Genomic DNA, 185,180 nt, shown 5'->3' with positions numbered 1-185,180 from the left:
CGAGGAGCTGCTGGCAACCCGCCTGCTGGTGCAGGGCAACTCCGGTTCCGGCAAGTCGCACCTGCTGCGCCGCCTGATCGAGCAGAGCGCGCGCTGGGTGCAGCAGGCGGTGATCGACCCCGAGGGCGACTTCGTGACTCTGGCCGAGCGCTTCGGCCACATCGTGGTGAACGCCGACGAGCACAGCGAGGCCGCCCTGCAGAGCGTCGCCGCCCGCGTGCGCCAGCACCGCGTCTCCGTCGTGCTGAACCTGGAGGGGCTGGACGCGGACATGCAGATGCGCCACGCTGCGGCCTTCCTGGGCGGGCTGTTCGACGCCGACCGCGACCACTGGTACCCCATGCTGGTGGTGGTGGACGAGGCGCAGCTCTTCGCCCCGTCGGCCGCCGGCGAGGTGTCGGACGAGGCGCGCAAGGTCTCGCTGGGCGCCATGACCAACCTGATGTGCCGCGGCCGCAAGCGCGGGCTGGCCGGGGTGATCGCGACGCAGCGCCTCGCCAAGCTCGCCAAGAACGTGGCGGCGGAAGCCTCCAACTTCCTGATGGGCCGCACCTTCCTGGACATCGACATGGCCCGCGCCGCCGACCTTTTGGGCATGGAGCGCCGCACGGCGGAGATGTTCCGCGATCTGGAGCGCGGGCATTTCATCGCGCTCGGCCCGGCCATCTCGCGCCGCCCGCTGCCGCTGCGCATCGGTGCCGTCGAGACGCAGGGGCGGGCCGGCAGCCCGAAGCTGATGCCGCTGCCCGACACCCCGCTGGAGGACGCGCGGGAGCTGATCTTCAGGCCGGGCGAGCCGGAACCGCCGCGCCTGCCGGTGCGCCGCCCTTCGACCAGCGCCAGCGCCGATCTGCTGGCCCAGCTCTCCCGCCCGCGTCCCCTGCCGGTGGAGCCGGAGGTCGGGGACACCACCCCCACGCTGCCCATGGAGGAGCCGGAAACGCCGGAGCAGGCGGCGGAGCGCAAGGCCGCCTATGAGGCGATCCTGCGCGAGGTGCTGGCCGATCCGGAGGCGCCCTACCGCTCCATCGCCGTGCTGTACCAGGACTTCCTGGTGCGCTGCCGGACGCAGGGGGTGAGGGGTGAACTGCTGGAGTTGCCGGCCTTCCGGCGCAAGCTGGCGGCGGCCCGCGCCGGGGCGGGGAACGGCACCCAAGAGAATCCCGCTTGGGAAAAGGCGACCCAGGTCGCGGCGACCTTGCCGGAGGACATCCAGGTCGTCTTCCTGCTGCTGGCCCGCGCGGCGCTGGACCATCTGCCCTGTCCGTCCGACGCCGAGGTGGCCCGCGCCTGCGGCAGCCGGTCGCGCGGGCGGGCGCGGCGCCTGCTGACCTACATGGAGCAGCGCGGCTTCGTCGCCACGCGCAGCGGGCTGGGCAACACCCGCAGCATCGCCCTGCCGGCGCTGGGCTGGGAAACCGCGCTGGGCGATCCGAACGCCGACGACGGCTCAGAGGGGCCAGAGGACGGCGGGCTATTCGCCACCGCCTGAGGCGCCGTTTCCAGGAGGATTCCCATGGGCGCGCATGCCGTTATCCCCCCGGAGGTCGGAAGGTTCGTGGAGCTGTGGGGCCTGCTCCCGGACGCCCCTCTGCGGACCACGCACTCCAGTTGGGTGCTTCCGGTCCGGCACGAGGGGGCACCGGCGATGCTGAAGGTCGCCCGGACCCCCGATGAGCGGTCGGGCTACCGGCTCATGACGTGGTGGAATGGGCAGGGGGCCGCCAGGGTCTTCGCCTCGTCCACGGACGCCCTGCTCATGGAGCGGGCGGCGGACGGTGCCGACGATCTCGCCCGGATGGCCTGGTCGGGCCGGGATGAGAACGCCTGCCGCATCCTGTGCGACACCGTGGCCCGCCTGCATGCGCAGCGGCCCGGCCCGCTTCCGGAGTTGCACCCGTTGGAGCGCTGGTTCCAGCCGCTTTTCCAGCTTGCCACGGAACAGGCAGCGCTGGCGCCCGCCGCGGACATTGCGCGCCAGCTCATTGCCGCTCCCCGGGCCGTCGGCCCGCTCCATGGCGACCTGCACCACGAGAACGTGCTCGATTTCGGTGAGCGGGGGTGGCTGGCGATCGATCCCCATGGGCTGCTTGGCGAGCAGGCCTTCGATTACGCCAACATCTTCACGAATCCGGACCTCAGCGATCCCAGCCGGCCGCTCGCCACCATGCCCGGCCGGCTGGAGGCCCGGTTGGGTGTCGTGATCGAGGCGACGGGGATCGAGGCCGGGCGGCTGCTTCGCTGGATCGTCGCGTGGACGGGTCTGTCGGCGGCCTGGTTCATCGAGGATGGCGACGATGAGGGCGCGGCGATCGATCTCACGATCAACGCGATGGCGCGCCGCCTGCTCGGGTAGCGGGATCCGGCGGATGGCCGGCTGGAGCCTTGGGACACGCCCTCTCCGCTCTTGTCACTCGTCGTCCGGCTCGATCCCGGCGGCCAGGGCGTGGGCCAGACGCCCGGCGGCGGCGACCTCGGCCATGGCCTGCTGCGCCGTGGCGGCGATGCGCGCGGTGCCCTCCGGCGTCGGCTGGTAAAGCACCGGATCGGGCAGGCGCTCGACGAAGTCCCAGGCGCCGGTGGCGGGGTCCCAGACCTCGAACACGTCGGGGTTGGGGCGGCGGGCGACCCAGGCGCGGGCGGCGTTGCCCTCGGCGCGGAAGCGCACCCCGAAGAAGCGGCTGGCCGCCATGGCCCCGATGGCCGCGGTCAGATCGCCGTCGGCGTCCGGGCAGCGCTGCGTCAGAGCGGCGCGCAGGGCTTCCGCCAGGGCGCGGCGGTCGTCATGATGGGGAAGGCCGTCGGGATCGGTTCTCATGGCCCGCGATGGTAGAGGGACGGTGCGCCTCCGCAAGCGGGCGCGATGTCGCAAGCCCCCCTGAACGTTCCCGGAGTCGTCATGGTCAGCCTGTCCGAAGCCTATGCCATCGCCATCGGCCACCACCGGGCCGGACGGATGGGCGAGGCCGCCGGGGTCTACCGGGCGATTCTCGACGCCGATCCGCGGCAGGCCGACGCGCTGCATCTGCTGGGCGTCCTGGCGGGCCAGACCGGGCGGAGCGAGGAGGCGGTGTCGCTGATCGCCCAGGCCATCGCGCTGGACCCAGGGGCGGCGGACTATCACGACAATCTGGGCAGTCTGCGCCGCGGCGGCGGTGATGCGGCGCGGGCGGCCGCGCAGCACGCACGCGCCCTGGCGCTGGAGCCGGGGCGTGCCAAAGCCACCTTCAACCGGGGGCTGGCGCTCGGCGATCTGGGCTTGGTGGGGGAGGCCCTCAACTGCTTCCGCGCCGCCCTGCGGATCGATCCCGGCTATGGGGCGGCGGCGCTGGCGGCGGGGCGGCTGTTGGCCGGTGGGCCGGAACCGCTGGCGGCGGGGTGCTGGCTGGCCCATGCGCTGACATTGGCGCCGGACAGCGCAGATGCCTGGGCGGCCGTGGGGCGGGCGCGGCTGGCGGCGGGAGAGGCTGATGGGGCGGTGGCGGGCTACGGCCGGGCGGCGCGGCTGCGTCCGGACGACGGGGCGGCGCTGAGCAACCTCGCCATGGCGACCTTGCAGGCAAGCGGCGCCCTGCCGGAATTTCCCCGCGCCGACCGCCCGGAGGCAAGCTGGGGCGAACCGCTCGCCCGCGCGCTCGACCTGTTCCTGGCGGCGCTGGAGCGCGGCGCGGGCGAGGTGACGGAGGCGGCGCTGTTCCGCTCCGCCGTGCTGACCATCCACCGCGGCATGCTGGACGACGCGCGGCTGGAGCGGATCGCCAAGCGGGCGCGGGACCGGCTGAGGCGGGCGCCGGGAGACGGTGCAGCGGCGGCCTGCATCGCCCATGGCCTCTACCGCCGGGGGCGGCTGGTGGCCGCCTCGCGCCTCGCCCGGCGCTGTCTGCGCGGCTGGTCGGAGGAGGCGATCCGCGCCGACCAGCAGGCGGTAAAATGGCGGCAGGTCGATGCGCGCCCGGTCTTCCTCGGCACGCTCGCCGGGTATCGGCCGCGAATCGCCGAGGCGGGGGAACGGTCGATGCCGGTTCCGCCCGCGGCTGGTGGTGGCGCGATCCTGCTGGTCAGCGTCGATTTCCGCTATTGGCGGCGCTTCGGCGGCTGGTTTCTGTCCCATGCGCTGAAGGACGCGCCGGGCGACCGCGTGCATGTCCACATCGTGAACCCCGGTGCGGAGGATTGCGCCGACCTGGACCGCCGCTGCGCCGCCCAGCCGGGGCGGCTGTCCTGGTCGCTGGAGCGCATAGACTTGTCCGCCCACGCGCCGGGGGCGGAGACCACCTATTACGCCTGCGCGCGCTTCTTCGTGGCCCTGGACCTGCTGGAACGGACGGGGGCGCCGGTCTTCATCACCGACATCGACGCCCGCTGCACGGCGCCGCTTCCGCTGGATTTGCGCGACGGGACGGGCTGGGACCTGACGATCATGCGCGACCGCCGCGCCCGCGGGCCGTTCGACGACATCATCGTCAGCTTCCTCGGCATTGCGCCGACCGCGGCGGGGCGGGAGTTTCTCGGTCTCGTCGGCACCTACATCGGCTGGTTCTTCGACCGGGGCGAGGCGGCCTGGACGCTCGACCAGGCGGCGCCCTACGCCGCCCTTCACGACTGGATGCGGCGCGGGCGGGTGCCTCGGCTGCGGGAGTACGAATTCCTGCGCCTGCCCTGGTTCGATTTCCCCGTGAAGGGCGAGGGGTGACGGGCCGCTAGGCCGCCTGGACGCTGTTGTCCTTGCGCCGGGACAGCTGCAACTGGCCGTCCAGGCACTTCACGTAGGTGGTCTTGCCGGCCTTCAGATTGTCGCAGACGGTGACCAGCGCGCGCGGAATCGCCGCGAATTCCTTCGAGCCGCGCGACTGCGTGTTGTAGGCGGCGAGGTGCTGGCGCAGCCCCTCCTTCGACACCGGCTTTCCGTCGTTCCCGATCATGGTCGTCCCCGCGTGTGTGGTCCTTGAGGGACGAGGCTACGCGGGGACGGTGCCGGACTCAACGCCCCGGACTCAACGTCCGCTGTCGTCCGTGGACTGGTCCGCCGGTTTCCCGCCGTCGCCGGTCCAGTCGTCGGTGATGTAGCGCTGCGCGTCGCTGATCTTCTCCACCTCGTCGCGGCTCGGCGGCTTGGGCACGCGCGACTGGCCGTTCTCGCGGTCCTGGTCCATGGATCCTCCATCGCTTTGCCAGTGATGTGGACGGACGGGCGGGATCGGCAAGCCTGTTGCGGACCGGGTTAAGGCGTTCGCGTTCGATCACGGGGGCCGCTATGACCGCCGCCCGCTTGACAGGCGAACCCGCGCCGCCGGATCATCCGGCCGTTAACCGCTAAGAATTCCAAAGAGAATTCGCCCCGTCCGGGGTCGTTCCGGGATCACGCAGGGAGTATGGGAACCATGAACACGCTCGCGCGCCGTCTGGCCGGTGCCGCCCTTCTGTCCGCCGGTCTTTCCTTCGGCTTTGCGGCCACGCCGGTCCTGGCCGACACGCCGAAGGACACGCTGGTCATGGCTTGGCAGTTCGACGACATCGTGACGCTCGATCCCGGCGAAATCTTCGAGCTGTCGGGGGCCGAATACGGCGCCCAGGTCTATGACCGGCTGATCCGCTTCGACGTCAACGACGTCAGCAAGATTTACGGGCAAGTCGCGGAAAGCTGGACCGTCTCCGACGACGGCAAGACCTTCACCTTCACCATCCGTGACGGCATCAAGTTCCACTCCGGCAACCCGCTGACGGCGGAGGATGTGGCCTACTCGCTCCAGCGCGCTGTGAAGATGAACAAGGGGCCGGCCTTCATCCTGACCCAGTTCGGCCTGACGCCGGAGAACGTCGACCAGAAGGTCCGCGCCACCGACCCGCGCACCCTGGTGTTCGAGACGGACAAGACCTACGCCCCGACCTTCGTGCTCTATTGCCTGACCGCCGACGTCTCCGGCGTGGTCGATGCCAAGCTGGTCAAGAGCAAGGAGGTCAACGGCGACTTCGGCGCCGCCTTCCTCAAGGCCAACTCCGCCGGGTCCGGCCCCTTCGTCCTGCGCCAGTGGAAGGCCAGCGAGCTTCTGTCGCTGGAGGCCAACGCCAACTATTGGGGCGGCGCCCCGGCGGTGAAGCGCGTGCTGATCCGCCACATCGCGGAGCCGGCGACCCAGCGCCTGCTGCTGGAGAAGGGCGACGTCGACGTGGCCCGCAACCTGAAGCCGGAGCAGTTCGAGCCGCTGCGCGGCAACGACAAGATCCGCATCGTCCAGGCGCCCAAGGGCACGCTCTATTATTTCGGCCTGAACCAGAAGAACGAGGTGCTGGCCAAGCCCGACGTGCGCAAGGCCTTCAAGTACGCCGTGGACTACGACGGCATGGCGAAGACCATCATGAACGGCCTCGGCACCGTCCATCAGGCTTTCCTGCCCAAGGGCTTCCTCGGCGCGCTGGAGGAGAACCCGTACACGTACGATCCGGCCAAGGCGAAGGAACTGCTCCGCCAAGCCGGCTATCCGGACGGCATCACCGTGACGATGGATGTCCGCAACACCTCGCCCAGCATGGACATGGCCCAGGCCATCCAGGGCAGCGCGGCGGCGGCGGGCATCAAGATCAACTTGCTGCCGGCGGACGGCAAGCAGGTGGTCACCAAGTACCGCGCCCGCAACCACGAGGCTCTGCTCTACCAGTGGGGCGCCGACTACCAGGACCCGAACACCAACGCCGACACCTTCGCCGCCAACCCGGACAACGCCGACGACGCGAAGGCCAAGCCGCTGTCCTGGCGCAACGCCTGGGACATCCCCGAGCTGACCAAGAAGACCGCCGCCGCGGTCGAGGAGCGCGACACCGCCAAGCGCGCGGCGATGTACCAGGAGCTTCAGCGCGAAGTCCTGGAGACCTCGCCCTTCGTCATCATGTTCCAGCAGACCGAGGTGATCGCGGAGCGTAGCAACGTCGAAGGGCTGGTCTGGGGCCCGAGCTTCGACAGCAACTATTATTGGAAGGTCAGCAAGAAGTAAGGGGGCTTTTTATCTTCCCGCACTTCATCCCCTCTCCCCTCCGCTCACGCGCAAACGAAGTTTGCGCTGACGCGACAGGCGGACCTTTGGTCCGCCGAAAGCGGGGAGAGGGTTTTTGCTTTCAAATTCGGGTGAAACTTGGCCGCTATCTTGAAACGATGGGGGATGCCGGGGCGGCGCCATGCGATTCGCGGGGCGGGGCTGCTCGTCTCGGTGGCGCTGACCGTCCTCGGCCTCCTGCTCGTCACCTTCCTGATCGGGCGCGTGGTGCCCATCGACCCGGTGATCGCCGTGGTCGGCGACCGCGTGTCCGCCGACACCTACGCCCGCGTCCGCCAGGAGCTGGGGCTGGACCTGCCGCTGTGGCAGCAGTTCCTGCGCTACGTCGGCGACGTGCTTCAGGGCGATTTCGGCACCTCGGTGCTGACCTCCCGCCCGGTGCTGGAGGACATCCTGCGCGTTTTCCCGGCGACGCTGGAGCTGGCTACCGCCGCGCTGGTCGTCGGTGTGCTGCTGGGCATCCCGGCGGGGGTGATGGCCGCCGTCCATCGCGGGCGCTGGCCGGACCATCTGATCCGGGTGATCGGGCTGATCGGCCATTCCATCCCGATCTTCTGGCTGGGGCTGATGGCGCTGCTGGTCTTCTACGCGCGGCTCGACTGGGCGCCGGGGCCGGGGCGGGTGGACGTCTTCTACGAGGGGCTGGTCGATCCGGTGACCGGGGTCATCACGGTGGACGCCCTGCTGGCCGGCGAGAGCGACGTGTTCTGGAGCGCGCTGCACCATCTGGTGCTGCCGGCGGGAATCCTCGGCCTCTACAGCGTGGCCTACATCGCGCGCATGACGCGCAGCTTCATGCTGGACCAGCTCCGCCAGGAATACATCACGACGGCCCGCGTCAAGGGCATGTCGGAAGCGCGGGTGATCTGGCGCCACGCGCTGGGCAACATCGCGGTGCCGCTGACGACCGTGGTGGCGCTGTCCTACGCCTCGCTGCTGGAGGGGTCGGTGCTGACGGAGACGGTGTTCGCCTGGCCGGGGCTGGGGCTCTACATCACCAACTCGCTGCTGTCGGCGGACATGAACGCGGTGCTGGGCGGCACGCTGGTGGTGGGGGCGGTCTTCATCGGCCTGAACCTGCTGTCCGACCTGCTGTACCGCCTCCTCGATCCGAGGGCTCGATGATGCACGTAACGGAAAACGGGCTGCGGGCGTGGCTGACGGCGGAGACTCCGCAGTCCCGCGGGCAGGCACGGCTGGGCCGGGTCTATCTGGGCTGGCTGGCCTTCACGCGCAACCGGCTGGCCATGATCGGGCTGGGCATCGTGCTGCTGCTGGTGCTGATGGCGGCGCTGGCCCCGCTGCTCGCGCCCTATGACCCCTACATGCAGGACCTGTCGCAGCGTCTGCTGCCGCCCAGCGCGGCGCACTGGCTGGGCACCGACGCCTTCGGCCGGGACATCCTGTCGCGCATCCTCTACGGCTCCCGCCTGACGCTGATGATCGTGGCGCTGGTCGCGGTGACGGCGCCGGTGGCCGGGCTGCTGATCGGGACGGTGGCGGGCTATCTCGGCGGCTGGGTGGACGCGGTGCTGATGCGCGTCACCGACATCTTCCTGGCCTTCCCCAAGCTGATCCTGGCGCTGGCCTTCGTCTCGGCGCTGGGGCCGGGCATCGAGAACGCCATCATCGCCATCGCGATCACCAGCTGGCCGCCCTACGCCCGCATCGCGCGGGCCGAGACGATCACCATCCGCAAGAGCGACTTCATCAGCGCCGCGCGGCTCCAGGGCGCCTCGACGCCGCGGATCATCCTCGGCCATGTCGTGCCGCTCTGCTCCTCCTCGCTGATCGTGCGGGTGACGCTGGACATGGCGGGGATCATCCTGACGGCGGCGGGGCTGGGCTTCCTCGGCCTCGGCGCGCAGCCGCCCGCCCCGGAATGGGGCGCGATGATCGCCACCGGGCGCCAGTATGTGCTGGAGCAGTGGTGGGTCGCCACCATGCCCGGCATCGCCATCTTCGTGGTCAGCCTGGGCTTCAACCTGCTGGGCGACGGCCTGCGCGACGTTCTGGACCCGAAAGGCCAATGACCCAAGCGCCAATGAGCGAGACACCTCTGCTGGAGGTCGAGAACCTCCGCATCTCCTTTCCCACCCGGACGGGCGTGACGCAGGCGGTGCGCGGCGTCTCCTTCACCGTCGGGCGGGAAAAGCTGGGCATCGTCGGCGAGTCCGGCTCCGGCAAGTCGATGACCGGGCGGGCCATCCTGCGGCTGGTCCCGCCGCCCGGAATCGTCACCGCCGACACGCTGTCCTTCCAGGGCGAGGATCTGCTGACCCTGCCGGAGAATCGGCTGCGCGGCATCCGCGGGCGGCGCATCTCCATGGTCATGCAGGACCCGAAATTCTCGCTGAACCCGGTGATGACCATCGGCGCCCAGATCGCCGAGGCCTACCGCGTCCATTCCAGCGCCGGCAAGGCGGAGGCGAAGCGGCGCGCGCTGGAGATGCTGGAGGCGGTGCGCATCCGCAACCCGGAGCGGGTCTACGGCCTCTACCCGCACGAGGTGTCGGGCGGCATGGGCCAGCGCATCATGATCGCCATGATGCTGATCCCCAACCCCGACCTGCTGATCGCCGACGAGCCGACCTCGGCGCTCGACGTGACGGTGCAGATGCAGGTGCTGGCGATCATGGACGAGCTGTGCTCCAGCCGCGGCATGGGGATGATCTTTATCAGCCACGACCTGAACCTCGTGGCGTCCTTCTGCGACCGCATCATCATCATGTACGCGGGGCGGGTGGTCGAAACCTGCCGCGCGTCGGAGCTGCACGCGGCGAAGCACCCCTACACCCGCGGCCTGCTCGACAGCCTGCCGCGGCTGGACGACACGCGGGCGGAGCTGCCGGTGCTGGCGCGCGACCCGTCCTGGCTGGAGGATTTCCCCCCCTCTCCCCCCGGGGGAGAGGGTCGGGGTGAGGGGGCGTCGGCATCGCCGGAAGGTTCGGGAAAAGCGCAACCCCCTCACCCTAACCCTCTCCCCGGAGGGGAGAGGGGGCATGGTCCGGTGGAGGGCGGGCGATGATCGACGTCAAGGATCTGCGCGTCACCTTCGGCCATGGCGCCGACGCCGTGGCCGCCGTGCAGGGGGTGTCCTTCGCCGTGCGGGAGGGCGAGAGCTTCGGGCTGGTCGGCGAATCGGGCTCGGGCAAGTCCACGGTGCTGCGCGCCGTCGTCGGGCTGAACCACGATTGGACCGGGTCCATCGCCGTGGCCGGTGCGGTGCAAAGCCGGCGCCGCGAGAAGGGCTTTTTCAAGTCCTGCCAGATGGTCTTCCAGGACCCCTACGGCTCGCTGCACCCCCGCCACACCATCGACCGCATTCTGGCCGAGCCCATCGCCATCCATGGCTTGCGCGACGCCGACGCGCGGATCGACCGGGTGCTGCGCGACGTCGGGCTGGGGCCGCAGTTCCGCTTCCGCTACCCGCACCAGCTCTCCGGCGGGCAGCGCCAGCGCGTCGCCATCGCCCGCGCGCTGGTGCTGGAGCCGCGCGTGCTGCTGCTGGACGAGCCGACCTCGGCGCTCGATGTGTCGGTGCAGGCGGAAATCCTCAACCTGCTGAAGCGGCTGCGGGCGGAGCACGCGCTGACCTACGTGCTGGTCAGCCACAATCTGGCGGTGGTCGCCACCATGTGCGACCGGCTGGCCGTGATGAACCGTGGCCGCATCGTCGAGGAGATGGACGTGGAGGCCCTGCGTCGGGGGGCGGCGCGGGAGGACTACACGCGCCAGCTCTTGCGCGCCAGCCAGGGCTACGACCGCGCGGCGGCGGACAGCTTCAAGGACTTTGCCTGAGCGGTCAGCCCGCGTCCGGGGGGTGCGGGGCGGGCAGCGGAGTGGGACGGGCGGCCAGCGCGTCGGCCTGGGCCTGGAGCTTGGCCAGCAGGCCGTCGAGCTGGCCCATCTCCTCCTCCGTGAGCGCGCCGGTCAGCTCCCGCTCGTAGGCCAGCGCGAGGGGGACGATCTCCGTGTAGATCGCCAGCGCCTTCGGCGTCAGGGTCAGCTGCGCCTTGCGGCGGTCGGTGGCGCCCGATTCGCGCAGGATCAGGCCCGAATCGAGCATCCGGCTGATCGCCCGGCTGACCTGCACCTTGTCCATGGCGGTGCGCTGGGCGATCTCCCCCGCGCTCAGCGTCTCGCCGCCGCCCAGCACGGCGATGACCCGCCATTCCGGGATGGTGATGCCGAAGCGCTTCTCGTACAGCTTCGCCACCGTGTGGCTGACCGTGTTGGACAGCACCGACAGGCGGTAGGGCAGGAAGCGCGTCAGATGCAGCACCGGCGCGGCGGGATCGGCGCCGGAACGCTTGCGGCGAGGGGAGGCCATGGGGTGTCGCGCCTTATCGGAATGCGGGAACCGGGAGACGGTTTCTCCATCCTGCCCCGGAAATTGGCGGACGCAACCGTTTCAGATAAAATTTTTCAGCCGCCGGGAATTTGCCGGATTGCCTCAGCGGTTGACGATCAGCGCCACGCCCAGCACCGCCACGATGGCGCCCGCCCAGGCTCCGGCCCCCGGACGTTGGCGGGTCCAGACCCACAGCATCGGCAGGATCAGCACCGGGCTGGTGGCCGACAGGGTGGCGACCACGCCGGCATTGCCGTGGGCCAGCCCGATCAGCAGCAGCGTCATCCCCAGCCCCAGCCCGATGAAGCCGTTCACCACCACCTGGGCGAAAATGCGCGGCGTCAGGCCGGGGCCGAAGCCGAAGCGCTGGCCGGGCAGCAGCCCGCCCGCGAAGAGAAGCAGCCCCGACATGCCGACGCGCACCGCCGCCGCCGCGATGGGGTCGGCGCCCGCCGCCATCACCGGCCGGGCGATGACCGAGCCGGCGGCCTGGCAGACGGCGGCGATCAGGCAGGCGCCGACGCCAATCAGCAGGCGCCCCCGCACCGACTCCCAGTCATGGGGAACGGTGCCCGTGCCGTTCGGGACCGGGCTGGCGCGGAAGAAGATCGCCAGCATCACCCCGGCGGTGACCAGCGCGATGCCGACCGCCGTCCATGGTCCCAGAGCCTCTCCCAGCACGGCCCAGGCAAGGAGCGCGGTGATCGGCGCGTTGGTGGCGTAGATGACCGAGTTGCGGCGCGGCCCGATGCGCCCCAGCGCCCAAAACAGCGCGGTGTCGCCCATCACGATGCCGACCGCGCCGGACAGCGCCAGGATCGCCGCGCCTTGCAGGTCGAGCGTCTGCCAGCCGCCGAGCAGAGTCGCGGCCAGCGCCGTGCCGACGAAGACGATGCTCATGCGCAGGCGGTTGAAGGCGACCGAGCCGATGGCCCGCACCGGGCCGATGGCGATCAGCCCGCTGGCCGCCCAGCAGAGCGCGGCCCCCAGGGCGGCGAGGTTGGCGGTCAGCATGACGGGAGCTTAGAAAGGGCAGGGTGGGGCGCAGAATGGGGCATTGTGCCCGCACCCTATCCGGAACCCCGCCGGGGTGGTAGTGCGGCGGTCGCATGGCGGGGGTGTGGGGGCAATCGAAGCCGTCGCCTACAGCTCGATCAGCGCGTAGGGCCTCCCCGACTCCTTCTCGATGGTCTGGGCGACGTTGTAGACCGGCGTGCCGCGCAGGGTCTTGCCGGCGTAGCTGCCGTGGTGGGCGTGGCCGTGGACGACCGCCTGGACGTGAAAGCGGTCGATGGTCTCCGCCAGACGCGAGGAGCCGAGGAAAGGATAGATCTCCGTCGGCTCGCCGCGCACCGTCTCGGCGATCGGGGCGTAGTGCAGGACGACCATCGTCCGCTCGGTCTCCAGCTGGCGCAGCGCGCTTTCCAGCCGCATCGCCTCGTTCAGCGACTCCTGCACGAACTGCTTGATCGCCGGTTCGCCGAAGGCGTCGAGCATGCGGTTCTCGAAGCCGCCGCCGAAGCCCTTTACCCCGGCGAAGCCGACGCCGCGGATCTCCACCGGGTTGCCGTCGAGGAAGCGGACGCCCGCCTGCTCCAGGATGCGCTGAAGCTCCTCGACATGGCCGCATTCGTGGTCGTGGTTGCCCAGCACGGCGACCACCGGGATGCCGATGGCGCGCAGGTCCTCGGCCAGCACTTCGGCCTCGCGCGGCTTGCCGTGGTTGGTCAGGTCGCCGGCCAGCGCCAGGACGTCCGCCCGGTCGGCAATCTCCTGGAACAGCTCGCGGTAGGGATGGGTGGAGGTTTCCCCCACATGGATGTCGCCGATGGCGGCGACCTTGATGGTTCCTTCAGCCCGAATGTGTTCAACCATGCTTCGTTTCCTCGCCGACGACGTCGGCGAACCCCCAGTCCGTGACGTCGATCCGATAATCCTCGCGCGAGAACAGCCGCCCCCGGCAGATGCGGGTCTGCGGCACCGGCAGCTTCGCGCGCTCGTTCAGCCGGTCCAGAAGCTCCTGCAACAGCCAGGCGGGGATGTGGTCGCGCTCCGTCGGGTAGATGAAGCGGAAGTTCAGGACGTGCATCAGCAGCACCTCCCAATACTGCTCCATGTGGCCGAGCAGCCGTTTCCAGTCGATGTGGGCGTGCTGCTTCAGGATCATGTGGGCGACGTCGGGGCCGTCGTACTTGTGCCGCATCTGCACGAATGCCTTGGAGAAGACCATTTCCGTCGGCGGGATGAGCTGCACGTCGGCGCCGCAGACCAGCGCGCGGTGATCCTCCTCGAACCAGCGGTCGTTGACCGGGTTGATGGCGGCGGCGGAGTTGAAGATCACGTCGAAGAACAGGTCGCCGTGCAGGACCTTGCCGATCCAGCGCTCGTCCTCGATCTCCGTGCCGAAGCCGCGGTCCTGGAAATGCGCGAGGATGCGCGGAAAGTCGCCGCCCCGGCAGAAGATGTCGATGTCCTTGGTCGGCCGGGTGATGCCGGTGTAGGCGCTGAGCGCGTAGGTGCCGCCCAGCAGGAAGGGTATGCCGGACTCCTTCAGGACCTTCAGACTCTCCGTATAGAAGGCCTCGGCCTCGGCCGAGACATCCGCACGGCCTTCGCGCCCCCGGCTTTCGCGGTTGCCGTCCATCGCACCCCCTCTCCCCCGCCGTTGTCCATCGCGCCTTCAACAGGAGGAACGGGCGAAACGGCACCACCGGGCGGTGTCCACGGCGGGAAAAAGTCGGCCAAAGGCGGGCGGAACCGGAGCGCCGCTACACCGGTTGAGGGTGGTATTGCTGATGGGGAGGCAACCGATGGCACGACATCCGATCCCACAGGGCCTTTTGCTCGCCGCCGGCCTCGTGCTGTGCGGCGCCGGTCCCGCCCTGGCGCAGGGCAGCTGCGCCGCGCTGGTCGACCGCTTCGCCGCCGAGAACAACCTGTCGGCCAGCCCGCCGCCGGTCGCGACGCCGCCGGGCAGCTCCGGCTCCACCGCGGGGGATGGGTCTTTGCCGAGCGGCAGTTCCGGCACGACGCCGGACCAGCTGGCCCGCTCGGGCGGGGTGGTGGCGCCGCCGGCCTCGGGCGACCAGGCGGTGATCGAGCCGCCGCGCACCGGCGCTCCCATGCCGACCGCTCCGGCGGTGCGGCCCGACGCCGCGCCGAACAGCGGTTCCTCGATGGAGAGCGGGTCGATGGGGCAGGCGGCGCGCAACGCCCAGATCGAATCGCTGGTGACCGCGGCGCGCTCCGCCGCGAAGGACGGCAACGAGCAGCTTTGCATGGAATCGCTGGACAAGGCGCGCGGCCTGACCCGCGCCGCGCCGGGTGCGACGGGTGGCACGATGGGCGGGGGCGGCTGATGGCGACAACGCGGATGATGGCCGAACTGATGGCCGCCGACCTGAGCGTCGCCGGTCCCATTCCTCCCTCCCCGCCGACCCCGGACATGCCGGTGCCGCCGCCCGGCATGCCGGACATGCCCGGCGATCCTTCACGGCCACCGATAAAGGAGCCGCCGGACGCCATCCCCGTTCCCCCGGAGGAACCGCCGCCCAACCCCGAGCGGCTGGGCTGAAACCGCCCGCCGGGGAGAAAAATGGCACCGGGGCCGCGGGAGCGCGAAACGGCGCTCCTGCGGTCTTGTGATTCGTGCGGGGAAAGGCGATGTCTTCTCTCGGCACCGAAGGTCGGTGCCGAGTCGCCTTTTGGAGTTCAGTGGGTCTCATGCACCGTCAACCCCCGCGCCAGCACGTCTACCGCCAGCCCGTCGTCCTCGGCACCCAGGTTCAGGCCACCGTCAAGTGGTACGATCCCAACCGCGGCTTCGGCTTCGTCAAGTTCGAGGACGGGTCGCCCGACGCCCTGATCCCCGCCGCCATCGTCGCCACCGCCGGCCACGAGTCCCTGCCGGACGGCGCCACCGTCGTGGTGGACATCGTCGAGGGGCGCAAGGGCAACCAAGTCTCCGCCCTGCATTCCGTGGACACCTCCACCGCCGCTCCGGCCCGCCCGGCCCGTGCCCAGGGTCCGCGCCCGTCCTTCGGTGAGCGGGGTGGCTTCGGCGACCGCAACGACCGTGGGGGCGACCGCGGGTTCGGCAACCGCGGCTTCAACGATCGGGGTGGGGATCGCGGCGGTGATCGTGGCGGCGACCGCGGGTTCGCTGGCCGGGGCGACAGCCGCGGCTTCAACGATCGAGGTGGTGATCGCGGCTTCAATGACCGGGGCGGTGACCGTGGTGGCTTCGGCGGCCCGCGCCGTCCGGCGGCGGGCGGCCCGACCACCCAGACCGAGGGCACCGTGAAGTGGTTCAACGCCACCAAGGGCTTCGGCTTCATCGCCCAGGATGGTGGCGGCCAGGACGTGTTCGTTCACGTCAAGGCGGTGGAGCGTTCCGGCCTGCAGGGGCTGAACGACGGCCAGCGTGTCCGCATCTCCATCCGCCAGGGCGACAAGGGTCCGGAAGCCGTCTCGGTCGAAGAGGCGTAAAGCCTCGGTCCATTGACGATGGTCCACCGAAGGTAAGGTGTCGTTCGGCCCGGTTGAACGGCGGCGCAAAGCCGCGCATCGTGGCGGGGCGGGGTGGCGGTGCGACGGCGCGCCGCCCCGGCCCGACACGACCAAGAGAGGACGTCCAGTGGTTCCCGTCACCTGTCCGACCACGCCCTTCGACGGCCAGAAGCCCGGCACCTCCGGGCTGCGCAAGGCCGTGAAGGTCTTTGAGCAGCCGCGCTATCTGGAAAACTTCGTCCAATCCATCTTCGACTGCGTCGACGGCCTGTCCGGCTCCACGCTGGTGATCGGCGGCGACGGGCGGTACCACAACCGCACCGCCGTGCAGACCATCCTGCGCATGGCCGCCGCCAACGGCGTCGCGCGCGCGGTGGTCGGGCGCGGCGGCATCCTGTCCACCCCGGCGGCCTCCTGCGTCATCCGCAAGCGCGGCGCCATCGGCGGCGTGATCCTGTCGGCCAGCCACAACCCCGGCGGCCCGGACGGCGATTTCGGCATCAAGTTCAACGCCGCCAACGGCGGCCCGGCGCCGGAGTCGATGACCGACGCCTTCTTCGCCCGCTCCAAGGCCATCGCCGAGTTCAAGACGCTGGAGTCGCCGGACCTTGATCTCGACCGGCTCGGCGAGACTTCGCTCGGCGGCATGGCGGTGGAGGTCATCGACCCGGTGGCCGACTACGCGGAGCTGATGGAATCGCTGTTCGACATGGCGGCGATCCGCAAGCTGTTCGCGTCGGGCTTCCGCATGGTGTTCGACGCCATGCACGCGGTCACCGGCCCCTACGCCACGGAGATCCTGGAGCGCCGGCTGGGCGCCCCGGCAGGCACCGTCATCAACGGCACGCCGCTGGAGGATTTCGGCGGGCACCATCCCGACCCGAACCTCGCCCACGCCGAGGAGCTGGTCGAGCGACTGTTCGGGCCGGACGCGCCGGACTTCGGCGCCGCCTCGGACGGCGACGGCGACCGCAACATGATCCTGGGCCGCAACATCTTCGTGTCGCCCAGCGACAGCCTCGCCGTGCTGGCCGCCAACGCCACCCACGTTCCGGCCTTCAAGGGCGGTCTGGCGGGCGTCGCCCGCTCGATGCCGACCAGCCGGGCGGTGGACCGCGTGGCGGCGAAGCTCGGGATTTCCTGCTACGAGACGCCGACGGGCTGGAAGTTCTTCGGCACGCTGCTCGACGCCGGACGCATCAACCTGTGCGGCGAGGAGAGCTTCGGCACCGGCGCCGACCATGTGCGCGAGAAGGACGGGCTGTGGGCCGTCCTGATGTGGCTCAACGTCCTGGCCGCCCGCGGCCTGTCGGTGGCCGCGCTGATGGACGAGCATTGGGGCACCTATGGGCGCACCTATTACGGCCGCCACGACTACGAGGCCATCCCGCAGGAGGCCGCCGACGCCCTGATCGCCGAGCTGCGCGGCACGCTGCCCTCGCTGGCCGGCACGGACCTCGGCGGGCGCAAGGTCGCGGCGGCGGACGAGTTCGCCTACACCGACCCGGTGGACGGCAGCCGGTCCGAGCGGCAGGGCCTGCGCGTCGGCTTCGAGGACGGCTCGCGCATCGTCTACCGCCTGTCCGGCACCGGCACGTCCGGCGCCACGCTGCGCGTCTATTTCGAGCGCTACGAGCCGGTCGGCGGTGAGCATGGGCTGGACGCCCCGGTCGCGCTGAAGCCGCTGGCCGATCTGGCGGCGGAGCTGGCCGGCATCGAGCGCCACACCGGCCGCACCAAGCCGGACGTCGCCACGTAACGGCGTGATCGGAAGAAAGGCCCTTCCTCCGAAGCCGGGGGAAGGGCCTTTTCTTTTTCAGAACACCGCCTGGAGCAGGCCCAGCGTGCGGCGCTTGGCGAGGGTGGCGCTGGCCGCGTCGTAGCTGGCCCGCTCGTCGCAGTTGAAGCCGTGGCCGGCGGGGTAGAGATGCGTGATGGCGCCGGGATGGCGCTGGCGCACCGCCTCGGCCACCGTCAGGGGGATGGCGTGGTCCGTCTCGCCGAAATGCAGCAGCACGGGCGCGCGCGGCGCCTCGTCCAGCCGGTTGCCGATGCCGCCGCCGTAATAGGCGATGGCGGCGCGAACCGGCAGGCGCGACGCGGCGGCCCAGGCGATGGTGCCGCCCCAGCAATAGCCGGCGACGGCCGCCCCCTCCGCCCCGCCGAGATGGGCGAGACCCGCCGCCACGTCGGTCAGAGCGTCGTCGACGCTGACCGCGCCCATCAGCTCGCGGCCACGCTGGACGCCGGCCTCGTCGTAGGGCAGCTCCACCCCGCGCTGCGCCCGGTCGAACAAAGCGGGGGCCAGCGTGCGGTAACCGTCCGCGGCGTAGCCGTCGCAGACGCGGCGGATGTGGCTGTTGATCCCGAAAATCTCCTGGACGATCAGAAGCCGCCCCTTTTCCGGCCCGACGGGCCGGGCTTCGTAGGCGGTCAGCCTGTGCCCGTCGGACGCCGTCAGGTGCGTCCAGGCGCCGGTCGCGCCAATGGTCTTTCCGGTGGTCGTTCCGGTCATGGCTGGTCTCTCCCTCCATTCGTTCCGTGCAGGGAAGATAGCAGCCTGACGCCGGGTGTCATCCGCGACCGACTGGCCCATATCCCCTAGGACCGTCACCCCGTCACTGGAGCCGCCCGATGTCCGCCCCCGCCGACCGTTCCCCGACCGCCGGACCCTTCGACCTGACGCCGCCGACGCCGGAGCAGCGCGCGGTGCTGGTGGAGCGCCTGTCGGACGAGGAGCGGCACGTACTGCTGAGCCACGGGACGGAGGCACCGTTCTGCGGCGGCCTGCTCGACAACAAGAATCCGGGCACCTACGCCTGCCGGCTGTGCGGCCTGCCGCTGTTCCGGTCCGGGACAAAGTTCGAATCCGGCACCGGCTGGCCCAGCTTCACCGCGCCCTACGAGAACGCGCATCTGAAGCTGGTGCAGGACAACAGCTACGGCATGGTGCGGGTGGAGACCCTGTGCGCCCGCTGCGGCAGCCACCAGGGCCATGTCTTCCCCGACGGCCCGCCGCCGACCGGCATGCGCTTCTGCATCAACTCCGTCTCGCTGGCCTTCCTGCCCGAGGGGCAGCCGCTGGCCCGGAGCGTTCAGGATTGGGTGGAGGAGGGGGCGGCGTTCTAGCAGACGCTTGCCCCCTCCCTAACCCTCCCCCTCTACGAGGTGGAGGGGACTGCCGCCGCTTCGCGTAAGGCCCCCTCTCCCGCGCAGCGGGGGAGGGTTGGGGAGGGGGCCAAGGTTCACACAGCCTGCACCTCCCCCGATCGTCCCGTTTCATTGGATACCCCCGTCATGCCGACCGACCACACTGCCCGCCCGCCCCTCTCCGTCCTCGACCTCGCCCCGGTGCCGGAAGGCAGCACGCCGGGCGACGCGCTGCGCAACACGCTGGACCTCGCCCGCCACGCCGAGAGGCTGGGCTACCGCCGCTACTGGCTGGCCGAGCACCACAACATGACCGGCATCGCCAGCGCCGCGACCTCGGTCGTCATCGGCCATGTGGCGGCGGGCACCGCGACCATCCGCGTCGGCGCCGGCGGCATCATGCTGCCCAACCATTCGCCGCTGGTCATCGCCGAGCAGTTCGGCACGCTGGAGGCGCTGTTCCCCGGCCGCATCGACCTCGGCCTCGGCCGGGCGCCCGGCACCGACCAGATGACGCTGCGCGCCCTGCGCCGCGACCCGTCGGTGGCGGAGCAGTTCCCCCAGGACGTGCTGGAGCTTCAGGCCCTGCTCGGCCCCGTCCAGCCGGGCCAGCGCGTGCAGGCGGTGCCCGGCGCCGGGTCGAACGTGCCGCTGTGGATCCTTGGCTCCAGCCTGTTCGGCGGGCAGCTTGCCGCCGCCTTCGGCCTGCCCTACGCCTTCGCCTCGCACTTCGCGCCGGACGCCCTGATGCGGGCGTTGCAGGTCTACCGGGAGAACTTCACCCCCTCGGCGCAGCTTGACCGGCCTTACGCCATGGTCGGGGTTAACGTCGTCGCCGCCGAGACCGACGCGGAGGCGCGCCGGCTCTTCACCTCCGCCCAGCAGAGCTTCGCCCGTCTGATCCGCGGCACCCGCGGCCAATTGCCGCCGCCCATCGACGACATCGAGAGCTTCTGGTCGCCGCTGGAGAAGGCGCAGGCGATGAACATGCTGTCCTGCTCCTTCGTCGGCTCGGCGGAGACGGTGCGGCGCGGGCTGGACTCCTTCCTCGCCGAGACCGGGGCCGACGAGATCATGGTGGCCTCGGCCATCCACGACCACGCGGCGCGGGTGCGCTCCTACGAGATCCTGGCGGAGGTCCACGGGGCGCTGCGGGCCGCGGCTTGACGCGCTCCAAATTGGGGGAGAGGCCCGGCGCAACCGCACAGCGCGCTTCGCGGACTGCGCCATGGACCGCGCCCGAGGGGAGTCTTATCGTCTGTGACCCGGCGTCGCGTGACGCGGTTCACAGAGATGGAGAGGGGATATGGCCGAGTTTCCCCACGCCAGCAGGGTCAACGTGACGCTTGATCTGCCGCTCGACGTCTATCGGCGTCTGGAACAGCAGGCGCGCTACATGAGCGTTACCGTCGAGGCCCTGCTGAAGACTATCCTGGCGCAGCAGCTCTATGATTCCAGTCTTCGCAATATGGATTAGTTCATTGTCGTGAGGCGGCGCGCACGGCGGCGTCGAGGTCGCCGTGGCTTTCCAACAGCGCCGCCAGCCCGGCCTCCTCCAGAACGCCGCGGATCGGGCCGGGCACCGCCGCCAGCACGATCCGCACGTCCGCCCGCCCGCCCGCGCTTCCCGCACCCGGCCGCGCCTGCCGCACCGCCAGCAGCAGCGAGCGCAGCCCCGCCGGGGTCAGTTGCGTCACCGCCGACAGGTCGAGCACCAGCCCGGCCGGCGTTTTTCCGGGCGCGTCCGATGCGGCGTCCGCAGCGGCGGGGGCCAGCGCCGCGGACAGCCGCGCCTCGAACCGGGGGGCGGCGGCGCTGTCGATCGGCCCCACCGGGCGCAGGATCGTCACGTCGCCGCGGACCTCTTCCGCGATTTGCATCAAACCCTCCGATTTCCCCATCCGGCCGGGCCTGCTATACCTCCTCCGGCGGGGGATTTCCCATCACACGGATCATCATACAGCAGAGCGGCGGCGGGGGCATGGAATCGGACGGACGCTTCGGCGGCGGGGCGGGCCTGCGGGATGGCGGGGAGTTTTCCGCGGAGTCCGGCGGTGGGCCGCGCGCGCTCCCGGCCTTCCTCGCGGCGGGGCCCGCCGTGGCCCCGGAGGACCGCCCGAAGGCGGAGGCGCCGCCGGACCAGCCGGCGCGGTTGCGCGGGGCGTTGAACCCGCTGCTGGCCGCCGCCGGTCCGCTGCTCGACCTCGCCGGGTCGCTGCGCGAACGCTCGGGGCACGAGAATCCGGAGGGGCTGCGCGACGTCATCCTCGCCGAGGTCCGCCGCTTCGAGGAGGAGGCCGCCGCCATCGGCGTCCCGCCGGAGGAGGTGCGCGTCGCCCGCTTCGCCCTGTGCACCATGCTGGACGACGTGGTGCGGGCCACCCCCTGGGGGGCACGCTGCCGCTGGGCGCGCGAGGGGCTGGCGGTGGTGGTCGATCCCGGCGCCGGCGGGCCGGACCGCTTCTTCGACCTGCTCGACACCATGCTGAGCGACCCGCGCCTGCACCGGCTGGAGCTGGAGCTGTTCTACGCCTGCCTGTCGCTGGGCTTCGAGGGCAAGTTCCGCGACAAGCCGCGCGGCGCCCACGACCTTGCCCATCTGCGGGACGAGCTGTTCCGCGTGCTGCGCCGCCTGCGCGGCGAGCGGGAGCGCGCGCTGTCGCCGCAATGGCGCGGCGTCGCCGAACGGTTCCGCCCGCTGGGGCACGTCCTGCCGCCCTGGCTGGCCGCGGTGGCGGTGGCGACGCTGCTCGGCGGGCTGTTCCTGACCCTGTCGGCCTCGCTGGGCGGCCGGGCGGACGCGGTGGTGGCCCGGCTGGGCGCGCTGCTTCCCGACCGGCCGCTGGAGCTGGTCCGCGCCGTCCCGCCGCCGCCGCCCAGCGCGGGTCCGGCGCTGGCCGTCCGCGTCACCGCCCTGCTCCAGCCGGAGATCCGGTCCGGCGCCGTGGCGGTGCTGGCCGGCGACGACGGGGCGCTGGTCATCCGCATCGAGGGGGCGGGCATGTTCGCCACTGGCAGCGACGCGATCCGCGCCCGCTACCGCGCCGTGGTCGACCGCGTCGGGCAGGCTCTCGGGCCGGAGGCGGGCCGCGTCGTGGTGGTCGCCCACACCGACGACCAGACGCCGCGCGGCGGCGGGCTGCCGACGCCGGAGGCGCTGACCGAGGCGCGGGCGGTGGCGGTGCTGAAGATCCTGGAGCGCACGCTGGGCGCCGAGCGCCTGACCGCCGAAGGGCGGGGCGAGCGCGAACCGCTGGCCCCCAACACCACGCCGGCCAACCGGGGCGCCAACCGGCGCGTCGATGTCCGCCTCTACCCCGAATAGGCCGCGGTCCATGAGCGAACCGTCTCCGCACACCCGCTCCAAAAAGTCCCAGAGCAAGGTCCGCCGTGCCGATCCGGCAATGGCGCCGCGCCTGCGCTGGTGGACCACGCTCGCGGTCGCCCTGTCGGTCGGGCTGCTCGGCTGGGCGGTGATGCCGCTGCTCGGCTTCGGCGGCCTCGCCCGCCTGCTGCCGGCGCTGGTCCTGCTCGCCCTGTGGTACGCGCTGAACCGGCACGAGGACGGCCGGCAGAGCGCCGCCAACGCCCGCTTCGTCGAGGCGCTGGCGGCGTCGCGCGATCCTGAGCTGAAGGCGTCGCTGGACGAGCTGGGCACGGTGCGCGAGCGGCTGGACGCGGTGATCGACCGGCTGAAGACGCAGCGCTTCGGCGCGCGCTGGGGCGGCCAGTATCTCTACCAGCTTCCCTGGTATCTGGTGATCGGCGCCCCCGGCTCGGGCAAGACGACGGCGCTGGCCAACGCCCGGCTGGGCGCGGCGCTGGGCGGCGGGCTGGACGGCATGCCGGTGCAGAATCTGGGCGGCACGCGCAACTGCGACTGGTGGTTCACCGACGAGGCGGTGCTGATCGACACGGCCGGCCGCTACACCACCCAGGACAGCCGCCGCGCCATCGACGGCCGCGTCTGGTCCGGCCTGCTCGACCTGCTGAAGGAGCACCGTCCGCGCCAGCCGGTGAACGGCGTGCTGCTGACCATCAGCCTGACCGACCTCGCCGGCTGGAGCGACGCGGAGCGGCACAACCACGCCATCACCATCCGCCAGCGGCTGGGCGAGCTGCGCGCCCATCTCGGCATCCGCGTGCCGGTCTATCTGCTGTGCACCAAGGCCGACCTCGTGGACGGCTTCACCACCTATTTCGACCCGCTGGACCGGGCGGAGCGCGCCCAGATCTGGGGCATCACCTTCCCGGTGGAGGACGCGCCGCCCGGCCCGCTGGCCAGCTTCCACGCGCAGTACGCGGCGCTGCTGCGCCGGCTGGAGGAGCGGCTTCCCGAGCGGCTGCACCAGGAGCCGGACATCCAGCGGCGCGGCGACGCCTTCGCCTTCCCGCTGCGCATGGCGGGCTTCGAGGCGGCGTTGGCCGACCTTGTCGACACCGCCTTCACCGCGGAGGCCGAGGAGGCGGTGCCGCTGCTGCGCGGCATCTACCTGACCAGCGCCACCCAGCCCGGCGCCTCCGCGGAATCGCCGGCCCAGACCTTCTTCCTGGAGCGTCTGCTGCCCGAGGTGGTCTTCCCCGAGGCCAACATGGTCGGGGTGGACCGCGCGCTGGAGCGGGCGCGGCGGCGGCGCCACGTCTGGGCGCTGGGGGGGACGGCGGCGGCGGGGCTGCTGCTCGGGCTGGCTGGGCTGAGCAGCCACCGCGCCAACGAGGCGCTGCTGGCGCGGGCGGAGGCCGCCGTGGCGGTGGCGGAGGAGCGGCTGCGCGCTCTCGACACCCCGCCGCGCTCGCTGACGCGGGTGGAGGACTCCGACTTCCTCGCCGTCCTGCCGGCGCTCGACGCGCTGCGCGCCCTGCCGGCCGGCTGGACCGGGCGGGCGGAGCGGCGGGCGTCCCTGCTCGGCTTCGGGCTGTCGCAGGGGGAGCGCGTCGGCCTTCCCGCCGAGGACGTCTACCGGCGGGCGCTGCGCAGCGTGTTCCTGTCGCGCATCGTGCTGCGGCTGGAGGAGCAGCTCCGCACCGGCTGGGCGCGGCCCGACCTGCTGCGGCAGAGCCTGCGCGCCTACGCGATGATCGGCGGGCGGGAGCCGCTGGACCCGGCGGTTCTGGCCGAATGGCTGGCCGCCGACTGGCAGCGCACGCTCCCCGGCGCCGCCCATGAGGCGGAGCGCCGGGCGCTCGGCGACCATCTGGCCGCGCTGGTCGAGGCCGGCTTCGCCCCGGTGCCGCCCGACGAGGCGCTGGTGTCACGGGTCCTCGACGTGCTGGGCCAGCCGACCGCGCCGATGCCGCGCATTCCCAACAACGGCGGGGCCGGCTGATGAGCCCCGGTTTCGCGGTGGGCTTCCACGGGAAGGTGCCGGCGCGCGGCGATTTCGTGGGCTACGGCCTGCCGCGCGGCGTGCTGCTTCCCTGGGACGCCTGGCTGACGGAGGTTCTGGACGCGGCGGTGCGCCAGCTCGGCTCGCCCTGGGAGCGGCTGTTCCAGTCCGCCCCGGTCTGGCGCTTCGCCCTGTCGCCCGGCCTGTGCGGGGAGCCGCCGCTGGCCGGCATCATGATGCCCAGCGCCGACCGGGTGGGGCGGCAATACCCCTTCACCATCGTCGGCACGCTGCCTTACGGCACCGACCTCGCGGTGGTGCCGGTGGCCTGCCTGCACTGGTTCACCCGCGCGGAATCCATCGCCGCCGACGCCTGCCGCGCCGGGGCCGACGTGGACGCCCTGCCGGCGCGCATGGCGATCCTGGGCCGCCCGGAACCGAACGGCGCCGACCCCACCGTCGCCACCGTGGTCGAGGAGCGCGTCGGCCCGCTGCCGCCCCGCGCCAGCCTGTGGTGGAGCCGCGGCGGCGGGCGGGTTCCGCCCTCGGTGCTGACCTGCTGCGGCCTGCCGCGCTCGTCCCGCGCCGCCGCCTTCATCGACGGCGCCTGGGAGCGGCGGGGCTGGGACGATCTCGACGGGTAGGGGGTGGAGGAACGCTCACCCTCCCAGATTGACGATCTCCACCCGCCGGTTCTCCGCGGCCTTCGGCTTCTTGGGCAGCAGCGGTTCCCGCGCGCCCATCCCGGCGGTGTCCAGCCGGTCGCGGCGCACACCGTGCCGTTCCGCCAGATACTCCGCCACGGCGTCGGCCCGGCGCTGCGACAGCGCCCGGTTGGCCGCGTCGCCGCCCACCGCGTCGGTGTGGCCGACGATGCGGAAGCGGGCCTTGGCCGCCTCCGGCGCCGTCATCACCGCGCCGATGCGGTCGAGCACCGCCCGCGAGTCCGTGCGGATGCGCGCCGAGTTGAAATCGAAGTTGATCCGGAAGGCGGCGCGCAGCCCGGCCTTGAGCGCGGCGACGGGCGGGTCCGGCGGCGGCCCCGGCAGGGCGGGCACCGCCACCGGGCCGGGAGCCTGCGCGGGGGCTGATACGGGGGGCGGGGGCGTTGCCACCGCGACGGGCGGCGGCGGCGGGCGCTTCATGACGATGGACGGGCAGCCGGGGCCGGCGGCACCGAACAGGGCGGCCTGGATCTCGCACTCGCTGGGGTTGGGGCCGAGCGGGACGGCGGGCGCCGCCGATTGCGCCAGAGCCGGACCCGCGGGAAGGACCAACCCCAACGACAAGAGCCCGATTGTTGGGAACATCCGCATTTGCATGACCGCATTGTCCCAGGCTTGGGGGCGGGCCGTCAAATTCCGCGTGGAACAGACGTGCGTGCCTCTGTACGATCCCGGTCCGATCTTTCGTTTGCGGTATGTGGGAGGAAACAAGAATGAAGTCGATGAAGGCGCTGTTCGCCGGTCTGGCGCTGGCCGCCATGGTGCTGCCGGGCATGGTCGTCAGCGGCGCGGCGGCGGCGGACTACAAGGCCGAGTACAAGCTGTCCACCGTGCTGGGCAAGCCGTTCCCCTGGGGCATCGGCGGCGACCGCTGGGCCGAGCTGGTCAAGGAGAAGACCAACGGGCGCATCAATGTGAAGATGTATCCCGGCTCCGCCCTGGTGAACGGCGACCAGACCAAGGAGTTCACCGCGCTGCGCCAGGGCGTGATCGACATGGCGGTGGGCTCCACCATCAACTGGTCGCCGCAGGTGAAGGAGCTGAACCTCTTCTCGCTGCCCTTCCTGATGCCCGACCACAAGGCGATGGACGCGCTGACCCAGGGGCCGGTCGGCAAGCAGCTCTTCGACCTGCTCGCCACCAAGGACGTGGTGCCGCTGGCCTGGGGTGAGAACGGCTTCCGCGAGGTCTCCAACTCCAAGCGTACCATCCGCACGCCGGAGGATTTGAAGGGCCTGAAGATCCGCGTCGTCGGCTCGCCGCTCTACCTCGACACCTTCACCGCGCTGGGCGCCAACCCGACGCAGATGAGCTGGGCCGACGCGCAGCCGGCCCTGTCCACCGGCGCCGTCGACGGGCAGGAGAACCCGGTCGGCGTGTTCGTCGCCGGCAAGCTGCCGACGCTGGGCCAGAAGCACCTGACGCTGTGGGGCTACGTCGCCGACCCGCTGATCTTCGTGGTCAACAAGGAGGTCTGGAACAGCTGGTCCAAGGAGGATCAGGAGGCGGTGCGCGCCGCCGCCGTCCAGGCCGCCGCGGAGGAGGTCGCCATCGCCCGCAAGGGCATCACCGCCCAGGACGACAGCCTGCTGAAGGACATCGCCGCCCAGGGCGTCGAGGTCGTGCAGCTCACCCCCGAGCAGCAGAAGGCCTTCCAGAAGGCCACCCAGGCCGTCTACGACAAGTGGGCGAAGACCATCGGTCCTGATCTGGTGAAGGCCGCCGAGACCTCCGTCGCCAACCGGAAGTAAGACTGCGGTTTGCCGTGCCGTTGCCCCCACCCTTTCCCGCTGTCGCAGGGGAGGGTGGGGGCAACCGGTTCCCAATTCGAGATTTTCCAATGAACAACGATCTGCTGGAAGCCGGCATGGCGACGGAGCAGCCCAAGACGCGGGTGCCGGTGACGCTGGAGCGTTCGCTGGCCGCCCTATCCATGGCCGCCCTGTGCCTCGTCACCTTCGCCAACGTCGTGACGCGCTACCTGACCGACGTGTCCCTGGCCTTCACCGAGGAATATTCGATCTTCCTGCTGGTGGTCATGACGCTGTTCGGGTCCGCCGTCGCCGCCGCCGCCGACCGGCACATCCGCATCACCTTCCTCGCCGACAAGCTGCCGCCGGCCCTGCGCCGGGTGACCGAGCTGGTGGCCTGGACGGCGGCACTCGCCATGTTCGGCCTGCTCGTCTGGTACGGCGGGCGCCTGACCTACGACCAGTGGCGGTTCGAGGAAACCTCGCCCGGCCTGGGCAACCCGCAGTGGCTCTACACGGCCTGGCTTCCGCTGCTGTCGGCGGTCGTCGCCCTGCGCGTGATCGGGCGCCTGATCCGCACGGCGAAGGGAACCGCCTGATGGCCCTGACGATTCTGTTCGGCGGCTTTCTGCTGCTTCTGGTGATCGGCGCGCCGCTGGCGGTGGCGCTGGGTCTGGCGGGGTCGCTGGCGATCCTGGACGCGCAACTCGGCATCCTGTCGGTTCCGACCAACGTCTACGCCGGCATCGCGAAGTACCCGCTGCTGGCCATCCCGGTCTTCATCCTGGCCGGCCTGATCTTCGAGCGGGCGGGCGTCGCCAAGCAGCTCGTCACCTTCGCGTCCTCGATCGTGGGGGCGAAGAACGGTGGGCTGGCGGTGGTGGCGATCCTCGTCTGCATGGTGATGGGCGGCATCTCCGGCTCCGGCCCCGCCGACGCGGCGGCGGTCGCCACGGTGATGATTCCGTCGATGCACAAGGCCGGCTATCCGAAGCCCTTCTCGGCCAGCGTGATCGCGGCGGCGGCGGCGACGGCCATCCTGATTCCGCCCTCGGTCGCCTTCATCATCTACAGCGTCCTGGTGCCACAGGCGTCGGTGCCGGCGCTGTTCGCGGCGGGGATGGTTCCCGGCATCCTGGCCGGCCTGTCGCTGCTGGCGCCGACGATCTGGCTGTCGCGCAAGCACGGTTTCGGCCTGAAGGACGCCGGTCCGCGCCCGCCCTTCTGGCGCAGCCTGCGGCAGGCGATCTGGGGGCTGCTGGCCCCGGTCATCATCCTGGGCGGCTTGCGCACCGGCGCCTTCACCCCGACCGAGGCGGCGGTGGTCGCCGTCTTCTACGGTCTGGCCGTCGGCGTCTTCGTCTACCGCAGCCTGACCTGGCGCGAGCTGTACGAGGTGCTGGCCGAGGCGGCGGAGATGTCCGCCGTGGTTCTGCTCATCATCGCCCTGTCCAGCGTCTTCGCCTGGGCGGGCAGCACGATGGGCGCCTTCGACCGGGTGGCCGCCCTGGCGATCGAGGGGGTGGGCAGCGAGGTTCTCGTCCTGCTTCTGCTGAACTTGGCGCTGCTGGCGCTGGGGATGGTGCTGGACGCGGTGTCGATCTTCCTGATCCTGCTGCCGCTGCTGACCCCGATCATGACCGCCTTCCACTGGGACCCGGTGTGGTTTGGCGTGATGCTGACCATGAACCTCGCCATCGGCCAGTTCACACCACCCATGGCGGTGAACCTGATGGTGACCACGCGGGTGGCCGGCATCAGCATGGAATCGACGGTCCGCTGGGTGCTGTGGATGGTCGCGGCGATGCTCTGCGCGCTGGTCCTGGTGACCTTCGTGCCGGAACTGGCGCTCTGGCTGCCCCGGAAGCTCGGCTACCTGTAGCCGTCAGGCCTTGGCGCGGCGGGTTGCCAGCAGGATGCCCGCCGCGATCAGGCCGATGCCGGCGGCGTGGTAGAGGTGGGGCTGCTCGCCGAGGAACAGGATGGCGAGGATGCTTCCGAACACGGGCATCAGATGGATGCACATCCCCGCCGTGTTGGCGCCGACCAGCGCCACGGCGCGGTTGAAGCAGAGATAGGCGGCGATCGACGGGAACAGCGCCACGTAGGCGATCGCCCCCAGCGCCGTCGGGGTGATCGGCATGGGGTTCCCGCCGACGCTTTCCCACAGGTAGAAGGGCAGCAGCATGGCCGCGCCGCCCGCGAAGGTGACGGCGATGAAGCTGAGGCCATGCACCGCCGGGCGGCGGCGCAGCAGGGCGGTGTAGGCGGCGTAGCCGAGCACCGCCGCCAGCACCCACAAATCCCCGGCGGCGAGTTGCAGCCCGATCAGCACCGCCGGGTCGCCCCGCGCGATCAGCGTCAGGGCGCCGGCCAGCGACACGGCGATGCCCACCCCTTGCAGCGGGGTCACCCGGTCGCCGAACAGGGCCAGGCTCATCAGCACGATCAGCACCGGCATGGAGGACTGCATCATCACCGCGTTCAGCGCCGTGGTGGTGTGCAGACCCACATAGAGAAAGGTGTTGAAGACGGCGATGCCCAGCGCGGACAGCAGAAGCACGACCGGCCATTGGGCGGCCAGCGCCCGCGCGTCATGCCGCAGGTGCCGCCACGCGAAGGGCAGCACCAGCAGCATCCCCAGCGTCCAGCGCCAGAAGGCCAGCCCGACCGGCGGCACCTCGCCCGACACCGCGCGGCCCAGGACGGCGTTGCTGGACCAGAACAGCGGCGGCAACATCATCAGGAGCCACGCCTGATCGAACAGGCGGCGACGGGCGGGGGTGGCGTTTTCGCTCACGGCTGGCGACTCATCGGGCTGGACGCATCAAGGTGGGTTCCGCGGCTCAGCCGCGGCGGCGCGGGGAGGCGAAGGGCGAAAGTGGGCCATCGCCACGGGAACCCTCGCCGCGCGGACCGTCACCACGGGGACCGTCCGACCGGAAGCTCTCGCTGCGGGAGAAGCCCTCGCGGCGCGGGCGGTCGCCGCGGGGGCCATCACCACGGGGACCATCACCGCGTGGGCCATCGCCACGGGGGCCGCGCCCCTCGCCACGGGGACCGTCGCCGCGGCCTTCGCGCGGCGGCTTCGGCGGCTGGCGCATCTCCGCGTCCAGCTCGGCGATGCGCTTCACCAGCGCTTCACGGATCGCCGGGGCCGCGTGGGACTTCAGGGTGGCGAGCTGCTCCTTCAACTGCTGGAGCTGAAGCTGCTTCTGCTCCCGCGTGCGCTTGATGGCGACGTTGTCGGAATGCTGGCCGTCGAAGGCGCGCATGAAAAGGTCCTCGTTGCAGAAAATAAGACACCCGCCGTGGCGTCCCAGCGGACGCCCGGTCGGGGAGCGCGGAATATTGGAAAGGCACCGGCGCCAAAGCAAGCCGGGAGTTTGCTCCGCCTGTGCGATAAAGCGGTTGACGGCGCCGGCCCGGATCAATCCTCCCCCGATCCCTCCGTCAAGGACCGCCGGTCGCGGAACAGCGCCGCCGCCTCGTCGAGATAGCGCGACAGGTCGGCGGCGGCCTCCTCCGGCCCGGTTCGCCGCGACCCTTGGACGCGGGCCTCCGCGGCGGCGGCGGCCAAGGCGGCGGGATCGGCGGCCAGAGCGGCCAGCCGCTCGACGAAGGCGTCGTAGTCGGGGTGGATGAAGCGCGGACCGACGACGCTGGCGACGTCGCCGCCGGGAAGCGACAGCGGCACCGCCCCGGCGGCCAGGGCCTCGGCGGCGCTGGCGCCCCCGCCGGTCCGCCGGGGATTCACATAGGCGTCGCAGACCGCCAGCAGGGCGCCGATGTCCGACACATAGCCCAGGCAGAGCAGCCGCCCGGCGTGGCGCGACGCGGCCAGCCGCCGGGTCAGGGCATCGGCGTGCCCGGCGAAGACGGCGACGGCACGCGGCGCGCGGTCGAACAGCGCCTCCAGCATGGCGAGGAAGGCGCCGTCCGCCTCTTCGTCCAGCCGGTTGCCGACGACGGCGCAGACGAAGGCGCCGTCATCGAGCCCGAGGGCGGCGCGCGATCCTTGTTTCCTCGGGGTGGCCCCGGCCAACGAATGCAGGAAGCGGAAAGGCCGCCAGGACCGGGCCAGCGGCCCGTGGTCTGGTGCCACGCCGCCACCGAAATCCAGCACGATGTCGGCGAGCGACAGGGTGGCTCCGGTGGTTGTGGGGATGCACAGGGAGGGGCGCGTCCCGGCCATCAGGTCGGCCACGACGCAGGACCCGCCGAGCGACAGCACAGCGTCGGGATCGAGCGCCGCGACGGCCTTCAGGAACCCGGCGATCTTTCCGGGGCTGACGCAGGGCTCGACCGAGGATAGCATCCGGTAGGTACGCCCGTCCGCCTCGATCCGCTGGTCGCCGGAGAAGGCGGGCTCCACCGACGCCGCGAAGGAGGGCACGAACAGGCTGTGCACCTCCGTCGGCATGATGTTGGTGTTGAGGATGACCACCTCCCGCCCGCAGCGGTCCTCCAGCAGGGCGGCGTAGGACAACAGGTCGCGCGACGGCTGGTGGCGCAGCGACAGGAACTGGTTGGTCACCAGCACAACCCGCCCGGTGTCCGCTTCCCCGGCCAGGCGTGCGGGTGGGACGATGGCTTGACGGCGGCGGATCTCGTCGAGGATGCGGCGGTAGAAGGGGAATTGCCGCTCCTCGAAGAAGCCGGGGCGGCTCGCCGGGTTCATGCGCATCAGGAAGAGTTGGCGCCCGATGCCGGCGTGGATGTGCAGCAGCCCCTCCAGCCCGGATTGCGCGATGTTGCCCTCCACCGCGTCGAGCAACTCGTCGTAATAGCGCAGGTCGCCGGAGACGGCGGCCATGGCCGACAGCAGCAGGACGGTGTCCGCTCCCCGCGCCAGCCGGGGCAACTCCCGCGCCGCCCGCGCCCGCTCGGCCCTGGGCCGGTCGCGAAAGGTTTCGCAGAGCGTCTCGATGGCCTTCAGGTCGTGCCCGCTCGTCACGGGCCGGCGCAACGCGGCGGCGAGGTCGGTGAGGGTGGGCGGTTGGGGCATCGGCCTTGCTGGGAAAAGGGCGCGATGAGTCATGCCACATATGGAAAGGCCCCGGAAGGCGTTACCTTCCAGGGCCTTAGAGTGGTGCCGCAGCAGGGATTTGAACCCCGGACCTACTGATTACGAATCAGTTGCTCTACCCCTGAGCTACTGCGGCGCCGACGTCGGTGCGTCGTGGGCGCGGAAATTAACCGCGGGGGCGGACCGGCGCAAGCGCTTTTTTGGGAGATGGATAAAATTATCCTTTCTGGCGGATGACGTCCAAAAAGGGGTCGGCATAACGCTCCAGCTTGCGGGCGCCGACGCCGGGCAGGCGGGCGAAGGCGGCGCGGTCCGTCGGGCGCGTCGCGACCATCTCCAGCAGGGTGCTGTCGTGGAAGATCACGTAGGGCGGCACCCCCTGCGCGCGGGCCAGCTCGGTGCGGCAGTCCTTCAGCGCGTGCCACAGCGCGTCGTCGGCGGGCGACAGGGCGCCGCGCGCCCCGGCCCGCGACACGCCCTCGCCGGACAGGCCGCCGGAGGGGGCGGAGCCGCCGCGGGAGACGTGGCGGCGCAGCGCGTCGTGGACGCCGCGGCGCTTCTCCACCACCGGGTCCTTGCGCAGCTTGACCGTCTGCTGGCCCTTGATGACCGGGATGCCGGCGTCGGTCAGGCGGAAGCCGCCATAACCCTCCAGATCGACCGTCAGGTAGCCGGCGGCGACGAGCTGCCGGTAGACCGACTGCCATTCCGCCTTGGACAGCTCCTTGCCGCAGCCGAAGGTCTTCAGCGCGTCGTGGGCCTGCTGCGCCACCTTCTCCGTCGCGTTGCCGAGCAGCACGTCGATCAGGTGCCCGGCGCCGTAGCGCTGGCCGGTGCGGTAGACCGCCGACAGGGCCTTCTGCGCGGCGACGGTGCCGTCCCAGGTCTCCACCGGCTCCAGGCAGGTGTCGCAGTTGCCGCAGGGCGCCTCCAGCGTCTCGCCGAAATAGTTCAGCAGCACCTTGCGCCGGCAGGCGGAGGTCTCGCAGAAGCCGAGCAGCGCCTCCAGCTTGGAGCGCTCGACGCGGCGGTGGGAATCGCCGGCCTCCGACTGCTCCAGCATCTGGCGCAAGCCCACCACGTCGGCCATGCCGTAGCTCATCCAGGCGTCGGCGGGCAGGCCGTCGCGCCCGGCGCGGCCGGTTTCCTGGTAATAGGCTTCCAGGCTCTTGGGCGGGTCGAGGTGGCAGACGAAGCGCACGTTCGGCTTGTCGATGCCCATGCCGAAGGCCACCGTCGCCACCATGACGATGCCCTCGCCCTTGATGAACAGGTCCTGGTTCGCCTCGCGCACCTCGGACGGCAGCCCGGCGTGGTAGGGAAGCGCCTCCCGCCCCTGCTGGTTCAGCCAGTTGGCCGTGTCCTCGACCTTCGCCCGCGACATGCAATAGATGATGCCGGCGTCCTCGGGGTGGTTCTCCCGCAGGAAGGCCAACATCTGCTGACGCTCGCTCTTCTTCGGGACGACGCGGTAGGTGATGTTGGGCCGGTCGAAGCTGGACAGGAAGACGCGGGCCTCGGTCAGCCCCAGCTTGTCCTTGATCTCGGCGCGGGTCTGCGCGTCCGCCGTGGCGGTCAGCGCGACGCGCGGCACGGTCGGGTGCCGCTCGTGCAGGATGGAGAGCTGGAGATACTCGGGCCGGAAGTCGTGGCCCCACTGGCTGACGCAATGCGCCTCGTCCAGCGCGAAAAGGGCGAGCTTGGTGCGGTCCAGCAGGTCGAGGAAGCGCGGGGTGACCAGACGTTCCGGCGCCACGTAGACGAGGTCGATCTCGCCGCGGACCATGGCCCGCTCCACCTCGCGCGCCTCGGCGGCGTCGAGGGAGGAGTTGAGGAAGGCCGCCCGCACGCCCAGCTCGCGCAGCGCCGTCACCTGATCCCGCATCAGCGCGATCAGCGGGGAGACCACCACCGTCACGCCGTCGCGCACCAGAGCCGGCACCTGATAGCACAGCGACTTGCCGCCGCCGGTGGGCATGAGGACGAGCGCGTCGCCGCCACGGATGACGTGGGCGATGATGTCGGCCTGCTGCCCGCGGAAGGCGGAATAGCCGAAGACCGATCGCAGCACCTCCAGGGCGGGGTTGCCGTCAGGGTCCTGGGCCGGCTCCGCCGGAGGGGCCTTGAGATTGAAGAGCGAGTCCACGCCGATGCGGTTCAGATGCGGGTCCGTCTCTGGACGATTTGGAATCTGGTGTTCGGGTCAGAATCTGGTGGCCGGGATGCGATCCCGAACGCGACGGCTATGATGTGGCACAGATCACCCGATTCGTGAAGTCGCAATCCGGAAAGAACGTGGGGACAAGGGTGGCGCATCGCGCGATGCGGGAAAAACCGTGGCGTTCTTCGGCCGGCTACAACAGGTCGCGCAGCATCGCCACCAGCGGCACATCGGCGGGGGGCATGGGGTAGTCGCCCATGCGGTTCGGGTAGACCCAGGCGAGCTTTTGCCCCTCGCGCGCCATCACGTCGCCCTCCCAGACGCGGCAGACGAACAGCGGCATCAGCAGGTGGAATTTTTCGTAGCTGTGCGAGGCGAAGGTGAAGGGAGCGAGGCAACTCGCCGCCGTGTCGATGCCCAGCTCCTCCTTCAGTTCGCGGACCAGGGCGGCTTCCGGGGTCTCACCCGCGTCGACCTTGCCGCCGGGAAACTCCCACAGCCCGGCCAGCGACTTGCCGGGCGGGCGCTGGGCCAGCAGGACGCGGCCGTCGGCGTCCACCAGGGCCACCGCGACGACCAGCAGGGTCGGCAGCGAACCGGGGGCCGGGGTGGAGGAGGGATCGAAGCAGGCCGGCATCACGCGGTCTCCTGGGTGAGGAACCGCCAGCGTCCGGCGGTCAGTTCATAGTGGTCGGAGGCGTCGAGCGGCAGGAAGCCGACCGTCTCCAGCACGCGGCGGGAGCGGCGGTTGTCCGGCGCGGTCCGCGCCCACAGGCGGGGCAGGCCCAGCGCGAAGGCGGCGGGGACGATGGCCCGCAGCATCTCCGTGCCATAGCCGATGCCCTGGTGCGGCCGGCCCAGCCAATAGCCGACCTCGCCGTCCGCCAGGATCACGCCGATGCCGCCCACCGGCTGTGCGTCGTCTTTGCGGACCGCCAGCAGGTCGAGCGACGCGCGCTCCGCCCGGTTGCGGGCGGCCAGGGCGACCCAGACGCGCCCGTCCTCCAGGCCGTAGGGATGGGGCACGCGGGCGAGCCAGCGCGCCACCTCCCACTCCCCGATCAGCGGAACGAAACGCTCCACATCCTCCATGCGGAAGGGGCGGAGCGTCAGCCGCGCCGTGTCGAGGCGGTCGGGCAGGGGCGCGCCGGTCATGGTCTCCGCTTCGATCTCAGCTCCGGTAGGAGCCGTTGATGTCGATGTAGCCGTGGGTCAGGTCGCAGGTCCAGACACGGGACTTGCCGGTGCCGATGCCCAGGTCGATGTGGACGTCGATCTCCTGGCCCTTCATGTGGGCGGCGACCGGCGCCTCGTCGTAGCCCGGAACCTCCATGCCCTCGGCGCAGATCAGCGTGCCGCCGATGGTGATCTTGATGAGGTCGCGGTCGGCCCGCTCGCCGGCCCGCCCGATGGCGGCGACGATGCGGCCCCAGTTGGCGTCCTCGCCGGCCAGCGCGGTCTTGACCAGCGGGGAGTTGGCGACGGTGAGCGCGATGCGCTTGGCGGCCACGTCGTTCTCGGCGCCGACCAGCGTGATCGAGACGAACTTGGTCGCCCCCTCGCCGTCGCGCACGATCTGCAGCGCGAGGTCGAGCATCACCTCCTCCAGCGCCTTGCGGAAATCGGTGAGCTCCGGCGCCCGGGCGTCGGTCACCGGGGCGTTGCCGGCCTTGCCGGTGGCGAACAACAGCAGCGTGTCGCTGGTCGAGGTGTCGCCGTCCACGGTGATGGCGTTGAAGCTGCGCTCGGTGAACTCCGACAGCATGGACTGCAGCGCCGGGGCGGCGATGGCCGCGTCGGTGAAGAGGAAGCCCAGCATGGTCGCCATGTCCGGGGCGATCATGCCGGAGCCCTTGGCGAAGCCGCTGATCGTCACCGTCGTCCCGCCGATGGCGACCTGACGGGTCGAGCCCTTGGCGAAGGTGTCGGTGGTCATGATGGCCCGCGCCCCGGCCTCCAGCGCCGCCGAATCGTTCTTCAGCGCCGGCACCATGCCCGGCAGGACCTTGGCGATGGCGTCGGCGGCCAGCGGGATGCCGATCACGCCGGTGGAGGCGACGTAGACCTCGTCGGTGGCGCAGCCGGCGATCCTGGCGGCGGCCTCGACGGTCGCCTGGACGGTGGCGTCGCCGGCCTTGCCGGTGAAGGCGTTGGCGTTGCCGGCGTTGACCACGACCGCGCGGGCCGAGCCGCGGGGCAGGCTGTCGCGGCACCAGATCACCGGGGCGGAGCAGGTCAGCGACTTGGTCAGCACCCCGGCCACCGTCGTGCCCTCGTCAAGCACGGCCAGCATCAGGTCGTCGCGGCCCTTGTATCGGATGCCGCTGTTGGCGGTGGCGATGCGCACGCCCGCCACGGGCGGGAGCGTCGGGAAGCCGGCGGGTGCCAAGGGGGAGACGGTCGTGGCCATGGGGACGGGCTCGTGGGGCTGGTGGAGCGGGGGGTGTTGGACGGTGATTGGGATGCAAGGCGCTTGCCCCCTCCCTAACCCTCCCCCGCTTCGCAGGGGAGGGGATTGTCTCCCTCTCCCGCGCAGCGGGGGAGGGAAGGGGCCCGCGGCGTCAGCCGTGGGAAGGGTGGGGGCAACCGGTGCCGGAGCTTTAGTTCTTCTTCGGCTCTTCGGCCTTCGGGGCCGGCGCGGCCTCTTCCTTCGGCATCGGCGAGCCGTCGAGCTGGAAGGTCTCGACCTTGGCGACCTTGCGCAGGTCGTCGACGACGTTGGTCACGATGTCCTTGCTGAGCTGCTGCTCGAGCTGCGGCTTCACCTCGTCCAGGGACGGCTGCGGCTGGGTGCGCTTGTCCTCGACCTTGATGATGTGCCAGCCGAACTGCGTCTTCACCGGCTCCTTGCTCACCTCGCCCTTCTTCATGGCGAAGGCGGCGTCGGCGAAGGGCTCGACCATCGTGTCCTTGGTGAAGTAGCCGAGATCGCCGCCCTGTTCGGCGGCCACCGGGTCCTTGGACTTCTCCTTGGCCAGCTTGGCGAAGTCGCCGCCCTTCTTGAGCTGGGCGATGATCGCCTTGGCCTCATCCTCCTTCTCGACGAGGATGTGGGCGGCCTTGACCTCTTCCTGGGCCGGGTTCTGCTTCAGGAAGGCCTGATAGGCCTCGTCCAGCTTGGCCGGGGTGATGCGCGACTGCACTTCCTTCTGGATGTAGGCGCGCTGCACCGCGCGCTCCTCGGCGCGCTTGATCTCGTCCTTGACCTCCGGCGTGCCGGCGAGGTTGGCCTTGTAGCCGGCCTCGGCCACCAGCTTCGAGTTCACGAGCTGCTCGATCACCGCCGGGTAGATCATCTCCAGCGGCATCTGCTGCACCTGCGGCGGGAGCTGGGCGACCATGCGCTGGACGTCGGAGCGGTGGACCGCCTCGCCGTTGACGCGCGCCACCACCGGATCGGCGTCCGCCGGGGCGGGAGCGGCCTGAGCGGCGGGGGCGGGCGTGGCCGCGGGAGCCGGAGTCGGCGCCGGAGTCTGGGCGTGTGCGGCCAGCGCGAGGCCGCAGGCGGCCATCGACAGCAGGGCGGCGCGGAACACTCGATTCACCATGGAGTCTTTTCCTTCCGGCGGATGTGTCTTGTCACGGTCAATGGCATGACAGAACGTCTTATGATTGGCGGCGGCTGTACGGACGATCCGGCCCCGCGCCCGAATCCGCGGGGGATTAAGCATGGGTTCGCAGCGCGGGGCAAGCGGTCGTGATGCGTGGCCATGACGCCCTGCTTCGACCGTGTTCAAGGCGATATGGCGGCGGAACGGTGGTGCTTCCAGGGCGTGCCACACGCCGATCCACACCCCCGGCAGGGCCGACACCCCCGCGATGCCCCCTCAAAGGGCCGGGCAAAGGGGCGGGTCTCGTTGACAGAAACTTGCTTCGGGCCTATGTGAGACCGGTCAAAAAGCCGGCTTCACGACGTTCCACCCCCGAGGTTTTCATGTTCGGTGCTCTCGCCCGCAAGATTTTCGGCACCGCCAACACGCGCACCGTCAAGGCGCTGCAAAAATCCGTCCAGCAGATCAACGCGCTGGAGCCCGAGTTGGCGGCGCTCTCCGACGACGCGCTGCGCGCCCGCACCGATTGGCTGCGCGGCCGGCTGTCGCAGGGCGAGACGCTCGACGCCATCCTGCCCGACGCCTTCGCCACCGTGCGCGAGGCGGGCAAGCGCGTGCTGGGGCAGCGGCACTACGACGTGCAGCTCATGGGCGGCATGGTCCTGCACCAGGGCAAGATCACCGAGATGCGCACCGGCGAGGGCAAGACGCTGGTCGCCACGCTGGCCGTCTATCTGAACGCGCTGGAGGGCAAGGGCGTCCACGTCGTCACCGTGAACGACTATCTGGCCTCGCGCGACAGCGCCTGGATGGGCCGCATCTACGGCTTCCTCGGCCTGACCACCGGCTGCATCGTGCACGGGCTGGACGACGAGGAGCGCCGCGCCGCCTACGCCGCCGACATCACCTACGGCACGAACAACGAATTCGGCTTCGACTATCTGCGCGACAACATGAAGTTCCGGCTGGAGGACATGGTCCAGCGGCCCTTCAACTTCGCCATCGTGGACGAGGTCGACTCGATCCTGATCGACGAGGCGCGCACCCCGCTGATCATCTCCGGCCCGTCCACCGACTCGTCGGAAATGTATGTGCAGGTCGACCGCCTGATCCCGCAGCTGACGCGGGACGACTACGAGTTGGACGAGAAGAACCGCACGGTCAGCCTGTCCGAGGCCGGGCAGGAGCATATGGAGCAGCTTCTGGCCGAGGCCGGGCTGCTGAAGGCGGGCGGGCTGTACGACATCCAGAACGTGGCGCTGGTCCACCATTCCCAGCAGGCGTTGCGCGCCTACACGCTGTTCCAGCGCGACAAGGACTACATCGTCAAGGACGACAAGGTCATCATCATCGACGAGTTCACCGGCCGCATGATGGAGGGCCGCCGCTATTCGGAGGGCCTGCATCAGGCGCTGGAGGCCAAGGAGAAGGTGACGATCCAGCGCGAGAACCAGACGCTCGCCTCCATCACCTTCCAGAACTATTTCCGCATCTACCCGAAGCTGGCCGGCATGACCGGCACGGCGATGACCGAGGCGGCGGAGTTCGCGGAGATCTACGGCCTTGAGGTCGTTGACATGCCGACCAACGTGCCGGTCCAGCGCAAGGACATGGACGACGAGGTCTACCGCAAGGCGTCGGAGAAATACGACGCGATCATCGACCTGATCGAGGACGCCCGCAAGCGCCAGCAGCCGGTGCTGGTCGGCACCACCTCCATCGAGAAGTCGGAGCTGATCGCCGAGCTGCTGAAGAAGCGCAGCATTCCGCACAACGTGCTGAACGCCCGCCACCACGAGCAGGAAGCCTACATCGTCGCGCAGGCGGGCCGTCCGGGCGCCGTCACGGTCGCCACCAACATGGCCGGCCGCGGCACCGACATCCAGCTCGGCGGCAACGTCGAGATGCGCATCCAGATGGAGCTGGCCAACCTGCCGGACGGGCCGGAGCGCGACGCCAAGATCAAGCAGATCGAGGCCGAGGTGGCCGAGGCGCGCGAGCTGGTCAAGCAGGCCGGCGGTCTCTACGTCGTCGGCACGGAGCGGCACGAGAGCCGCCGCATCGACAACCAGCTGCGCGGCCGTTCGGGCCGCCAGGGCGATCCGGGCGCCTCCAAGTTCTTCCTGTCGCTGGACGACGACCTGATGCGCATCTTCGGGTCGGAGCGCATGGACGGCATGCTCCAGCGCCTGGGCCTGAAGGAGGGGGAGGCGATCATCCACCCCTGGATCAACAAGGCGCTGGAGAAGGCCCAGACCAAGGTCGAGGCCCACCATTTCGAGGTCCGCAAGAACCTGCTCAAGTTCGACAACGTCATGAACGACCAGCGCAAGGTCGTCTATGAGCAGCGTCGCGAGATCATGGACACCGAGGACATCGCCGAGACCGTCCTGGAGATGCGCCATCAGGTCGTTTCCAACATGGTCAACAAGGCGATCCCGCCGAACTCCTACTCCGAGGCCTGGGACATCGCCGGCCTGCACGAGGAGGTGAACCGCCTCCTGGGCATGGACCTGCCGGTGGCCGACTGGGCCAAGGAAGAGGGCATCGCCGAGCCGGAGATCGAGGAGCGCGTCCGCGAGGCCGCCGACCGCAAATACGCGGAGAAGGTGGAGACTTATGGCGCCGACACGATGCGCCATGTGGAGAAGAGCCTGCTGCTGCAGATCCTCGACCAGGAATGGAAGGATCACCTGCTCCAGCTCGATCATCTCCGTCAGGGCATTTCCCTGCGCGCCTATGCCCAGAAGGACCCGCTGAACGAGTACAAGCGGGAAGCCTTCGAGCTGTTCGAGACCATGCTGTCGACCCTGCGTGAGCAGGTGACCGCCGTGCTGATGCATGTCGAGATCCGCATCGCCCCGCAGCCGGAAGAGCTGTACGCCCGTCCGCCGCAGGAGATGCACGAGGGCCGCGACGACCCGGCGCTGGCGATGGCCGAAGCGGGAGCCGGGGCCGCCCAGGGCTACCCGCCGGCCGATGCGCCGCTGCCCGCCGGGATGGTCCGTCGCGAGGCCGCCGCCTCGGTGGTGCCGGGGGCCGACCCCAACGCCTGGGCGAACACGCCGCGCAACGCGCCCTGCCCCTGCGGCTCGGGCCAGAAGTACAAGCACTGCCACGGCAAGGTCGGCTAAGCGCCGCCGCGAAGAACGCCGCCGGGGACATTCCGGAGGGGGATGTTCCGGACGGGGCCGGGCCGCAAGGTCCGGCCCCTTTCCTTTTTGCGGCCCTGGAAACTTCGGCTGGGCTGTGGCGTTCTTCCCATCAAAAGCGGGAGCGCAGCCATGTTGCAGGAATTCAAGACCTTCATCAGCCGCGGCAACGTCGTGGAACTGGCCGTCGGCATCATCATCGGCGCGGCCTTCACCGGCATCGTCAATTCGCTGGTCAGGGACATGCTGATGCCGCCCATCGGCTGGATCATGGGCGGGATCGACTTCTCCAACTACTTCCTCAACCTGTCCGGCGGCCATTACGAGAGCCTCGCCGCGGCGGAGGCGGCGGGGGCGGCGACCATCAACTACGGCCGCTTCATCAACGCGCTCATCAACTTCTTCATCGTGGCGGGCGCGCTGTTCCTCATCGTGCGGCAGGTCAACCGCCTGCATTTCCTCCAGGATTCCAAGCCGAAGGCGCCGCCCCGCCAGGAGGTTTTGCTGGAGGAGATCCGGGATGCGCTGCGCGCACGGCAGGCACCCGCCCCGGGGGACACGACTCGACCGGGGGCGTGAAAGAATCTTCTTGGATTGTGCAGCGCAACCCATTATGTAAGGCGTCTTGATCGCTGGAGGCTCGCGCGTCTCTTGAGCGAGACGCGCTTTGATATTGCGGGACGGCCTTCCTTGGGACCCGGTCGCCCGTTGCTTCGGACAGACGCCTCTCCCTCTTCCGACCTCCTCCCGGCGAAAACGCCGGCGTTCCACCGCTCACCATCCTGGTGCGGCGGCCGTGCGCCGTCTTGGTCCTGAGGAAAGGTTACCCTACTTGTCGTCCATTGAAATGACCGCCGCCGACGCCCTCGTTGTCGAGACCGCCGTCGCCGAGACTTCTGTCGTCGAGACCGCCGTCACCGAGGTTGCCGCCGCCGACGCGACCGTGACTGACACCGTTACCCCGAACGCCTTCGCCGGGCTGGGCGTCCACCCGCTCGTCGTGAAGGCGCTGGAAGCGTTCGAATACAACACCCCGACCCCGGTCCAGGCCGAGGCGATTCCGCCGGCCCTGGAAGGCCGCGACATTCTGGCGACTGCCGAGACGGGCACGGGTAAGACCGCCGCCTTCATGCTGCCGGCGCTGACCCGCACCATCGACCTGCCGCGCCTCGGCGTGGCCGCTCCGCGCGTGCTGGTTCTCGCCCCGACCCGCGAGCTGGCCAAGCAGGTCACCGACGCCGCCCGCAAGTACGCCAAGTTCATGAAGTACAACATCGTGGACGTCGTCGGCGGCATGCCCTACCGCGACCAGTTGCGCCTGCTGTCGCGCGCCGTGGACGTGATGGTCGCCACGCCGGGCCGCCTGCTCGACCATGTGTCGCGCAACCGCATCGACCTCAGCGCCGTCGAGGTGCTGATCCTGGACGAGGCGGACCGCATGCTGGACATGGGCTTCCTGGACGATGTGGAAACCATCGCCAAGTGCTGCCCGGACAACCGCCAGACGCTGCTGTTCACCGCCACGCTGGACCGCCGCATGGCCCAGCTCGCCGGCAACCTGCTGCGCAACCCGGTGCGCGTCGCCGTGGAAAGCGCCACCACCGCGGTGAACGTCGAGCAGCGCCTGCACCATGCCGATGACATGGACCACAAGCGCCGCCTGCTGAAGCATTTCGCGGACCTGCCCGAGGTCGGCAAGGCGATCATCTTCGCCGCCACCAAGCGCGACGCCGATGCGCTGGCCGAGGAACTGAGCGACGCCGGCCACGCCGCCGCCGCCCTGCACGGCGACATGGACCAGTTCAAGCGCAACCGCACGCTCCAGCGCCTGCGCACCGGCCAGGTCCGCCTGCTGGTGGCGACCGACGTGGCGGCGCGCGGCATCGACGTGCGCGACATCACCCACGTCATCAACTTCGACCTGCCGCGCTCGGCGGAGGACTATGTCCACCGCATCGGCCGCACGGGCCGTGCGGGCGCCTCGGGCGTGGCGGTTTCCTTCGCCGCCCGCGCCGACCGCGACGCCCTGTTCCGGATCGAGCGCTACACCGGCACCCGTCTCGACATCCATGTCGTTCCGGGTCTGGAGCCGCAGCGTCCGTTCCAGACCGGCGGCGGTGGCCGTCCGGCGGGTCGTCCGGGTGGCCGTCCGGGTGGCGGCAACGGCGGCGGTTACAACAAGAAGCCGTGGGTGCGCAACGCCAACGGCGGTGCCGAGGGCGGCAAGCCGAACGGCGCCCCGGGTGGCCGTCCGCAGGGCCGTCCGATGAACCGCAACGAGCATGGCCGCAGCGACCATGCCCGCAACGAGCACGGCGGCCACGCCCGCCGCGACTCCCAGGGCGGCAAGCCGGCGCACCGGGCGTCCAAGTGGTAACAGCGGTTCGCCGCTGACGTGAAAAAGGCGCGGTCCTTCGGGGCCGCGCCTTTTTTCTTGGTCGGGTCGAAGTGTGGCGGGCAAGACTTCACACGGATTTCACGGATCGACGCACGGGTTTCACGAATTTTTTTGAATAATAAATATTGGAAATCTGTTTCTCTTGCGCGAATCACCAGTGGTGGCGGTAAGCGGATAAACAAAAATCCGTGTAATCCGTGTAATCCGTGTAATCCGTGTAATCCGTGAAATCGTCCGTGTAATCCGTGTGAAGTCTTGTCCCCCACACCCGCGCTTTACAGGCCCGCGATCCCCCACAGCAGCAGCGCCACCAGCAAAGCCAGGATCAACCCGGCCACGGCGTAGACCGCCAGCGCCCGCCCGATGTCGGCGGCGGTGGCGCGGGCGCGGCCCTCGCCGATCCACGGCTCGGTGATGACCACGCCGCCGTCGCGGTGCGGCCCGCCCAGCGCCAGACCCAGCGCGCCGGCCATGGCGGCGGTCGGCCAGCCCATGTTGAGGGAGGCCGCCTTAGCGCCGTCCCGCATCATTGTGCGGAAGGCGCCGCCGGCCTTCGCCCCGGCGAAGGGCGCGGCCAGCGCCAGGAGAAGCGCGGCCAGCCGCGCCGGGATGGCGTTCAGCGCGTCGTCCAGCCGCGCCGCGGTCTGGCCGAAACGCTCGTGCCGCACGCCGGCGTGGCCCAGCGCGGTGTCGGCGCCGTCCACCACCGCCCAGACCAGCAGGCCGGGCACGCCCAGCAGGGCGTAGCCGAAGACCGGCGCCACCAGCTTGCGGGCGAAGCCCTTGGCGGCGGCCTCGATGGCGGCGCGGGCGATGCCGTGCTCGTCCAGGCTGAAGGCGTGACGGCGGGTGAGGGGGGCGACGGCCTCCCGCGCCGGGGCGACGCCGCCCTTGTCCAGGGCGCGGCGCACCGCCCGCACCCGCGCCCAGGCGCTGCGCCCGCGCAGGGCGGCGAGGATCACCGCAAGCTCCAGCAGCCAGCCGCGGCTCTGCGCGCCGATCCGCTCGACGATCAGCCCGACGGCGACGGCGGCCAGCACGAGCGCCAGCACGACCAGCGCACCGCGCAGCAGGCGGGCGGTCTTGCCGCGCTCCACCCGGTTCAGCCGCCGGTCGGCCCAGGCGCAGACGCGTTGCGCCAGCGCCGCCGGGTCGGGCAGGACGCGCCCGATCCAGTCGCCGGCGGCGGCGTCGATGGCCAGGGCCAGCAGCAGCAGGAACAGCGGCCCCGGACCGTTCAGGGGGGCGGCGCCGAGGACGGAGGTGAGCAGGGCGTCGCCCATCGCGGCCTCAGCGCGCTCCGGCCTGACGCAGCAGGTTCGCCACGCGGGCATTGCGGCTGTCCTGCGCCCAGCTCAGCGTCGTGCGGCCCGTGAAATCGGTGCGGTCGGCCTGTGCCCCGGCCTTCAGCAGCCGCTCCACCAGATCGACGCGGCCGAAGCGCGCCGCGGTCATCAGCGGGGTGATGCCCTGGCGGTTGTCCTGGTCGACCTTGGCGCCCTTGGTCAGCAGAAGGTCCACCGCCTCCGGCGTGTCGGCCTCCACCGCGTAATGCAGCGGGGTGTTGCCGGCCTTGTCGGCGCGGTTGGGGTTGGCCCCGCCGTCCAGCAGCAGCCGCACCAGCTCGGGATGGCCGTTGCCGATGGCCAGCAGCAGGACGGGACGCCCGCTGGCGTCGACCTGATTCGGGTTCTCGCCCTTCAGCAGCAGCAGCCGCAGCGCGCTGGCGTCGTTGGACGTCACCGCCTTGACCATGGAGGGGCCTTCCAGAAGGTTGATCTGGGCCAGGGCCGGCGCGGCGATGGGGGCGGTCAGGCCGAGGGCCAGCAGGCTGAGCATCAGCAACCGTTTCATGGCGCGTCCTTTTGTGCGATCCGTGTGTGATCCGTCTTTCGGCTGGGGATACTATCCAGTTTGGCCCGGTTTGGCGACGGAGACCCGCTGCAATGGAGCCGCCCATGGTCCGCAACCCGCTCGCCCGCCACATCGCCCTGTTCCTGGCGGTGAAGGCCGCGCTGATCGCGCTGGGCCTGTGGTGGTTCCTCGGCACCATGCCGGAGCCGCGCGGCGTGGTGACCCCGCCCGCCGCCGCGGGAACGCCCTGACGCCGCCCGGTGTCCCGGCGGGAACCTCCGCTCCGCGCCCATGGTTGAAGCTCAACCGGGAAGCGCAACAGGGGAAGACCGCCATGACCTTCGAGAACGATGTGAACGCGAACCGCTCCGGCAGCCATCTGCGCGGCGCCGTGCGCGAGGCCGTGGGCATCTTCGCCAGCCGCGACGCCCTGCAGAAGGTCGTCGACGAGCTGACCCTGGCCGGCTTCCAGCGCCATGAGCTGAGCGTGCTCGCCAACGATGAGACCATCCGCGACCATCTCGGCCATGTGCCGCAGCGGGCGGAGGACCTCGCCCACGACCCCGACGCGCCGCGCCAGTCCTACGTCTCGCCGGAGGATGTCGGCAGCGTGAAGGGCGTGGCGGTCGGGTTCCCCGCCTATGTCGGGGCGATTTTGGCGACCGGGGCCGTCCTGGCGACCGGCGGCACGGCCCTGGCCGCGGCGGCCGCGGCGGCGGCGGCGGGGGTGGGCGGCGGCGCCATGGGCTCGGTCATGTCGAACTGGCTGACCGACAAGCGCAACGAGCCGATGCTCCAGCACCTCGACAAGGGCGGCATCCTGCTGTGGGTCAATCTGGCCGACGCCGGGCGCGAGCAGCAGGCGCTGGAGATCATGAACCGCCACGCCGCCCAGCCTGTGGAGGTGCACGAGGTGCCGCAGTCCGGTTCCGAGGGGTGAGCGGGGCGGCGTCCGGAGCCTGTTGACTCAGGTCATGGCCTTCGCGGCGGGCTTCCCCTATACACGGGCGGTCTTCCAACCGGAGGTCCGCCTTGGACGCCCACTCGGCCCTGACGCTTCTCGACGCCGGCCTCAACCAGTGCGCCGTCGTGATCGACCGCGACGGCGGGCTGCTGGTCGCGCTGCTGACCGCGGGGCTGGTCGGGGGATCGACCCATTGCGCGGGCATGTGCGGACCCTTCGTGCTGGCCCAGGTCACCGCCCGGCTGGAGCAGGTCCCGGCCTCGCGCATGAGCGAGTTCCACCGGCTGGCCGGGGCGGCGGTGCTGCCCTACCATCTGGGGCGCGGCACCACCTACACGCTGATCGGCGCGGCGGCGGCGGCGGTCGCCGGCCATGTCGGGGCGCTGCCGGGTTTGAAATGGCTGTCGGTGGCGCTTCTGGCCTTCGCGGCGCTGTTCTTCCTCGGCTATGCGGTGAAGGGGCTGACCGCCTGGGTGCCGAAGCTCGACGGCGCGGTGCAGCGCTGGTGGGGCGACCGGGTGTCCCGGCTGGCCCGCCCCCTGTTCGGCAACCCCACGGGCTGGCGCGGCTACGGGCTGGGGCTGGCGCTCGGCTTCATTCCCTGCGGCCTTCTCTATGGCGCCGTGGCGGTGGCCGCGGCCAGCGGCAGCGCGCTGACCGGGGCGCTGGGCATGGCGGCCTTCGCGCTGGGCACGCTGCCGAGCCTGCTGGCGGTCGGCCTCGCCGGGCATCTGGCGGGGCGCACCTGGCGCTCCGCGGTGGCGCGGGCGGCGCCGGTCATCATGGTGGTGAACGCCGGAGTGCTCGGCTGGATGGCGATCCGGATGATCGGGTGAACGCCGTCCCGCTCCGGATTACCGGAGCTTTTCCGCCGATCCCTTCAGCGCCTCGCCCAGCGGAACCTCGCCGCAGCCGGGCTTGAGCGGCTGTTGCTGGCTCTCGTGCGGCGACCAGCCGGCGAGGTAAAGGATCTGGAAGGTCGCCTCGATGCGCCCGTCCGGCTCGGCGTAGCGCTCGGCGTAGCGGCGGGCGGCGTCGAACAGCAGGGCGCGGGTGGCCGGCACCTTGCGGCGGGCCAGGACGGCGTTGGTCTCGCCCATGCCGCGCAGGTCGCGCATCAGGCGGAAGGCGTCGCTGTAGGTGACGGTGATGACGTCGCTGTCCACCACCGGCAGGGCGAAGCCGGCGCGCTGCATCAGCCCGCCGACGTCGCGAATCTCCGCGAAGGGCGACACGCGGGGCGACACGCCGCCGGCCACCTCCATCTCCGCCTCGTACAGGCAGCGGCGCAGCTCCAGCAGCGTTTCCCCGCCCAGCATGGCCGCGCAGAAGAAGCCGTCGGGCTTCAGCGCCTGCCGCACCTGGACCAGCGCGCCCGGCAGGTCGTTGACCCAGTGGAGGCTGAGGTTGCTGACCACGAGGTCGAAGGTCTCCGGCACGAAGGGCAGAAGCTCCTCGTCGGCGGCGACGGCCAGCGGACCGGCCCGCCGGGCGAAGCCGGGGGCGAGGTCGCAGGCGACCAGCGTCTCGACGCCCTTGCGCCCGCGCAGCGTCCGCCCCATCACCCCATCATGGGCGCCGAGGTCGAGCACGGTGGGAAAGGGCCGGGCCACATCCTCCAGCCGGTCGACGAGGCGTTCGGCCACCTCTTCGAACAGGAAGGCGTGTTCGGCGAAGGCGGGGACGGCGCGGTCGCGGCGGCGGCGGACGAGCGCGCGGTCGAAGACGGTCATGCTGTCGGGCGTGGTCATGCCCGCAATATAGCCCAGCCCCGGCGGGCTACAACCATCGGCGAAAGGGCGCCATCATGCTATGGTCGGCGCCGAACGTCGCTGGAGCTTGGCCATGGGCATCGAGGAAGCCATCGGCGCCACCTATGAGGCGCTGATCGTCATCATCAAGATCACCACCCCGGTCCTCGTCGTCACCACGGTGCTCGGCATGCTGCTGACCATCTTCCAACAGGCGACCAACATCAACGAATCGACGCTGCAGCAGGACCTCAAGATCTTCGCGACGCTGGCCATCCTGTTCATCACCGGGCCGGCCATCTACATCGCGTTGCGCGACTACACCTTCGTCATCTTCGACCGCATCGCCGGTCTGAACTGAGGGGCGCGCCGCCATGACCCTTGCGCAGCGGCTGGCGACCAGGGTCCTGGCGGGTGCCCTCGACACGCTGCTGCCGCCGCGCTGCCTGTGCTGCGGCGGTTCGGTGGATCGGCAGGGCGGCCTCTGCGCCCCGTGCTGGAGCGGCCTGACCTTCATCGCGCCACCGCTCTGCGCCTGTTGCGGCACGCCCTTCGACTTCGCGCTGGAGGGGGAGCCGCTGTGCGGCGCCTGCATCGCCGAGCCGCCGGTCTTCGCCCGCGCCCGCGCCGTCCTGGCCTACGACGACGGCAGCCGCCCGCTGGTCCTCGGCTTCAAGCATGGCGACCGCGTCCACGCCGCCGCGGCTTACGGCGGCTGGATGGCCCGCGCCGGAGCCGAACTGTTGGCCGACGCCGACCTGCTGGCCCCGGTGCCGCTGCACCGCCTGCGGCTGTTCCGACGCCGCTACAACCAGGCGGCCCTGCTCGCCCAGGCGGCGGGCCGGCAGGCCGGTCGCCCGGTGATTCCCGACATGCTGATCCGCCGTCGGTCCACCCCGTCGCAGGGCGGGCTCGACCGTTCGGGGCGGCGACGGAACGTCAAGGGGGCCTTCGCGGTCCGGCCGGGGCTGGAGCCGCGGGTGGCCGGCAAACGGATCGTCCTGGTCGACGACGTGCTGACCACCGGGGCCACCCTGTCGGAATGCGCGCGGGTGCTGCTGCGCGCCGGGGCGGAGCGGGTGGACGCGCTGACCCTGGCGCGCGTCGTCAAGACGTGAGCCGTGAGTGTGAGCCATGAAAACGTAACGGGTGGCGTGGTGCGGCGGTTGATCTTATAACCGTTCAAAACAGCCAAGGAGCCCTCCGCATGGCCGACGTCGTCATCTACACCACGCCCTTCTGCCCCTACTGCTCGCGCGCCAAGCGTCTGCTCGACAGCAAGGGGGTGGCGTACGAGGAGATCGACCTCTACATGCAGCCGGGCCGCCGCGAGGAGATGGTGCAGCGGGCCGAGGGGCGCATGACCGTGCCGCAGGTCTTCATCGACGGCAAGCCCTACGGCGGCTCCGACGACATCCACGCGCTGGACCGCGCCGGCAAGCTCGACCCGATCCTGGGAATCGGGGGATGAGCGGCGTCCTGAAGGCCGCCTGCATCCAGGTCAACGCGGGCACGGAAATCCTTCCGAACCTTCAGGCGGCGGGCGATCTGGTCCGCCGGGCGCGCGACGCCGGGGCGGACTTCATCGCCCTGCCCGAGAATGTCAGCATGATCGTCCAGGGCCGCGCCAAGGTGCTGGAGCGGGTGAAGCCGGCGGACGAGCATCCGGCGATCCCCTTCTTCGCCGATCTGGCGCGGGAAACCGGGGTCTGGCTGCTTGCCGGGACGCTGGGCGTCCTGCTCGACGACGGGCGGGTGGCCAACCGCAGCTACCTGTTCGACGCCGAGGGGCGGGCCGTCGCGCATTACGACAAGCTCCACATGTTCGACGTCGACCTGAAGGGCGGGGAGAGCTACCGCGAATCCGCGACCTTCCGGCCCGGTGACCGTGCGGTCCTGGCGGCTACCCCATGGGGCGGGGTGGGGATGACCGTCTGCTACGACCTGCGCTTCGCCTATCTCTACCGGGCGCTGGCCCAGGCGGGGGCGTCGATCCTGACGGTGCCGGCCGCCTTCACCGTGCCGACCGGGCGGGCGCACTGGCATACGCTGCTGCGCGCCCGCGCCATCGAGACGGGCTGCTTCGTCCTGGCCCCGGCCCAGACCGGCACCCACGACCAGGGACGGCTGACCTACGGCCATTCCCTGATCGTCGCGCCCTGGGGCGAGGTGCTGGCCGACGCCGAGGAGGCGGTGGGCTTCGTCCTGGCGGAATTGGACATGGCCCGCGTCGAGGAGGCCCGCCGCATGGTGCCGGCCCTGACCCACGACCGGACCTTCACGCTGGAGCGGGTCGGCTTCTGATACGGTTCGGACGGCACCGGGAAGGGGTCAGAACAGCGTGTGTTCGACCAGGATCTTGGTGCCGATGCCGAGCAGGGCGAGGCCGCCGAGAATCTCCGCCTTGCGGCCGAGCAGCGGGCCGGCCTTGCGCCCGATCAGCACGCCGCCGAACGCCATGACCGCGGTCACCAGACCGATGACGACGCAGGCCTGGACGATGTTCACGTCGACGACGGCGAGGCTGACGCCGACCGCGCTGGCGTCGATGCTGGTCGCCAGCGCGGTGAGGACGAGCTGCATCGGGCCGAGCTGGCTCTTGCGCGCCGGCTGTTCCCCGGATTGCGGCGCGGTCTCCGGCCTCAGGCCCTGGCGGATCATGTTGCCGCCGACCAGGGCGAGCAGGCCGAAGGCGACCCAGTGGTCGACGCTGGCGATCCAGGCGCTGACGGCGACGCCGACCATCCAGCCCAGCGCCGGGGTGATCGCTTCGAAGAAACCGAAATAGGCGCCGACGCGGAGCGCGTCGACCAGACGCGCGCGCTCGCTCGCCGCGCCCTTGCCGATGGCGGCGGCAAAGGCGTCCACCGACAGGCTGAAGCCGAGCAGCAGAAGGGTGGTTGCGGTCAAACCGGGAATCCTTCGGGCCAAGACGGACCGACGGCGCGACGGTCCCATGGCCCTCCGGGACGTCGCGCCGTTGGTCTCACCAAGCCCGGCCTCGCCGGTGCCGTCTGCGCCACGGTCGCCCGGACCGAGTCTGTTGACGCAGGCTCCTTCGCGGCGTGGCGAAGGACGGTTACTCCCCAAAAACGCGGGCGGACCCTAACCACCCCATCCCCAAGCGTCAATTCATATGAACAGATGTTGAATGATTTGTAATGTTCGCGGGAAGCGGCCGTCAGGCCGGCAGGGGGTGGGGCTCCGGGTCGCCGTCCAGGCCGTGTCCGGCCTCCAGGTCCCTGACCGCGCACAGCCGCTGCATCACGGCGGCCTTGGGCGAGGCGACCTCGCCATGCTCGTAGGCGACGACCTGGAGACGCCCGCGCGCCAGTTCCAGAAGCTCGCCGCTGCGCAGCAGGAAGGCAGGGGAGGCGGGGCGGCCGAAGCGGGCGTTGCCCAGGGCGAAGGTCTCATAAAGGAGAAGGCCGCCCGGTTCCAGCGCGTCGAGGATGGCCGGGACCAGCGGGCGGTGCAGGTAGTTGGTCACCACGATCGCGGCGAAGCGGCGGTCGCGCAGCAGCGGCACCGGCGCTCCGCTCTCCAGATCGGCCTCCACCAACTCCACCCCCGCCGTCCCGGACAGGTCGGCCACGCCGCGCAGCTCGCGGTCCAGCCCGACCACCGGGTGGTTGCGCGCCTGGAACAGCCGCAGATGCCGCCCCGACCCGCAGGCGAGGTCGAGGACCGGGCCACCCGACCGCACCAGAGGCGCGAAGCGCACGACCCAAGGGGAGGGGGGACTGATCGCGGCATGGGGCGACCCGGAGGTGGACGGCGGCGTGGACAAGGGATGGACGCTCCCGCTCTTTCATGACGCGTGTTTGACCGCGACGCCGACGTCGTGCTGAACTGGCGGCCGGTCAGCGACCGTACACCATGACCACCCTTTCTTCCCACCTTGGAGCATCCGACGGGGACATGATCCTCTTCGTTCTGAAATGCACGGCCGACCACCGGTTCGAAGCCTGGTTCCGCAACGGCGACGCCTACGAGACGCAGGCCGCCGCCAAGGCCATCGCCTGCCCGGTCTGCGGCGACACGCACATCACCAAGGCCCCGATGGCCCCGCGCATTGCCAAAGGCGGGCGCTCCAGGGAGGAAGCCCCCCGGGACGGCGGCGCATCGGAGGCGGCGCCCGAGGTGGCGAGCGGCGGCGGCGGGGCTCCGGCCGCTCCCCCGGCACCGGCGACGCCGCCCATGCCGGCGGAACTGCGCGAGCGGTTCGCGGCTGAGGTTATGCGCCAATTGACAGAAGTTCGCCGCACGGTTGAAGCGAACTGCGATTACGTCGGGGATCGCTTCGCCGAGGAGGCCCGGCGCATCCATTATGGCGAAACCGACCCGCGTGGAATCTATGGCGAGGCCACCGACAAGGAAGCGGAAGAGTTGAAGGAGGAAGGTGTGACCTTTGGTCGCATACCTTGGCTTCCGCGCACCAATTCCTAAGCCCAAGCCTCACAATATTTCGTACACCCGTTGCCCTTTCGCTGCCATGGGTTTGTGAATGCCCCCTCGGAACAACGGCTGCGGGCTGCGTCAAGCCGCTTTTTAGCGGCTGGCCTGCATCAAAGTTGTTGACGGGATAGTTCGTTACAAAGACCATATGGCCCGAGTGTCTAATATGACCTTGCAAAAATCGCTCGGCACTCGCGAGGGGACGCACTATGAAAGAAAACGCTCAAAGGATTCTCGCGAATCCCAAGTTTCAGGAGCTGGTGCAGAAGCGTAGCGCATTCGCGTGGACGCTTTCGATCGCCATGCTCGTCATCTACTTCGGCTTCATCCTGCTGGTCGCCTTCGGCAAGGGGTTCCTGGGTACCCCGATCGGCAATGGCGTGACCACCTGGGGTATCCCCGTCGGCCTCTTCACCATCGTCTCGGCCTTCATCCTGACCGGCATCTACGTGCACCGGGCGAACGGCGAGTTCGATGAGCTGAACCGGCAGATCATGGAGGAGTCGAAGTGATGCGTTCGCTGGTCAATCGTGTGGGCGCTGCGGCCGTCGCGGCCGGCGCGCTCATCCCCGCGTCGGTGCACGCGGCGGCGGTCGAAGGCGCGGTTCAGAAGCAGGCGACGAACTTCTCGGCGATCGTCATGTTCCTGATCTTCGTGCTGGCCACGCTCGGCATCACCTACTGGGCGGCGCGCCGCACGAAGTCGGCGAAGGACTTCTACGCCGCCGGCGGCGGCATCACCGGCTTCCAGAACGGCCTCGCCATCGCCGGCGACTACATGTCGGCGGCGTCCTTCCTCGGCATCGCCGGTCTCGTCTACACCTCCGGCTTCGACGGCCTGATCTTCTCGGTGGGTTGGCTGGTCGGCTGGCCGATCATCCTGTTCCTGGTCGCCGAGCGGCTGCGCAACCTCGGCAAGTACACCTTCGCCGACGTCGCCTCCTACCGCTTCCAGCAGACCCCGATGCGCACGATGGCCGCCTGCGGCTCGCTCGCCACGGTGACCTTCTACCTGATCGCCCAGATGGTCGGCGCCGGCAAGCTGATCCAGCTGCTGTTCGGCCTCGACTACATGTGGGCGGTGGTGATCGTCGGCGTTCTCATGATCGCCTACGTGACCTTCGGCGGCATGCTCGCCACCACCTGGGTGCAGATCATCAAGGCGGTGCTGCTGCTGTCGGGCGCGTCCTTCATGGCCTTCGCGGTGCTCGCCAAGTTCGGCTTCAGCCCCGAGGCGATGTTCGCCACAGCCGTGCAGGTCCACCCGAAGGCGACCGCCATCATGGCGCCGGGCGCCCTCATCTCCGACCCGATCTCGGCAATCTCGCTGGGCATGGCGCTGATGTTCGGCACCGCCGGCCTGCCGCACATCCTGATGCGCTTCTTCACGGTGTCGGACGCCAAGGAAGCCCGCAAGTCGGTGTTCTTCGCGACCGGCTTCATCGGCTACTTCTACATCCTGACCTTCATCATCGGCTTCGGCGCCATCGTGCTGCTGCTGGCCCCGGACGCCACCGGCGCCTATCCGTTCCTGACCGCGGCCCCCGCGGCTGGCGCGCTGGCCAACCCGTCGACCATCATCGGCGGCTCGAACATGGCGGCCATCCACACCGCGCACGCGGTGGGCGGCGACCTGTTCTTCGGCTTCATCTCGGCGGTGGCCTTCGCCACCATCCTCGCGGTGGTCGCGGGTCTGACGCTGGCCGGCGCCTCGGCCGTGTCGCACGATCTGTACGCCTCGGTGATCGCCAGGGGCCGTGCGTCGGAGCATGACGAGATCCGCGTGTCGAAGATCACCACGGTGGTCATCGGCATCGTCTCGATCTTCCTCGGCATCGCCTTCGAGAACCAGAACGTGGCCTTCATGGTCGGCCTCGCCTTCGTGATCGCGGCCTCGGCGAACTTCCCCGTTCTGCTGATGTCGATGTTCTGGGGCCGGATGACCACCCGCGGCGCCGTTCTCGGCGGCTGGATCGGTCTGGTCTCGTCGGTCAGCCTGCTGATCATGGGGCCGACCGTGTGGAAGTCGGTGCTGGGCAACCCGACCGCCATCTTCCCGTACGACAACCCGGGCATCTTCACCATCCCGCTGTCGTTCCTGGCGATCTGGTTCTTCTCGATCACCGACAACAGCAAGGCCGCGCAGGACGAGCGCGAGGCTTACAAGGCGCAGTACATCCGGTCGCAGACCGGCCTGGGCGCCGAAGGGGCCTCTGCTCACTAATGCGAATGGTCGCACCCGCCTTCCGCAGATGAAGGGGCTGGTGTAATCTTCAAGGCGCCTCAAGACAGTGGTCTTGGGGCGCCTTTTTTATTCACCCGCCGGTTCGTGGAGCGGATTTTGTCCGACGCTTTCGATTTCTCCGTCTCCCCCTTCGATCGCCTGACCCTGGATCAGCGGCAGCGGCTCGCCGCGGCGCTCGACCTCGGGGTCTATGTCCGGGATGGCGTGATCCTGAGCCGGGACGAGCCGGCGGACTGCCTGTTCGTGGTGCGGCAGGGGCTGGTCCACGAACGCCAGGGCGGCGAGGTGGTGGCGGTGCACGGCGCACACGACAGCTTCGACCTCCAGGCTCTGTTCTCCGACGGCCGGGCGCGCAGCTTCGTCGCGGCGGAGGACACGCTGTGCGATCTGGTTCCCCGCCAAGTCCTCCTTGAACTCGCCCACGAGAACGCCGCGTTCGGCGCGGTGATCCAGCAGGGCTTCGCCGACCGGCTGAGCGCGCTGGCCAACGAGCGCGCGAACCGCGAAACCGCCGCGTTGACCATGGCGCGCATCCGGCAGGCCTATCTGCACCCGCCGGTCTTCGTCGAGGCCGGGGCGTCCCTGCGCGACGCGGCGGCGGCGATGAAGCGCAACCAGGCGAGCAGCGTGCTGGTCCGCGAGGGCAATCTGAAGGATGGTGGGCGCGTCGGCATCCTGACCGGCACCGACCTGCGCGACCTCGTGGTGCTGGAGGGGCGCCCGGTGGACAGCCCGGTCGGGCCGCTCGCCCGCTACGAGCTGCTGGCGCTGGACCGTGACGATCTGCTGTTCAACGCGCTGATCCTGATGACCAAGCATTCGGTGCGCCGTCTGGTCGTCACCGAGCAGGGCGAGATCGCGGGCCTGCTGGAGCAGACCGACCTGCTGGCCGTCCTGTCCAACCATTCCCAGGTCATCGCGCTCAAGGTCGACCGCGCGGACTCGCCGGAGGATCTGGGTCGGGCCAGCCAGGACATCGTCGGGCTGATCCGCACGCTGCACGGCACGGGCGTCAAGGTGTCCTTCATCGCCGACCTCGTGACCGAGCTGAACCGCAAGATCTTCCGCCGCCTGTTCGAACTGCTGGCGCCCCCGGACCTGCTGGCCAATTCCTGCCTGATCGTGATGGGCAGCGAGGGGCGCGGCGAGCAGCTTCTGAAGACCGACCAGGACAACGGGCTGATTTTGCGCGACGGCTACGACTGCCCGTCGCTGCCGCAGGTGACCGACGCCTTCACCCGCCATCTGGTCGAATTCGGCTACCCGCCCTGCCCGGGGCGGATCATGGTGTCCAACCCGGACTGGACGCGCCCGCTGGCGCAATACAAGGATTCCCTCTTCCACTGGATCCACCGCCCCGACGAAGCGGCGCAGATGAACCTCGCCATCTTCTACGACGCGGCGGCGGTGGCCGGTGATGCCGCCCTGCTGGCCGAGGCGAAGGGCTATCTGCTTGGCCGGCTTCAGGACAACCAGATGTTCTTCACCGCCTTCGCCCGCCCGGCGCTCGCCTTCGACACGCCGTCGGGTCTGTTCGGCGGCCTGTTCGAGCGGCGCCGCAACGAGGCGGTGGACATCAAGAAGGCCGGCATCTTCCCCATCGTCCACGGCGTCCGCGCGCTGGCGCTGGAAAAGCACAGGACGGAAACCAACACGACCGAGCGCATCTGGGCGCTCGCCGACCAGGGTGTTCTCGACCGCGGCATGGCGGGCGAATTGGCCGACGCCTTCAGCTTCCTGTCCACGCTGCGCCTGAAGGCCGGGCTGGACGGCAGCGTGTCCGGCACCCAGACCGACAACCTCGTCCGCACGGAGTCGCTGGGCAAGCTCGACCGCGACCAGTTCAAGGACTGTCTGGCGCTGGTGAAGAAGTTCAAGGAACTGCTCGCCTACCACTTCCACCTGAACCATTGACCCGCCGCGAGCGGGGAGAGGAGGCGGCATGCCGACCGAAACCATTGCCAGCGTGGTGGCCAACGGAGTAATGGCCGCCCCTGTCGCCGAGGCGGCCGCTGGCGCCGCCGGCCTTCATGCCGAGCATCCCGACCGCGCTCTGCTGTTGTCGGGGGAGGAAAGCGGGGAGCGGGTGGCGATCCATTGCGAGGCCACCTCCTTCGACGTGGCCACGGCGGATCTGCGCGGCGTCGCCGCTCTGCGCATCCGCGGCAGCCGTGTCCTGACCAGCCAGCGCCTGATCCTGTCCTTCTGGCCCACCGAACCGGCGGAGCCCGCGCTGTCCCGCCTGCTGGCCTTCATCGGCAACCGGCCGCTGGTCGGTTACTACCTGGATTTCACCGTAGGGCTCCTGGATCGGCTGGTGCAGCCGATGGTGGGCATGGCATTGCCGAACCAGCGCATCGAGGTGTCCAGCCTCTATTATGGCCGCAAGGCCAAGGCGCCCGGCAAATACGCGGTCGATCTGCGGCTGGACAGCATCCTGCGTGATCTCGACCTGCCGCCGCGTGCCGGGGAGGACGCCTATGCCAGCGCGCTCGCCTCCGCCATGGTCTATCTGCGCCTGGAGCCGCCGCAGCCCTGATGGCTCCTCAGCCTGCCGTCCTCAGGCCGCCTTGTTCTCGGTCTTCGCGAGGGTGGGCACCGACACGATGAAGCGGGTGCCCGGCCCGCCGTCCGGCTGGCGGTCGATGGTCACGTCGGCACCGGCCTGCTGGGCCAGCGCCCGGACGAGAACCAGCCCCAGCCCGTTCTGGCGCCTTTGGGGGGCGGACGGATCGGCCGGCAGGCCGGTGCCGTCGTCGCGCACCGTCATCCGCATGCCCTCCCTTCCTTCCGGCAGCAGGTCCACCGTCACCGTGCCGGGATGGCCGAGGGGGAAGGCGTGGAGCAGCGCGTTGGACACCAGCTCACTGGCGATCAGGGCGAGGGGGGTGGCCTGATCCACGTCCAGGCTCCAGGGCTGGGGAGCATTCACCGTCAACCGCGCCCCGGTCGGGTTGGTCGAGCGGACCAGCCCGTCGCAGAGCTGGCGCAGGTAATCGGCGAAGTCGATGCGCGCCGGCTGGTCAGAGCGGTAGAGCAGCTCCTGCATCAGGCTCATGCACTGGATGCGGCGCAGGCTCTCGTCGAAGGCGCGGCGGGCCGGCTCGTCGATGCGGGCGGCCTGAAGGCGCAGCAGACTGCAGATGACCTGAAGGTTGTTCTTCACCCGGTGCTGGACCTCCTTCAGCAGGATCTCCTTGTCGGTCACCACCGTTTCGAGTTGGGCGTTGGTCTGCTCCAACTCCGCCGTGCGCTGGTGCACCCGCTCCTCCAGCGTGTCGTAGGCGTGCTGGAGCGCGTTCTCCGCCTGCCGCTCCCGCCGGGCGCGCTGAAGGGCCATCCCGCCGACCACCGACACGGCGGCCAAGGCCGCCAGCGCGTAGGAGATATAGGTCCAGAGCTGGCCGCGCCAGCGCTCCATGACGCTGCTCACCGGAATGGCCACCTCGGCGGTCACGGGCACGCTGTCCACCCGGCGCAGCGCGGAGATTTCCGGCTCTCCGGCAGCCTCCGCCGCGGCGCTGTCGGTGGCGTCCGGCCCTTGGGTCTCGTGCAGCAGCACCGTGCCGTCGGCCCGGCGCAGGGTGATGGAGCGGGCGTAATCGAAGTCGAAGCTCTTGTAGATGTCGCGGACGTAGCGCGGCGAGACGGCGACCAGGGCCACCCCGCGGAATTGCCCGGGTGCAGCGGCCAGAGGGCGCGAGAGGAGGATCAGCGGCTCCTGGCTGTAGCGGCTGTTGTCCAGCGCGGTGATGAAGAGATTTCCCCCCGCCCCGCTGCCGCCCGTCCGTTGGGTCACGAAGTAATCGCGGTCGGCGACGTTCATCGCCGGGGTGGGAAAGCGGCGCGTGCTCAGGACGGCGTTTCCATCGGCGTCGAACAGCCAGATCGACACCAGATAGGGCGTGCCGCGCACCAGCGCCGCGTAGCGCTCCCAGCTCGCCCGGTCGCTGGGCAGCGGGGCGTCCGCCGGTCCGGCGAGCTGGACCGCCTGCTTCAGGATCAGGTCGCTGGTCTCCACCAGCCGGGCCGCGTGCTCGGCGACCAGCAGGCTGGCGTTGCCGGCGGTGTCCTGGGCGTGCTGCAGGGCCGCCGCCCGGTCGCGCAACGCGAAGCTGGCCGACAGCCCGAGCGTCAGCAGCAGCGCCACCGCGCAAACCATCAGGACCAGCGCCGACCCCGGCATCCGGTAGAGCAGAGGGGAACCTTTGGATCGCAGGGCACGCAGGGGCATGATTTCGGCGGGGTGGGGGAGGACGGGTCGGATTGGCATCGAAGGTCGTGGCTTTCGTGGCGGACCAACACTTTTTTGCGGGCTCCTGTTCCCTGGGTACGCCCGTTGAACCGCGCCGCGCCAGCCCCTATTGTCGCGCCGGGCCGAAAGGCCGAAGCGGCATCGAGCGCGGGGAGTATGGCGTATGAAAATCGACGGCACGGCCTACCGCACCATCTGGCCGGCGCAGGACGGCTGGTCGGTGGAAATCATCGACCAGACGCGGATGCCGCATGATTTCGCCGTCGCGCGGCTGACCGACCTCGACGAGGCCGCCCATGCGATCCGGGCCATGCTGGTGCGCGGCGCGCCGCTGATCGGGGCGACCGCTGCCTACGGCGTCGCGCTGGCCATGCGGGCCGACCCGTCCGACGCGGCGCTGGAGGAGGCCGGCACGCGGCTGCTCGCCACCCGCCCGACCGCGGTCAACCTGCGCTGGGCGCTGGAGCGGATGCGCGCCCGTCTGGCGCCGCTGCCGCCCGCCGCCCGCGCCGAGGCCGCCTATGCCGAGGCCGCCGTGGTCTGCGACGAGGACGTCGCCATCAACCGCGCCATCGGCGAGCACGGCGCCGCCCTGATCCGCGAGGCCGCCCGCCGCAAGGCTCCGGGCGAACCGGTGAATGTGCTGACTCATTGCAACGCCGGCTGGCTCGCCACCGTTGATTGGGGCACGGCGCTCGCTCCGGTCTACGTCGCCTTCGAGGAGGGCATCCGCCTGCATGTCTGGGTGGACGAGACGCGCCCGCGCAACCAGGGCGCCAGCCTGACCGCCTGGGAGCTGAACCGCCACGGCGTGCCCCACACGGTGGTGGTGGACAACACCGGCGGCCATCTGATGCAGCACGGCATGGTGGATCTGTGCATCGTCGGCACCGACCGCACCACGGCCACCGGCGACGTCTGCAACAAGATCGGCACCTATCTGAAGGCCCTGGCCGCCCACGACAACGGCGTGCCCTTCTACGTCGCGCTGCCCTCGCCGACCATCGACTGGGGCATGGCGGATGGCGTGAGGGACATCCCCATCGAGGAGCGCGACGCCCGCGAGGTGACCGAGCTGACCGGCGTCACCGCCGACGGGCGGATCGAGACCATCCGCGTCACCCCGGCCGGCAGCCCAGCGGTCAATTACGGCTTCGACGTGACCCCGGCCCGTCTGGTCACCGGTCTGGTGACCGAGCGCGGCGTGTGTCCGGCCAGCGCGGAAGGGTTGGCGGGCTTGTTTCCCGAACGGAGTGGCGTGTGAAGCACTTGCCCCCACACGCTTCCCTCTAAACCACCGGCACCAGCTTGCGGCGCCGCGGCGGGTTGCCGCCCTTGCAGGGGCTGTAGCCGCCCGGCGTCAACTGCCCCAGCGTGATGCCGGTGGCTGCGGCGATGTCGGCCAGACGCTCCAGACCCAGCACGTGGGTGGCGGCGAGCGCGATACGCCCGCAGGCCTCGGCGTCGCTGCCGGCGCGGTGGTGGTCGAGCGCGATGCCCAGATGGTCGGCCAGGTAATTCAGCTTGTGCGCGGCCAGTTGCGGCCACGCCTTGCGCGCCAGCACGACGGTGCAGAGGTAGCTACAGGCCGGCCAGGCCAGACCGTAATCGTCCAGCGTGTGGCGCAGCACGCTGATGTCGAAGGACGCGTTGTGGGCCAGAACCAGACGGCCTTCCAGCCGCCGGGCGAAGCGGTGCCAGACCTCCGGGAACTCCGGCGCGCCGGCGACATCCTCCGCCCGCAGGCCGTGGACGGCGGTGTTGAACGGGTTGAAGCGCATCTCCCGCGGGCGGATCAGATGCTCCTCGGTCTCCACCACGCGCCCGTCCTCGATCCAGGCGACGCCGATGGAGCAGGCGCTGGTCCGCGATTCGTTGGCGGTTTCGAAATCGATGGCGACGGCCTGCATAACGTCTTCCCTCAGCCCAGGATCAGGCGGGTGACGTCCTCGGGGAGGTCGCCGTCGAGCGCCATCAGGCGGACCTTCAGCAGGCAGGCCACCGCGATGGCGTCGGTGATCTCCCCGCGCTTGACCATGGCGTAGGCTTCCGCGAAGGACACGTGGCGCAGCTGCAGGACCTCGGTCTCCTCCGGTTCCGCCTGCCCCTGCTCGATCCCCCAGGCGAGAAAGCAGTGGGCGGTCTCGTCGGTGATGCTGTTGGACAGGTGCATGGTCAGGATCGGCAGCCAGTGGCGGGCGGTCTGGCCGGTCTCCTCCAGCAGCTCGCGCCTGGCCGACTCAACCGGTTCGACGCCCTTCTTGCCGCCGCCTTCCGGGATCTCCCAACTGTACTGCTGCAAGGGGAAGCGGTACTGGCCGACCAGCGTGACGCGGCCCTGGTCGTCGATGGGAACCACCCCGGTCGCCAGATTCTGGGCGTGCATGACGCCGTAGATGCCGGGGTTGCCGAGCGGGGTCAGCACGTCGTGCTCCACCACCCGCATCCACGGATTCTCGTAGATCGGCTTGGTCGTCAGGACGGTCCAGGGGTTGCCGGTCTTGTGCGGCACGCCGGTGCTCCTTGCGCGGTGTGGGGACGGGGTGCTGGGGCGGAACTATAGGCGTTGCGGTTTCATGCTGCAACGCGGCGCGCTTCGGCCGCTTTGCCGCGCGTCGCCCTAGGAACCGCAAGCTGTGGGTGTTGCGGAAATATTTCACAGTTAGATAAAATTTTCGCCACAGTTCTTGCAAGTTAATTTCAACTGTTCGTGCTGGTTACTTGACTCCCCGACTGTTGAGGTCTACCTCTATATTGCGCAGTATCCGTTGATGCTGGCGGTGGCCGTCCTTTGTGGGGCAGCAATTTTGGAAACGCAGCGCCGGATGCGGCACAATTTTCAAGATAGGGAGCGCTGGCGCAATCCCGACTGGCGGACGAAATTCGTCGCCTGGTGGGAAGGCTACGACCTCGCCGCCCTGTCCCGGCTGGCCCGCACCGCTCCCGCCTCCCGCCTGCCCCTGCGCGGCCCGGTGGCGGCGCTGGGTTCCGCCGCGTCGGCCGCCGCCCAGCCACCCGAGGCGCCGCGCCACGATGCCGACCTGGAACGGCTGGAAAACCTGCAGTTGGACCGCCAGGGCGAACCGGTCTGGTCGGTCGCTCGTACGGAAGGGGCGCAGATGCTGTGGGGTCCGGACTGTGTCGGTCCCGGCGACGCGCAATGGATGGTCGAATCCGTCCGCTCCTTCGGCCTGAATCCGGCCAAGAGCGTGCTCGACCTCTCGGCGGGGCTGGGCGGGCCGGCGCGCGGCATCGTCGACAGCTACGACACTTGGGTGACCGGGTTGGAGATGTCGCCCCTGCTGGCGAAGCTGGGGATGGAGCGGTCGAAGGCGCTGGGCGTGTCGAAGAAGGCGCCGATCGGCCATTACGACCCGGAGCACTTCAACCAGGCGGGGTCCTTCGACCTCGTTCTGGCCGACCGGGTGATGCACCGGGTGCGCGACAAGGAGAACTTCCTCGACCGCGTCTGCGACTGCGTGAAGCCGAAGGGCGGCGTGCTGCTGTTCGACTATGTGATCGAGGGGACCCCGTCCTCCTGGGAGAGCTGGAACGGCTGGCGCGATTCCGAGCCGCTGGAGGTCTATCCCTGGTCGGCCACCCGCATGGCCGACGAACTGACCCAGCGCAACCTGGACCTGCGCATTTCCGAGGATCTCACCCAGTTCCACCGCCGTCAGGCTGTGGAGCGGGTGCGCCGGCTGGGCGAGGCGCTGAAGACCGCCGCCCCCGAGCCCCGCGTGCTCAAGGCGCTGGCCCGCGAGCTGGCTTTGTGGTGGTCGCGCCTGCGCGTGCTGGGCAGCGGGTTGCGCTTCTGCCGCTATGTCGCGATGCGACCGACTTAATCATCAAGCGTAAAGCCTGACGTATCAGGCTTTACGCTTGCCCTCAATCGGCGGGCGCGGCCGTCCGGCCGCTTGCCTTCGCTGGCATGGGCCTGCGGGGCCGCCGTCGCGGCCCTTATCGTCGGGCGTCAGCCAGGACTGACGCCCGACGATGAAGATTGCTAATCACAGGCGCGCGGTTCGATCTTGCGTTCCGCCGCGAAGCGCCGGGCCGACTCCGCCACCAGCTTGCGGATCAGGGCGCGGCGCGGCTCGATGGGGCCGGACACGTCCAGCCAGCGCTCCCCGTCCCACTGCTGCACATGCAGGGGCGCGATCCCCTCATGGTCGGCGCAGGTGATGCGCAGCGGCTGCATGAAGCCGTCCAGCCCCAGTTCGGCCAGCCGTTCGGCGGTCAGGTCCAGATGGTCGAAGCCCCAGGCCACCTGCGCTCCGGTCAGCGGCCGGCGTCCGTATTTGCCCTGCGCGGTGCGGATGGCCTCGACCAGGACGGCGGCGTTGAAGACCCCGCGGTTGTAGAGCACCGTGCCGATCTGGCCGGGATCGCCGGCCCCCAGCCCACGGCCGTGGACCCGCTCGCGGATCGCGCGGATCACCGGCAGGTCCGCTCCGGCGGCGTGGAAGGCCACCGCCTTGTAGCCGACCGCGGCGGCACCGACCGGCCGGACATCCAGTTCCGACCCGGCCCACCAGACGCCGATCATGCGGTCGGCGGGGTAGCCGGCGGCGGCGGCCTCGCGCAGGGCGGTGGAGTTCTGCACGCCCCAACCCCACAGGATCACGTAGTCGGGCCGGTAGTGGCGGGCGATCTGCGTCCACACGGCGCGCTGGTCCAGCCCCGGCGGGGCGACGGGGAAGCTGCGCATCTCGAAGCCCAGCGGGCCGCGCAGCGCCTCCAGCATGGGCAGCGGCTCCTTGCCGAAGGCGCTGTCGTGGTAGACGTAGGCGATTTTCCGCCCGCGCAGCCGCTCCGTCCCGCCCAACTCCGTTGCGATGTGGCTGATCGCGGCGTCGATGCCCGTCCAATAGCTGGCCGGGGCGTTGATGGCGTAGGGGAAGACCCGCCCGTCGGACACGTCCGCCCGCCCGTAGCCGGAGGAGAAGACCGGGATGCGGTCGGCAGCCCCGCGCTCGATCAGGGCGTAGGTGATGCCGGTGGACAGCGGCAGGACGGCGGCGGCGCCGGTCGGCCCCTTGGCCTTCAGCCGCTCGTAGCAGTCCACCCCGCGGTCGGTGTTGTAGCCGGTGTCGCACTCCTCCCAGGCGATGGGCACCCCGCCGATGCCGCCGTCGCGCCGGTTGACCAGCGTCAGATAATCGGCCACCCCGTCGGCCAGCGGGATGCCGTAGGGCGCGTAGGGGCCGCTGCGGTAGACGAGGTGCGGGAAGAACTGCGCCCCTTGCGGCGAATTCGAAGCGGCCTCGGCCGATGCTCCGACGAGCATTGCCACGAGGGCCGCAACCGCCAGGGCTGGGGCGCGCCATGCCATTCCGTTTCCTCCACCCGTCGTACGCCGGGCCGTTCCGCCCGTTCGCGCGATTCTAGTACGGACCGGCCCCGTTTCGCACGAAGAGAGCGCAGCCCCCACGCTTCCGCTTGCCTGCCCTTTGCACGGCGCCGTTTGAAGGGGGGCGGGACCGGCACTAAATCAGGCGGTTGAGACATGCGGAAACCACGGCCGCCGCCCGGCCGGTCCGCCAATAACGCGAAGGAGGGGTACCGTGACGACGTTCACCGGTCAGGACTCGCTGAAAACCCGCCGCTCCCTGTCCGTCGGGGGCAAGAGCTACGATTATTTCAGCATCAAGGCCGCGGAGGACGCCGGGCTGGGCGACCTCTCCCGGCTGCCCTATTCGATGAAGGTGCTGCTGGAGAATCTCCTGCGCTTCGAGGACGGGCGCACGGTGTCCACCGACGACGTGAAGGCGGTGGCCCAGTGGCTTCACGACAAGCGGTCCGACCGTGAGATCGCCTACCGCCCGGCGCGCGTGCTGATGCAGGATTTCACCGGCGTGCCGGCGGTCTGCGATCTGGCGGCGATGCGCGAGGCGATGGCCGCACTGGGCGGCGATCCCAAGAAGATCAACCCGCTGGTGCCGGTCGATCTGGTCATCGACCACTCGGTGATGGTCGATTACTTCGGCAACCCGTCCGCCTTCGAGAAGAACGTCGAGCTGGAGTTCGAGCGCAACCTGGAACGCTACGCCTTCCTGCGCTGGGGCCAGAAGGCCTTTGACAATTTCCGCGTCGTGCCGCCGGGCACCGGCATCTGTCATCAGGTGAACGTCGAGTATCTGGCGCAGGGCGTGTGGACCGACACCGACCCGGCGGGCAAGCTGGTCGCCTATCCCGACACGCTGGTCGGCACCGACAGCCACACCACCATGGTGAACGGGCTGGGCGTGCTCGGCTGGGGCGTCGGCGGCATCGAGGCGGAGGCGGCCATGCTCGGCCAGCCCATCTCCATGCTGATCCCCGAGGTCGTCGGCTTCAAGCTGACCGGGCGGCTGAAGGAGGGCACGACGGCCACCGACCTCGTGCTGACCGTCACCCAGATGCTGCGCAAGAAGGGCGTGGTCGGCAAGTTCGTGGAGTTCCACGGGCCGGGTCTGGACCACCTGACGCTGGCCGACCGCGCCACCATCGGCAACATGGCCCCGGAATACGGCGCCACCTGCGGCATCTTCCCGATCGACGCGGAGACCATCCGCTACCTGACCTTCACCGGCCGCGACGCCGACCGCGTGGCGATGGTCGAGGCCTACGCCCGCGCCCAGGGCATGTGGCGCGACGCCGGCACGCCGGACCCCGTCTTCACCGACACGCTGGAGCTGGACATGACGACGGTCGAGCCGTCGCTGGCCGGCCCGAAGCGCCCGCAGGACCGCGTGCCGCTGTCCCAGGCGGCGCAGAGCTTCGGCGGCGATCTGGTGGGGACCTTCAAGGCGGAGGACGCCGACCGCTCGGTCCCGGTGCAGGGCTGCGGCTACAGCCTCGACCAGGGGGCGGTGGTGATCGCTGCCATCACCTCCTGCACCAACACTTCCAACCCGGCGGTTCTGGTGGCCGCCGGCCTGCTGGCCCGCAAGGCGGTGGAGAAGGGGCTGAAGTCCAAGCCCTGGGTCAAGACCTCGCTGGCGCCGGGCTCGCAGGTGGTCACCGACTATCTGGCCAAGGCCGGGCTCCAGCCCTATCTCGACCAGCTCGGCTTCAACATCGTCGGCTACGGCTGCACCACCTGCATCGGCAACAGCGGCCCGCTGCCCGACCCCATCGCCGCGGCGGTGGAGGAGGGCAACCTTGTGGTCGCCGCCGTGCTGTCGGGCAACCGCAACTTCGAAGGCCGGGTGAACCCGCACACGCGGGCGAACTATCTGGCCTCGCCGCCGCTGTGCGTCGCCTACGCGCTGGCCGGCAACATGAAGATCGACCTGACCAAGGACCCCATCGGCACCGGCCATGACGGCCAGCCCGTCTATCTGAAGGACATCTGGCCGACCAACCAGGAGGTCCAGGACGCCATCGACGCTTCGCTGTCGGCGGAGATGTTCCGCAGCCGCTACGGCAACGTGTTCGAAGGGCCGGCGCAGTGGCGCGGCATCCAGACCGCCGAGGGCCAGACCTACGAGTGGCAGGCGGGCAGCACCTACGTGAAGCTGCCGCCCTTCTTCGCCGACATGCCCAAGACCCCCGAGGCGGTGAGCGACGTGCGGGGCGCCCGCGCGCTGGCCGTGCTGGGTGACAGCATCACCACCGACCACATCTCTCCCGCCGGCTCGATCAAGAAGACCAGCCCGGCCGGCGAGTATCTGCTGAGCCATCAGGTGCGCCCGCAGGACTTCAACTCCTACGGCGCGCGGCGCGGCAACCACGAGGTGATGATGCGCGGCACCTTCGCCAACATCCGCATCCGCAACGAGATGCTGGCGGGCGTGGAGGGCGGCGAGACCCGGCACTATCCCTCGGGCGAGCAGTTGCCGATCTACACCGCGGCGATGCGCTACGCCCAGGAGGGCGTGCCGCTGGTGGTGATCGCCGGCAAGGAGTACGGCACCGGCTCCAGCCGCGACTGGGCGGCCAAGGGGACCAAGCTGCTGGGCATCCGCGCCGTGATCGCCGAGAGCTTCGAGCGCATCCACCGCTCCAACCTCGTCGGGATGGGCATCCTGCCGCTCCAGTTCAAGGACGGGCTGACCCGCAACGATCTGGCGCTGGACGGCACCGAGACCTTCGACATCGACGGCATCGAGCAGGACCTGCGCCCGCGCAAGGACGTGACGATGACCATCACCCGCGCCGACGGGCAGACCCGGCAGGTGCCGCTGCTGCTGCGCATCGATACGGTGGACGAGGTCGAGTATTACCGGAACGGTGGCGTGCTGAACTTCGTCCTGCGCAACCTGGCGAAGTGATGGACGCCGGCGCAGCGGGGGGCGGCACCGCCTTCCCGCTGCACGGCGTCCTTGCGGGGCCTCACTCTCCGTAGGTTTGATCGGGGGCGCGCAGAACCTCCTGGATGCTCTGCACGAGCAGGGTGCTGCCATGGGCCGAGAAATGGCCTTGGTCCAGGAAGTAGAAGCCCTGGTCGTCCCTGATCCTGCAGAGCGGCAGGGCTTTGCAGGGATCGGGGTCACAGAAATAGTCGGAGGTGTCGATGAACCGCGCGCCTTGCGTCGCGGTGATCAGCGGCTGGTCGGTGGCTTGGCCGGTGATCGAATAGGCCCGCTCCGATTTCATGAAATAGGTGTGGTCGTAGGGGTTGCGGAAGCGGAACACCGGACTCTGCCCCAGCACCACGATGCGGATGCCCCGGTTCAGCAGCGCGTCCACGGTCTCGTGCAGGCGGCGGAGATCGAGGGCGTTCGTGTCCATGTACCATTCCCACCGCGCCGCCATGATGACGATGCGGATGCCGTTGCGGTCGATGATCTCGTCGACGCGGCGGTTGAACTCCTGGCAGTTCGGGCGGGTGTTGACGGACAGATCCTTGATGGGCGGGCAGCCGGACGCGGTGTATTGGACGATGTTGAAGGGCAGGGTGTCGGCGACGGTCTGAAGCCCCGGCACATAGTGGGCGGCGAAGGAATCACCCCAGAGCAGGGCGGTGGGCGCCTCCGCCTTCAGGGAACCGATCCGGCAACCCTCCATGCCCGGCCACGCTTCCGGCGGCTGGTCTGTCTCAAGGAAGCAGGTGTGCTCCTTGTAGAGTTCCCGCCCCGATATGTCCTGCGGCGCGTAGTCGGCGAAGCGCTGCGGCAGCCCGTTGGACAGATGGCCGAGCAGCCCGACCCCCGCCAGCCCCGCCATGGCCCAGCCGGTCCGGGCGAAGACCGTGGACGGCCGGCGCCCCGACTCCGCCCCGAGATTTGCCCTGGGTTTGCGGAAGGGAATTTCGATCAGTCGCCAGGACAGCACGGACACCGCGGCGATGACCGCGAGAAGGATCAGCGTTTCCTTGGTGGTCAGGTCCCGCCCTTTGTAGAACCGCGCGAAGACCATCAGCGGCCAATGCCAGATGTACATCGAGTAGGAGATCAGGCCGATGAAGACCACGGGGCGCAGCGTCAGCAGCGCCCCGACCGCCGTCGGACCGCTCCGCCCCGCGTGGATGACCAGCGCCGCCCCCAGGCAGGGCAGCAGCGCGGCGTAGCCCGGAAAGGCCGTTGCTTCCGTCAAGGTGAACACGCCGACGAGGATCAGGGCGGCGCCGAGGGCGGACGCCAGTTCCCGCGCCGCGCGGCCGCGGAAGTCCGGAACGGCGCCGAAGGCGAGAAGGGCGCCCAGCACCAGTTCCCACAGCCGGGGCGGCAGCAGGTAGAAGGCCGCCACCGGATGATCCCGCACCAGGAACACGCTCAAGGCGAAGGACGCCGCCGCTGCCGCCCCTAGAACGGCAATCCATACCGAACGCCCGTACGGGAGCAAAGCCAGCAGGGCGAGGGGAAAGACGATGTAGAATTGCTGCTCCACCCCCAGCGACCAGGTGTGAAGAAGCGGGCTCATCTCCGCCGCGTTTTCGAAGTAACTGGATTTCAGATAATAGATGATGTTGGACGAGAACAGCGTGGTCGCGGCGAGGTTCTGGGAAAAGCTCTTCAACTCTTGGGGCGACAGCAAAAACAGGGCGAGTGCCGCGGTGACCGCCAGCGCCGCGAACAGGGCGGGAAGGATTCGGCGGATGCGGCGGACATAGAAGCCGGCCAGGGAAAAGGTGCCGCGCTGCGCGTCGTTCAGAACGATCGAGCCGATGAGGTAGCCGGAGATCACGAAGAACACATCGACGCCGATGTATCCGCCGCTGAACAGGGAAAACTTCGCGTGGAACAGCAGGACCGAAAGGATTGATACCGCGCGAAGGCCGTCGATGTCAGGGCGGTACGTCATGGGACCCGCAAGGTTTGGGTGGAACGGAGACGCGGGTCGGCGGTCCCGAACCCGGTTCTGCGGCGGGGGCGAGCGGCAATGAGCGTAGGGATGTCGGCTATGCGAGGGAGGGCGGCGTGATTGCCCCCTGACAAATCCGGAATGCGAAAAGAACGTCGTGTTATGGGCCTAAGATTGGCCCTGTTGTTGCCTGTATTGCTTTAGTGTTTTCCGTGTGCTTGTTGGGAAAATACCCTTGAATTCGATGATATGTCATCGGGCCGGTGTGTTGAAGGAGATTTTTGAATAAATGTCCTTATGGTGTCGGCATTTCTAATGATCTAACAATGATGAAAAGGTAATTGGTGGCCGATGGGATGGACAAGGATCCCGTTATTGCGTGGGGTGTCTGGCAACTGAACGGGATTTGCAATGTAGTCGTGTGTTCCGTGGAGTCTGGTCACGGCCCCGCTTTATCCACCCAGCCCGCCTCGCGGACCGCCGCCGCATGGCTGCGGCTGACCGGCACGCGACGGCCGTCGCGCAGGACCAGCACCAGCTTGCCGTCCGGCTTGCGTTCCACCCCGGCGACGGCCGCAGCGGCGACCCAGTGGGAGCGGTGGACCTGCATCCCGTCCAGCCCGGCCAGTTCCGCGATGGCGTCGCGCAGCCGCATCAGAATCAGGTCGCTGCCTTCCGCCGTGTGGGCGCGGACGTAATGGTCCTCCATCTCCAGCGCCAGCAGGTCCCGGCCGAGCCGCGCGGGCAGGCGGGCGAGGAAGGCAGGCTCCGCCCGCTCCGCCGGGGGGAATGCCGGCGCGTCGTCCGGGGCGGGCGGGGAAGGCGGCGGCGTGGGGCCGGCGAGAAGCCCGCGGTCGCGCAGTTCCAGCCAGACCGGAATGGCGGACACCAGCAGGGTGACGAGGACGACGTAGACGAACAGCTCCGCCAACCCCAGCGGGCGCAAGAAATCCATCCCGCGCAATGTCCGTTCAAGCAGCGCCACGGTCAGCGTCATCAGCGCCGCCACCGCCAGGACCACCCCGGCCAGCATGGCGCGCCACGCTCCCGCCCGCTCCCGCAGCCGATGGCCGGCGGCCAGGGTCAGAAGCTCGAAGGCGAGACCGCCCAGTCCGATCAGCCCGCACCAGTACGCCAGCCGCTGCGCCAGCGTCAGATCCGCGAAGGTGCCGAACGGACCCAGCAGGGTCAGCACCAGCGCGGCGGCCAGCAGCACCGGCAGGCGCCGGCCCAGCAGCCGGTGGCGGTAGGGCGTGCGAGGCTGCCCCATTGCAGGAACCTCCGTTTCACGCATCGTGAACCGCCGGTCCCGGCGTTTGGCGAAGCCGCAACCCGCCGGTCCCGCAGCGGCGGTGGCCCTCCGCCCGCTCCTTCAGGCATGGAAGGGACCGGCTCGGAAAGGCGACGGTTCGCCCACGGCGAAGGAAAGGGACAGGAAATGGGAGCCGCATGTCGGATCGGATCGGGGTTGGTCGGCGCGGTGGCGTTGACGCTCGCCGCGGCGGGAGTCTGCGCGGGGGAGCTTCGCGCAACCATCGGCAACGTCAAGCCCCAACAGGGCAAGCTGTGGGTCGCGCTGTATGACGGCGCCGACGCCTACCGGGCGGAACGGCGCTTCGCCGGGCAAATCCTGGAGGCGTCGGGGACGGAGGTGACGGCGGTTTTCGCCGGGCTGCCGGCGGGGCGCTACGGAGTCGCGGTGTTCCAGGATCGGAACGGCGACTCGGTGCTCACCACCAATCTGCTGGGAGTGCCGCGTGAGCCCTACGGCTTCAGCGGCGGGGCGACGGGCGGCGCCTTCGGCCCGCCGGCCTTCGATGCCTTCGCCCTGGAAGTGCCGGACGGGGGGACGGTGACCACCATGGTGCCGCTGACGGAGTGAGCCGCCGCTCCGGGCAACTGGAGCCGCGCCGTGGAAGGCTCCTCACGCGCTGGCGGAGCGGGCGGACTGTTCCAGCGACTTGATGTGGGACAGGCCGGGCAGGATTTCCGACTTCACGAACTCCATGCGCCGGTTCGGGCCGCCGCCGCCGCGGGCGAAGCGCGCCTTCCACAGGTCCATCTTCACCGCCAGACCGCACAGCACGCCGCCGATGGTGACGTGGTGGGAGGCGATCAGCTCGCGGATGGAATGGAAGGTCTCGGCGTTGATGTCGCGCCAGAAGTCCTTGGACCGGTTGTCGAAGCTCTCGAACCGCCCGGTGATCGAGGTGGAGATGTCGGTCAGGTCGCGGCTGATCTCGTCGAGCATGCGCATCTGCCGGGCGTCGCGCTTGACCTCGGTGGAGCTGCGGATCTCGGCCATCCAGGACAGGAAGCGCTGGATCTCCGGGACGATGTCGTCCAGGCATTTCTTGAAATAGGCCAGCGATAGGAAGATGTCGCCGTACTCCTCGAGGAACTGCGGGATCTCCCCCAGCTCGATGTCCAGCCGGTCGGCCATCATGCGCAGGTTGCGCAGCGCCTCGTCCCGGTTGGGGTTGGAGAACATACCGATGATGTCCTTCACGTCCTGGACCTGCATGTCCTCGGACCCGTAGACATACTCGACCAGCGGGCGCGTGAAGACGCGCATGTAGTTGGTCAGCTCCTCCTTCTTGCGGTCGGACAGGGTCAGCGACTCGACGCTGTTGACGTCGATGTTCATCCGGCGCAGTTCGATGCGGGAGGTGTAGACGTCGAAGCTGGAGGCGGCGGCGATCTTCTCGATCTTGACGAGGTCGCGCTCCACCTCCTCCTTGTAGGATTCGAAATAGGCGGTGAGGTGGCGCGGCGAGACCTGCCCGCTGCCGGTCTGGACGTCGTGGAACATCTCGACGACGGTCTGCAACCGCACGTTCTTGATCAGCCGGGCGTGCTGAAGCCCCGGCGTTTCCAACGGGATGGCCGACAGCGGCATGATGTGCAGCGCGTCGCGGGCCTCGTCCTCCCATTGCCTGCGCCGGCCTCCGCCCTGGGGACGTGCCGACTTGTCCCCCGCACCCTCGGCCACAGCCTCGCTGGTGTCTGCCCCGTCGCTCAATGCCATCTCCCCGCAAGCCGGCGCCCATCCGCCCGCTCGTCCACTTTCGAGGTCCCCCACAAGGATAGCGGGTTGAGGGGGGCAGGCAAGGGTTGAAGGGGGCGTCCCGGAGCAATGTCATAGCACCGGACGTACAGAAACGAAAAGGGCCGGTCCGCGGCGGACCGGCCCTTTCGCAACCTCCGGGGAGGTTTCAACGGACCGCCTGGGCGTCAACAGCAGGACGCCTCAGGCGTCAGCAGCAGGACGCCTCAGGCGTCAATGGACGCTCAGCGGCTCCATGTCGTTCTGGCGGACGGTGGCGAAGGCCACGTCGCGCTCGGCCAGCACCGTCAGAGGCGTGCCGTCGGCGGCGTGGACGGAGAAGGCCGGAGCGTCGTCGACGGTCACCGGCCGCACATAGGCCACATGGTCCAGCCCGAAGGTGGCGAAGTCCTGGGGCGACAGTTGGCGCAGGAAGGCCGCCTTGTCGGTGTCGAAGCTGTTCATGACGCAGTCCTTTGGACGAATCGGTCGAGGAGGTGTAGGCGACAGGCAATCGCGCTGGGCGACCGCCGAAACCGGTCAGGCGTCGCCGCGGTCGGGCGCGACGTCGATGGTCTGCGGTCCGGCGGTGCCGCTGGCGGCCTGGGCGGGCTGCTCGATCTTGATGGTGCGGACCTTCGGTTCCGGCAGGGGCCGCTTGAGGTCGATGTTGAGCAGGCCGTTGTCGAGCGAGGCGCCGACCACCTCGATCCCCTCCGCCAGCACGAAGCTGCGCTGGAACTGGCGGGCGGCGATGCCGCGGTGCAGGTAGATGCGCGAGCGGTCGTCGGTCTGGCGGCCCCGGATGACGAGCTGGTTGTCCTCGATCTGGACCGACAGGTCCTCTGAGGTGAAGCCGGCCACGGCCAGCGTGATGCGCAGGCCCTCGTCCCCGATCTGTTCGATGTTGTAGGGCGGATAGCCTTCCGCGGAATTCTTGGCGATGCGGTCCAGCGTGCGCTCGAACTGGTCGAAGCCCAGGAGCAGCGGACTGTTGAAGAGCGAAAGACGTGTCGTCACGGCGCATCCTCCTCGAGAGGCGAGCGAGTTGCACATTGGGCCCGTTTCCGGCGCCCGGCTGGCTGGCGGCCCGAAAGGGGAGGATCGGCGCCGCTCCGTCATAGATTGGGGTAGGCCGCCCGGCGGTCAAGGTTCGCCGTTGCGGCAAAGCGACCCCGCCCTTCGGCGGGGCCGCTCGGGCCGGGGACTCAGACGAGGGGATTGGCGGCCGGCGCGGTGAAGACGAAGCGCCGGCTGGACCAGTAGTTCCAGGCGAAGGTGACGGCGGTCGCCGCGATCTTGGCGACCAGCGGCGGAACGGTGGGGACCAGCATACCGACCACCAGTGTGGACAGCGCCAGCCCGACAAGGTTGAAGGCCAGGAACAGCGGCAGGCGGCGGGCCATCGGGGCCGCCTCCCGGCGCATGCGGAAGGTCCAGCTGCGGTTCAGCAGGAAGCTGCACAGCACGCCGGCGCCGTAGCCCACGGCGTTGGCGGCCAGGACGGGCGCGCCGGCCAGCGACACCAGCGCCAGGAACAGCGCGAAATCCACCCCGGTGTTCAGCAGGCCGACCAGGGCGAAGCGGATGGCCGTCCAGGGAACGCCCCGCCCCCGGCCTTCCGCGCCGCTCAACTGTTGGCCCCGCTCTTGGCCTCGATGCGGGAGAAGGCTCCGGCGGCCGCGGCGATGCCGGTTCCCAGATGCACCACGACGGGATCCGGCACGGCCTGCCCGCCGGCACCAGCGGCGGCCGCCTGGGCGGCGGCTTGGGCAGCGACCTGGGCGGCGATGGCGTCGGGATGGCGGGCGATGCGGTCCACCACGAACAGCGGCCGCTGTTTGGTCTCCATGTAGAGCCGGCCCAGATACTCGCCCAGCACGCCGAGGATCAGCAGCTGGGTGCTGCCAAGCACCAGCGAGACGACCATCACGCTGGTCCAGCCGGGCACCGTCGCGTGCTGCGCCCAGCTCACCAGCGCGTAGCCCAGCGCCAGCACGGCGCACAACGCGAAGAAGAAGCCGACGTAGGAGGCGGCGCGCAGCGGCTTGATCGAGAAGCTGGTGATGGCGTCCACCGCGAAGCGGATCATCTTGCCCAGCGGGTACTTGGTTTCGCCGACGGCGCGGGCCTGCCGGTCGTAGGGCAGCGGCTCCTGCTTCAGCCCGATCCAGCTCACCATGCCGCGGATGAAGCGGTGCTGCTCCGGCATGGCGTTCAGCACCTCAAGGGCGCGGCGGCTCATCAGGCGGAAGTCGCCGGTGTCCTTGGGGATCTCGATGTCGACCAGCCGGTCGAGCAGACGGTAGAACAGCGCCGCCGTGCCCTTCTTGAACCAGGTCTCGCCGTCGCGGGCCATGCGGGTGCCGTAGACCACGTCGGCTCCGGCGTCCATGCGGGCCATCATGGTCGTCAGCAGCTCCGGCGGGTCCTGCAGGTCGGCGTCGATGATCAGGATGCGCTCGCCCCGGCAGACATGGAGGCCGGCGGTCAGGGCGAGCTGGTGACCGTGGTTGCGCGACAGCCGTACCCCCGTCACCGCCGGATCGTCGCGCACCAGAGTGGCGATGCGGCCCCAGGTGCCGTCCCGCGACCCGTCATCCACCAGAATCAGCTCATAGCTCTCCCCGACCTCGGCGCGGCAGGCCGCGGACACCCGGCGGTGCAATTCGCCGATCCCCTCGGCCTCGTTGTAGCAGGGCACCACCACGGACAACCGCGGGGTCCCGGCAACGGCGTGCTGCATAAACCTTCTCCCGTCACCGCCTCCCGTCCGCACCCCCAGCCCGATGGCCGTTCCGCCGCCAGCTTTCACGGCGTGAAACCCAACGGAGGACCCCTTCGGGCGAGCGCGCAGACTCCGGGCGACACCGGCGCGGTACCGCCGGCATCCCGTTTCGCCAACGGGATCGCAGGCCCTTTTGCCTCGCCGGAATTCGGTACTAACCCGGTCATGCGCCCACCGCACCGGCCCGGTCGGCGGAAGTCCCCGGAACGTCACAGGCCTATGGCATTTGCGACGATTGCCGGTGCGGACGGGGTGCTTCGAAGGGCGTGGTGCAGCGCGAAGCGCGGGGCCTTTCACACGCCGGGGCACCGCCGCTCCGCCACCCCGGACGGCGATGCCTTGTGGGGTGCCTCCGACGGGTTGCCTATGACGGGCGACCACTTCCGGAGCGGCACGCCCCTTGCGTGAAAACGGCGAACGGGCGGACCGAAACGGAGCGGCATCCGCCCGTATGCCGGTAATGCGTCGCACGATGCGAATCCACGTCGCGCCGCACAGGCAAAATGCAAAACAGGACCGCCAGGAGGTTGCGATGGCCGGTGGGTTTGCGATGAACATGATTTCCAGTGAACTGCTGCTCGGGCTGGCGCAGAACATCGGGCTGTTCGCGGTCGTGGCGGTCGTCTTCCTGCAGATCCGCAGCCGCGCCGCCGGCTGGCCGACGCCGGTGGCCAACACCTTGCTGGGCCTGATGTTCGGCGGGGTGGCGGTGCTGGGCATGGCCGATCCGGTGCGGGTGGCGCCGGGCCTGTTCATCGACGCCCGCAACGTGATGGTCGGGCTGGCCGGTCCGTTCGGCGGTGCTCTGGCCGGGGCGGCGGCGGCGGCGGTGTCCGGAGCCTTCCGTTTCTGGCTGGGCGGGCCGGGAGCGTTGGCGGGGGTCACCTCGCTGGTCGGGGCCGGGCTGATCGGCATGCTGGTGGGGGCAGCGGCGCGACGGTCCGGGCGGTTCGGCAATCGGCATCTGGCCGCGCTGGCTCTGCTGGTGACGGTGATGGCGCCCTTCAGTTTCCTGCTGCTGCCGCCCGACATGGCGTACCGCATGTTCGAAACGACGCTGGTGCCGTTGAGCCTCGGAAACTTTCTCGGCACGCTGGCGCTGGGCACCTTCCTGCGCAAGGAACAGGAGCGCTGCGATCTCCAGATCGCCCTCACCGAAAGCCAGCGCCGCTTCGCCGCGACGGTGGCGAACCTGCCGGGCGGCGTGTATCAGCGGGTGCTGACGGTGGACGGCCGGCTGCGCTTTCCCTATTGCAGCCCCGGCTTCTTCCAGGTGATGGGCCTGCCGCCGACCGAGCGGGTGACGCTGGAGGCGCTGAACCGCATCCTCCATCCCGAAGACCGCCCGCGCCTGTTCGCTTCGATCCACGCCTCCGCCGAGACGCTGGAGCCCTGGAGGCTCGAATACCGGATCATCTGGTCGGACGGCGATGTCCGCTGGATCAGCGTCTCCAGCCGCGCGGCGCGGCGCGACAACGGCGACATCGTGTGGGACGGCATCGTCACCGACGTCACCGAGACCAAGCGCAACGAGCAGGCCCTGATCCAGGCCCGCCTGGAGGCCGAGGCGGCCAGCCGCGCCAAGGCCGAGTTCCTGGCGACCATGAGCCACGAGATGCGCACGCCGCTGAACGGCATCCTGGGCTTCGCCCGCCTGCTGCTGGACGAGGACCTGACGCCCCGCCAGAACCACCACGCCCGTCTGGTGCGCGACGCCGGGCGGTCGCTTCTGACGGTGATCGAGGATGTGCTGGACTTCTCGCGCATCGAGGCGGGGCGGCTGGCGCTGAACCACACCTCCTTCGCCATCCGCGACCTGATCGCCAACTGCGCGGCGGTGCTGCGGCTGGAGGCCGAGGCGAAGGGGTTGACGCTGCACGCCGCCGTGGCGCCGGACGTGCCGGACTGGCTGCGCGGCGATCCCGACCGGCTGCGTCAGGTGGTGCTGAACCTGCTGGCCAACGCGGTGAAGTTCACCGAGCATGGCGACGTCGGCGTGACCGTCGTGAAGACCGCCGACACCCCCGCCGGTCCGCATCTGACGATCAGCGTCGCCGACACCGGGATCGGCATCCCGCAGGATCGGCAGGGCCAGCTGTTCCAGCGCTTCAGCCAGATCGACCGGTCGCGCGGGGGCACCGGTCTCGGCCTCGCCATCAGCCGTCGGCTCGTGGAGATGATGGGCGGGACGGTCGGGGTGCAGAGCCAGGCGAGCGTGGGCTCGACCTTCTGGTTGTCGCTGGTGCTGCCCGAAGCCGATCCGCCCGCCGGGAGCGGCGCCCCTTGCGCGGCGGAACTGCTGGTCCATCGCCGTCCGGCGCGCATCCTGCTGGCCGAGGATCTGGCGATGAACCGGGAACTAACCGTGGCCATGCTGCGCGGCGCCGGCCACCGCGTCGATACGGTCGCCGACGGGCGGCAGGCGGTGGCGGCGGTCCAGCGCGAAACCTACGATCTCGTGCTGATGGACGTGCACATGCCGGAGATGGACGGTCATGCCGCCACACGGGAGATCCGCGGCCTGCCGACGCCGGTGGGGAGCATTCCGATTCTGGCGATGAGCGCCAGCGCGTTGCCCGAGGAGGTTCAGCGCTGCCGCGACGCCGGTATGAACGGCCACATCGCCAAGCCGGTGGACCGGGCCGCCATGCTGGACGCCATCGACGAAGCGGTGGGCTGGTCCGTCCAGGGCGGCCGGGCCGCCGAGCACCCGGACGGCGCGGCGCGGCGCGGCGCCATGTTCGAGACCTTCGCAGCGGTGGAGCCGATTCCGCTCCGTCAGCCGCTCGACCGCGCGATGCTGACCCGGCTGTCCGACGAACTGGGGGAGGAGGCGTGCGCCCGTCTGGCCGCCGCCTTTCTCGATGAACTGCCCCAGCGGACGAGCCGCCTGCGCAAGGGCAGTGAATCCGGCTGCCCATTGGCGGAAGCGCAGGCGCTGACCGCACCGGCGGCCAATCTGGGGCTGGTCCGTCTGGCGTCCGCCTGCCGAGCGCTCAGCGCCGCCCTCCGCGCCGGCCGCCGGCACGAGGCGGAGGGGCTGGTCGGCAGCGTCCTCGACGCCGCGGAGGAAGGGGCGGATGCTCTGCGCGACGCGCTGCTCCCTGGACCGGGAAGCAGCCGTTTCAAGTCTCTTGCGAAGGATATCGTCCGGACGCCATAATTCCCATGTGCGGCAACTTTCTCTCCTCCGGCGTGCGCCGGACCTGGCGGACACCGGCAATGGACGAAGCTTTCTTGACGGCGGAGGGACACGCCGCGGCCCCCCGCACGCGGCTGCGGACCTTGCTGACGACCATCGTCGGGGTGATCGCCCTGTTCGGAGTCGGCCTGTGGGGGGCCGCCACCTGGGCCGACCGCGACGAGGCGGTGAGCCACGCCCGTGACCGGACGCTGAACGCCGCCCGCCTGCTGCACGAGCATGTGCGCCGCACCGTTGCCACCAGCGATCTCGTGCTGCAGCGCGTGGACGACCGGCTTCGCCCGCGGGAAGTGGAGACGCTCGGGCGCGACCTGCCGCTGTGGCAGGAACTGCGCGCCATGGCCGATGCCATGCCGGAGGTCAGCGCCATCTGGATTCATGACGCCGCCGGCAACGGGCTGCTGACCACACGCCAATTCCCGGTGCCGTCCACGAACAACGCGGATCGCGCCTTTTTCCAGGCTCATCGCAACGGCGAAGCGTTTCACATCGGCGGGATGATCCGGGGCCGGCTGTCCGCCAAGCCGACCTTCACCATCAGCCGCCGGATCGGGACGGTGGAGAACTTCCAGGGCGTCGCCCATATCGCCCTGGACCTCGATTATTTCCGCTCCTTCTTCGAGGGGCTGAACATCGGCCGCGGGGGCGCCGTCGCCCTGTACCGCGAGGATGGGACGCTGCTGTTCAACCTGTCCGGCCAGGACACCGGCGCGTCGCCGTCCGCGGCACCGGTTAACGTGCCGGTGGCCACCCGTCCGATGGACGAGGCGCCGCGGGCCACCGGCGGCACGATCTTCAGCCAGTCTCCCGTGGACGGGTCGGAGCGGATCATCGCCAACCTGCGGGTTCAGGATCTGCCGCTGATCGTGCAGGTCGGCATGTCGCGGGACGAGGCGCTGACTCCCTGGCGTGAGCGCACGATCCACGGCGGCCTGCTGGTTCTGCTGGCGGTGGCCGCTTGCGCGGGGCTGGCCATGGCGGCGGCGCGCAGCCTGTCGCGCGAGGAGGTGGGGCGCCGCCGGCTGGCCGAGACGAACGCCGACCTGGATGCCACCGCCCGCAGCCTGGAACAGGCCAACCGCGCCTTCGCCGGGGCCAACCGCCGGCTGAACCTGATTCTGCAATCCGCGTCGGAAGGCATCTGCGGCGTGGACCGGGATGAGCGGATCACCTTCGCCAACCCCGCCGCCTGCGCGCTGACCGGCTACAGCAACGAGGAGATGCTGGGCCGCAGCCTGCATGTGCTGCTGCACCACACCCGCGCCGACGGCACGCCGGCGCCGACCATCGACTGCCCGGTCTTCGAGGTTCTGCGCACCGGCGAGGCTCGGGGCGGCTCGGAGGACATCTACTGGCGCAAGGACGGCACCAGCTTCCCGGTGGAGTTCGCGGCCTCCCCCATGCTGGAGGACGGCCGGGTGGAAGGGGCGGTGGTCGTCTTCCATGAGATCGCCGAGCGCAAGCGGGCTGAGGAGGCGCTGCGCCAAGCCAAATCCGTGGCCGAGGCGGCCAACCGGGCCAAGAGCGAATTCCTGGCCAACATGAGCCACGAGATCCGCACGCCGATGAACGCCATCCTGGGGTTGGTCCACCTGCTCCAGCAGACCGACCTGTCGACGCGCCAGCGCGACTACGCCCAGAAGATCCGCGTGTCGGCGCAGTCGCTGCTCGGCATTCTCAATGACATCCTGGACTTTTCCAAGGTGGAGGCCGGCAAGCTGGAGCTGGAGCGGGTGGAGTTCCGTCTGGACGACCTGCTGCAGAACCTCGCGGTGATTGTCGGCGCGGCGGCGCAGGACAAGGACATCGAGGTTCTGTTCTCGGTTGGGCCAGAGGTTCCGCTCGACCTCGTCGGCGATCCCTTGCGCCTCCAGCAGGTGCTCATCAACCTCGCCGGCAACGCCATCAAGTTCACCGAGGCGGGGGAGGTGGTGGTGTCCGTCCGCGCCGTCGAGGTGACGGAGGAGCGGGCGGTCCTGACCTTCTCTATCCGAGACACCGGCATCGGCATCGACGCGGAGCAGAGGGAACGGCTGTTCCAGGCCTTCAGCCAGGCCGACAGCTCCACCACCCGGCGTTACGGCGGCACCGGCCTGGGGCTGGCCATTTGCACGCGGCTGGTCTCCCTGATGGGCGGCGCCATGGATGTGACGAGCGAACCGGGCCGGGGCAGCGATTTCCATTTCACCGCCGTTTTCGGAAACGCCGCCTTCGGGAACGCCGTCTTCGGGCAAACCGCTTTCGGGAACGCCGGGCGGGCGGAGGAGCGTCCGTCGCGGCTCCGCGCCGTACCGCGCGGCCTGTCGGTGCTGGTGGTGGACGACAATCTCACGGCGCGCGAGGTGCTGGGCGAACTGGTCGTCTCCTTCGGTTGGCGGGCCTCGCTCTGCGCGTCCGGGCCGGAGGCGATCACGGAGCTGGAGCGTGCGACCGCCGCCGGGCAGCCCTACGACATCGTGCTGATGGACTGGAAGATGCCGGGGATGGACGGGCTGGAAACCTCCCGCCGCATCCGTGACGACGGGCTTGTGAAGGCGCCGGTCATCATCGTGGTGTCCGCCTTTGGGCGTGAGCGGATGGGCGCCATAGCGGGGGATCCGGGAACGTCGGATTTGGGCCTGAACGGCGCGCTGGTTAAGCCGGTCACCGCTTCCTCGCTGCTCGACGCGGTGATCGACGCCTTTGGACGCGGTGCGGAGGACGCCTCGGCGGAAACCTTCCGGCTGCACCCCTGCGCCCCGGTCCCCGCAGGCCTTCTCCACCCGCCGCATCTGCGTCCTCTGTTCGGGCACCGCCTGCTGCTGGTGGAGGACAACGGGATCAGCCAGGAGGTTGCCCGCGAGATCCTGGAGCGCGCCGGCGCCCGTGTGACCCTGGCCGGCAACGGGCGTGAGGCCGTCGCCCGCGTCGAGGAGGCGAATCCGCCCTTCGATCTCGTCCTGATGGACGTGCAGATGCCGGAAATGGATGGATTCGAGGCAACGCGCCGGCTGCGCGCCCGGCCCGCCGGGCAGGGTCTCCCGATCATCGCGATGACCGCCAGCGCCCTGCCGTCCGACCGCCAGCGCTGCCTGGACGGCGGTATGGACGACCACATCGCCAAGCCGATCGACGTGGAGCAGCTGTTCTCCGTGGTGACCCGCTGGCTCGGCCAGCCAATGGCGACGCCCGGCATGCCGCTGCTGCCCAAGGCCGTGCCGTCCTATGCGCGTGGTGCTCTTCCTGCCGAGCTGCCAGGCATCGACGTGAAGGACGCGCTGCACCGCCTGGACGGCGACGTCGGGCTGTTCCGCAAGTTCGTCACCGAGTTCGCCCGGACCTACGGCGGCGCGGCGGACGGCATCGCCGCCGCCCTGGCCAGCGGCGATCTGCCGCGGGCCAAAGCGCTGGGGCATGAGCTGAAGAGCCTGGCGGGCAACATCGGCGCGCGGACGCTGTCCGCCGCCGCGGACGCGGTGCAGGTCGCCGCCTTCCGCGGAGACGGGGCGGCGGCGGCGGCGCAATTGCCGATTTTGCGCGTGGAGCTGGAGGCGGTGCTGGACTCCGCCGCCCGGCTGGCCGTGGCGCCGGGGCAAGCCCCCGGCCGTGCCGCCGACCTCCCGCCGGGCGGTGGCGGTCCGACGATGGACATCGCTGCTCTGGAGCCCATGCTGGAGCGTTTCGCCCGCCTGCTGCGCGACAGCAACTTTGCCGCCGCGGAGGAGTTCGTCGTCCTGGCGCCGCCGCTCGCCGACTGGATCGATCCGGCGGCCATGAAGGCGCTTTCGTCGGCCGTCGACGGGCTCGATTTTACAAAGGCTCAAGGAATCTTGCGCAGGATCACCCAGGATCTCGGCCTGTCCCTTCCGGCCGACTGATCCGCTTCACATCCAGAACCGTTTTCCGGGAACCGATCTCCAGGAACCGAACATGACCGACGCGCGCTCCAAGATCCTGGTGGTCGACGACATTCCGTCGAACGTGCATGTGTTGAGCCGCATCCTGAAGGATGAGCACGACATCTATTTCGCGACCGACGGGGCGAAGGCGCTGGAACTGGCGCAGTCAAGGCTGCCCGATCTCGTTCTGCTGGACATCATGATGCCGGGCATGGATGGCTACGAGGTCTGTTCCCGCCTCAAGACCGATCCGGTCACCCGCGATATTCCGGTCATCTTCATTTCGGCCAAGAGCGAGGTGGAGGACGAAACCTATGGGCTGGAGGTCGGCGCCATCGACTTCATCTCCAAGCCGATCAGCCCGCCCATCGTCAAGGCGCGGGTGCGCAACCACCTGCTGCTGAAGCGGCAGACCGACCTGCTGCGCACCCTGTCCTTCAACGACGGCCTGACCGGCATCGCCAACCGCCGCCGTTTCGACGAGGTGCTGCTGCGCGAATGGCGGCGCTGCGGACGGGCGCAGCTTCCGCTGTCGCTCATCATGCTCGATGTCGACCAGTTCAAGCCCTACAACGACCATTACGGCCATCAGGCGGGCGACGAGTGCCTGCGCGCCGTGGCCCAGCTCCTGGCCGAGCAGATGATGAGGCCGGGTGATCTGATCGCCCGCTACGGCGGCGAGGAGTTCGTTTGCCTGCTTCCCGAAACCGATGAGGACGGAGCGGTCCAGGTCGCCGAACGCCTGCGCCGGACGGTGGCTGACCGGCGTCTGCCCCACGCGGTGTCCCATGTCGCCGACCACGTTACCATCAGCCTGGGCGTCGCCACCGCCCGGCCGATGCTGGACGACACGCCGGAGCGGTTGACCCAGCTGGCCGACGGCCTGCTCTACGAGGCCAAGCGCGCCGGCCGCAACCGTGTGTGCAGCGGCGGTGTGGAGGTTGCGGTATAAGGGGCCGACCTGAGGCATCACGGGTGCAGCCATGAGTTCGGCCAGAGCCGGAGACGACCCCGCGACCGGGGACCCGCGTCCCTTGTCAGCGACCGACGTGCGCGGGCGCGGATTTTCCAGCCGTGCCGCCCTGTCGGTCATGGAGGGCTGGATCGACGCCACCGTTGGCCCTCTGCCGCCGCGCGCCGTGCCTCTGGCCGCCATCGCCGCCACGCTGGCGGAGGGCCCGGTTCTCGCCGAGCCGGTGAGCGCGCCGGGGGATTGGCCGTCCGCCGACCGGGCCGCCCGCGACGGGGTGGCGGTGGCCTCCAGCGACACGCTGGGCGCCGGCTCCTACAACCCGGTGCCGCTGCCGGGCGCCGTGACCGTCGCGGCCGGCGAACCGATGCCGCCGGGAACCGACGCGATCCTGCCCGTGGAGTGCATCCAAACCGATGGACCCTTCGTTGAGGCGCTGAACAGCGTCGCACCCGGCGACGGGGTGGAGCGGCGGGGCGAGGGCCTGCGGGCCGGGACGGTCCTGCTGAAGGCCGGGCACCGGCTCCGCCCGCAGGACCTTGGGCTGTTCGCCGCGCTGGGGATCGACGTGTTGTGCGTCGGCGCCCGACCGCGGGTGCGGATTGTGCTGGCCGGGGGGCCGCGGTCCGGGCCCGAGACGCTGGGCGCCATGCTGGCCGCGCTGGTGGCGCGGGATGGCGGCGTGGCGGAGCTGGTGGGGCCGCTGCCGGCGGACCGCGCCGCCCTGGCCGCCGCCTACGCGGCCCCTGGCGCCGACCTGCTGATCTCCGCCGGGCGCACCGGGGTGGGGGAGGACGACGTGGCCCCGCTGGCGCTGGCCGACGCGGGGATGTTGGCCCTGCACGGCGTGGCCCTGCGCCCCGGCGATTCGGCGGCGCTTGGGACGGCCGGCGGCGTGCCCGCCGTGCTGCTGCCCGGTGAACCGATGGCCTGCCTGACGGCCTATGAGCTGCTGGCCGGGCGGGCGCTGCGCCGTCTGGCCGGGCGGGACCCCGCGCTGCCGCATCCGGCGGTCCCCGCCGTGACGGTGCGCAAGCTGGTGTCGGAGATCGGCTGCACCGAACTGTACCGCGTGCGCCGGACGGCGGATGGGCTGGTCGAGCCGGTCGCCTCCCCGCACCGGCCGGGATTGGCCGGTGCGGTGCTGGCCGACGGCTTCGTCCTGATCCCGGCGGAAAGCGAGGGCGTTCCCGCCGGGGCGACCGTGACCCTGCGCTGTTTTGACGGTACAAGTCTCTGAACGGCATCGAGCGAGGGGGGAAGGGCGTGTCCAACCAGGACATCCGGCGAATCGACATCCGGCGTTTTGTCGCCCAGGCGGCCCGGCAGGAGCAGTTCCTGGAGGTGGTGGGCCGCGACGAGGCCGAGGCGCGCTTCCGCCGCCATCTCGACCTGACGCCCAAGGGGGCGGAGACGGTGCCGCTGGGCGCCGCGCTGGGCCGCGTGCTGGCCGCCGACGTGGTGGCGGAGGTCGATGTCCCCGGCTTCGACCGTTCCTCGGTGGACGGCTTCGCGGTGCGCGCCGCCGACACCCAGGGGGCGGGCGAGGACACGCCGGTCGTGCTGCGCCTGAACGAGGAGGTTCTGTCCGCCGGGCGGGTGCCGTCCCTGACCGTCGCCCCCGGCACGGCCACCGTGCTCGCCACCGGCGGCATGCTGCCGCGCGGCGCCGACGCCGTGGTGATGGTCGAGCACACCGAGTCGCATGAGGAGGGCGACGCCCTTCTGGTGGAAATCCGCAAGCCGGTGGTGCCCGGCGCCTTCGTCGCCGCCGCCGGGTCGGACATCGGGCGCGGCGAGACGGTGATGCGCCGCGGGCAGGTGCTGACCTCCCGCGAGATCGGCGTTCTGGCGGCCATCGGGCGGGCCGAGGTGTCGGTGGTCCGCCGCCCCCGCGTGGCGATCCTGTCCACCGGCGACGAGATCGTTGCCCCCGGCGAACCGATCCGGCCCGGCGCCGTCTATGATTCGAACGCCGCCATCCTCGCCGCCGCGGTGGAGGAGCTGGGCGGGGAGCCGGTCCGGCTGGGCATCGCGCGCGACGACGAGGCGGAACTGGCGCCGCTGGTCGAACAGGGTCTGACCTGCGACGCGCTGCTGCTGTCGGGCGGCACGTCGAAGGGGGCGGGCGACCTCTCCTACCGCATCGTCAGCCGCCTGACCGACCCCGGCATCGTTGCGCACGGCGTGGCACTGAAGCCCGGCAAGCCTCTGTGCCTGGCCGTAACGAAGGGCAAGCCGGTGGTGGTCCTGCCCGGCTTCCCGACCTCCGCCATGTTCACCTTCCACGAATTCGTCGCCCCGGTGCTGCGCGCGCTGGCCGGTCTGCCGCCCGCGGCGAAGGAGAGCGTGGATGCGACGGTGCCGATGCGGCTGGGATCGGAACGGGGCCGAACCGAATACGTGATGGTTTCGCTGGTGCGCGGCGCGGACGGCGGGCTGGCGGCCTATCCGCTGTCCAAGGGCTCCGGCGCGGTGACCGCCTTCAGCGCGGCGGACGGCTTCGTCGCCATCGACCCGCAAGCCGAGGCGTTGGAGGCCGGCACCCCGGTGTCGGTGCAGCGCATCGGGCGCGACACCCGCCCCGCCGACCTGATTGTGATCGGCAGCCATTGCGTCGGGCTGGACGCCATCACCGGCCGGCTGGTCGGGGAGGGGCTGACGGTCAAGGCACTGAACGTCGGCTCGATGGGCGGGCTCGCCGCCGCCCGGCGTGGTGAATGCGACGTGGCGGCCATCCACCTGATGGACCCGAAGAGCGGGGAGTACAACCGCCCCTTCCTGACTCCGGCGCTCGGCCTCGTGACCGGTTATCGCCGCCTTCAGGGCATCGTCTTCCGCAAGGGCGATGGTCGTTTCGAAGGCAAAACGGCCGAGGAGGCTGGTCTGGCGGCGGCGCAGGACCCGGACTGCATCCTGGTCAACCGCAACGCCGGCAGCGGCACGCGCATCCTGACCGACCGGCTGCTCGGGGCGGCGCGGCCTACCGGCTATTGGTCGCAGGCCAAGTCGCACAACGCCGTGGCGGTGGCGGTGGCCCAGGGCCGCGCCGACTGGGGCGTCGCCATCGAAAGCGTCGCCACCCTCTACGGGCTGGGCTTCCTGCCCCTGCAGGCGGAGCATTACGACTTCGTGATCCCCAACGACCGCCGGGAGCGGCCGTCGGTCCAGCGCTTCCTGAAGGCGCTGACCGATCCGGCGGTGCGGGAGAGGCTGACGGCGCTCGGCTTCACCGTTCCGGAAGCGGAATGAATTCCGTCTCGCCGGGAACAGCGTCGAACCGTCCGGCCTGCCATTCGGCCTTGGCCTGTTCGATGCGGTCCTGGCGGCTGGACACGAAGTTCCACCAGATATGGCGCGGGCCGTCCATCACGGCGCCGCCCAGCAGAATCAGGCGGGCGGCGGTCTCGGCCTCCACGGTGATGGCGTCGCCGGGGCGCAGCACCAGAAGCCGCCCGGACTCGAAGCGGTCACCGTGGATCGTGACGGTGCCGTCGGCGATGTAGAGCGCCCGCTCCTCCGTCTCGCGGTCGATGGGCAGGCGGGCGCCGGCGTCCAGCGACGCATCGACGTACAGCGTGTCCCACAGCGTGTTCATCGGCGAACGTACACCGTACGCCTCGCCCGCGACGACGCGCAGCCGCTTGCCCTCGCCCTCGACCACCGGCAGCTCGTCGGCGCCGAGATGGACGAAGGCGGGGTCGGTCTCCTCATGGGTCTTGGGCAGGGCGACCCAGGACTGGATGCCCGACAGCAGCCGGTCGCGCCCGCGCTCGTCGGTGGCGGAGCGTTCGGAATGGGCGATGCCGCGCCCGGCGGTCATCCAGTTCACCGCCCCCGGACGGATCGGCAGGACGGTGCCCAGGCTGTCGCGGTGCAGGATCTCGCCGTCGAACAGGTAGGTGACGGTGGCCAGCCCGATGTGCGGGTGGGGGCGCACGTCGATTCCCGCCCCGGCCTTGAGGATCGCCGGCCCCATCTGGTCGAGGAAGACGAACGGCCCGACCATCCGCTTGCGGACGGAGGGCAGGGCGCGCCGCACCTCGAACCCGCCGATGTCGCTGGTGCGCGGAACGACCACCGTTTCCAGCCAGCCGTCCGGAGACTCGGTCGATGTTGGCGCCGTCGTCATGCTCGTCCTCCCGTTCCCGAAGCCTGTTCCCAATGGTGGGTGCCACCAACAGGTGGGGACCGGCGCCGCGAATGGGAGGGGGAAAGCGTTCAGTGCTTGGGGGTGCCGCAGCCGCCGCTTCCGCAGCCGCAGCCGCCGGCCGGGGCGGTGACGTGGATGGCGCCGCGCGCCGTGGCCAGCAGCACGTCCAGCGGGATGCCGGTGGCCTTGGCGAGATCGTTCAGGCTGGCGCTGTCGGGCACGCCGACGCCGGGGTTGAAGACCGGGTGGATCTGCGCCAGCCGGCCCACGGCGTCCGGATCGACGGCGTTCAGCGCGCCCAGGGTGGTCTCGCCCGTCAGGGTGTTGGCGATCAGGATGTCGGCCATGGCGTGTCCGAAGCGGGAGGGAACGGGAATCGGCGGAAGCCGACGGTGCCGCCCGACCAAAGAGCGTTCCTTGACGCCTGTCAAGACGGTGGTGACGGAAGGAATGGGAGGAAATAGAGCCTGAAACGCCGAAGGGCCCGCGCGGTGCTGCGCAGGCCCTTCGAGTGTTTGGTGGAGCCAAGGAGGATCGAACTCCTGACCTCTACAATGCCATTGTAGCGCTCTCCCAGCTGAGCTATGGCCCCGAAACTCTGGGCGGCGAGCCTTGCGGCCTGCCTCGGTGGAGCGGGATATTGGTCAGGACGGTGGGCTGATGCAAGAGAAAAATTCAGCCCCGCCCCGCTTTTTTCCGCTCACCCGCCCCCGTCTTTCAAGGGGGAGCGCGATCAGCGCTCCTCCTCGTCCTCGCCTTCAACGTCGACGACTTCGTCCATGTCGTCCTCGCCCAGCTCCGAGGTGTCCTCGATCAGGACATCGTCCTCGTCCTCGGGCGTCTCGTCGGTTTCCTCGATGTCGTCGACGGACACGTCGTCCTCAACCTCATCGAGTTCCGTCGACTCTTCTTCCTCGGTCTCGGTTTCCTCGTCCTCCGAGGAGACCACCGGGGCCTTCTTGACATCGTCAACCGGCGCCGGGCGCGCCTTGCGGGACTTCAGCAACGCCTCGGGATCGAACTGCGCTCCGCAGCTCGGGCACACCGGCGGGTCCTTGCGCAGATCGTAATAGCGCGCGCCACAGCTCGGGCAGATGCGCTTGACGCCCCATTCGGGTTTGGCCACGCCTCGTCCTCCGTCACGTTCCTAGGGAATGCCCAATTCGGGAATTACAAGCCGCGCCCTTTGCCACGCCAGCGGGCGCTTGTCAAAAAAAAGTTCGCGGAATGTCGCCGGCAAACTGGCGGTGCCGGCGACCGGTGCCAAACTTCACCCTGCGGTGGTCCTCCGGGCCGCCGACCAGGATACCATGAAGAATGGGGGAGGAACCGATGCCGATCCTGCTGTCCCGCCGCTGGCGGGCGTTGCTGTCCGCCGGCCTGCTGGCGGTGGTGCCGCTGGAGGCCGTGGCCCAGACGTCGCCATCCGCGGCGCCATCCGCGGCGCCATCCGCCGCCGGAGACGTGGCGCCGGAGCGCGCGACCGGACGCGGCAGCCGCAGCGTCGACACCGCCACGCGGTACATGGTGGCCGCTGCGAATCCGCTGGCGGCGGAGGCCGGGCGGGAGATCCTGCGCGCCGGGGGCAGCGCCGTGGACGCGGCGATCGCCGTGCAACTCGTCCTCAATCTGGTGGAACCGCAAAGCTCCGGCGTCGGGGGCGGCGCCTTCCTGGTCCATTACGATGCCGCAACGAAGGCGGTGACCTCCCTCGACGGGCGCGAGATGGCGCCGGCCGCAGCGACTCCGGAGCGTTTCCTGGGGGCGGACGGCAAGCCGATGCCCTTCTACGACGCGGTGGTCGGCGGCCGGTCGGTTGGGGTGCCGGGCACGGTGATGCTGCTGGAGCACGCCCACCGCACCCACGGCAAGCTCCCCTGGCCCCGCCTGTTCGAGCGCGCCATCACGCTGGCCGAGGACGGCTTCACGGTCAGCCCGCGGCTGAACGGACAGCTGGCGATGGAAAAGCACCTGCCGGCCAACCCCGCGGCCCGCGCCTATTTCTACCAGCCGGACGGCACGCCCTGGCCGGTCGGCCATGTGCTGAGGAATCCGGAGTTCGCGGCGACGCTGCGCGCCATCGCCGAGAAGGGCTCCGCCGCCTTCTACGAGGGACCGATCGCCGCCGACCTCGTCAGGGCGGTGACCGGCCACCCCACCAACCCCGGCGACATGACCGAGGCCGACCTGAAGGCCTACCGGGTGAAGGAACGGGAGCCGGTCTGCGGCCCCTACCGCGCCTACACCCTGTGCGGCATGGGGCCGCCCAGCTCCGGCGGGGTCGCGGTGCTGCAGATGCTGGCCGTCCTGGAAGGGCGCGACATGGCCGCCACCCGAGGCGATCCGGCGCTGGCGGCGCACTGGCTGTCGGAGGTCGGGCGACTCGCCTTCGCCGACCGCGGGCTCTATCTGGCCGACCCGGACTTCGTGTCGGTGCCGGTGAAGGGGCTGCTTGACCGCGGCTATCTGGCGAGCCGCGCCGCCCTGGTCGGCGAGCGGTCGATGGGCAAGGCGCAGCCGGGCGAGCCGCCCTTCCGGGAAGGCCGCGCCTGGGGCTTCGCCGAGGCCGAGGAGCATGGCACCAGCCACATCTCCGTGGTGGACGGGGCGGGCAACGCCGTCGCCATGACCACCACCATCGAGGACGGCTTCGGCTCCCGCCTGATGGTGCGCGGATTCCTGCTGAACAACGAGCTGACCGACTTCGCCTTCACCCCGACGGAGGACGGCAAGCCGGTCGCCAACCGGGTGGAGCCGGGCAAGCGCCCGCGCAGCTCGATGGCGCCGACGCTGGTCTTCCGCGACGGCGCCCTGGTGGCCTCGGTGGGGTCGCCGGGCGGCAGCAACATCATCAACTACGTGGGCAAGACGCTGGTCGCCTTGCTCGACTGGGACCTCGACCCGCAGGCGGCGGTGGATGCCCCTAACTTCGGCAGCCGCAACGGCCCGACGGAGCTGGAGCAGGGCACCGAGGCGGAGGGCTGGATCGCGGCGCTGGAGGCGCGGGGGCACACGGTCAAGGCGATGGAGCTGACCTCCGGCACCCAGGCGATCGTGGTGACCGGTCAGGGGCTGTCCGGCGGCGCCGACACCCGGCGCGAGGGGGTGGCGGTCGGCGACTGATCGCGGGAGCGGTCAGGGGCACGTTCGGACGGTTCGGTCGCGGCTTTGACAAACAAGTTCGACACGGATTTCACGGATCGAGGCACGGATTGCACGGATCCTTACCGATCATGGGACGCTTCGCCGTCCGGTTCCGGGAAATCCGGTTTCAATCCGTGAAATCCGTGTCGATTCTTGCCCGCATTGCCTGCGCGCGGCTTTCAGCCAATCGCCCTGCGGGACCCGCGCATCGCTCGCATCGCCCTTCCCGCTGTGCTAGGTACTCCGCCCTGGTCACATTCTTGTCTGGGGAGCCCTCCCATGCTGCAGGCGAAGCCGCTTCGCTCATCCTCCACCGGCGCGCTGGCCGGCACGATCCGCGTGCCGGGCGACAAGTCGATTTCGCACCGGTCGCTGATGCTGGGTGCCGTTGCGGTGGGCGAGACCGTCATCCACGGCCTGCTGGAAGGGGAGGACGTGCTGAACACCGCCGCCGCCATGCGCCTGCTGGGCGCCCAGGCGGAGCGCGGCGGCGACGGCGTGTGGCGGGTGCGCGGCGTCGGTCTGGGCGGTCTGGGCGAGCCGGCGCAGGTGCTCGACATGGGCAACAGCGGTACGGCGGCGCGCCTGCTGATGGGCCTCGTCGCGTCGCACCCGATCACCTGCGTCTTCACCGGCGACGCCTCGCTGAACAAGCGGCCGATGGCCCGCGTGACCGGCCCGCTGGAGCAGATGGGCGCGCGCTTCGTCGGGCGGTCCGGCGGGCGGCTGCCGCTGACCGTGGTTGGCAGCGACCGCACCGTGCCGATCACCTACCGCCTGCCGGTGGCCTCCGCCCAGGTCAAGTCGGCGATCATCCTCTGCGGCCTGAACACCGCCGGCACCACCACCGTGATCGAGGCGGAGCCGACCCGCGACCACACCGAGCTGATGCTGCGCCATTTCGGCGCCACCGTGACGACCGAGCGGATGGAGGACGGCGCGCTCGCCGTGTCCGTCGTCGGCCAGCCGGAGCTGACCGGGCGCGCGATCGTCGTGCCCGCCGACCCCAGCTCCGCCGCCTTCCCGGCGGTCGCGGCGCTGCTGCGCCCCGGCTCGGAGCTGCTGCTGCCCGGCGTTGGCATGAACCCGCGCCGCACCGGCCTCTACGACACGCTGGTCGAGATGGGCGCCGACATCGCCTTTGAGAACCGCCGCGACGAGGCCGGGGAGCCGGTGGCCGACCTGCGGGTGAAGCACGGCCCGCTGAAGGGCATCGTCGTCCCGGCGGACCGCGCGCCCAGCATGATCGACGAATACCCGATCCTCGCCGCCGCCGCCGCCTGCGCGGAGGGCACCACCGTCATGCTCGGCCTGAAGGAGCTGCGCGTGAAGGAGAGCGACCGCCTCGCCATGGTCGCCGACGGGCTGACCAAGTGCGGTGTGAAGGTCGAGGTCGGGGCCGACGACAGCCTGACCGTCTACGGCACCGGCAAGCCGCCGCAGGGCGGTGCCACCGTCGCCACCGCCATGGACCACCGCATCGCCATGAGCTTCCTGGTGCTTGGCATGGCCACCGCCGAGCCGGTGCAGGTGGACGACGGCGCCTTCATCGACACCAGCTTCCCCGGCTTCGTCGCTCTGATGAACGGCGTCGGCGCCAAGATCGCCGGGGTGTGAGGGCGATGAGTCTGGTCATCGCCATCGACGGACCCGCCGCCGCGGGCAAGGGCACGCTGTCCAAGCGGATCGCCCAGGCCTACGGCTTCGCGCATCTCGACACCGGGGCGCTCTACCGCGCCGTGGGCGTCAGCGTCCTGCGCGCGGGTGGCGACCCGGCGGACGCGGACGCCGCGGCGCAGGCCGCCCGCGCGTTGCGGCCGGACGACGGTATCCTGAACGACCCGGCCCTGCGCAGCGACGAGGCGGCGCAGGCGGCCTCCAAGGTCGCCGCGGTGCCGGCGGTGCGGGCCGCCCTGCTCGATTTCCAGAGGACGTTCGCCGCCACCCCGCCCGGCGGCGCGCCGGGGGCGGTGCTGGACGGGCGGGATGTCGGAACGGTCGTATGCCCGAACGCCGATGCCAAGCTGTTCGTTACCGCTTCCGTTGAGGTGCGGGCCGAACGGCGACTCAAGGAGTTGCGGGAACGCGGGATTCCGGCTATACCGTCCGACGTCCTGGAGGACATGAAGGCCCGTGACACGCGCGACAGCCAGAGGACGGTAGCACCGCTCCTGCCGGCTGCCGACGCTTTTGTGCTTGATACCTCCGCCCTCGACGCCGACCAGGCGTTCGCAGCGGCGACCGCCTTTATCGGAACGAAAACCGGTTTCGGCCCCAAGGTCTGAGCATCAGGGTCCGGGCGCTTCGGCCCTCCAACGGAACATATGTCAACCAAGTCGCCGGGCGTGGTGCCCGGCGCGGTGGTCCCATCGGGGGCCGGCCCGTTTTGCCGCGGGACGGACCATGGCGGGATCGCTTTCGGCCAACCTTAGGAGTTTCAATGGCACAAGCTATGGCCCGGACCGGCGAGAAGGAAAGCTTTGCGGCTCTGCTCGAGGAGTCGCTCGGCACGGCCGAGTCCCTCGAAGGCTCGGTCGTCAAGGGCCGCGTCGTCTCCGTCGAGAACGACATGGTCACCATCGACGTCGGCCTGAAGTCGGAAGGCCGCGTCGCGCTGAAGGAATTCGCCGTTGCCGGCCAGCCGCCCGAGATGAAGGCGGGCGACACGGTCGAGGTGTATCTGGAGCGCATGGAAGACAAGAACGGCGAAGCCGTTCTGTCGCGTGAGAAGGCCAAGCGCGAAGAGGCCTGGGCGCTGCTGGAGAAGTCCTTCCAGGACCAGACCCGCGTCACCGGCGTCATCTTCGGCCGCGTCAAGGGCGGCTTCACCGTCGACCTGTCGGGCGCCGTGGCGTTCCTGCCGGGTTCGCAGGTGGACATCCGTCCGGTCCGCGACATCTCCCCGCTGCTGGGCACCCCGCAGCCGTTCCAGATCCTGAAGATGGACCGCTCGCGCGGCAACATCGTCGTGTCGCGTCGCGCCGTTCTCGAAGAGAGCCGCGCCGAGGCCCGTTCGGAGCTGGTGGCCAACCTCAAGGAAGGCCAGGTTCTGCAGGGTGTGGTCAAGAACATCACCGACTACGGCGCGTTCGTGGATCTGGGTGGCGTCGACGGCCTGCTGCACGTCACCGACATCGCGTGGCGCCGCATCAACCACCCGTCCGAGGCCCTGCAGATCGGCCAGACCGTCACGGTCCAGGTCATCCGCTTCAACCCGGAGACCCAGCGCATCAGCCTCGGCATGAAGCAGCTGGAAGCCGATCCGTGGGAAGGCGTGGAAGCCAAGTACCCGGTCAGCTCGCGGTTCAAGGGTCGCGTCACCAACATCACCGACTACGGCGCCTTCGTGGAGCTGGAGCCGGGGATCGAGGGCCTGGTGCACGTCTCGGAGATGTCCTGGACGAAGAAGAACGTCCATCCGGGCAAGATCGTGTCGACTTCGCAGGAAGTCGAGGTCATGGTCCTGGACGTCGATCCGCAGAAGCGCCGCATCAGCCTGGGCCTCAAGCAGTGCCTGGACAACCCGTGGGAGACCTTCCTCGACAAGTTCGGCCCGGGCACGGAGCTGGAAGGCGAGGTCAAGAACATCACCGAGTTCGGTCTGTTCGTCGGTCTGCCGGGCGACATCGACGGCATGGTCCACATGTCCGACCTCGACTGGAACAAGTCGGGTGAGGAGGCCATCGCCGAGTACAAGAAGGGCGACCGCGTCAAGGTCAAGGTCCTGGACGTCGACGTCGAGAAGGAGCGCATCTCCCTCGGCATCAAGCAGCTCGCGAACGATCCGTTCGAGGCTGCCACGGCCGGCCTGAAGAAGAACGAGGTCGTCACCTGCACCGTCACCCAGGTCACCGACGGTGGCATCGAGGTCACGGTCGGCGAGGGCTACACCGGCTTCATCCGCAAGTCGGACCTGTCCCGCGACCGTTCGGAGCAGCGTCCGGACCGCTTCGCCGTCGGCGAGAAGGTCGACGCGAAGGTTACCCAGATCGACCGCGGCTCCCGCCGCATCTCGCTGTCCATCAAGGCCCGCGAGATGGAGGAGGAGAAGCAGGCGATGGCCGAGTACGGTTCGTCCGACTCGGGCGCTTCGCTGGGCGACATCCTGGGTGCGGCTCTGAAGCGCAAGCAGCAGACCGGCGAGGAGTAAGTCTCTTCCCATCTCCCTCCCCTGCGCAAGCGGGGGAGGGCCGGGGAGGGGGCTCGTCTCCCGTACCGACGCCAAAGAAAAAGCCGCCGCGGTCACCCCGCGGCGGCTTTTTCCTTTTTCAAACCGCCCTCACCCCTCCTCGTCCTCCTTGATGAGGTCACGGTAGGCGTGCCAGCTCGCGTGCCCGACCAGGGGCAGGGCGACGATCAGGCCCAGGAAGCCGGTCAGCAGCCCGGCGCCGGTCACCAGCACGATCAGCCCGGCCCACAGCGCCATAACGCGCGGGTTGCGCAGCACCGCCATCGCCGAGGCCAGCGCCGCGGCGAAGACGTCCACCGGGCGGTCCATCATCATCGGCAGGGCGGTGACGTTGGTGATGAAGGCGAAGGCGGCGAAGGCGAAGCCCAGCGCCGTGATGAAGACGGTGAAGACCAGACCGTCCAGGCTGAACATCTGCGCCACGAAATGATCGAGCGCGATGGCCTCGTGCGGGAAGAACAGGGCGAAGGCCACCACGTTCATCCGCGCCCAGATCATCACATAGAGCATCAGGATCAGGCCGGCGGTCAGGATGTGGTAGGGGTTGGCCCGCCACGCGGTCAGCGCCCGCCACAGGCTGGGTCGGCGCCCCTCCTCGACGTCCTTGGAGATCCGGTAGAGGCCGAGCGCCAGGAGCGGTGCGATCAGCAGGAAGGCGCCGATCATCGGCGCGATCAGATAGGCCATCCCGGCCAGCACCAACCCGCCGGTCAGCGCGAATCCGATGGCGACGAACAGGGCGCCGTAGGCGAGGCTGACCCAGCCCGACGCCCGAAGGTCTGCCCAGCCCGCCCGCAGCCAGCCCAGCGCCTGATCGCCGGTGACCGTGCGGACACGGTCCGCGTAGGGCAGGCCGGCCAGCGGGTCGGCGGGGCCGGTGTGATGGGCATGTGTCATGGCGAACCTCCAACCGAGTCCGGCAACCGAGTCTGGCGATGGGGACCGTGCCAACCAACTCATCGGAAATGGTGAGTTCAAAGGCAATCCGTAAGACGGATTAATCACATTTCGGGCCTTTTTCCCGGAGGCCATCGGGCAAGCCGGAGCGTTGCCGGGAAAAGGGTTCCGCCAGAAAGGCTTAGCTTGACGGTCACCGGACCCGGTGGCACGCTTGCGCGCAGGTCAAGGAGCGCGGTCCAAGGGCGCTCGAACCGGGGGAAACGGAATCGCCATGACCAAATCAGAGCTGATTCAACGGCTCGCGGAGCGCAATCCGCACTTGTACCAGCGCGACATCGAAAAGATCGTCGGCACCATCTTCGACGAGATCTCCGAAGCGCTCGCCCGTGGCGACCGGGTGGAGCTGCGCGGGTTCGGAGCCTTCTCCGTCAAGCGCCGCGACGCCCGCACCGGCCGAAACCCGCGCACGGGCGAAGCCGTCGAGGTGGGCGAGAAGGCGATCCCCTTCTTCAAGACCGGAAAACAGTTGCGCGAGCGCTTGAACACCGACGAATGATGTCCGTTCATTGACAGCCCGTCACTGAGTCATCGGCCCGGACCCGGCGTTGCCCCGCCAGACCACGGACACCCGATCATGGATACGAGGACCACACCCGTGCGTTTCATCGCCCTCATCATCGCCGTTCCCATCGCGCTGGCCGCGGTGCTGTTCGCCATTTCCAACCGTGGCCTGGTCACGCTGTCGCTCTGGCCGCTGCCCTTCACGCTGGAGGTCCCGGTCTATCTCGCCACGCTGGTGGCGCTGGTGATCGGCTTCCTGGCCGGTGGCGTCGTCGCCTGGAACGCCCAGCGCCGCTACCGCCGCCGCGCCCGCCGCTCCTCCGACCGCGTGTCCTACCTGGAGCGCGAGTTGAAGGAGACGCAGGCCCGCGCCGCCGCTGCGGAGAAGCGTCTGGCCGAGATGAACCGTCCGCTGTCCGGCACCGCCGGCCTGCCCGCGGTGACCGGGTCCGGCGCCGCCCTGCCGGCGACCACGGTCCACTGACCGCCCGCCGGTAACCCCTTCGGCCTCCCGTCCGGCCGGGGGGCGGGAGGGGGTTCCGCTTTGCCGGACCTGTGGAGGGAGCCGCCGATGCGCACCGTCACCGGAGCCGAGCTGAAGTCCGTCCTGCACTTCCGCATGCTGATCGAGCGCATGCGGCAGACCTTCCGCGCCGGGGTCGAGGTGCCGATGCGGCACCACCACACGGTCGAGACCTACGGCCAGAGCGACGGCACGCTGCTGCTGATGCCGGCGTGGCAGGTCAACCAGTCCATCGGCGTCAAGGTGGTCACCGTCTTCCCCGACAACGGGGCGAAGGACCTGCCGGCGGTGCAGGGCCTCTATCTGCTGATGGACGGCAAGACGGGGATGCCCCAGGCGGTTCTGGACGGCACCGCCCTGACCAAGCGGCGCACCGCGGCGGCCTCCGCGCTGGCCGCCTCCTACCTCGCGCGGCCCGACTCGGAACGGCTGCTGATGGTCGGCACCGGGGCGCTGGCGCCCGAGCTGATCGAGGCCTTCGCCACCGTCCTGCCGATCAAGCATGTGCTGGTCTGGGGCCGCAGCCTGGAGAAGGCGAAGAAGGTGGCCAGCCGCTTCCACCGCCCGAAATTCCGCATCGAGGCCACCGCCGACCTGGAAGGGGCGGTGCGCGGTGCCCAGGTGATCTCCTGCGCCACGCTGGCGAAGGAGCCGCTGATCCGCGGCGAGTGGCTTCAGCCGGGCGCCCATCTCGACCTCGTCGGCGGCTTCACCCCGGAGATGCGCGAGGCCGACGACGACTGCATCCGCCGCTCCCGCGTCTTCGTGGACACCCGCGAGGGGGCCTGCACGGAGGCGGGGGACATCGTTCAGCCGATGAAGGCCGGCATCCTGACCGACGCGGACATCGCCGGCGACCTTTATGATCTCACCCGCGGCCAGCGCGCCGGGCGCCGCTTCTACGACCAGATCACCCTGTTCAAGTCGGTCGGCACCGCGCTGGAAGACCTCTGCGCCGCCCAGCTGGCGGTGGAGATGGTGATCCACAACGACACGATCCGCTGAGGCGTTTTCCCATCATGACTCTCCGCATCACCGTCGTCGGCGCCGGCATCATGGGGCTGTGCACCGCCTGGGCGCTGGCCCGCGCCGGGCACGAGGTCGCGGTCTTCGACCAGGGCCAAGTGCCCAATCCCTTCGGCAGCTCCGTCGACCAGCACCGGCTGTTCCGCCACGCCTACGGCGCCAGCGCCGGCTACGCCCGCATGGCCGACACCGCCTTCCAGGCGTGGGAACGGTTATGGACCGATCTGGGCGAACGGCTGCTCGTCCCCAGCGGCACGCTCTGCACCGCTTCGGCGGAGGACGGCCGGCGCTGGCTGGCCGACAGCGCCGACGTACTGGAGTCGCTGGGCCATCCCTTCCGCCGCCTGACCCCGGCGCAGATCGCCGCGGAGTTCCCGCTGGTCGACGCCAACGCGGTGGCGGAGGGGCTGCATCTGGAGTCGGGCGGCGTGCTGCTCGCCGGGCGGATCGTGGAGCTGCTCAGCCACCATCTGAACGCGCTGGGGGTGACGGTCCACGCGCGTGCCCCCGTGACGGCCATCGACGCGGAGCGCGCCACCGTGACGCTCGCCGACCGCCGGACCATCGGCGCCGACGCGCTGGTGGTCGCCGCCGGGGCCTGGGTAACGAAGCTGCTGCCGGAAACGGCGGCGCGCCTGACCCCGTCGCGGCAGGTCGTGGCCTATCTGATGCCGCCGGAGGGGCTGCGCGGCGTCTGGGCGACGGCGCCGATGCTGATCGACGCGGACGGCGAGAGCGGGGTCTACGTCGTTCCCCCGGTGGCCGGCACGACGATGAAGGCGGGCGACCACCGCTTCTCGCGCGTCGGCGACCCGGACACCGACCGCGATCCCGATCCGGACGAGGCGCGCGACGTGCTGGACCGCGCCCGCCGGGTGCTGGCGGACGGCCATCGCTACAGCCTCGCCAACGCGGCGACCTGCTTCTACACGGTGACCGACGACGAACGCTTTGTGGTCGAGCCGCTGTCCGCCCGCTGCTGGCTGATGAGCGCCTGCTCCGGCCACGGCTTCAAGTTCGCCCCGGCGCTGGGCGAGGCGCTGGCCGCCGCCATCGCCGATCCGGCGCAAGCTTCGCAATTGCCGGACTGGGCCGCCGGGCGCTGACCCTGGGAACCGGCGGAACGGTGCGGCTCCGCCCCTGTTGAGAGGGCAATCAGCCTGTGTTGGCTGAAGCCTTACCGACAGGGAGTGAAGCATCCATGGCCGACGAACCTCGCAAAGTGGGTGTCTATGACACGGACGGCAACCGGACGGCGACGGGCGGTGCGGCCGGCTCCATGAACTGGTGGGTCATCGCGCTGGTCGTGCTGGTGGTCCTTGCCCTCCTTTATTTCTTCCTCTGAGTCCGGACCGTGTCCGGAGCGGACCAGCACAGGAGCGGGTTCATGAACAAGAAGACCATTGTCGCGCTGTACGACGATCTGTCCGGCGCCGAACGCGCGCTGAGCGAACTCGAAGCCGCCAATCTGAGGCAGGACTTCACCATGATGGGCGCCGACAGCGCGAAGCTGGGCTCCTCGGCCAGTCTGGCGACCGAGAACCGGCTGGAAAGCTGGCGCCACGCCGCCGATTTCGGGGAGGACCCGAATTTCGACGCCCGCGACCGCCGGGTCTCCATGCTGACCGGTGTCGGCGTGACGCGGGAGGACGCGGAGGTCTTCGCCGAGGGCGTGCGCCGCGGCGGCGTGCTGCTGGTCGGCCGGGTCGAGGTGGCGATGTGCGACTCCGCACTGGCCGTCATGCAGCGCCACGGCTCGGTGGACATTCCCGGCCGGGCGCAGGGCTACCGCGAAGCCGGCTGGAGCGGCTATGACGCTGCCACCGCCGATTACGACAGCGCGCAGGTCGCCGAGGAGCGCCGCCGCGCCGCCGCCGCCTCGCTGCGCGACGTCAACACGCAGGGGGCCAACCCGGCGGCGGGCGCTCCGGCCGCCACGCCGACCGCTGCTCCGGCGACTCCGCCGACCGGCCGCGTCGACGTGAACCGCGAATAGCGGTTCCGACCCGCTCTCCGGCCCCGGAAGTCTGGTGATTGCCGCCGGCCCTTGTTAGGCTGCGCGCCATCACCATCGTCCAGGGTCCGGAGAGCCGTTTTTCCATGAGCACGCCCAGCATCGCGCCCGCCTCGCGCATTTTCTGCGCCGTCGACACGACCGACCTCGACACCGCCCGCGACCTCGGCCGGCGGATCGCGGGGGTGGTCGGCGGGATCAAGCTGGGGCTGGAGTTCTTCATCGCCCACGGTCCGGCGGGCATCCGCGCGGTGATCGGCGAGGATGGCCCACCGCTGTTCCTCGACCTCAAGCTGCACGACATTCCCAACACGGTGGCCGGCGGCATCCGGGCGGCGCTGCCGCTGAAGCCCGCCTTCCTGACCATCCACACCTCCGGCGGTCCGGCGATGATGCGCGCGGCGGCGGAGGCCGCGGCGAGCGCGGGTGCGGACCGTCCGAAGATCCTCGCCGTCACCGTGCTGACCAGCATGGACGCCGCCGATCTCCAGGCCGTCGGGCAGAGCGTCCCGGTGGCCGATCAGGTGAAGCGGCTGGCGCTGCTCGCCAAGGAGTCGGGGGTGGATGGCGTCGTCTGCTCCCCCGCCGAGGTGGCGCTGATCCGCGAGGCCTGCGGACCGGACTTCATCCTGATGGTGCCGGGCATCCGCCCCGCCTGGGCCGCCGCCAACGACCAGAAGCGCGTCATGACTCCCGCCGAGGCGCTGGCCGCCGGGGCGGACCATCTGGTCATCGGGCGCCCGATCACCGGCGACGCCGATCCGGAAGCCGCCGCCCGACGCATCGTTTCGGAACTGTAAGGACCTGTTCCCATGCCCGTCCCCAAGCCTGTGAGCGTGAAGATCTGCGGCCTCACCGAGCCCTTGTCGCTGCACGCCGCCGTGGCCGGCGGGGCGCGCTATGTCGGCTTCGTCTTCTACCCGCCGAGCCCGCGCTCCATCGCACCGTCCATGGGGGCGGAGCTGGCGCGGCTGGTACCCACCGGCGTGCGCACGGTCGGGCTGTTCGTCGATCCCGAGAACGACTTCCTGGAGCATGTGGTCAGCCAAGTTCCCTTCGACCTGATCCAGCTCCACGGCAAGGAGACGCCGCGCCGCATCGCCGAGGTGAAGGCGGCCTTCAACATCCCGGTGATGAAGGCGATCAAGGTTGGCGGGTCGGAGGATCTGGCCGCCGCGCTGGAGGCCGCCGAGGTGGCCGACCGGCTGCTGTTCGACGCCAAGCCGCCGGCCAAGGTGTCGGCCCTGCCGGGCGGCAACGGCATCGCCTTCGACTGGACGCTGCTCGCCGGGCGGAGCTGGCCGAAGCCCTGGATGCTGTCCGGCGGGCTGAAGCCGGAGAACGCGGCGGAGGCCGTGCGGACCACCGGCGCCACGGCGCTCGACGTGTCGTCGGGCGTGGAGGACCGCCCCGGCCACAAGGACCCGGAGCTGATCCGCCGCTTCCTGAACAGCGTGGCCGGGCTGTGACGTCTCGTCGCGGATGGGCATTTGAATAAAATTTGATGTTGCCACAGGGCTTTCCCTTTTGGCGGATGGGCACAACTTAATCGCACGACCGGGTTGCGGACCCGGGGTATGACTTCGTGCGATACTGTTGGCATCCGCCGGCCGCGACCGATGGATGTGTCCGAAGGGAAGCCGTGCAAGCCCGATGACCAACTCGTCCGACACACGCTCGCCATCCGACAGCCTCGGCCTCGTCCTCGACGAGCATTTGCGATGGATCGGGCAGTGGCACCGCGCGGTCTTCTTCCGCAGCGGGCAGGGGGGCGAGCGGGTGTCGGCGCCGGCCTCCTTCGCGGCGTGGTGCGTGGCGGTCAACGCCGACGATCTGGCCCACCAGCCCGCCGTGGAGAAGCTGGTCACCCTGCATGAGCAGATGCACCGCAAAGCCAAACTGCTTCTGCTGAAGGCGGCCGGCGGCGAGAGCCCCAGCGAGGCCGACTATGAGGGGGTGATCGCCCGCTTCGAGGAGTTCGTCCTGCATCTGCGCCGGGTCGAGCGCGCCTTCGGCGCGGCGGCGAGCGGGCTTGACCCGCTGACCGGCCTGCGCACCCGCCGCGGCATGCAGGAGGCGCTGGAGCGCGAGCACAACCGCTTCCGCCGGAACGGCCCGGCCTTCTGCGTCGCCATCTGCGACATCGACCGCTTCAAGGGCATCAACGACACCTATGGCCACGACATCGGCGACCGCGTCCTGGCCGCCACCGCCGCCGCCATCAGCCGGGGCATCCGCAGCTTCGACGAGGCCTTCCGCATGGGCGGCGAGGAGTTCCTGATCTGCCTGAAGGAAACCGGCCTCGCCGAGGGCTTCCGGGTCATCGAGCGGCTGCGCGGCGAACTGGCGAGGACCCCGGTGACGCTGCCGGACGGACGGCGGATCGCGGTCACCGCCTCCTTCGGGCTGGTCGAGGCCGGGGAGGATCTGCCGGTGGAGGAGATGGTGGTCTGCGCCGACCGCGCCCTCTATCAGGCGAAGAACAGCGGCCGCAACCGTGTGGTCCGCTACGGGGTCGACCAGCCGGAGGTTGCGGCGGGGCGGTCGGCGCTTCCCAACCGCCGCTGATTTTCGTCCTCCGAGCGGTGCATCCGGCGGGATCGCGTAAGGGTGGCTTGGCCGAAGCGGGTCCGCCGGGTTAGGATCGGGGTCTAGACAGGCCGCGGCACGAGATCCATGCGCACCCACACCGAATTTCCCAATCTGTTCATCCTCGACCACCCGCTGATCCAGCACAAGCTGACGCTGATGCGGGCCAAGGAACGCTCCACCGGCGGCTTCCGCACCCTGCTGCGCGAGATTTCGCTGCTGATGGGCTATGAGATCACCCGCGACCTGCCTTTGACGACCGAGCGGATCGACACGCCGCTCCAGCCCATGGACGCGCCGGTCATCGCCGGCAAGAAGCTGGCCATCGTGCCGGTGCTGCGCGCCGGCCTCGGCATGGCCCAGGGCCTGCACGAGCTGGTGCCGTCGGCGCGCGAGGGGCACATCGGCCTCTACCGCGACCACGACACCAAGATGCCGCACGAGTATCTGGTGAAGCTGCCGGAGGCCGAAGGCCGCCTGTTCATCGTCGTCGACCCGATGCTAGCGACCGGCAACTCCGCCGTCCACGCCTGCGACGTGCTGAACCGCCACGGCGTGGATGACGAGAACATCCGCTTCATGGCGCTGGTCGCAGCACCGGAGGGCATGCGCGTCTTCGCCGCCGCCCACCCGCGGGTGAAGGTCTTCACCGCCTCGCTCGACAGCCATCTGGACGAGAACGCCTACATCGTCCCCGGCCTGGGCGACGCGGGCGACCGCATGTTCGGCACCAAGTAACCACAAACGGCGGCCGCATCCCTGTCATACCGTCGGGGGAAAGGGATGCGGCATGTTGTCATTGCGAGTTATTCGCACAGTGTGAGACCATAGGGCTCCCGTTCGACACCTCCCTATGGGCGTAACCGGCCTTGACGACGGACACCTTTCAAACCCCCGGCCCGACACCGGGCGGCCCGGTTCAGGCCGCCGGCTTCCATTCCTCCCTCTGGCAACGCATCGGTTTCAGCGGTTGGACGCTGGCGACGCTGGTGATCGCGGCGCTGGTCACCCTGCCGGTGCTGGCGGTGATCAGCCGCGTCTTCGTGCCGACCGACGGGGTGTGGCAGCATCTGGTCGACACGGTGCTGGCGGAGTATCTGCTGAACACCGTGCGCCTCGTCTTCGGGGTGGGGGTGGGCACGCTGGTCATCGGGGTGGGCACCGCCTGGCTGGTCACCATGTGCCGCTTTCCCGGCAGCCGTACGCTGGAGTGGGCGCTGCTGCTGCCGATGGCGGTGCCTGCCTATGTCATGGCGTACGTCTACACCGATCTGCTCCAGTTCGTCGGCCCGGTGCAGACCGCGCTGCGCGAGGTTTTCCACTGGTCGCGGCGGGATTACTGGTTTCCGGACATCCGTACGCTCGAAGGCGCCGCGCTCATGATGACGCTGGTGCTCTACCCGTACGTCTATCTGCTGTCGCGCGCCGCCTTCCTGGAGCAGTCGGTCTGCGTGCTGGAGGTCAGCCGTACGCTCGGCCGCGGACCGTGGCGCAGCTTCTTCACGGTGGCGCTGCCGCTGGCCCGCCCCAGCATCGTCGCCGGTCTGGCGCTGGTGCTGATGGAGGTGCTGGCCGATTTCGGCACGGTGCAGTATTTCGCGGTCAACACCTTCGTCACCGGCATCTACCGGACGTGGTTCGCCATGGGACAGCCGGTGGCGGCGGCGCAACTGGCCGCCGTGCTGATGATGTTCGTCCTGGTGCTGGTGCTGATGGAGCGCTGGTCGCGCCGTCAGGCCCGCTACCACCACACCACCACCCGTTACCGCCGCCTGCCCAAGCATGAGCTGAAGGGCTGGCGCGCGGCGGCCGCCATGACGGCCTGCGGGCTGCCGCTTCTGCTCGGCTTCCTGCTGCCCGCCGGTCTGCTGGTCCGCATGGCGGTCACCGCGGGGGACCAAGCCTTCGGGCCGGTGTTCCTGACGCTGGCCCGCAACAGCTTCACGCTGGCGGCGCTGGCCGCGGTGCTGGCGGTGTCGCTGGCGCTGGTGCTGGCCTACGGTCAGCGGCTGCGCCCGACGCCGCTGCTCAAGGGCGCGGTGCGCGTCGCCGCCATGGGCTACGCCATTCCCGGATCGGTGATCGCGGTCGGCGTGCTGATTCCCTTCGCCCATCTCGACAACGCCGTCGACGCCTTCATGCGCCAGACCTTCGGCGTGTCCACCGGCCTGCTGCTGAGCGGCACCATCGCGGCGGTTCTGTTCGCCTATCTGGTCCGCTTCCTGGCGGTGTCCTTCAACACGATCGAGGCCAGCCTGGGCAAGATCCGCCCGACGATGGACTTTGCCTCGCGCGTGCTCGGCCACACGGCGGGACGGACGCTGATCCGGGTGCACGCGCCGATCATGTGGGGCAGCCTGTTGACCGCCGGCCTGCTGGTCTTCGTCGACGTGATGAAGGAACTGCCGGCGACGATGATCGTCCGGCCCTTCAACTTCGACACGCTGGCCGTGCGCGTCTACACGCTGGCTTCCGACGAGCGGCTGACCGAGGCCGCCACCGGGGCGCTGGCCATCGTCGCGGTGGGCATCGTGCCGGTGATCCTGCTCAGCCTGTCCATCAGCCGCTCCCGCCCCGGCCAGACCGACGAGTGAGGCTGTTGCCCCTGCCGCAACAGTGTTGAGCGGCGGTGGGGCTTTATCCGGCGCTCTGGAAAGAATACCTCTCTCTCAGCGATGTTGCCTGAGGAGAGCGTCCGATGACCGCCGAAACCGTCCGCCCCGTCCTGACCGCCGTCGAAGGCATGGAAGCGTCCGACGGGGCCGGCGTGCGCATGACCCGCATGGTCGGCACGCCGCGCCTGCGCATGCTCGACCCCTTCCTGATGCTGGATTACTTCGGGTCCGACACGCCGCAGGACTATCTGGCCGGCTTCCCCGACCACCCGCACCGCGGTTTCGAGACGGTCACCTACATGCTGGCCGGCCGCATGCGCCACTGGGACAACCACGGCCATGAGGGCGTGATCGAGACCGGCGGCGTGCAGTGGATGACCGCGGGGCGCGGCGTGATCCATTCCGAGATGCCGGAGCAGACCGAAGGGTTGATGAAGGGCTTCCAGCTCTGGATCAACCTGCCGGCGCGGCTGAAGATGTCGGAGCCCGCCTATCAGGAGTTCGCCGCCGACCGCATCCCGGTCGAGACGCGGGAGGACGGGACCACGGTGACGGTGATCGCTGGCACCACCGGCAACGGCACCGCCGGCCCGGTGCGCAGCGGCCCGACGGAGGCCCGCTACTTCGACGTCACCCTGCCGGCCGGTGCGGCCTTCTCCGAGCCGGTGCCCGCCGGTCACGCGGCGGCGCTGGTGGTCTTCGAAGGATCGGTGCTGGCGCCCGGCAGCTCGGTCCGGCTGGGCGGGCCGCGGGTTCTGGTGCTGGGCGAGGGCGACCGGGCGGAGATCACCGCCGGCCCGTCCGGCGCGCGCTTCCTGCTGCTCTCCGGGCGGCCCATCGGCGAGCCGGTGGCCTGGGGCGGCCCCTTCGTCATGAACAGCCGCGAGGAGGTGATGCAGGCCTACCGCGACTACGAAGAGGGCAAGTTCTAAACCACACAAAAGAAAAGGGCGCGTCTCCACCGCTGGGACGCGCCCCTTCTTTACGCCGGACGGTGGCTTACTTCCAGCCGGCGCGATCCATGATCTTCAGAGCCTCGGCGTTGTTCTTGCCGTAGACAGCGGCATTCAGCGGGTCTTCCTTGAACTTGCCCCAGGTGACCAGCACCGGCGCGGTCTCGGCCCCGGCGACGATCGGGTACTCGTAGTTCTTTTCCGTGAACATCTTCTGGGCCTCGGGGCTGACCAGATACTCCAGGAACTGGACGGCCTGCTCCTTGTTCGGCGCGTTCTTCATGACGCCGGCGCCGGAGACATTCACATGGGTGCCGCGACCGTCCTGGTTGGGGAAGATCACGCCCAGCTTGTCCGCGATGGCCTTGTCCTCCGGCTTGGCGGAGGAGGCGATGCGGGCGAAGTAGTAGGTGTTGGTCACGGCCACGTCGCCTTCGTTGGCGGCCACGCCCTTGATCTGGTCGGTGTCGCCGCCCTGCGGCTTGCGCGCCATGTTGGCGACGACGCCCTTGGCCCACTCCTCGGTCGCCTTCTCGCCGTGGGCGGCGAGCAGCGAGCCGACGAGCGACTGGTTGTAGACGCTGGTCGAGGAGCGGACGAGGACGCGGTCCTTCCACTTCGGATCGGCCAGCTCCTCGTAGGTCTTGATCTCGCCCGGCTTCACCGAGGCCTTGTTGTAGACCAGGATGCGGGCGCGCTTGGAGATGCCGAACCAGTGGCCTTCCGGCTCGCGCAGGTGGGCCGGGATGGCCTCCTCCATGACCTTGGAGCGGGTCGGCTGGAGCAGGCCGGCCTCCTGGGCGCGCCACAGGCGGCCGGCGTCGACGGTGATGAACACGTCGGCGGGGCTGTTGCCGCCTTCGGTCTTCATCCGCTCGATCAGCTCCTCTTCCTTGCCCTCGATGACGTTGATCTTGATGCCGGTCTTCTTGGTGAAGGCGTCGTAGAGGTCCTTGTCCACATCGTAATGGCGCGCGGAGTAGACGTTCACCTCGGCGGCGCTGGCGAGACCGGTCATGGTCAGCAGCGTGGCGGCGAAGGTGGCGGCAAACACGCCGCGCGATCCGATGTGCATCCTCGTGACTCCCGAATTCTTGTCGGTTCACGCCCGCAATTGCGAAGCGTTCTCATGCGCCGACTTGACCATTCGGGGGGCGGGGTGTCAAGCGTGAACGATAACCATTCTCAATATTCAAAAAGGATGCGGAGCGGAACGATCATCGCGGACTAAGACGCCAACCAAAGGTGTAAAGGCTTGTTCGTCTTTGGGGTATGCCTATAATCCGTTCGCGATACCCGCCGTCGGGCGGGAGTTCGAGCGGCCGAACGGGACGACAGATGGGGAGCGTCAGGATGCGTTGGACAGGTCTCTTCGCTTTTGGTGCGGCGCTGCTGTCCGCGCTGGCCGCCACGCCGGCCGCCGCCGTCGATTTCTCCAAATCCGCCGCCGAGTACGGCCCGGAAGGCGCCTGGACCAGCCGCTGCGAGATTGACCGGATGACCGACACCAAGGTCTGCCGGCTGATGAACTACCGGCTGTTCGACGACGGCAAGGAGGTTGGCTTCGTGGCGCTGAGCGTCATCCCGACCGGCAACGACTACCACCTGTTCCTGACGACCAGCCAGGGCATGATCGACAACTGCGCCATCCGCGTCGACCGTCAGCCGCGGATCGAGACGCAGATCGCCACGCTCAACATGTGCATGTTCCCGAACTTCGTGTCGGGCCGCGTGGTCGACCAGTTCCGCAACGGCTCCACGGTGCTGGTCCGCGTGAACTTCCTGCGCGCCGGCAAGCGCGACATTGACTTCCCGCTGAACGGCTTCTCGCGCAACTTCGAAGAGATGCAGCGCAGCCTGCAGTGACCGGACGAACCGGACGGCATGCATGAAAAAACGGCGCGGAGTGATCCGCGCCGTTGTCGTTTCCGGTCCGGTCTTCGGCCTCAGCGCCAGCCGCTGCGGCCCCGGCGGTCGTCCTCGTCGAACAGCTCGGCCAGCTTGTTCATCATGGTGCCGCCCAGCTGCTCGGCGTCCACGATGGTGACGGCGCGGCGGTAGTAGCGGGTCACGTCGTGGCCGATGCCGATGGCCACCAGCTCCACCGGCGAGCGGGTCTCGATGTACTCGATCACCTGCCGCAGATGCCGTTCCAGATAGTTGCCGGCGTTGACCGACAGGGTCGAGTCGTCCACCGGCGCGCCATCGGAGATCACCATCAGGATGCGCCGCTGTTCGGGCCGTCCGATCAGGCGGTTGTGCGCCCACATCAGCGCCTCGCCGTCGATGTTCTCCTTCAGGATGCCCTCGCGCAGCATCAGGCCGAGATTCTTGCGGGCGCGGCGCCAGGGCTGGTCGGCGTCCTTGTAGATGATGTGGCGCAGGTCGTTCAGGCGGCCGGGGTTGGCGGGTTTGCCCGAGGAGATCCAGTTTTCACGCGCCTGTCCGCCTTTCCAGGCGCGGGTGGTGAAGCCCAGCACCTCCACCTTCACCGCGCAGCGCTCCAGCGTGCGGGCCAGGATGTCGGCGCTCATCGCGGCGATGGAGATCGGCCGCCCGCGCATCGAGCCGGAGTTGTCGATCAGCAGCGACACCACCGTGTCGCGGAAGTCCATTTCCTTCTCCTTCTTGAAGGAGAGGGGAAGGACCGGGTTGACGACGATGCGGGCGAGACGGGCGGCGTCGAGGATGCCGTCGTCCAGGTCGAACTCCCAGGACCTCTGCTGCTTGGCGAGGAGGCGGCGCTGCAGGCGGTTGGCCAGCTTGGAGATCACGCCCTGGAGATGGACGAGCTGCTGGTCCAGCATGTGGCGCAGCCGGGCCAGCTCCTCCGGGTCGCACAGCTCCGCGGCGTCGACCACCTCGTCGAACTGGGTGGTGAAGGGCTTGTAGGCGTTGGGGTCGGGCTCGTTGCGGCCGCGCGCTTCCGGGCGCCAGGGCTGGCCGGGGCCGGCGGGTTCCTCCGCCCCCTCGCCCTGGCCCATCTCGGTGTCGCCCTCCTCGCCGGTGCCCTCCTCGGCCTGCTCGCCCTGGTCGGACTCCTGCGTCTCCTGCGAGGTCATCGATTCGGCCTGGCTCTGGGTGTCGTCCTCACCCTGGGTCTGGCCCTTGTTCGGCTCGTTCTCGTTCTCGCCGGAGTCGCGCTCGTCCTCTTCCGGCTCCTGCGGCTCGTCGGGGTCGTTGCCGACCTCCATGTCCAGCTCGGTCAGCAGCTTGCGCACGGCGCGGGCGTAGGCGTCCTGGTCTGCCATGTGGCCGGCGAGCCCATGCAGGTCCTTGCCCAGCCGCTCCTCGATCCAGCCGCGCCACAGGCTGACCGCGTGCTCGGCGGCGGGGGGCGGGGCGGCGCCGGTCATCGCCTCGCGGGCGATCAGGCGCAGCACCTCGGGCAGGGGGACCTGCTCGCGATCCTCCAGCCGCTCGAAGCCCTGCTTGTGGTAGCGCTCGTCCAGCGCCGCCTCCAGATTGGCCGCCACGCCGGGCATGTGGCTGGCGCCCAGCGCCTCGCAGCGGGCCTGCTCCAGCGCGTCGTAGGCGGCGCGGGCGCTGTCGCCCAGCGGCATGCGCTGGAGATGGATGGCGTTGTCGTGGAAGCGCAGCCGCAGCGACACGGCGTCCGCGGCGCCGCGCAGCGTCGCGACGTCGTGCGGGTTCAGGTCGCGCGCCGGGGTGGGGATGCGCACACGCAGGCCGGCGACGCCGGGCGGCTCGGTGGAGAAGCCCACCTGCACGTCGGCCCGGCGGGAGAGGGCCCGCACCGCGGCGGCGGTGGAGCGCTTGAAGGCCTCGACGGGGTTTTCACGATCGGTCATGGCGGGCTGTCTTGGGTCTGCGTCCGGCGGTCGTCGGACAAGATTGACACGGATCTCACGGACGAAGCACGGATTTCACGGATGTTCCCCGTTACGGCAGGACACGGGAGAAGGTGAGGCTGGAGCCACCGAAGTTGAACAACAGGCCGACCGGCAATCCGCTGGCGCGAAGATAATTGATGACCTGCCGTTTGTGCGGCTGCGCCAGCGCATCGGCGACCTTCAGCTCGACGGTGACGCGGCGCGCCACCACGATGTCGGCGAAGTAGGTGCCAACGTTCGAGCCCTTGTAGCCGATCTGGAAGGGAACCTCATGTTCCGCATCCAGGCCGCGCTCGCGAAGTTCACAAAGAAGGGCCTTCTTGTAGACGGCCTCGACGAACCCCTGGCCGAGCGTGTTGAAGACCTCGAAGGCGGCTCCAATGATGCGCTCGGTCAAGGCGTCCAGGTCGCGGTCGAGAGTGACCCTCATCCGTGAAATCCGTGCCCAGATCCGTGAAATCCGTGTTGTCCTGTTGCCAGGGAGGCTGTGGTCCCGGAGGACGAGGCGCCCCCCGTCACACCAGGTTCGCCTGCACCCCCGTCTCCGGCAGCTCGGTGCCGAAGCAGCGCTGGTAGTATTCGGCGACGGTCGGCCGCTCCACCTCGTCGCACTTGTTCAGGAAGGTGATCCGGAACGCGAAGGCGATGTCGTTGAAGATGTTGGCGTTCTGCGCCCAGGTGATGACCGTGCGCGGGCTCATCACCGTGGAGATGTCGCCGTTGATGAAGCCGGCGCGGGTCAGGTCGGCCAGGCGCACCATCGACGCCACGGTCTTGCGGCCGGCCTCGCTGTCGTATTCCGGCACCTTGGAGGCGACGATCTTCACCTCGGCGTCCACCGGCAGGTAGTTCAGCGTCGCCACGATGTTCCAGCGGTCCATCTGGCCCTGGTTGATCTGCTGCGTGCCGTGGTAGAGGCCGGTGGTGTCGCCCAGACCGACGGTGTTCGCCGTGGCGAACAGGCGGAAGGCCGGGTGCGGGCGGATGACGCGGTTCTGGTCGAGCAGGGTCAGCTTGCCTTCCACCTCCAGCACACGCTGGATCACGAACATCACGTCGGGGCGGCCCGCGTCATATTCGTCGAAGACCAGCGCGCAGGCGTGCTGGAGCGCCCAGGGCAGGATGCCTTCGCGGTATTCCGTCACCTGGACGCCGTCGCGCAGGACGATGGCGTCCTTGCCCATCAGGTCGATGCGGCTGATGTGGCTGTCCAGGTTGATGCGGATGCAGGGCCAGTTCAGGCGCGCGGCCACCTGTTCGATGTGGGTGGACTTGCCGGTCCCGTGATAGCCCTGGACCATGACGCGACGGTTGTAGGCGAAGCCAGCCAGGATCGCGAGCGTCGTGTCGCGGTCGAAGCGGTAGGCTTCATCGATGTCCGGCACATGCTCCGTGCGCTGGCTGAAGGCCGGCACCTGCATGTCGCTGTCGATGCCGAACACTTGACGCACCGACAGGGTGATGTCGGGAACGTGATCGAACAGGGCCGAGCTGGCCTGGGTGGCTCCTTGAGAAGGCATGGGAGGTTCTTATCGTTCCAACGTGTCTGTTGTCGGGGCCGCCCGGCCAATCTGGTCCGGCCAACCGTCGGGGTTACGCACCATAGCAGGCTTTCAGCGTGTTGTAGGCCTGATTGATCTCCTTCAACTTTTCTTCGGCCGCCTTGTCCCCGCCGTTGGCGTCGGGATGATGAATTTTCACCAGCTCGCGGTAGCGCGCCTTGATGCGCGGGAAATCCACCGGCGGGGCGAGGTCGAGGACGACCAGCGCCTCCTCCTCCGCGTTGCGGGCGGCCTGGCGGCGCTGCTTGCTCTCCTCGGACTGGTCCTTGCCGGCCTCGCGCCCGAACTCGAAGCTGAAGCCGTGCATTGCGCGGTCGCGCAGGAACTTCTCCTGCACACCCCAGAAGCCGAGCGGCCAGCTCGGCCGCTGCCACGTGGTGTCGCGGCGGACCTCGGCCTCGATCTGCTCGGGCTTCATGCCGGCGTAATAGTCCCAGGCGCGGTTGTATTCGCGCACATGGTCCAGGCAGAACCAGTAGTAGTCGTTGAGCTGCCGGCGGCTCTTCGGCGCCCGGTACGCGCCCTCGCCCGCACAGCCCGGATGATCGCAGGCGCGCACGGCGGTGCGCGGCTGGTCGTAGCGGCTGAAATCGTAGCGGGTGCGTGGCTTGCTCATGTGCGAAGTATGGGAAGAGGCATCCTTTCTGGCAAGCGCACGCAAGGGGGCGGTGCCGGACTGCGGAAAATGGCCGGTCTGCGGCATTGGCGTCTTGACGGAAGCGGTGCCGCGCCGTCACCTCAATCCCAAACCCGACCCAGCCCAAACCCAGTGAGGACACCCATGGAATACGCCACCCGCATGCGCCGGAAGCTGACCGACGCGCTGGCTCCCGAGCGGCTCGACATCCAGGACGATTCCGGCCGTCACGCCGGCCATGGCGGCGCCCACCCGGAGGGCGAGACGCATTTCCACGTCACCATCGTCTCCGCCGCCTTCGCCGGTAAGTCGCGCGTGGAGCGCCAGCGGCTGGTCTATGGTCTGCTGGCCCAAGAAATGGCGGAGCGCGTTCACGCCCTCGGCTTGACCACGTTGACGCCCGAAGAGGCCCGCTGACAGCAACGCCCACAAGAACGCCCGGCCGCCGCCCGTGCAGCAAGGGAAAAGCGCCACCTGCAAATGCATACATACGCATGCAACTACTAGAGGTTCTTTTCCGTCTTCAAACATAATTGGAGTGCTGCCGTGGTTGCAATTCTCGCTGTATTTAGTAGAGTGCAGCGCATGCAACCAATCAATGCGCCGTGGGCGATGCACTTTTCGCGCGTCGTCCGGCGGGTTCGTGGAGAGGGCGGCGTATGGCGAAGCGCGGGCCGAAGAAGCGGTTAACAGTGAATCCCACCGCGTGTGTGGAACCGCTGAAGAGCATGAACATCATGATTGCCGGGCGCCGCACGAGCATGCGTCTGGAGCCGACCATGTGGGACGCTCTGGAGGACATCGCCCGCCGAGAGGGCCTGACGGTCAACGGCCTCTGCACTCTGATCAAGGACCGGCTGGACGAGCAGATCCGGCGGCGCGGCCCGGGCGCGGACAACGCGGAGGTCACCCTGACCTCGGCGGTCCGCGTCTTCATCGCGGCCTATTTCCGCCGGGCCTGCACCGAGGACGGCCATGTCCAGGCCGGGCATGGCGGGGGCGATCCTTTCGTGGGCACGCCCTTCGACCTGCCGCCGCTCGACGAGTTGGACCGGCCGGAGAGCGAGGCCGGCACCGCGGCATCGGCTTTGCCGCCGGCGGCGAAGCCGGGCGCGCCGGGCGAGGGCCTGCGGTCCGCACTGGAAGCGTGACGGTCTGAATGTCCTGATCGGGAAGAGAAAAGGGCGCGTCCACAAGACGCGCCCTTTCGTGTCTGTTCGGCACGCTGTGTCCGGTGCGGGCAAAGACCGGTCGGTCCGACCGTCGCCTCAGTCCGCGGCGTCGCGCGGACGGTCGCCGGTGTAGTGGTCGGGCCAGTTCTTCCGCACGACCTCGCCGTTGCTGTCGAAGATGTGGCAGGTGTTCAGCAGCACCGGGCGCTTGGTGCGCAGCATGTCCTCCTTGCTGCCAGCCTCACCGCCGCCCGCCGCCCGGGCCTTCTCGGCCTGCTCGCGCGCCAGGATGGGATAAATGGTCTGGAAGGCGGTGGTGGCGATGGGCCCCAGAAGCTCCACCAGATGCGTGCATCCCTGGACGCCGCCCAGCCGCTCCTTCACCGCGCGGGTCCAGCCCGGCCCGATCTTCAGCCCGACCAGCCGCTGGAAGTTGGGCGTGACGGAGCCGCAGGTGCGGTAGGGGCTCTTCTCCGTCACCGCCTCCACCGCTTGGACGGTCAGGTCGTTGTCCACCGTCAGGCGAAGCCACATGCCGTGGACCGGGTCGCCGGGCAGGATCTGGCCCCGCTGTTCGGTGTGGAAGGCGTAGCTCTTCACATCGGTCAGATGGCCTTCGACATCCCACAGCCCATCGGTCCGCCGATAGCCCCGGCAGGTGACTTCCCGGGTGTGGATCGGTTCGCGTGCGGCGGGTTCGGACAGCGGCATGGGACTCTCTGGCGTTCGGCCTAGTTCGGACGGCCTGATTGTTGGGGCGTACCCGGGAATATCGGTGGGGCCAGCGTTCAGGTCAAGCCGGCTCCACCGCATTGCAGCATTACGCGTTCGGAGATCAGGGTGGAGCGCTGGCGGAGTAGTTCGACCCGAAGATGAAGGCTTCGCGGTCGCGGATCTCGTCCTCCAGATGGGCGCGGACCACTGCGAACAGGTCGCGGATGGAGACGATGCCCATCACCGCGCCGTCCGACTCGCCGTCCGCGGTGATCGGCAGGTGGCGGTAGTGATGGCGCTCCATCAGGTCCAGCGCCTCGTAGGCATGGGCGTCCGGTCCCAGCGTGTCGGGAGAAGCGGTCATGACCTCGGCCAGCCGGGTCGCCGCGGGATCGCGCCCTGCGGCGACGACGCGGGCCGCGAGGTCCCGCTCGGTGAAGATGCCCTTCAGCGACCGGCCGCCTTCCGCTTGGTCCTGCGTGACCAAGAGGGCGGCGACGCGGCGTTCCGCCATCAGAACGGTGGCGTCATGGACACTGGCCTCCGGGGGCAGGCAGACGAGCTGCTGATCCTTGATGACGTCGGGGATGAGCTTGCGGTTCGGCATGTCCCTTCTCCCTTTATGGGGCGGCATTCCGCTGCGTCTTGGACGCGAATCGGAACTGTCGTGAAGTCTGACAGTTTGTCACCCCAACGGTCAAGGGCTTATGGTGCACCGCATCAGGGCGCGACGGCATCCTCCAGTAGCGCCCGCACCACCGCCGGATCGACGTCGCGCTGGGTGAAGGCGTCGCCCAGCGCACGCGCCAGCACGAAGGTGATGCGCCCGTCCTTGACCTTCTTGTCCTTGGCCATGGACAGGATCAGCCCGTCGATGTCCCATTCCACGCCGGGCACGTCGGTGGGGCGGACCGGCAGGCCGACGCGGGCCAGATGGGCGCGCGCCTTCTCGGCGTCCGCTGCCGGGCACAGCCCCAGCCGCACCGACAGGTCGAAGGCCAGAACCATGCCGATCGACACCGCCTCGCCGTGCAGCAGGCGGGAGCCGAAGCCGGTCGCCGCCTCCAGCGCGTGGCCGAAGGTGTGGCCGAGATTCAGCAGGGCGCGGTCGCCGCTCTCCCGCTCGTCCGCGCCGACGATGGCGGCCTTGGCCCGGCAGCTTTCGGTGACGGCGTGGCGGCGGGCGTCGCTGTCGCCGGCGACCACCCGTTCGCCGTTCTCCTCAAGCCAGGCGAAGAAGCCGGGCAGGCGGATCAGCCCGTACTTCACCACCTCGGCGTAGCCGGCCAGCACCTCGCGCCGCGGCAGGGTGTCCAGCGTGGCGGTGTCGGCGATGACCAGACGCGGCTGGTGGAAGGCGCCGATCAGGTTCTTCCCGTGCGGGCTGTTGATCCCGGTCTTGCCGCCGACCGAGCTGTCCACCTGGCTCAGCAGCGTGGTCGGCACCTGGATGAAGTCGATGCCGCGCAACGCCGAGGCGGCGGCGAAGCCGGTGATGTCGCCGATCACCCCGCCGCCGAGCGCCAGCAGGACCGCCGACCGCTCGATCCCGCGCCCCAGGACGGCGTCCATCAGCCGTTCGAAATGGGCGAAGTCCTTGGTTTTTTCACCCGCCGGCAGGACGATGGCCTGGGTCGGCTCGATGCCGGACCCGCGCAACGTGCGCTCCAAAGTCGGCAGGTGCCGTGGTGCGACGTTCTCGTCGGTGACGACGATGGGCGCCTTGCCTTTGGTGATCGCGGCGATGCGCGGCCCGGCGCCGTCGAGCACCCGGTCGCCGACCAGGATGTCATAGCTGCGCGGGCCGAGGTCGAGGCGGACGGTGTCGATGGCAGTGGAGGTGTCTGGGGAGGTGTCTGGGGAGGTCATGGCGGGATCAGGGCTTGTCGTGGTGGTGGTGCGCCGGGTGGCGGTGATGATGGTGGTGCGAGTGGGGCAGGGTGATGCCGAAATGCGCCTCCAGCGCCTCGATCACCTGCTCCACGGTTGCCTCCGGCGGGCGCTCGTCGCTGATCACCGTCAGGTCGGCCTCCGCGTAGACGGGGTAGCGGGCGGTCATCAGCCGGCTCAGGATCTCCTTCGGGTCGCCGGCGTTCAGCAGCGGGCGGTGGGTGCGCCGCGCCGTACGGGCCAGCAGAACGTCCAGCTCGGCGCGCAGCCAGATCGACAGGCCGTGGGCGCGGATGGCCGCGCGCGTCTCCGGGTCCATGAAGGCGCCGCCGCCGGTCGCCAGGATGTGCACCGGCTGTTCGGTCAGCAGCCGGGTGATGATCCGCCGCTCCACCGAGCGGAACACCGCCTCGCCGTCACGGGCGAAGATCTCCGCGATGGAGCAGCCCGCCGCCGTCTCGATCTCGGTGTCGGCGTCGGTGAAGGGCAGGTGCAGCCGCGCGGCCAGCCGCCGGCCGATTGCGCTCTTCCCCGCGCCCATCAGGCCGACCAGCACCACCGTCCTCGGAAGGGTCTTCGACGGGTCCGGCGGCTGTCCCTGCGATGGAAGGCGGGCGGTCATGGTGCTGTGGACTTTCCTGATGCTGTTCCGGCCTGATGCGGTTCCGGAGGGCGGGTGTTCGATTCGGTCGCAGGGGCCTGCGCATGTTGCGCAGCGGAGCCCCCGTGGCTAAAGTGGTACGTCCAGCGTTCATCGGCCATCGGGCCAGCGGTGCGGACGGTGTGCGATGATTAGCATGAAAGCGCACCCTTGTCCCAAGCCGCACAGACGCCGACCGTGATACAGCGCCGCCGTTCCTTCCACAGAAACACGACTCCGATCGCCATGAGCCGCGTTATTTCCATTCTTTTCGTCCTGTTCCTCTTCGTCATCGGGGGTGGCATGGCCTTCCTTGCCTCCTGGGACATGCCGGCACCGTCCAAGACGGTGGAAAAGGTCATTCCGGATGAGCGGTTCCCCCGCTGACGCCGGGGACGCCGCCGGGGACGCCGCTGGGCGCCGCCGCCGGTTCGCCGCTCCGTCACGGGGCGGAAGGGCCGGTGCCGGCGCCGTTTCCATATTTGCCGCCGCTTCTCTCGGGTTGGCACCCCTGGCGCTGGCTGTGTCCGGCACCCTGATGGGAGTGGCGACGCCGGCGCTGGCCCAGGCCTATACCCAGGCCGTACCCTCCGGGCCGCCGATCCGCCTGTTTCCGCCTCCGGAAAGGATGGCCGTCCCCGACGTCGAATCCGGGGTCGGACGGGTCCTGGACGATCCGCTGGCGTCGCCATGGCCGTCCTCGCCAGGGCCGTCCGCCGCCCCGCTGCCCTTGCTTCCATCGGGCCGCACGCCGTCCTTCGAGGTGGTGCCCACCGTGGCGCCGCCCTCGGCCATCGCGGTGGAGACGCTGGGGCCGCTGGACCCCGACGGCGCCGGCCCTCTGGCGGGAGCCGCCGGGCTGGGCGGCGACCCCTGGCGCGGTATCCCGCGCGCCGAGGTGTTGGCCCTGCTGCCGGAACTGCCCACCCTCACCCCGTCGCCCGCCGTGAAGGAGTTGCAGCGCCGGCTGCTGCTCAGCCGCGGCTCGCCCGCCGCCGCTCCGGGCGAGCCCGAGCCGGCGCGCCGTTTCGGCGCCCTGCGGGTGGAAAAGCTGGCGGCCATGGGCGACCCGCGCGGGGCCGCCGACCTCGCCGCGCTGCTGCCCGAGGCGATGACGGCCGACGAGGCCGCCGCCCGCGCCCTGACCGATGCCGAACTGCTCGCCGGCCCGCTGGACTGCGCCGCCGCGACGGAGCGCGCCAAGCCCTTCGCCGGCCCCTATTGGCAACGCGTGGAATTGTTCTGCCGCCTGCGCGCCGGGCGGATCGGCGGGGGTGCGTCGATGGAAGCCGGCTCTGGTCCAGCGGGTGACGACATCGCCTTCGACATGCTGCGCGAGCAGCCGGGCGGCGATCCCGATTTCCTGCGGGTGGCCGAGGCGATGGCCGGCGGCCCGGCGGTCCGGCCGCGCAGCCTGAAGGACCCCAGCCCGCTGACCCTGGCCGCCTTGCGGACGCTCCAGGCCGGGCTGCCGCCGGACGTGCTGTCCCTGACCGACCCGGCGCGGCTGGCCGCGGTGGCGTCCAACAATGGTACCGACCCGGCGACCCGCGTGACCGCGGCGGAGCGCGCCGCCACCGCCCTCTTCCTCGATTCCCGGCGGCTGGCGGAGGCATACCGCGCCGCCCCGGCCAAGGGTGATGAGCTGCTGCGGCTGAAGGACGCCGTGGCGCGAGACCGTACCGCCCGCACCCGCGCGCTGGTGCAGCAGGCCATGCTCGCCGCCATAGCCGGTGGGCGGCGGGTGGAGTTGGCCGGGCTGGCGCTGGAGCTTCTCGACCCGCCGATGCTGGCCGGGCCGGTGGGGGCGGTGGTGGCCGACATGCTCGACACCCTGTCGCCGACCCCGGACGCCGCCGCCCTGGCCCCCGCCGCGGCGCGGCTCTGCTTCGCGCTGGGCCGGCCCGACAAGGGCAAGCGCTGGCACGATCTCGCCCTGCGCAGCCGTCCCACGGCGGAGGTGGCGCGGCTGTGGCCGCTCGCCGTCATCGCGCTCGGTCCGCCGCCGGGCGGCGGGGCACTGGGTCTCGCCGGCTGGCTGGACGAATCGCTGCGCGGCGCCGATCCGGAGGCCCGCGCCCGCGTCGCCGGGCAACTGGCCCTGCTCCAGGCGATGGGCCTCGCCATTCCGGAGGAGGCGTGGCGCCGGATCAGCGACCCCGAAGAGACAGCCTCCATGCCCGCGGGCGCCCGTCCCCCCACCGCCGACCCAGCTTTGTGGCAGCGGCTGGCCGAGGCCTCCGCCGACCGGCGCGTCGGCGAGACGGCGCTGGCCGCGCTTCTGCTGCTCGGCAACGCCGGGCCGGCGGGCACGCCGCCCGCGGTGGTGGCGCGTGTGGTCGGGGCCCTGCGCGCCGTGGGTCTGGACAGCGATGCCCGCGCCGTCGCCCGTGAAGCCGCCGCGGCCCTGGCCGGATGAGTCCCATGCCCAAAACACCCCTGCCGAAAGCCCAGCCGAAGCGGCGCGGGCGCCCCTGCAAACCACGCCCGATCGCGGCCTCGCCCCATGTCGACGCCTTCCTGGACATGCTGACGGCGGAGCGCGGCGCCGCGCTCAACACCCGCGTGGCCTACGAGCGCGACCTCGCCGACCTCGCCCTCTGGCTGGCCCAGCGCGGGCAGCCGCTGGAGAAGGCGGGGACGGAGGATCTGCGTGCTTACCTCGCCTTCCAGTATGTGGAGGGCGGGCAGAAGCCGGCGCCGCGCACACTGGCCCGCCGCCTGTCGGCGATGCGCCAGTTCTACCGTTTCCTAGTGTCGGAAGGGCGGCGGGCGGACGACCCGGCCTCGGCGCTGGACAGCCCCAAGCAGGGCCGCCCGCTGCCCAAGATCCTGACGGTGGAGGAGGTCACCCGCATGATCGACTCCGCCCAGACCCGCGGCGGGCCGGAGGGGCTGCGGCTGGTCGCCCTGCTGGAGGTGCTCTATGCCACCGGCCTGCGCGTGTCGGAGCTGGTCGGCCTGCCGATGGCCGCCATCCTGCGCGACGGGCGCGGGCTGATCGTGCGCGGCAAGGGCGGGAAGGAGCGCATGGTGCCGCTGTCCGAACCGGCCTCCGCCGCGCTGGGCGCCTATCTGCCCTGGCGGAGCCACTTCATCCTGGCCGGGCGCGAGAACGGACCGGTCGCCTTCCTCTTCCCGTCGCGCAGTTCCGCCAACGGTCATCTGACGCGCCAGCGCTTCGCCCAGCTTTTGAAGGAACTGGCCATCGAGTCGAACATCGACCCGGAGAAGGTCAGCCCCCACGTCCTGCGCCACGCCTTCGCCACCCATCTGCTCGACCGCGGGGCGGACCTGCGCTCGGTCCAGAAGATGCTGGGCCACGCCGACATCGCCACCACCCAGATCTACACCCATGTGGTGTCGGAACGGCTGAAGCAGGTCGTGCACGAGCATCACCCGCTGGCCCGGCGAAAAATAAGATAGATTCTTATTTTATTTTCTCTGAAAATGATGTATTCGGGTTTCTTCGTACGGCTATGCGTGTTTGGCCGAATGATGAAACGCTTAAAGAGCAACCTTTGGCTGAACGCTTGATGGTTGGCTTTCGGAACTAAATAGATGACTGAGACGCTAAGGCTTGCCTTCAACGACTGGTTCTTAGGAGATTTATCTAGTGTAGTTGGTTTGGTTATATCTTTATTTGGATTTGGTATTACAATTATAGGTATTCGTAAGGCAAAATCAGCAGCAAAACAGGCAGAGTCTGCTGCAAATCAAGTAAAAGAGAGCATAGTTAAGCTAAATTCTTTGTCGGATGTTTCTGCCGCTATTGCGGTCATTGACGAAATACGTCGACTCCATAAAACTGGTTCGTGGGAGATAATATTAGATCGATACTCTGCCCTTAAACGTATGCTGATAACCGTCCGGCATACGCATTCTAAACTATCTCCTGAAAATCAGGGGGCTGTGCAGAACGCGATTGAAAAACTATCTGAAATGGAAGCAAATTTAGAGAGAGCGTTAGAGGGTGGAAAAAAACCTGGGAGTGTATCAAAGATGAACAAGGTGCTTTCTGAGCATGCAGATAAAATGCACAAAATTTTAGTCGAGCTCAAGTCGCCAGTGGAGTAATAAGATGTCTGAAGAAAAATTTGCTGAGCTTGTCGATCTTCTTGATGTAAAAACTGCAGATAGCTCTCTATTGTGGTATGATGATGGATCAGATTCTAGATTTTTTGCGCAACTTGGAGCTTTTAGCATAAGAATATACCGGGTTTCATTAGAATTCGGAGATGATTTCGATATTTACATCGAAATAGTCGATGAAAATGGTGACGTCATAGATAGCTTTAGTGACCTTTCCTTGAAGGACCTTAATACAGATAAAATAAACTATTATAGAAAAATGAACAAGCTGTATGTGGCGGCTAGAAGAAGCGCAAAGGGCGCAGATAAAGCGATTGATTCAGTGATTTCGGAGCTGAAAAAAAAGTAAAATACTCAGAGTTTGTGCCTTATTACGGCCTAAAGACCAAAGTGTCTAGAGTATTAAATCGCTAAAAAGTGTTCTAATTGGTTACTTGGGCTGTTTGTTCTGGGCCAATTTGACTAATTTTTTGGGCGATGTTCTGATTGACTTGAAATGCGCAAGCATAAGCGCAGATTGGAGGAACCGCATGGCCACGACCATCTCCGGGCTTGAGATCCTGGGTCCGATCAACCCGGGCTTCGAGGCGATCCTGACGCCGGAGGCGCTGGCCTTCCTGGCGGAGCTGGAAGGGCGGTTCGGGTCGGAGCGGCTGCGCCTGCTCGACGTGCGGACCAAGCGGCGGGCGCTGATCGAGCAGGGCCACACGCCGGACTTCCTGCCGGAAACCCGGGCCATCCGCGAGGCCGACTGGACCATCGCGCCGCTGCCGCACGACCTGCTTGACCGCCGGGTGGAGATCACCGGGCCGGTGGACCGCAAGATGATCATCAACGCGCTGAATTCCGGCGCGAAGGTCTTCATGGCGGATTTTGAGGATTCGAGCTGCCCGTCCTGGAGCAACCTGATCGACGGGCAGGTCAACCTGCGCGACGCCGTGCGGCGGACGATCGCCTTCGACGATCCCGTGTCGGGGAAGAAGTACCGGCTGAACGACAGGACCGCCGTCCTGACGGTCCGCCCGCGCGGCTGGCATCTGGCGGAGAAGCACGTCCGGCTCGACGGCGAACCGGTGTCGGGCGCGCTGTTCGACTTCGCCCTCTACGCCTTCCACAACGCGCGGGAGCTGCTGGCCCACGGCTCCGGCCCCTACTTCTACCTGCCGAAGCTGGAAAGCCATTTCGAGGCGCGGCTGTGGAACGAGGTGTTCTCGGTCGCCGAGGATTATCTGAAGATCCCGCACGGCTCGATCAAGGCCACGGTGCTGGTGGAAACCATCCTGGCCGCCTTCGAGATGGACGAGATCCTCTACGAGCTGCGCGACCATTCCGCCGGGCTGAATTGCGGGCGCTGGGACTACATCTTCAGCTTCATCAAGACCTTCCGCAACGACCCCGCCGCCGTCCTGCCCGACCGGGCGGAGGTGACGATGGCGACGCCCTTCCTGCAGTCCTACAGTCTGCTGGCGGTCAAGACCTGCCACCGCCGCGGCGCCCCGGCCATCGGCGGCATGGCCGCCTACATCCCGGTGAAGGACGACCCCGCGGCCAACGAGACCGCCTTCTCCAAGGTCCGCGCCGACAAGGAGCGGGAGGTGTCCAACGGCCATGACGGCACCTGGGTTGCCCATCCCGGCCTCGTCCCCGTCGCGCGGGAGGTCTTCGACGCCTACATGCGCAAGCCCAACCAGATCGACCGCAAGCGGGCCGACGTCAGCGTGACCGCCGCCGACCTGCTGGCCGTGCCGGAGGGGCCAAAGACCGAGCACGGCCTGCGCAACAACGTGGCCGTCGCCATCGGCTATCTGGAGTCGTGGCTGCGCGGCACCGGTTGCGTGCCGCTGTTCAACCTGATGGAGGACGCCGCCACCGCGGAGATCAGCCGCACCCAGCTCTGGCAATGGGTCCACCATCGCGCCACGCTGGACGACGGGCGCCCGGTGACCATGGAGCTGGTGGACGAGACCATCGCCGAGGAGCTGGCCGCCTGGAAGACCCGCGTCGGCGACCGCGCCTTCGAGCGGGGTCTGTACGAGGACGCCGCGGTGATGCTGCGCGACCTCTTGGAGCGCGACGACTTCGTGGATTTCCTGACCCTGCCGGCCTACGACCGCATCGTCGCGCAGGGGGCGTAATGCCCCCTCCCTAACCCTCCCCCTCTACGAGGTGGAGGGGACTGCCGCCACTCCGCGTAAGGCATCCTCTCCCTCGAAGAGGGGGAGGGCCGGGGTGGGGGCAACACTCGCGACGCGCTTTTCCAACATGCCCAACCTCCTTGGCAAAAGGCGGGGGCTTCGCCATGTTCGCTGGCCTGCCCGCGTCCCGAGCCAGAGGTTTCGTCCCCGTGTCCACACCCTCCACCGTTCCGCCGCCGTCGCGCGGGGCCGAGTCGCTCGCGCTGCTGCTTCTGGTCGGCGGTTTGATCGGGGTAATCTTTCCGGTCACCAAGATCGCGCAGGCGGCCGGCGTGCCGCCGCTGCCCTGGGCGTTTTCCATGATGCTGGGTGCCGGGGTGATCCTGGCCGGGCTGGCGCGTTTCAAACGGCAACCGATGCCCCTGACCGGGCGGTATCTCCGCTATTTCGCGGTGTCGGGGCTGCTGTCCATGGCGCTGCCCAACGTGGTGCTGTTCTTCGTCATGCCTTGGCTGGGGGCCGGGCTGTCGGCGGTGGTCTACACGCTGCCGCCGATCCTGACGCTGCTGATGGCCGTGGCGGTGCGGATCGAGACGCCCGACCGCGGTCGGGTGGCGGGCATTCTGCTCGGATTCGTCGGCGCGCTGATGATCGTCGGGCCGCGCGGCAGCCTGCCCTCGCCCGATCTGGCGGGTTGGATGGCACTGGCCTTCGTCATGCCGCTGTCGGTCGCGGCGGGCAACGTCTACCGCACGATGGCGTGGCCGCCGGGCGGGCAGCCGGTGGCGCTGGCCGCCGGCACCATGCTGGGCGGGGCGGGCTGGGTCCTGCTGGCGCTGCTCGGCACCGGGGCGGTGGCGGAGTTGCCGGCGCTGGGGCTCGCGCCCGGACTGGCCCTGCTCCAGATCGCGGTGACGGCGCTGACCTACGTGCTGTATTTCCGGCTCCAGGTGGTCGCCGGGCCGGTCTATCTCAGCCAGATCGGCTACGTGGCGACCTCCGTCGGGCTGGGCACCGGGACGCTGCTGTTCGGCGAGCGCTATTCCCCCTGGGTGTGGGGCGGGGCGGCGGTGATCGTCCTGGGCGTGCTTCTGGTCAGTTTTGGCCGGCGATTCGCGCGATAAGCTGTGGCATCGCCGCCGCGCACCGTGGTACCAAGGCCGGTCCGCGACGTCCGCGTCCTATCCTATTCGGTCCGTGATCCTTCCGGCATGCAAACCTTCCTGGAATTCGAAAAGCCGATCGCCGAGCTTGAAGGCAAGATCGAGGAACTGCGCCACCTGACCAACGCCGGCGACATCAACATCGCCGACGAAGTGACGAAGCTGCAGACCAAGGTCGACAAGCTCCTCCGGCAGACCTACGCGAAGCTCACCCCGGCGCAGAAGGTGCAGGTGGCCCGCCACCCCAACCGTCCGCACTGTCTGGACTATGTGAAGGGGCTGATCGACGACTTCACGCCGCTGGCCGGCGACCGTGGCTTCGCCGAAGACCGTGCGGTCATCGGCGGGCTGGGCCGCTTCCGCGGCCGTTCGGTCGTGGTGATCGGGCAGGAGAAGGGCCACGACACGGAAACGCGCGTGCGCCACAACTTCGGCATGGCCAAGCCCGAGGGCTACCGCAAGGCCCAGCGCCTGATGGACCTCGCCGACCGGTTCAATCTGCCGGTCGTCTCGCTGGTCGACACCGCCGGCGCCTTCCCCGGCGTCCAGGCGGAGGAGCGCGGTCAGGCCGAGGCCATCGCCAAGAGCATCGAGCGCTGCCTGCGCCTGACCGTGCCCATGGTGGCTGCGGTGATCGGCGAGGGCGGGTCCGGCGGCGCCATCGCCATCGCGACCGCCGACCGGGTGCTGATGCTGGAGCACGCCATCTACTCCGTCATCTCGCCGGAGGGCTGCGCGTCGATCCTGTGGCGCAATCCCGACATGGCCGGCGAGGCCGCCGTCGCGCTGCGCCTGATCAGCCACGACCTCAAGGAACTTGGTGTCATCGACCGGGTGGTGAGCGAGCCGATCGGCGGCGCCCACCGCGACCCGGCGGAGACCGTCAAGGCCCTCGGCGACGCCATCGAGGAGTCGCTGGGCGATCTCGACGGGCTGGACGGCGCGGCGATCCGCGCCCAGCGCCGCCAGAAGTTCCTCGACATGGGCCAGAAAGGCCTGGGGTAAGACTCCATGGCCGCCGCACCGGAGACCCGTCCCTCCAAGACCCGTCTTCTGCGCTTGGCGGCCACCGTCAACCTCGCCGCGGTGGTCGTGGCGCTGCTGGCCCTGTGGCTGCTGCCGCCGCTGTTCGCGCCGCCGCCCGGCATCGCCGATCCGGGCACGCGCATGGCCTTCTGGGGGCGGCTCGCCCTCTGGCCCGCGCTGCTGCTGTTCCTGACGGTGGGCGGGGTGCTGGTCGCCCGCGCCCGCTCCGTCGCCCTGAATCCCATCGACGACGCCGAGTCGCGCTTCTACCGGGTCAGCCAGCGCGTGCTGACCAACACGGTGGAGCAGACGCTGATCTTCCTGCCCGCTCTGGCGGCGCTGGTGGCGCAGATGCCACTGCCCGACCTGGGCTTCGCCCGGCTGGCGACTGCGCTGTTCGTGCTGGGCCGCCTGCTGTTCTGGGCGGGCTACCTGATCCATCCCTATGTGCGGGCGCCGGGCATGGCGGTCACGCTGACCGTCAACCTCGTCGTGCTCGGCTGGGCGCTGGTGCTCGCCATCGTTTAAGACGCGGAGCGGCCGCAACCCCGCTCCCCAACGCCTCCGGCTTGTGTCATAGATTTCGCCGTATGCCGTCCGATTGCCGGTGAAACCGATGACGCTCCTTGTCCGCTGCCCTTCGCTGCTTCAGATCGTCCTGTCCGCGATCCTTCTGCTGACCGCGTTGCTGGAGCTGTTCGACACCATGCTGGAGGACCTGATCGGCGTGGAGATCACCACCGCGCACGGCCTGCTCGTCTTCGCGCTTGGGAAAATTCTCAAGGAATGGATCGAGGTCCGCAGGCAGTTCTCCGAAACGCGGGAGAAGCTGGGCGAGGCGCGGGTGACGGAAGCGGCGCCTTCCAGCCTCGGCTGACCACCGGAACAGTCCCTAGAGCCAGCGCCGCCGCTTGAAGTAGATCATCGGCAGCGTCGCCGACAGGATCATCAGCATCACCGCCAGCGGATAGCCGAAGGTCCAGTTCTTCTCCGGCATGGTCACGAAGTTCATGCCGTAGATGCTGGCGACCAGGGTCGGCGGAAACAGGGTGACCGTCAGGATCGAAACGATCTTGATGATCTCGTTCTGCTCCACGTTGATGCGCCCCAGCGTGGTGTCCAGCAGCAGGCTGACCTTGCCCGACAGGAACTGGGCGTACTCGCCGAGCCCCGTCACGTCCTGCAGGGCGGCGCGCGCCCAGCGCCGGGTCCGCTTGGCCGGGGTCCAGCCCTCGCCGCGGGCCAGAAAGGTCAGCAGGCGGTTGAGCGTGGACAGGCTGACATGGGCCTTGCCGATCAGGTGCCCGGTGTGGCCGATGCGCTTCAGCGTGCGGGTGTCGTCCCGCCGCTCCCCCTTGACCGGCAGGGCGCGCCCGCGGAAGGCGCGGCTGCCCATGGTGTCCAGTTCCAGCCCGACACGGCGCAGGACGGCGGCGGTGCGCTCCACCACACCATCCAGCAGGGCAGCGAGGACCGCCTCGGCCGTCAGCTCCGCGCCGCCGCTGCGGGTGACGCGACGGCGGAAGGCCAGGAAGGGCTGAGGGTCGACGGCGTGGATGGTGGCGAGTCGCCCGCCGGCCAGGACGAAGCTGACCGGCACGATGCGCGGCTGGTCGGTGTCGGCCCAGACCAGGACGAGCGCGGTCATGTGCACGGCGCCGGGGGTGATGCGCAAGCGGCTCGATTCCTCGATTTCCGCCATCTGCTCCCGAGTCGGCAGTTTGATGCCCATCAGCGCCTCGGCGCGGGCCAGCTCCTCCGGTGTCGGGTTCTGCAGGTCGAGCCAGACGGCCTCGGTGGGCAAGGGGGTGCGGACGCCCTCGGCCTCGCGGGCCCAGCGCAGCCGGTCACCGTCGCAGGCGAAGACGTGGAGCATGGCGGCGGCCCGCCTTAGAGGAGACGGCCGAAGCGGCGCGGCTTGCGCGGCTGGGGTGGCCCAGCGGGGCCATCGGCGTCATCGGCGGCGGCGTCCCCTTCCGGAAGGTCAACGGGCGCGCCGTCCTGGCGCAGCGCGGCCTCCAGCTTGCGCCGGAAGGCCCCGCCGTCGTCCTTGGAGTCGAGGAAATGCCCGACGGCTTCCTTCGCCGAGTCGCGGTCGTAGGGGACCTTGCCGAAGACCGACAGCTTGGCGCGCTCCAACAGCTTCGGGTCCATCCGTTCGCGGATGGCCTTCATCTGGCGGAGCAGGTCCTTGCGCACGTCGGACATGGCCGGTCCCCCTCGCTTGACCTAGTTACTCGCGGCCGATCAGCGTGCCGGCCCCGCCCTCGGTGAAGATCTCCAGCAGCAGGGCGTGCGGCACCCGGCCGTCCAGGATGACGGCGGCGTCCACGCCCTGCTCGACGGCGTCGATGCAGGTCTCGATCTTCGGGATCATGCCGCCGGTCGCGGTGCCGTCGGCGATGGCGGCGCGCGCCTGATCCAGCGACATGCGCGGCACCAGCTCCTTGTTCTTGTCCAGAACGCCGGCGACGTCGGTCAGCAGGAAGAAGCGGGTGGCGCCCAGCGCCGAGGCGACGGCGCCCGCCGCGGTGTCGGCGTTGATGTTGTAGGTGTCGCCGTTGCGGTCGAAGCCGATCGGGGCGATGACCGGGATGATGTCCGACTGGGCCAGCGACGTGAGGATCTGCGGGTTCACCTGATACGGCTCGCCGACGAAGCCGAGGTCCAGCACCTTCTCGATGTTGCTGTCCGGATCGCGCTGGGTGCGGCGCAGCTTGCGCGCGGTGATCAGGCTGCCGTCCTTGCCCGACAGGCCGACGGCGCGGCCGCCCGCGTTGTTGATGGCGGCGACGATCTGCTTGTTGATGGAGCCGGCCAGCACCATCTCGACCACCTCGACCGTCTCCTTGTCGGTGACGCGCAGGCCGTCGATGAAGCTGGACTTGATGGCCAGCCGCTGCAGCATCTGGCCGATCTGCGGGCCGCCGCCGTGCACGACCACGGGGTTGATGCCGACCTGCTTCAGCAGGACGATGTCGCGGGCGAACTTCTCCGCCAGGCTGTCGTCACCCATGGCGTGGCCGCCGTACTTGATGACGAAGGTGCGCCCGGCGTAGCGGCGCATGTAGGGCAGGGCTTCGGACAGGGTGCGGGCCTTGGCGAGCCACTCGTCGCGGGTCGTGTTCTGCACGGGATGGAGCCGTTCGTCGGGGTGGGCCAGTCGGGTGAGAGTCGGTCGACTCTTTAACGGAAAGCGCGGGGGGTGCCTAGGGGGCTTTTTCAGGCGGGCGCCGCGTTCGGGAACCCTTGCCGCGCCCGGCGGTTCGCCAAAGCAGGACGAACCGCTCAAGGACCCGGTCATGAACGACCGCATCATGCCGACCCCGCGCAACCCCTTCACCGAGGCCCACAAGGCCGAGATGGAGGAGACCGCCCGGCGGGCCGAGGAGATTTACGGCTCGCCCGACGCCCAGGAGGTGACGGAGGCCAACAAGGCGCTGAAGGAGCAGGCCCGCGGGGACGGCAAGGCCGGGTCGGGCAGGCTGGATTCCGAGGGGCCGGGCGCCGATCCGGTGGTGACCGGGAATGTGCGCAAGCCCGGCTGAGGAAGCCCGGCTGAGACGGGTCAGGACGCGCCGGCGTGGCCCGCCCGGCGGCCGGCGATCCGCCCGGCCAGCAGGGTCATCGGCTGGGTCAGCGCGGTGACCACCACCGCCATCAGCACCATGGCGGAGAAGCAGGCCTCCGACAGCACCCCGGCCTCCAGCAGGATGGTCAGGACGATGACCTCCATCAGCCCCTTGCAGGACATCAGCGTGCCGAGCCGCCAGGAATCGGCGGCGCTCTCGCCCGACAGCCGGGCGGGCAGGGCGGTGCCCAGGACCTTGCCGAGGATGGTCGCCACCGTCGCCAGCGCGAAGACCCACCATTGCGCCGAGGCGGCGAGGTCGAGATTCACCTTCAGACCGGTCAGGGTGAAGAAGAAGGGCAGCAGGATCAGCGTGGCGAAATGCTCCAGCCGGTCCAGGATTGCCGCCGCCAGCCGTCGCGGCATGACCGTGCCGGCGACGAAGGCACCCAGGATGTAGTGCAGCCCGATCAGCTCCGTCACCGCGGCGGAGCCGAGCAGGGCGGCGCAGGTGACCACCACCACCATGTCGCCGACGTCGCCGTCCGGGGCGATGCGGTTCATCAGCCGGGTCACCAGGGGGCGGGCAAACAGCGCCGTCGCGGCGAGATAGGCGAAGCCCAGGACGGCGATCCATGCCACTCCGGCGAAGCCGCCGCTTCCCCCCGCCGCCAGGGCCAGAACGGCAGTGATGAGAAGCCACAGCAGCGCGTCGTTGACCGCCGCGTAGCCCAGCGCCAGCCGGCCGACCCGCTCGCCGATCAGCCCCATCTCGCGCAGGATGGCGCCCAGCACCGGCAGGGCGGTCACCCCGACGCAGATGCCGAACCCCGCGGCGAACAGCAGCGGGTCGGCCTTCGGCCCGGCCATCTCGGGAAAGGCGCCGACGATCCACCAGCCGAGCGCCCCGCCGAGCAGGGTCGGCACCAGCATGCTCGACAGGCTGATCCCGACGAAGGCGCGCCCGCGCCCCTTGAACTCCTCCAGATCGAGATGCAGCCCGGTCAGGAAGGCGAAGAAGACCACGGCGAGCAGAGCCAGCCCGGAGAGCGGCGCCAGCGACTCCCTGGCGAACAGCGGTTGCCAGAGTTCCGGGGCGGCGTTTCCAAGAACCGACGGACCGAGCGCGATCCCGAACAGGATCTGGATGACCACCATCGGAGCCACATGCTTCAGGCCGGACAGCCGCCACAGCAGGAACGGGCCGGCGATCAGCAGGATGGCCTGGATGAGGAACAGCAGCGCCGGCGTCAGCTCGACGGGCATCGGGTCATCCCAGGCTGGCGAGCTGGGCGAGGCTGGCCCGCAGCTCCGCGATGCCCTGGCCCTTCTCGGCGCTGGTGGCGTGAATCTCCGGGAAGGCGGCGGGGTGTTTCTTGATGGCCGCCACGGTGCGCTTGCTCACCTCGGCCAGTTCCTGCGACCGCACCTTGTCCGACTTGGTCAGGACGACGACGTAGGGCACCGCCGCCTGATCGAGCATCGTCATGATCTCCTCGTCGTTGGGCTTCAGCCCGTGGCGCGAATCGACCAGCACCAGCGCCCGGCGCAGCGTGACGCGGCCGCGCAGGAAGCGGCGGACCATGTCGTTCCAGATCTCGATCTTCTCCTTCGATTCCTTGGCGTAGCCGTAGCCGGGCATATCGACCAGCTTCAGCCGGTTGCCGAGGTTGAAGAAGTTGAGCTGCTGGGTGCGGCCCGGCGTGTTGGAGGTGCGGGCCAGCGTCTTGCGCCCGGTCAGCGCGTTGACGAGGCTGGACTTGCCGACGTTGGAGCGGCCGGCGAAGGCGACCTCCGGCAGGTCGGCCTCCGGCAACTGCTCCGCCGTCTGGGCGCCCCAGATGAAATCGCATTCCTTGGCGAACAGAAGCCGCCCCGCTTCCAGGGCCTCCTCGTCGAAACCGGAGATCGGGGAGCTGCTGGAAGAGGTCATGGACGGCGCTTTCGAAAGACACGGGGTACGGATGATCGTGACCGGCCCAAAACATAACCGCCGGCAAACGCCCGTCAAGGGAGGCGCTTGCCGGCGGTCAATGCCCTGAAGTCAGGGAGGCCGGGTATCAGGTGGAACGGTCCCTCAGGTCACCTTCACACCGTCCTGCCGCATGATGATCCACTGCTGCGCGATGGACAGGGTGTTGTTCCAGGCCCAGTAGATCACCAGACCAGCCGGGAAGCTGGCGAGCATGAAGGTGAAGATGATCGGCAGGAACTGGAACACCTTCTGCTGCACCGGATCGGGCGGTGCCGGGTTCAGCTTCTGCTGGAAGTACATGGTGATGCCCATGATGATCGGCCACAGGCCCAGCATCAGGATGTGCGGCGGCTGCCACGGGATCAGACCGAACAGATTGAAGATGGTGGTCGGATCGGGCGCGGACAGGTCGTGGATCCAGCCGAAGAACGGCGCGTGCCGCATTTCGATGGTCACGAACAGCACCTTGTACAGCGCGAAGAAGACCGGGATCTGGATCAGGATCGGCAGGCAGCCCGACACCGGCGAGACCTTCTCGCGCTTGTAGAGCGCCATCATCTCCTGGTTCAGGCGGACCTTGTCGTCGCCGAAGCGTTCGCGCAGCTCCATCATCTTGGGCTGCAGCTTCTTCATCTTGGCCATCGCGTGATACGACTTGTTGGCCAGCGGGAAGAAGGCCGCCTTGACGATCACGGTGAAGACCAGGATGGCGATGCCGAAGTTGCCGAACAGGCGACCCAGCAGATCCAGACCGTAGAAGAACGGCTTGGTCAGGAAGTAGAACCAGCCGAAGTCGATCGCCAGATCGAAGTTGGCGATGCCCAGCTTGTCCGAATAGTCGTCCAGCAGGCGGACCTGCTTGGCGCCGGCGAACAGGCGGTCGGTCAGCTCGACGGTGGCGCCGGGGGCGACCTCCACGGCCTTGCCGAGCGTGTCGACCTGATAGCGGTCGGCGGCGCCGGGGGCGGAGTGGACGAAGCGGGCGGTGATCGGGGCCTTCTGGTCGGGGACCAGCGAGACCAGCCAGTATTTGTCGGTGATGCCGATCCAGCCGCCGGTCGACTGGGCGGAGATGGTGCCGGCCTTGCGCAGGTCGTCGTACTTGTGCTCGTTCAGCTTGCCGTCGAAGACGCCGAGCGGGCCCTCATGCAGGATGTAGTAGCCGTCGGTGTGCGGCGTGCCGGCGCGGCTGACGAGGCTGTAGGGCAGCAGGCTGACCGGGGCGGAGCCGGTGTTGCGCACCTTCTGGGTGATCGTGAACATGAAGTTCGGATCGACCGCGATGGTGCGCTCGAACACCAGGCCCTTGCCGTTGTCCCAGGTCAGGAGCAGCGGCTGGTCCGGCGTCAGCGCGGTGCCGGCGGCGGTCCAGCGGGTGTCGGCGCCGGGGACCGGCTGCGACTTGTCCTCCGGAACCCAGCCGAACTCGGCGTAGTAGGCCTCGGGCGTGCCGGCGGGGGCCAGCAGGACGATTTCCGGGCTCTTGGGATCGGGGGTGACGCGGTAGTCGGCCAGCGTCAGGTCGTCGATGCGGCCCCCAACCAGATTGACCGATCCGTGCAGCGACGGCGTGTTGATCTTGACGCGCGTTCCGGCGGCCATCTGCTCGGCGAGCAGGCCGGCGCGGTCGCGGACCGTGGCGGGAGCCGCCGTGCCGGGCACCGAACCGGGAGCGGCGCCCGGAGCGGGCGCGGCGCCGGGGGCGACCGACTGCTCCGTCTGGGCGGCCTGCTGCGCAGCCTGCTGCTGCTTCACCCGGGGTCCATCGTAGAAATACTGGAATCCCAGGAGGATGGCGATCGACAGAGCGATCGCGAGGATGAGGTTGCGTTGATCGGTCATGGCATCCCGGTTGCCGTGGGCCTTCTGTTAAGAAGGGGGCCGAACGCCGGTTTTCAGGCCGGCATGCGAATTGCTGCATCGATGCGCCGCGTCGTCCGGCCCGTGCGAACAGCGGGTGGACCGCCCCGGCTCGGGCACGGGATCATATCCCCACCCGCCCCAGGGATGGCAGCGCAGAAGCCTCCGGACGGTCAGCCAACTGCCCCGGATCGCTCCGTGCTTAGATAGCGCATCCAGCGCATAGTTTGAACAGGTCGGCTGAAATCGGCAGTGCCACCCGATGAAGGGCGACAGGGTCCACTGATAACCGACCACGAGCGCACGCAGAAAATAGGCGAGCGGGCTCACGCGCCGACCTCCCCGCCGCCGGAACCATTGCCGGTCCCGCCGTTGGAAGTGACGGCGTTTGGCCCGCCATTCACCTCGTTTCTGGACGCGTCGCCTTTAGAGACGTCGCGCCACAGGCCGAGGCGTTTCAGCGCCGCGATCAGATCGCCCACAAGCTCCGTCCACGGCCTTTCGGCCGTCGCGGCGCGGGCCACCAGCACGAAATCGTGACCGGGGGCTGCGTGGGCGGTCAGAATTTGGCGGGCCGCTTCGCGAAGGCGGCGGCGTGCGCGATTGCGCACGACCGCGTTCCCCACTTTGCGGCTCGCCGTCAGGCCAAGACGAATCGGCGGCTCGCCAGGGGCGGGCCGCTGCCGTTCGTCGTGTCGGCGCACCTGCAGGATAAGGCCGGGAGCCACATGCTTGCGCCGTGTACCGGCCACGGCCAGAAACTCCGGCCGCCGCTTCAGGCGCCCGACCCTGGGGTCCGGCGCCGCCATGCGTATCAGGCGCTCAGGACACTGCGGCCCTTGGCGCGACGGCGGGCAATCACCTTGCGGCCACCGACGGTCGCCATGCGGGCGCGGAAGCCATGCCGGCGCTTGCGCACGATTTTGCTGGGCTGGAACGTGCGTTTCACGGCACCATACTCCTCGATCTCAGGGCAAAAAATGAGCCCCGCTGTATAGAGGTACCGACCCCCGGAGTCAATCACGCGCTGCCACCCAAGCGTGGGAAATATTCTCCGTTTGGATGGGCGAAGGCAAGAAGGGTGGCGCAAAGGAGGGTGAAAAGGGGTAGAGCCCTGCCTCCCCCGCCGTGCGGTGTGTTTACCCCCTGACATTCGCGAAAGGTCCGGGGGAAGTCGGCATGCTGCACCGGCGGCAATTCATCGTGTCCAAAAACACCCACGCGCTCCGTCCGGATTGGGTGAGCCGTGACATCGGCGGGCTCGTCCTGTCCCATTGTCCCGACCTGCCGGTCCGGCGCGTGCTGGGCGCCGACAAGACGGTCTGGCATCTGCTGGGGCTGCCCGTGCAGACCGACCCGGCGCGCCCCGACCCGGTGGAGGCGCTGGCCGCGTCCCGCGCCGGAGACATTGCGGAGCTGTGCCGGTCCTGGACGGGACGCTGGCTGCTGCTCAACAACCGCGCGGTCCATCTCGACACCGGCGGGACGCTCGGCTGCTTCTACGGGATGGTGGACGGCGCCCTGACCCTCACCTCCAGCGCCGGGGTGATGGCCGAACTGCTGGGCGACGAGGCCAGCTTCCGCCGCCCTCTGGCGCACGAGGCCGGGCTGGACTGGTACCCGCTGCCCGGCTCCGGGCTGGCGGGGGTGCGCCGGCTGCTGCCGACCCAGGTGCTCGACCCCGCCCGCCCGATGGACGATCCGGGCTTCCTGACCTTCCGCCGGCCCTTCCCGGCGGTTCCCCCGGGTTTTTCCGATTCGCTGGCCTATGAGCGGATGGAGTCCATCCTGGTCACCGCCATCCGCAACCTGCACCGGACCCTGTCGGGGGCGGAGGGTGGCCACCGCCCGCTGATGCTCCAGCTCACCGCTGGCTACGACACGCGGCTGCTGCTGGCCGCGGCGCAGAAGGCCGCGGTGCCCTTCGCGACCTTCACCTTCGACCACCGCGACCTGACGCCGGGCGACCGCAAGTTGCCGCCGAAGCTGGCCCGGCTGGCCGGGGTGGAGCATCACCTGATCCCCTGTCCGCCGCTGGACGCCCAGCGCGCGCGCGACTACGCCGCCCACACCGGCGGGCACACCGCGGCGATGGACGGGGAGTTCTACGCCAACGGCGCCTGGGACGGCGTGCCGGAGGGCGCCGTGGTCCTGCATGGCGGCGTTTTCGAGGTGGCGCGCTGCTTCTACTGGGGGCAGATCCCGCCGGGCCTCGCCGCCGACGGCGAGGACACCGCCGCCCGGATCTTCGACGCCTTCCGCGGCAAGCTCTACAACCCGCCGTCCCATTGCGAGGCGCTGCGCGAATGGTTGGCTTGGGCGGCGCGGACGCCGGACGTCCTGCCCGGCGGTGCGATGGACCTGCGCGACCGCTTCTATCTGGAGCAGCGGGTGGCCGGCTGGTTGTCGGCCATCGACCAGGGGGTGGACCTGACCGGGCGGCAGCTCTTCCAGGTCGGCAACTGCGCGGATTTCCTGGCGATCGCGCTCGCCATGCCGGTGGATGTCCGCCGCTCCAGCCAGCATCAAGCGGAGCTGATCCGCCGCATGGCCCCGGACCTGCTGAGCGAGCCGATCAATCCGCCGCAGCCCGCCGTGCTGCGCCAGCTCCGCAAGCTGCCGCGCCGCCTGAACAAGCTGCGCACGGCGATCGGGCACCATCTGGCGCGAACGTCGGCGTAGGGGTGTTTTCAGGGGGAGGTGCGGTGGATGCCGGCTTGCCCCCTCCCTAGCCCTCCCCCGCTTTGCAGGGGAGGGGATTGTGGCTTGGGGTCGGGTCGGGTTGGGGAAGGCCGGGTGCGGCCGTCCTGGACAGGTGCAGCCAGCGGCGGTAGGCGTCCTCGCTGACGGGGGCGCGGTGCTTCAGGCCGATGCGGAGGATCTCCGGCAGGGCCAGCAGGACCTTCAGGTCGGTCAGCCGCGGGCCGTGGCGCAGGTTCTTCCAGCTGTTGCCGATCCAGCTCCGCGCGAAGCGCCAGGGCAGCAGGCCGGCGGGGCAGCGGGCCACTTCGCGGATCAGGTCGTTGCGGTGGTTGTAGAAACGCTCCAGCCCCGGCTTGCGGCCCTTCTCGCTCTTGTCGTGATAGACCATGATGCCGGGCAGGGCGACCACCCGATGGCCGGCGCCGATCAGCCGCAGGCAGCGGTCCTTCTCCTCCCCCTGGCGGTACAGCTCCGGCATGTAGAGGCCGGTGGCGGCGACCGCGCTGCGGCGCAGCAGATGGCCGCAGCCGACGTACCAGGGCGCGTCGAAGGGATCGGCCTGCTGCGGGAAATAGACCAAGCCGTCGCGCGTCTCGATGTTGCAGGCCACCGCCGCCACGTCGGCGTGCGTCTCCATGTAGGCCACCGCGCGGGCGAGGCCGTCCGGCTCGGCGAACCAGGAATCGTCATCCACCGACAGCACGTAGTCGCCGGCCGTGTTCACGAAGCCGAAGTTGCGGGCGTAGATCAGCCCGGCGTTGTGCGGCAGCCGGACGTAGCGGACGGTGGGGAACTCCCCCCGCACCATGGCGTCGGTGCCGTCCGTGGATCCGTCGTCCACCACCAGGATCTCCGCGACGGGGTGCGTCTGGGCGAGCAGGCGGGACAGCGCCGTGCGCAGTTCCGGCGCGCGGTTGAAGGTGGCGATGACGGCGCTGACGCTGGGCATCAGGCGACCTCGCTGGAGGAGGACGAGGCGGCGCGCGGCCGCTCGGGCAGGGGCAGCCGGACCGGCGGGCGTTTCAGCTCCTCCGGATACTCGTCGCGCAGGCCGGACAGGTAGCTGTCCAGGAAGACCCGCAGGCCGCGGAAGTCCCGGTTCACCAGATAATGGGCGGTGTATTTGGCGATCATGCGCGGGATCACCCCGGCCTTCTCGTAGGTGGCGTGGATGTAGCCCATGTTGCGGAAGAAATGCGGCGCCCGGTCGGCCCGCATCGTCTCCACCGTGCCCAGCCGGCCGCCCAGCACCTTGTGCTCCGTCCGCGACATGCCGGGATGGATGTGGAGCGCCTTCACCGCCGTGCCGACCTTCAGCCCGGCGCGGCGCGCGCGCAGGGTGAACTCGTACTCGTCGCCCCAGATGAACATCTCGCGTTTCACGTTGCCGATCCGTTCGAAGACGGCGCGGCCGATCAGCGTGCCGTTGAACAGGGCGATGGTGCCCGGCGCCAGCCCGTCCACCGCCCGCGCCATCAGGCTGTCCGGGTCGCGGGTGCCCTGCATGGGGAAGGCCAGGGTGGAGCGGTCCTCCGCCGCCAGCACCAGCGGGCCGACCATGGACAGGCCGTGGTGCTTGGCCTGGACCAGCAGCTCGGCCAGCGCGCCGGGCTGTGGGATGCCGTCGTCGTCGGTGCTCCAGATCCAGCGGGCGCCGAAGCCGAGCGCCGTCTCGAAGGCGGTGTGGTAGGCGCCGGCGGAGCCGCAGTTGGCCTGCCGCACCACGACCAGCGCGTCGCCCCATTCCTCCGCCTGCGCGGCCAGCCACTCGGGCGTGCCGTCGCTGGAGCCGCTGTCCACCACCACCAGCCGCTCCGGCCGCGGCTGCTGCCCGAGGATCGCCGCGACGCAGGTGGCCAGAAGCGGCAGGCGGTTGTGGGTGACGACGATCGCCACGACGCCGTGGGCGATGTCTCTCGAGACGCTGTCCGCCGGAAATGTGTCGTGAGCCATGGCTGGGCGGTTCCTCCTGGTCCTGTCCATCAGTCGGTTTGGGTGCGGGTGGGGGTGCAGTCGCCCTGGCCGGGCCGGCAGGGCAGGATGGCGACGTCCGGCGAGGCGTCGGCGGCGCCGGTCAGCACGCCCAGCCGCCCCAGCGTGCGGGCGACCGTGCGCGCCGCGTAGAGCTGCCCCTCCAATCCCCAGCGGCTGCCGTTGGGCGCGTAGACATCCCGCACCCCGCCGGCGGCCAGCGCCGTCAGGCCGGCGGCCAGCGGCACCGCCTGAAGCGTCGGGTCGGCGCCCAGCACCTCGTCCACCGCGGAGCGGTGGGGCGGCGGTTCGAGCAGGAAATCGGCGTAGACCGTCCCCTTGTCCGGCGCGACCAGCAGCAGGAAGCGCGTCACCCCGTTGGCCTCCACCGCGTCCTGGATCGCGTGCAGGCTTGCGCGGCGCTCCTCCAGCAGGCGGTGGTCGGCGCGCCAGGGCTGGAAATCCTCGGCGCGGAAGAGGGTGGTCGTCGCGGCGGCGGAGCTGAACAGGCCGGCATAGGCCAGGGGCCGCTCCTGCACCGGGCCGCCGGTCACGTTCAGCACCGCGCGCGGCAGCGCCTTGACCAGCAGATCCAGCGCGTGGCCGATCGGCGGCGGGTTCCAGGCCTGGGCGCGGCTGCGCTCCAGGGACCGCGGCTGGCGGTTGAGCGGCTCGACGGGAAGGGGGCGCGGGGCCGCCACGCCGTGGGGGCGGGGGGCGGTGACGGTGGACAGCTCCAGCCCGCCGACCGGCGTCTCCAGCGCGCTCTCCGATAACTGCAGGATCACGACGCGGGGCGGGCGCTCGCGGAATTCGGGGGAAACCAGTTGCGCGGCCAGCGTCGCGGCGTCCGCGGGCCGCACGCCGACGGTCAAGCCGGTCAGGTTGCGCAGATGGTCGGTCCAGTAATGGCCGTAGCGACCGTGGCGCTCCTCCGCGTCGGGGCGGGAGAAGCCGTCGCCGAACACCAGCACGTCGTAACCGGTACCGACCCGTGCCGCCTCGGCCAACGGCGGTACGAAGATCGCTTGCGGTGCCTTGGGGCCGAACCGGTTCTCCGCGTAGCCGCCCAGCTCCGTCAGGTCGCCGTCGGGCGGGTCCAGGGCGAAGGCCAGCGGCAGGACCAGCGCGGCGGCCAGCGCCAGCCCGCGCAGAAGGATCCTGTCCAGCCCGCCCGCCACCGGTCGCCTCACGCCCGGTCCGCGGGGAACCGGAAGACCGACATGCGGCTCTGCGCCAGCGGCGACCCGGCGGAGTCACCGATCCACAGGCGCAGCGCCTTGGTCGCGCCGATCCACAGCAGGATGGGCAGCAGCGAGAAGAAGCCGAACTTGACGATGGTGATGTTGCCGTCGCGGTACCATTGCAGCGAGAGCGGGATGAAGGCGCAATAGAACAGCACCGCGTAGCGGTTGGTGAATCCCGATTCCCAGAACCAGCGGTGCAGCCGGCCCAGGATCAGCCCGACCACCACCATGGTGACGATCACGCCGATCCACCCCGCGCTCATCCAGCCGTCGCCGGCCAGCGAGGTGGTCAGGTTGGAGAAATTGCCGAAATCGTGCAGCGACACCCATTTGACCGGCGCGCCGATGGGCTTGTCCGGCCACAGCATGCGTGGGATCGGCTCGGTGAACAGTTGCAGGTACTGGGTGAACCAGGTGTAGGTCCCTGACTGCTGCGGCACCGCCCACAGGATGAAGGCCAGGAAGTCGAAATTGGCGATGTCCTGGTTCGACACGCTCTCGACGAAGGAGCCCTCGCCGCCCTGGAAGATGCTGAACAGCTTGCCCGGATTCTCGGTGCCGGCCAGCACGCCGCGCAGGAAGTCGCGGTTGTTGCCCAGCGTGTGGAACAGCAGCAGCACCGGCAGGCCGCAGGCGAGCTGCCACCAGCGGAACCACTTGGTGCGCGTGTGGTAGAGGATCAGCAGCACCATGCCCAGCACGCCCATGATGATCGCCCAGCGCCCCCAGCCCAGATAGGCGCGGTAGCTGACGAAGGCGATGAAGGGGATGAAGGACAGCGGGTGGAAGCGGCTGACCCAGATGATGCCCAGCGTCAGCGGCAGGCCCATCGAATGGGCCTCGGCGATGTAGCCGGTGGTGTTGACGTAGACCGGCTGGCCGGTCAGCGGGTCGCGCTCCATCTGCACGTCGCCGGTGCCGGTGAAGTCGGCGCCGTCCTGGCGCAGGATCGCCGAATAGATGGCCAGCGGCCCCAGCGCCGCCACGGTCAGGGCGAAGGCGGTGATGTCCAGCCGGTCGAAGGTGAAGGTGGGCGCCCGGCTGAGGTCCGGCTTGACCCGCCCGGCCCAGCCGCAGGCGACGGAGAAGGCCACCAGCGCGACCGAACTGACCGTCAGCGACTTCACGAACTCCGCGGCACTCGGCCAGTAGCCCATGAACAGCCAGGCGTTGTCGATGCCGAAGCCGTGGACCAGCAGCGGGCGGATCACGAAGACCAGCGTGTGGAAGATCAGATAATAGGTCAGCGGGTGGAACATCGACGCGGTGCCGGTGCTGAGGAACACCACGGCGACCAGGGCCACCACCAGCACCTGCGCGATCAACGCCGTTTCGATCATGCCGGACTCCGCCTTACCTCGTGAACGCGCGGCACCGCCAGCCACGGCCGGTGGTGTGGCGGCCGGTGGGGCGGTGTCGTCGTGCCGGCCCCCGGAAGCGAAGGCGGCACATCCGGAAGCAACACCGCCGGCCCCGGTCGGGTCCCCCCGTCCGGGAGCGCAGACGGCGAGGGCCGCCCGGTCAGGGCTATCCGCGCGGCACCTTCGAGGCACCCCGTCCGCGCTTTTGCTTCATCCGCCCCGCGCCGCCAGTTTCGCTGGGGTGCGGAACGGAGGTGATATGACGCGCCGGATTCCTGGACTCTTCGCGGGCGGGCTGTTGTGGCTGGTCCTGCTGCTGGCTGGTCCCACCCCGTCCGTCGCGGCGGAGCCGGCGATCCACGTCTCCCCCCAGGGCGACGACCGCTGGTCCGGACGGGTCGCCGCCTCCACCCCGGACGGGCGGGACGGCCCGGTCGCCACGCTGGCCCGCGCGGTGGAGGAGGCGCGCAAGCGTGGGCTGCACCTGATCCTGCTGCGCGGCGGCACCCACCGGCTGACCGACACGGTGACGCTGGGTCCGGAGGATTCCGGGCTGCGCATCGCCGCCTTCCCCGGCGAGACCCCGGTCCTGTCGGGCGGCGAGGTGGTGACGGGCTTCAAGGCGGAGCGGGATGGCGTCCTCTCCGCCCCGCTGGCGCGCGAGCCGGGGCTGGACGTGAGCGCCGCCGGGGTGCGGCTGCGCGCGGCGCAGAGCGGCGCCTTCGACCCGCAGGACCCGATCCGCAGCGGCTGGTTCGTCGCCCAGCAGACCAAGGGCGGCGGCGACAAGCGGCAGTTCCGCTTTCCGCCCGGCACCGTCCAGGCGGCCTGGGCGGTCCCCGGTGTGCGCGTCCAGGCGCTCGACCGCGAGCGGCAGGCCGACGACATCCGCGGCATCGAGCGCATCGACCGCAACGGCACGCTGGTGCTCGACCGCGACGGCTGGTACCCGTTCCGCGACGGCAGCACCTTCCGCCTGCTCGGCCATCCCGATTTCCTGAAATTCCCCGGCCAGTTCGCCTGGAGCGCCAAGGACCGGCGCCTGCTGCTCCGCCCCCAGGACCCGGCGGCCTTCGCCCGCGACGGCGAGGCGGTGGTGGCGCGCACCGCCCCGCTGATCCAGGCGGAGAAGGCGGACTCCATCACGCTCGACGGGCTGTCCTTCGCCGACGTGCCCTACAACGGGGCGGCGGTGCGGCTGGCCGGCGGCTCGGGGCACCGTGTCCTCGACAACCGCTTCTCCGCCGTCGGAACCGGCGTGCTGCTGGTCGGCGTCGCGGACAGCGAGGTGCGCGGCAACCGGCTGGAGCATCTGGGGCGCAGCGGGATCGAGCTGACCCCAGGCAGCGCCGGCAACCGCATCATCGCCAACACCATCCGCCATGTCGGCGAGGTGAACTTCTACGGCGGTGGCATCATGAGCGCCGGGGTGACCCGCACGCAGATCGCCCACAACGACATCCGGCACGCCGCGCGCTACGGCATCTCCATGAAGAACTGGAACCCGGAGACGAAGAACACCGACAACGTGATCGAGTACAACCGCATCCGCGACATCGGGCGGGAGACCGCCGACCTCGGCGCCATCGAGACGCTGGGGCGCAGCGACATCGACACCAAGCTGGTCATCCGCTTCAACGACATCCGGGGGACCGGCGGGATCGCCACCGACGCGGCGGGGCGCTGGATGACCCGCTACAAGGGGTTCGGCGTCTATCTGGACGACCTGACCAACGGCGTGCGGGTCGAGGGCAACTTCCTGGAGGACACCGGCTGGGCCTCGGTCTTCATCCATGGCGGCGACGGCAACCGGGTGGAGAACAACATCGCCGTGCTGACCGACGAGCGCGACCGCTTCCTGCGCTTCGAATGGGTGCCGAAGGCGGGGACGGCCGGCTTCCTGCGCGACAACGAGGCCAGCCGCAACATCATCCACGCCCGCGTCCCGGTGGAGCAGCTGGTGACGACGCTGACCGGCGGCGAATACCGGCTGGAGAACAACATCTTCGACCGGCCGGGCCGCGGGCTGCGCGCGCCGGGGGCGCCGGTGGAACGCACGCAGGCGCGCTCCATTCAGGGGGGCAACCAGCCGGACCCCTATTTCATGAACCCGGCGAAGGACGATTACCGCCTGCGCCCGAACTCTCCCGCTCTGAAGATCGGTTTCCAGGATCTTCCCTGGTCGCGCATCGGTCCGGAAGGGGCGCGCTGAGCCCATGGACACGCACAGCCCGTCGCCCGAGGCGCCGCCGTCCGCCACCATCGGGCTGGCGCCGCCGCAATTCGACCTGTCCGCCCTGCCGCCGCGCATCCTGCGCGAGCTGCGCGCCAGCCATGTCGGCGAGACCGTGGCGGTTTCCCTCTACGACGGCGTCGCCGGCGCCACCACCGATCCGGAGGTCCTGCGCTTCGCCGCCTCCCACCGAAGGGTCGAGCGGCGGCACCTGCGGCTGTTCGAGGCGGTCCTGCCGCCGGACAGGCGCAGCGTGCCGCTGGCCTTCTGGCGCTGGTCGGGCCGGGTGATGGGCGGACTGCCGGCGTGGCTCGGCCCGCCCTACTTCTACGCTGTGGTCGCCGGGGTGGAGGCGTGGGTGGACGGGCATTACGCCCGGCAGATCGCCCTGGCGCGGCGGCTCGCCCCCGATCCCGACCTGCTGAATCTGTTGGAGGCCTGCCGCCTCGACGAGCGTCTCCACGCCCGTGACGCCGCCCGCTTCGACCCGGCACCGCCCTGGACCGCTCGCGCGCTGGCGGGGGTGGCAGTGTTCCTGTCCCGCGTGGGGGTGAGGGCAGCGCGCTGGGTGTGAGGGCGCTCAGCCCATGGCGCGCTTCGGGCGGACGGCCGGCCCGGCGGCTTCGGGCAGCGGCCCGGCGATGCGGTCGAGCAGCGCGTCCATGCCACTGTGCCCGGCCTCATGGGCGGCGCGGGCGCGGGCGTGGGCCTGCTCGGAGGCGAGCGCCAAGGCGTCGCGGTCCTTGGCCCACAGGCGCAGCGCCGGCAGCACCGCCTGGATGAAGTCCCGGTCCTGCGGGACGAGGCCGGGGCGGGGAATGTCGCTGCCGATGCAGCCGCGGTCGTAGGCCAGCACCGGCACGCCCGCCGCCATCGCCTCGAACAGCACCAGCGGCTGCGCCTCGTTGCGGTAGCGGGTGGGGAAGACGAAGACGTCGATGTCGCGGTAGAAGGCCGCCTTGGCATCGTCGTCCACCGGGCCGCGATACTCCACGTCGCCGTCGAAGGCCGCCAGCCCCGCCGCGACCAGCGCGTTGTCCATACGTCCCAGGCCGGGCCCGGCCAGCACCAGCTTGACGTCCACCCCCTCCGTCTTCAGGGCGCGCAGCAGGGTGAACAGCGTGTCCAGCCCCTTGTCGGCGCACAGGTTGGACAGGTGGCCGATGCGCAGCGGGCCGGATTTGCCGTGGCGCGGCCGCGGCACCGGCGGGGTGAAGATGGCGTTGGAGACGCTCATCGCCGTCTTCGCCGCCGGGTAGAGCGCCTGGAAGCGCGCCTGCATGGCCGGGCAGAGCAGCACATGCATGCAGTCCGTGCCGGCCAGCCGGGTCAGCAGGCTCATCCGCCAGGTGGGTTTGGAGATGGTGGCGAAGGAATGGTGGTGCAGCGTCCGTTCATAGCCGAACAGCCGCGCCGTTCCGGCCAGCGCCGCCGTGTAGAAGATCCCCAGCCCCGAATCGACCGGCATGTAGAAGCGCCGTCCGGGGATCGTCGCCCCGGCCGCCAGCCGCAAGCCCGCCAGCAGGACGCGCATCGCCTTGGCGGCGTGGTAGCGCAGGCCGCCGCCGTTCCAGCCCGGCGACAGGTCCGCGACCTCCACCGTGGCCTCCACCGGACCGCGGTTGCGCAGGCGGTCCAGCACCAGGGCGGTGACCCGACTCATCCCGTCCATGGGCGGGGGAAGGCGGCCCGAGACGACGATGTGGGGGGTGTTGCGGCGGTCGGTCATCAGGCTTCGCTTTCACGGGTGCCCTTGCGGGCGCTTTCATCGGTGCTTTGGGCGGCGCCCTGGTCGGCATCCTTGCGGGCGTCCAGGCTGTGCAGGGCCTTCTCCACGGCCTCTGCGAAATAGCCGGCATCGGCCAGCGCCTGGAAGGGCCGCCCGTTGAGGCTGAGGCGGCGCCATTCCGCCTCGTCCGACGCGACGGACAGCATGTGGCGGGCCAAACCCTCCGGGTTGTCGGGCTCAACGATGTGGCCGTTCAGGCCGCTGCGGATCAGCACGTCGCGGGCGCCGCACTGGTCGGACAGGATCGTCGGCACGCCCATGGCCAGCGCCTCGTTCACCACCAGCCCGAACTGCTCCTCCAGCGAGGGCAGCAGCAGGCACAGGGTGGAGCCCAGCGTCTCCGCGATCCCCTTCTCCTGAAGGAAGCCGCGGAAAATGATGTGCCCGTCCAGACCGCGCTTGGCGACCTCCGCCCGCAGGTCGGCCTCCAGCGGGCCGGAGCCGCAGAGGTGCAGGGGCCGCGCCGCGTCTCCCGCCAGCCGGCGGTAGAGGTCGTAGGCCTCGACGGCGCGGAACAGGTTCTTCTTCGGCACGAAGCGGGCGATGATCGTGAAGTGGCGCTCGGCGAAGGGCACGCCCTCCGGGGCCGGGGTCATGCCGGACAGCCGGCGCACCCGCTCCAGCGACAGGGTGTCGTAGCCGATGAACAGCCGGTCCTTGGGCAATCCCAGGAAACGGTAGTAGTCGACGGTGCGGTGGCTGCCCCCGATCGCCGCCTGATAGGGCTTGTAGAGCAGGGACTTCAGCGCCTCGCGCCAGAGGACCCGCGGCTTGTCGTCGAACTTCGAAGCGTTCATGTTGACAACCCGCCGGCCCATCAGCCGCATCGTCACCGCCAGGGCGAAGACGTCCGGCTCCTCGTAATGGCATAGGAAGACGTGGCTGGCCCCCGCCTTGCGGCATTCGCGCAGCAGGGCACGGTAGACCTGGAAGGACGGGATGTCCGCCTTGGAGCGTCCGGGGAACAGCGTGACCTTGCGGAAATGCTGCCCTTCCCCGGTGGAGTCCCAGGCGTAGGTGTGGGACTTCGACCCGACCTCCAAACCGACCACGTCGTAGAGATGGCCGAGCCGCCGCCCGACCGCCTCCAGCCGGTCCATGTGGTAGGGGCCGAACATCTCCCAGGAAAAGACCAGGGCGGGCTTCGTCATGCGGCGTCGTCTCCCAGCAGCAGCGCGGCGTAGCGCGCCAGGACGGCGCTGCGGCTGGCGTTGCCCTCCACCCAGGCGCGGCCCCGGCGGCCCATGGCCGCGCTCCGGGCGGGATCGTTCAGAAGCTCGGCCACGGCCTGGGCCATGGCCTCCGGCGCGTCGGGCGGGGTGCGTCGGAAGGCGTCGATCTCCGTCCCCAGCCGGTCGAGCGCGGAGCCCGGCAGACAGGTGCAGACGAAGGGCCGCCCGGCGGCCAGGATGGTCACCGCCTTGCCCGGCATGGCGAAGGCCGCCCCCTCCGGACGCTGCGGCACCAGATGCACGTCGCCCTCCGCCAAGCCCTCGCCGAGCCGGTCGGACGGAATCAGGGGGGCGAATTCCACGTTGGGCAGCGCCATCGCCTTGGCCTGGGCCTTCAGCTCCTCCTCCAGCCCGCCCTGGCCGCGCATCAGCACGCGGGCGTCGGGGCGCAACGCGTGGAGATGGCGGGCCATCTCCAGCACTTGGTCCAGCCCCTGCTTGCGGGCGAAGGCGCCGCTGTAGAGCACGGTCGGCGGCTGGCCTTCGGGCCGGGGCAGGGGGCGGACGGCGTCGGCGTCGACATGGGGCGGGATCACCGTGATCGGCCGCCGCACGCCGAGGTCGCGCAGCACGTCGGCCATCGCCTCCGACAGCACGACGATGCCGTCGGCGCGGTTCAGCGCGGTGCGCTCCACCGCCTGGATGGCCTTCAGCGCGGCCCCGCCGCCCATGCCCAGCGCGCCGGCAAGGCCCGACTGGATGTCGTGCACGATGGCGATGTGCCGCCCACCCGGCGCCCGGAAGCGGTCGGCGACGGCGACGCTGAATATGGAGGGGCAGAGCGACAGCACCGCCTTGTGCGGCGCGACGCGCCCGCGGGCGCGGGCCGCCAGGAAGCCGGCGTGCAGCACGCCCTCATGGATCAGCCGGGCCTTCATGCCGCCGCCCTTCGGCGGGATGGTGAGCAGCCGCTCGATGCGGACGCCGTTCACGGTGCGGCGGTCCTCGGCCCCGTCGGCGTAGCCGTCGTAGATGGCTTGGCCCGGATAGTTGGGACGCGCGGTCAGCACGGTCATGTCCGTCCCCGCCGCGGCGAAGGCGGTGGCGAGGTCGGTCATCATCGGCGCGCTGCCCGCGGGTTCCGGCCAATAGCTCATCGCCACCAGCAAGACCGATGGCGGCAGGATGGCCGGAGCCGCCGGCCCTTCGGAGACGGGCGTGCGCAGGGGTGTGGAGTCATCGGGCATCAGCGGTCACTCCGCGGCTTTGCCGGTGGCTGTCTGAGGGACCGGCGGGGCGGCGTTCTCCAGGAACCACGCGTGGGTGCGGCGCAGCCCCTCCTCCAGCCCGACCTTGGGCCGCCAGCCGGTGGCGAACAGGCGCGACACGTCCATCAGCTTGCGGGGGTGACCGTCCGGCTTGCTCAGGTCCTGGGTCAGCGCCCCCTCATAGCCGACCACCCCACGGATCAGCCGGGCGAGATCGCCGATGGCGACGTCCTCGCCGGGGCCGACGTTGATGATGTCCTCCCCGTCGTAGCGCTCCATCAGGTGCAGGCAGGCGTCGGCCATGTCGTCCACATAGAGGAACTCGCGCCGCGGCGTGCCGGTGCCCCACAGGGTGACGTTGGGCGCCTGCTCCATCTTCGCGTCGTGGAAGCGCCGGATCATGCCGGGGATGGCGTGGGAGCCCTCCGGGTCGAAATGGTCGCCGGGACCGTAGAGGTTCGACGGCATGGCGCAGATGGCGTTGAAGCCGTATTGCCGCCGGTAGGCTTGGCACTGGGTGATGCCGGCGATCTTGGCGATGGCATAGGGCTTGTTGGTCGGCTCCAGCGGGCCGGTCAGCAGCGCCTCCTCCTTCAGCGGCTGCTCCGCGAACTTCGGGTAGAGGCAGGAGGAGCCGAGGAAAAGCAGCTTCCTCACCCCCGCCCGCCAGGCCGCGTCGATGACGTTGGTCTGGATCAGCAGGTTGTCGCGGATGAAGTCGCCGCCGAAGCGCTCGTTCGCCAGGATACCGCCGACCTTGGCCGCGGCCAGGATCACGTAATCGATCTTCTCCCGGTCGAAGAAGGCGCGCACCGCGGCTTGGTCGGTCAGGTCCAGCTCGTCGCGGCCGCGCAGCACGAGGTCGTCGTAGCCGCCCTCCACCAAGCGGCGGACGATGGCCGAGCCGACGAGGCCGCGGTGCCCCGCGACGAAGATGCGGCTGTTTCGCTCCATGGGTCTGGTGTCCCTTATTCGGCGGCGTTGGCGATCGGGGCGTCGCCATCGCGGCTGCGGGCGGCGTACCAGTCCACCACGCCGGGCAGACCGTCCTTCAGCGGGATGCGCGGCGTGTAGCCGAGCGCGGAAAGGCGGGCGATGTCGGGGCTGCGCCGCTGGGTGCCGCCGGGGGCGGGCGGTCCGATTTGGACGTCCGCCACCCGCCCCAGCACGCCGACGATCTGCCGGGCGAGTTCAGCGATGGAGATCTCCTCCGGGTTGCCGACGTGGTAGATGCCGAGATGCTCGCCGCGCTCGATCACCGTCATGATGCCGTCCACCGCGTCGTCGATGTGGACGAAGGCGCGGGTCTGGGTGCCGTCGCCCTGGATCGGGAAGGGCACGAGGACTTCCGGGCTGCGGTCGATGGCCTCCACGGCGCGGCGCACGAACTCCGGCACCACATGCTCCCACCCCATGTCGGGGCCGTAGACGTTGTGCGGGCGGAAGATGGCGACGCGGTCGAAGCCGGTGCGGCCCCAGTTGACCGCCAGAAGCTCCGAGATCAGTTTCGACCCGCCGTAGCTGTAGCGCGGGTTCAGCACGTCCGGCACGACCAGCGGGATGTCCTCCGGGGTCGGCACCATCGGCGGGGTCTGGTAGGCCTCGGAGGAGGAGGCGACGACCAGATCGCCCACCCCGTTCGACCGGCAGGCGTCCAGCACGTTCAGCATGCCGCGAACCCCGACGTCCAGCACCACCTCCGGCTTCTCGTAGAAGTGCTTGGTGCCGTTGACGGCGGCCAGATGCAGCACGCCGTCGACGCCGCGCACCGCCTTGTCCACCGCCGCGGGATCGCGGATGTCGCCGGACACGAATTCGACGGCGTCCACGGCGTCGCCCAGCCGGCGCGGGTGGCCGCGGGAGTTGTCGTCGAGAACGCGCACGCGGTGTCCATCGCGCACCAGCCGGCGCACCAGGGCGGCACCGATGAAGCCGCTGCCCCCGGTCACGAGATAATGTTTCGGCATTGCTTTTCCTCAGGCGGCAGCGTCAAGCGACGCTTCTTCAAGCGACATGGGCGAAGCGGGCGGCGCCGTGGCTGCCCAGCGCCACGTAGGCCGTGCCCTCGGGCAGGTCCACTTCGCGGCTGTTGAAGTTGTTCCAAAAGTCGTAGATGACCCCCGGACGGTCCATGCGGCGCGCCAGATCCGGCAGCGGCATGGAGGTGAAGACCGGGTGGTTGTTCAGGATGACGGCGAGGTTGGCGCCCTCCACCGCCTCGGCCATGCTGTTGGCGGGCTCCAGCCCGAAGCCGCGGATGTCGTCCGCCGCCACCACCGCGTCGAAGCCGCGCCAGCGCGCCTTGGGGAAGCGGGTGCGCAGCTCCTCGAACAGCGGCTTGGCCATGGTGCCGCGCAGGTCGTCGGTCGCCGGACGGCCTTTGAAGGCGAGGCCCATCAGGCTGATGGTCGGCTCCTGCGGAAAGCCCTGCATGGAGCCGGTCAGCCGCTCCAGGAAGTGCGACACCTCGTGAGGCTGGCTTTCGTTGATGCGGCGCCCGGCGGCGGTGATGTCCATCTCCACCCCGACCTCGCGGGCGGATTCGATCAGGATGTGCGGGTCCTTCTCCAGGCAGGGGCCGCCGACCGGGCCGGGCAGCGGGAGCTGCGTGCGCGGGTAGCCCAGCTTGCCCGCCCGCGAGACCTCCAGCGCCGAGACCTCCATGGCGTTGCACAGCCGGGCGATCTCGTTGGCGAAGGCGAAGGTGACGTCGCGGTAGGTGTTGTCCACCAGCTTGATCATCTCCGCCGTCTCCAGCGTCGAGACCTTGACCGTGGTCGGGGTCAGCATGCCGAAGATCTGCGAGGCGCGGGCCGCCACTTCGACGCTTTCCGCGCCGATGATCTGGGGAAGCTGGTTCAGCTCGATCAGCGCCTGCCCCTCCAGCGTGCGCTCGGGGCAGAAGGCGATGTCGAAGCGCTTGCCGGTGCGGCGCAGGATCGGCGCCACCACCTCGCGGGTGGTCCCCAGCTTGACGGTGGAGCGCAGGATGACGAGGTCGCCGTCATGGATGCGGTCGGCCACCTGACGGGTGGCCGCCTCGATCATGTCGGTGCGCACGCGGCCGTCGCGGTCCAGCGGGGTGCCGACGGTGATGATGAAGACGGTGCAATCCCGGCAACCGTCCGTTGTGCGGCCGAAGGTGAAGCGCCCGCGCTCCATCACATGCCGCAGCTTCTCGGCGAGGCCCGGCTCATGGAAATGGGGGACGCCGCGGGCCAGCTTGTCCAGCACCTCGTCCCGCACCTCCACGCCGTGCACCTGGAACCCCGCGTCCGCCATGGCCACGCCCAGCGTCAGCCCGACATAGCCGAGACCGAGCACACAGACGTTCCGGTCGGGAAAGGACTTTGGGAGCATAGTCTTTCGATCCTGCTTAGTGATTGGAGCATGCATCCAAAGGCGCCGCCGCCATCCGCCACCCGCGCCATGCGCAATCCGAACGTCTTGCAACGCGGCATTGTTCCGGCCGTTCGGGGTGGCGTGAATTGGCTATGCCGTTGATCGAGCATTGTTTTGTTCGTGGTACCCCGGACCGGCGGCAAGGGCGCGTCCGGTCGGCGTCCCTCGGGATTCGGGATGAGGCGGGCGGATCATGCCGCCGCCACGATCAGCCGGCGCAGCCGCGACGGGCGGACCAGTCCGGTCAGAAGCGCCGCCAGCGCGTAGACCGCGATCAGCACGCTGCCGCCGATCAGCAGCGCGGGCAGGGGATGAGCGGGAGCCATCAGGTCCGGCAGCGCTTGGGTCAAGCCCAGCGTGGCCCCCATGGCGAGCGCGGCGCACAGCGCCGCCCGCGCGGCGATTCCGAGATAGAGCTGCCCGACCTCGCGCCGGTGCAGCCAGGCGAGGCCGGTCATGGCGGTCAACTCTGCGATGATCGTCGCCATGGCGGACCCCTCGATCCCGTAACGCGGAATCAGGATCAGGTTCAGCGCCGCGTTGGTCAGCCCGCCGATCAGGATGGCGGTCATGTAGCCGGTCTGCCGGTGCCAGACGAGCAGCGGATTGCCCATGGTCAGGTTGATGTGCACGATGGCCACCGCGATCATCAGCAGGCGCAGCGTGTCGGCGGCCGGCGCGTAGGCCGGGCCGAAGACGGTGCCCAGGATGGCCGGTGCCAGCGTGAAGCCGCCGGCGGCGATCAGCCCGCCGATGGACAGGATGGTCGCAGCGTAGTCGCGCATCCGCGCCCGCATCGCCTCGCGGTCGCCATAGGCGGCGGCGAGCTGCGGCATGAAGGCGCTGAGGATGATGTTCCCCGCGGTCAGCGACAGAACCAGCAGCTTGGTCACCGCGGCGTACCAGCCGACCTCCGTCTGCGGCGCCATGAAGCCCAGCATCACCAGATCCAGGTGCGAGAACAGCGCCCAGGCGAAGACGCTGACCGCCATCGGGGCGGAGGTCTTCAGGATCGCCCGCCACTTGGCGAGGTCCACCCGCGGCCGCGGCATCCGGAAATCGCGGCTGAAGCGGGCCAGCATCAGGGCGGCGTTGATGACGAAGGAGATGGCGGTGATGCCGGCGGCGACGGCCAGATCGTCCGGTCCGCGCACCAGTGCCAGCACGGCGACCATGTTGCCGAGCGACGTGCCGATCTCGCGCACCGCGATGACGCTCATCCGCTCCGTCGCCTGATAGACGAAGTCGAGCAGCAGCGCGTTGCCCAGCAACTGCACCGCCTGAACCAGCAGCACCGCCTTGACCAGCGCCGATTTGTCGAGCTGGAGCACGAACAGGGCGTAGAGCCCGCCGACCAGCACCGCCAGCAGCATCCGCAGGGTCAGCACATGGTCCGCAAGATCGGTGGCCTTCTCCCGGTCGCGGGCGATCTCGCGCACCGCGTAGGTGGAGAGGCCCAGATTCACGAACAGCGCCGCGTAGGCCAGCATGGAGGTGCCGAAGCCGAGCACGCCGAAGCCGTCCGGCCCGAGCGCGCGCGCGGTCCAGGCCGTGGTGATCAGCCCGCTCAGCAGTGTGGCGATACGGGCCAGCCCCAGCGCGCGGATGTTCAGGAAAATGCGTCGTCCGGCGGTCATTTGGTCTTTTTGGGTGTGTGGGCGTGTCGTGTCGGGCCCCCCTCCCGACCTCCCCACGCTTCGCAGGGGGAGGAGATGAAGCCCTCCCCTGCGAAGCGGGGGAGGGTTGGGTGGGGGCCCGAAACCGTCGCTTCTCTCAAGCGCCGCGGTCAGTTCGCGTAGTAGCGGCGGTAACCGTGGTAGCGCCCGCTGTCCGGGAACTCGTATTGGGCGTGGCGGCGGATATCGACCTGGGAGAACAGGACGCCGACGACCTCGCCGCCCGCCTCGACGATCTCCTTCAGCCCGGCCATGGCGGTCTCCCGCTTGGTCTTGCCCCAATGCACGATGAAGACCGTCTGGTCGGCCAGCGCCGCCAGCAGCTTGCCCTCCGACACCGCCAGCACCGGCGGGCTGTCCAGGATCACCCGGTCGTACTCCAGCGCCAGCCGCGAGATGAGCTGGTGCATCCGGCTGGAGCCCAGCATGTCCTGCGGCAGGGCGGAGCCGCGGCCGGACGCGATGAAATGCAGGCCGGTGCGCGGGTCGGTCTGGATGACCTCGTTCGGCGCGCATTCGCCGGACAGCACCTCGTACAGGCCGTGCCGGTTCTCCAGCCCCAGCATCGGGTGCAGCCCCTTGCGGCGCATGTCGCAGTCCAGGATGATCGTCTTCTGCCCGGCGTTGGCGCAGATGCGGGCGAAGGCCGCGGCGATCGAACTCTTGCCCTCGCCGGGGACGGAGGAGCTGAACAGGATCACCCTCTGGTGGCCGTCCGGGTTGGCGAGCAGCAGCGTGGTCCGCAGGTTCTGCATCGCTTCGGCGAAGGCCGACATCGGCTTTTCGATGGCGTAGTCGGCCGGCGACGTGCCGCGGCGGCGGCGCCCGATGGCCGGGACGATGCCCAGGGAGCGCACGCCGGTCGCCGATTCGAACTGGTGCGGGCTGCGGAAGCCGCGCTCCGACTGCTCGCGCAGCATCGCCAGCAGAACGCCCAGCGTGGCCGAGGCGATCAGGGCCAGCAGAACGATCATCTTCTTGTTGGGCTGCGACGGGTTCAGGGGGATCGCCGCCTCCGACACGATGCGGGCGTCGGGCTGCTGGATCTCGGTCTGGCCGGCGATCTCCTGGAAGCGCGTCAGCATCGCCTCGTACATGGTCTGCGAGGTCTCGGCGTCGCGCTCCAGCGTGCGCAGGGTCACGTTGGATTCCTGCTGCTGGTTGCGCTGGGCCTGGAGCTGGTCGAGGTTGGTCTTCAGGGCGGCCTCGCGTCCCCGCTCGACCTCCACCTCGTTGCTCAGGTTCTGGACGATGCGGCCCACGTCGGCCTTGATCTGGCCCTGCAGGTCGCGCAGCTCGCTCTGCAGCGCGGTCAGCGTCGGGTGGCGGGCGCCGTACTTGTTGGCGGCGTCGGCGATCTTGCGCTGAAGTTCGACCTCCTGCTGGCGCAGCGCCTGGATCAGGGGGGACCCCAGCACATCGCCGATGGCCGACACGCCGCGCGGGCTCTGCGCCAGGGTGGTCACCTCGCGCAGCTTGGCCTCCGCCTCCTGCCGCTTGGTGCGGGCCAGGACGTAGCTGGTGTTCAGCTCGGCCAGCTGCTGGGCGATCAGGGTGGTTTCGCCGTTGGCGTTGGTCAGGCCGCTTTCGGCGCGGTACTTCTCCGCCGCCTCGCCGGTCGTCTTGGCCTCGCGGCGCAGCTCGGTGATGCGCTCCTCCAGCCAGGCGGTGGCGCGCTTGGCCGCCTTGAACTTTTCGTCGAGCTGGTCGACGAGGTACATCTCGCCGATGGTGTTGGCGATCAGGGAGGCCTTGCGCGGGTCCTCGCTGTCGAAATCCACGGCAATGACGTAGGACCGGCCCTGCGGGCGCACCGCCAGATTCTCGATGAAGCTGTTGACGACCGAAGTCCTTTCGTTGGCCGTCTTCTCCTCCGGGCTCAGCGTGATCTCGGGGCGGTCGCCGCGGGCGCTGTTCCACCAGGAGTCGGGCATCCAGTTCTTCGGGTTCAGGTAGTAGAACCAGTTGGTCTGCTCGGGCCGCAGCGCCGCGTTGAACTCCGGGTCGTTCATCAGGCCGAGCTTGTCGACCACCTTTTCCGCGAAGGCGGGGGATTTCAGGATCGCCACCTCGCTCTGCAGGGCGCCCAACTCCGTCGAGAGGCCGGAGACGACCTCCTGGTAGTTCATCACCTGGTTCTTGCGGTGCTCCACCATGATCAGGGTCTGGGCGGTGTAGAGCGGTGTCATGCGCAGCGCGACGAGACCCGCGATGCCTGTCCCCAGCACGATCACCGTCCCGATCAGCAGCTTGTGGCGCAGCAGCATGCCGGTGGTGCGGCGCACCGCGCTGGCCGCTGCGGTCGACAGGTCAAACGAGACCGGTCCCGGGACCGGTGCCGACTGCCGCCGCTGGGGTTGATCCTGAATGTCCTGGGTCGCCAAAGCGGGTCCTCCTCGCATGCCGAACGGCACCCCGTTCGGGGCGTTACGGTCCCTAGAACGTCATCGACCGTCCGGCCGTTTCATGCTGCCCGCAGTGCATATGGTGGGGAAGACACGCTCATTGGGTACCCTCCCCGGAGTCACCATTGGGGAGAGTGACCGGCGGGGTGGACCGGAGAAGCCCCTTCGCGGATAATGGTCATCGCCGATCGAAGGGGGCCGGACATGCTGCCGCAACATATTGAAAAGATTGACGGTATCTGGGTTGGTGCGTTTCCGGCGCTGTCCGCGCTGGAGCCTGACGCGGGGGCGCTTCTGCACGCGCAGGGGACGCGGATGGCGGTGCCGCGCGGGACGGTTCTGTTCCGCATCGGCAGCCTCTGCCACAATTTTCTCATGCTGCTGGACGGCACGGTGCGGGTCCAGATGACCGCCGAGACCGGGCGGGAAATTGTTCTCTACCGCGTCGGGGCGGGCGAAACCTGCATCCTGACCACCGCCTGCCTGATGACACGCGCCGACTACAGCGCCGAGGGCGTGGCCGAAACCGACCTCGACGCCATCGCGCTCGGGGCCGGGGCTTTCCACAACCTGCTGGCGCGGTCCGCGGTGTTCCGCGACTTCGTCTTCGCCTCCTTCGGCACGCGTCTGCTCGGCATGATGATGCTGGTGGAGGAGGTGGCCTTCGGGCGCATCGACCTGCGGCTGGCCCGCTTCCTGGTCGACCATCGCGACGCCCGCGGCGGGCTGGACACCACTCACCAGACACTGGCCGTCGAGCTGGGTACGGCGCGCGAGGTGGTCAGCCGCCAGTTGAAGGAGTTCGAGCGGCGCGGCTTGGTGGAACTGTCGCGCGGGCGCGTCGGGGTGTGCGATCCCGGCGCTCTGCTGGCGCTGGAGCGCACGGACGGCGTGTGACGGAGTCACAGACCGGCAGGCGGAAAGGGGCTTGAATGGGCGCACCAACCGCCCACCCCAACCCCTAAGGTGCACCCATGCCCGTCAACGTCGGCACCATCGACCGCGCGCTGCGCGCCATCGTCGGCCTCGTCCTGATCGCCCTCGTCTTCGTCGGGCCGCAGACCCCCTGGGGCTGGATCGGCCTCGTCCCGCTGCTGACCGCGGTGGTCGGCTTCTGCCCGGCCTACAGCCTGTTCGGCATCAGGAGTTGCGCGATCAAGAGGTGATCCGCCACGCCCCAAAGGAAAAGGCCCCTCTCCGCAAGGACAGGGGCCTTTTCTCGTTCATGGTCAAGTGACCGGCGTCACCCCCGCGGGGCGTGCTTGTTCAGGATGCGCTGCAGGGTGCGGCGGTGCATCTTCAGCCGGCGGGCGGTTTCGGAGACGTTGCGGTCGCACTGCTCGAACACGCGCTGGATGTGCTCCCACCGCACGCGGTCGGCGGACATCGGGTTTTCCGGCGGCGAGGGCAGCGGGCGGCCATCGGCCAGCAGGGCGGATTCCACGGCGTCGGCGTCCGCCGGCTTCGGCAGGTAATCCACCGCGCCGGCCTTCACCGCGGCGACCGCCGTGGCGATGTTGCCGTAGCCGGTCAGCATGACGATGCGGGCGTCGGGGCGGGCGTCGCGCAGGGTCTTGACCACGTCCAGGCCGCTGCCATCGGCCAGCCGCAGGTCGACCACCGCGAAGGCCGGCGCCGATTCCTGGGCGACGTCGATGCCGAGCTGCACGCTGTCCACGGCGACCACGTTGAAACCGCGCTTTTCCATTGCGCGCGCAAGGCGGGTTCGGAAAGGCGCGTCGTCGTCGACGATGAGGAGGCTGCGGGTAACGTCACCCGTGAACGTCAGCTTGGCGGTTTCGCCCGTTGGACTCTCGTCCGTGGTCATCGCGCTATCCACCACTAGTCCTCTGGTTCTAAGACACCACGGTCCCAACGTACGACAACTCGCGCGCCGCCGCTACGGTTATTGCTAAAGGCTACAAGGGCGCCCGTTTTCTCTAGCAGCGTTTGTGCAATAAAGATTCCCAGCCCCATATGGCCCGACCGCTCGCTTCTTGCGGACAGGTAGGGCTCGCCGATGCGGCTCAGCAGATGGGCGGGATAGCCCGGCCCGTCGTCCATCACCACCACGGTCGCCGACTTGGCGTCCCAGGACGCGGCGACCGTCACCCGCCCGCCGGCGAACTGGTGGGCGTTCTGGATGAAGTTGCCCAACCCATGGATGATCTCCGGGCTGCGGCGGACGATGGGCTCCTCGCCCACGGAACCGTCGCTGCGCTCGACCGTGAACTGGATGTGGCCCAGCCGGTGCGGCGCGCCGGCCGCCTCCACCAGCGCGGTCAGGGGCAGCCGCTCGAACGGGTCGCCGCCGTCGGCCTCCGGCTTGCGGGCCAGCTCCGCCAGGATCTCGCGGCAGCGCATCACCTGGCTTTGCAGAAGCGCCACGTCCTCGGTGAAGGGGCTGTCCGGCGGCATGTCGTGCAGCAGCTCCTTCGCCACCACCGCGATGGTGCCGAGCGGCGACCCCAGCTCGTGCGCGGCGGCGGCGGCCAGCGCCCCCAGCGAGGACAGCCGCTGCTCGCGCGCCAGCGCCACCTGCGAGGCCGACAGGGCGTTGGCGAAGCGCCGCGCCTCCTCGGCCACGCGGAAGACGTAGCCGCTGATGAAGCCGGCCGACACCGACAGCGACAGCCAGATGCCGAAGGCATAGAGCGGGGCGACCGAAGGCATCGGCTCCGGCCAGGGCAACGGGAAGTGCCACATCGCCAGCACGGTCAGGCAGACGAGGTTGAGCCCGGTCAGCAGGACCACGCTGTAGCGCGACAGGATCGCCGCGGCCACGGTCATCGGGGCGAGCAGCAGGATGGCGAAGGGGTTGGCGAGGCCGCCGGTGAGATAGAGCAGCAGCGTGAGCTGCAGCATGTCGTAGCCGAGATAGAGCGCGGCGTCGCGGTCGGCCAGCCGCAGCCGCCCCCCGCGCTGGGCCATCGCCACGAGGTTCAGCAGGACCGAGGCGCCGATGGCCGCCAGCACCGGCCCCAGCGGCAGCGGGAAGCCCATGACGAGCTGCACCGTCGCCACGGTGGCGAGCTGCCCGATCACGGCGATCCAGCGGATCAGGATCAGGGTGCGCAACGTGACGCGCCCGTCCAGGTTGGTCCACTGGGCCGGACCCGGTCGGCCCGCGTGCGTCATGGCGTGGCGAAGGGATGAAGCGGCGGTCACGGTCATGGGCGGGCTTTCCAGCAAGGGCCGCTGTCGCCGCGGCTTCGTATCGGGGCGCTTGGCCGATTTGTCGGTGCTGTTTTGCCACTCTGGCGTTTGCGCGCCAAGCGGCCATATTCTCCGCCTATGGATCAATGCGCAAAACAGCACGCCATCCGGGCCGTGAACCTGACCAAACGCTACGGCACCGCCCGGTCCGGCGAGGTCACCGCGGTGGACGGCATCTCCTTCACCGTCGCGGCGGGGTCGGTCACCGGGCTTCTCGGCGGCAACGGGGCCGGCAAGACGACGACCATCTCCATGCTGCTCGGGCTGCTGCTGCCGACCTCCGGCACGGTGGAGGTGCTGGGGGTGGACATGGTGCGCCACCGCCACGCGGCGCTGCCCCGCATGAACTTCTCGTCGCCCTATGTGGAGCTGCCGCACCGGCTGACCGTGCGGGAGAACCTGACCGTCTACGGCCATCTCTACGGGCTGAGGGGAGTGAAGCGGCGGGTCGAGGAGCTGGCCGAGCATCTGGAGCTGACCCGTTTCCTCGAACGTCCCTCCGGCGGGCTGTCGGCCGGGCAGAAGACGCGGGTGGCGCTGGCCAAGGCGCTGCTCAACCGGCCGGAGCTTCTGCTGCTGGACGAGCCGACCGCCTCGCTCGACCCCGACACGGCGGACTGGATCCGCACCTATCTGGAGCGCTACCGCCTGGAGTCGGGGGCCACCATCCTGCTCGCCTCCCACAACATGCTGGAGGTGGAGCGGATGTGCGACGACGTGCTGATGATGCGCCAGGGGCGGATCGTCGACCGCGGGTCGCCGGCGGGGCTGCTGGCCCGCTATGGCCGGACCTCGCTGGAGGACGTGTTCCTCGACATCGCCCGCGACCGCGCCGGCGCGGAGAATGTCAGCCGGGAGGCCGCCGATGCTGCCGAGTGACGCCGCTGCGATGGTTCACCCGAATCCGGCCTTCTCGCTGCGCCGGGTCGGGGCGATGGTGCTGCGCTACTGGTATCTGCTGCGCGGCTCCTGGCCGCGCTTTCTGGAGCTGGCCTACTGGCCGACCATGCAGATGATCCTGTGGGGCTACATCAACCAGTTCATGGCCTCCTCCAGCGCCTGGGTGGCGCAGGGGGCGGGGGTGCTGGTCAGCGCCGTGCTGCTGTGGGACGTGCTGTTCCGCGGGCAGCTCGGCGTGTCGGTCTCCTTCCTGGAGGAGATGTGGTCGCGCAACCTGGGCCATCTCTTCGTCAGCCCGCTGCGCCCCGGCGAATGGGTGGCGGCGCTGTTCGGGATGAGCCTGATCCGCACGATCATCGGCGTCGTCCCGGCGGCGCTGCTGGCGATCCCGCTGTTCGGCTATTCGCTGTTCGACCTGGGGCTGCCGCTGGCCGGCTTCTTCGCCAACCTGATCGTCTTCGGCTGGTCGCTGGGGCTGGTCATCGTGGCGCTGATCCTGCGCTACGGCATGGGCGCGGAAGGGCTGGCCTGGATCGTCGTCTTCATGCTGGCCCCGGTCAGCGCCGTCTACTACCCGGTCAGCGTCCTGCCGGGCTGGCTGCAATGGGTCGCCCTGTCGCTGCCCTCCGCCCACGTCTTCGAAGGGATGCGCGCCATCCTGTTCGACGGCACGATGCGCTGGGACCATCTGGCTTGGGCGGTGGGGCTGAACGCGCTGTTCATGGGGCTGTGCACGGCGGCTTTCCTTTATTCCTTCCATCAGGCGCGGGTGCGCGGGGCGCTGCTGCAGACCGGGGAATGACAAAAAGCGCTGGCCCTCGCCAGCACCGGCCCGCCGTGCTAGCGTCCCGGCCTCTTCGGACCGACAGCCAGAGCCCCGCCATGACTCCCGTTTCCCCCGCCGCCCCGGTCACCCTCGCCGAGATCGCCGCCGCCCTGGGCGCGGTGCTGGAGGGCGACGGCACCCTGCAAATCTCCCGCGCCGTCCACCCGTCGGAGGCCGAGGGGCCGGAGGATCTGGCGCTCGCCATGGATAAGGGCCTGACGGAGCTGCTGACCAACGGCAAGGCCGTCGCCGCCGTGATTGCGGAGGGGGCGGAGGTGCCGGCCAACCTGAAGGGCTGGATCGTCGTGAAGCGCCCGCGCTTCGCCATGGCCGGCCTGACCACGGTCTTTGAGAAGCCGGTCCACGCCGAGCCGGGGGTTCACCCCACCGCCTTCGTGGCGCCGGAGGCCATCCTGGGCGCGGGCGTGTCGGTTGGTCCCTTCGCCTATGTCGGGCCGAGGGCGGTGCTGGGCGAGGGCGTGATCGTCATGCCGCACGTCACGGTCGGGGCGGAGGCGCTGATCGGCAAGGACTGCCTGCTGCACCCCGGCGCCCGCATCGGCGAGCGGGTGGTGATGGGCGAGCGCTGCATCATCCACCCCAACGCCGCGGTCGGCAACGACGGCTTCAGCTTCGTGACGCCGGAGCCGGGCAGCGTGGAGTCGGCTAAGGCGACGGGCAAGGTGGTCGGCACCAACGTGCTGATCCACCGGGTGAACTCCATCGGCACGGTGATCCTCGGCGACGACGTGGAGGTTGGGGCGAACGCGACCATCGACCGCGGCACCATCACGGCGACCCGCATCGGCTCCGGCACCAAGATCGACAACCTCGTGCAGATCGGCCACAACGTGCAGATCGGCACCAACTGCATGCTGTGCGGCCATGTCGGCATCGCCGGCAGCACGACCATTGGCGACCGCGTGGTGCTGGCCGGCAAGGTTGGGGTGGCCGACCATGTGAAGATCGGCAACGACGCGGTGGTGGCGGCGAATTCCGGTGTGGGGACGGACATCCCGGCCAAGGCCGTCTACATGGGCTACCCGGCGGTACCGCGCGACCGCGCCTTCGACCAGTACAAGGGGCTGGCCCGGCTGAAGCGGATGCACGCGGACGTGACCGACCTGAAGAAGCGGGTCGGGGCGCTGGATGGCGGTGGGAAGCCGGCGGTCGAGGAGAAGTAAGGGAGCACTTGCCCCCACCCTGACCCTCCCCCGCTCTCGCAGGGGAGGGAAGAGGTTCGCGGGAGATGACTCCCTCCCCCGCGATAGCGGGGGAGGGAAGGGTGGGGGCAAACGCTGCCCCCTGTGATGCTCCTACTGGAACGCGATCTTCGCGTGATCGCCCGGCTTCGGCGGCTCGCCGGTGATCTTCGCCTTCACATAGCCGTAGGCGTAGACCATCGCGCTCGAAGGGCTGTCCCAATATTCCGCCTGATCGACGCTGACCTTCAACAGCGCGAGATCGGGGTCGTCCACCCCCTGCGGGAACCAGGTGGACAGGATGTCCCGCCACAGGAAGCGGATCTTGTCGCGGTCGCGCACCGTCTCCGCCACACCGGACACCGACACGTAATCCTGCTTGTCGGGGTCGGCGTAGGACAGGTTGACGCGCCAGTGCGTCTTCAGTTCATGGACCTTCGGCGAGTCGGCCCGGGTAAAGAACCACAAGGTTCCATCGTCGAATCCCGCGTGCGGCAGGGTGGCCATCGGGCGGGAGTGCAAAATGCCGTTCTCATCCAGCGTCGTCATCATGCAGATGCGGACGCCCTTGATCATGCCCCAGAGCTTCTCGGCGGCCTCGCGATCGTCAGCGCTTCTTGCCATGGTCTGACCCTCTATTGGTAGCCCAACGGAGTCCGGTCAACGCCCGCTGCCCGGAAAGGTTCCGAGCGCGTTCATGGCCGCGACCGACCAGAAGCCGTCCCCTTCGTTGGCGTAATGGTCGATCCGCGACAGCGAGAGCGGCGCCACCGCCAGCCGCAGCGCCGCCTGAGGCGTCAGGTCCAGGGCGAGCGCCAGCGCCGCGCGGATCGACCCGCCATGGATCACCGCCACGACGTCGCGCCCGGCGTAGAGGTCGGTCAGCCGGGCAACGGCGCCGGCCACCCGCTCCATCACCGCCGCGAAGCTCTCGCCGTCCGGCGGGGCCTCGGCCGCGGGATCGCTCCAGAAGCGGCGGGCCTCCTCGGGGTGCAGCTCCGCCACGGCGTCGTGGGAAAGCCCTTCCCAGCGGCCGAAATCCTGTTCGGCCAGAGCCCGCTCGACCAGCGCCATGTCGCTGCTGGGCAGCCGCAGCGCCGCGGCCGTCTGCCGGGTGCGGTGCAGATGCGAGGTCACCCAGACCGCCTGCGGGGGCAGCCGCGCCGCCAGCGCCGCCAGTGCGTCGGAATCGCCGGTGTCGGCGGCGGGATCGCTCCGTCCGTAGATCACGTTTCCCGGATTCGGGACGGGAGCGTGGCGGATGAGCCACCAGCGAGTGTTCTTCATGCAACAGTCGCGGCCAGGGTGAGCAGAACGGCGGCCTCCGCCACCTGCTGGGCGGCGCCAAACACGTCGCCGGTGTGGCCGCCGATCTGCCGCCGCGCCTGCCAAGCCACCGCCGCGACCGCCAGGATCGCCGCCAGAATCGCGGCGGGCGCCAGCCCCTTCAGCGCCGTCACGGCCACGGCCAGCGCCAAGGCGAGCGACAGGGCCAACGTGCCGGGGGACGGGCGTCCCTGCCGGGCGGCGAGGCCGTCGGCACGGGCCGGGGCCATGAATCGGGCGATCACCGCCATGCCGCCGCGCGACAGGGCGCCCGCGGCGAGCAGGGCCGGGATGACGATGCGCGGCTCGGCCAGCGCCGCCAGCGCCGAAGCGCGGACGCCGACCGAAAAGACGATGGCGAGCACGCCGTAGCTGCCGACCCGGCTGTCCCGCATGATCTCCAGCTTGCGGGCCTTGTCGCGCCCGCCGCCGAAGCCGTCGGCGACGTCCGCCGCCCCGTCCTCGTGCAGGGCGCCGGTCAGCCAGACCATGGCGCCCAGCGCCAGCAGCGCCGCCGGCAGCGGCGGCAGATGGGCCAGCGCCGCCAGTCCGTAGACGGCGCCGCCGCACAGCCCGACCCCGGCGCCGACCAGCGGGAACCAGCCCATGGCGCGGGCGTGGGCGTCCCCGGCCAGCGGGCCGGACAGGCGCAGCGGCAGACGCGTCAGGAAGACGACGGCCAGCGCCAGATCGGCGATCCAGTTGGAGACGGGCGGGGCGGGGGAATCTGCGGACATGGCGCTTCGGAGTACGGCAACCCCAGGCCCGCCGCAACGGATAACAGCCCAACAACGGATGACAGACCGGACGAGAGGCGCTTTGACAGCGGATCGGGAATGGTCCAAGGTCGCGCCGCTTTTTCCACTGTTTACCCTTCACCGCATCCTCTGCCGTCAGCGCCAGGACCCTTCGCCATGAGCAACACGCAGCCCGCCATCACCTTCGAGGAAATCCGCGCGCTGGTGCGCAACCTGCCGGGGCCGGACCTCGACGCCGGCACGGCGGCCCTCCAGCGCGAACGGCAGCTCACCAAGCCGGCGGGCGCGCTCGGCCGGTTGGAGGAGATCGCCCAGTGGATGGCGACGTGGCAGGGCCAGCACCCGGCGGAGGTGCGCCGCCCGCGCGTCGCCGTCTTCGCCGGCAACCACGGCGTCGCCGCCCGCGGCGTCTCGGCCTACCCGGCGGCGGTGACCGCCCAGATGGTCCAGAACTTCCAGAACGGCGGCGCCGCCGTGAACCAGCTCTGCGAGGTGGCCGACGCCGACCTGCGCGTCTACGAGCTGGACCTGGAGACCCCCACCGCCGACTTCACCGAGAAGCCGGCGATGGGCGAGGAGGACTGCTGCCAAGCCATGGCCTACGGCATGATGGCCGTGGAGACGGGCGTCCAGCTTCTGGCGCTCGGCGAGATGGGCATCGGCAACTCCACCGCGGCGGCGGCGCTCTGCCACGCGCTGTTCGGCGGCGAGGCCAAGGACTGGACGGGCCGCGGCACCGGCGTGGACGACGAGGGGCTGGCCCGCAAGGTCGCCGCCGTCGAGGCCGGTCTGGCCGCCAACCCGCAGGCCAAGGACGACCCGTTCGAGGCGCTGCGCTGCTTCGGCGGCTATGAGCTGGCGGCCATCGCCGGCGCCATCCTGGCCGCCCGCATGGCGCGGGTGCCGGTGCTGCTCGACGGCTACGCCTGCACGGCGGCGGCGGCGGTGCTGTTCAAGGCCGACCGCCGGGCGCTCGACCATTGCATGGTCGCCCACCGCTCGGTCGAACCGGGCCACGACCATCTGCTGGCCGCCATCGGCAAGGAGCCGCTGCTCGATCTGGGGATGCGTCTGGGCGAGGGCTCGGGCGCGGCGCTGGCGATCAACATCGTGAAGTCGGCCTGCGCCTGCCACGCCGGCATGGCGACCTTCGCCGACGCGGGCGTCAGCACCCGCGGGGTGTGAGGCGGGCAAGCGTTCTTGCCCCCTCCCCGGCCCTCCCCCGCTTGCGCGGGAGAGGGGGCTTGATCCCTTCCACCGCGAAGCGGGGGAGGGTTAGGGAGGGGGCAAGCGCCGCTACAAGAGCCCGTCGGCGAAATCGGTGATGAGCGCCGACAGGAACAGGTCCAGCAGCACCAGGACCGCCGCCGCGACGCCGGAGATGTCCAGCGCCGTGCGCATGACGAACCACTGGTAGGTCAGCATCGCCAGCATGATGCCGAACACCAGCCCTTCTGAGATCGGGCCGGGCAGAATCCCCGTGGCGGCCAGGATCACCACCGGCAGATAGATGCCCATCTGCACGACCGACGACCAGTTGTAGGCGCACAGGAAATCGATGTAGCGGTTCTGCCGGTCGAGCAGCCCGCTCACCCCGTGCATGACCACGGGGAAGGCCGTCCAGCTGATGACGTAGGCGATGGCCTCGACCACCACGAGCTGGAACAGCGGCGTGTCCGGCACTTGGCCCCACAGCCGGATCGCCAGCAGCAGCGTCCAGGCCGGGGCGACGATCACCGCGGCGTAGAAGGACTTCCACGCCCCTTCGGGGGTGCGGTCCAGATGCTGCAATCCGGTGGGGTCGAACCGGGCCAGACGATAGGCGCCGAAGACGGAGGTGGCGACGTCCCGGGCGGTCAGCGGCATGTTGCGGTCACCGGAGGGTGGTGGGAACGGGCGGAGGAAGCCTTACGTCAACCGATCCGGTCGAAGACGTTCCGCAAAACCTCGCCGTAAATGTCGGTCAGGCGGGTCAGGTCGTCCAGCGTGGTGTGCTCGTCCACCTTGTGCATCGTCTGCCCGACGAGGCCGAACTCGACCACCGGGCAGAAATTCTTGATGAAGCGGGCGTCCGACGTGCCGCCGGTCGTCGAGTATTCGGGACGGCGCCCGGTGACGCGCTCCGCGGCGTCCGCCACCAGCTCGGTCAGCGGGCCGGGCGGGGTGAGGAAACTGTCGCCCGACACAAAATGGTCCAGCTCGTAGGAGCCGCCCACCCCGTCGAGGCGCTCGCGCAGCCACGCCAGCAGCGTGTCGGCGGTGTGGAGGTCGTTGAAGCGGATGTTCAGCGTCGCCTTGCCCTGCGCCGGGATGACGTTGTGCGCCGGGTTGCCCACGTCGATGGTGGTCAGCTCCAGGTTCGACGGCTGGAAATGCGGGGTGCCGGCGTCCAGCGGCTCAGCCGTGATGGCGGCCAGCATGCGGGCCAGCCGGGGCAGCGGGTTGTCGGCCAGATGCGGGTAGGCCACATGCCCCTGCGCGCCGTGGACGGTCAGGAAGGCGGTCATGCTGCCGCGCCGCCCGATCTTGATCATGTCGCCCAGCGCCTTGGGGTTGGTCGGCTCCCCGACCACGCAGGCATCGAGTTTTTCACCCTTGGCCTGCATCCAGTCCAGCACCTTGCGGGTGCCGTTGATGGCGACCCCTTCCTCGTCCCCGGTGATCAGCAGGCTGATCGAGCCCTTGGGCGCGCCGCCTTCCTTAATGTGGCGGGCCGCGGCGGCGACGAAGGCGGCGATCGCCCCCTTCATGTCCACCGCACCCCGGCCGTAGAGGCGGCCGTTGTGGATCTCCGCGGCGAAGGGATCGATGGACCAACCCTTCAGCTCGCCGGGGGGCACCACGTCGGTGTGCCCGGCGAAGCAGAAGTTCGGCCCCTCCGTGCCCAGACGGGCGTAGAGGTTGTCCACCGGCGCCGTGCCCTCCTCCTCGAACCGCAGGCGGTGGCAGACGAAGCCCAGCGGCGCCAGCGCCGCCTCCAGAACGCCCAGAGCGCCGCCGTCCTCGGGCGTCACGCTGGGGCAGCGGATCAGGGCCTGCGCCACCGCGACGGGATCGCAGGGGTCGAAGGAGGGAGCGGCGGCGGCGGTGCTCATCGTGGCGTTTTCCCCGGCGTCAGTCGCGCAGCAGGTCGTTGATGGAGGTCTTGGCGCGGGTCTGCTCGTCCACGCGCTTCACGATCACGGCGCAATAGAGGCCCGGACCCGGCGTGCCGTCGGGCAGCGGCTTGCCCGGCAGGGTGCCCGGCACCACGACGGAGTAGGCCGGGACGCGGCCGACGAAGACCTCGCCGGTGTTGCGGTCGATGATCTTGGTCGAGGCGCTGATGAAGACGCCCATGGAGAGTACGGCGCCGCGCTCGACGATCACGCCCTCGACCACCTCGGAGCGGGCGCCGACGAAGCAATCGTCCTCGATGATGACCGGGTTGGCCTGGAGCGGCTCAAGCACGCCGCCGATGCCGACGCCGCCCGACAGGTGGACGTTCTTGCCGATCTGCGCGCAGGAACCGACGGTGACCCAGGTGTCCACCATGGTGCCGCTGTCGACATAGGCGCCGACGTTGACGAAGCTGGGCATCAGGATGACGTTCGGCGCGACGTAGGCGGAGCGGCGGACGACCGCACCCGGAACGGCGCGGAAGCCGGCGGCCTGGAACTGCGCCTCGGACCAGCCTTCGAACTTCGGCGGCACCTTGTCGTACCAGGAGGCGCCGCCCGGCGCGCCGGGGATCGTCTCGTTGGCGTTCAGGCGGAAGGACAGCAGGACCGCCTTCTTCAGCCACTGGTTCACGACCCAGCCGGCGTCCGTCTTCTGCGCGACGCGCAGGTCGCCGGAGTCGAGGCCGGACAGGGCCTCCTCCACGGCGTCGCGGACGGCGCCCTTGGTCGAAGCGTTCAGGGTGTCGCGGGTTTCCCACGCGGCGTTGACGGCGGATTCGAGGCTGGCGTGGCTCATGGCGGCATTCGCTGGGCTGTCTGTTCGAGGGTTCGGAACATGGGCCGGGCCGCGCCGCCTTGTCAACGTTGCCTTGTCAACGTTGCCTTGTCCTTAAAGGGTTTCCACTGGGTGGAGGAGGGGCCTTGCGGCCGCCGCTCAGCCCGCGATCTCCTCCAGCCAGGCTGGCAGGTCGTCCACGGTGTGGTCGATGTGGCTGCCGGTGCCGACTCCACCCTCGTCGGGGCGGGACCAGTCGGCCTCGCTGCGCACCCAGACCGTCGTCATGCCCAGGGCGTGGGCGGGGACGAGGTTGCGGGCGATGTCCTCCACCATGCAGGCGCGGGCGGGGTCGATGTCGTAGTGATCCACCAGGATGTCGTAGGGGCGCGGGTCGGGCTTGGGCACATAGCCGGCCTCGACGATGCCGAAGGTCGCCTCGAAGCAGCCGTCGATGCCCAGCTGCCGCGTCACGTTCTCGGCGTGGCGGACGGAGCCGTTGGTGTAGATGATCTTGCGCCCCGGCAGCCGGTTCAGCGCGTCCGCCATGCCGGGGCAGGGGGCCACCGGGCTGACGTCGATGTCGTGGACGTAATCCAGGAAGGGCACCGGATCGACGTCGTGCTCCACCATCAGGCCGCGCAGCGTCGTCCCGTGCTCCCGGAAGAAGCGCTTCTGCATGACGCGCGCCTCCTCGTAGGTGATGCCGAAATGCCCGGCGATGAAATCGCCGATGCGCCGGTCCACCTGGGCGAACAGGTTGCAGGAGGCGGGATAGAGGGTGTTGTCGAGGTCGAAGATCCAGACCCCGGTGTCGCGAAGGGAAGCCATCATGGCCTGAACAATGGGGGTTCGCCGGCCCGCCCGCAAGCCGCTTCGCCGCACGGCCCGATTCCGTTCGCGCGCGGTGGCGGGCTCAATGGGAGGTTGCGTATGGCAGCTACCCGGACCGCCTGAAGAAAGATTCAGGATGGTTGCGCATTTTTCCGGTATACTCCGCGCCGCGCAGTCTCAGGTTCGCACCGTGTCCGCAGACCCAACATCCGACGTTCCGCCGGTCAATCCGCCCGGCCCCCTTCCGACCTCCACGCTTCTGGCCGCCTTCCCCGGTCCGGCGATCCGGTTGGATTCCGCTCACGCGGTTGCCGCCGCGAACGCCGCCGCGGACGAGTTGCTGTCTGCCGGCGGGCGCTGGCTGGCGGACATCCAGGGCTGGCTGGCGACCTGCAGCGTGGCGCCGGGCCTGCGCTCCCTTCCGGTGGAGTTGCCGCGCGGCGTGATGATCGTCGAATGGGCGGCCACGCCGCTGCCCGATGGGGACATCCTGCTGCTCGGACGCGACGCCACGCTGGAGCGGCAGCTCCGCCAGACGCTGATCGAGTCGCGCCGCCGCTACAAGGATCTGGTCGAGGTTTCGAGCGATTTTGCCTGGGAAACAGGCAGCGACGGGCGATTCGTCTTCGTCACGCCCAAGGGCGCGCTGGGTTACACCCCCGATGCGTTGATTGGTCGCAACCCCAAGGATCTGGCGGTGACCGAGTGGGGCGACCTGCCGTTGCCGTTCGACAGCCGCCGTCCCGTCGATCAGGCGGAGTTGTGGCTGAAGCGGGTGGACGACCTGCCCGCCTGCTTCGTCGTGTCGGCGGTGCCGCTGTTCGGGCCGCAGGGTGACTGGGTTGGGGCGCGCGGCGTCTGCCGGGAAACGACGGAGCAGGTGCTGCGCTCCGCCGAGCTGGCGCGGGTGCGCAACCGCGAAAAGATGCTCGCCCACATCGTCCACACGCTGCGCGACCAGCTCGACGCCCAGCAGGCGCTGCGCGTCGCCGCGGTGGAGACCGCCCGCGCGCTGGGCGCCGACGGCTGCCGCATCTACCGCGCGACGGAAACGGGCACCCTGCGTCCCGCCGCCGATTTCGCCGCGGAGATCCCGGAGGAGTTGCTGTCCGACCTGTCGCGGCCGGTTCTGGAGGAGATCGCCGCCGGCGAGGACGCGCAGGAGCTGACCCTGGGGGCGAACCGGCTGCTGGCCGCCCGGACGGAGCACCGTCAGGCCGTCAACGGTGCGGTGGTGGTCTGGCGTGGTGACGATTCCGATCCCTGGGACGAGGAGGATCGGATGCTGCTGTCCGGCGTGGCCGACCACATCGGCATCGCCCACGCGCATCTGGCCTATCAGGAGCGGCTGCGCCGTCTGTCGGAGCGCGACGGGCTGACCGGCCTGTTCAACCGCCGCACTTTCTTCGAGCGGCTGGAGGAGGTGCTCGGCCGTTCGGACAGCGGGCCGTCCGCGCTGCTCTATGTGGACCTCGACAACTTCAAGGCGGTGAACGACCTGCACGGTCACCAGCAGGGCGATGCCGTGCTGATGGCCATCGGCGGGTTGCTGACCAACGGCGTCCGGCCCGGCGACCTGCCGGGGCGGTTGGGCGGCGACGAGTTCGTCCTGTGGCTGGGCCGCACCGACGAGGCGCAGGCGGTGGCGGTGGCCGAACGGCTGCTGGCCGGCATGGCCGCGCTGCGCCACCTCTCCGCCGGGCCGGACAAGCCGCTGGGGCTGTCCATCGGCATTGCCGTCCACCAGGTGGGAAGCGAGACCCTGCAGGAACTGACCGACCGCGCCGACTCGGCGATGTACGACGCCAAGAAGCGCGGGAAGGGCCATTACGCCGTCGCCCCGGTCCCCATGGACACCGCCGTGGCGGCGGAGGCGTCCCCATGACCGCCTGCGACGATCCCCAGCTTCTCGATCCCGCCGACTACGAGGCCGCCAAGCAGATGGCGCGCAGCGCCGACCCGGCGGTGCGCCGCCGCGTCGCCGCGTCGCCCGAGACCCGCCCGGAACTCCTCTACTTCCTGGCCGCCGACGCGGTGACGGAGGTCCGTCAGGCCATCGCCACCAACGCCGGAACGCCGCGGCAGGCCGACCTGATGCTGGCCAAGGACCGGGAGGTCGCGGTGCGCGGTGCCCTGGCCCAGAAGGTCGCCCGGCTGCTGCCCGACCTGTCCGCCGACCAGGCGTCGCAGATCGAGCGGTTGACGCTGGAGTGCCTGGAGGCGCTGGCCCGCGACCAAGCGACGGAGGTGCGCGGCATCCTGTCGGAAGCGCTGAAGGAGCTGCCCGGCGCGCCGCACGGCGTCATCAACACGCTGGCCCGCGATGTGGAACTGTCGGTCTGCGCCCCGGTCCTGCAATTCTCGCCGATCCTGACCGACGAGGATCTGTCGGACATCATCATGCGCGGGCCGGTGGCCGGCGCCCTCTCGGCCATCGCCGGACGCAAGCAGATCTCGGCTTCCGTCGCCGACGCCATCGCGCGGTCCGACGACGAGGCGGCGATGACCGCTCTGCTCGCCAACCCCTCGGCCCAGATCCGCGAGGAGACGCTGGACCGCATCCTCGATCAGGCGCCGCAGCACGAGCCCTGGCACGCCCCGCTGGTGCGCCGGCCGCGCCTGCCGGCCCGCGCCGTGGCGCGTCTGGCAAGCTTCGTCGCCGACAACCTGCTGAAGGTCCTGCGGGAGCGCACCGACCTCGACCCCGCCGCCGCCCGCGCCCTGGCCGAGGGCGTGCGGGCGCGCGTCAACCGCGGGGCCGGGGGCAACGGCGGTGGTGGAGCCGGCGTGGCCCGCGGCCTCGTCGATTTCGGGGAGGAGGAGCTTGGCCATCTGCCGGGCGACAAGGACAAGGCGGCCGAACGCCCGTCCGACAAGGCGGCCCGGCTGAACAAGGAAGGCAAGCTGACGGAGAAGCTGCTGGAAGGCGCGCTGGCGGAGGGCGACCGCGCCTTCGTCCTGGCCGGGCTGGGCGAACTGGCGCAGCTTCCCATGCCGATCATCGACCGCATCATCGGCACCCACGCCCCGCGCGCCGTCACCTCGCTGGTGTGGCGCTGCGGCCTGTCGATGCGCTTCGCCCGGCAGGTGCAATTGCGCATCGCCCAGATTCCGCCAAAAACCGCGCTTATGGCAAAGGAAGGCGTCCTTTACCCGATGTCCGACGACGAGATGCGCTGGCAGCTCGCCTTCTTCGGAGTTGAGGAGAAAGTCTGACGCCGCGCCACCACACGGACCCTTTCATGCGCGCCCTGGCCCTGCTGCTGTTGTTCCTCGGTCTTTCTCTTCCCGCTGCTGCCGCCCCGCCGCCCGCCTCCCCGGAGGAGCGGGAGGTCACGGCGGTCTTCGAAAGCGCCCGCTCCGCCCTGGCGCAGAAACGCGGCGCGTCGGTCGTTCCGCTGCTGTCCCGCGCGTCGGTCGACAAGCTGGAGCAGGTGCGCGGCGTCGCCCGCAGCGGCAACGACGCCGGCCTCGCCAAGCTGGAGCCGGCGGAGAAGTTCGCCGCCATGGGCCTGCGCCGCTACGTCAGCCCGGCCGACCTGCGCCGCATGTCGCTGGGCGAGCTGGCCGACCACGGCATGAAGAACGGCTGGCTCGGGCCCAACGTCATCGGCAGCAGCGGGCTCGGCCCGGTGCGGGTGCGCGGCGACCGCGCCTCCGCCCTGCTGATGGTCGACAACCGCCCGGCGCTGGTTCCCGCCGACTTCGTGCGCGAGGGCGGGGCCTGGAAGATCGACCTGACCGGCGTCTTCAGTTTCGGCAGCCAGATGCTGAAGGGCTTCGCCGCCATGTCGGGCAAGAGCGACGAGGCCTACATCGAGGACATGCTGCAGAAGCTGCCCGCCAAGCCGGCGCTGATGCACCGCTGACCGGCCGGATGAGCGCGGCTGTGCTAGCGCGGACAGGCGGGGGATGACGCGTTCCGCGTTACACCTCCTGCGACGGGGTGGGCCGTTGCGCGGAATCCGGAGATTGCGTTAGAGTCGCGCCACACGCACGACGCGTTGGTGCCCTTCATGACCGCTCCGGATGGCTATCCCTTCGCCGCGCTGACCGAAGCGGACGCCGGGTTCTTCCCGTCGGCCAGGAGCGTCGGCGTTCCGCCCGCCATCCCCTACCGGGTTTCCTGTACCCCGGCTTTCGCAGCGGCGGCGGTCCGTCTGGCCGCCAAGCGCGGAACCGACCTGTCCGCGCTCACCGCCGCCGCGCTGCTGCTGGCGCCCGACCGGACGCCCGACCCGGGGGCGCCGCAAGATGATGCGGAGCAGGCGGTGCTGGACCTGAGGCTGCCCTCCGGTCACAGCGACGCGGCGATCCGCCGGGCTCTGGCGGCGGCGCTGGCGCTGGCCGAACCGGGTTGCCGGCTGATGCCCGCCGAGGAGGCCGGGCGGCTGGAGGGCGCGGTGGAAACGCTGACCTACCGCAACAAGGCGCTGGCCCACGCGCTGGAGCGGGTGTCCTTCCGCCCGCTGGACGGCAAGCTGACCCAGGTGCGCGACGCCGCGCAGATGTTCGGCTTCGTCAACGAATGGTGCTTCGACGAGGACCGGGTGGTGAAGCGCTTCCGCGAGTTGGCCCCGGTCTATCACCCCGACACTGGCGTGGTTGCCTGTCGCGACCGCATGGCCCAACTGATCGACGCGCGCAACCTGCTGATCAACCACGTGCGCACGGCCTACCGCTCCGGCCCCTGGACGCAGCGGCGGCCCTGAATCCGGGAAAGGATCAGGTCCCGGTCATCTCCTCGATCCCGATGGCGTCGGTCAGGCTGGTGCCGTCCAGAACCGTCCCGTCGAGGTCCGCGCCGGTCAGATCCGTGCCGGTCAGGTCGGCCTCGCTCAGGTTGGCGCCGCGCAGGTCCGCCCCGGCGAGGTTGGCGCCGGACAGGTTGACCTTGCGCAGGTCGGCGTCCTTCAGAATGGCCATGCCCATGCGGGCGCGCTGCAGGTTGGCCCGCCAGACATGGCTGCTCGATCCCTGGATGTGCACGGGGCCAAGCTGCGCCTCGGTCAGGTTGGCGCCGGTCAGGGTCGCCCGCTCGAAGTTGACGCCGCGCAGGTCGGCCTTGGTGAAGTTCACCTTGCGCAGGTCCGACAGCGACAGGTCGGCGATGGCGAGCGAGGTGCCCATCATCGAGGCGCCGCGCAGCGTGACGCATTGCAGGATGCCGGCCGACAGGTTGATGCCGTCCAGCTTGCGCCCCGACAGGTCGAGCGAGGAGAGGTCGGCGCGCTTGCCGTCCTTGCCGCCGCTGTCGATCCAGGAGAGGTGCAGGGTCAGGATGTTGCGCAGATCGTCGTCCGGATTCTCCAGAACCTTCGCCATCACCGCGGCGGACAGGTTGGGCGAGCGGAGTTGGGCCGCGTCCAGGATGGCGCCGATCAGGTTGGCGTTGGTGAAGTTGGCGCGTCCGATGGCGCAGTTGGTCATCACCGCGCCGGACAGCCGGGCGCCGGACAGGTTGGCCTCCGACAGGTCGGCGTCGGTCAGGTCGCAGCCCGTCAGGTTGGAGTTGGTCAGGTTTGCGCGCATGAACTTGGTGCCGCGCAGGATCGCGTCGGTCAGGTCGGTCTGCATCACGAAGGCGTTCGCCACCTTGGCCCGCGACAGGTCGGCGCCACGGATGACCGCCGCCGTCAGCTCCGAGGTCAGGACCGAATCCTCGAAGTTGTGCGGCATCATCTCGCCCGACGGGGTGTAATGCAGCAGCGTGCCGTCGCGCAGGTCCACCTCGACCAGCATGGCTTCCGACAGCACGGCGCCGCGCAGGCAGGCGCCGCGCAGGTCGGCGCGGCGCAGGTCAGCCTTCTCCAGGTTCGCCAGCCGCAGGTCGGCGGCGTAGAGGTTCGCGTTGGTCAGGTTGGCCCGGGTCAGCCGGGCGCTGAACAGCTTCGCCCCGGACAGGTCGGCGTCGGACAGGTCGATGCCGGACAGGTCCAGATGCGACAGGTCGCGCATCTTCAGGTTCGCGCGCACACCGCCCGGCTGGCTTTTCCGGAAAGCCTGATGGCGGAGCAGGATCGTGTTCAGCTGACTCTGCGTCAGCTTCGTGCGCGGCGTGTTCGTTCCGAAGCCTTGCGCGGGGGGCATCAGGGAAATCCCGGGTTGGAGTCGCGGCACACTCTAAAGGGGAGCCGCGAAGAAAAAGTTAACAATCGGTAACGCTTTATTCAAGTACGCCTCGAATGCGTTCCATCGCGGGCGCTGTTCCCGGGCCGCAAAGCCCTTGGTTGTTTAAGGAAATAGTGACCCTTCGCGGGGCGTTGCGCAAGAGGGTCCAGCGGGGCGTGGTCGTTGGGTTGTTGACTCCGCCCCCCGCGATGCGTATGGTCCGCCGACCTGCATCCGTCGAGCCATCGACCGGGTACCATCGGCCTGTGTGCCGGGGACCTCCGCCAGTCCGCGAGTTTCGCGCACTGGCTCGTTTGTGCTTGAGCCGATCGCGTTCGAGCGGATGGAGACCGAAACTGAGGACCGCTGACCCATGTTCGATGGCCTGACCGGACGCCTGGGCGACATCTTCGACAAGCTGCGCCGCCGCGGCGCGCTGAGCGAGGAGGATGTCAACGCCGCGCTGCGCGAGGTGCGCGTGGCGCTGCTGGAGGCCGACGTCGCCCTGCCGGTGGTCAAGCAGTTTGTCAACCAGGTCAAGGAACGCGCGATCGGCCAGGAGGTCCTGCGCTCGATCACCCCCGGCCAGCAGGTCATCAAGATCGTCCACGACAACCTCGTGGAGATGCTGGGGCAGGGCGAGGAGATCAACCTCAACGCCGCCGCCCCCGTGCCGATCCTGATGGTCGGCCTGCAGGGCTCGGGCAAGACCACCAGCACCGCCAAGATCGCGCTGCGCCTGAAGAACCGGGACCGCAAGAAGGTCCTGATGGCCTCGCTGGACGTGCGCCGTCCGGCGGCCCAGGAGCAGCTGAAGGTGCTGGGCGAGCAGACCGGCGTCGCCACGCTGCCGATCGTTCCTGGCCAGGACCCCGTCGCCATCGCCCGCCGCGCCATCGAGACCGGCCGGCGCGAAGGCTACGACGTGGTCATGCTCGACACCGCCGGCCGCCTGTCCATCGACGAGGAGCTGATGGCCGAGGTCGCGGCCGTGCGCGACGCGACCAAGCCGGCGGAAACGCTGCTGGTCGCCGACGCCATGACCGGCCAGGACGCGGTGACGGTCGCCACCAACTTCAACGACAAGGTCGGCATCACCGGCATCCTGCTGACCCGCGTGGACGGCGATGCCCGCGGCGGCGCCGCCCTGTCGATGCGCCAGATCACCGGCAAGCCGATCAAGCTGCTGGGCATGGGCGAGAAGATCGACGCCCTGGAGGCCTTCCACCCCGACCGCATCGCCGGCCGCATCCTCGGCATGGGCGACGTGGTGTCGCTGGTCGAGAAGGCCGCCGAGAGCATCGACAAGGAAGAGGCCGAGAAGCTCGCCCGCAAGATGGAGAAGGGCCAGGGCTTCGACCTCGACGACATGGCCTCCCAGCTCAAGCAGCTGCGCAAGATGGGCGGCATGTCCGGCCTGATGGGCATGCTGCCGGGCATCGGCAAGATCAAGAACCAGCTCAAGGACGCGAACATCGACGACGGGGTGATCAAGCGCCAGGAGGCGATCATCTCCTCGATGACGAAGAAGGAGCGCAAGCACCCCGAGCTCATCAAGGCGTCGCGCCGCAAGCGCATCGCCGCCGGCTCCGGCACCAGCGTGCAGGAGGTGAACAAGCTGCTCAAGCAGTACGACACCATGCGCGGTATGATGAAGCAGGTGCAGAAGCTGGGGCAGAAGGGGCTGATGCGCCACGGGCTGCAGAGCCTCCTGCCGAAGAATTTCCGGGGACCGAACTGATCCCCGGCGACCGCACCGCGCGATGAGCGCGATCACGTTCAACCGTCTGTCAAGCGACTACACCAAGGAAGCGACTGTCCCATGTCCCTGAAGATCCGTCTCGCCCGTGGCGGCGCCAAGAAGCGCCCGTTCTACTCGATCGTCGTTGCCGACGCCCGCAGCCCGCGCGACGGCCGCTTCATCGAGAAGATCGGCACCTACAACCCGATGCTGCCGCGCGAGCATGAGCAGCGCATCGTCCTGGACGCCGAGCGCGCCAAGCATTGGCTGTCGGTCGGCGGCCAGCCGACGGACCGCGTCGCCCTGTTCCTGGCGAACGCCGGCCTGATTGCCAAGCCGGAAATCCGCGAGACCCCGAAGAAGTCCGCCCCGAAGGCCAAGGCGCAGGAGCGTCTGAAGGCCGAGGCCGCCGCCAAGGCCGCCGCCGAGGGCTGATAGGGATCGGCGTCGGCCTTCCCCATTCCCTCCCCTGCGAAGCGGGGGAGGGGTAGGGAGGGGCAAGCGACGCCCCGCAACGCACACGCTCAAGCCATGTCCACAAAAGTCTGCGTCGGCCAATTCGCCGGGGCGCACGGCGTCCGCGGCCTCGTGAAGGTGAAAAGCTTCACCGAGGATGCGGCGTCCGTGGCGTCCTACGGCCCCCTCTCGGACGAGCGGGGCGCCCGGCGCTTCGCGCTGACGCTTCAGGGCACCATGAAGGACCTGTTCCTGGTCCGCGTCGATGGCATCGCCACGCGCGAACAGGCGCAGGAACTGACCGGCGTCCGGCTCTATGTGGACCGTTCCGCCCTGCCCGAGACGGAGGACGAGGACGAGTTCTACCACGCCGACCTGATCGGCCTGCGTGCGGAACTCGCCGACGGCACCGTCTGGGGCACGGTGAAGGCGCTGTACGACTTCGGAGCCGGCGACGTGCTGGAGATCCGCACGGAATCGGGGCCGCTGGAGATGCTGCCCTTCACCCGCGCCTGCGTTCCGGTGGTCGATGTGAAGGGAGGCCGCGTCGTGGTCGATCTTCCCGCGGTCATCGAAGCGCGCGAAGGCGAGGCGGAAAAGGACGGAGCGGACGCGCCGGAGGGCGCGGATGGCGCTGAAGACGCTCAAGACGACGTTCAAGACAAGGGAACCCGCCCGTGAATCACGGCGCTTCCGGTTCTCTTGTCTGGACGGCCAAGGTTCTGACGCTGTTCCCGGAGATGTTTCCGGGTCCGCTGGGGCTCAGCCTCGCGGGAAAGGCGCTGGAAAATGGAGTCTGGGCGTTGGAATCAGTGGACATTCGCTCGTTCGCGCGCGATAAACACCGCTCCGTCGACGACACCCCCTTCGGCGGAGGGGCCGGCATGGTCATGCGGCCCGACGTGCTGGACGCGGCTCTGACCGCGACGGCGGGTCCTCCGGGCACTCCTAGACGCGGACGGGCGATCTACCTGTCGCCTCGCGGACGGGTGCTCGACCAGGAGCTGGTCAAGGAGCTGGCGGCCACCCCGGTGGTCACCCTGCTCTGCGGCCGGTACGAAGGGGTGGATGAGCGGGTGCTGGACGCGCACGGCCTTGAGGAGGTCAGCCTCGGGGATTTCGTGCTGTCCGGCGGCGAGACCGCCGCCCTGTGCCTGATCGACGCCGTGGTGCGCTTGCTCCCCGGCGTCATGGGCAATGTGGAGACGGCGGGCGAGGAAAGTTTCGAACGGGGGTTGCTCGAATACCCCCACTACACCCGGCCCGCGGTCTGGACCGACGGGCAGGGTGTGGAACGGTCGGTCCCGGACATTCTGTTGTCCGGCCACCACGAGAAGGTTCGCGCCTGGCGGCTCGCCGAGGCGGAGCGGATCACCCAGGCCCGGCGACCGGACCTGTGGGACCGCTACGAGGCGGGGCGCAAGGCCGAGGGTCAGATTGGGAAACGGGGTCGCCGGCGCGGCCCGAAACCAGAGTGACGGTCCGCCGCGAGGCGCACCGATGGAAAGGGGTAGTGTCATGAACCTGTTGCAGCAGCTCGAGCAGGAGCAGATCGAGAAGGCCCTCGGCGGCAAGACCATTCCTGTGTTCTCGCCGGGCGACACCGTCCGCGTGAACGTGAAGGTGGTCGAGGGCACGCGCGAGCGTGTCCAGGCTTACGAGGGCGTCGTGATCGCCCGCCGGAACGCCGGCGTGAACTCGTCCTTCACCGTCCGCAAGATCAGCTACGGCGAGGGTGTGGAGCGCGTGTTCCCGCTCTACTCCCCGCGTCTGGAGTCGATCGAGCTGGTCCGCAAGGGCGCCGTCCGCCGCGCCAAGCTGTACTATCTGCGCGACCGTCGCGGCAAGTCGGCCCGTATCGCCGAGCGCACGACCGGCCGCGGCATGAACAACACGAAGGCCGCCGCGGAGTAATCCGGCGCCCTTTCGTTCGGTACGCCTATACCAGCACCCGCCCGGAGCGATCCGGGCGGGTGTTTGGCGTTGGGGAAGAAAAAAGCCCTCCCCTGCGAAGCTCTCGCGCAAGCGAAGCTTGCGCTGACGCGGCAGGCGGACCTTTGGTCCGCCGAGAGCGGGGGAGGGTTGGGTGGGGGGCCCACACCAGCCACTCCCCGATCACCTCTCCTACCGCGCCCGCATCGTCGTCAGGATCCCCGCGCCGATCAGCGCCACCGCGACCATCACGCCGACGGTCAGCGGCTCGCCCATGAAGACCGCGCTCAGCAGCAGGGCGGTGACGGGGACGAGGCAGATGATCTGTCCGGCCTGTGCGGCCGGCATGGCGGTCAGCGACTTCGCCCACCACCAGAAGCACAGGCCCGTCGCGATCACCCAGTTGAAGGCCAGGACGGTGCCCAGCGCGGGCGTCCAGTGGATCGGCCGGGCGTGCTCCGCCGCCAGGGCCAGCGGCGCGGTCGCCACGGCGCTGACGGCGATCTGCCAGAAGGTCTGGGTCCAGAAGGGTGTGCGCCAGCCGCCGCGCCGGCGGCGGTAGAGGGTGGCGCCGAGCGCCCAGCTCAGCGCGCAGGCGAGCAGCAGCCCGTTGCCGAGCAGCACCGCCGGATCGCTCCAGTCCATCAGCGCCGGGTTGAAGAAGACGAGGACGCCGGCGAAGGTCAGCAGCGCACCGATCACCCGCCCGCGCGTGAAGCGCTCCCCAGCCAGCAGCACGCCCAGCGGCAGCGCCCACATCTGCATGGTGTAGGCGAGCACCGCGGCCCGTCCCGGCGGCACCACCCGCAGCGCGATGGAGCTGAGGTCCAGCATGCCGGCGATCTGGAGCAGCCCGACCAGGGCCAGCGGCCAACGCTCCCCCGGCGGCGGCAGAAGGGGAAAGCGCAGCACCCGCGACAGCAGGGCCAGCACCGCCGCCGCCCCGGCGAAGCGCAGAAAACAGAAGGTCAGCGGCCCGATGTCGGACAGGGCCAGCTTCATCAGGGGCCAGTTGGCCCCCCAGAACAGCACGATTCCCGCGAGCTGCGCGTAGACCACGGTGCCCGGACCGCCCACGGGTCCCTGGCCGGCCGTGGCGCGTGGCATGGCCTGATCCGCCATGAGTCCTCCCAACCCTGAATTTTGCCGCATCCTACGGCGCGGGTGGGGGCGGGAGGTCTGCGTTCCCGGTGCGGCAGCCCCGCGAGGGGCCGGCGTTACGGCGTGCCGCCGGTGGAGAAGCCGGTGAAGACCTGGATGCCGAACCAGCCGCCGATGGCGAACAGCACCAGAAGGATCATGGTGGTGGCGATGGCGATGTTGGTCTGGCGGATGCGCCGGCAGTTCGGGCAGCCGGGAAGCTCGGCGGGATAAGGCCGGTCGCAGCGTTCACAGCGGACAGTGGGGTCCGTCACGGGATGACCCTTCATCGAATGGGGCAATGGAGATCGGTGGCCGGACGCTACCATAAGGAGCGCCTTCCCCGCCAGCCGATGGGCTGGGCGGGGAGGCTGCGATTTTTCGCTGCGGGATGGGGAGTGTTTTCCACAGGCTCGGCCTTGTCCTGGTTGAAAGAGACGGCTATTGTGCGGCCCTCTTACCGCACGCTTCGTTCGTCCGGTCTGTGGTTTGCGAGAGAGAATTGCCGCGAGAGAGAGTTGCTATGTCCAAGCCGCGCACCCTGTTCGACAAGATTTGGGACAGCCACGTCGTCCACCGTCAGGACGACGGCACCTGCATCCTCTACATCGACCGCCATCTGGTCCATGAGGTGACCAGCCCGCAGGCGTTCGAGGGGCTGCGGCTTGCCGGCCGTCCGGTGCGCCGTCCGGAAGCGACCCTCGCCGTTCCCGACCACAACGTGCCGACCACCGACCGCTCCAAGGGCATCGTCGAGGAGGAAAGCCGCATCCAGGTCGAGACGCTGGACAAGAACGCGCGCGATTTCGGCGTCCGCTACTTCCCGATGGACGACGTCCGCCAGGGCATCGTGCACATCGTCGGTCCGGAGCAGGGCTTCACGCTGCCCGGCGCCACCATCGTCTGCGGCGACAGCCACACGGCGACTCATGGTGCCTTTGGCGCCTTGGCCTTCGGCATCGGCACGTCTGAGGTGGAGCATGTGCTGGCCACCCAGACCCTGCTGCAGAAGCCGGCCAAGAACATGCTGGTGCGCGTCGACGGCGAGCTGCCGGAGGGCGTGACCGCCAAGGATATCGTGCTGGCGATCATCGGCAAGATCGGCACCGCCGGCGGCACCGGCCACGTCATCGAGTTCGCCGGCGACGCCATCCGCGGCCTGTCGATGGAAGGCCGCATGACCGTCTGCAACATGGCCATCGAGGGCGGCGCCCGCGCCGGCCTGATCGCCCCGGACGAGAAGACCTTCGCGTATGTGATGGGCCGCGCCCTGGCCCCGAAGGCCGGCGCCTGGGAGCAGGCGGTGGAGTACTGGAAGACCCTGCCGTCGGACGAGGGCGCGGTCTACGACACCACCGTCGTGCTGAACGCCGCCGACATCGTTCCGCAGGTCACCTGGGGCACCAGCCCGGAGGACGTGCTGCCGATCACCGCGACCGTGCCGAACCCGGCCGACGTGGCCGACGCCGGCAAGCGCGCCGCCGTCGAGCGCTCGCTGGCCTACATGGGCCTGGAGCCCGGCCAGAAGCTGACCGACGTGAAGGTGGACACCGTCTTCATCGGCTCCTGCACCAACGGCCGCATCGAGGATCTGCGCGCCGCCGCGGTGATCGCCCAGGGCCGCAAGGTCGCCGAGGGCGTGCGCGCCCTGGTCGTCCCGGGCTCGGGCCTCGTCAAGGAGCAGGCGGAGGAAGAGGGTCTGGACAAGATCTTCACCGAGGCCGGTTTCGAGTGGCGTGAGCCGGGCTGTTCCATGTGCCTCGCCATGAACGCCGACCGCCTGTCGCCGGGCGAGCGCAGCGCCTCGACCTCCAACCGCAACTTCGAGGGCCGCCAGGGCCGCGGCGGGCGCACCCACTTGCTCAGCCCGGCCATGGCCGCCGCGGCGGCGGTGACCGGGCACCTGACCGACGTTCGCAGTCTGTAAGCTCTCTCACGGTCCGCTGTGACGCCCGGAGCGGGGATGGTCTTCCAGCCGTCCCCGCTTCGTCGTTTTTAGGGGCATCCTCCGCTGTCGCGCGCCGAACGCCTCATCGACCTGATCCAGTGCCTGCGGCGCCATCGCCGGCCGGTCAGCGGGCATGCCCTCGCCGACGAACTCGGCGTCAGCCTGCGCACGATCTACCGCGACATCGCCACCCTCCAGGCGCAGGGCGCCCGCATCGACGGCGAGCCGGGCGTCGGCTATCTCCTCCAGCCCGGTTTCCTGCTGCCGCCGCTGATGTTCGCGGAGGAGGAGATCGAGGCGCTCGCGCTGGGCATCCGCTGGGTCGCCGACCGGGCGGACGGCGCGCTGGGGGCGGCGGCGCAGAACGCGCTCGCCAAGATCGCGGCGGTGCTGCCGCCGGACCTCCGGGACCGCATGGACGCCTCGGCGCTGCTCGTCGGGCCGGGGGAGCCGATCGTCGGGGACGGCGTCGACCTTGCCGTGGTCCGGCGGGCCATCCGCGGCGAGCGCAAACTGTCCATCGCCTACCGCGACCGCGACGGGGCCGCCAGCGAGCGCATCGTCTGGCCCTTTGCTCTCGGCTTCTTCGACCGGCTGCGCGTCATGGTCGCGTGGTGCGAGCTGCGCGGGGCGATCCGCCATTTCCGCGCCGACCGCATCGTCTTCGTGACGGCATTGGAGTCCCGCTACCCGCGGCGGCGGCAGGCGCTGCTCAAGGAGTGGCGCGAGGCCGAGGGCATCCCGGCGCGGTGAGAGCCTGCGCGCACGACTGCTGACAGAAACTGTCAGTGTATTGCCCTAGCGTGGTCTTCGCCGGACGGGATCGCCCGTGCCGGAGACCAGCGAGGAAAGCAGCCCATGTTCAGCGCCAACATCATCCTTCTCTATGTGGACAGCCCGACCGCCAGCGCCGCCTTCTACGCCGACCTGACCGGCAAGCCGCCGGTCGAGGCGTCGCCCACCTTCGCCATGTTCGCCCTGGACTCCGGCGTCATGCTCGGGCTGTGGTCGCGCCACACGGTGCAGCCGGTGGCCTCCGCGGGACCGCTCGGCGGCAGCGGCGAGATCGGCTTCCGCGTGGCCGGTGCCGAGGCGGTGCAGACCCTTCACGACGACTGGGTGCGTCGTGGCCTGATCATTGCCCAGCCGCCGACCGCCATGGATTTCGGCCACACCTTCGTCGCGCTGGACCCGGACGGGCATCGCCTGCGCGTCTTCGCCCCGACGGAAGCGTGAGGTCCGCCATGGATCCGGCCACCGCCAGCCGCAGCTGGATCGCCGTCGCCTCCGCCGAGCATGTCCGGAGGGGGCGGGCGGAGGGCTTCATGCAGGTCTGCCACGGCAAGGCGGTGCCGCTGCGCCGCATCCGCCCGGGGGACCGCGTCGCCTACTACTCGCCGACCGAGCGCTTCCAGGGAAAGGACCGCCTGCAGTCCTTCACCGCCGTTGGGATCGTGCGGGACGGCGCCCCTTACCCGTTCGACATGGGCGGGGGCTTCGTTCCCTTCCGCCGCGACGTGCGGTGGCTGGACGGGCGGGAGACGCCGATTCAGCCCCTGCTCGACCGGCTGGACTTCTCCGCCGGGGTGCGGAACTGGGGCTATCCGTTCCGCTTCGGGCTGTTCACGGTCACCGACCGCGACCTGGGCACCATCGCCGCGGCCATGGGGGTGGTTCTGTGCTGACCGGCGTCCGGCGTGGGGGGCTTCAGTCCCCCCGCCCGCGGCTTCGGCCCATCAGACCGTCCGGGCGGTAGATCAGGAAGAGGGTGAGCAGGCCGAAGGCCACGATGTCCTTGTAGGCGATGGCGAAATAGGCTGACCAGAAGGTCTCCACCAACCCCAGCAGCGCGCCGCCCAGCATGGCGCCCGGAACCGACCCGATGCCGCCGACCACCGCGGCGGCCAGCGCCTTGAAGCCGATCAGATAGCCCGTGTAGAAATTGACCCCGCCATAGTAAAGCGCGATCACCGCCCCCGCCGCCGCGGCGAGCGCGCCGCCCACCGCGAAGGTGGTGGCGACGGTGCGGTCGACATCCACCCCGACCAGCTCCGCCGCGCCCACATCGTCGGCGCAGGCGCGGTGGGCGCGGCCGTAGGCGGTGCGCTGCATGATCGCCCACAGCAGGGCGTAGAGCCCGCCGGTCATCAGCAGGATCACGGCTTGCGAGGTCAGTGCGGTGACGGTGAAGGCGCCGTCGCTGAGCAGTTCGTGCCGGTCGGCCAGGAAGGGGGCGGGCCACCAGTCGCGGGCGCCGTGCAGAAGCCGCATTCCCTCCTGGTAGGCGATGGACAGTCCCACCGCGGCGATCAGCGGCGTGTGGTTGTGGGTGCGGCGCAGGCGGCGGAACACCAGCCGGTCCATCGTCCAGCCCTGGACGGCGGTGAAGGCCATCACCGTGGCGAAGACGCCCAGAACCGCCAGCGGCAGGCTGCCCAGCCCGGCCATGCCCAGCGCCGCCGCGCCCATGGCGGTCAGCATGGCGCCGATCATGGTCAGCTCGCCCATGGCGAGGTTGATCTGCCCCAGGATGCCGTAGACCAGCGTGTAGCCCAGCGCCAGCAGCCCGTAGACGCAGGCCACCGTGGCGGCGTTGATGAGCTGTTGCAGGAAGAAGAGCAGCGGCGCCCAGTCCGTTTGCGGCCCGCGTTCCGGCCCGGCCGTGTCCGGCGGCAGGCCGAGGCGGGCGGCGGGCAGGCCGGCCCAGATGCGCAGCATGGTGAATTGCATGGGCCGCAGCCGCCCCATGCGGTCGGTCGCCACCATCACCAGCTCGTGCCGGCGCGAATCGAAGAAGCGTCCGCCGAAGCGGCAGGCGATCCAGTGGGTCCCGGTCTCCGCCCGGTAGGTCAGGCGTAGCGCCGGCTCGTCACCGCCCAGCGCTTCCGTGCCCAGGATGGTGATGGGTCCGGACTCGAAGGCGGGGATCAGCTTGCCGCACAGCGCAGCCTGATCGCCGTCCACGCCGCAGCCGGTCAGCAGCAGGACGGCAATCAGCAGAAGGAACGGCGGGAACAGGCGCGGCGGACGGCGGTGCACGGCGACGGAAACCCGGCCGGTTGTGCTTCGCCTGGGAGTCTATCGGCAATTGGCGACGAACGCCAGACGCCGCCTTGGGAGTGTCAGTAGCGGGCGTTGACGAAATACAGGCCGTCCGGCGGGGCGGTCGGCCCGGCGGCGGAGCGGTTGCGGGCCTCCAGCGCGCGGCGCAGGTCGTCGGCGCTCCACTTGCCGGCCCCGACCAGCTCCAGCGTGCCCACCATGTTGCGCACCTGATGATGCAGGAAGGAGCGGGCGGCGGCGTGCACCCGGACCTCCTCGCCGACCCGCTCGACGGCCAGCCGCTCCAGCGTCTTGACCGGAGAGTTGGCCTGGCAGAGCGCGGCGCGGAAGCTGGTGAAGTCGTGCCGGCCGACCAGGACCTGAGCGGCGGCGTGCATCGCCTCGGCGTCCAGCGGCCGCATGACGTGCCAGGCGCGGCCCGTCTCCAGGGCGAGCGGGGCGCGGCGGTTGACGATGCGGAAGACGTAGCTGCGCCCCAGGCAGGTCATGCGCGCGTGGAAGTCCTCCGGCACGGCCTCGGCCAGCAGGACGGCCACGGGGGCGGGCCTCAGATGGAAGTTCAGCGCGTCGCGCAGCTTCAGCCCGGTGAAGGGCTTTTCCAGATCGAAATGGCAGACCTGCCCCAGCGCGTGCACCCCGGCGTCCGTCCGTCCGGAGGTGTGAACGCGCACGGTTTCGCCCGACAGGCGCTCGATGGCCTCCTCCAGCGTCTGCTGGACGGAGGGGCCGTTGTCCTGCCGTTGCCAGCCGACGAAGGGCCGGCCGTCATACTCGAGGGTCAGTTTCCAGCGCTGCATGCGGCGTCGCCGAGACGGGTGCCGACGGGCAGGGCGAAGCCGCGCAGCAGGGCGGCGCCGTCCACCGGGGCCTTGCCGGGTCGCTGCACCAGGGTGAGGCGCACGCCGCCGTCGGCGCAGGCGATGGTCAGGCGGTCGTCCAGCAGCGTGCCGGGCGCCGCCTTGCGGGGATCCGGCGCCAATTCGGCTTTCAAAACTTTGATGCGCTCCACCCCGCCGGTCGGCGTCGGGGCGTCGAACCAGCAGCCGGGCCAGGGGGTGAGGGCGCGGACCTGCCGCTCCACAGAGGCGGCGTCGCGCGTCCAGTCGAGCCGGCCATCCTCGCGCGTCAGCTTGGCGGCGTAGGTCACGCCGGCCTCGGGCTGCGGCTCGGCGGTCAGGCGGCCGGCGGCGAGGCCGTCGAGCGCCTCGACGATCAGGCGGGCGCCCATGTCGGCCAACGCGTCGTGCAGGCTGCTGGCGGTGGTCCCGGCGGTGATCGGCACCGCGTCCTTCAGCAGCATGGCCCCGGTGTCCAGCCCGATGTCCATCTGCATGATGGTGATGCCGGTCTCGGCGTCGCCGGCCAGGATCGCGCGCTGGATCGGGGCGGCGCCGCGCCAGCGCGGCAGCAGCGAGCCGTGCACGTTCAGGCAGCCCAGCCGCGGCGCGTCGAGGATCGGCTGCGGCAGGATCAGCCCGTAGGCGGCGACCACCGCGGCGTCGGCCTTCAGTTCGGCGAACTCCGCCTGGGCCTCGGCGTTGCGCAGCGACTTGGGCGTGCGCACGGGGATGCCGCGCTCCTCGGCGAAGCGGTGGACCGGGGATTTCTGGACCTGCTGCCCGCGCCCGGCGGGGCGGGGCGGCTGGCTGTAGACGCAGACCACCTCGTGCCCGGCATCGGCCAGGGCGCGCAGGCTGGGCACGGCGAAGTCCGGCGTGCCCATGAAAACGAGGCGGAGCGGCGTCATGAAGAGTCGTCCAACGTCGGAAGGTTAGGCGCGCTGCATCTTCTGGACTTTGCGCAGGATCATGTTGCGCTTCAGCATCGACAGGTAATCGACGAACAGCACGCCGTTCAGATGGTCGATCTCGTGCTGGATGCAGGTGGCCAGCATGCCGTCGGCCTCGATCTCGCGGGTCTCGTTGGTCTCGTCCAGATAGCGGACGCGGACCGAGGACGGACGGGTGACCTCGGCATACTGGTCGGGCACCGACAGGCAGCCCTCCTCGCACACCGACGTCTCGTCCGACTTCCAGACGATTTCCGGGTTGGCGAGGCGGATGGGGTTCGGCTTCTCGTCCTTGTCGTGCACGTCCACGACGATCACCCGCTCCAGGATGCCGATCTGCGGCGCGGCGAGGCCGATGCCCTTCGCGGCGTACATGGTCTCGACCATGTCGTCCATCAGCTTGGCGATGCGGGCGTCGACCTTTTCGACGGGCTTCGCCTTTTGCTTCAGGACGGGGTGCGGGGCGACGAGGATATCAAGAACGGCCATGGGAACTCAGCAACGGTGCGTGGAGGTGCGACAATCCGTCAAAATATGGGGGGCGGGCCACGAGGTCAAGGAAGGCGCAAGGCACAACCCGCGGCGACCCGCCGATCCCATCGGGACGGCCGCACCTCAGAGGGGCGAGCGGGTGATCGACTTGATGGGGCCGCGGGGATTGCCGGACATCTCGGCGATCTTGCGGTCCTGCTCCTCGATGAAGCCGCGGGCCGGCTCGTCGCCGTCCAGGCCGCCGACCAGCGTGCCGGGGACCTTGCGGTTGGAGGTGCGGGCGCCGTCTTCGTACAGCACGTCGAACAGCACGAAGGCGCTGTCCACCGGCTGCTTCTTCTTGGTCTTGGCCATGGGGGGAAACTCCGAACGTCAGGGGGGTGCTTGTAGAGGAAAAGCGCGCAACGGAAAAGGGCACCGGTTTCCCGGTGCCCCCTCCGATGCCGTGCCGTGAGACGTGGCTCAGACGGCCTTCAGGTTCTCCGCCGAGGTCTTGCCGCGCTTCGGATCGCGCTGCTCCTCGTAGGA

The 185,180-nt window shown here is 69.7% G+C and carries 183 protein-coding genes, 2 tRNA genes, 1 pseudogene and 1 riboswitch (2 of these 187 cut by a window edge); of the genes and pseudogenes, 98 read left to right on the top strand and 88 right to left on the bottom strand.

From position 1 onward, the window contains the following. Both AMK58_RS13070 and AMK58_RS13065 read left to right on the top strand, forming a co-directional pair. On the top strand, positions 1-1,492 hold the 3' portion of the coding sequence (locus AMK58_RS13070) for an ATP-binding protein (RefSeq protein ID WP_059398973.1). Its footprint begins 71 nt before the window's first position; the window shows 1,492 of its 1,563 coding nt (coding positions 72-1,563); its start codon lies beyond the left edge, outside the window; it ends in the stop codon at positions 1,490-1,492. A gap of 24 nt (positions 1,493-1,516) precedes the next feature. Next, on the top strand, positions 1,517-2,356 hold the full coding sequence (locus AMK58_RS13065) for an APH(6)-I family aminoglycoside O-phosphotransferase (RefSeq protein WP_051140058.1): 840 nt from the start codon (positions 1,517-1,519) through the stop codon (positions 2,354-2,356). 54 nt (positions 2,357-2,410) lie between these two features. Here the strand turns inward: AMK58_RS13065 and AMK58_RS13060 are convergent, their stop codons facing one another. Further along, complete coding sequence (locus tag AMK58_RS13060) at positions 2,411-2,818, bottom strand: hypothetical protein (RefSeq protein WP_035670867.1); 408 nt, start codon at positions 2,816-2,818, stop codon at positions 2,411-2,413. Between the two features lie 45 nt (positions 2,819-2,863). On the opposite strand from AMK58_RS13060, the gene AMK58_RS31125 reads away from it, so the two are divergent. Then, entirely contained in the window at positions 2,864-4,693 is a 1,830-nt protein-coding gene (locus tag AMK58_RS31125; RefSeq protein WP_104675348.1) for a tetratricopeptide repeat protein, read from the top strand. A 7-nt stretch (positions 4,694-4,700) separates the two neighbouring features. Here AMK58_RS31125 and AMK58_RS13050 read toward each other — a convergent pair whose 3' ends face one another. Further along, positions 4,701-4,922, bottom strand: a complete 222-nt coding sequence (locus AMK58_RS13050; protein WP_014239111.1) for a hypothetical protein — start codon at positions 4,920-4,922, stop codon at positions 4,701-4,703. Positions 4,923-4,994: 72 nt separating this feature from the next. Next, entirely contained in the window at positions 4,995-5,153 is a 159-nt protein-coding gene (locus AMK58_RS30410; protein WP_155903385.1) for a hypothetical protein, read from the bottom strand. Positions 5,154-5,381: 228 nt separating this feature from the next. Between AMK58_RS30410 and AMK58_RS13045 the strand changes: the two genes are divergently transcribed. The 5 genes from AMK58_RS13045 to AMK58_RS13025 all read left to right on the top strand — a co-directional run bounded on the left by AMK58_RS13045 (position 5,382) and on the right by AMK58_RS13025 (position 10,850). Next, positions 5,382-6,989, top strand: coding sequence for an ABC transporter substrate-binding protein (locus tag AMK58_RS13045; protein ID WP_035670878.1), 1,608 nt, complete (start codon positions 5,382-5,384; stop codon positions 6,987-6,989). 165 nt (positions 6,990-7,154) lie between these two features. Beyond that, positions 7,155-8,174 (top strand): ABC transporter permease, encoded by a 1,020-nt coding sequence (locus tag AMK58_RS13040; protein ID WP_035670880.1) that lies wholly within the window; start codon positions 7,155-7,157, stop codon positions 8,172-8,174. Continuing rightward, a complete protein-coding gene (nikC, locus tag AMK58_RS13035; protein ID WP_035670884.1) occupies positions 8,171-9,082 on the top strand; it encodes a nickel transporter permease in 912 nt (303 codons plus the stop codon). The genes AMK58_RS13040 and nikC overlap by 4 nt, the downstream gene beginning before the upstream one ends. 11 nt (positions 9,083-9,093) lie before the next feature. Next, positions 9,094-10,077, top strand: coding sequence for an ABC transporter ATP-binding protein (locus AMK58_RS13030; RefSeq protein WP_104675346.1), 984 nt, complete (start codon positions 9,094-9,096; stop codon positions 10,075-10,077). Beyond that, entirely contained in the window at positions 10,074-10,850 is a 777-nt protein-coding gene (locus AMK58_RS13025; RefSeq protein ID WP_035670887.1) for an ABC transporter ATP-binding protein, read from the top strand. The genes AMK58_RS13030 and AMK58_RS13025 overlap by 4 nt, the downstream gene beginning before the upstream one ends. Positions 10,851-10,854: 4 nt before the next feature. Here AMK58_RS13025 and AMK58_RS13020 read toward each other — a convergent pair whose 3' ends face one another. From AMK58_RS13020 to AMK58_RS13005, 4 genes are all read right to left on the bottom strand, one after another. After that, complete coding sequence (locus AMK58_RS13020) at positions 10,855-11,382, bottom strand: MarR family winged helix-turn-helix transcriptional regulator (protein ID WP_035670890.1); 528 nt, start codon at positions 11,380-11,382, stop codon at positions 10,855-10,857. A 123-nt stretch (positions 11,383-11,505) separates the two neighbouring features. Then, a complete protein-coding gene (locus tag AMK58_RS13015; RefSeq protein WP_035670893.1) occupies positions 11,506-12,417 on the bottom strand; it encodes a DMT family transporter in 912 nt (303 codons plus the stop codon). A gap of 129 nt (positions 12,418-12,546) precedes the next feature. Beyond that, complete coding sequence (locus AMK58_RS13010) at positions 12,547-13,278, bottom strand: metallophosphoesterase family protein (protein ID WP_035670897.1); 732 nt, start codon at positions 13,276-13,278, stop codon at positions 12,547-12,549. Continuing rightward, positions 13,271-14,047 (bottom strand): nucleotidyltransferase family protein, encoded by a 777-nt coding sequence (locus tag AMK58_RS13005; protein ID WP_035670899.1) that lies wholly within the window; start codon positions 14,045-14,047, stop codon positions 13,271-13,273. Before AMK58_RS13005 ends, AMK58_RS13010 begins: the two co-directional genes overlap by 8 nt. A 166-nt stretch (positions 14,048-14,213) precedes the next feature. Here AMK58_RS13005 and AMK58_RS13000 point away from each other — a divergent pair, with 166 nt between their 5' ends. The 4 genes from AMK58_RS13000 (at position 14,214) to AMK58_RS12985 (ending at position 17,671) form a co-directional block, all read left to right on the top strand. Then, positions 14,214-14,762, top strand: a complete 549-nt coding sequence (locus AMK58_RS13000) for a RodZ family helix-turn-helix domain-containing protein (RefSeq protein ID WP_137165137.1) — start codon at positions 14,214-14,216, stop codon at positions 14,760-14,762. Next, entirely contained in the window at positions 14,762-14,977 is a 216-nt protein-coding gene (locus AMK58_RS12995; protein ID WP_035670951.1) for a hypothetical protein, read from the top strand. Before AMK58_RS13000 ends, AMK58_RS12995 begins: the two co-directional genes overlap by 1 nt. 149 nt (positions 14,978-15,126) lie before the next feature. Further along, complete coding sequence (locus AMK58_RS31835; RefSeq protein ID WP_035670953.1) at positions 15,127-15,891, top strand: cold-shock protein; 765 nt, start codon at positions 15,127-15,129, stop codon at positions 15,889-15,891. Between the two features lie 148 nt (positions 15,892-16,039). Next, entirely contained in the window at positions 16,040-17,671 is a 1,632-nt protein-coding gene (locus AMK58_RS12985; RefSeq protein WP_035670956.1) for an alpha-D-glucose phosphate-specific phosphoglucomutase, read from the top strand. Positions 17,672-17,728: 57 nt separating this feature from the next. On the opposite strand, the gene AMK58_RS12980 is transcribed toward AMK58_RS12985, so the two are convergent. Continuing rightward, positions 17,729-18,427 carry a dienelactone hydrolase family protein gene (locus AMK58_RS12980; protein WP_051140060.1) on the bottom strand — a complete coding sequence of 233 codons (699 nt, stop codon included), beginning with the start codon at positions 18,425-18,427 and terminating at the stop codon, positions 17,729-17,731. A 119-nt stretch (positions 18,428-18,546) separates the two neighbouring features. Here AMK58_RS12980 and msrB point away from each other — a divergent pair, with 119 nt between their 5' ends. The 3 genes from msrB to AMK58_RS30405 all read left to right on the top strand — a co-directional run bounded on the left by msrB (position 18,547) and on the right by AMK58_RS30405 (position 20,539). After that, complete coding sequence (gene msrB, locus AMK58_RS12975) at positions 18,547-19,041, top strand: peptide-methionine (R)-S-oxide reductase MsrB (RefSeq protein ID WP_051140061.1); 495 nt, start codon at positions 18,547-18,549, stop codon at positions 19,039-19,041. Positions 19,042-19,209: 168 nt separating this feature from the next. Then, a complete protein-coding gene (locus AMK58_RS12970) occupies positions 19,210-20,229 on the top strand; it encodes an LLM class flavin-dependent oxidoreductase (RefSeq protein ID WP_059398970.1) in 1,020 nt (339 codons plus the stop codon). 139 nt (positions 20,230-20,368) lie between these two features. Beyond that, positions 20,369-20,539, top strand: a complete 171-nt coding sequence (locus AMK58_RS30405; protein ID WP_014239127.1) for a hypothetical protein — start codon at positions 20,369-20,371, stop codon at positions 20,537-20,539. Between the two features lies 1 nt (position 20,540). On the opposite strand, the gene AMK58_RS12965 is transcribed toward AMK58_RS30405, so the two are convergent. Then, on the bottom strand, positions 20,541-20,942 hold the full coding sequence (locus AMK58_RS12965) for an STAS domain-containing protein (protein WP_158283108.1): 402 nt from the start codon (positions 20,940-20,942) through the stop codon (positions 20,541-20,543). Between the two features lie 101 nt (positions 20,943-21,043). Between AMK58_RS12965 and icmH the strand changes: the two genes are divergently transcribed. From icmH to tagF, 3 genes are read left to right on the top strand one after another with little or no spacing between them, the layout of a single operon-like run. Continuing rightward, positions 21,044-22,387: a type IVB secretion system protein IcmH/DotU gene (gene icmH, locus AMK58_RS12960; protein WP_059398968.1), complete on the top strand. Its 1,344-nt coding sequence runs from the start codon at positions 21,044-21,046 to the stop codon at positions 22,385-22,387. Between the two features lie 10 nt (positions 22,388-22,397). Then, positions 22,398-24,389: a type VI secretion system membrane subunit TssM gene (tssM, locus tag AMK58_RS12955; protein WP_236778134.1), complete on the top strand. Its 1,992-nt coding sequence runs from the start codon at positions 22,398-22,400 to the stop codon at positions 24,387-24,389. Beyond that, positions 24,389-25,033 carry a type VI secretion system-associated protein TagF gene (tagF, locus tag AMK58_RS12950; RefSeq protein ID WP_014239131.1) on the top strand — a complete coding sequence of 215 codons (645 nt, stop codon included), beginning with the start codon at positions 24,389-24,391 and terminating at the stop codon, positions 25,031-25,033. The genes tssM and tagF overlap by 1 nt, the downstream gene beginning before the upstream one ends. A gap of 15 nt (positions 25,034-25,048) precedes the next feature. On the opposite strand, the gene AMK58_RS12945 is transcribed toward tagF, so the two are convergent. Further along, the gene (locus AMK58_RS12945) at positions 25,049-25,666 is read right to left on the bottom strand and encodes an OmpA family protein (protein WP_236778133.1); all 618 of its coding nucleotides are present in this window, start codon (positions 25,664-25,666) and stop codon (positions 25,049-25,051) included. Positions 25,667-25,827: 161 nt separating this feature from the next. Here AMK58_RS12945 and AMK58_RS12940 point away from each other — a divergent pair, with 161 nt between their 5' ends. The 3 genes from AMK58_RS12940 to AMK58_RS12930 all read left to right on the top strand — a co-directional run bounded on the left by AMK58_RS12940 (position 25,828) and on the right by AMK58_RS12930 (position 28,747). Further along, positions 25,828-26,865 carry a DctP family TRAP transporter solute-binding subunit gene (locus AMK58_RS12940; RefSeq protein ID WP_404801040.1) on the top strand — a complete coding sequence of 346 codons (1,038 nt, stop codon included), beginning with the start codon at positions 25,828-25,830 and terminating at the stop codon, positions 26,863-26,865. 89 nt (positions 26,866-26,954) lie between these two features. Then, a complete protein-coding gene (locus tag AMK58_RS12935) occupies positions 26,955-27,464 on the top strand; it encodes a TRAP transporter small permease (protein ID WP_035670969.1) in 510 nt (169 codons plus the stop codon). Beyond that, entirely contained in the window at positions 27,464-28,747 is a 1,284-nt protein-coding gene (locus AMK58_RS12930; RefSeq protein WP_035670972.1) for a TRAP transporter large permease, read from the top strand. The genes AMK58_RS12935 and AMK58_RS12930 overlap by 1 nt, the downstream gene beginning before the upstream one ends. Before the next feature lie 3 nt (positions 28,748-28,750). Here the strand turns inward: AMK58_RS12930 and AMK58_RS12925 are convergent, their stop codons facing one another. The 9 genes from AMK58_RS12925 to AMK58_RS12885 all read right to left on the bottom strand — a co-directional run bounded on the left by AMK58_RS12925 (position 28,751) and on the right by AMK58_RS12885 (position 37,603). Further along, positions 28,751-29,665 carry a DMT family transporter gene (locus AMK58_RS12925; protein WP_079285235.1) on the bottom strand — a complete coding sequence of 305 codons (915 nt, stop codon included), beginning with the start codon at positions 29,663-29,665 and terminating at the stop codon, positions 28,751-28,753. 46 nt (positions 29,666-29,711) lie between these two features. Beyond that, positions 29,712-30,140: a hypothetical protein gene (locus AMK58_RS12920; RefSeq protein ID WP_059398966.1), complete on the bottom strand. Its 429-nt coding sequence runs from the start codon at positions 30,138-30,140 to the stop codon at positions 29,712-29,714. A 155-nt stretch (positions 30,141-30,295) separates the two neighbouring features. Next, entirely contained in the window at positions 30,296-31,873 is a 1,578-nt protein-coding gene (locus AMK58_RS12915) for a glycosyltransferase (RefSeq protein WP_059398965.1), read from the bottom strand. An 82-nt stretch (positions 31,874-31,955) separates the two neighbouring features. Next, positions 31,956-32,030, bottom strand: a tRNA-Thr gene (locus AMK58_RS12910). An 81-nt stretch (positions 32,031-32,111) separates the two neighbouring features. Continuing rightward, positions 32,112-34,040: a DNA helicase RecQ gene (recQ, locus tag AMK58_RS12905; RefSeq protein WP_059398964.1), complete on the bottom strand. Its 1,929-nt coding sequence runs from the start codon at positions 34,038-34,040 to the stop codon at positions 32,112-32,114. A 208-nt stretch (positions 34,041-34,248) separates the two neighbouring features. Beyond that, positions 34,249-34,692 carry a (deoxy)nucleoside triphosphate pyrophosphohydrolase gene (locus tag AMK58_RS12900; RefSeq protein WP_051140063.1) on the bottom strand — a complete coding sequence of 148 codons (444 nt, stop codon included), beginning with the start codon at positions 34,690-34,692 and terminating at the stop codon, positions 34,249-34,251. Beyond that, the gene (locus AMK58_RS12895; RefSeq protein ID WP_059398963.1) at positions 34,692-35,210 is read right to left on the bottom strand and encodes a GNAT family N-acetyltransferase; all 519 of its coding nucleotides are present in this window, start codon (positions 35,208-35,210) and stop codon (positions 34,692-34,694) included. The genes AMK58_RS12900 and AMK58_RS12895 overlap by 1 nt, the downstream gene beginning before the upstream one ends. A gap of 16 nt (positions 35,211-35,226) precedes the next feature. After that, a complete protein-coding gene (argJ, locus tag AMK58_RS12890; RefSeq protein WP_035670996.1) occupies positions 35,227-36,465 on the bottom strand; it encodes a bifunctional glutamate N-acetyltransferase/amino-acid acetyltransferase ArgJ in 1,239 nt (412 codons plus the stop codon). A gap of 190 nt (positions 36,466-36,655) precedes the next feature. Next, entirely contained in the window at positions 36,656-37,603 is a 948-nt protein-coding gene (locus AMK58_RS12885; RefSeq protein ID WP_035670999.1) for a peptidylprolyl isomerase, read from the bottom strand. Between the two features lie 386 nt (positions 37,604-37,989). Between AMK58_RS12885 and secA the strand changes: the two genes are divergently transcribed. The 3 genes from secA to AMK58_RS12870 all read left to right on the top strand — a co-directional run bounded on the left by secA (position 37,990) and on the right by AMK58_RS12870 (position 43,135). Beyond that, on the top strand, positions 37,990-40,740 hold the full coding sequence (secA, locus tag AMK58_RS12880; protein ID WP_035671002.1) for a preprotein translocase subunit SecA: 2,751 nt from the start codon (positions 37,990-37,992) through the stop codon (positions 40,738-40,740). A 150-nt stretch (positions 40,741-40,890) separates the two neighbouring features. Further along, positions 40,891-41,337 carry a large conductance mechanosensitive channel protein MscL gene (gene mscL, locus AMK58_RS12875; RefSeq protein ID WP_051140065.1) on the top strand — a complete coding sequence of 149 codons (447 nt, stop codon included), beginning with the start codon at positions 40,891-40,893 and terminating at the stop codon, positions 41,335-41,337. 253 nt (positions 41,338-41,590) lie between these two features. Beyond that, positions 41,591-43,135, top strand: coding sequence for a DEAD/DEAH box helicase (locus tag AMK58_RS12870; protein WP_236778132.1), 1,545 nt, complete (start codon positions 41,591-41,593; stop codon positions 43,133-43,135). Between the two features lie 296 nt (positions 43,136-43,431). On the opposite strand, the gene AMK58_RS12865 is transcribed toward AMK58_RS12870, so the two are convergent. Next, the gene (locus AMK58_RS12865) at positions 43,432-44,439 is read right to left on the bottom strand and encodes a cobalamin biosynthesis protein (protein ID WP_059398962.1); all 1,008 of its coding nucleotides are present in this window, start codon (positions 44,437-44,439) and stop codon (positions 43,432-43,434) included. A 7-nt stretch (positions 44,440-44,446) separates the two neighbouring features. After that, positions 44,447-45,010: an ankyrin repeat domain-containing protein gene (locus AMK58_RS12860; RefSeq protein WP_035683447.1), complete on the bottom strand. Its 564-nt coding sequence runs from the start codon at positions 45,008-45,010 to the stop codon at positions 44,447-44,449. A gap of 104 nt (positions 45,011-45,114) precedes the next feature. Between AMK58_RS12860 and AMK58_RS30870 the strand changes: the two genes are divergently transcribed. The 3 genes from AMK58_RS30870 to AMK58_RS12850 all read left to right on the top strand — a co-directional run bounded on the left by AMK58_RS30870 (position 45,115) and on the right by AMK58_RS12850 (position 46,810). After that, positions 45,115-45,261 (top strand): hypothetical protein, encoded by a 147-nt coding sequence (locus AMK58_RS30870; RefSeq protein WP_167555893.1) that lies wholly within the window; start codon positions 45,115-45,117, stop codon positions 45,259-45,261. A gap of 83 nt (positions 45,262-45,344) precedes the next feature. Continuing rightward, entirely contained in the window at positions 45,345-45,950 is a 606-nt protein-coding gene (locus tag AMK58_RS12855; RefSeq protein ID WP_059398961.1) for a hypothetical protein, read from the top strand. Positions 45,951-46,042: 92 nt separating this feature from the next. After that, entirely contained in the window at positions 46,043-46,810 is a 768-nt protein-coding gene (locus AMK58_RS12850) for a sulfite exporter TauE/SafE family protein (protein WP_014239195.1), read from the top strand. A gap of 18 nt (positions 46,811-46,828) precedes the next feature. On the opposite strand, the gene AMK58_RS12845 is transcribed toward AMK58_RS12850, so the two are convergent. Further along, the gene (locus AMK58_RS12845; protein WP_035669533.1) at positions 46,829-47,725 is read right to left on the bottom strand and encodes a methyltransferase domain-containing protein; all 897 of its coding nucleotides are present in this window, start codon (positions 47,723-47,725) and stop codon (positions 46,829-46,831) included. 94 nt (positions 47,726-47,819) lie between these two features. Here AMK58_RS12845 and AMK58_RS12840 point away from each other — a divergent pair, with 94 nt between their 5' ends. The 4 genes from AMK58_RS12840 to AMK58_RS12825 all read left to right on the top strand — a co-directional run bounded on the left by AMK58_RS12840 (position 47,820) and on the right by AMK58_RS12825 (position 50,029). Beyond that, the gene (locus tag AMK58_RS12840) at positions 47,820-48,086 is read left to right on the top strand and encodes a flagellar biosynthetic protein FliQ (protein WP_035669536.1); all 267 of its coding nucleotides are present in this window, start codon (positions 47,820-47,822) and stop codon (positions 48,084-48,086) included. A 13-nt stretch (positions 48,087-48,099) separates the two neighbouring features. Continuing rightward, entirely contained in the window at positions 48,100-48,843 is a 744-nt protein-coding gene (locus AMK58_RS12835) for a ComF family protein (protein ID WP_059398960.1), read from the top strand. Positions 48,844-48,932: 89 nt separating this feature from the next. Next, a complete protein-coding gene (grxC, locus tag AMK58_RS12830) occupies positions 48,933-49,196 on the top strand; it encodes a glutaredoxin 3 (protein WP_014239199.1) in 264 nt (87 codons plus the stop codon). Next, a complete protein-coding gene (locus AMK58_RS12825) occupies positions 49,193-50,029 on the top strand; it encodes a carbon-nitrogen hydrolase family protein (protein ID WP_035669539.1) in 837 nt (278 codons plus the stop codon). The genes grxC and AMK58_RS12825 overlap by 4 nt, the downstream gene beginning before the upstream one ends. A 27-nt stretch (positions 50,030-50,056) precedes the next feature. Here the strand turns inward: AMK58_RS12825 and AMK58_RS12820 are convergent, their stop codons facing one another. Both AMK58_RS12820 and AMK58_RS12815 read right to left on the bottom strand, forming a co-directional pair. Next, on the bottom strand, positions 50,057-50,635 hold the full coding sequence (locus tag AMK58_RS12820) for a manganese efflux pump MntP (protein WP_059398959.1): 579 nt from the start codon (positions 50,633-50,635) through the stop codon (positions 50,057-50,059). Between the two features lie 81 nt (positions 50,636-50,716). Beyond that, positions 50,717-50,827: riboswitch (yybP-ykoY riboswitch) on the bottom strand. Positions 50,828-50,906: 79 nt separating this feature from the next. Next, complete coding sequence (locus tag AMK58_RS12815) at positions 50,907-51,515, bottom strand: class I SAM-dependent methyltransferase (RefSeq protein WP_059398958.1); 609 nt, start codon at positions 51,513-51,515, stop codon at positions 50,907-50,909. Between the two features lie 131 nt (positions 51,516-51,646). Here AMK58_RS12815 and AMK58_RS12810 point away from each other — a divergent pair, with 131 nt between their 5' ends. The 5 genes from AMK58_RS12810 (at position 51,647) to AMK58_RS12790 (ending at position 56,967) form a co-directional block, all read left to right on the top strand. After that, a complete protein-coding gene (locus AMK58_RS12810) occupies positions 51,647-52,174 on the top strand; it encodes a DUF1178 family protein (protein WP_059398957.1) in 528 nt (175 codons plus the stop codon). 218 nt (positions 52,175-52,392) lie between these two features. Then, positions 52,393-52,695 (top strand): DUF485 domain-containing protein, encoded by a 303-nt coding sequence (locus AMK58_RS12805; RefSeq protein WP_035669543.1) that lies wholly within the window; start codon positions 52,393-52,395, stop codon positions 52,693-52,695. Next, positions 52,695-54,407: a cation acetate symporter gene (locus AMK58_RS12800; RefSeq protein ID WP_035669546.1), complete on the top strand. Its 1,713-nt coding sequence runs from the start codon at positions 52,695-52,697 to the stop codon at positions 54,405-54,407. Before AMK58_RS12805 ends, AMK58_RS12800 begins: the two co-directional genes overlap by 1 nt. A 117-nt stretch (positions 54,408-54,524) precedes the next feature. Then, positions 54,525-56,342: a putative nucleotidyltransferase substrate binding domain-containing protein gene (locus AMK58_RS12795; RefSeq protein WP_035669549.1), complete on the top strand. Its 1,818-nt coding sequence runs from the start codon at positions 54,525-54,527 to the stop codon at positions 56,340-56,342. A gap of 28 nt (positions 56,343-56,370) precedes the next feature. Beyond that, the gene (locus AMK58_RS12790) at positions 56,371-56,967 is read left to right on the top strand and encodes a 3'-5' exonuclease family protein (RefSeq protein WP_236778131.1); all 597 of its coding nucleotides are present in this window, start codon (positions 56,371-56,373) and stop codon (positions 56,965-56,967) included. A 21-nt stretch (positions 56,968-56,988) separates the two neighbouring features. On the opposite strand, the gene AMK58_RS12785 is transcribed toward AMK58_RS12790, so the two are convergent. Further along, positions 56,989-58,662, bottom strand: a complete 1,674-nt coding sequence (locus AMK58_RS12785; RefSeq protein WP_035669551.1) for a sensor histidine kinase — start codon at positions 58,660-58,662, stop codon at positions 56,989-56,991. Positions 58,663-58,846: 184 nt separating this feature from the next. Here AMK58_RS12785 and mtnA point away from each other — a divergent pair, with 184 nt between their 5' ends. Beyond that, positions 58,847-59,947, top strand: a complete 1,101-nt coding sequence (gene mtnA, locus AMK58_RS12780) for an S-methyl-5-thioribose-1-phosphate isomerase (RefSeq protein ID WP_059398956.1) — start codon at positions 58,847-58,849, stop codon at positions 59,945-59,947. 25 nt (positions 59,948-59,972) lie between these two features. Here mtnA and AMK58_RS12775 read toward each other — a convergent pair whose 3' ends face one another. Continuing rightward, the gene (locus AMK58_RS12775; RefSeq protein ID WP_035671019.1) at positions 59,973-60,593 is read right to left on the bottom strand and encodes a 3'-5' exonuclease; all 621 of its coding nucleotides are present in this window, start codon (positions 60,591-60,593) and stop codon (positions 59,973-59,975) included. Positions 60,594-60,604: 11 nt separating this feature from the next. Then, the gene (locus AMK58_RS12770) at positions 60,605-61,195 is read right to left on the bottom strand and encodes an NUDIX domain-containing protein (protein WP_035671021.1); all 591 of its coding nucleotides are present in this window, start codon (positions 61,193-61,195) and stop codon (positions 60,605-60,607) included. Between the two features lie 313 nt (positions 61,196-61,508). Between AMK58_RS12770 and AMK58_RS12765 the strand changes: the two genes are divergently transcribed. Further along, positions 61,509-62,528, top strand: a complete 1,020-nt coding sequence (locus tag AMK58_RS12765) for a class I SAM-dependent methyltransferase (protein ID WP_059398955.1) — start codon at positions 61,509-61,511, stop codon at positions 62,526-62,528. A 161-nt stretch (positions 62,529-62,689) separates the two neighbouring features. On the opposite strand, the gene AMK58_RS12760 is transcribed toward AMK58_RS12765, so the two are convergent. Continuing rightward, positions 62,690-64,018, bottom strand: a complete 1,329-nt coding sequence (locus tag AMK58_RS12760; RefSeq protein ID WP_035671024.1) for an ABC transporter substrate-binding protein — start codon at positions 64,016-64,018, stop codon at positions 62,690-62,692. Positions 64,019-64,250: 232 nt separating this feature from the next. On the opposite strand from AMK58_RS12760, the gene acnA reads away from it, so the two are divergent. Beyond that, positions 64,251-66,941: an aconitate hydratase AcnA gene (gene acnA / locus AMK58_RS12755; protein ID WP_035671027.1), complete on the top strand. Its 2,691-nt coding sequence runs from the start codon at positions 64,251-64,253 to the stop codon at positions 66,939-66,941. A 61-nt stretch (positions 66,942-67,002) separates the two neighbouring features. Here the strand turns inward: acnA and AMK58_RS12750 are convergent, their stop codons facing one another. Together AMK58_RS12750 and AMK58_RS12745 are read right to left on the bottom strand one after the other, a co-directional pair. After that, the gene (locus tag AMK58_RS12750; protein WP_051140066.1) at positions 67,003-68,913 is read right to left on the bottom strand and encodes an acyltransferase family protein; all 1,911 of its coding nucleotides are present in this window, start codon (positions 68,911-68,913) and stop codon (positions 67,003-67,005) included. A gap of 439 nt (positions 68,914-69,352) precedes the next feature. Then, the gene (locus AMK58_RS12745; protein WP_236778130.1) at positions 69,353-70,183 is read right to left on the bottom strand and encodes a LytTR family DNA-binding domain-containing protein; all 831 of its coding nucleotides are present in this window, start codon (positions 70,181-70,183) and stop codon (positions 69,353-69,355) included. A gap of 168 nt (positions 70,184-70,351) precedes the next feature. Between AMK58_RS12745 and AMK58_RS12740 the strand changes: the two genes are divergently transcribed. Beyond that, positions 70,352-70,795 (top strand): DUF2141 domain-containing protein, encoded by a 444-nt coding sequence (locus tag AMK58_RS12740; protein ID WP_158283114.1) that lies wholly within the window; start codon positions 70,352-70,354, stop codon positions 70,793-70,795. A 42-nt stretch (positions 70,796-70,837) separates the two neighbouring features. On the opposite strand, the gene AMK58_RS12735 is transcribed toward AMK58_RS12740, so the two are convergent. The 5 genes from AMK58_RS12735 to AMK58_RS12715 all read right to left on the bottom strand — a co-directional run bounded on the left by AMK58_RS12735 (position 70,838) and on the right by AMK58_RS12715 (position 74,705). Further along, a complete protein-coding gene (locus AMK58_RS12735; RefSeq protein WP_035671054.1) occupies positions 70,838-71,935 on the bottom strand; it encodes a hypothetical protein in 1,098 nt (365 codons plus the stop codon). Positions 71,936-72,193: 258 nt separating this feature from the next. Continuing rightward, on the bottom strand, positions 72,194-72,424 hold the full coding sequence (locus tag AMK58_RS12730) for a DUF1150 family protein (RefSeq protein ID WP_035671030.1): 231 nt from the start codon (positions 72,422-72,424) through the stop codon (positions 72,194-72,196). A gap of 75 nt (positions 72,425-72,499) precedes the next feature. After that, positions 72,500-72,979: an Hsp20 family protein gene (locus AMK58_RS12725; RefSeq protein ID WP_014239222.1), complete on the bottom strand. Its 480-nt coding sequence runs from the start codon at positions 72,977-72,979 to the stop codon at positions 72,500-72,502. Between the two features lie 188 nt (positions 72,980-73,167). After that, entirely contained in the window at positions 73,168-73,593 is a 426-nt protein-coding gene (locus AMK58_RS12720; RefSeq protein WP_051140070.1) for a GtrA family protein, read from the bottom strand. After that, positions 73,590-74,705: a glycosyltransferase family 2 protein gene (locus AMK58_RS12715; protein WP_035671033.1), complete on the bottom strand. Its 1,116-nt coding sequence runs from the start codon at positions 74,703-74,705 to the stop codon at positions 73,590-73,592. Before AMK58_RS12715 ends, AMK58_RS12720 begins: the two co-directional genes overlap by 4 nt. 574 nt (positions 74,706-75,279) lie before the next feature. Between AMK58_RS12715 and AMK58_RS12705 the strand changes: the two genes are divergently transcribed. The 5 genes from AMK58_RS12705 to AMK58_RS12685 all read left to right on the top strand — a co-directional run bounded on the left by AMK58_RS12705 (position 75,280) and on the right by AMK58_RS12685 (position 86,049). Continuing rightward, positions 75,280-77,910, top strand: coding sequence for a hybrid sensor histidine kinase/response regulator (locus AMK58_RS12705; protein ID WP_158283115.1), 2,631 nt, complete (start codon positions 75,280-75,282; stop codon positions 77,908-77,910). A gap of 59 nt (positions 77,911-77,969) precedes the next feature. Further along, entirely contained in the window at positions 77,970-81,806 is a 3,837-nt protein-coding gene (locus tag AMK58_RS12700) for a response regulator (RefSeq protein ID WP_035671040.1), read from the top strand. A gap of 52 nt (positions 81,807-81,858) precedes the next feature. Then, complete coding sequence (locus tag AMK58_RS12695) at positions 81,859-82,779, top strand: diguanylate cyclase (protein WP_035671042.1); 921 nt, start codon at positions 81,859-81,861, stop codon at positions 82,777-82,779. Between the two features lie 82 nt (positions 82,780-82,861). Further along, positions 82,862-84,037: a molybdopterin molybdotransferase MoeA gene (locus tag AMK58_RS12690; RefSeq protein ID WP_236778129.1), complete on the top strand. Its 1,176-nt coding sequence runs from the start codon at positions 82,862-82,864 to the stop codon at positions 84,035-84,037. Between the two features lie 26 nt (positions 84,038-84,063). Further along, positions 84,064-86,049, top strand: a complete 1,986-nt coding sequence (locus tag AMK58_RS12685) for a molybdopterin biosynthesis protein (RefSeq protein ID WP_035671064.1) — start codon at positions 84,064-84,066, stop codon at positions 86,047-86,049. Here the strand turns inward: AMK58_RS12685 and AMK58_RS12680 are convergent. From AMK58_RS12680 to AMK58_RS12665, 4 genes are all read right to left on the bottom strand, one after another. Next, positions 86,027-86,929, bottom strand: coding sequence for a pirin family protein (locus AMK58_RS12680; RefSeq protein ID WP_035671067.1), 903 nt, complete (start codon positions 86,927-86,929; stop codon positions 86,027-86,029). The two genes, AMK58_RS12685 and AMK58_RS12680, sit on opposite strands and share 23 nt — an antisense overlap. A gap of 89 nt (positions 86,930-87,018) precedes the next feature. Next, complete coding sequence (locus AMK58_RS12675; protein ID WP_035671069.1) at positions 87,019-87,297, bottom strand: hypothetical protein; 279 nt, start codon at positions 87,295-87,297, stop codon at positions 87,019-87,021. Between the two features lie 169 nt (positions 87,298-87,466). Next, positions 87,467-87,542 (bottom strand) — tRNA-Ala (locus AMK58_RS12670). Positions 87,543-87,683: 141 nt separating this feature from the next. After that, positions 87,684-88,076, bottom strand: a complete 393-nt coding sequence (locus tag AMK58_RS12665) for a TIGR02300 family protein (protein WP_035671072.1) — start codon at positions 88,074-88,076, stop codon at positions 87,684-87,686. 206 nt (positions 88,077-88,282) lie between these two features. Here AMK58_RS12665 and ggt point away from each other — a divergent pair, with 206 nt between their 5' ends. The 4 genes from ggt (at position 88,283) to rpsA (ending at position 94,244) form a co-directional block, all read left to right on the top strand. Next, a complete protein-coding gene (gene ggt, locus AMK58_RS12660) occupies positions 88,283-90,073 on the top strand; it encodes a gamma-glutamyltransferase (protein WP_079285239.1) in 1,791 nt (596 codons plus the stop codon). Between the two features lie 300 nt (positions 90,074-90,373). Further along, positions 90,374-91,711: a 3-phosphoshikimate 1-carboxyvinyltransferase gene (aroA, locus tag AMK58_RS12655; protein WP_059398951.1), complete on the top strand. Its 1,338-nt coding sequence runs from the start codon at positions 90,374-90,376 to the stop codon at positions 91,709-91,711. A 5-nt stretch (positions 91,712-91,716) separates the two neighbouring features. Next, the gene (gene cmk, locus AMK58_RS12650) at positions 91,717-92,379 is read left to right on the top strand and encodes a (d)CMP kinase (protein ID WP_035671074.1); all 663 of its coding nucleotides are present in this window, start codon (positions 91,717-91,719) and stop codon (positions 92,377-92,379) included. 155 nt (positions 92,380-92,534) lie between these two features. Beyond that, positions 92,535-94,244, top strand: a complete 1,710-nt coding sequence (rpsA, locus tag AMK58_RS12645) for a 30S ribosomal protein S1 (RefSeq protein WP_035671076.1) — start codon at positions 92,535-92,537, stop codon at positions 94,242-94,244. A 129-nt stretch (positions 94,245-94,373) separates the two neighbouring features. On the opposite strand, the gene AMK58_RS12640 is transcribed toward rpsA, so the two are convergent. Next, positions 94,374-95,180: a DUF2189 domain-containing protein gene (locus tag AMK58_RS12640; protein WP_051140073.1), complete on the bottom strand. Its 807-nt coding sequence runs from the start codon at positions 95,178-95,180 to the stop codon at positions 94,374-94,376. 274 nt (positions 95,181-95,454) lie between these two features. On the opposite strand from AMK58_RS12640, the gene ihfB reads away from it, so the two are divergent. The 12 genes from ihfB to AMK58_RS12585 all read left to right on the top strand — a co-directional run bounded on the left by ihfB (position 95,455) and on the right by AMK58_RS12585 (position 105,443). Next, positions 95,455-95,739, top strand: a complete 285-nt coding sequence (gene ihfB, locus AMK58_RS12635) for an integration host factor subunit beta (RefSeq protein WP_014239239.1) — start codon at positions 95,455-95,457, stop codon at positions 95,737-95,739. 99 nt (positions 95,740-95,838) lie between these two features. Next, positions 95,839-96,228, top strand: a complete 390-nt coding sequence (locus AMK58_RS12630) for a lipopolysaccharide assembly protein LapA domain-containing protein (RefSeq protein WP_035671079.1) — start codon at positions 95,839-95,841, stop codon at positions 96,226-96,228. Between the two features lie 87 nt (positions 96,229-96,315). Further along, on the top strand, positions 96,316-97,272 hold the full coding sequence (gene lhpI, locus AMK58_RS12625; protein ID WP_035671081.1) for a bifunctional Delta(1)-pyrroline-2-carboxylate/Delta(1)-piperideine-2-carboxylate reductase: 957 nt from the start codon (positions 96,316-96,318) through the stop codon (positions 97,270-97,272). A 14-nt stretch (positions 97,273-97,286) separates the two neighbouring features. Further along, positions 97,287-98,399 carry an NAD(P)/FAD-dependent oxidoreductase gene (locus AMK58_RS12620; protein ID WP_035671083.1) on the top strand — a complete coding sequence of 371 codons (1,113 nt, stop codon included), beginning with the start codon at positions 97,287-97,289 and terminating at the stop codon, positions 98,397-98,399. A gap of 95 nt (positions 98,400-98,494) precedes the next feature. Beyond that, positions 98,495-98,638 (top strand): hypothetical protein, encoded by a 144-nt coding sequence (locus tag AMK58_RS30400; RefSeq protein WP_014239243.1) that lies wholly within the window; start codon positions 98,495-98,497, stop codon positions 98,636-98,638. Between the two features lie 42 nt (positions 98,639-98,680). Further along, positions 98,681-99,289 (top strand): hypothetical protein, encoded by a 609-nt coding sequence (locus AMK58_RS12615; protein WP_059398950.1) that lies wholly within the window; start codon positions 98,681-98,683, stop codon positions 99,287-99,289. Positions 99,290-99,393: 104 nt separating this feature from the next. Then, complete coding sequence (gene pyrF / locus AMK58_RS12610) at positions 99,394-100,107, top strand: orotidine-5'-phosphate decarboxylase (protein WP_059398949.1); 714 nt, start codon at positions 99,394-99,396, stop codon at positions 100,105-100,107. A gap of 12 nt (positions 100,108-100,119) precedes the next feature. After that, complete coding sequence (locus tag AMK58_RS12605) at positions 100,120-100,776, top strand: phosphoribosylanthranilate isomerase (RefSeq protein ID WP_059398948.1); 657 nt, start codon at positions 100,120-100,122, stop codon at positions 100,774-100,776. 184 nt (positions 100,777-100,960) lie between these two features. Beyond that, entirely contained in the window at positions 100,961-101,875 is a 915-nt protein-coding gene (locus AMK58_RS12600) for a diguanylate cyclase (RefSeq protein ID WP_035671094.1), read from the top strand. 108 nt (positions 101,876-101,983) lie between these two features. Then, positions 101,984-102,634 carry a uracil phosphoribosyltransferase gene (upp, locus tag AMK58_RS12595; protein ID WP_014239248.1) on the top strand — a complete coding sequence of 217 codons (651 nt, stop codon included), beginning with the start codon at positions 101,984-101,986 and terminating at the stop codon, positions 102,632-102,634. A gap of 131 nt (positions 102,635-102,765) precedes the next feature. Further along, positions 102,766-104,490 carry an ABC transporter permease gene (locus tag AMK58_RS12590; protein WP_079285231.1) on the top strand — a complete coding sequence of 575 codons (1,725 nt, stop codon included), beginning with the start codon at positions 102,766-102,768 and terminating at the stop codon, positions 104,488-104,490. 104 nt (positions 104,491-104,594) lie between these two features. Further along, on the top strand, positions 104,595-105,443 hold the full coding sequence (locus AMK58_RS12585) for a pirin family protein (RefSeq protein WP_035671100.1): 849 nt from the start codon (positions 104,595-104,597) through the stop codon (positions 105,441-105,443). A gap of 67 nt (positions 105,444-105,510) precedes the next feature. On the opposite strand, the gene AMK58_RS12580 is transcribed toward AMK58_RS12585, so the two are convergent. Further along, the gene (locus AMK58_RS12580; protein WP_035671104.1) at positions 105,511-106,539 is read right to left on the bottom strand and encodes a Fe(3+) ABC transporter substrate-binding protein; all 1,029 of its coding nucleotides are present in this window, start codon (positions 106,537-106,539) and stop codon (positions 105,511-105,513) included. Between the two features lie 278 nt (positions 106,540-106,817). On the opposite strand from AMK58_RS12580, the gene AMK58_RS12575 reads away from it, so the two are divergent. Continuing rightward, the gene (locus AMK58_RS12575) at positions 106,818-107,330 is read left to right on the top strand and encodes an invasion associated locus B family protein (RefSeq protein WP_035671111.1); all 513 of its coding nucleotides are present in this window, start codon (positions 106,818-106,820) and stop codon (positions 107,328-107,330) included. 80 nt (positions 107,331-107,410) lie between these two features. On the opposite strand, the gene cobT (AMK58_RS12570) is transcribed toward AMK58_RS12575, so the two are convergent. The 4 genes from cobT (AMK58_RS12570) to AMK58_RS12555 all read right to left on the bottom strand — a co-directional run bounded on the left by cobT (AMK58_RS12570) (position 107,411) and on the right by AMK58_RS12555 (position 111,496). Next, the gene (gene cobT, locus AMK58_RS12570; RefSeq protein ID WP_035671114.1) at positions 107,411-109,276 is read right to left on the bottom strand and encodes a cobaltochelatase subunit CobT; all 1,866 of its coding nucleotides are present in this window, start codon (positions 109,274-109,276) and stop codon (positions 107,411-107,413) included. Positions 109,277-109,367: 91 nt separating this feature from the next. Then, positions 109,368-109,748, bottom strand: coding sequence for a GxxExxY protein (locus AMK58_RS12565; RefSeq protein WP_035671116.1), 381 nt, complete (start codon positions 109,746-109,748; stop codon positions 109,368-109,370). 85 nt (positions 109,749-109,833) lie between these two features. Further along, entirely contained in the window at positions 109,834-110,838 is a 1,005-nt protein-coding gene (gene cobS, locus AMK58_RS12560) for a cobaltochelatase subunit CobS (RefSeq protein ID WP_014239256.1), read from the bottom strand. A 73-nt stretch (positions 110,839-110,911) separates the two neighbouring features. Next, on the bottom strand, positions 110,912-111,496 hold the full coding sequence (locus tag AMK58_RS12555) for a J domain-containing protein (RefSeq protein WP_035671119.1): 585 nt from the start codon (positions 111,494-111,496) through the stop codon (positions 110,912-110,914). Between the two features lie 165 nt (positions 111,497-111,661). On the opposite strand from AMK58_RS12555, the gene AMK58_RS12550 reads away from it, so the two are divergent. Then, positions 111,662-111,934 carry a BolA family protein gene (locus AMK58_RS12550; RefSeq protein WP_014239259.1) on the top strand — a complete coding sequence of 91 codons (273 nt, stop codon included), beginning with the start codon at positions 111,662-111,664 and terminating at the stop codon, positions 111,932-111,934. A gap of 311 nt (positions 111,935-112,245) precedes the next feature. Next, on the top strand, positions 112,246-112,668 hold the full coding sequence (locus tag AMK58_RS12545; RefSeq protein WP_236778128.1) for a ribbon-helix-helix domain-containing protein: 423 nt from the start codon (positions 112,246-112,248) through the stop codon (positions 112,666-112,668). Positions 112,669-112,785: 117 nt separating this feature from the next. On the opposite strand, the gene AMK58_RS12540 is transcribed toward AMK58_RS12545, so the two are convergent. The 4 genes from AMK58_RS12540 to AMK58_RS12525 form a co-directional block, all read right to left on the bottom strand. Next, complete coding sequence (locus tag AMK58_RS12540; protein ID WP_035671124.1) at positions 112,786-113,400, bottom strand: DUF2889 domain-containing protein; 615 nt, start codon at positions 113,398-113,400, stop codon at positions 112,786-112,788. A gap of 124 nt (positions 113,401-113,524) precedes the next feature. After that, entirely contained in the window at positions 113,525-114,010 is a 486-nt protein-coding gene (locus AMK58_RS12535; protein WP_035671127.1) for a CBS domain-containing protein, read from the bottom strand. 113 nt (positions 114,011-114,123) lie between these two features. Then, positions 114,124-115,272 carry a 3-dehydroquinate synthase gene (aroB, locus tag AMK58_RS12530; RefSeq protein WP_035671130.1) on the bottom strand — a complete coding sequence of 383 codons (1,149 nt, stop codon included), beginning with the start codon at positions 115,270-115,272 and terminating at the stop codon, positions 114,124-114,126. Between the two features lie 7 nt (positions 115,273-115,279). Next, entirely contained in the window at positions 115,280-115,915 is a 636-nt protein-coding gene (locus AMK58_RS12525) for a shikimate kinase (protein ID WP_051140076.1), read from the bottom strand. Positions 115,916-116,104: 189 nt separating this feature from the next. Here AMK58_RS12525 and AMK58_RS12520 point away from each other — a divergent pair, with 189 nt between their 5' ends. From AMK58_RS12520 to AMK58_RS12485, 10 genes are all read left to right on the top strand, one after another. Next, on the top strand, positions 116,105-116,320 hold the full coding sequence (locus AMK58_RS12520) for a hypothetical protein (protein ID WP_059398947.1): 216 nt from the start codon (positions 116,105-116,107) through the stop codon (positions 116,318-116,320). Between the two features lie 136 nt (positions 116,321-116,456). Then, complete coding sequence (locus tag AMK58_RS12515) at positions 116,457-118,352, top strand: hypothetical protein (RefSeq protein ID WP_236778127.1); 1,896 nt, start codon at positions 116,457-116,459, stop codon at positions 118,350-118,352. Then, positions 118,349-119,359 carry a site-specific tyrosine recombinase XerD gene (xerD, locus tag AMK58_RS12510; protein ID WP_079285229.1) on the top strand — a complete coding sequence of 337 codons (1,011 nt, stop codon included), beginning with the start codon at positions 118,349-118,351 and terminating at the stop codon, positions 119,357-119,359. Before AMK58_RS12515 ends, xerD begins: the two co-directional genes overlap by 4 nt. 135 nt (positions 119,360-119,494) lie before the next feature. Then, on the top strand, positions 119,495-120,010 hold the full coding sequence (locus AMK58_RS30395; protein ID WP_137165130.1) for a hypothetical protein: 516 nt from the start codon (positions 119,495-119,497) through the stop codon (positions 120,008-120,010). Between the two features lie 4 nt (positions 120,011-120,014). Next, positions 120,015-120,374, top strand: a complete 360-nt coding sequence (locus tag AMK58_RS30390) for a hypothetical protein (protein ID WP_143265654.1) — start codon at positions 120,015-120,017, stop codon at positions 120,372-120,374. A gap of 181 nt (positions 120,375-120,555) precedes the next feature. After that, positions 120,556-122,160, top strand: a complete 1,605-nt coding sequence (aceB, locus tag AMK58_RS12505; RefSeq protein WP_035674128.1) for a malate synthase A — start codon at positions 120,556-120,558, stop codon at positions 122,158-122,160. Between the two features lie 209 nt (positions 122,161-122,369). Beyond that, entirely contained in the window at positions 122,370-123,284 is a 915-nt protein-coding gene (locus AMK58_RS12500; RefSeq protein WP_051140250.1) for a DMT family transporter, read from the top strand. Between the two features lie 87 nt (positions 123,285-123,371). Next, complete coding sequence (locus tag AMK58_RS12495) at positions 123,372-124,328, top strand: acetyl-CoA carboxylase carboxyltransferase subunit alpha (protein ID WP_035674125.1); 957 nt, start codon at positions 123,372-123,374, stop codon at positions 124,326-124,328. Positions 124,329-124,334: 6 nt separating this feature from the next. Next, a complete protein-coding gene (locus AMK58_RS12490) occupies positions 124,335-124,877 on the top strand; it encodes an MAPEG family protein (RefSeq protein ID WP_035674122.1) in 543 nt (180 codons plus the stop codon). Positions 124,878-124,965: 88 nt separating this feature from the next. Continuing rightward, positions 124,966-125,226: a hypothetical protein gene (locus AMK58_RS12485; protein WP_035674119.1), complete on the top strand. Its 261-nt coding sequence runs from the start codon at positions 124,966-124,968 to the stop codon at positions 125,224-125,226. Between the two features lie 15 nt (positions 125,227-125,241). On the opposite strand, the gene AMK58_RS12480 is transcribed toward AMK58_RS12485, so the two are convergent. The 3 genes from AMK58_RS12480 to argB are packed head-to-tail and all read right to left on the bottom strand — an operon-like array spanning position 125,242 to position 127,482. After that, positions 125,242-126,225, bottom strand: coding sequence for a magnesium transporter CorA family protein (locus AMK58_RS12480; protein WP_035674117.1), 984 nt, complete (start codon positions 126,223-126,225; stop codon positions 125,242-125,244). A 14-nt stretch (positions 126,226-126,239) separates the two neighbouring features. Next, entirely contained in the window at positions 126,240-126,557 is a 318-nt protein-coding gene (locus AMK58_RS12475) for a hypothetical protein (protein ID WP_035674115.1), read from the bottom strand. 25 nt (positions 126,558-126,582) lie between these two features. Then, a complete protein-coding gene (gene argB, locus AMK58_RS12470) occupies positions 126,583-127,482 on the bottom strand; it encodes an acetylglutamate kinase (RefSeq protein ID WP_035674113.1) in 900 nt (299 codons plus the stop codon). Between the two features lie 169 nt (positions 127,483-127,651). Between argB and AMK58_RS12465 the strand changes: the two genes are divergently transcribed. Further along, positions 127,652-127,897 carry a hypothetical protein gene (locus AMK58_RS12465; protein ID WP_035674110.1) on the top strand — a complete coding sequence of 82 codons (246 nt, stop codon included), beginning with the start codon at positions 127,652-127,654 and terminating at the stop codon, positions 127,895-127,897. Between the two features lie 20 nt (positions 127,898-127,917). Here the strand turns inward: AMK58_RS12465 and AMK58_RS12460 are convergent, their stop codons facing one another. From AMK58_RS12460 to rpmH, 6 genes are all read right to left on the bottom strand, one after another. Then, positions 127,918-129,186 (bottom strand): cation:proton antiporter, encoded by a 1,269-nt coding sequence (locus AMK58_RS12460; protein ID WP_035674106.1) that lies wholly within the window; start codon positions 129,184-129,186, stop codon positions 127,918-127,920. Positions 129,187-129,190: 4 nt separating this feature from the next. Continuing rightward, entirely contained in the window at positions 129,191-129,853 is a 663-nt protein-coding gene (yihA, locus tag AMK58_RS12455; protein WP_035674103.1) for a ribosome biogenesis GTP-binding protein YihA/YsxC, read from the bottom strand. Positions 129,854-129,997: 144 nt separating this feature from the next. Then, on the bottom strand, positions 129,998-131,737 hold the full coding sequence (gene yidC / locus AMK58_RS12450; protein ID WP_035674101.1) for a membrane protein insertase YidC: 1,740 nt from the start codon (positions 131,735-131,737) through the stop codon (positions 129,998-130,000). A gap of 27 nt (positions 131,738-131,764) precedes the next feature. After that, a complete protein-coding gene (yidD, locus tag AMK58_RS29495) occupies positions 131,765-132,052 on the bottom strand; it encodes a membrane protein insertion efficiency factor YidD (RefSeq protein ID WP_335338647.1) in 288 nt (95 codons plus the stop codon). 29 nt (positions 132,053-132,081) lie between these two features. Beyond that, positions 132,082-132,564, bottom strand: coding sequence for a ribonuclease P protein component (rnpA, locus tag AMK58_RS12445; protein WP_035674098.1), 483 nt, complete (start codon positions 132,562-132,564; stop codon positions 132,082-132,084). Between the two features lie 5 nt (positions 132,565-132,569). Further along, a complete protein-coding gene (rpmH, locus tag AMK58_RS12440) occupies positions 132,570-132,704 on the bottom strand; it encodes a 50S ribosomal protein L34 (RefSeq protein WP_014239280.1) in 135 nt (44 codons plus the stop codon). Positions 132,705-132,934: 230 nt separating this feature from the next. Here rpmH and AMK58_RS12435 point away from each other — a divergent pair, with 230 nt between their 5' ends. Then, positions 132,935-134,437, top strand: coding sequence for a hypothetical protein (locus tag AMK58_RS12435; protein ID WP_035674095.1), 1,503 nt, complete (start codon positions 132,935-132,937; stop codon positions 134,435-134,437). A 46-nt stretch (positions 134,438-134,483) separates the two neighbouring features. On the opposite strand, the gene AMK58_RS12430 is transcribed toward AMK58_RS12435, so the two are convergent. Genes AMK58_RS12430 through AMK58_RS12415 form a run of 4 tightly spaced genes read right to left on the bottom strand, consistent with a single transcriptional unit; the run spans position 134,484 to position 139,016 of the window. Further along, positions 134,484-135,407 (bottom strand): glycosyltransferase family 2 protein, encoded by a 924-nt coding sequence (locus AMK58_RS12430; protein ID WP_035674093.1) that lies wholly within the window; start codon positions 135,405-135,407, stop codon positions 134,484-134,486. Next, entirely contained in the window at positions 135,407-136,411 is a 1,005-nt protein-coding gene (locus tag AMK58_RS12425) for a glycosyltransferase (RefSeq protein ID WP_059398945.1), read from the bottom strand. Before AMK58_RS12425 ends, AMK58_RS12430 begins: the two co-directional genes overlap by 1 nt. 29 nt (positions 136,412-136,440) lie before the next feature. Further along, entirely contained in the window at positions 136,441-137,622 is a 1,182-nt protein-coding gene (locus AMK58_RS12420; protein WP_137165128.1) for an alginate O-acetyltransferase AlgX-related protein, read from the bottom strand. Then, positions 137,619-139,016, bottom strand: a complete 1,398-nt coding sequence (locus AMK58_RS12415) for a hypothetical protein (protein WP_035671151.1) — start codon at positions 139,014-139,016, stop codon at positions 137,619-137,621. Before AMK58_RS12415 ends, AMK58_RS12420 begins: the two co-directional genes overlap by 4 nt. Positions 139,017-139,296: 280 nt before the next feature. On the opposite strand from AMK58_RS12415, the gene AMK58_RS12410 reads away from it, so the two are divergent. Next, positions 139,297-141,249, top strand: a complete 1,953-nt coding sequence (locus AMK58_RS12410) for a right-handed parallel beta-helix repeat-containing protein (RefSeq protein ID WP_059398943.1) — start codon at positions 139,297-139,299, stop codon at positions 141,247-141,249. A gap of 4 nt (positions 141,250-141,253) precedes the next feature. Beyond that, positions 141,254-141,844 carry a demethoxyubiquinone hydroxylase family protein gene (locus tag AMK58_RS12405; RefSeq protein WP_059398942.1) on the top strand — a complete coding sequence of 197 codons (591 nt, stop codon included), beginning with the start codon at positions 141,254-141,256 and terminating at the stop codon, positions 141,842-141,844. A 6-nt stretch (positions 141,845-141,850) separates the two neighbouring features. On the opposite strand, the gene AMK58_RS12400 is transcribed toward AMK58_RS12405, so the two are convergent. The 8 genes from AMK58_RS12400 to AMK58_RS12365 form a co-directional block, all read right to left on the bottom strand. Then, complete coding sequence (locus AMK58_RS12400; RefSeq protein WP_059398941.1) at positions 141,851-142,999, bottom strand: glycosyltransferase family 4 protein; 1,149 nt, start codon at positions 142,997-142,999, stop codon at positions 141,851-141,853. Further along, a complete protein-coding gene (locus AMK58_RS12395) occupies positions 142,999-144,210 on the bottom strand; it encodes a glycosyltransferase family 4 protein (protein ID WP_035671167.1) in 1,212 nt (403 codons plus the stop codon). The genes AMK58_RS12400 and AMK58_RS12395 overlap by 1 nt, the downstream gene beginning before the upstream one ends. Beyond that, the gene (locus tag AMK58_RS12390) at positions 144,207-145,478 is read right to left on the bottom strand and encodes a glycosyltransferase family 4 protein (protein ID WP_035671170.1); all 1,272 of its coding nucleotides are present in this window, start codon (positions 145,476-145,478) and stop codon (positions 144,207-144,209) included. The genes AMK58_RS12395 and AMK58_RS12390 overlap by 4 nt, the downstream gene beginning before the upstream one ends. A gap of 6 nt (positions 145,479-145,484) precedes the next feature. Next, a complete protein-coding gene (locus AMK58_RS12385) occupies positions 145,485-146,453 on the bottom strand; it encodes a GDP-L-fucose synthase family protein (protein ID WP_035671173.1) in 969 nt (322 codons plus the stop codon). A 14-nt stretch (positions 146,454-146,467) separates the two neighbouring features. Then, positions 146,468-147,466 (bottom strand): NAD-dependent epimerase/dehydratase family protein, encoded by a 999-nt coding sequence (locus tag AMK58_RS12380; protein WP_059398940.1) that lies wholly within the window; start codon positions 147,464-147,466, stop codon positions 146,468-146,470. 37 nt (positions 147,467-147,503) lie between these two features. After that, complete coding sequence (locus AMK58_RS12375) at positions 147,504-148,859, bottom strand: nucleotide sugar dehydrogenase (protein ID WP_035671179.1); 1,356 nt, start codon at positions 148,857-148,859, stop codon at positions 147,504-147,506. 233 nt (positions 148,860-149,092) lie between these two features. Beyond that, positions 149,093-150,538, bottom strand: coding sequence for a flippase (locus tag AMK58_RS12370; RefSeq protein WP_035671182.1), 1,446 nt, complete (start codon positions 150,536-150,538; stop codon positions 149,093-149,095). Positions 150,539-150,687: 149 nt separating this feature from the next. Next, positions 150,688-152,961 carry a GumC family protein gene (locus tag AMK58_RS12365; RefSeq protein ID WP_035671184.1) on the bottom strand — a complete coding sequence of 758 codons (2,274 nt, stop codon included), beginning with the start codon at positions 152,959-152,961 and terminating at the stop codon, positions 150,688-150,690. A gap of 225 nt (positions 152,962-153,186) precedes the next feature. On the opposite strand from AMK58_RS12365, the gene AMK58_RS12360 reads away from it, so the two are divergent. Together AMK58_RS12360 and AMK58_RS12355 are read left to right on the top strand one after the other, a co-directional pair. Then, positions 153,187-153,879 carry a Crp/Fnr family transcriptional regulator gene (locus tag AMK58_RS12360; protein ID WP_051140080.1) on the top strand — a complete coding sequence of 231 codons (693 nt, stop codon included), beginning with the start codon at positions 153,187-153,189 and terminating at the stop codon, positions 153,877-153,879. Positions 153,880-153,956: 77 nt separating this feature from the next. Next, positions 153,957-154,148: a YgaP family membrane protein gene (locus AMK58_RS12355; RefSeq protein ID WP_035671186.1), complete on the top strand. Its 192-nt coding sequence runs from the start codon at positions 153,957-153,959 to the stop codon at positions 154,146-154,148. Between the two features lie 77 nt (positions 154,149-154,225). Here the strand turns inward: AMK58_RS12355 and AMK58_RS12350 are convergent, their stop codons facing one another. Together AMK58_RS12350 and AMK58_RS12345 are read right to left on the bottom strand one after the other, a co-directional pair. Next, entirely contained in the window at positions 154,226-154,810 is a 585-nt protein-coding gene (locus AMK58_RS12350; protein WP_014239303.1) for an ActR/PrrA/RegA family redox response regulator transcription factor, read from the bottom strand. Positions 154,811-154,824: 14 nt separating this feature from the next. Further along, on the bottom strand, positions 154,825-156,156 hold the full coding sequence (locus tag AMK58_RS12345; RefSeq protein ID WP_035671189.1) for an ActS/PrrB/RegB family redox-sensitive histidine kinase: 1,332 nt from the start codon (positions 156,154-156,156) through the stop codon (positions 154,825-154,827). Positions 156,157-156,276: 120 nt separating this feature from the next. Between AMK58_RS12345 and AMK58_RS12340 the strand changes: the two genes are divergently transcribed. The 3 genes from AMK58_RS12340 to AMK58_RS12330 all read left to right on the top strand — a co-directional run bounded on the left by AMK58_RS12340 (position 156,277) and on the right by AMK58_RS12330 (position 159,108). Beyond that, positions 156,277-157,077, top strand: a complete 801-nt coding sequence (locus tag AMK58_RS12340; protein ID WP_035671192.1) for an ABC transporter ATP-binding protein — start codon at positions 156,277-156,279, stop codon at positions 157,075-157,077. Beyond that, positions 157,064-157,900, top strand: coding sequence for an ABC transporter permease (locus tag AMK58_RS12335; protein WP_051140081.1), 837 nt, complete (start codon positions 157,064-157,066; stop codon positions 157,898-157,900). Before AMK58_RS12340 ends, AMK58_RS12335 begins: the two co-directional genes overlap by 14 nt. A gap of 80 nt (positions 157,901-157,980) precedes the next feature. Next, positions 157,981-159,108, top strand: a complete 1,128-nt coding sequence (locus AMK58_RS12330; RefSeq protein WP_035671195.1) for a UDP-3-O-(3-hydroxymyristoyl)glucosamine N-acyltransferase — start codon at positions 157,981-157,983, stop codon at positions 159,106-159,108. Between the two features lie 132 nt (positions 159,109-159,240). Here the strand turns inward: AMK58_RS12330 and AMK58_RS12325 are convergent, their stop codons facing one another. The 3 genes from AMK58_RS12325 to cobS (AMK58_RS12315) are packed head-to-tail and all read right to left on the bottom strand — an operon-like array spanning position 159,241 to position 161,189. Continuing rightward, positions 159,241-159,750 carry a pyridoxamine 5'-phosphate oxidase family protein gene (locus AMK58_RS12325; RefSeq protein WP_014239309.1) on the bottom strand — a complete coding sequence of 170 codons (510 nt, stop codon included), beginning with the start codon at positions 159,748-159,750 and terminating at the stop codon, positions 159,241-159,243. 36 nt (positions 159,751-159,786) lie between these two features. Further along, positions 159,787-160,413 (bottom strand): histidine phosphatase family protein, encoded by a 627-nt coding sequence (locus tag AMK58_RS12320; protein ID WP_035671199.1) that lies wholly within the window; start codon positions 160,411-160,413, stop codon positions 159,787-159,789. Continuing rightward, positions 160,410-161,189 (bottom strand): adenosylcobinamide-GDP ribazoletransferase, encoded by a 780-nt coding sequence (gene cobS / locus AMK58_RS12315; protein ID WP_059398939.1) that lies wholly within the window; start codon positions 161,187-161,189, stop codon positions 160,410-160,412. The genes AMK58_RS12320 and cobS (AMK58_RS12315) overlap by 4 nt, the downstream gene beginning before the upstream one ends. Positions 161,190-161,366: 177 nt before the next feature. On the opposite strand from cobS (AMK58_RS12315), the gene cobT (AMK58_RS12310) reads away from it, so the two are divergent. After that, the gene (gene cobT / locus AMK58_RS12310; RefSeq protein WP_059398938.1) at positions 161,367-162,395 is read left to right on the top strand and encodes a nicotinate-nucleotide--dimethylbenzimidazole phosphoribosyltransferase; all 1,029 of its coding nucleotides are present in this window, start codon (positions 161,367-161,369) and stop codon (positions 162,393-162,395) included. A gap of 111 nt (positions 162,396-162,506) precedes the next feature. Here cobT (AMK58_RS12310) and AMK58_RS12305 read toward each other — a convergent pair whose 3' ends face one another. The 4 genes from AMK58_RS12305 to AMK58_RS12290 form a co-directional block, all read right to left on the bottom strand. Further along, positions 162,507-163,076 carry a hypothetical protein gene (locus tag AMK58_RS12305; RefSeq protein WP_035671212.1) on the bottom strand — a complete coding sequence of 190 codons (570 nt, stop codon included), beginning with the start codon at positions 163,074-163,076 and terminating at the stop codon, positions 162,507-162,509. Between the two features lie 47 nt (positions 163,077-163,123). Then, complete coding sequence (dapE, locus tag AMK58_RS12300) at positions 163,124-164,305, bottom strand: succinyl-diaminopimelate desuccinylase (protein ID WP_035671215.1); 1,182 nt, start codon at positions 164,303-164,305, stop codon at positions 163,124-163,126. Positions 164,306-164,324: 19 nt separating this feature from the next. Beyond that, a complete protein-coding gene (gene dapD / locus AMK58_RS12295; protein ID WP_035671218.1) occupies positions 164,325-165,167 on the bottom strand; it encodes a 2,3,4,5-tetrahydropyridine-2,6-dicarboxylate N-succinyltransferase in 843 nt (280 codons plus the stop codon). Positions 165,168-165,305: 138 nt separating this feature from the next. Next, on the bottom strand, positions 165,306-165,977 hold the full coding sequence (locus tag AMK58_RS12290; RefSeq protein WP_035671264.1) for a pyrimidine 5'-nucleotidase: 672 nt from the start codon (positions 165,975-165,977) through the stop codon (positions 165,306-165,308). A 193-nt stretch (positions 165,978-166,170) separates the two neighbouring features. Here AMK58_RS12290 and AMK58_RS12285 point away from each other — a divergent pair, with 193 nt between their 5' ends. The 4 genes from AMK58_RS12285 to AMK58_RS12270 all read left to right on the top strand — a co-directional run bounded on the left by AMK58_RS12285 (position 166,171) and on the right by AMK58_RS12270 (position 170,692). Continuing rightward, a complete protein-coding gene (locus tag AMK58_RS12285) occupies positions 166,171-167,865 on the top strand; it encodes a sensor domain-containing diguanylate cyclase (RefSeq protein WP_035671267.1) in 1,695 nt (564 codons plus the stop codon). Continuing rightward, complete coding sequence (locus AMK58_RS12280) at positions 167,862-169,196, top strand: DUF2336 domain-containing protein (RefSeq protein WP_059398937.1); 1,335 nt, start codon at positions 167,862-167,864, stop codon at positions 169,194-169,196. The genes AMK58_RS12285 and AMK58_RS12280 overlap by 4 nt, the downstream gene beginning before the upstream one ends. A gap of 26 nt (positions 169,197-169,222) precedes the next feature. Next, a complete protein-coding gene (locus AMK58_RS12275) occupies positions 169,223-169,849 on the top strand; it encodes a hypothetical protein (protein ID WP_035671222.1) in 627 nt (208 codons plus the stop codon). A 147-nt stretch (positions 169,850-169,996) separates the two neighbouring features. Then, positions 169,997-170,692: a hypothetical protein gene (locus AMK58_RS12270; RefSeq protein WP_059399063.1), complete on the top strand. Its 696-nt coding sequence runs from the start codon at positions 169,997-169,999 to the stop codon at positions 170,690-170,692. Positions 170,693-170,705: 13 nt separating this feature from the next. Here the strand turns inward: AMK58_RS12270 and AMK58_RS12265 are convergent, their stop codons facing one another. Beyond that, positions 170,706-172,070, bottom strand: a complete 1,365-nt coding sequence (locus AMK58_RS12265) for a pentapeptide repeat-containing protein (protein WP_035671224.1) — start codon at positions 172,068-172,070, stop codon at positions 170,706-170,708. A 394-nt stretch (positions 172,071-172,464) separates the two neighbouring features. Here AMK58_RS12265 and ffh point away from each other — a divergent pair, with 394 nt between their 5' ends. The 5 genes from ffh (at position 172,465) to rplS (ending at position 176,202) form a co-directional block, all read left to right on the top strand. Then, complete coding sequence (gene ffh / locus AMK58_RS12260; RefSeq protein ID WP_014239324.1) at positions 172,465-173,832, top strand: signal recognition particle protein; 1,368 nt, start codon at positions 172,465-172,467, stop codon at positions 173,830-173,832. Between the two features lie 81 nt (positions 173,833-173,913). Continuing rightward, positions 173,914-174,267 carry a 30S ribosomal protein S16 gene (gene rpsP / locus AMK58_RS12255; RefSeq protein ID WP_014239325.1) on the top strand — a complete coding sequence of 118 codons (354 nt, stop codon included), beginning with the start codon at positions 173,914-173,916 and terminating at the stop codon, positions 174,265-174,267. Between the two features lie 96 nt (positions 174,268-174,363). Further along, the gene (gene rimM / locus AMK58_RS12250; RefSeq protein WP_035671227.1) at positions 174,364-174,969 is read left to right on the top strand and encodes a ribosome maturation factor RimM; all 606 of its coding nucleotides are present in this window, start codon (positions 174,364-174,366) and stop codon (positions 174,967-174,969) included. Next, on the top strand, positions 174,966-175,766 hold the full coding sequence (gene trmD / locus AMK58_RS12245) for a tRNA (guanosine(37)-N1)-methyltransferase TrmD (protein ID WP_035671230.1): 801 nt from the start codon (positions 174,966-174,968) through the stop codon (positions 175,764-175,766). Before rimM ends, trmD begins: the two co-directional genes overlap by 4 nt. A gap of 40 nt (positions 175,767-175,806) precedes the next feature. Continuing rightward, entirely contained in the window at positions 175,807-176,202 is a 396-nt protein-coding gene (gene rplS / locus AMK58_RS12240) for a 50S ribosomal protein L19 (protein WP_014239328.1), read from the top strand. A 210-nt stretch (positions 176,203-176,412) separates the two neighbouring features. Here the strand turns inward: rplS and AMK58_RS12235 are convergent, their stop codons facing one another. Continuing rightward, entirely contained in the window at positions 176,413-177,327 is a 915-nt protein-coding gene (locus tag AMK58_RS12235) for a DMT family transporter (RefSeq protein WP_158283116.1), read from the bottom strand. Positions 177,328-177,437: 110 nt separating this feature from the next. Continuing rightward, the gene (locus tag AMK58_RS12230; protein ID WP_051140083.1) at positions 177,438-177,635 is read right to left on the bottom strand and encodes a hypothetical protein; all 198 of its coding nucleotides are present in this window, start codon (positions 177,633-177,635) and stop codon (positions 177,438-177,440) included. Between the two features lie 248 nt (positions 177,636-177,883). Here AMK58_RS12230 and leuC point away from each other — a divergent pair, with 248 nt between their 5' ends. From leuC to AMK58_RS12210, 5 genes and pseudogenes are all read left to right on the top strand, one after another. Continuing rightward, positions 177,884-179,287 (top strand): 3-isopropylmalate dehydratase large subunit, encoded by a 1,404-nt coding sequence (leuC, locus tag AMK58_RS12225; protein ID WP_035671237.1) that lies wholly within the window; start codon positions 177,884-177,886, stop codon positions 179,285-179,287. Positions 179,288-179,371: 84 nt separating this feature from the next. Beyond that, a pseudogene (locus AMK58_RS31340) lies at positions 179,372-179,536 on the top strand (helix-turn-helix domain-containing protein); the annotation flags it as partial. A gap of 45 nt (positions 179,537-179,581) precedes the next feature. Further along, positions 179,582-180,061, top strand: a complete 480-nt coding sequence (locus AMK58_RS12220; protein WP_236778126.1) for a helix-turn-helix transcriptional regulator — start codon at positions 179,582-179,584, stop codon at positions 180,059-180,061. Positions 180,062-180,166: 105 nt separating this feature from the next. Next, a complete protein-coding gene (locus AMK58_RS12215; protein WP_035671280.1) occupies positions 180,167-180,544 on the top strand; it encodes a VOC family protein in 378 nt (125 codons plus the stop codon). A gap of 8 nt (positions 180,545-180,552) precedes the next feature. Next, the gene (locus AMK58_RS12210; protein WP_035671283.1) at positions 180,553-180,993 is read left to right on the top strand and encodes an EVE domain-containing protein; all 441 of its coding nucleotides are present in this window, start codon (positions 180,553-180,555) and stop codon (positions 180,991-180,993) included. Positions 180,994-181,015: 22 nt separating this feature from the next. Here the strand turns inward: AMK58_RS12210 and AMK58_RS12205 are convergent, their stop codons facing one another. The 6 genes from AMK58_RS12205 to AMK58_RS12180 all read right to left on the bottom strand — a co-directional run. Continuing rightward, the gene (locus tag AMK58_RS12205; RefSeq protein ID WP_051140084.1) at positions 181,016-182,347 is read right to left on the bottom strand and encodes a branched-chain amino acid ABC transporter permease; all 1,332 of its coding nucleotides are present in this window, start codon (positions 182,345-182,347) and stop codon (positions 181,016-181,018) included. An 83-nt stretch (positions 182,348-182,430) separates the two neighbouring features. Next, positions 182,431-183,168: a tRNA pseudouridine(38-40) synthase TruA gene (gene truA / locus AMK58_RS12200; protein ID WP_035671286.1), complete on the bottom strand. Its 738-nt coding sequence runs from the start codon at positions 183,166-183,168 to the stop codon at positions 182,431-182,433. Then, positions 183,150-184,118 carry a methionyl-tRNA formyltransferase gene (gene fmt, locus AMK58_RS12195; RefSeq protein WP_035671289.1) on the bottom strand — a complete coding sequence of 323 codons (969 nt, stop codon included), beginning with the start codon at positions 184,116-184,118 and terminating at the stop codon, positions 183,150-183,152. The genes truA and fmt overlap by 19 nt, the downstream gene beginning before the upstream one ends. Positions 184,119-184,142: 24 nt before the next feature. Beyond that, positions 184,143-184,649: a peptide deformylase gene (gene def, locus AMK58_RS12190; protein WP_035671291.1), complete on the bottom strand. Its 507-nt coding sequence runs from the start codon at positions 184,647-184,649 to the stop codon at positions 184,143-184,145. Between the two features lie 126 nt (positions 184,650-184,775). Then, on the bottom strand, positions 184,776-185,006 hold the full coding sequence (locus AMK58_RS12185) for a hypothetical protein (protein ID WP_014239339.1): 231 nt from the start codon (positions 185,004-185,006) through the stop codon (positions 184,776-184,778). 108 nt (positions 185,007-185,114) lie between these two features. After that, on the bottom strand, positions 185,115-185,180 hold the final stretch of the coding sequence (locus tag AMK58_RS12180) for a cold-shock protein (RefSeq protein WP_014239340.1). Its footprint extends 144 nt past the window's final position; the window shows 66 of its 210 coding nt (coding positions 145-210); its start codon lies off the right edge, out of view — the gene reads right to left on this strand; its stop codon occupies positions 185,115-185,117.

The sequence above is a fragment of the Azospirillum brasilense genome, assembly GCF_001315015.1.
GTDB lineage: Bacteria > Pseudomonadota > Alphaproteobacteria > Azospirillales > Azospirillaceae > Azospirillum > Azospirillum brasilense.
This window is presented reverse-complemented; position numbering and strand designations above follow the sequence as displayed.

Excerpts from the sequence above, each read along its gene's own strand:
- AMK58_RS13065 (WP_051140058.1), top strand. The coding sequence starts at position 1,517 with ATGGGCGCGCATGCCGTTATCCCCCCGGAGGTCGGAAGGTTCGTGGAG.
- AMK58_RS13060 (WP_035670867.1), bottom strand. The coding sequence starts at position 2,818 with ATGAGAACCGATCCCGACGGCCTTCCCCATCATGACGACCGCCGCGCC.
- AMK58_RS31125 (WP_104675348.1), top strand. The coding sequence starts at position 2,864 with ATGTCGCAAGCCCCCCTGAACGTTCCCGGAGTCGTCATGGTCAGCCTG.
- AMK58_RS13050 (WP_014239111.1), bottom strand. The coding sequence starts at position 4,922 with ATGATCGGGAACGACGGAAAGCCGGTGTCGAAGGAGGGGCTGCGCCAG.
- AMK58_RS30410 (WP_155903385.1), bottom strand. The coding sequence starts at position 5,153 with ATGGACCAGGACCGCGAGAACGGCCAGTCGCGCGTGCCCAAGCCGCCG.
- AMK58_RS13045 (WP_035670878.1), top strand. The coding sequence starts at position 5,382 with ATGAACACGCTCGCGCGCCGTCTGGCCGGTGCCGCCCTTCTGTCCGCC.
- AMK58_RS13040 (WP_035670880.1), top strand. The coding sequence starts at position 7,155 with ATGCCGGGGCGGCGCCATGCGATTCGCGGGGCGGGGCTGCTCGTCTCG.
- nikC (WP_035670884.1), top strand. The coding sequence starts at position 8,171 with ATGATGCACGTAACGGAAAACGGGCTGCGGGCGTGGCTGACGGCGGAG.
- AMK58_RS13030 (WP_104675346.1), top strand. The coding sequence starts at position 9,094 with ATGAGCGAGACACCTCTGCTGGAGGTCGAGAACCTCCGCATCTCCTTT.
- AMK58_RS13025 (WP_035670887.1), top strand. The coding sequence starts at position 10,074 with ATGATCGACGTCAAGGATCTGCGCGTCACCTTCGGCCATGGCGCCGAC.
- AMK58_RS13020 (WP_035670890.1), bottom strand. The coding sequence starts at position 11,382 with ATGGCCTCCCCTCGCCGCAAGCGTTCCGGCGCCGATCCCGCCGCGCCG.
- AMK58_RS13015 (WP_035670893.1), bottom strand. The coding sequence starts at position 12,417 with ATGCTGACCGCCAACCTCGCCGCCCTGGGGGCCGCGCTCTGCTGGGCG.
- AMK58_RS13010 (WP_035670897.1), bottom strand. The coding sequence starts at position 13,278 with ATGGTTGAACACATTCGGGCTGAAGGAACCATCAAGGTCGCCGCCATC.
- AMK58_RS13005 (WP_035670899.1), bottom strand. The coding sequence starts at position 14,047 with ATGGACGGCAACCGCGAAAGCCGGGGGCGCGAAGGCCGTGCGGATGTC.
- AMK58_RS13000 (WP_137165137.1), top strand. The coding sequence starts at position 14,214 with ATGGCACGACATCCGATCCCACAGGGCCTTTTGCTCGCCGCCGGCCTC.
- AMK58_RS12995 (WP_035670951.1), top strand. The coding sequence starts at position 14,762 with ATGGCGACAACGCGGATGATGGCCGAACTGATGGCCGCCGACCTGAGC.
- AMK58_RS31835 (WP_035670953.1), top strand. The coding sequence starts at position 15,127 with ATGCACCGTCAACCCCCGCGCCAGCACGTCTACCGCCAGCCCGTCGTC.
- AMK58_RS12980 (WP_051140060.1), bottom strand. The coding sequence starts at position 18,427 with ATGACCGGAACGACCACCGGAAAGACCATTGGCGCGACCGGCGCCTGG.
- msrB (WP_051140061.1), top strand. The coding sequence starts at position 18,547 with ATGTCCGCCCCCGCCGACCGTTCCCCGACCGCCGGACCCTTCGACCTG.
- AMK58_RS12970 (WP_059398970.1), top strand. The coding sequence starts at position 19,210 with ATGCCGACCGACCACACTGCCCGCCCGCCCCTCTCCGTCCTCGACCTC.
- AMK58_RS30405 (WP_014239127.1), top strand. The coding sequence starts at position 20,369 with ATGGCCGAGTTTCCCCACGCCAGCAGGGTCAACGTGACGCTTGATCTG.
- AMK58_RS12965 (WP_158283108.1), bottom strand. The coding sequence starts at position 20,942 with ATGCAAATCGCGGAAGAGGTCCGCGGCGACGTGACGATCCTGCGCCCG.
- icmH (WP_059398968.1), top strand. The coding sequence starts at position 21,044 with ATGGAATCGGACGGACGCTTCGGCGGCGGGGCGGGCCTGCGGGATGGC.
- tssM (WP_236778134.1), top strand. The coding sequence starts at position 22,398 with ATGAGCGAACCGTCTCCGCACACCCGCTCCAAAAAGTCCCAGAGCAAG.
- tagF (WP_014239131.1), top strand. The coding sequence starts at position 24,389 with ATGAGCCCCGGTTTCGCGGTGGGCTTCCACGGGAAGGTGCCGGCGCGC.
- AMK58_RS12940 (WP_404801040.1), top strand. The coding sequence starts at position 25,828 with ATGAAGTCGATGAAGGCGCTGTTCGCCGGTCTGGCGCTGGCCGCCATG.
- AMK58_RS12935 (WP_035670969.1), top strand. The coding sequence starts at position 26,955 with ATGAACAACGATCTGCTGGAAGCCGGCATGGCGACGGAGCAGCCCAAG.
- AMK58_RS12930 (WP_035670972.1), top strand. The coding sequence starts at position 27,464 with ATGGCCCTGACGATTCTGTTCGGCGGCTTTCTGCTGCTTCTGGTGATC.
- AMK58_RS12920 (WP_059398966.1), bottom strand. The coding sequence starts at position 30,140 with ATGCGCGCCTTCGACGGCCAGCATTCCGACAACGTCGCCATCAAGCGC.
- AMK58_RS12915 (WP_059398965.1), bottom strand. The coding sequence starts at position 31,873 with ATGCCCCAACCGCCCACCCTCACCGACCTCGCCGCCGCGTTGCGCCGG.
- AMK58_RS12900 (WP_051140063.1), bottom strand. The coding sequence starts at position 34,692 with ATGCCGGCCTGCTTCGATCCCTCCTCCACCCCGGCCCCCGGTTCGCTG.
- AMK58_RS12895 (WP_059398963.1), bottom strand. The coding sequence starts at position 35,210 with ATGACCGGCGCGCCCCTGCCCGACCGCCTCGACACGGCGCGGCTGACG.
- argJ (WP_035670996.1), bottom strand. The coding sequence starts at position 36,465 with ATGGCCACGACCGTCTCCCCCTTGGCACCCGCCGGCTTCCCGACGCTC.
- AMK58_RS12885 (WP_035670999.1), bottom strand. The coding sequence starts at position 37,603 with ATGGTGAATCGAGTGTTCCGCGCCGCCCTGCTGTCGATGGCCGCCTGC.
- secA (WP_035671002.1), top strand. The coding sequence starts at position 37,990 with ATGTTCGGTGCTCTCGCCCGCAAGATTTTCGGCACCGCCAACACGCGC.
- mscL (WP_051140065.1), top strand. The coding sequence starts at position 40,891 with ATGTTGCAGGAATTCAAGACCTTCATCAGCCGCGGCAACGTCGTGGAA.
- AMK58_RS12865 (WP_059398962.1), bottom strand. The coding sequence starts at position 44,439 with ATGGGCGACGCCCTGCTCACCTCCGTCCTCGGCGCCGCCCCCCTGAAC.
- AMK58_RS12860 (WP_035683447.1), bottom strand. The coding sequence starts at position 45,010 with ATGAAACGGTTGCTGATGCTCAGCCTGCTGGCCCTCGGCCTGACCGCC.
- AMK58_RS30870 (WP_167555893.1), top strand. The coding sequence starts at position 45,115 with ATGGTCCGCAACCCGCTCGCCCGCCACATCGCCCTGTTCCTGGCGGTG.
- AMK58_RS12855 (WP_059398961.1), top strand. The coding sequence starts at position 45,345 with ATGACCTTCGAGAACGATGTGAACGCGAACCGCTCCGGCAGCCATCTG.
- AMK58_RS12845 (WP_035669533.1), bottom strand. The coding sequence starts at position 47,725 with ATGACCACGCCCGACAGCATGACCGTCTTCGACCGCGCGCTCGTCCGC.
- AMK58_RS12840 (WP_035669536.1), top strand. The coding sequence starts at position 47,820 with ATGGGCATCGAGGAAGCCATCGGCGCCACCTATGAGGCGCTGATCGTC.
- AMK58_RS12835 (WP_059398960.1), top strand. The coding sequence starts at position 48,100 with ATGACCCTTGCGCAGCGGCTGGCGACCAGGGTCCTGGCGGGTGCCCTC.
- grxC (WP_014239199.1), top strand. The coding sequence starts at position 48,933 with ATGGCCGACGTCGTCATCTACACCACGCCCTTCTGCCCCTACTGCTCG.
- AMK58_RS12825 (WP_035669539.1), top strand. The coding sequence starts at position 49,193 with ATGAGCGGCGTCCTGAAGGCCGCCTGCATCCAGGTCAACGCGGGCACG.
- AMK58_RS12810 (WP_059398957.1), top strand. The coding sequence starts at position 51,647 with ATGATCCTCTTCGTTCTGAAATGCACGGCCGACCACCGGTTCGAAGCC.
- AMK58_RS12805 (WP_035669543.1), top strand. The coding sequence starts at position 52,393 with ATGAAAGAAAACGCTCAAAGGATTCTCGCGAATCCCAAGTTTCAGGAG.
- AMK58_RS12800 (WP_035669546.1), top strand. The coding sequence starts at position 52,695 with ATGCGTTCGCTGGTCAATCGTGTGGGCGCTGCGGCCGTCGCGGCCGGC.
- AMK58_RS12790 (WP_236778131.1), top strand. The coding sequence starts at position 56,371 with ATGCCGACCGAAACCATTGCCAGCGTGGTGGCCAACGGAGTAATGGCC.
- AMK58_RS12785 (WP_035669551.1), bottom strand. The coding sequence starts at position 58,662 with ATGCCCCTGCGTGCCCTGCGATCCAAAGGTTCCCCTCTGCTCTACCGG.
- mtnA (WP_059398956.1), top strand. The coding sequence starts at position 58,847 with ATGAAAATCGACGGCACGGCCTACCGCACCATCTGGCCGGCGCAGGAC.
- AMK58_RS12775 (WP_035671019.1), bottom strand. The coding sequence starts at position 60,593 with ATGCAGGCCGTCGCCATCGATTTCGAAACCGCCAACGAATCGCGGACC.
- AMK58_RS12765 (WP_059398955.1), top strand. The coding sequence starts at position 61,509 with ATGCGGCACAATTTTCAAGATAGGGAGCGCTGGCGCAATCCCGACTGG.
- AMK58_RS12760 (WP_035671024.1), bottom strand. The coding sequence starts at position 64,018 with ATGGCATGGCGCGCCCCAGCCCTGGCGGTTGCGGCCCTCGTGGCAATG.
- AMK58_RS12750 (WP_051140066.1), bottom strand. The coding sequence starts at position 68,913 with ATGACGTACCGCCCTGACATCGACGGCCTTCGCGCGGTATCAATCCTT.
- AMK58_RS12745 (WP_236778130.1), bottom strand. The coding sequence starts at position 70,183 with ATGGGGCAGCCTCGCACGCCCTACCGCCACCGGCTGCTGGGCCGGCGC.
- AMK58_RS12740 (WP_158283114.1), top strand. The coding sequence starts at position 70,352 with ATGGGAGCCGCATGTCGGATCGGATCGGGGTTGGTCGGCGCGGTGGCG.
- AMK58_RS12730 (WP_035671030.1), bottom strand. The coding sequence starts at position 72,424 with ATGAACAGCTTCGACACCGACAAGGCGGCCTTCCTGCGCCAACTGTCG.
- AMK58_RS12715 (WP_035671033.1), bottom strand. The coding sequence starts at position 74,705 with ATGCAGCACGCCGTTGCCGGGACCCCGCGGTTGTCCGTGGTGGTGCCC.
- AMK58_RS12705 (WP_158283115.1), top strand. The coding sequence starts at position 75,280 with ATGGCCGGTGGGTTTGCGATGAACATGATTTCCAGTGAACTGCTGCTC.
- AMK58_RS12700 (WP_035671040.1), top strand. The coding sequence starts at position 77,970 with ATGGACGAAGCTTTCTTGACGGCGGAGGGACACGCCGCGGCCCCCCGC.
- AMK58_RS12695 (WP_035671042.1), top strand. The coding sequence starts at position 81,859 with ATGACCGACGCGCGCTCCAAGATCCTGGTGGTCGACGACATTCCGTCG.
- AMK58_RS12680 (WP_035671067.1), bottom strand. The coding sequence starts at position 86,929 with ATGACGACGGCGCCAACATCGACCGAGTCTCCGGACGGCTGGCTGGAA.
- AMK58_RS12675 (WP_035671069.1), bottom strand. The coding sequence starts at position 87,297 with ATGGCCGACATCCTGATCGCCAACACCCTGACGGGCGAGACCACCCTG.
- ggt (WP_079285239.1), top strand. The coding sequence starts at position 88,283 with ATGCCGATCCTGCTGTCCCGCCGCTGGCGGGCGTTGCTGTCCGCCGGC.
- aroA (WP_059398951.1), top strand. The coding sequence starts at position 90,374 with ATGCTGCAGGCGAAGCCGCTTCGCTCATCCTCCACCGGCGCGCTGGCC.
- cmk (WP_035671074.1), top strand. The coding sequence starts at position 91,717 with ATGAGTCTGGTCATCGCCATCGACGGACCCGCCGCCGCGGGCAAGGGC.
- rpsA (WP_035671076.1), top strand. The coding sequence starts at position 92,535 with ATGGCACAAGCTATGGCCCGGACCGGCGAGAAGGAAAGCTTTGCGGCT.
- AMK58_RS12640 (WP_051140073.1), bottom strand. The coding sequence starts at position 95,180 with ATGACACATGCCCATCACACCGGCCCCGCCGACCCGCTGGCCGGCCTG.
- ihfB (WP_014239239.1), top strand. The coding sequence starts at position 95,455 with ATGACCAAATCAGAGCTGATTCAACGGCTCGCGGAGCGCAATCCGCAC.
- lhpI (WP_035671081.1), top strand. The coding sequence starts at position 96,316 with ATGCGCACCGTCACCGGAGCCGAGCTGAAGTCCGTCCTGCACTTCCGC.
- AMK58_RS12620 (WP_035671083.1), top strand. The coding sequence starts at position 97,287 with ATGACTCTCCGCATCACCGTCGTCGGCGCCGGCATCATGGGGCTGTGC.
- AMK58_RS30400 (WP_014239243.1), top strand. The coding sequence starts at position 98,495 with ATGGCCGACGAACCTCGCAAAGTGGGTGTCTATGACACGGACGGCAAC.
- AMK58_RS12615 (WP_059398950.1), top strand. The coding sequence starts at position 98,681 with ATGAACAAGAAGACCATTGTCGCGCTGTACGACGATCTGTCCGGCGCC.
- pyrF (WP_059398949.1), top strand. The coding sequence starts at position 99,394 with ATGAGCACGCCCAGCATCGCGCCCGCCTCGCGCATTTTCTGCGCCGTC.
- AMK58_RS12605 (WP_059398948.1), top strand. The coding sequence starts at position 100,120 with ATGCCCGTCCCCAAGCCTGTGAGCGTGAAGATCTGCGGCCTCACCGAG.
- AMK58_RS12600 (WP_035671094.1), top strand. The coding sequence starts at position 100,961 with ATGACCAACTCGTCCGACACACGCTCGCCATCCGACAGCCTCGGCCTC.
- upp (WP_014239248.1), top strand. The coding sequence starts at position 101,984 with ATGCGCACCCACACCGAATTTCCCAATCTGTTCATCCTCGACCACCCG.
- AMK58_RS12585 (WP_035671100.1), top strand. The coding sequence starts at position 104,595 with ATGACCGCCGAAACCGTCCGCCCCGTCCTGACCGCCGTCGAAGGCATG.
- AMK58_RS12580 (WP_035671104.1), bottom strand. The coding sequence starts at position 106,539 with ATGCACATCGGATCGCGCGGCGTGTTTGCCGCCACCTTCGCCGCCACG.
- AMK58_RS12575 (WP_035671111.1), top strand. The coding sequence starts at position 106,818 with ATGCGTTGGACAGGTCTCTTCGCTTTTGGTGCGGCGCTGCTGTCCGCG.
- cobT (WP_035671114.1), bottom strand. The coding sequence starts at position 109,276 with ATGACCGATCGTGAAAACCCCGTCGAGGCCTTCAAGCGCTCCACCGCC.
- AMK58_RS12565 (WP_035671116.1), bottom strand. The coding sequence starts at position 109,748 with ATGAGGGTCACTCTCGACCGCGACCTGGACGCCTTGACCGAGCGCATC.
- cobS (WP_014239256.1), bottom strand. The coding sequence starts at position 110,838 with ATGCCTTCTCAAGGAGCCACCCAGGCCAGCTCGGCCCTGTTCGATCAC.
- AMK58_RS12555 (WP_035671119.1), bottom strand. The coding sequence starts at position 111,496 with ATGAGCAAGCCACGCACCCGCTACGATTTCAGCCGCTACGACCAGCCG.
- AMK58_RS12550 (WP_014239259.1), top strand. The coding sequence starts at position 111,662 with ATGGAATACGCCACCCGCATGCGCCGGAAGCTGACCGACGCGCTGGCT.
- AMK58_RS12545 (WP_236778128.1), top strand. The coding sequence starts at position 112,246 with ATGAACATCATGATTGCCGGGCGCCGCACGAGCATGCGTCTGGAGCCG.
- AMK58_RS12540 (WP_035671124.1), bottom strand. The coding sequence starts at position 113,400 with ATGCCGCTGTCCGAACCCGCCGCACGCGAACCGATCCACACCCGGGAA.
- AMK58_RS12535 (WP_035671127.1), bottom strand. The coding sequence starts at position 114,010 with ATGCCGAACCGCAAGCTCATCCCCGACGTCATCAAGGATCAGCAGCTC.
- aroB (WP_035671130.1), bottom strand. The coding sequence starts at position 115,272 with ATGACCTCCCCAGACACCTCCCCAGACACCTCCACTGCCATCGACACC.
- AMK58_RS12525 (WP_051140076.1), bottom strand. The coding sequence starts at position 115,915 with ATGACCGCCCGCCTTCCATCGCAGGGACAGCCGCCGGACCCGTCGAAG.
- xerD (WP_079285229.1), top strand. The coding sequence starts at position 118,349 with ATGAGTCCCATGCCCAAAACACCCCTGCCGAAAGCCCAGCCGAAGCGG.
- AMK58_RS30395 (WP_137165130.1), top strand. The coding sequence starts at position 119,495 with ATGACTGAGACGCTAAGGCTTGCCTTCAACGACTGGTTCTTAGGAGAT.
- AMK58_RS30390 (WP_143265654.1), top strand. The coding sequence starts at position 120,015 with ATGTCTGAAGAAAAATTTGCTGAGCTTGTCGATCTTCTTGATGTAAAA.
- aceB (WP_035674128.1), top strand. The coding sequence starts at position 120,556 with ATGGCCACGACCATCTCCGGGCTTGAGATCCTGGGTCCGATCAACCCG.
- AMK58_RS12495 (WP_035674125.1), top strand. The coding sequence starts at position 123,372 with ATGCAAACCTTCCTGGAATTCGAAAAGCCGATCGCCGAGCTTGAAGGC.
- AMK58_RS12490 (WP_035674122.1), top strand. The coding sequence starts at position 124,335 with ATGGCCGCCGCACCGGAGACCCGTCCCTCCAAGACCCGTCTTCTGCGC.
- AMK58_RS12485 (WP_035674119.1), top strand. The coding sequence starts at position 124,966 with ATGACGCTCCTTGTCCGCTGCCCTTCGCTGCTTCAGATCGTCCTGTCC.
- AMK58_RS12480 (WP_035674117.1), bottom strand. The coding sequence starts at position 126,225 with ATGCTCCACGTCTTCGCCTGCGACGGTGACCGGCTGCGCTGGGCCCGC.
- AMK58_RS12475 (WP_035674115.1), bottom strand. The coding sequence starts at position 126,557 with ATGTCCGACGTGCGCAAGGACCTGCTCCGCCAGATGAAGGCCATCCGC.
- AMK58_RS12465 (WP_035674110.1), top strand. The coding sequence starts at position 127,652 with ATGAACGACCGCATCATGCCGACCCCGCGCAACCCCTTCACCGAGGCC.
- AMK58_RS12460 (WP_035674106.1), bottom strand. The coding sequence starts at position 129,186 with ATGCCCGTCGAGCTGACGCCGGCGCTGCTGTTCCTCATCCAGGCCATC.
- yihA (WP_035674103.1), bottom strand. The coding sequence starts at position 129,853 with ATGACCTCTTCCAGCAGCTCCCCGATCTCCGGTTTCGACGAGGAGGCC.
- yidC (WP_035674101.1), bottom strand. The coding sequence starts at position 131,737 with ATGACCGATCAACGCAACCTCATCCTCGCGATCGCTCTGTCGATCGCC.
- rnpA (WP_035674098.1), bottom strand. The coding sequence starts at position 132,564 with ATGGCGGCGCCGGACCCCAGGGTCGGGCGCCTGAAGCGGCGGCCGGAG.
- AMK58_RS12435 (WP_035674095.1), top strand. The coding sequence starts at position 132,935 with ATGCTGCACCGGCGGCAATTCATCGTGTCCAAAAACACCCACGCGCTC.
- AMK58_RS12430 (WP_035674093.1), bottom strand. The coding sequence starts at position 135,407 with ATGCCCAGCGTCAGCGCCGTCATCGCCACCTTCAACCGCGCGCCGGAA.
- AMK58_RS12425 (WP_059398945.1), bottom strand. The coding sequence starts at position 136,411 with ATGGCTCACGACACATTTCCGGCGGACAGCGTCTCGAGAGACATCGCC.
- AMK58_RS12415 (WP_035671151.1), bottom strand. The coding sequence starts at position 139,016 with ATGATCGAAACGGCGTTGATCGCGCAGGTGCTGGTGGTGGCCCTGGTC.
- AMK58_RS12410 (WP_059398943.1), top strand. The coding sequence starts at position 139,297 with ATGACGCGCCGGATTCCTGGACTCTTCGCGGGCGGGCTGTTGTGGCTG.
- AMK58_RS12405 (WP_059398942.1), top strand. The coding sequence starts at position 141,254 with ATGGACACGCACAGCCCGTCGCCCGAGGCGCCGCCGTCCGCCACCATC.
- AMK58_RS12400 (WP_059398941.1), bottom strand. The coding sequence starts at position 142,999 with ATGACCGACCGCCGCAACACCCCCCACATCGTCGTCTCGGGCCGCCTT.
- AMK58_RS12395 (WP_035671167.1), bottom strand. The coding sequence starts at position 144,210 with ATGACGAAGCCCGCCCTGGTCTTTTCCTGGGAGATGTTCGGCCCCTAC.
- AMK58_RS12390 (WP_035671170.1), bottom strand. The coding sequence starts at position 145,478 with ATGCCCGATGACTCCACACCCCTGCGCACGCCCGTCTCCGAAGGGCCG.
- AMK58_RS12385 (WP_035671173.1), bottom strand. The coding sequence starts at position 146,453 with ATGGAGCGAAACAGCCGCATCTTCGTCGCGGGGCACCGCGGCCTCGTC.
- AMK58_RS12380 (WP_059398940.1), bottom strand. The coding sequence starts at position 147,466 with ATGCCGAAACATTATCTCGTGACCGGGGGCAGCGGCTTCATCGGTGCC.
- AMK58_RS12375 (WP_035671179.1), bottom strand. The coding sequence starts at position 148,859 with ATGCTCCCAAAGTCCTTTCCCGACCGGAACGTCTGTGTGCTCGGTCTC.
- AMK58_RS12370 (WP_035671182.1), bottom strand. The coding sequence starts at position 150,538 with ATGACCGCCGGACGACGCATTTTCCTGAACATCCGCGCGCTGGGGCTG.
- AMK58_RS12360 (WP_051140080.1), top strand. The coding sequence starts at position 153,187 with ATGCTGCCGCAACATATTGAAAAGATTGACGGTATCTGGGTTGGTGCG.
- AMK58_RS12355 (WP_035671186.1), top strand. The coding sequence starts at position 153,957 with ATGCCCGTCAACGTCGGCACCATCGACCGCGCGCTGCGCGCCATCGTC.
- AMK58_RS12350 (WP_014239303.1), bottom strand. The coding sequence starts at position 154,810 with ATGACCACGGACGAGAGTCCAACGGGCGAAACCGCCAAGCTGACGTTC.
- AMK58_RS12345 (WP_035671189.1), bottom strand. The coding sequence starts at position 156,156 with ATGACCGTGACCGCCGCTTCATCCCTTCGCCACGCCATGACGCACGCG.
- AMK58_RS12340 (WP_035671192.1), top strand. The coding sequence starts at position 156,277 with ATGGATCAATGCGCAAAACAGCACGCCATCCGGGCCGTGAACCTGACC.
- AMK58_RS12335 (WP_051140081.1), top strand. The coding sequence starts at position 157,064 with ATGCTGCCGAGTGACGCCGCTGCGATGGTTCACCCGAATCCGGCCTTC.
- AMK58_RS12330 (WP_035671195.1), top strand. The coding sequence starts at position 157,981 with ATGACTCCCGTTTCCCCCGCCGCCCCGGTCACCCTCGCCGAGATCGCC.
- AMK58_RS12325 (WP_014239309.1), bottom strand. The coding sequence starts at position 159,750 with ATGGCAAGAAGCGCTGACGATCGCGAGGCCGCCGAGAAGCTCTGGGGC.
- AMK58_RS12320 (WP_035671199.1), bottom strand. The coding sequence starts at position 160,413 with ATGAAGAACACTCGCTGGTGGCTCATCCGCCACGCTCCCGTCCCGAAT.
- cobS (WP_059398939.1), bottom strand. The coding sequence starts at position 161,189 with ATGTCCGCAGATTCCCCCGCCCCGCCCGTCTCCAACTGGATCGCCGAT.
- cobT (WP_059398938.1), top strand. The coding sequence starts at position 161,367 with ATGAGCAACACGCAGCCCGCCATCACCTTCGAGGAAATCCGCGCGCTG.
- AMK58_RS12305 (WP_035671212.1), bottom strand. The coding sequence starts at position 163,076 with ATGCCGCTGACCGCCCGGGACGTCGCCACCTCCGTCTTCGGCGCCTAT.
- dapE (WP_035671215.1), bottom strand. The coding sequence starts at position 164,305 with ATGAGCACCGCCGCCGCCGCTCCCTCCTTCGACCCCTGCGATCCCGTC.
- dapD (WP_035671218.1), bottom strand. The coding sequence starts at position 165,167 with ATGAGCCACGCCAGCCTCGAATCCGCCGTCAACGCCGCGTGGGAAACC.
- AMK58_RS12290 (WP_035671264.1), bottom strand. The coding sequence starts at position 165,977 with ATGGCTTCCCTTCGCGACACCGGGGTCTGGATCTTCGACCTCGACAAC.
- AMK58_RS12280 (WP_059398937.1), top strand. The coding sequence starts at position 167,862 with ATGACCGCCTGCGACGATCCCCAGCTTCTCGATCCCGCCGACTACGAG.
- AMK58_RS12275 (WP_035671222.1), top strand. The coding sequence starts at position 169,223 with ATGCGCGCCCTGGCCCTGCTGCTGTTGTTCCTCGGTCTTTCTCTTCCC.
- AMK58_RS12270 (WP_059399063.1), top strand. The coding sequence starts at position 169,997 with ATGACCGCTCCGGATGGCTATCCCTTCGCCGCGCTGACCGAAGCGGAC.
- AMK58_RS12265 (WP_035671224.1), bottom strand. The coding sequence starts at position 172,070 with ATGCCCCCCGCGCAAGGCTTCGGAACGAACACGCCGCGCACGAAGCTG.
- ffh (WP_014239324.1), top strand. The coding sequence starts at position 172,465 with ATGTTCGATGGCCTGACCGGACGCCTGGGCGACATCTTCGACAAGCTG.
- rpsP (WP_014239325.1), top strand. The coding sequence starts at position 173,914 with ATGTCCCTGAAGATCCGTCTCGCCCGTGGCGGCGCCAAGAAGCGCCCG.
- rimM (WP_035671227.1), top strand. The coding sequence starts at position 174,364 with ATGTCCACAAAAGTCTGCGTCGGCCAATTCGCCGGGGCGCACGGCGTC.
- rplS (WP_014239328.1), top strand. The coding sequence starts at position 175,807 with ATGAACCTGTTGCAGCAGCTCGAGCAGGAGCAGATCGAGAAGGCCCTC.
- AMK58_RS12235 (WP_158283116.1), bottom strand. The coding sequence starts at position 177,327 with ATGCCACGCGCCACGGCCGGCCAGGGACCCGTGGGCGGTCCGGGCACC.
- leuC (WP_035671237.1), top strand. The coding sequence starts at position 177,884 with ATGTCCAAGCCGCGCACCCTGTTCGACAAGATTTGGGACAGCCACGTC.
- AMK58_RS12220 (WP_236778126.1), top strand. The coding sequence starts at position 179,582 with ATGTTCGCGGAGGAGGAGATCGAGGCGCTCGCGCTGGGCATCCGCTGG.
- AMK58_RS12215 (WP_035671280.1), top strand. The coding sequence starts at position 180,167 with ATGTTCAGCGCCAACATCATCCTTCTCTATGTGGACAGCCCGACCGCC.
- AMK58_RS12210 (WP_035671283.1), top strand. The coding sequence starts at position 180,553 with ATGGATCCGGCCACCGCCAGCCGCAGCTGGATCGCCGTCGCCTCCGCC.
- truA (WP_035671286.1), bottom strand. The coding sequence starts at position 183,168 with ATGCAGCGCTGGAAACTGACCCTCGAGTATGACGGCCGGCCCTTCGTC.
- fmt (WP_035671289.1), bottom strand. The coding sequence starts at position 184,118 with ATGACGCCGCTCCGCCTCGTTTTCATGGGCACGCCGGACTTCGCCGTG.
- def (WP_035671291.1), bottom strand. The coding sequence starts at position 184,649 with ATGGCCGTTCTTGATATCCTCGTCGCCCCGCACCCCGTCCTGAAGCAA.
- AMK58_RS12185 (WP_014239339.1), bottom strand. The coding sequence starts at position 185,006 with ATGGCCAAGACCAAGAAGAAGCAGCCGGTGGACAGCGCCTTCGTGCTG.